At 68.5% G+C, this 227477-nt stretch carries 200 protein-coding genes (1 of these 200 running past the window's edge); 97 read left to right on the plus strand and 103 right to left on the minus strand.

The annotated features are described in order from the left end of the window. The first annotated feature begins 76 nt into the window (after nt 1-76). The 3 genes from dnaA (at nt 77) to gyrB (ending at nt 5505) form a co-directional block, all read left to right on the plus strand. Complete coding sequence (gene dnaA / locus DELCS14_RS00005) at nt 77-1483, plus strand: chromosomal replication initiator protein DnaA (protein ID WP_012201941.1); 1407 nt, start codon at nt 77-79, stop codon at nt 1481-1483. A 121-nt stretch (nt 1484-1604) separates the two neighbouring features. After that, complete coding sequence (gene dnaN / locus DELCS14_RS00010) at nt 1605-2723, plus strand: DNA polymerase III subunit beta (protein ID WP_012201942.1); 1119 nt, start codon at nt 1605-1607, stop codon at nt 2721-2723. Between the two features lie 202 nt (nt 2724-2925). Continuing rightward, nucleotides 2926-5505 (plus strand): DNA topoisomerase (ATP-hydrolyzing) subunit B, encoded by a 2580-nt coding sequence (gene gyrB, locus DELCS14_RS00015; protein WP_012201943.1) that lies wholly within the window; start codon nt 2926-2928, stop codon nt 5503-5505. 325 nt (nt 5506-5830) lie between these two features. Here the strand turns inward: gyrB and DELCS14_RS00020 are convergent, their stop codons facing one another. Continuing rightward, nucleotides 5831-6760, minus strand: coding sequence for a LysR family transcriptional regulator (locus tag DELCS14_RS00020; RefSeq protein ID WP_013799924.1), 930 nt, complete (start codon nt 6758-6760; stop codon nt 5831-5833). A 238-nt stretch (nt 6761-6998) separates the two neighbouring features. Here DELCS14_RS00020 and DELCS14_RS00025 point away from each other — a divergent pair, with 238 nt between their 5' ends. From DELCS14_RS00025 to DELCS14_RS00045, 5 genes are read left to right on the plus strand one after another with little or no spacing between them, the layout of a single operon-like run. Further along, nucleotides 6999-7787 carry a 5-oxoprolinase subunit PxpA gene (locus DELCS14_RS00025; protein ID WP_013799925.1) on the plus strand — a complete coding sequence of 263 codons (789 nt, stop codon included), beginning with the start codon at nt 6999-7001 and terminating at the stop codon, nt 7785-7787. A 53-nt stretch (nt 7788-7840) separates the two neighbouring features. Beyond that, nucleotides 7841-8089 carry an acetyl-CoA carboxylase gene (locus tag DELCS14_RS00030; RefSeq protein ID WP_012201946.1) on the plus strand — a complete coding sequence of 83 codons (249 nt, stop codon included), beginning with the start codon at nt 7841-7843 and terminating at the stop codon, nt 8087-8089. A 10-nt stretch (nt 8090-8099) separates the two neighbouring features. Continuing rightward, nucleotides 8100-9497, plus strand: a complete 1398-nt coding sequence (locus DELCS14_RS00035) for an acetyl-CoA carboxylase biotin carboxylase subunit (protein ID WP_013799926.1) — start codon at nt 8100-8102, stop codon at nt 9495-9497. Then, on the plus strand, nt 9494-10405 hold the full coding sequence (locus DELCS14_RS00040; RefSeq protein ID WP_013799927.1) for an allophanate hydrolase subunit 1: 912 nt from the start codon (nt 9494-9496) through the stop codon (nt 10403-10405). The genes DELCS14_RS00035 and DELCS14_RS00040 overlap by 4 nt, the downstream gene beginning before the upstream one ends. Then, nucleotides 10395-11372, plus strand: a complete 978-nt coding sequence (locus tag DELCS14_RS00045; protein WP_013799928.1) for a biotin-dependent carboxyltransferase family protein — start codon at nt 10395-10397, stop codon at nt 11370-11372. Before DELCS14_RS00040 ends, DELCS14_RS00045 begins: the two co-directional genes overlap by 11 nt. 134 nt (nt 11373-11506) lie before the next feature. Here the strand turns inward: DELCS14_RS00045 and DELCS14_RS00050 are convergent, their stop codons facing one another. Then, nucleotides 11507-12616: a CaiB/BaiF CoA-transferase family protein gene (locus DELCS14_RS00050; RefSeq protein WP_043795629.1), complete on the minus strand. Its 1110-nt coding sequence runs from the start codon at nt 12614-12616 to the stop codon at nt 11507-11509. Between the two features lie 133 nt (nt 12617-12749). Next, on the minus strand, nt 12750-13670 hold the full coding sequence (locus DELCS14_RS00055) for a LysR family transcriptional regulator (protein WP_013799930.1): 921 nt from the start codon (nt 13668-13670) through the stop codon (nt 12750-12752). A gap of 126 nt (nt 13671-13796) precedes the next feature. On the opposite strand from DELCS14_RS00055, the gene DELCS14_RS00060 reads away from it, so the two are divergent. The 3 genes from DELCS14_RS00060 to DELCS14_RS00070 all read left to right on the plus strand — a co-directional run bounded on the left by DELCS14_RS00060 (nt 13797) and on the right by DELCS14_RS00070 (nt 15772). Further along, nucleotides 13797-14768 carry a tripartite tricarboxylate transporter substrate binding protein gene (locus DELCS14_RS00060; protein ID WP_013799931.1) on the plus strand — a complete coding sequence of 324 codons (972 nt, stop codon included), beginning with the start codon at nt 13797-13799 and terminating at the stop codon, nt 14766-14768. 11 nt (nt 14769-14779) lie between these two features. After that, the gene (locus DELCS14_RS00065; RefSeq protein WP_012201953.1) at nt 14780-15244 is read left to right on the plus strand and encodes a MaoC family dehydratase; all 465 of its coding nucleotides are present in this window, start codon (nt 14780-14782) and stop codon (nt 15242-15244) included. A gap of 129 nt (nt 15245-15373) precedes the next feature. Then, nucleotides 15374-15772 (plus strand): YkgJ family cysteine cluster protein, encoded by a 399-nt coding sequence (locus DELCS14_RS00070; protein WP_013799932.1) that lies wholly within the window; start codon nt 15374-15376, stop codon nt 15770-15772. A 7-nt stretch (nt 15773-15779) separates the two neighbouring features. Here the strand turns inward: DELCS14_RS00070 and DELCS14_RS00075 are convergent, their stop codons facing one another. From DELCS14_RS00075 to DELCS14_RS30325, 6 genes are all read right to left on the minus strand, one after another. Beyond that, entirely contained in the window at nt 15780-17180 is a 1401-nt protein-coding gene (locus DELCS14_RS00075; protein WP_013799933.1) for a HAMP domain-containing sensor histidine kinase, read from the minus strand. 4 nt (nt 17181-17184) lie between these two features. Beyond that, nucleotides 17185-17889, minus strand: coding sequence for a response regulator transcription factor (locus tag DELCS14_RS00080; protein WP_017407046.1), 705 nt, complete (start codon nt 17887-17889; stop codon nt 17185-17187). A gap of 231 nt (nt 17890-18120) precedes the next feature. Beyond that, nucleotides 18121-19257 (minus strand): TolC family protein, encoded by a 1137-nt coding sequence (locus tag DELCS14_RS00085; protein ID WP_228676833.1) that lies wholly within the window; start codon nt 19255-19257, stop codon nt 18121-18123. Between the two features lie 301 nt (nt 19258-19558). Further along, a complete protein-coding gene (locus tag DELCS14_RS00090; protein ID WP_013799936.1) occupies nt 19559-22663 on the minus strand; it encodes a CusA/CzcA family heavy metal efflux RND transporter in 3105 nt (1034 codons plus the stop codon). A gap of 21 nt (nt 22664-22684) precedes the next feature. Then, the gene (locus DELCS14_RS00095; RefSeq protein WP_013799937.1) at nt 22685-23833 is read right to left on the minus strand and encodes an efflux RND transporter periplasmic adaptor subunit; all 1149 of its coding nucleotides are present in this window, start codon (nt 23831-23833) and stop codon (nt 22685-22687) included. 416 nt (nt 23834-24249) lie between these two features. Further along, the gene (locus DELCS14_RS30325; protein ID WP_157158226.1) at nt 24250-24546 is read right to left on the minus strand and encodes a hypothetical protein; all 297 of its coding nucleotides are present in this window, start codon (nt 24544-24546) and stop codon (nt 24250-24252) included. Between the two features lie 90 nt (nt 24547-24636). Here DELCS14_RS30325 and dinG point away from each other — a divergent pair, with 90 nt between their 5' ends. Next, nucleotides 24637-26811 carry an ATP-dependent DNA helicase DinG gene (gene dinG, locus DELCS14_RS00100; protein ID WP_013799938.1) on the plus strand — a complete coding sequence of 725 codons (2175 nt, stop codon included), beginning with the start codon at nt 24637-24639 and terminating at the stop codon, nt 26809-26811. A gap of 1547 nt (nt 26812-28358) precedes the next feature. Here dinG and DELCS14_RS00105 read toward each other — a convergent pair. Next, nucleotides 28359-29030 (minus strand): acyloxyacyl hydrolase, encoded by a 672-nt coding sequence (locus DELCS14_RS00105; RefSeq protein ID WP_043795634.1) that lies wholly within the window; start codon nt 29028-29030, stop codon nt 28359-28361. 175 nt (nt 29031-29205) lie between these two features. Continuing rightward, a complete protein-coding gene (locus DELCS14_RS00110; RefSeq protein WP_013799941.1) occupies nt 29206-29751 on the minus strand; it encodes a Spy/CpxP family protein refolding chaperone in 546 nt (181 codons plus the stop codon). A gap of 310 nt (nt 29752-30061) precedes the next feature. Between DELCS14_RS00110 and DELCS14_RS00115 the strand changes: the two genes are divergently transcribed. Next, a complete protein-coding gene (locus DELCS14_RS00115) occupies nt 30062-31108 on the plus strand; it encodes a recombination-associated protein RdgC (RefSeq protein WP_013799942.1) in 1047 nt (348 codons plus the stop codon). Nucleotides 31109-31168: 60 nt separating this feature from the next. Here the strand turns inward: DELCS14_RS00115 and DELCS14_RS00120 are convergent, their stop codons facing one another. The 8 genes from DELCS14_RS00120 to DELCS14_RS00155 all read right to left on the minus strand — a co-directional run bounded on the left by DELCS14_RS00120 (nt 31169) and on the right by DELCS14_RS00155 (nt 39988). Further along, on the minus strand, nt 31169-32356 hold the full coding sequence (locus tag DELCS14_RS00120) for an acetyl-CoA C-acyltransferase family protein (protein ID WP_013799943.1): 1188 nt from the start codon (nt 32354-32356) through the stop codon (nt 31169-31171). A 99-nt stretch (nt 32357-32455) separates the two neighbouring features. Further along, nucleotides 32456-33244, minus strand: coding sequence for an enoyl-CoA hydratase-related protein (locus DELCS14_RS00125; RefSeq protein WP_013799944.1), 789 nt, complete (start codon nt 33242-33244; stop codon nt 32456-32458). Between the two features lie 9 nt (nt 33245-33253). Beyond that, nucleotides 33254-35089 (minus strand): AMP-binding protein, encoded by a 1836-nt coding sequence (locus DELCS14_RS00130; protein ID WP_013799945.1) that lies wholly within the window; start codon nt 35087-35089, stop codon nt 33254-33256. Between the two features lie 13 nt (nt 35090-35102). Then, nucleotides 35103-35921 (minus strand): ABC transporter ATP-binding protein, encoded by an 819-nt coding sequence (locus DELCS14_RS00135; RefSeq protein ID WP_013799946.1) that lies wholly within the window; start codon nt 35919-35921, stop codon nt 35103-35105. A gap of 25 nt (nt 35922-35946) precedes the next feature. Next, nucleotides 35947-37128, minus strand: a complete 1182-nt coding sequence (locus DELCS14_RS00140; protein WP_013799947.1) for an ABC transporter substrate-binding protein — start codon at nt 37126-37128, stop codon at nt 35947-35949. Between the two features lie 37 nt (nt 37129-37165). Further along, nucleotides 37166-38203 carry a branched-chain amino acid ABC transporter permease gene (locus DELCS14_RS00145; protein WP_013799948.1) on the minus strand — a complete coding sequence of 346 codons (1038 nt, stop codon included), beginning with the start codon at nt 38201-38203 and terminating at the stop codon, nt 37166-37168. A 22-nt stretch (nt 38204-38225) separates the two neighbouring features. Then, entirely contained in the window at nt 38226-39107 is an 882-nt protein-coding gene (locus tag DELCS14_RS00150) for a branched-chain amino acid ABC transporter permease (protein WP_013799949.1), read from the minus strand. Then, nucleotides 39104-39988, minus strand: a complete 885-nt coding sequence (locus DELCS14_RS00155) for an ABC transporter ATP-binding protein (RefSeq protein ID WP_013799950.1) — start codon at nt 39986-39988, stop codon at nt 39104-39106. Before DELCS14_RS00155 ends, DELCS14_RS00150 begins: the two co-directional genes overlap by 4 nt. Nucleotides 39989-40118: 130 nt before the next feature. Between DELCS14_RS00155 and DELCS14_RS00160 the strand changes: the two genes are divergently transcribed. Continuing rightward, nucleotides 40119-40889 (plus strand): TetR/AcrR family transcriptional regulator, encoded by a 771-nt coding sequence (locus tag DELCS14_RS00160; protein ID WP_013799951.1) that lies wholly within the window; start codon nt 40119-40121, stop codon nt 40887-40889. A gap of 26 nt (nt 40890-40915) precedes the next feature. On the opposite strand, the gene cueR is transcribed toward DELCS14_RS00160, so the two are convergent. Both cueR and DELCS14_RS00170 read right to left on the minus strand, forming a co-directional pair. Beyond that, entirely contained in the window at nt 40916-41350 is a 435-nt protein-coding gene (cueR, locus tag DELCS14_RS00165) for a Cu(I)-responsive transcriptional regulator (protein WP_012201974.1), read from the minus strand. Nucleotides 41351-41394: 44 nt separating this feature from the next. Then, nucleotides 41395-41589 (minus strand): heavy-metal-associated domain-containing protein, encoded by a 195-nt coding sequence (locus DELCS14_RS00170; RefSeq protein WP_012201975.1) that lies wholly within the window; start codon nt 41587-41589, stop codon nt 41395-41397. A 300-nt stretch (nt 41590-41889) separates the two neighbouring features. Here DELCS14_RS00170 and DELCS14_RS00175 point away from each other — a divergent pair, with 300 nt between their 5' ends. Next, nucleotides 41890-43593: a methyl-accepting chemotaxis protein gene (locus tag DELCS14_RS00175; protein ID WP_013799952.1), complete on the plus strand. Its 1704-nt coding sequence runs from the start codon at nt 41890-41892 to the stop codon at nt 43591-43593. 105 nt (nt 43594-43698) lie between these two features. Here the strand turns inward: DELCS14_RS00175 and DELCS14_RS00180 are convergent, their stop codons facing one another. The 6 genes from DELCS14_RS00180 to DELCS14_RS00205 all read right to left on the minus strand — a co-directional run bounded on the left by DELCS14_RS00180 (nt 43699) and on the right by DELCS14_RS00205 (nt 48252). Continuing rightward, on the minus strand, nt 43699-44817 hold the full coding sequence (locus tag DELCS14_RS00180) for an alkene reductase (RefSeq protein ID WP_013799953.1): 1119 nt from the start codon (nt 44815-44817) through the stop codon (nt 43699-43701). Between the two features lie 81 nt (nt 44818-44898). Beyond that, the gene (locus DELCS14_RS00185) at nt 44899-45480 is read right to left on the minus strand and encodes an NADPH-dependent FMN reductase (RefSeq protein WP_013799954.1); all 582 of its coding nucleotides are present in this window, start codon (nt 45478-45480) and stop codon (nt 44899-44901) included. 4 nt (nt 45481-45484) lie between these two features. Continuing rightward, complete coding sequence (locus DELCS14_RS00190; RefSeq protein WP_013799955.1) at nt 45485-46459, minus strand: tripartite tricarboxylate transporter substrate binding protein; 975 nt, start codon at nt 46457-46459, stop codon at nt 45485-45487. A gap of 73 nt (nt 46460-46532) precedes the next feature. Then, a complete protein-coding gene (locus DELCS14_RS00195) occupies nt 46533-47084 on the minus strand; it encodes a VOC family protein (protein ID WP_012201980.1) in 552 nt (183 codons plus the stop codon). Nucleotides 47085-47096: 12 nt separating this feature from the next. Further along, nucleotides 47097-47483 carry an NIPSNAP family protein gene (locus DELCS14_RS00200; protein ID WP_013799956.1) on the minus strand — a complete coding sequence of 129 codons (387 nt, stop codon included), beginning with the start codon at nt 47481-47483 and terminating at the stop codon, nt 47097-47099. Between the two features lie 13 nt (nt 47484-47496). Next, nucleotides 47497-48252 carry an SDR family oxidoreductase gene (locus DELCS14_RS00205; RefSeq protein ID WP_043795637.1) on the minus strand — a complete coding sequence of 252 codons (756 nt, stop codon included), beginning with the start codon at nt 48250-48252 and terminating at the stop codon, nt 47497-47499. A gap of 114 nt (nt 48253-48366) precedes the next feature. On the opposite strand from DELCS14_RS00205, the gene DELCS14_RS00210 reads away from it, so the two are divergent. Then, on the plus strand, nt 48367-49140 hold the full coding sequence (locus DELCS14_RS00210; RefSeq protein WP_012201983.1) for an IclR family transcriptional regulator: 774 nt from the start codon (nt 48367-48369) through the stop codon (nt 49138-49140). A 60-nt stretch (nt 49141-49200) separates the two neighbouring features. On the opposite strand, the gene gstA is transcribed toward DELCS14_RS00210, so the two are convergent. Together gstA and DELCS14_RS00220 are read right to left on the minus strand one after the other, a co-directional pair. Continuing rightward, on the minus strand, nt 49201-49809 hold the full coding sequence (gene gstA / locus DELCS14_RS00215; RefSeq protein WP_013799958.1) for a glutathione transferase GstA: 609 nt from the start codon (nt 49807-49809) through the stop codon (nt 49201-49203). Between the two features lie 95 nt (nt 49810-49904). Further along, on the minus strand, nt 49905-50492 hold the full coding sequence (locus DELCS14_RS00220; protein WP_013799959.1) for an NAD(P)H-dependent oxidoreductase: 588 nt from the start codon (nt 50490-50492) through the stop codon (nt 49905-49907). A gap of 302 nt (nt 50493-50794) precedes the next feature. Between DELCS14_RS00220 and mnmG the strand changes: the two genes are divergently transcribed. From mnmG to DELCS14_RS00260, 8 genes are all read left to right on the plus strand, one after another. Then, nucleotides 50795-52774 carry a tRNA uridine-5-carboxymethylaminomethyl(34) synthesis enzyme MnmG gene (mnmG, locus tag DELCS14_RS00225; protein WP_013799960.1) on the plus strand — a complete coding sequence of 660 codons (1980 nt, stop codon included), beginning with the start codon at nt 50795-50797 and terminating at the stop codon, nt 52772-52774. Beyond that, on the plus strand, nt 52771-53430 hold the full coding sequence (gene rsmG, locus DELCS14_RS00230) for a 16S rRNA (guanine(527)-N(7))-methyltransferase RsmG (protein ID WP_013799961.1): 660 nt from the start codon (nt 52771-52773) through the stop codon (nt 53428-53430). The genes mnmG and rsmG overlap by 4 nt, the downstream gene beginning before the upstream one ends. Before the next feature lie 106 nt (nt 53431-53536). Beyond that, nucleotides 53537-54151 (plus strand): LysE family transporter, encoded by a 615-nt coding sequence (locus DELCS14_RS00235; RefSeq protein WP_013799962.1) that lies wholly within the window; start codon nt 53537-53539, stop codon nt 54149-54151. Between the two features lie 13 nt (nt 54152-54164). After that, on the plus strand, nt 54165-54935 hold the full coding sequence (locus DELCS14_RS00240) for an AAA family ATPase (RefSeq protein WP_013799963.1): 771 nt from the start codon (nt 54165-54167) through the stop codon (nt 54933-54935). Between the two features lie 171 nt (nt 54936-55106). After that, nucleotides 55107-55667 carry an alpha/beta fold hydrolase gene (locus tag DELCS14_RS00245; RefSeq protein WP_172642940.1) on the plus strand — a complete coding sequence of 187 codons (561 nt, stop codon included), beginning with the start codon at nt 55107-55109 and terminating at the stop codon, nt 55665-55667. 13 nt (nt 55668-55680) lie between these two features. After that, nucleotides 55681-56616 carry a ParB/RepB/Spo0J family partition protein gene (locus DELCS14_RS00250; protein WP_013799965.1) on the plus strand — a complete coding sequence of 312 codons (936 nt, stop codon included), beginning with the start codon at nt 55681-55683 and terminating at the stop codon, nt 56614-56616. Nucleotides 56617-56812: 196 nt separating this feature from the next. Beyond that, on the plus strand, nt 56813-57847 hold the full coding sequence (locus DELCS14_RS00255; RefSeq protein WP_013799966.1) for a peptidoglycan-binding domain-containing protein: 1035 nt from the start codon (nt 56813-56815) through the stop codon (nt 57845-57847). Nucleotides 57848-58020: 173 nt separating this feature from the next. Next, nucleotides 58021-58842: a hypothetical protein gene (locus tag DELCS14_RS00260; RefSeq protein ID WP_013799967.1), complete on the plus strand. Its 822-nt coding sequence runs from the start codon at nt 58021-58023 to the stop codon at nt 58840-58842. 16 nt (nt 58843-58858) lie between these two features. On the opposite strand, the gene DELCS14_RS00265 is transcribed toward DELCS14_RS00260, so the two are convergent. The 5 genes from DELCS14_RS00265 to DELCS14_RS00285 form a co-directional block, all read right to left on the minus strand. Then, complete coding sequence (locus DELCS14_RS00265; RefSeq protein ID WP_013799968.1) at nt 58859-59206, minus strand: cytochrome c; 348 nt, start codon at nt 59204-59206, stop codon at nt 58859-58861. 68 nt (nt 59207-59274) lie between these two features. Beyond that, entirely contained in the window at nt 59275-60528 is a 1254-nt protein-coding gene (locus DELCS14_RS00270; protein WP_013799969.1) for a sulfite oxidase, read from the minus strand. A 34-nt stretch (nt 60529-60562) separates the two neighbouring features. Further along, entirely contained in the window at nt 60563-61150 is a 588-nt protein-coding gene (locus DELCS14_RS00275; protein WP_013799970.1) for a hypothetical protein, read from the minus strand. Then, nucleotides 61147-61722 carry a sigma-70 family RNA polymerase sigma factor gene (locus DELCS14_RS00280; RefSeq protein ID WP_013799971.1) on the minus strand — a complete coding sequence of 192 codons (576 nt, stop codon included), beginning with the start codon at nt 61720-61722 and terminating at the stop codon, nt 61147-61149. Before DELCS14_RS00280 ends, DELCS14_RS00275 begins: the two co-directional genes overlap by 4 nt. A gap of 98 nt (nt 61723-61820) precedes the next feature. Further along, entirely contained in the window at nt 61821-62831 is a 1011-nt protein-coding gene (locus tag DELCS14_RS00285) for a helix-turn-helix transcriptional regulator (RefSeq protein ID WP_013799972.1), read from the minus strand. 65 nt (nt 62832-62896) lie between these two features. Here DELCS14_RS00285 and DELCS14_RS00290 point away from each other — a divergent pair, with 65 nt between their 5' ends. Together DELCS14_RS00290 and DELCS14_RS00295 are read left to right on the plus strand one after the other, a co-directional pair. Beyond that, complete coding sequence (locus tag DELCS14_RS00290) at nt 62897-64171, plus strand: MFS transporter (protein ID WP_043795639.1); 1275 nt, start codon at nt 62897-62899, stop codon at nt 64169-64171. 157 nt (nt 64172-64328) lie between these two features. After that, the gene (locus DELCS14_RS00295; RefSeq protein ID WP_013799974.1) at nt 64329-65618 is read left to right on the plus strand and encodes a M20/M25/M40 family metallo-hydrolase; all 1290 of its coding nucleotides are present in this window, start codon (nt 64329-64331) and stop codon (nt 65616-65618) included. 189 nt (nt 65619-65807) lie between these two features. Here DELCS14_RS00295 and DELCS14_RS00300 read toward each other — a convergent pair whose 3' ends face one another. After that, a complete protein-coding gene (locus tag DELCS14_RS00300; protein WP_013799975.1) occupies nt 65808-66809 on the minus strand; it encodes a tripartite tricarboxylate transporter substrate binding protein in 1002 nt (333 codons plus the stop codon). A gap of 71 nt (nt 66810-66880) precedes the next feature. Next, the gene (locus DELCS14_RS00305; protein ID WP_013799976.1) at nt 66881-68089 is read right to left on the minus strand and encodes a CaiB/BaiF CoA-transferase family protein; all 1209 of its coding nucleotides are present in this window, start codon (nt 68087-68089) and stop codon (nt 66881-66883) included. A gap of 129 nt (nt 68090-68218) precedes the next feature. Between DELCS14_RS00305 and DELCS14_RS00310 the strand changes: the two genes are divergently transcribed. Further along, nucleotides 68219-69124 (plus strand): LysR family transcriptional regulator, encoded by a 906-nt coding sequence (locus tag DELCS14_RS00310; protein WP_013799977.1) that lies wholly within the window; start codon nt 68219-68221, stop codon nt 69122-69124. Here DELCS14_RS00310 and DELCS14_RS00315 read toward each other — a convergent pair. Continuing rightward, nucleotides 69114-70538 carry an FAD-linked oxidase C-terminal domain-containing protein gene (locus tag DELCS14_RS00315; protein ID WP_013799978.1) on the minus strand — a complete coding sequence of 475 codons (1425 nt, stop codon included), beginning with the start codon at nt 70536-70538 and terminating at the stop codon, nt 69114-69116. The genes DELCS14_RS00310 and DELCS14_RS00315 overlap by 11 nt on opposite strands. 82 nt (nt 70539-70620) lie before the next feature. Next, nucleotides 70621-70968, minus strand: coding sequence for an EF-hand domain-containing protein (locus tag DELCS14_RS00320; RefSeq protein WP_013799979.1), 348 nt, complete (start codon nt 70966-70968; stop codon nt 70621-70623). Nucleotides 70969-71149: 181 nt separating this feature from the next. On the opposite strand from DELCS14_RS00320, the gene DELCS14_RS00325 reads away from it, so the two are divergent. Continuing rightward, a complete protein-coding gene (locus DELCS14_RS00325; protein ID WP_013799980.1) occupies nt 71150-71722 on the plus strand; it encodes a cob(I)yrinic acid a,c-diamide adenosyltransferase in 573 nt (190 codons plus the stop codon). A gap of 64 nt (nt 71723-71786) precedes the next feature. Next, a complete protein-coding gene (locus tag DELCS14_RS00330) occupies nt 71787-72692 on the plus strand; it encodes a LysR substrate-binding domain-containing protein (RefSeq protein ID WP_013799981.1) in 906 nt (301 codons plus the stop codon). 12 nt (nt 72693-72704) lie between these two features. Here the strand turns inward: DELCS14_RS00330 and DELCS14_RS00335 are convergent, their stop codons facing one another. Continuing rightward, a complete protein-coding gene (locus tag DELCS14_RS00335; RefSeq protein ID WP_013799982.1) occupies nt 72705-73934 on the minus strand; it encodes a D-amino acid dehydrogenase in 1230 nt (409 codons plus the stop codon). Nucleotides 73935-74156: 222 nt separating this feature from the next. Here DELCS14_RS00335 and DELCS14_RS00340 point away from each other — a divergent pair, with 222 nt between their 5' ends. Beyond that, entirely contained in the window at nt 74157-75038 is an 882-nt protein-coding gene (locus DELCS14_RS00340) for an amino acid ABC transporter substrate-binding protein (RefSeq protein ID WP_012202010.1), read from the plus strand. A gap of 14 nt (nt 75039-75052) precedes the next feature. Beyond that, nucleotides 75053-75826: an amino acid racemase gene (locus tag DELCS14_RS00345; protein ID WP_013799983.1), complete on the plus strand. Its 774-nt coding sequence runs from the start codon at nt 75053-75055 to the stop codon at nt 75824-75826. Here DELCS14_RS00345 and boxA read toward each other — a convergent pair. The 4 genes from boxA to DELCS14_RS00365 form a co-directional block, all read right to left on the minus strand. Then, on the minus strand, nt 75820-77151 hold the full coding sequence (boxA, locus tag DELCS14_RS00350) for a benzoyl-CoA 2,3-epoxidase subunit BoxA (RefSeq protein WP_013799984.1): 1332 nt from the start codon (nt 77149-77151) through the stop codon (nt 75820-75822). The genes DELCS14_RS00345 and boxA overlap by 7 nt on opposite strands. 26 nt (nt 77152-77177) lie before the next feature. Next, nucleotides 77178-78605 (minus strand): benzoyl-CoA 2,3-epoxidase subunit BoxB, encoded by a 1428-nt coding sequence (gene boxB / locus DELCS14_RS00355; RefSeq protein WP_012202013.1) that lies wholly within the window; start codon nt 78603-78605, stop codon nt 77178-77180. 38 nt (nt 78606-78643) lie between these two features. After that, nucleotides 78644-80305 carry a 2,3-epoxybenzoyl-CoA dihydrolase gene (gene boxC, locus DELCS14_RS00360; RefSeq protein WP_013799985.1) on the minus strand — a complete coding sequence of 554 codons (1662 nt, stop codon included), beginning with the start codon at nt 80303-80305 and terminating at the stop codon, nt 78644-78646. A 194-nt stretch (nt 80306-80499) separates the two neighbouring features. Further along, entirely contained in the window at nt 80500-81414 is a 915-nt protein-coding gene (locus DELCS14_RS00365; protein WP_013799986.1) for a helix-turn-helix transcriptional regulator, read from the minus strand. Between the two features lie 174 nt (nt 81415-81588). Between DELCS14_RS00365 and DELCS14_RS00370 the strand changes: the two genes are divergently transcribed. From DELCS14_RS00370 to DELCS14_RS00395, 6 genes are read left to right on the plus strand one after another with little or no spacing between them, the layout of a single operon-like run. Then, nucleotides 81589-83145: a benzoate-CoA ligase family protein gene (locus DELCS14_RS00370; protein WP_013799987.1), complete on the plus strand. Its 1557-nt coding sequence runs from the start codon at nt 81589-81591 to the stop codon at nt 83143-83145. Between the two features lie 58 nt (nt 83146-83203). Further along, nucleotides 83204-84367 (plus strand): ABC transporter substrate-binding protein, encoded by a 1164-nt coding sequence (locus DELCS14_RS00375; protein WP_013799988.1) that lies wholly within the window; start codon nt 83204-83206, stop codon nt 84365-84367. A 42-nt stretch (nt 84368-84409) separates the two neighbouring features. Beyond that, nucleotides 84410-85282 (plus strand): branched-chain amino acid ABC transporter permease, encoded by an 873-nt coding sequence (locus tag DELCS14_RS00380; RefSeq protein ID WP_013799989.1) that lies wholly within the window; start codon nt 84410-84412, stop codon nt 85280-85282. 3 nt (nt 85283-85285) lie between these two features. Beyond that, complete coding sequence (locus DELCS14_RS00385; RefSeq protein ID WP_013799990.1) at nt 85286-86371, plus strand: branched-chain amino acid ABC transporter permease; 1086 nt, start codon at nt 85286-85288, stop codon at nt 86369-86371. Beyond that, on the plus strand, nt 86364-87122 hold the full coding sequence (locus DELCS14_RS00390) for an ABC transporter ATP-binding protein (protein WP_013799991.1): 759 nt from the start codon (nt 86364-86366) through the stop codon (nt 87120-87122). The genes DELCS14_RS00385 and DELCS14_RS00390 overlap by 8 nt, the downstream gene beginning before the upstream one ends. A 4-nt stretch (nt 87123-87126) precedes the next feature. Continuing rightward, entirely contained in the window at nt 87127-87828 is a 702-nt protein-coding gene (locus DELCS14_RS00395) for an ABC transporter ATP-binding protein (RefSeq protein WP_043795642.1), read from the plus strand. Here the strand turns inward: DELCS14_RS00395 and DELCS14_RS00400 are convergent, their stop codons facing one another. The 3 genes from DELCS14_RS00400 to DELCS14_RS00410 form a co-directional block, all read right to left on the minus strand. After that, nucleotides 87829-88302 (minus strand): hotdog fold thioesterase, encoded by a 474-nt coding sequence (locus DELCS14_RS00400; RefSeq protein WP_012202024.1) that lies wholly within the window; start codon nt 88300-88302, stop codon nt 87829-87831. Nucleotides 88303-88440: 138 nt separating this feature from the next. Then, complete coding sequence (locus DELCS14_RS00405; RefSeq protein ID WP_013799993.1) at nt 88441-89955, minus strand: acetyl-CoA hydrolase/transferase family protein; 1515 nt, start codon at nt 89953-89955, stop codon at nt 88441-88443. Nucleotides 89956-90162: 207 nt separating this feature from the next. Next, nucleotides 90163-91470: a solute carrier family 23 protein gene (locus DELCS14_RS00410; RefSeq protein ID WP_012202026.1), complete on the minus strand. Its 1308-nt coding sequence runs from the start codon at nt 91468-91470 to the stop codon at nt 90163-90165. Nucleotides 91471-91665: 195 nt separating this feature from the next. On the opposite strand from DELCS14_RS00410, the gene DELCS14_RS00415 reads away from it, so the two are divergent. The 7 genes from DELCS14_RS00415 (at nt 91666) to minE (ending at nt 99048) form a co-directional block, all read left to right on the plus strand. Further along, nucleotides 91666-93729, plus strand: coding sequence for an acetoacetate--CoA ligase (locus DELCS14_RS00415; RefSeq protein ID WP_013799994.1), 2064 nt, complete (start codon nt 91666-91668; stop codon nt 93727-93729). Between the two features lie 88 nt (nt 93730-93817). Next, on the plus strand, nt 93818-94975 hold the full coding sequence (locus tag DELCS14_RS00420; protein WP_013799995.1) for an acyl-CoA dehydrogenase family protein: 1158 nt from the start codon (nt 93818-93820) through the stop codon (nt 94973-94975). Between the two features lie 196 nt (nt 94976-95171). Further along, nucleotides 95172-96188, plus strand: coding sequence for an acyl-CoA dehydrogenase (locus DELCS14_RS00425; protein WP_013799996.1), 1017 nt, complete (start codon nt 95172-95174; stop codon nt 96186-96188). A gap of 24 nt (nt 96189-96212) precedes the next feature. Beyond that, nucleotides 96213-97001, plus strand: a complete 789-nt coding sequence (locus DELCS14_RS00430) for a crotonase/enoyl-CoA hydratase family protein (RefSeq protein ID WP_013799997.1) — start codon at nt 96213-96215, stop codon at nt 96999-97001. A gap of 168 nt (nt 97002-97169) precedes the next feature. After that, nucleotides 97170-97916, plus strand: coding sequence for a septum site-determining protein MinC (minC, locus tag DELCS14_RS00435; protein ID WP_013799998.1), 747 nt, complete (start codon nt 97170-97172; stop codon nt 97914-97916). Between the two features lie 49 nt (nt 97917-97965). Further along, on the plus strand, nt 97966-98778 hold the full coding sequence (minD, locus tag DELCS14_RS00440) for a septum site-determining protein MinD (protein WP_012202032.1): 813 nt from the start codon (nt 97966-97968) through the stop codon (nt 98776-98778). A 6-nt stretch (nt 98779-98784) separates the two neighbouring features. Continuing rightward, nucleotides 98785-99048, plus strand: a complete 264-nt coding sequence (gene minE / locus DELCS14_RS00445) for a cell division topological specificity factor MinE (protein ID WP_012202033.1) — start codon at nt 98785-98787, stop codon at nt 99046-99048. 19 nt (nt 99049-99067) lie between these two features. Here minE and DELCS14_RS00450 read toward each other — a convergent pair whose 3' ends face one another. Genes DELCS14_RS00450 through DELCS14_RS00460 form a run of 3 tightly spaced genes read right to left on the minus strand, consistent with a single transcriptional unit; the run spans nt 99068 to nt 101785 of the window. Then, a complete protein-coding gene (locus tag DELCS14_RS00450) occupies nt 99068-100405 on the minus strand; it encodes a sensor histidine kinase (protein ID WP_013799999.1) in 1338 nt (445 codons plus the stop codon). After that, on the minus strand, nt 100395-101075 hold the full coding sequence (locus tag DELCS14_RS00455) for a response regulator transcription factor (protein WP_013800000.1): 681 nt from the start codon (nt 101073-101075) through the stop codon (nt 100395-100397). The genes DELCS14_RS00450 and DELCS14_RS00455 overlap by 11 nt, the downstream gene beginning before the upstream one ends. Then, complete coding sequence (locus tag DELCS14_RS00460) at nt 101075-101785, minus strand: PepSY domain-containing protein (protein ID WP_224986229.1); 711 nt, start codon at nt 101783-101785, stop codon at nt 101075-101077. Before DELCS14_RS00460 ends, DELCS14_RS00455 begins: the two co-directional genes overlap by 1 nt. Nucleotides 101786-101933: 148 nt before the next feature. Between DELCS14_RS00460 and DELCS14_RS00465 the strand changes: the two genes are divergently transcribed. After that, nucleotides 101934-103133 (plus strand): DUF5666 domain-containing protein, encoded by a 1200-nt coding sequence (locus tag DELCS14_RS00465; protein ID WP_013800002.1) that lies wholly within the window; start codon nt 101934-101936, stop codon nt 103131-103133. Here DELCS14_RS00465 and DELCS14_RS00470 read toward each other — a convergent pair. The 18 genes from DELCS14_RS00470 to DELCS14_RS00555 form a co-directional block, all read right to left on the minus strand. Then, nucleotides 103130-104545: an amino acid permease gene (locus tag DELCS14_RS00470; protein ID WP_013800003.1), complete on the minus strand. Its 1416-nt coding sequence runs from the start codon at nt 104543-104545 to the stop codon at nt 103130-103132. The two genes, DELCS14_RS00465 and DELCS14_RS00470, sit on opposite strands and share 4 nt — an antisense overlap. Nucleotides 104546-104755: 210 nt before the next feature. Next, nucleotides 104756-105259, minus strand: a complete 504-nt coding sequence (locus tag DELCS14_RS00475; protein WP_012202035.1) for a flavin reductase family protein — start codon at nt 105257-105259, stop codon at nt 104756-104758. A 190-nt stretch (nt 105260-105449) separates the two neighbouring features. Further along, nucleotides 105450-106085, minus strand: coding sequence for a 3'-5' exonuclease (locus tag DELCS14_RS00480; protein ID WP_013800004.1), 636 nt, complete (start codon nt 106083-106085; stop codon nt 105450-105452). 44 nt (nt 106086-106129) lie between these two features. Further along, nucleotides 106130-106618, minus strand: a complete 489-nt coding sequence (gene hpaR / locus DELCS14_RS00485; protein WP_013800005.1) for a homoprotocatechuate degradation operon regulator HpaR — start codon at nt 106616-106618, stop codon at nt 106130-106132. 86 nt (nt 106619-106704) lie between these two features. After that, nucleotides 106705-107526, minus strand: coding sequence for an aldolase/citrate lyase family protein (locus DELCS14_RS00490; RefSeq protein ID WP_012202038.1), 822 nt, complete (start codon nt 107524-107526; stop codon nt 106705-106707). 18 nt (nt 107527-107544) lie between these two features. Beyond that, nucleotides 107545-108999: an NAD-dependent succinate-semialdehyde dehydrogenase gene (locus DELCS14_RS00495; protein ID WP_013800006.1), complete on the minus strand. Its 1455-nt coding sequence runs from the start codon at nt 108997-108999 to the stop codon at nt 107545-107547. A gap of 45 nt (nt 109000-109044) precedes the next feature. Beyond that, entirely contained in the window at nt 109045-109878 is an 834-nt protein-coding gene (gene hpaH / locus DELCS14_RS00500) for a 2-oxo-hept-4-ene-1,7-dioate hydratase (protein ID WP_013800007.1), read from the minus strand. Nucleotide 109879: 1 nt separating this feature from the next. Next, complete coding sequence (locus tag DELCS14_RS00505) at nt 109880-110314, minus strand: 5-carboxymethyl-2-hydroxymuconate Delta-isomerase (RefSeq protein ID WP_013800008.1); 435 nt, start codon at nt 110312-110314, stop codon at nt 109880-109882. Beyond that, nucleotides 110315-111133 (minus strand): extradiol ring-cleavage dioxygenase, encoded by an 819-nt coding sequence (locus tag DELCS14_RS00510; RefSeq protein ID WP_012202042.1) that lies wholly within the window; start codon nt 111131-111133, stop codon nt 110315-110317. A 1-nt stretch (nt 111134) separates the two neighbouring features. Next, nucleotides 111135-111461, minus strand: coding sequence for an aromatic ring-opening dioxygenase subunit LigA (locus tag DELCS14_RS00515; RefSeq protein WP_012202043.1), 327 nt, complete (start codon nt 111459-111461; stop codon nt 111135-111137). Between the two features lie 20 nt (nt 111462-111481). Next, entirely contained in the window at nt 111482-112474 is a 993-nt protein-coding gene (locus tag DELCS14_RS00520; RefSeq protein WP_013800009.1) for a tripartite tricarboxylate transporter substrate binding protein, read from the minus strand. A gap of 45 nt (nt 112475-112519) precedes the next feature. Then, nucleotides 112520-113977 carry a 5-carboxymethyl-2-hydroxymuconate semialdehyde dehydrogenase gene (hpaE, locus tag DELCS14_RS00525; protein ID WP_013800010.1) on the minus strand — a complete coding sequence of 486 codons (1458 nt, stop codon included), beginning with the start codon at nt 113975-113977 and terminating at the stop codon, nt 112520-112522. 27 nt (nt 113978-114004) lie between these two features. Then, nucleotides 114005-114766, minus strand: a complete 762-nt coding sequence (locus tag DELCS14_RS00530) for a fumarylacetoacetate hydrolase family protein (RefSeq protein WP_013800011.1) — start codon at nt 114764-114766, stop codon at nt 114005-114007. After that, the gene (locus tag DELCS14_RS00535; RefSeq protein WP_013800012.1) at nt 114763-115443 is read right to left on the minus strand and encodes a fumarylacetoacetate hydrolase family protein; all 681 of its coding nucleotides are present in this window, start codon (nt 115441-115443) and stop codon (nt 114763-114765) included. The genes DELCS14_RS00530 and DELCS14_RS00535 overlap by 4 nt, the downstream gene beginning before the upstream one ends. A gap of 162 nt (nt 115444-115605) precedes the next feature. Next, on the minus strand, nt 115606-119250 hold the full coding sequence (locus DELCS14_RS00540; RefSeq protein WP_228676834.1) for an IPTL-CTERM sorting domain-containing protein: 3645 nt from the start codon (nt 119248-119250) through the stop codon (nt 115606-115608). A gap of 211 nt (nt 119251-119461) precedes the next feature. Further along, nucleotides 119462-119884, minus strand: coding sequence for a universal stress protein (locus DELCS14_RS00545; protein ID WP_012202049.1), 423 nt, complete (start codon nt 119882-119884; stop codon nt 119462-119464). Nucleotides 119885-119947: 63 nt separating this feature from the next. After that, nucleotides 119948-120847 (minus strand): metallophosphoesterase, encoded by a 900-nt coding sequence (locus DELCS14_RS00550; RefSeq protein ID WP_013800014.1) that lies wholly within the window; start codon nt 120845-120847, stop codon nt 119948-119950. A gap of 48 nt (nt 120848-120895) precedes the next feature. Beyond that, a complete protein-coding gene (locus tag DELCS14_RS00555) occupies nt 120896-121855 on the minus strand; it encodes a LysR family transcriptional regulator (RefSeq protein ID WP_013800015.1) in 960 nt (319 codons plus the stop codon). A 141-nt stretch (nt 121856-121996) separates the two neighbouring features. Between DELCS14_RS00555 and DELCS14_RS00560 the strand changes: the two genes are divergently transcribed. Next, a complete protein-coding gene (locus DELCS14_RS00560; protein ID WP_012202052.1) occupies nt 121997-122416 on the plus strand; it encodes a hypothetical protein in 420 nt (139 codons plus the stop codon). A 293-nt stretch (nt 122417-122709) separates the two neighbouring features. On the opposite strand, the gene DELCS14_RS00565 is transcribed toward DELCS14_RS00560, so the two are convergent. The 3 genes from DELCS14_RS00565 to DELCS14_RS00570 form a co-directional block, all read right to left on the minus strand. Next, the gene (locus tag DELCS14_RS00565; protein ID WP_013800016.1) at nt 122710-124575 is read right to left on the minus strand and encodes a phosphoenolpyruvate carboxykinase (GTP); all 1866 of its coding nucleotides are present in this window, start codon (nt 124573-124575) and stop codon (nt 122710-122712) included. Between the two features lie 325 nt (nt 124576-124900). Beyond that, a complete protein-coding gene (locus DELCS14_RS30945; protein ID WP_013800017.1) occupies nt 124901-125050 on the minus strand; it encodes a hypothetical protein in 150 nt (49 codons plus the stop codon). Between the two features lie 106 nt (nt 125051-125156). Next, on the minus strand, nt 125157-126356 hold the full coding sequence (locus DELCS14_RS00570) for a threonine ammonia-lyase (protein ID WP_013800018.1): 1200 nt from the start codon (nt 126354-126356) through the stop codon (nt 125157-125159). 135 nt (nt 126357-126491) lie between these two features. Between DELCS14_RS00570 and DELCS14_RS00575 the strand changes: the two genes are divergently transcribed. Beyond that, nucleotides 126492-127520 (plus strand): AraC family transcriptional regulator, encoded by a 1029-nt coding sequence (locus DELCS14_RS00575; protein WP_013800019.1) that lies wholly within the window; start codon nt 126492-126494, stop codon nt 127518-127520. Nucleotides 127521-127634: 114 nt separating this feature from the next. Continuing rightward, nucleotides 127635-128747 (plus strand): siderophore-interacting protein, encoded by a 1113-nt coding sequence (locus tag DELCS14_RS00580; RefSeq protein WP_013800020.1) that lies wholly within the window; start codon nt 127635-127637, stop codon nt 128745-128747. 45 nt (nt 128748-128792) lie between these two features. On the opposite strand, the gene DELCS14_RS00585 is transcribed toward DELCS14_RS00580, so the two are convergent. Then, nucleotides 128793-130313: an AMP-binding protein gene (locus DELCS14_RS00585; RefSeq protein WP_013800021.1), complete on the minus strand. Its 1521-nt coding sequence runs from the start codon at nt 130311-130313 to the stop codon at nt 128793-128795. A gap of 45 nt (nt 130314-130358) precedes the next feature. Next, complete coding sequence (locus DELCS14_RS00590; RefSeq protein WP_013800022.1) at nt 130359-132053, minus strand: acyl-CoA dehydrogenase family protein; 1695 nt, start codon at nt 132051-132053, stop codon at nt 130359-130361. Nucleotides 132054-132149: 96 nt separating this feature from the next. Here DELCS14_RS00590 and DELCS14_RS00595 point away from each other — a divergent pair, with 96 nt between their 5' ends. Beyond that, on the plus strand, nt 132150-132752 hold the full coding sequence (locus tag DELCS14_RS00595) for a TetR/AcrR family transcriptional regulator (protein ID WP_228676835.1): 603 nt from the start codon (nt 132150-132152) through the stop codon (nt 132750-132752). Between the two features lie 26 nt (nt 132753-132778). Here the strand turns inward: DELCS14_RS00595 and DELCS14_RS00600 are convergent, their stop codons facing one another. The 3 genes from DELCS14_RS00600 to DELCS14_RS00610 form a co-directional block, all read right to left on the minus strand. Further along, nucleotides 132779-133957 (minus strand): ATP-binding protein, encoded by a 1179-nt coding sequence (locus DELCS14_RS00600; RefSeq protein WP_013800024.1) that lies wholly within the window; start codon nt 133955-133957, stop codon nt 132779-132781. After that, nucleotides 133942-134667 (minus strand): response regulator, encoded by a 726-nt coding sequence (locus DELCS14_RS00605; RefSeq protein ID WP_013800025.1) that lies wholly within the window; start codon nt 134665-134667, stop codon nt 133942-133944. The genes DELCS14_RS00600 and DELCS14_RS00605 overlap by 16 nt, the downstream gene beginning before the upstream one ends. Before the next feature lie 133 nt (nt 134668-134800). Continuing rightward, entirely contained in the window at nt 134801-135805 is a 1005-nt protein-coding gene (locus DELCS14_RS00610) for a fimbrial protein (RefSeq protein WP_013800026.1), read from the minus strand. 345 nt (nt 135806-136150) lie between these two features. Here DELCS14_RS00610 and DELCS14_RS00615 point away from each other — a divergent pair, with 345 nt between their 5' ends. The 9 genes from DELCS14_RS00615 to DELCS14_RS00655 all read left to right on the plus strand — a co-directional run bounded on the left by DELCS14_RS00615 (nt 136151) and on the right by DELCS14_RS00655 (nt 144381). Next, the gene (locus tag DELCS14_RS00615; RefSeq protein ID WP_043795644.1) at nt 136151-137623 is read left to right on the plus strand and encodes an efflux transporter outer membrane subunit; all 1473 of its coding nucleotides are present in this window, start codon (nt 136151-136153) and stop codon (nt 137621-137623) included. Then, nucleotides 137620-138774, plus strand: coding sequence for an ABC transporter permease (locus DELCS14_RS00620; protein WP_012202065.1), 1155 nt, complete (start codon nt 137620-137622; stop codon nt 138772-138774). Before DELCS14_RS00615 ends, DELCS14_RS00620 begins: the two co-directional genes overlap by 4 nt. A 15-nt stretch (nt 138775-138789) precedes the next feature. Continuing rightward, nucleotides 138790-139548: an ABC transporter ATP-binding protein gene (locus DELCS14_RS00625; protein ID WP_013800028.1), complete on the plus strand. Its 759-nt coding sequence runs from the start codon at nt 138790-138792 to the stop codon at nt 139546-139548. After that, nucleotides 139545-140489 (plus strand): HlyD family efflux transporter periplasmic adaptor subunit, encoded by a 945-nt coding sequence (locus DELCS14_RS00630; RefSeq protein ID WP_013800029.1) that lies wholly within the window; start codon nt 139545-139547, stop codon nt 140487-140489. The genes DELCS14_RS00625 and DELCS14_RS00630 overlap by 4 nt, the downstream gene beginning before the upstream one ends. Continuing rightward, the gene (locus DELCS14_RS00635; protein WP_013800030.1) at nt 140482-141186 is read left to right on the plus strand and encodes an MtnX-like HAD-IB family phosphatase; all 705 of its coding nucleotides are present in this window, start codon (nt 140482-140484) and stop codon (nt 141184-141186) included. Before DELCS14_RS00630 ends, DELCS14_RS00635 begins: the two co-directional genes overlap by 8 nt. Before the next feature lie 174 nt (nt 141187-141360). After that, nucleotides 141361-142308, plus strand: coding sequence for an alpha/beta fold hydrolase (locus DELCS14_RS00640; RefSeq protein ID WP_013800031.1), 948 nt, complete (start codon nt 141361-141363; stop codon nt 142306-142308). Then, nucleotides 142298-142666 carry an EamA family transporter gene (locus tag DELCS14_RS00645; protein ID WP_012202070.1) on the plus strand — a complete coding sequence of 123 codons (369 nt, stop codon included), beginning with the start codon at nt 142298-142300 and terminating at the stop codon, nt 142664-142666. Before DELCS14_RS00640 ends, DELCS14_RS00645 begins: the two co-directional genes overlap by 11 nt. A 1-nt stretch (nt 142667) precedes the next feature. Then, nucleotides 142668-143162, plus strand: coding sequence for a DMT family transporter (locus DELCS14_RS00650; RefSeq protein WP_013800032.1), 495 nt, complete (start codon nt 142668-142670; stop codon nt 143160-143162). Next, complete coding sequence (locus tag DELCS14_RS00655) at nt 143155-144381, plus strand: DegT/DnrJ/EryC1/StrS family aminotransferase (protein WP_013800033.1); 1227 nt, start codon at nt 143155-143157, stop codon at nt 144379-144381. Before DELCS14_RS00650 ends, DELCS14_RS00655 begins: the two co-directional genes overlap by 8 nt. Here DELCS14_RS00655 and DELCS14_RS00660 read toward each other — a convergent pair. From DELCS14_RS00660 to DELCS14_RS00675, 4 genes are all read right to left on the minus strand, one after another. Then, nucleotides 144344-145648, minus strand: coding sequence for a cyclopropane-fatty-acyl-phospholipid synthase family protein (locus DELCS14_RS00660; RefSeq protein WP_013800034.1), 1305 nt, complete (start codon nt 145646-145648; stop codon nt 144344-144346). The genes DELCS14_RS00655 and DELCS14_RS00660 overlap by 38 nt on opposite strands. 86 nt (nt 145649-145734) lie before the next feature. Next, nucleotides 145735-146646, minus strand: a complete 912-nt coding sequence (locus tag DELCS14_RS00665; RefSeq protein ID WP_013800035.1) for a hypothetical protein — start codon at nt 146644-146646, stop codon at nt 145735-145737. Next, a complete protein-coding gene (locus tag DELCS14_RS00670) occupies nt 146628-147701 on the minus strand; it encodes a GNAT family N-acetyltransferase (RefSeq protein WP_013800036.1) in 1074 nt (357 codons plus the stop codon). Before DELCS14_RS00670 ends, DELCS14_RS00665 begins: the two co-directional genes overlap by 19 nt. Before the next feature lie 7 nt (nt 147702-147708). After that, complete coding sequence (locus DELCS14_RS00675; protein WP_013800037.1) at nt 147709-149082, minus strand: aminotransferase class III-fold pyridoxal phosphate-dependent enzyme; 1374 nt, start codon at nt 149080-149082, stop codon at nt 147709-147711. Nucleotides 149083-149360: 278 nt separating this feature from the next. Between DELCS14_RS00675 and DELCS14_RS00680 the strand changes: the two genes are divergently transcribed. The 3 genes from DELCS14_RS00680 (at nt 149361) to DELCS14_RS00690 (ending at nt 153258) form a co-directional block, all read left to right on the plus strand. Further along, nucleotides 149361-151781, plus strand: coding sequence for a TonB-dependent hemoglobin/transferrin/lactoferrin family receptor (locus DELCS14_RS00680; protein WP_013800038.1), 2421 nt, complete (start codon nt 149361-149363; stop codon nt 151779-151781). A 172-nt stretch (nt 151782-151953) separates the two neighbouring features. Further along, nucleotides 151954-152442, plus strand: a complete 489-nt coding sequence (locus DELCS14_RS00685) for a hypothetical protein (protein WP_012202078.1) — start codon at nt 151954-151956, stop codon at nt 152440-152442. Between the two features lie 6 nt (nt 152443-152448). After that, the gene (locus tag DELCS14_RS00690) at nt 152449-153258 is read left to right on the plus strand and encodes a DUF4198 domain-containing protein (RefSeq protein ID WP_013800039.1); all 810 of its coding nucleotides are present in this window, start codon (nt 152449-152451) and stop codon (nt 153256-153258) included. 100 nt (nt 153259-153358) lie between these two features. Here DELCS14_RS00690 and DELCS14_RS00695 read toward each other — a convergent pair whose 3' ends face one another. The 3 genes from DELCS14_RS00695 to DELCS14_RS00705 all read right to left on the minus strand — a co-directional run bounded on the left by DELCS14_RS00695 (nt 153359) and on the right by DELCS14_RS00705 (nt 157914). Beyond that, a complete protein-coding gene (locus DELCS14_RS00695; protein WP_043780224.1) occupies nt 153359-155290 on the minus strand; it encodes a RecQ family ATP-dependent DNA helicase in 1932 nt (643 codons plus the stop codon). A gap of 220 nt (nt 155291-155510) precedes the next feature. Next, the gene (locus DELCS14_RS00700) at nt 155511-156662 is read right to left on the minus strand and encodes an acyl-CoA dehydrogenase family protein (protein ID WP_013800040.1); all 1152 of its coding nucleotides are present in this window, start codon (nt 156660-156662) and stop codon (nt 155511-155513) included. Nucleotides 156663-156672: 10 nt separating this feature from the next. After that, nucleotides 156673-157914, minus strand: coding sequence for a CoA transferase (locus tag DELCS14_RS00705; RefSeq protein WP_013800041.1), 1242 nt, complete (start codon nt 157912-157914; stop codon nt 156673-156675). 94 nt (nt 157915-158008) lie between these two features. Between DELCS14_RS00705 and DELCS14_RS00710 the strand changes: the two genes are divergently transcribed. From DELCS14_RS00710 to hutG, 13 genes are all read left to right on the plus strand, one after another. Next, nucleotides 158009-158899, plus strand: coding sequence for a LysR substrate-binding domain-containing protein (locus DELCS14_RS00710; RefSeq protein ID WP_013800042.1), 891 nt, complete (start codon nt 158009-158011; stop codon nt 158897-158899). A 274-nt stretch (nt 158900-159173) separates the two neighbouring features. Further along, nucleotides 159174-160148, plus strand: a complete 975-nt coding sequence (locus DELCS14_RS00715; protein WP_013800043.1) for an ABC transporter substrate-binding protein — start codon at nt 159174-159176, stop codon at nt 160146-160148. 63 nt (nt 160149-160211) lie between these two features. Further along, entirely contained in the window at nt 160212-161051 is an 840-nt protein-coding gene (locus DELCS14_RS00720) for an ABC transporter permease (protein ID WP_046240485.1), read from the plus strand. Next, on the plus strand, nt 161051-161830 hold the full coding sequence (locus DELCS14_RS00725; protein ID WP_012202086.1) for an ABC transporter ATP-binding protein: 780 nt from the start codon (nt 161051-161053) through the stop codon (nt 161828-161830). The genes DELCS14_RS00720 and DELCS14_RS00725 overlap by 1 nt, the downstream gene beginning before the upstream one ends. 81 nt (nt 161831-161911) lie before the next feature. Then, complete coding sequence (gene hutC / locus DELCS14_RS00730; RefSeq protein ID WP_034397623.1) at nt 161912-162628, plus strand: histidine utilization repressor; 717 nt, start codon at nt 161912-161914, stop codon at nt 162626-162628. A 113-nt stretch (nt 162629-162741) separates the two neighbouring features. Continuing rightward, nucleotides 162742-164313, plus strand: a complete 1572-nt coding sequence (hutH, locus tag DELCS14_RS00735; protein ID WP_013800045.1) for a histidine ammonia-lyase — start codon at nt 162742-162744, stop codon at nt 164311-164313. A gap of 39 nt (nt 164314-164352) precedes the next feature. Continuing rightward, nucleotides 164353-166086, plus strand: a complete 1734-nt coding sequence (gene hutU, locus DELCS14_RS00740) for a urocanate hydratase (protein ID WP_012202089.1) — start codon at nt 164353-164355, stop codon at nt 166084-166086. A 23-nt stretch (nt 166087-166109) separates the two neighbouring features. Further along, the gene (locus DELCS14_RS00745; RefSeq protein WP_013800046.1) at nt 166110-166670 is read left to right on the plus strand and encodes a HutD family protein; all 561 of its coding nucleotides are present in this window, start codon (nt 166110-166112) and stop codon (nt 166668-166670) included. Nucleotides 166671-166699: 29 nt separating this feature from the next. Then, a complete protein-coding gene (gene hutI, locus DELCS14_RS00750) occupies nt 166700-167995 on the plus strand; it encodes an imidazolonepropionase (protein ID WP_013800047.1) in 1296 nt (431 codons plus the stop codon). Between the two features lie 10 nt (nt 167996-168005). After that, nucleotides 168006-169394: an FAD-binding oxidoreductase gene (locus DELCS14_RS00755; protein ID WP_013800048.1), complete on the plus strand. Its 1389-nt coding sequence runs from the start codon at nt 168006-168008 to the stop codon at nt 169392-169394. Next, nucleotides 169391-170536: a histidinol-phosphate transaminase gene (locus tag DELCS14_RS00760; RefSeq protein ID WP_013800049.1), complete on the plus strand. Its 1146-nt coding sequence runs from the start codon at nt 169391-169393 to the stop codon at nt 170534-170536. Before DELCS14_RS00755 ends, DELCS14_RS00760 begins: the two co-directional genes overlap by 4 nt. Further along, nucleotides 170533-171933 carry a formimidoylglutamate deiminase gene (locus tag DELCS14_RS00765; protein ID WP_013800050.1) on the plus strand — a complete coding sequence of 467 codons (1401 nt, stop codon included), beginning with the start codon at nt 170533-170535 and terminating at the stop codon, nt 171931-171933. Before DELCS14_RS00760 ends, DELCS14_RS00765 begins: the two co-directional genes overlap by 4 nt. Nucleotides 171934-171947: 14 nt before the next feature. Further along, the gene (gene hutG, locus DELCS14_RS00770; RefSeq protein ID WP_013800051.1) at nt 171948-172811 is read left to right on the plus strand and encodes an N-formylglutamate deformylase; all 864 of its coding nucleotides are present in this window, start codon (nt 171948-171950) and stop codon (nt 172809-172811) included. Here the strand turns inward: hutG and soxR are convergent, their stop codons facing one another. Next, nucleotides 172812-173315, minus strand: coding sequence for a redox-sensitive transcriptional activator SoxR (gene soxR, locus DELCS14_RS00775; protein ID WP_012202096.1), 504 nt, complete (start codon nt 173313-173315; stop codon nt 172812-172814). 223 nt (nt 173316-173538) lie between these two features. On the opposite strand from soxR, the gene DELCS14_RS00780 reads away from it, so the two are divergent. Both DELCS14_RS00780 and DELCS14_RS00785 read left to right on the plus strand, forming a co-directional pair. Further along, nucleotides 173539-173922 carry a hypothetical protein gene (locus tag DELCS14_RS00780; RefSeq protein ID WP_013800052.1) on the plus strand — a complete coding sequence of 128 codons (384 nt, stop codon included), beginning with the start codon at nt 173539-173541 and terminating at the stop codon, nt 173920-173922. A gap of 31 nt (nt 173923-173953) precedes the next feature. Beyond that, on the plus strand, nt 173954-174787 hold the full coding sequence (locus DELCS14_RS00785) for a helix-turn-helix transcriptional regulator (protein ID WP_013800053.1): 834 nt from the start codon (nt 173954-173956) through the stop codon (nt 174785-174787). Between the two features lie 20 nt (nt 174788-174807). Here the strand turns inward: DELCS14_RS00785 and DELCS14_RS00790 are convergent, their stop codons facing one another. The 3 genes from DELCS14_RS00790 to DELCS14_RS00800 form a co-directional block, all read right to left on the minus strand. Continuing rightward, complete coding sequence (locus tag DELCS14_RS00790) at nt 174808-176784, minus strand: reverse transcriptase family protein (protein ID WP_013800054.1); 1977 nt, start codon at nt 176782-176784, stop codon at nt 174808-174810. Between the two features lie 307 nt (nt 176785-177091). Then, nucleotides 177092-178819, minus strand: coding sequence for an SWIM zinc finger family protein (locus tag DELCS14_RS00795; RefSeq protein ID WP_013800055.1), 1728 nt, complete (start codon nt 178817-178819; stop codon nt 177092-177094). A gap of 31 nt (nt 178820-178850) precedes the next feature. After that, nucleotides 178851-181994 (minus strand): hypothetical protein, encoded by a 3144-nt coding sequence (locus DELCS14_RS00800; protein WP_013800056.1) that lies wholly within the window; start codon nt 181992-181994, stop codon nt 178851-178853. 449 nt (nt 181995-182443) lie between these two features. Here DELCS14_RS00800 and DELCS14_RS00805 point away from each other — a divergent pair, with 449 nt between their 5' ends. From DELCS14_RS00805 to DELCS14_RS00845, 9 genes are all read left to right on the plus strand, one after another. Beyond that, nucleotides 182444-183658 (plus strand): efflux RND transporter periplasmic adaptor subunit, encoded by a 1215-nt coding sequence (locus DELCS14_RS00805; RefSeq protein ID WP_013800057.1) that lies wholly within the window; start codon nt 182444-182446, stop codon nt 183656-183658. Between the two features lie 13 nt (nt 183659-183671). Then, nucleotides 183672-186866 (plus strand): multidrug efflux RND transporter permease subunit, encoded by a 3195-nt coding sequence (locus DELCS14_RS00810; protein ID WP_013800058.1) that lies wholly within the window; start codon nt 183672-183674, stop codon nt 186864-186866. Beyond that, nucleotides 186859-188292: an efflux transporter outer membrane subunit gene (locus tag DELCS14_RS00815; protein ID WP_013800059.1), complete on the plus strand. Its 1434-nt coding sequence runs from the start codon at nt 186859-186861 to the stop codon at nt 188290-188292. Before DELCS14_RS00810 ends, DELCS14_RS00815 begins: the two co-directional genes overlap by 8 nt. A gap of 151 nt (nt 188293-188443) precedes the next feature. Beyond that, entirely contained in the window at nt 188444-189598 is a 1155-nt protein-coding gene (locus tag DELCS14_RS00820; protein WP_013800060.1) for an FAD-dependent oxidoreductase, read from the plus strand. Nucleotides 189599-189659: 61 nt separating this feature from the next. After that, entirely contained in the window at nt 189660-190745 is a 1086-nt protein-coding gene (locus DELCS14_RS00825; RefSeq protein WP_013800061.1) for a membrane protein, read from the plus strand. A 53-nt stretch (nt 190746-190798) separates the two neighbouring features. After that, nucleotides 190799-191482 carry an XRE family transcriptional regulator gene (locus tag DELCS14_RS00830; RefSeq protein ID WP_012202107.1) on the plus strand — a complete coding sequence of 228 codons (684 nt, stop codon included), beginning with the start codon at nt 190799-190801 and terminating at the stop codon, nt 191480-191482. Nucleotides 191483-191715: 233 nt separating this feature from the next. After that, nucleotides 191716-192780 carry a homocysteine S-methyltransferase family protein gene (locus DELCS14_RS00835; protein ID WP_013800062.1) on the plus strand — a complete coding sequence of 355 codons (1065 nt, stop codon included), beginning with the start codon at nt 191716-191718 and terminating at the stop codon, nt 192778-192780. Nucleotides 192781-192802: 22 nt separating this feature from the next. Next, the gene (locus DELCS14_RS00840) at nt 192803-194215 is read left to right on the plus strand and encodes a hypothetical protein (RefSeq protein ID WP_043795648.1); all 1413 of its coding nucleotides are present in this window, start codon (nt 192803-192805) and stop codon (nt 194213-194215) included. A gap of 319 nt (nt 194216-194534) precedes the next feature. Next, a complete protein-coding gene (locus DELCS14_RS00845) occupies nt 194535-195533 on the plus strand; it encodes a porin (protein WP_012202110.1) in 999 nt (332 codons plus the stop codon). On the opposite strand, the gene DELCS14_RS00850 is transcribed toward DELCS14_RS00845, so the two are convergent. Beyond that, nucleotides 195534-197186: a methyl-accepting chemotaxis protein gene (locus DELCS14_RS00850; protein ID WP_013800064.1), complete on the minus strand. Its 1653-nt coding sequence runs from the start codon at nt 197184-197186 to the stop codon at nt 195534-195536. It lies immediately after the preceding gene. 594 nt (nt 197187-197780) lie between these two features. After that, nucleotides 197781-199082, minus strand: coding sequence for a CaiB/BaiF CoA-transferase family protein (locus DELCS14_RS00855; protein ID WP_013800065.1), 1302 nt, complete (start codon nt 199080-199082; stop codon nt 197781-197783). Nucleotides 199083-199244: 162 nt separating this feature from the next. Here DELCS14_RS00855 and DELCS14_RS00860 point away from each other — a divergent pair, with 162 nt between their 5' ends. Next, nucleotides 199245-200159: a LysR family transcriptional regulator gene (locus DELCS14_RS00860; protein ID WP_012202113.1), complete on the plus strand. Its 915-nt coding sequence runs from the start codon at nt 199245-199247 to the stop codon at nt 200157-200159. A gap of 152 nt (nt 200160-200311) precedes the next feature. Here the strand turns inward: DELCS14_RS00860 and DELCS14_RS00865 are convergent, their stop codons facing one another. The 4 genes from DELCS14_RS00865 to DELCS14_RS00880 are packed head-to-tail and all read right to left on the minus strand — an operon-like array spanning nt 200312 to nt 203517. Further along, nucleotides 200312-200713, minus strand: coding sequence for a PaaI family thioesterase (locus tag DELCS14_RS00865; RefSeq protein ID WP_043795651.1), 402 nt, complete (start codon nt 200711-200713; stop codon nt 200312-200314). Between the two features lie 5 nt (nt 200714-200718). After that, entirely contained in the window at nt 200719-201876 is a 1158-nt protein-coding gene (locus tag DELCS14_RS00870) for an acyl-CoA dehydrogenase family protein (RefSeq protein WP_013800068.1), read from the minus strand. A gap of 28 nt (nt 201877-201904) precedes the next feature. After that, a complete protein-coding gene (locus DELCS14_RS00875) occupies nt 201905-203116 on the minus strand; it encodes a thiolase (RefSeq protein WP_013800069.1) in 1212 nt (403 codons plus the stop codon). Next, on the minus strand, nt 203113-203517 hold the full coding sequence (locus DELCS14_RS00880; RefSeq protein WP_013800070.1) for an OB-fold domain-containing protein: 405 nt from the start codon (nt 203515-203517) through the stop codon (nt 203113-203115). The genes DELCS14_RS00875 and DELCS14_RS00880 overlap by 4 nt, the downstream gene beginning before the upstream one ends. A 364-nt stretch (nt 203518-203881) precedes the next feature. On the opposite strand from DELCS14_RS00880, the gene fmdA reads away from it, so the two are divergent. From fmdA to DELCS14_RS00905, 5 genes are all read left to right on the plus strand, one after another. Further along, nucleotides 203882-205114, plus strand: coding sequence for a formamidase (gene fmdA, locus DELCS14_RS00885; RefSeq protein ID WP_013800071.1), 1233 nt, complete (start codon nt 203882-203884; stop codon nt 205112-205114). A gap of 17 nt (nt 205115-205131) precedes the next feature. Then, nucleotides 205132-205485, plus strand: coding sequence for a zinc ribbon domain-containing protein (locus DELCS14_RS00890; RefSeq protein ID WP_013800072.1), 354 nt, complete (start codon nt 205132-205134; stop codon nt 205483-205485). A 146-nt stretch (nt 205486-205631) separates the two neighbouring features. Further along, nucleotides 205632-206657, plus strand: a complete 1026-nt coding sequence (locus DELCS14_RS00895) for a tripartite tricarboxylate transporter substrate binding protein (protein ID WP_013800073.1) — start codon at nt 205632-205634, stop codon at nt 206655-206657. Nucleotides 206658-206818: 161 nt separating this feature from the next. Beyond that, complete coding sequence (locus DELCS14_RS00900) at nt 206819-208045, plus strand: ABC transporter substrate-binding protein (RefSeq protein WP_228676837.1); 1227 nt, start codon at nt 206819-206821, stop codon at nt 208043-208045. Next, the gene (locus DELCS14_RS00905; protein WP_013800075.1) at nt 208042-209172 is read left to right on the plus strand and encodes a zinc-dependent alcohol dehydrogenase family protein; all 1131 of its coding nucleotides are present in this window, start codon (nt 208042-208044) and stop codon (nt 209170-209172) included. Before DELCS14_RS00900 ends, DELCS14_RS00905 begins: the two co-directional genes overlap by 4 nt. Nucleotides 209173-209240: 68 nt before the next feature. On the opposite strand, the gene DELCS14_RS00910 is transcribed toward DELCS14_RS00905, so the two are convergent. The 6 genes from DELCS14_RS00910 to DELCS14_RS00935 form a co-directional block, all read right to left on the minus strand. Then, the gene (locus tag DELCS14_RS00910; RefSeq protein ID WP_013800076.1) at nt 209241-210632 is read right to left on the minus strand and encodes an amidase; all 1392 of its coding nucleotides are present in this window, start codon (nt 210630-210632) and stop codon (nt 209241-209243) included. Further along, nucleotides 210616-210876: a hypothetical protein gene (locus DELCS14_RS00915; RefSeq protein WP_013800077.1), complete on the minus strand. Its 261-nt coding sequence runs from the start codon at nt 210874-210876 to the stop codon at nt 210616-210618. The genes DELCS14_RS00910 and DELCS14_RS00915 overlap by 17 nt, the downstream gene beginning before the upstream one ends. After that, on the minus strand, nt 210854-211825 hold the full coding sequence (locus tag DELCS14_RS00920; RefSeq protein WP_013800078.1) for a tripartite tricarboxylate transporter substrate binding protein: 972 nt from the start codon (nt 211823-211825) through the stop codon (nt 210854-210856). Before DELCS14_RS00920 ends, DELCS14_RS00915 begins: the two co-directional genes overlap by 23 nt. A gap of 356 nt (nt 211826-212181) precedes the next feature. Continuing rightward, on the minus strand, nt 212182-213693 hold the full coding sequence (locus DELCS14_RS00925) for a class I adenylate-forming enzyme family protein (RefSeq protein ID WP_013800079.1): 1512 nt from the start codon (nt 213691-213693) through the stop codon (nt 212182-212184). 14 nt (nt 213694-213707) lie between these two features. Next, nucleotides 213708-214715, minus strand: a complete 1008-nt coding sequence (locus DELCS14_RS00930) for a tripartite tricarboxylate transporter substrate binding protein (protein ID WP_013800080.1) — start codon at nt 214713-214715, stop codon at nt 213708-213710. A 155-nt stretch (nt 214716-214870) separates the two neighbouring features. Beyond that, nucleotides 214871-215833 carry a LysR family transcriptional regulator gene (locus tag DELCS14_RS00935; protein WP_049801469.1) on the minus strand — a complete coding sequence of 321 codons (963 nt, stop codon included), beginning with the start codon at nt 215831-215833 and terminating at the stop codon, nt 214871-214873. A 132-nt stretch (nt 215834-215965) separates the two neighbouring features. Between DELCS14_RS00935 and DELCS14_RS00940 the strand changes: the two genes are divergently transcribed. The 3 genes from DELCS14_RS00940 to DELCS14_RS00950 are packed head-to-tail and all read left to right on the plus strand — an operon-like array spanning nt 215966 to nt 219245. Continuing rightward, complete coding sequence (locus DELCS14_RS00940) at nt 215966-217189, plus strand: CoA transferase (RefSeq protein WP_013800082.1); 1224 nt, start codon at nt 215966-215968, stop codon at nt 217187-217189. Between the two features lie 32 nt (nt 217190-217221). Beyond that, a complete protein-coding gene (locus DELCS14_RS00945; RefSeq protein ID WP_043795655.1) occupies nt 217222-218241 on the plus strand; it encodes an NADPH:quinone oxidoreductase family protein in 1020 nt (339 codons plus the stop codon). Beyond that, nucleotides 218238-219245 carry a tripartite tricarboxylate transporter substrate binding protein gene (locus DELCS14_RS00950; RefSeq protein WP_012202130.1) on the plus strand — a complete coding sequence of 336 codons (1008 nt, stop codon included), beginning with the start codon at nt 218238-218240 and terminating at the stop codon, nt 219243-219245. Before DELCS14_RS00945 ends, DELCS14_RS00950 begins: the two co-directional genes overlap by 4 nt. 10 nt (nt 219246-219255) lie before the next feature. On the opposite strand, the gene DELCS14_RS00955 is transcribed toward DELCS14_RS00950, so the two are convergent. The 5 genes from DELCS14_RS00955 to DELCS14_RS00975 all read right to left on the minus strand — a co-directional run bounded on the left by DELCS14_RS00955 (nt 219256) and on the right by DELCS14_RS00975 (nt 224802). Beyond that, a complete protein-coding gene (locus DELCS14_RS00955) occupies nt 219256-220464 on the minus strand; it encodes an acetyl-CoA C-acetyltransferase (RefSeq protein WP_013800084.1) in 1209 nt (402 codons plus the stop codon). A 35-nt stretch (nt 220465-220499) separates the two neighbouring features. After that, complete coding sequence (locus tag DELCS14_RS00960) at nt 220500-221801, minus strand: acetyl-CoA hydrolase/transferase C-terminal domain-containing protein (protein ID WP_013800085.1); 1302 nt, start codon at nt 221799-221801, stop codon at nt 220500-220502. Beyond that, nucleotides 221798-222607 (minus strand): enoyl-CoA hydratase/isomerase family protein, encoded by an 810-nt coding sequence (locus DELCS14_RS00965; protein WP_013800086.1) that lies wholly within the window; start codon nt 222605-222607, stop codon nt 221798-221800. The genes DELCS14_RS00960 and DELCS14_RS00965 overlap by 4 nt, the downstream gene beginning before the upstream one ends. A 212-nt stretch (nt 222608-222819) precedes the next feature. Then, entirely contained in the window at nt 222820-223713 is an 894-nt protein-coding gene (locus DELCS14_RS00970) for a MaoC family dehydratase (RefSeq protein WP_013800087.1), read from the minus strand. 171 nt (nt 223714-223884) lie between these two features. After that, entirely contained in the window at nt 223885-224802 is a 918-nt protein-coding gene (locus DELCS14_RS00975; protein WP_013800088.1) for an SDR family NAD(P)-dependent oxidoreductase, read from the minus strand. 207 nt (nt 224803-225009) lie between these two features. On the opposite strand from DELCS14_RS00975, the gene DELCS14_RS00980 reads away from it, so the two are divergent. The 3 genes from DELCS14_RS00980 to DELCS14_RS00990 form a co-directional block, all read left to right on the plus strand. After that, nucleotides 225010-225918, plus strand: a complete 909-nt coding sequence (locus DELCS14_RS00980; protein ID WP_013800089.1) for a MaoC family dehydratase N-terminal domain-containing protein — start codon at nt 225010-225012, stop codon at nt 225916-225918. Between the two features lie 190 nt (nt 225919-226108). Further along, nucleotides 226109-227275 carry an acyl-CoA dehydrogenase family protein gene (locus DELCS14_RS00985; RefSeq protein ID WP_012202137.1) on the plus strand — a complete coding sequence of 389 codons (1167 nt, stop codon included), beginning with the start codon at nt 226109-226111 and terminating at the stop codon, nt 227273-227275. A gap of 11 nt (nt 227276-227286) precedes the next feature. Then, a protein-coding gene (locus DELCS14_RS00990; protein WP_013800090.1) for a CaiB/BaiF CoA-transferase family protein crosses the window boundary here: on the plus strand, nt 227287-227477 show its beginning. Its footprint extends 1012 nt past the window's final position; 191 of the gene's 1203 nt are visible here — the first part of the coding sequence; it begins with the start codon at nt 227287-227289; the stop codon falls past the right edge of the window.

Raw genomic sequence — 227477 nt, forward strand, 5'->3', positions numbered from 1 at the left:
TTTTGTGGATAACTTCCGCAAAAGCTACAATGGCAGCCTCGCAACAGTTCCTCCTATCCACAACTAGACTTCGACAATGACAGAGGAACCTACGAACGATGCAGGCCAGGGCCTGTGGCAAGTCTGCGTTGAGCAACTGGGGCAGGAAATGCCCGAACAGCAGTTCAACACCTGGATCAAGCCCCTGACCGCGCACGTCGCCGAAGACTTCTCCAAAGTCACCGTCTACGTGGCCAACCGCTTCAAGCTCGACTGGATCCGCGCCCAATATGCAGGCCGCATCTCGGCCATGCTGGAGTCGCTCTATGGCCAGCCGGTGACGCTTGAGTTGGCACTTGCTCAGCGGGAAAGCGTTGTGCGGACTTACGTCCGCCCCTCCTCCAGCGAGCGCTCGGCCCCGCCGGAAACCATTGTCACCTCGGTGCCCACGGTCACCAGCGAAGACGCGGCAGCGCCCGTCTTTCGCACGCGCCTGAACGCCGCGCTGACCTTCGAGACCCTGGTGGAAGGTACGGCCAACCGCATGGCACGCTCGGCCGCCATGCATGTGGCGGGCTCGCCCGGACACCTGTACAACCCGCTGTTCATCTACGGCGGCGTGGGCCTTGGCAAGACCCACCTGGTGCATGCAGTGGGCAACAAGCTGCTGGCCGACAAGCCCGACGCCAAAGTTCTCTACATCCATGCCGAGCAGTTCGTCTCGGATGTGGTCAAGGCCTACCAGCGCCGCACCTTTGACGAATTCAAGGAGCGTTACCACTCGCTGGATCTGCTGCTGATCGACGACGTGCAGTTCTTCGCCAACAAGGATCGCACGCAGGAGGAGTTCTTCAACGCCTTCGAGGCGCTGCTGGCCAAGAAGAGCCACATCGTGATGACCTCGGACACCTATCCCAAGGGTCTGGCGAACATCCACGAGCGGCTGGTATCGCGCTTCGACTCCGGGCTGACGGTGGCCATCGAGCCGCCCGAGCTGGAGATGCGCGTGGCCATCCTGATCAACAAGGCCCGCGCCGAGAACGCCGAGATGCCCGAGGAAGTCGCCTTCTTCGTGGCCAAGAACGTGCGCTCCAACGTGCGCGAGCTCGAAGGCGCGCTGCGCAAGATCCTGGCCTATTCGCGCTTCAACCAGAAGGAAGTCTCCATCCAGCTGGCCCGCGAGGCCCTGCGTGATCTGCTGTCCATCCAGAACCGCCAGATCAGTGTGGAGAACATCCAGAAGACGGTGGCCGATTACTACAAGATCAAGGTGGCCGACATGTACAGCAAGAAGCGCCCGGCCAGCATCGCCCGGCCGCGCCAGATTGCCATGTACCTGGCCAAGGAATTGACCCAGAAGAGCCTGCCCGAGATCGGCGAGCTGTTCGGCGGGCGCGACCACACCACCGTGCTGCACGCGGTGCGCAAGATCGCCGGCGAACGCCAGCAACTGACCGAGCTGAACCAGCAGCTGCACGTGCTGGAGCAAACTCTCAAAGGTTGATGAAAACTCCCCCGTTCTGGTCGTATGTACGCGGCAAAATGGGGGATTCGAGCGGCAAGAGGGGGCTCATTTGTGAGCCGCCGCTCCTACCGAGACCCGCATCCTTAAATCAGAGGTTGACATGATCGTCCTGAAAGCCACACAAGACAAAGTTCTCGCGGTCCTGCAATCGGTGTCCGGCATCGTCGAACGCCGCCACACGTTGCCCATCCTGGCCAACGTGCTGATCAAGAAGACCGGCAACGCATTGCAGCTGACCACCAGCGACCTGGAAATCCAGATCCGCACCACCGCCGAGCTCGGCGGCGACACCGGCGACTTCACCACCACCGTGGGCGCGCGCAAGCTGATCGACATCCTCAAGACCATGCCCGGCGACCAGACCGTGAGCCTGGAGACCCAGCAGGCCAAGATGGTGCTCAAGGGCGGCAAGAGCCGCTTCACGCTGCAGACCCTGCCGGCCGAGGACTTCCCGCTGGTTCAGGAAGCTGCGGCCTTCGGCCCTTCCTTCAGCGTGCCGCAGAAGGTGCTCAAGGACCTGCTGGGCCAAGTCTCCTTCGCCATGGCCGTGCAGGACATCCGCTACTACCTCAACGGCATCCTGTTCGTGGCCGAGGGCAAGCAGCTGTCCCTGGTGGCCACCGACGGCCACCGCCTGGCGTTCGCAAGCAGCCAGCTGGACGTGGAAGTGCCCAAGCAGGAAGTGATCCTGCCGCGCAAGACCGTGCTGGAGCTGCAGCGCCTGCTGTCGGATGCCGGCGGCGAAAACCAGCCCCACATCGAGATGCAGTTCGCCAACAACCAGGCCAAGTTCACCTTTGGCGGCATGGAGTTCGTGACCAAGCTGGTCGAGGGCAAGTTCCCCGACTACAACCGTGTCATCCCGCGCAACCACACCAACAGCGTGACCCTGGGCCGCGCCCCGCTGCTGGCCAGCCTGCAGCGCACGGCCATCATGACCAGCGACAAGTTCAAGGGCGTGCGCCTGACGGTGGAGCCCGGCACCTTGCGCGTGGCGTCCAACAACGCCGAGCAGGAAGAGGCCATGGACGAGCTGGACATCGACTACGGTGGCGACACCATCGAGATCGGCTTCAACGTCACCTATCTGATCGACGCCCTGTCCAACATGAGCCAGGACATGATCAGGATCGACCTGCAGGACGGCAACAGCTCGGCCCTGCTGACCATCCCCGAGAACGACAGCTTCAAGTACGTCGTGATGCCCATGCGCATCTGACCGCGCGCCACACGACACCGATGCCTGACACATTGCGCAGCCCCTGCACCCGCCGCCCGGTGGCACAAGCCGGTGCACGGAGCGCAACCACCCTACCCGACTCGTAGCCCGCAGCGCGCGTCCCTACGCACCGCGCCAGCGGCCGAATCGAACATTTTCAAGCGAAGCGACAGCTTCCGACGGAACTACCCCAGGGCCTTCCATGACCGACGAGAACAAGCCAGAAAACCAGACCATTGCCCCCGAAGGCTCAGACTCCAGCGGCTATGGCGAAGGTGCGATCCAGATCCTCGAAGGCCTGGAGGCCGTGCGCAAGCGCCCCGGCATGTACATCGGCGATACCTCCGATGGCACGGGCCTGCACCACCTGGTCTTCGAAGTGGTGGACAACTCCATCGACGAAGCCCTGGCCGGCTACTGCGACGACATCCTGGTCACCATCCATGCCGATGGCTCCCTGTCCGTCATCGACAACGGCCGCGGCATCCCCACGCGCGTGAAGATGGACGACAAGCACGAGCCCAAGCGCTCGGCGGCCGAGATCGCCCTCACCGAACTGCACGCCGGCGGCAAGTTCAACCAGAACAGCTACAAGGTCTCGGGCGGCCTGCACGGCGTGGGCGTGTCCTGCGTGAACGCGCTGTCCATCTGGCTCAAGCTCAACGTGCGCCGCGATGGCGAGGTCTACGAAATCGACTTCTCGCGCGGCCACGTGCAGAACCGCCCGATCGAGATCGTGGACGGCGTCGAGGTCTCGCCCATGCGCGTGGTCGGCAAGAGCGACAAGCGCGGCACCAAGGTCCACTTCCTGCCCGACACGGAAATCTTCACGCAGAACCATGAGTTCCGCTACGAGATCCTGGCCAAGCGCCTGCGCGAACTCTCGTTCCTGAACAACGGCGTGCGCATCCGCCTCAAGGACGAGCGCGACGGCCGCGAAGACGACTTCTCCGGCGCCGGCGGCGTCATGGGCTTCGTGCAGTTCATCAACGCCAACAAGAAGGTGCTGCATCCCACGGCCTTCCACGCCAACGGCACGCGCCCGGCGGAAAGCTACGGCGGCATCCCCGGCACCGAGATCGGCGTCGAAGTCGCCATGCAGTGGAACGACAGCTATGCCGAGCAGGTGCTGTGCTTCACCAACAACATCCCGCAGCGCGACGGCGGCACCCACCTGACGGGCCTGCGCGCCGCCATGACGCGCGTGATCGGCAAGTACATCGAGCAGAACGAACTGGCCAAGAAGGCCAAGGTCGAGGTCAGCGGCGACGACATGCGCGAAGGCCTGTGCTGCGTGCTGTCCGTGAAGGTGCCCGAACCCAAGTTCAGCAGCCAGACCAAGGACAAGCTGGTCTCCAGCGAAGTACGCGCGCCCGTGGAGGACATCGTCGCCAAGGCGCTGACCGACTACCTGGAGGAAAAGCCCAACGACGCCAAGATCCTGTGCAGCAAGATCGTCGATGCCGCGCGTGCCCGCGAGGCCGCGCGCAAGGCCCGCGAGATGACGCGCCGCAAGGGCGTGCTCGACGGCATGGGCCTGCCCGGCAAGCTGGCCGACTGCCAGGAAAAGGACCCGGCGCTGTGCGAGATCTACATCGTCGAGGGTGACTCCGCCGGCGGCTCCGCCAAGCAAGGTCGCGACCGCAAGTTCCAGGCCATCCTGCCGCTGCGCGGCAAGATCCTGAACGTGGAAAAGGCCCGCTACGAAAAACTGCTGACCAGCAACGAAATCGTCACCCTGATCACGGCCCTGGGCACCGGCATCGGCAAGGCCACGGCCGAATCGGGCAAGAGCGGCAGCGACGACTTCGACCCCAACAAGCTGCGCTACCACCGCATCATCATCATGACCGACGCGGACGTGGACGGCGCCCACATCCGCACCCTGCTGCTGACCTTCTTCTACCGCCAGATGCCGGACCTGGTCGAGCGCGGCCACATCTACATCGCCCAGCCGCCGCTGTACAAGGTCAAGAACGGCAAGGAAGAGCTGTACATCAAGGACGGCCCCGCGCTCAACCAGTACCTGCTGCGCATCGCGCTGATGAACGCCAGCGTCAGCACCGGCGGTGCCAACCCGCGCACGCTGGACGGCGAGGAACTGGCCAAGCTGGCCAACATGCACCTGGCTGCCGAGACCGTCATCGACCGCCTGTCCAACTTCATGGATGCCGAGGCCCTGCGCGCCATCGCCGACGGCGTGCAGATCACGCTGGACAGCATCGAGGCGGCCCAGGCCTGCGCCCCCATCCTGGAGGCCAAGCTGCGCGAGTTGACCACCACGGGCGTGCCCGCCGAGGTCACGGCCGAAATCGACCCGGTCTCCGAAAAGCCCGTGCTGCGCATCAGCCGCCACCACCACGGCAACATCAAGAGCTCCATCCTCACCCAGGAGTTCGTGCGCAGCCACGACTACGCCGCGCTGGCCGACGAAGCCCAGAACTTCAACGGCCTGCTGGGCGAAGGCGCCAAGGTCACGCGTGGCGAGGGCGAAAAGGCCAAAAGCGACAAGGCCGGCGACTTCCGCCAGGCCATGCAATGGCTGCTGCACGAGGCCGAACGCACCACGGCCCGCCAGCGCTACAAGGGCCTGGGCGAAATGAACCCCGAGCAGCTGTGGGAAACCACCATGGACCCCACCGTCCGCAGCCTGCTGCAGGTGCAGATCGGCGACGCCATCGAGGCCGACCGCGTGTTCACCATGCTCATGGGCGATGAAGTGGAGCCACGCCGGGAATTCATCGAGACGAATGCGCTGCGGGCGGGCAATATCGACGTGTGATCGCGCAGGTTCTCATCCATCTCGTAGAACCTTCGACGTCGCCATCGAGCTGTTGACCCTGCAGTGCGGCATTGGATTGCACAGCATGGCGCCAACAGCAACGCAAAGCCCGGGATCAGCATGCCACTGATACCCGGGCACCAGCGCATTGCCAGATCAAGCGTGAAAAACAAAGGCTGAAAGAGAATGTCGATCAATCCGAGAATCGCCGGCATTCTTCACCCGGGCCATGAAGTGATGCCTCAATTGATGCATTCGCATGCGCGAGAAATTCGTTGGAAGCCGTTTTGCTGAATGCAGAAACGGGCATGTCCAAACAACGACATCAACCGCCGGGCCTTCTTCTGCCTTGATGCACGACCGGCTCGAGAAACAACTGCCGAAAGTAATCGCGAAACGCCGTCATCGCTGGGGAAAATTCGATGCCTTGCTTCCACCCAAGCCCGATGTTCATCGTCGGCACGGCGTCGCGCAGACTGATGGTTTCAATGCGCTTTCCCTCCAGCGACCAAGGTCGATAAACCATATCCGAGAGAACGGTCACGCCAAGGCCATTCGCCACGGTGCTGCGCACTGCTTCTACAGAGCTCGTGCGCAGCCTGATCTGAGGCTGGTACGGCGTCTTGCTCCAATATTTCATTGCAGTGCCCGCAGCCTCGTCCACGGTGAGCAGGATGTAGGGCTCGGCCGCCACATCGGCCAGCGTGACTTCCGCCTTTTCGAGCAGCGCATGCTTGGCCGGCACCCACAGTCGGCGTTGCGAGCCAAAGAATGTCTCGAGCGACAGCTCGCGCAGCACCACATTGGACGTGAGCAGTACGCCCATGTCGTATTGCTGCGTGATCAGCCCCTCCTCAATTGCTTCACGCACTACCTCGTGCACCTTGACCTTGATCTGCGGATGCAATTGCTCGAAACGCTGAAGGTGGTGGGGCAAGAAGTAGCCGAGCACCGTGTAGGTGGCGGCAATGGTAAGCGTCCCCTCGACATTCACTCCCTCATGCGGCATGCGGATCGCCTCGTCGGCAGCCGAGAGCACGGCATAGGCATGGCTCAGAAACCGCCGTCCGGCTCGGGTCAGCTCCACGCCATGAGGATGTCGCTCAAACAGCTGCTGCCCCAGCATTTCCTCCAGCTCCCGGACTGCCATGGTCACCGCCGATTGCGAGATGTTGAGTTGCAGTGCCGCGTGTGAGATGCGCCCCACTTCGGCCACCGCCGTGAAGTATTTGAGCTGGCGAAGGGTCAGAGACATGGTGCGGTCTTCCTGGGGTATTTACTTATCTCTCAAAAATTACATGCCAGCGCGCGCAAATCCGATACCGAGGATTCACCGATCTGCAGGGTAGCGTTCATTGCAGGCTGTCGGAGTATCTGTTTTTTAGATATCGCATCGCCTGTAAATAATGCTTTTCAGCCGATTTTCAGCTGACTAATCTTCACCTTGTCCCGCATTGCTGCCATCGGGCCGTGCCAACAACACAAGGTGAAACGTGAAGAAGACGCTGATTGATCTGAACTCCGACATGGGCGAAAGCTTCGGTCCATGGGCCATCGGCGATGGCGTGGACCAGGAATTGATGCCGTTGATCAGTTCGGCCAATATCGCCACAGGCTTTCATGCGGGTGATCCGAACATCATGCGCAAGACGGTGTTGTTGGCCCGGGAAAACGGCGTGGGCATCGGCGCGCACCCGGGCTTTCGCGACCTCGTGGGCTTCGGGCGCCGCCATATCAATGCACCGGCCGACGAGCTGGTGAACGACATGGTCTATCAGCTCGGCGCGCTGCGCGAATTCGCGCGGCTGGCCGGCATGACGCTGCAGCACATCAAGCCGCACGGCGCGCTCTACATGCATGCGGCGCGCGACGAGGCGCTGTCGCGCGCACTCGTCACGGCCCTGCAGCAGATCGAACCGACGCTGCGCCTGTTCTGCATGGAATCGTCCGTCACCTTCCAGGTGGCGTGCGAATTGGGCCAGCCCGTGGCGCGCGAGTTCTATGCCGACCGCGACTACGACCTGAGCGGCTCCATCGTCTTCACCCGCCGCGTCGGCGCGCTCGACCCCGAGGCCGTGGCCGCCAAGGTGCTGCGCGCCTGCACCGAAGGCGTGGTGCGCACGGTCGAAGGCCAGGACGTGGCGATCGGCTTCGACTCGGTGTGCATCCACAGCGACACGCCCGGCGCGCTGGCGCTCGTGAAGGCCACGCGCCGCGCACTGGCCGAGCACGGCATCGAAGTTGCAGGTTTTGCCGGTGCGGCTGCGCCGGCGCAGCCTTGAGTTTTCCGTTCTTCCCGCTTTCGTTCCTGTTCCCGCTTTCCAGGAGTGCATCGATGCCCGCTACCCATGAAGTCCTGAGCCCGCTGCCGGGCACCTTCTACCGCCGTTCGGCGCCTGACGCGCCGCCATTCAAGGCCGAAGGCGACACTGTGGCCGTGGGCGATGTGATCGGCCTGGTCGAGGTGATGAAGCAGTTCAGCGAAGTCACGGCCGACGTGGCCGGACGGCTGCGGGGCTTTGCCGTGGAGAACGGCGAACCCGTCGATCCTGGCCAAGCGCTGGCCGTCATCGAAACGGCGTGAGGCCCGGACCATGACCGCCGCATTCGACAAACTGCTCATCGCCAACCGCGGCGAGATTGCGGTGCGCATCATCCGCGCCGCGAAGGAACTGGGCCTCAAGACCGTCGCCGTCTACAGCGACGCTGACGCACAAAGCCTCGCGGTGCGCATGGCCGACGAAGCCGTGCGCATTGGCCCGGCGCATGCCACCAGGAGCTATCTGAGCGTAGACGCCATTCTTGAAGCGGCAGCCGACAGCGGCGCCGGCGCCGTGCATCCGGGCTACGGTTTCCTGTCGGAGAACGCCGCGTTCGCCGAGCGCATCGAGGCCGCGGGCCTGGTGTTCGTCGGCCCGACGCCGCACGCGATCCGCACCATGGGCGACAAGGCCGCTGCGCGCGCCGCAGCCATGAAGGCCGGTGTGCCCACCGTGCCCGGCAGCGTGGGCGTGGTGACAGACGCCGACACCGCCGTCGCGCTGGCAAAGGGCATCGGCTACCCCATCATGATCAAGGCCTCGGCCGGCGGGGGCGGGCGCGGCATTCGCGTGGCGCATGACGAAGCCGAGCTGCGCCAGCAGTTCGCCACCGCCACGGCGGAAGCGCAGGCCGCTTTCGGCAACGGCGAGGTGTACCTCGAACGCTTCATCCGCCAGGCGCGCCACATCGAGGTGCAGATCCTGGGCGACGGCCAGCGCGTGGTTCACTGCTTCGAGCGCGAATGCTCGCTGCAGCGACGCCGCCAGAAAGTGTGGGAAGAAGCGCCCTCGGCCGCCATCAGCGAGGCCACGCGCGCGGCGCTGTGCGAATCGGCGCTGCGGCTGGCCCATGCCGTGGCCTACCGCGGCGCGGGCACGCTCGAATACCTGTACGACGACGACACGCGCGAGTTCTTCTTCATCGAGATGAACACGCGCATCCAGGTCGAGCACCCCATCACCGAGATGATCACCGGCATCGACCTCGTGAAGGAGATGCTGCGCATCGCGCTGGGCCAGCCGCTGCGCCTGCAGCAGGAAGACATCCGGCTGACCGGCGCGGCCATCGAGGTGCGCATCAACGCCGAGAACGCCGCGAAGAACTTCATGCCAAGCCCGGGCCTCGTGTCGCAGCTCGTGGTGCCGGGCGGCCCCGGCGTGCGCTTCGACACCATGCTGTTCCCCGGCTGCACCGTGCCGGCGTACTACGACTCGCTGCTGGGCAAGCTGATCGTGCACGACACCGATCGCGCCGGTGCGTTGGCCCGCATGCGGCGCGCGCTCGGCGAGCTGCAGGTCGAAGGCATCCACACCACGATCCCGCTGCACCGCGCACTGTGCGAGGACGCGGGCGTGGCGCAGGCCGCATTCCACACGGGCTTTCTCGAAACCTGGATGTCGGTGAATCCGCTGGCCGACGCACCCGCCCCACTTGCGAAGGTGACCGCATGACCGCTGCCAGCACCCTCCCCACCCAGGCCCGCTACAGCTTCGGCGGCGACGAGCACCTGTTCGTCGAGATCAGCGAAGAGATGTCGCTGCCCGCGTTCTTCAAGGGCATGGCCATCTGCAATGAGCTGCGCCGCCGCGCACAGGCGGGCGAGATCACGGGCGTGACCGAGATCTGTCCCGCCAACGCCGCCTACCTCGTGCGCTTCGATCCCGATACGATCGCGCCCGATGCACTGCTGGCCATGCTCAAAGACATCGAAGCGGGCCTGGGCGATGCCGACCTGCAGATGCAGACGCGCATCGTCGAGATTCCCGTGCTCTACAACGACCCGTGGACGCACGAGACGCTGATGCGCTTCCGCGAGCGGCACCAGGACCCGTCGGGCACCGACATCGAGTACGCGGCGCGCATCAACGGCCACGTCTCGGTCGAGGCCTTCATCGAGGCGCACTCGTCGGCGCCCTGGTTCGTGTCGATGGTCGGCTTCGTTGCCGGCCTGCCCTTTCTGTTCCAGATGGTCGAGCGCCAGCGCCAGATCCAGGTGCCCAAGTATCTGAGCCCGCGCACCGACACGCCCAGGCTCACGCTGGGCCACGGCGGTTGCTTCAGCTGCATCTACTCGGTGCGTGGTGCGGGCGGCTACCAGATGTTCGGTGTCACGCCCGCGCCCATCTTCGACCCGGCGCAACGGCTGTCCTACCTGAAGGAGCTGATGGTGTTCTTCCAGCCCGGCGACATCGTCAAGTACAAGCCCATTGACCGCGCCGAGTACGACCGCCAGATCGCGCAGGTCGAGGCCGGCACCTACGCGCTGCGCATCGCACCAGTGTCGTTCTCGCTCAACGATTTCCTGGCCGACCCGGGCGGCTACAACCAACAGCTCCTGAAAGTGCTCCATGGCGATTGAAGTGCTCAAGCCCGGCCTCGCGACCAGCGTGCAGGACGCCGGCCGCCCCGGCTACTACCACCTGGGCATTCCGCTGTCGGGTGCGCTCGACCAGCAAAGCCTGGTGCTCGCAAACCTGCTGGTCGGCAACGACGAAGGTGCGGCCGTCATCGAAAGCACGCTGCTCGGGCCCGAGCTGCAGTTCGACGCGCCCGCGCTGGTGGCCGTGACCGGCGCCGACGCGAAGATCAGGCTCAACGGCAATGAGGTGCCACGCAATACCGCATTCGCGGTGCAGGCCGGCGACAGGCTCGGCTTCGACTTCATGAAGCTCGGCGCGCGCATGTGCATCGCCGTGGCCGGCGGCATCGACGTGCCGGTGGTGCTGGGCAGCCGCTCGACCTATGGCCTGGGCGCATTCGGCGGCTTCAACGGACGCAAGCTGCTGGCCGGCGACAGACTGCCCGTGGGAGTACCGTCCGCCACCGCCCGCGCGGGTCGCACGGTGGAGGCCGCGTTGCTGCCGGTGCTCGACAAGGAAGTGGTCCTGCGTGTGCTGCCGGGTATCTACTTTCACCGACTGCAGGAGGTGTCGGTGCAAAGCTTTTTTGCCGACACCTGGACTGTCGGTTCCGAGGCCGACCGCATCGGCTACCGTTACAAGAACGGCACGCCGCTGAAGTTCCACGAGCGCACGCCGCCATTCGGCGCGGGCGACGACCCGTCGAACATCGTCGATGCGGGCTACCCATACGGTTCCATCCAGGTGCCGGGCGGACGCGAACCAATCATCCTGCACCGCGATGCGGTCTCGGGCGGCGGCTACGCGATGGTCGGCACCGTCATCAGCGCCGACATGGATCTCATCGCCCAGATGCAGCCAAACCACAAGGCACGCTTTGTCGAAGTCGATATGGCGCAGGCGCTCGAAGCGCGCGCCGAGCGGCGGCGAAGCATCGAGCGCTTGCGCGCAGCGCTCGCGGCCTGAGCGCTCCCCTCTTCGTCCCTCTCAAGAGAGCCGATAACAACCAAGAAAGCGGTCGAGTTCGCCACGCTCGAATGGGTTGCGTCGTTCAACCACCATCACCTGCCTGGACCCATCGGGCATCACTCTTGCCGGCCTCAAGCCTGACCGCCAAACTCCTCCCACAGCGCCTGCGTATGCTCGCCCAGCGCGGGCACGGCGCCCATGGCGGCTTCGGCATCCGACAGCGTGGCCGGGGGCAGCAGGGCCTGTATGCTGCCGGCGGGCGTGGCCACCTCGCGCCAGCGTTGGCGCGCCTGCAATTGCGGATGGTTCCAGACCTCGTGCATGCCGTTGAGCGGCGCGTTGGCGATGCCGCCTGCATCCAGGCGCTGCATGGCCTGTTCGCGGCTCAGGTGGGACAGCACGGAGGCGATCACCGCATCGAGTTCCTTGCGGTGCGCCACGCGCTGCAGGTTGGTGGCAAAGCGCGTGTCCTGCGCCAGCGCCGGCTGCTGCAGCACATGGGTGCAGAAGCTGTGCCATTCGCGGTCGTTCTGCAGGCCGAAGATCAGGCTCTGGCCATCACCGGCCGTGTACTGGCCATAGGGCGCGATGGAAGGATGGGTCAGCCCGCTGCGCGCGGGTGCCGCGCCGCCGTAGTGGGCGAAGTTCAGCGGGTAGGACATCCATTCGGCCAGCGCCTCCAGCATGGACACCTCCACGCGCAGGCCCCGGCCCGTGCGGGCGCGCTGCAGCAGGGCGGACAAAATGCCCGAGTAGGCATACATGCCGGCCGCGATGTCGGCGATGGAAATGCCTACGCGCGCGGGCTGGTCGGGCGTGCCCGTGACCGAGATCAGGCCGGCTGCCGCCTGGATCAGCAGGTCGTAGGCCTTTTTGTCGCTGAGCGGGCCGCCCTCGCCATAGCCCGATATATCGCAGACGATGAGACGCGGATATTTCTCATGCAGGCTGTCGAAATCCATGCCCATTCTCTGCATGGCACCCGGGGCCAGGTTCTGGATCAGGATATCGGCCTTTTCCAGTATTTTCCCGACGATATGCTGCCCTTCGGCGGTCTTGATATCTGCGGCCAGGCTTTGCTTTCCCCGATTGGCCCAGACAAAAAAGGATGATTCACCATGGACCTTGTCGTCATAGCCCCGTGCAAAATCCCCATCGGGCAATCGCTCCAGCTTGATGACCCTGGCACCCAGGTCCGCCAGCTGCCGGCTGGCAAAAGGCCCTGCCACGGCGTGTTCCATGGCCAATACCGTCAAACCATCCAATGGGCGTGTCTGCATTTTCTTGAACGAGGCGAATATTCGATTCGCCGCATTCTAGAAGTGCGACCATCACCCAGCCAGTCGGCATTTTCTAAGCGGAATTTCAAATCTTCTAAGGCAGGGATTCCTGCACGGCGCCTTCCTCGGGCAAAGGCTGGGCCGCCACATAGGCCACGAAATCGCGGGCATAGGCGGGCAGGGTTTCGGGTTCGCGCGTGACCACCTTCTGCTCGCGCTGCGCCCAGGCCTCGTCCAGGCCCACGGCAGCCAGCCTGCGCGCCTGCAGCGCCGGCCGGGCAATGGAGCGTGGCACCAGCGCAATGCCCACGCCTTCCTGCACGCACTGCAGCACGGCCTCGAATGTTGGTGCGTGCACACGTACCCTGGGATTCATGCCCAGCCTGGAAGCCATGCCTTGGAGGTAGAGGAAGTTGCTGGTCTTGCGGCCGATCGAGACCAGGTCGTAGGTCAGCGCGGTTTCCAGCGGCACCCTGCTGCTGGCGGCCAAGGGGTGGCCAGCGGGCACCACAAACACCAGTTCATCGTGGCCATAGGTGATGGCATGCAGGCCATGCAGATCGATCTGGCCGGCCACCAGGCCCACGTCGGCATTGCCGTCGAGCACGGCACGCACCGTGTCTTCGCTCAGGCGCTCCTCCAGGTCCACATTGACGTTCGGATAATGGGCCAGATAGCGGCTGAGCACAGGCGCAATTCCCGTCAGCGTGCTGCTGTTGGCAAAGACGCGGATATGGCCTGATATTCCGTTGATGTGTCTTTGCATTTCTCCGTGCAAGCGGTCCACGCTGCCGAAAATGGCATCGGCGTATTTCTTGACCGTCATTCCCGCCGGGGTCAGCACCATGCCTTTGGACGTTCTTTCAAACAGCGATGCACCCATGGCCTGCTCCAGATTCTTGAGCCGGTAGCTGGCCGATGGCGCCGTCAAATGCATTTCAGCCGCGCCTGCGCTGAGGCTTTTGGCCTGGGCAATGGCAAGGAAAACCCTGAGATCCGTCAATTCATATCGCATCCGTTGCATGCCCGCCGGGAGCATTTCCTTGGTGTTAGACGGTTTCTAACCGCCCTATCAATGATTCGACTAGCCGCATTGGCAGCGCATTTCTATAGTCGGCGCCAGGAGACAACGGAGAAAATTATGGACTTCAAGACGGCAAGACGCCAAACCCTTCTCACCGCCCTGCTTCTGGCCGCCGGCGCGGTCGCAGCGCAGGACTATCCGGCGCGCCCCATCAAGCTGGTGATTCCCTACGCGGCAGGCGGCCCCACCGACACCTTTGGCCGCGCCATGGCCGATGTCTGGAGCCAGAAGCTGGGCACGCCCGTGGTGATCGAGAACCGCACGGGTGCCGGCACCCTGGTGGGCACGGAGGCGGTTGCCAAGGCAGCCCCTGACGGCTACACCCTGCTGCTGACCACGGTGGCGCATGCCGTCAATCCCTACATCCACGACAAGCTGGGCTACCGCACGGAGGAAGACTTCGCGCCCGTGGGATTGCTCGCCAGGGCGCCGCTGGTGCTGGTGGTGGACAAGCGGCTGCCCGTGCAGAGCCTGCCGGATTTCCTGGCCTATCTGCGGGCGCGGCCCGGCCAGGTCAACTATGCCTCGGCGGGCGTGGGCAGCGCTCCGCATCTGGGTGCGGAGCTGCTGAACCTGATGGCGGGAACCCGGGCCCAGCATGTGCCCTACCGGGGCAGTGCGCCGGCCATACAGGACCTCATCGGCGGGCACCTGGCCTTCATGCTGGACAGCGCGCCCACGGGCCTGGCCCAGGTCAAGGCGGGCACGGTGCGCCTGCTGGCCACCACCATGGCCCAGCGCCTGCCGCAGACGCCCGACACGCCTGCCATTGCCGAGCAGGTGCCCGGCTACGAGGCCTATACCTGGAACGCCGTGTTCGCCCCCGCAGGCACGCCGCCAGCGCTGATTGCCCGCCTGCAGTCCAGCCTGCAGGCCACGGTGGACGATGCCGGGCTGCAGAAAAAGGCCTACGACATGGGCCTGGTGCTGGAAAAGCAGCCGCGCCCCCAGGCGCTGGCCGCCTTCCTCAAGCAGGAGCTGGACAAATGGGGCAAGGTCGCCCGGGCCGCCCACATGAGCGCGAACTGAGGAGAGTCGCCATGCCACGCCACCCATCCCTGTGCGCCCAGCGCTACTTTGAAGACTTCGCGCTGGGCGAGGTCTTCGCCCTGCCCTCGCGCACCATGACCGATGCCCTGTTCGCCGCCTTCCAGCTGGCCAGCGGCGACAACCATCCCGTGCACTACGACGTGGAGTACTGCCGCGCGCGCGGCATGCCCCACATGCTGGCCCACGGCTACCAGGTGGCCATACAGACGGCGGCAGGCGCCGGCCTGTTCCCGCACATGGTCGAGGAATCGCTCAAGGGCTTTCTGGAGCAGGGCAGCCGCTTCCTGGCCCCCGTCTATGTGGGCGACACGCTGTACTGCACGCTGACGGTGTCCGAGCTCAAGCCCGGCAACACCACGGGCGTGCTGACCCTGGCCACCGAGGTGCTGAACCAGCGCGATGAGCGGGTGTCGGACGGGTTTCAGAAATACCTGCTGAGGAAGCGGCCGGCCTGAAGGCCAGGGGATGGATGCAGGGGCAGCGTCTCCCAAAGACCCGCCCCGTCGCTTGGCTACGCCGGCGCGGCAACCGCCGCCGGGCTTTCTGGCGAAAAATAGCGTCCCTGCACACGCCCATCCCCCACCATGAGATCCCCCATCAGCATCGTCGACGTCGACCGCCTCGACTCCTGGAGCAAATACAAGCCCGGCATGTGCGACAGCTGTGCGGCCAACTGCTGCACCATGCCGCTGGAGGTGCAGCTGCCCGATCTGGTGCGGCTGGAGCTGGTGGATCCGTTCGAGGTGGACAACGTGGAGCCCAAGCTCATCGCCAAGCGGTTGATGAAGATGCGGCTGATCGACCACTACAACCCCAAGCACAACATCTTCACCATGGCGCGGCGCGCCAGCGGGGACTGCAATTTCCTGGATGCCAAGTCACGGCGCTGCACGGTATACGACAAGCGGCCCGAAACCTGTCGCCTGCACCCCAAGAAGGGGCCCAAGCCCGGCTTTTGCGCCTACGGTCACAAGGACCGCTGAAACGGCTTCAGGCCGTGGGCAACCCGGGCAGCCAGATCCTTGCCTGCAGCCCCGGATGCATGTTTTCGAAGCCCAGCTTGCCGCCGTGCAGCTGCACGATGGCCAGCACGCTGGCCAGGCCCAGGCCATAGCCTTCGCGGTCCGATTCGGCGCGGTAAAAGCGGGTGCTCATCTTCTCGCGCGTCTGCGCGTCCACGCCGGGGCCTCGGTCCTGCACGATGATTTCCACGCCCCAGGCGCCGCCGTCCATGCCGTGCTCGTGGGCCACGCCCGCGCGCAGCAGCATGTCGGCGCCGTGGTCGCTGTCGGGCAGTGATCCGTACTTGATGGCGTTGTCCACGAGGTTGGCCACGGCGCTGGCCAGCAGGTCGCCGTCGCCCAGCGCCATGGGCGTGCCCTCGACCTCCAGGCGCAGCACGCCGCCCGCGTCCTCGACCAGCGGTTCGTAGAACTCCACCACGTCGACCAGCAGGGCACGCAGGTCCACGGGCGCGAAGTTCTTGCGGCTGGCGCCGCTTTCCACTTCGGCGATCTGCAGCAGCTTGTCGAAGACCACGCCCAGCTCGGCCACTTCCTGGGCCACCAGCGCCAGCGTCTCGTTCTTTTCCTCGGGCGTGGCCTGCTGGGCATTGCGCAGGCGCAGCAGGATGCGCGTCAGCGGCGTGCGCAGGTTGTGGGCGATGGTGTTGGAGACATGGCGTATGCCGTCCATCAACAGTTCCAACCGGTCCAGCATGGTGTTGATGTCGCGGTTGAGCAGCGTGAACTCATCGTCGCGGCGCGTGACCGGGATGCGCTGGCGCAGGTCGCCCGTGGCCACGCGCGCCATGGTGCTGCGGATGTCGGCGGCACGCTCTTCCACCACGCGCCGGAAGGCCCCGGCGCCCAGCACGGCCATGCCCAGGGCCACCAGGCCGGCCAGCAGGCTGGCGCGGCCGAACAGCTCCTCCACATCGCTTTGCACCTGCATGTCGCTGCCCACGGCCAGCAGCTTGCCGTCGGACAGTTGGGCCACCGCCACGCGGCCCGCGATGATGCGGCCGTTGCGCCGCACCTTGAGATCGCGCACGCCCATCTCCGTCAGGCGGCGTGCGGGCACCACGTCGGCGTTGCCGATGATGGGATTGCCGTCGCCATCCATGAGGATGAGGATTTCGGTATCGGTGTTGACGCCGTCCAGCAGGGTCTGCTGGATCTCGGCCTCCAGCGCGGGCTCGCCGTACTTGTCGCGGTGCTCGACCAGGCGGCGCATGTGGTTCTCGGCCTGCCGGTCCATGCGCATGCGCAGCACGCCCACGGTCTGCACGTAGAACACCGACAGCACGATGGACATGGTCAGCACCAGCAGCACGCCGTAGGTCAGCGCCAGCCGGAAGGCCGTGGAGCTCCAGGGCTTGGCCAGCGACATGGGATCAGGCCACCTGCGGCAGGTCCTGCGGCCGGTCCGACAGGCTGTAGCCCACGCCGCGCACGGTGTGGATCAGCGCGGGCTCGAAGCCCTTGTCCACCTTGCCGCGCAGGCGGCTGATGTGCACGTCGATGACATTGGTCTGCGGGTCGAACCGGTAGTCCCACACCGACTCCAGCAGCATGGTTCGCGTGACGATCTGGTGCGCGTGCTGCATCAGAAAGGCCAGCAGGCGAAACTCGCGCGGCTGCAGCGCCAGCGGCTGGCCTGCGCGCTCGGCGCTGCGCGTGAGCAGGTTCAGCCGCAGGTCGGCCAGGCGCATCTCGCGCGCCGGGGCCGGGATCTGGGCGCGGCGCACCAGGGCCTCCAGGCGCGCCGAGAGTTCGGAGAAGGCAAAGGGCTTGGTCAGGTAGTCATCGCAGCCGGCCTTGAGGCCGCGCACGCGCTCGTCCGTGGCCGACAGGGCGCTGAGCACCAGCACCGGCGTCTGCTTGCCCATGGAGCGCAGCGTCTGCAGGATCTGCAGGCCGTCGAAGCCGTTGGGCAGCATGCGGTCGAGGATGATCACATCCCAGCTCTCGCCCACGGCCATGGCGATGCCCTGCACACCATCGCTGCACACCGCCACCTGCGCGCCCTGCTGGCGCAGGCCTTCGGCGATGTAGCGCGCGTTCAGCGCGTCGTCTTCGATGATGAGATAGCGGTACATGCGGGCGGCAGGGCCTGACTCGAAACTGAGGCAGACACTATACGGCGCGCCAGACTCCGCCGAGATCGGTGGGGGTGCCGGCATGTTTACCACCTCTTTTCAGCCTTGGGCTGCGCTGCGCGGCATCGCACCGCATGAAACTGGCGTGATCCGGACCAGGCACACCGCGGGGTGCCACCCAGGGTCCGACCGCCCCTCCCGCACAGCAGGAGGGGAAGGGCGTCAAGCGCCTCAGGGCGCTGCCCACATCGGCAGATCGCCGCTGGCCACGCGCACCTGCCACTCGGCCAGCATCATTTCCTTGACCAGGTCCAGGTGCTCCAGGCGGTGCTCGTTGATGGAGCCCAGCGAATCGATCAGCTCCAGGATGGAGCCCTGGCCCAGCTTGTAGGCATCCTGGGCCATCTGGTTGAGCGGCGCGATCTGGGCCAGGCCCTGCTTTTCGTAGGCGCGCACGGCATCGCGGCGCAGCTTCAGTTGCTTGATGGCGCGCTGCAGCTCGGTACGCGCCTCGATCAGCGCGGCGTCGTAGCGCAGCTGGGCCTGTTCGGCCTCCACCTGGGCACGCGCGATGGGGCCTTCGCGGCGATCGAACAGCGGCAGCTCCACCGACACGCCGATCTGGTTGTAGTTGCCGTCAAGCCGGTTGCGCACGCGCGCCACGCTCACGCTGGGCGTGGGCAGGGCTTCGCGGCGTTCCAGCTCGACCTTGTGGCGCAACTGGTCCAGCTCGGCCTGGGCGGCCACCAGGGCCGGCAGGCGCTGGCGCGCAGCTTCCCAAAGCTCCTGCTCGTGCAGCAGCTGGCCCACGGGCACGGCCTGCAGGCTGCCCGTGGCGCGCGGCGCCCATTGGGGCAGGGCGGCCAGGGCGGCGGCATGCGAGGCGGCGTCCTGCCAGTCCGACTGGGCCTGGCTGACCTGCATGACCATCTGGGCCTGCTGCAGGCTCAGGCGGGCGCCGTCATAGCGGCTGCGCGCGCCGGCCTCGATCTGGCCGCGCACGATATTGCCTGCGCCGTTCAGCGACTCCTGCGCCTCTTCCCACACCTTCAGGCGCTGCTGCGTCATCAGCAGGTCGATGAAGGCCGTGGCTGCATCGTTGAGCGTGGTGGCCACGGCCACCTCGACATTGGCACGCGCCGCCGTCTCGCCCTTGCGCGCGTTCTCCATGCGCAAACGCCGCTGGCCGAAAATGGGCAGCGGCTGCTCGATGCCCCACTGCTTCTCGCCCGGCTTGCTGCTGTACGACGCCGTGGGATTGGGAAACGCCGCCGCCGTGCGGCTGTCCGCCTGCGCAATCCCGATCTGCAGCCGCTGCGCCGCCAGCTGGGGCTGGTTGCGCACCACCATCTGCAGATACTCCTGCATCCCCACCGGCTGCTGCGGCGCAGCCGCCGGAGCCACCTCGGAGGCAGGCGCCGCAGTGATGGCCGGCGCAGCCGCCCCGCCAGGTACAGCGGGTGCAGCGGGTGCAGCCTGCTGCGCAAGCGCAGAACCCGCCCCCCAGCACAGCGCCACAGCCACAAACAGGGCCCGATAAGGTGAACGACCCGCAAAACCGGCACGGCCCAAATCAGAGACGCCAAGCAAGAGCCGCCTCGCGGCGATGGCGTCGTCCCCCTCCCGCGAAGCGAGAGAGGGGGAAGCGGCGCAGCCGCTCAGGGGGTGCTTACTCTTTTTCATCGAGTTCTTCCTGCGTCAACATGTTCTTGGGGCCCAGCAGCGCATAGAGCACGGGCAGCAGCACCAGGGCCACCAGGGGCAGCACCACCATGCCGCCCACGATCACGGAGGCGAAGGGCTTTTGCGTCTCGCTGCCCACGCCCGTGGACAGTGCCATGGGCAGCAGGCCCAGCAGCGCCAGCAGCGCCACGAGCACGATGGAGCGCATGCGCTCGGCAGCGCCCTCGACCAGGGCTTGCATCATGGGCATGCCCTGCCGTCGCAATTCCTCCACGGCCGAGATCACCAGCAGGCCGGCCAGCGCCACCTGTCCCAGCAGCGCGATGAAGCCGATGGCCGCGCTGATGGACAGCTCGATGCCCGCAAAGTGCAGGGCCGCGATGCCGCCCACCATGGTGAAGGGCGCGCACAGCAAGATGATGCCGGCGCTGCGCGCCTGGCCCAGCGCGCCGAACAGCAGGGCGTAGACGATGATCAGCGACAGCGGCACCACGATCTTCAGGCGTGCGGCCGCGCGCTGCTGGTTCTCCCACTCGCCGCCCCAGACGGCCTGGTAGCCCTCGGGGATCTTCACGTTCTTCTTGAACGTGGCCAGCGTGTCCTTGACCACGGAGCCGATGTCGCGGCCTTCCACGTTGAACTTGAGCGCCATGTAGCGCGCATTGCCTTCGCGGAAGATGGAGGAGTTGCCGATCTTGATGGCGACCTGGCCCACCGAATGCAGCGGCACCGAGCCGCCGTTGGGAAGCGGGATGGCGATGTTGCGGATGCGCTCCTCATCCATGCGGTCCACATAGGGCAGGCGCACGCGCACGGGCACGGGGTACTCGCCCTCCCACAGCGTGGTGGAGATGTTGCCGGCCAGCGCCGCCTCCAGCGTCTTTTGCGCGGTCTCCATGGCAATGCCCTGGCGCGCCAGCGACTGGCGGTCGAACTCCACGTGGACCTGGGGTGCAGGCGCATCGCGGTACAGGCCCAGATCGACCACGCCGTCGATGTCCTTCACCAGGTCCACGGTCTGCTGCAGGATGGCGCGCAGTTGCGGAATGTCGGGGCCGAAGACCTTGAGCACCACCTGGCCGCGCGCGCCGGACGTCGATTCCTCCACGCTGTCGCGGATGGGCTGGGCGAAGTTGAACGACACGCCCGGAATCTCGCTCAGCGTGGCGCGCATCTGCTCGATGAGCTGGGGCTTGGTCAGGCCCTTGCGCCATTCGCCGTGGCCCTTCAGGCGCACCAGAACCTTGGCCAGGTTCAGCGTCTCGTTGTCGGTGCCGGACTCGGGCCGGCCCTGCTCGGTGGTGACGGTGATCACCTCGGGGAAGGTCTTCAGGCGCAGGCGCACGTCGCGCAGCACTTCCTGGCCCTTTTCCAGCGAGATAGATGCCGGCATCTGCACCAGCACGTAGGCATCGCCTTCATCGAGCTCGGGCAGGAATTCCGTGCCCAGCCAGGCCGCCGACAGGCCGGCCGCCACCAGGATGGCGAGCGAGCCGACGATGACGATGACGCGGCGGCGCCCGGCACCCAGCAGGGTGCCGATCCAGTGCTGGTAGCCGTGGTGCGCGCGGTCGAAGATCTTGGGCTCTTCCACCATCACGTGCTGGGGCTTGAGGAACAGCGCGCACAGCGCCGGCACCAGGCCCATGGCGAAGACCAGGGCGCCCAGCAGCGCGAAGCTGTAGGTCATGGCCAGCGGACGGAAGATGCGGCCCTCGATGCTTTCCAGCGAGAACACGGGGATCAGCGCCGCGATCACGATGGCCATGGCGAACAGCGTGGGCTTGGCCACGGCCACGGCCGAGTCGATGATGATGTGGCGCATGTCCGCCTGCGTCTGCGGCTTGCGCAGGCGGGCGTTGCGGATGATGTTCTCGGCCAGCACCACGGCGCCGTCCACCATGATGCCGAAGTCGATGGCGCCCATGGAGATCAGGTTGGCCGGCATGCCCAGCAGATGCAGGCCGATGAAGGCCACCAGCAGCGACAGCGGGATCACCGTGGCCACGATCAGCGAGCCGCGCAGACTGCGCAGGAACAGCCACAGCACGCCCACGATCAGCGTGGCGCCGAACAGCAGGTTGTGCTGCACCGTGCCCAGCGTGTGGCCGACCAGGTCGGAGCGGTCGTAGTTGGTCTCCATGTGCATGCCCTCGGGCAGGCCGCCGTCATTGAGCGCGGCCACCTTGGCATGGATCTGGTCCAGCACCACCGAGGGGTTCTCGCCGCGCTTGAGCAGCACGATGCCCTGGACCACGTCGTCGGCATCGTCCATGCCCACCGAGCCCTGGCGCGGCGTGTGCGACTGCACCACGCGCGCCACGTCGCCAATGGTCACGGGCGCGCTGCCGCGCATGGCCACGACCACGCCCTGGATCTCCTGCGGCGTGCGCAGCAGGCCGATGCCGCGGATGATCAGCGACTGCTCGCCCCGGCGCATCAGGCCGCCGCCCACGTTGCGGTTGGACTTGGACAGGGCATCGCTCACGTCTTCCAGCGACAGTCCCAGCGCATACAGCTTCTCGGGATCCACCTCGACGTGGTACTCCTTGACGAAGCCGCCGATGCTGACCACGTCGGCCACGCCCTGCACCTGCTTGAGGGTGCGGACCACGCGCCATTCCTGCTCGGTGCGCAGCTGTGCCAGCGTGTGGCGGTCGCTCTTCAGGCGGTAGTAGAAGATCTTGCCCAGCGGCGTGTAGTCGGGCGCCATCTCGGGCGTGACGCCGTCGGGCAGATTGGCCTGGGGCAGGCGCTGCGACACCTCGGCGCGCGCATGGAAACTGTCGGCATCGTCATTGAAGACGAGGTTGATCATGGCCAGGCCGAAGTAGCTCTCCGAGCGCAGCGACACCAGGCCCGGCGTGCCGTTGAGCTCGCGCTCCAGCGGCTGGGTGATCTGGCGCTCCACCTCCTCGGGGGCCAGGCCCGGCGCCTGGGCAATCACGCCGACCTGCACATTGGTCACATCGGGATAGGCCTCGATGGCCGTGTGCAGGTATGAGTACACGCCATAGATGGCGATGATCAGGGTGGCACACAGGGCGACGAGCCGCCGGTGCACCACAAACGCTATCAGGGAACGCAGCATTGATGAGTCTCCTGGCCGCGATCAGAGCAGCTGGCTGGCTGCGCCGTCGAGCAGCAGGCCACCGCGCACGACGATCTTTTCACCCGACTTCAGGCCCGACACCACGGGCACCATGCCGCGCGAGGGCCGGCCCAGCACCACGGTGCGGGCCTCGAACTGCTGCTCGCCGGTCTGCACGAAGACGATGCTGCGGCTTTCATCCTTGATGAGCACGGCCGTCACGGGGATCAGCATCTCGTGCTCGTTGGAGACCTGCAGGCCCACGCGCGCCTGCATGCCGGAACGCAGCACGGGGTTCTGCGCATCGAGCTGCACGATGACGGAGGCACGGCGCGACTCCTTGTCCAGCGTGGCGCCCAGGTGGCGCACCGTGCCGGTCAGGGGCTTGGGCAGCTGCGGCACATCGACCTGCACAGCACTGCCCAGGCGGATGCCGGGCAGATCGCTTTCAAAGACATCGGCCACCACGTTCATGGCGGCGGGATCGCCGATCAGGAACAGCTCGCCGCTGGGCTCGACCGAGGCGCCGACCACGGCCTTGCGCTCGGCCACCACGCCGGCGCGCGGCGCACGCAGCACCAGCCGGTCGCCGCCGCCTTGCCCCAGCAGCGCCGACGTGCCCTGGGCACGCGCCAGCTCCTGGGCCGACTCGCGCAGCTTGGCCTGGGCCGCACGCAGATCCACTTCCACGCCCACGCCCTTGTCCACCATGGTCTGCTGGCGCCGCACTTCCACGGTTGCCACGTCATGCGCGCTGCGGGCAGCTTCCACCTCGTAGCGCACGCGCAGCGCCTCGGGGCTGACCAGGGTGGCCAGCTCGTCGCCGGCCTTGACGATGTCACCCACGTGGGCACGAACCGACACCACGCGCGCGGCCAGCGGCACCGAGACGGTGGCCACGCGGTCCTCGGCAAAGGCCACACGCGCGGGCGCCCAGGCCATTTGCGTGCCCTGCGGATCGGCCACCACGGCGATATCCAGCATCTTCAGCGACTCGGGCTTCACCCGCACCACGCCGGCCGGCGCGGGCGCCTGCACGGCAGGTTCGTTCTGTGCCGATGCCTTGGATGCATCGCAGCCCGCCACAAGGCAGGCCACGGCGATGACAGCGCATGCCGATGCCGCCGGAAACCGGGCTGCCTTGGGCAGGCCCGCAAATGTCTTGATCATTCTTGCCCCTTCAATCCATGCCTGGAGCGCAGGGACTGCAGCGAGCCGACCCTTGTCTCCTGAGATGAAACAGATGCTAGAAAACGCATCTTCCTGCGTGCGTGAAGCCTTCATTACCGTTTGGTAAGACATTCGCGTATCTGGGCCGGCGCCCGGGGCCGCTCCCCGGCAGGGATCGCCTGCGCTTTTTCGAGAACCAGCGCGATCCGCTGCGCCGCCGCGGACCTGCCGCCTGGCGGTGCACCAAGGCCCCAGCCGCAGCAGCCGCAGCGGCCGCAGACCTGTGGATATCCCGGGGAAAAACTTACTCTGCAAAGCCAAAGATCTGCACAGGCCCTGTTTTCCACAGTGGTGACAACTTTCACCGTCTTCTGGAAATCGCGGGAAACCTGAACCCATGAAAAACCCGTTGCAAATCAACGGTGAATGGCGACAATCACCCAATCAATCCACAAGCATGCCAACAGCATGCACACAGGATTGATCACAGGCCGAATGCCCTGGCCGCTGTGGGCAAGACTGTGGATGCGGCCACGCGCATGGCCATCAACGGCCATGGGAACAATCCAGGAACAGCCGGTGGACAGATGTCCATCCCGGTGACCGATACCCACCTGTGCACACATGCGATTGGCGGGTTCAGTGATCCATATGACGGGCAGCTTGTAGGCTGTACGGCATACGAAAAACGCGCTTTGTGCGCTGTATTTCATAAGATTTCGCATCTTATTTAATACATATCACTGTACGAATCTTTATAAACAGATGGACCAAGATGATCCATTTGGTCAAAACACGCCGAAATGCATGAAAAAAAATGGGCTGATCAGGCCCTGAAATCCTTTGATGACGTGGTCGGGGCCATCCCAGGGTTCCGAAATCGTGAGGGGCAGCGAAAAATGGCGGCCCAAATCGCGCAGACCTTCAGCCAGGCCCAGCTGGGAAAAATCGATGAGGGCGCACCGGAGCCCATCCGGTCCATTGCCGTGGTGCAGGCCGGAACGGGGGTGGGCAAATCGCTGGCGTACAGCATTCCCGCCATTTCGATGGCGCTGGCGCGCGGCACCCGGGTGCTGATTTCCACGGCCACCGTCGCCCTGCAGGAACAGCTGGTGAACAAGGATCTGCCCGCGCTGGCCCAGCAGCTGGAGCAGCCCTTCAAATTCGCGCTGGCCAAGGGGCGAGGCCGCTTTGTCTGCAAGCTCAAGCTGGAGCGGCTGGCCAGCACCGGCGAGGCCCAGGACGAGGATCTGGACGATCTGTTCGCCGAAGAAAAGGCGCAGGCCCAAAGCCGCGTGGCACGCCCGGCCCAGGAGCTGGAGGCGCGCATGCAGTTCTACAAAAGCATGGCCAACGCGCTGGCGTCCCAGGCCTGGGACGGCGACCGCGACTCTCTGGAGACCCCGCCCGAGGCCGAGGCCTGGAGCCCCGTGGCGGCCGAATCCTCGTCCTGCACCGGCAAGCACTGTCCGGCCTTCAGCAACTGCGTCTATTACGAGCGCCGCAAGGACCTGGTGGCCGCCCAGGTCATCGTGGCCAACCACGATCTGCTGCTGTCCTCCCTGGGTGCGCGGCTGCTGCCCGAGCTGGACAACTGCCTGCTGGTGCTGGACGAAGCCCACCATCTGCCCGCCACGGCGCTGGGCCAATTCGCCGGCGAGATGGACCTGAGCCGCCTGGGCTGGATAGACAAGCTGACCAGCCGCGCCCTGCGCGTGAACACTATGGTCGAGGTCGAAGAACTGGCAGACCTTCCAGCCCATGCCAGCCAGCTGCGCCAGCAGCTGCAGGAACTGGCGCGCCTGGTGATGGAGCTGTACGGCGATACGCTCAAGTCACAAAAGGACAGCTGGGGGCCGGCGCGGGTGCGCGCACCGCGAGGCATGCTGCCCGAGCCCCTGCTGGAGCCTCTGGGCAAGGCCGCTCACCATGCCAACAGCTTTTTGGATGCGCTGCGCGCCATCTCCAAGGCACTGCGCGCCGCCATCAAGGACAATCCAGAGGAAGCACGCAGGCTGTCTACAGCTTATGCACAGGTTGGCGCACTGGCTCCCCGCCTGGAATCCGTCTATGACACGGCCCAGCTGCTGATGCAGCAGCCAGCGCAGGATGACGACAGTAGCCGCGTCCCCAATGCCAAATGGTTTACGTTGGAGACAGATGGCGAGTACATCGTGGTCAAGGCCCATGCCAGCCCCATCCTGCCCGGTGCCACGCTGCGCCACCATCTGTGGTCCCAGGTGCGTGGTGCCGTGCTCACGTCGGCCACCCTGACCAGCTGTGGACAATTCGACTTCTTTTTGCGCGAGGCAGGCCTGCACGACGATGCGGCCGTGACCACGCTGGAAGTGCCCAGCCCCTTCGACTACGCGCGCCAGGGCACCCTGGTGGCGCGCGAAACCGTGGCCGACCCCAAGGAGGCCGCCCGCTTCACCCAGGAGATGGTGGACGCGCTGCTGGGCGACCTGTCCCACGTGCAGGCCGGCGCCCTGGTGCTGTTCACATCGCGCGAGCAGATGCGCCTGGCGGTGGATGCGCTGTCCACGGCCATGCGCTCGCAGGTGCTGGTGCAGACGGCCATGCCCCGCGCCCTGCTGCTGGCCCGCCACCGCGATGCCGTGGAGATGGGCGAGCCCTCCATCATCTTCGGCATGCAGTCCTTCGGCGAGGGCCTGGACCTGCCCGGCGCGCTGTGCGAGTCCCTGTTCATCACCAAGCTGCCCTTTGCCCCGCCCGATGACCCCGTGGGCGAGGCCCGGGCCGAATGGCTGCGCAGCAGCGGCCGCAACCCCTTCAATGAGCTGGTGGTGCCGGCCACGGCGATCCGCCTGGCCCAGTGGGTGGGCCGCGCCATACGCACCGAGGAAGACCAGGCCCATGTGTATTGCTATGACCGGCGCCTGGTGAACACCAGCTATGGCCAGCAGCTGCTCAAGGGCCTGCCGCCCTTTGCCTTGCAGCGCCGCCCGGCACGCTGAGCCGGACCCTGTGGAAAACATGCGAAAAACAGGCCGCGCCCTGTCGCCACTGCATTCCTTTGCATACGCAAGTCATTGATCACGGCTGATTTTTTCAATCAGCGAGCTTGCCGATTGCCCACAGGCCACTTGCACACAGCCTGTGGGCAACCGTATTTCCCGGCTCCCGCATCTCCCTGCATGCCTGTGCAGCACGGTCCCCGGATCCCGCTGGATCTCGCAGACCGTGCCTGCTCCCCGGCCCGGCCATACCCGCCATACCCCGCCAACGGGCCAGCAGAACGCCCAGGACGCGCTGGCGCGGGCAACCCAGGGCCTGACAGCTGCCAAGCCTCCACGGTCCTCTGCAGGCCGCTGAAGCGCTCGGGCTGATTCACGTCCTCTTGCCCTGGTGCGCCAGCAGCCATCACTTTTCGTGATTGCCCTTGCCTGGACTGGATCTGCTGCTCCTGATCTGGATGCGCAGTCCTCTTGCAGGCTGGCAACAAGGGGTTGAATTTTTTTGAATGGACGAACACTGCCTCTGGCGCATCCGCTTGCGTCCGCCTGGCAGGCCGCATTTTCCTGAAGTCTTCCACGTCCAGTGCACAGCCCGTTGTGGAAAAGCGCCCGTTCCACAGCGTTCCTGCGTGGCCGCGAGGAAGTCTTGTCTTCGTGCGTCTTCGTGCATACGGCCATGGCGCGCGAACCGATCCGGAATTTTTTGAACACAGGCGCGCCAATTTCGCTGGAGCAGTCCCTCGTCTGGACATGCCCAGGCTCCAGACAACCTGGCACGTCTGTTTTTTTTGAAAAACCGTTCGGCCTTCGCTTCCCGCGTGACTTCGCCTTCGGTTGTTCTTTGATCTTCTTATAAAGAATAGTCGTAGTAGTAGAGGCATGACATCTCTGTGGATAACTCACTATTCCTCAAAAAAAACAATGTCTTGCCCGATTGAAAAACATGTGATCAAAGCCCTGTTCCCGGTGTCTCTTGAACGGGGATAGTTTGCCCGTTTCGATTTTTTCTGTGGATAACTGTTGAGTTGGTCTTCATCTATCCACAGTTTTGTGCGAGGTGCATTTTTTCCTTTATTGAACTTCAAGTTATTGATCTATAAGGATTTTTTGGTTTATCAAGATGAAAAGAATGCTTGCCAGACATGGATGAGCACATGGTCTGGCAGTGCTGTGACCTGTTGACAGGCTTTTTTTTTCTGATGGATCGGCTGCCTTTTTTATCCAGAACGGTCTTGCCGCTGTGAAAAACCGCCCTTGGCTGTTATTCCTATCTCTCTTATTTTTTAATTAGTAGTAGTAGTAAGTGAAGTGCTTAATTGTTGATAACTGAATTTGTCTTATAAAAATCAACAACTTAAGACACTTCAAACCCTGTGGCGGATGCTGCTTCGCTGCTGCACCCGTTTTGGGCACAACTTTCCATGGCGCATCCTCCTTGTGGATAAGCATGGATTTACAAGATTTTTATGCCCAGGTTTTTCCACAGGGCGGCTGAGGACAAAAAAAGACCACCTCGAAGGTGGTCTTGCCGGGATCCGCAACCGTGATCAGAAATGGTGGGCGTAGCGCAGCTGCAGGAAGTTTTCGCCGGGGTTGGGTTTCTTGATGCCTGCGTTGGAATGGTGCTCCAGCCGCAGCACCAGCTCATGCTGGCCCTGGCTGCCAAACAGGTAGCCCACGCCGATATGGGTAGCGAAGTTGTAGCGCGTGGGGAATTCCTTCTCGTCCGTGACGTAGCGACGGTTCAGCGCCCAGCTCAGGCCCACGCCGGTTTCTGCAAACCAGGGCGACTGCCCGTTGCTGGGACGCCAGCGCACGGTGGGATTTACGCCGATGACCCAGGTGCCGCGATCACGACCCTCCAGCGGCGCCGACCAGCGGGCGCCCCAGACATCCCAGTAGCCGCTGAGCTGGCCGCCCCACAGCGCATGGCGCCAGTTGCGCCAGGGCACGGTGACGCCCACGGTCCAGCTGTCGGCACTGTGCTCGGCCGCGCCGTATTGCAGGTACATGGAGGGGGAGGATTCCGGCGTGGACTGCGCCTGCGCCGCCAGGGGCAGGACGGCCGCTGCACCGGCCAGCAGCACGGCGGCAAAACTTCCGGGTCGTCTTGGTCGTCCTGGTCGCTCTGGTCGCCCTGAACGTTCTGGTGGATGTTTGCGCGCCGTTGCGTGGTTCTGGCAGCTGGATGGCGTCGTTTGAGTGTTTTTGGGGGCCATGATCTTCTCCGGGGCAGCACACAATGCTGTGCCTGTTCCACTCTAGGCAGTCCGGGGAAGATCGGGGAGTCAGCAAAAAAGCCCTTGCACTGTCGGCCGCCTGACAAGGCGTCCGTGCAAGGGCTGGCGCAAGCAATCCGGCTGCCCGCTGGTGGCGGGCAGGCCGGGTGGCTGCTTACTGGGCGGGTGCCGGGGCAGGGCGGGCCTGGCCGCTCTTGTGGTCATGGCGCGGGCCGTGGTCCATGCCGTGGTGGCCGGGGTGGCCCTTGTGCAGCGTGGCGGCATCGAAGGTCTTTTGCTGGCTGGCATCCAGCTGGGCGTAGAAGGCCTTGGTGGCTTCGCCGCGGCGATCGGCATCGGCCGCGCGCTGGGCGTGCATTTCACGCATCTTGTCGATGCGCTGGGGCGTGGTCAGCTTGGCGAAGTCCTCGCGCTCCATGCGCTGGGGACGCTCGCCGGGCTTGAAGGTGGCCGCATAGGTGTTCCATGCGGTCTCCTGGGCCGGCGTGAGCTTGAGGTCGGCCTTGAGCTTGGCGATGCGCTGCTGCATGTGCTCTCGGCGTTCGCCAGGCTTGTGCATGGGACGTTCGGGCTTGGGCGTGGTGGCTGCAGCCGGTGCTGCCGGCGCGGCGGTCTGGGCGTACGAGGGCAGGGCGAACGATGCCAGCAAGGCGGTGGCAGCGGCGGCGCTGGCGAGGGTGCGGCGGAAGGTGGTGGTCATTCCAAAATCCTTTCTGGAGAGGGTGACTGAAGGCCGCCGTCAAGGCACTTGGCGAGCCCTGTGCAGCGGATGATTGAAGTGTGGTCGTCCGATGTATCGGGGCAGTGAGGTTTTGCGCACGGCTTGTAAAGAATTGACAAGCTTGTGCAGCGCCGTCCGGTGCCAGGCATGCACAATGACCGGGCGGGGCGCCAAGGCATGGCGCCCCTGCTGTTTTTTCTGTTTTCTCCCTCTGGATGGAGGCGGCGCAGCCCGGTGTTGCACACCCCTGCTGCGGCGCAGCCGCAGTCCGTCCGAGCAAAGGTTCGCTATGTTCAAAAACATGATCGTCTATCGCATTGCCGAGAGCTGGCAGGGCGATTTGCAGCAGCTTGAAGAAGCCCTGGGCAAGAGCCCGTTTGCCGAGTGCGGCGCCACGCAGGAGCGCAGCGCCGGCTGGGTGCCGCCGCGCGGCGAGCCCCATGGCCCGCTGGCCGAGTCCGTGGCCAATCAGTGGGTGATGCGCTTCATGACCGAGGCCAAGATGCTGCCGGCCAGCGTGCTCAACCGCCGCGTCAACGAAAAGGCTGCCCACATCGAGGCCACCGAAGGCCGCAAGCCCGGCAAGAAGGAAAAGAAGGAACTCAAGGACGAGGCCAAGCTGGACCTGCTGCCCATGGCCTTCACCAAGCAGGGCGCCATGTGGGTCTGGCTGGACCCGCAGGCCCGCACCCTGGTGCTGGACACCGGCAGCCAGGCGCGCGCCGACGAGGTGGTCAGCTCGCTGGTGGAGGGCCTCACAGGCTTTGCGCTGGCCCTGGTCGATACGCAGACCAGCGCCCAGGCCGCCATGGCGCACTGGCTGACCACGCAGGAAAGCCCGGCCGGCTTCTCGATTGACCGTGAATGCGAGCTCAAGGCCGCCGACGAATCCAAGGCCGTGGTGCGCTATGCGCGCCATCCGCTGGACATCGACGAGGTGCGCCAGCACATCGAGCACGGCAAGCTGCCCACGCGCCTGGCGCTGACCTGGGATGACCGCGTGAGCTTTGTGCTGACGGAGGGTCTGCAGATCCGCAAGATCGCGCTGCTCGATGCCGTGATGGAAGGCCAGTCGCAGGACGACGGCGGCTTCGATGCCGATGTGGCGATTGCCACGGGCGAGCTGTCCAGGCTTATCCCCGATCTGATCGAGGCACTGGGCGGGGAAGGGCGCACGGGCCTGGGCCAGGATCTGCCGGCATCGCTGCAGACACCCGCTGCCCAGACTCCTACAGCGACACAAGCGGCACCGCGTGCAGCGGCCTCGGGCCGTGGTGCGCTGACGGGGCCGGTCCTGGCGCCCGTGGATACGGCGCCTGAAGAAGCGCCTTTCTAAGCCGGCAGGCGGCTGCGGTGGCGATGTTTCATGTGAAACATCGCCACGCCCAGGCGGCGCTCAGACTCTTTCAAAGATGGCCGAGATCCCTTGGCCGCCACCAATGCACATGGTCACCAGCGCATAGCGGCCGCCCGTGCGCTGCAGCTCGGCGATGGCCTTGGTGGTGATGATGGCGCCCGTGGCGCCCACGGGGTGGCCCAGCGAGATGCCCGAGCCGTTGGGGTTGACCTTGGCCGGGTCCATGCCCAGCTGCTGGATCACGGCGCAGGCCTGGGCCGCGAAGGCCTCGTTGGCCTCGATCACGTCCATGTCTGCAATCTTCAGGCCCGTGCGCTGCAGCACCTTCTGCGTGGCCGGCACGGGGCCTATGCCCATGTAGGCGGGGTCCACGCCGGCATGGGCGTAGCCCACCAGGCGCGCCAGCGGCTTCAGTCCCAGGGCCGCCACGCGATCGCCTGCGGCCAGGGCCACGGCGGCGGCGCCGTCGTTGATGCCCGAGGCATTGCCGGCCGTCACGCTGCCGCCTTCCTTGCGGAACGCGGGCTTCATGGTGGACAGCAATTCGATGGTGGTGCTGGCGCGCACATGCTCGTCGGTGTCGAAGACCACGACGCCCTTGCGCGTGGCGATTTCCACGGGAACGATCTGCTCCTTGAAGTGGCCTGCCGCAATGGCAGCGGCCGCGCGCTGGTGGCTGGCTGCCGCCAGTTCGTCCTGCATTTCGCGGCTGATGTGGTAGCGCTCGGCCACGTTTTCGGCCGTGATGCCCATGTGCATCTTCTGCCAGGGGTCGTGCAGGATGCCCAGCATGTAGTCGATGCTCTTGGCGTCGCCCATGCGCGCGCCCCAGCGGGCGGCCTGGTCGAAGTAGGGGCCGCGGCTCATGGACTCGCTGCCGCCGCCGATGGCCACGTCGCAGTCGCCCAGCGCAATGGCCTGGGCGGCAGAGACGATGGCCTGCAGGCCGGAGCCGCACAGCCGGTTGACGTTGAAGGCCGGCGTCTCGATGGGGCAGCCCGCATCGATGGCGGCCACGCGCGAGAGGTAGGCGTCCTTGGTATCGGTGGGGATCACATTGCCCATGACCACGTGGCCGACGGCGTCGGGCGCCAGGCCCGCGCGCTCGATGGCCGCCTTGACTGCCGTGGTGGCCAGCTGGGTGTTGGGTACGTCCTTGAGGCTGCCGCCGAAGGTGCCGATGGCGGTGCGCGCAGTGCCGACGACGAAGACGTCGCGTGGGGTCATGGTGAAGCTCCTCGAAGCGATGAACACGGGGGATGGAGTGCATTGTGCCGGGCAGGCGGCAGGCAGCGCAGCCGCCTCGGCGTCAGTTCCGGGCGCAGGTCAACGTCCCTCGAATTGCGGCGTCTGCTTGGCGTGGAACGCCGCAATGCCGCGCGGCAGGTCGGCCGTGCGCGCACAGGCATCGAAGGCGCAGGCCTCGGCGGCCAGCTGGTCGCGTAGGCTGCGGTCCAGGCCCGCGCGCATGAGGCGGCGCATATGGCCCAGCGCCACCGTGGGGCCGGCGGCCAGGCGCTGGGCCAGCTGCTGCACGGCGGCGTCGAGTTCGGCGGGCGGCAGGACGCGGTTGATGAGGCTCAGGCGCTGCGCTTGGGCGCAGTCCAGGGTCTCGCCCAGCATGGCGATCTCCAGCGCGTTGCGCAGGCCCACGATGCGCGGCAGCGCCCAGGAGGCTCCCACGTCGCAGCTGGCGCCCAGGTTGATGTAGGCCAGGTTGAAGCGCGTGCCCTCGGCCGCGTAGACGAAGTCGGCCTGCAGCATCAGCGACAGGCCGGCGCCTGCCGCCGCGCCATGCACCTTGGCGATGACGGGTGCATCGAGCTGGCCCAGCAGCGCCACGGCCTCGTTGAGCGGCGCCAGCAGCTCGGCCGCGCCGCGCACGGGGTCGGCGGCCAGCGTGTCCAGGTCGCCGCCCGCCATGAAGGCGCGGCCCGCGCCGTTCAGCACCACGCAGCGCAGCGCGCGGTCCTGGGCCAGGGTGCGCACGGCATCGCGCAGTGCCAACGCCATGGGCACGTCGATGGCGTTGAGGGCGGCGGGGCGGTGGAAGGTCAGCGTGGCGATGGCGCCTTCGCGGTGCAGCAGCAGCGGGGTGTCTTGCGTGTCGGTCATGGGAGCGGATCAGTGGTACAGGGCGTCGATTTCGGCGGCGTAGGTCTTGTAGATGGACGAGCGGCGCACCTTCATCGTGGCCGTGACTTCGCCATCGTCGTGGTCCAGTTCCTTGGTCAGCAGATGGAAGCGCCGCACATGCGAGACCTGGGCCAGGCGCGCATTGCCCTGCGCGATCTCGGCATCGATCAGCGCGCGCACCTCGGCCATCTCGGCCAGGGAGCGGAAATGCGTGAAGGGAATGCGCCGCGCCTGGGCCCATTGGCCCACGGTCTCGTAGTCGATCTGCACCAGCGCGCCCACGAACTTGCGGCCCTCGGCCACGACGATGCACTCCTTGATGAAGGGGCTGGCCTTCATGGTGTTCTCGATCTCCGAGGGCGTGAGGTTCTTGCCGCCGGCGGTGATCATGATGTCCTTGAGGCGGTCCACGATGCGCAGCTGGCCACCCTGCACGCGCACCACGTCGCCCGTGTGCAGCCAGCCGTCCTGCAGGCTTTGCGCCGTGGCCTCGGGGTTCTTGTAGTAGCCCGCGAAGACCATGTCGCCCTTGATCTGCAGTTCGCCGCTGTCGTCACCCTCGTGGCCCGCGCTGCTGCCGAGGCTGGCAATGCGCCATTGCACGCCTTCGGTGGCCACGCCCACGCTGCCCACGGACACGTCGTCCAGCCGGTGGCCCGTGACCATGCCCGTGGATTCGGTCAGGCCGTAGACCTCGATCAGCGGCACGCCCAGCGTGCGGAAAAAGCGCACCACGTCGGGTGGTATGGGCGCGGCGCCGGTGAGTGCCACGCGCGCCTCGCGCAGGCCGATGAAGTTCTGCAGCGCGCGCAGCACGCTCCAGTAGCTGGCGGCCCAGGTGAGGTGCTCGGCCAGGCTCCATTGCCTGCGGGGCTTTTCGGCCAGCGGCGCGCAGGCCGCCATGGCGCGCCGGTAGAGCGCGCGGCGCAGCGGCCCGGTCTCCTGCATCTTGATGCTGATGGCCGCGTGCAGCTTCTCCCAGATGCGCGGCACGCCCAGGAACATGTTGGGCGCGACTTCGCGCAGGTCTTCCTGCACCGTGCGGATGGACTCGCCGAAGTGCACCTGCGAGCCCAGGTAGACCGGCACGAAGCTGGTCAGCATCTGCTCGGCCACGTGGCACAGCGGCAGGTAGGACAGGTGGCGCGTGCCGCCGTCCAGCCCCAGCCGCTCGGCAATGCCGGGCACCACGCCGCGGATGTTGCGGTAGGTGATCATGGCGCCCTTGGGCTTGCCGGTGGAGCCCGAGGTGTAGATCATCAGCCCCACGTCATCCAGCGTCTGGCGTGCCAGCGCCTCTTCGATGGGGGCGCGGCTGGCGGCCTGGGCGCCCAGGCGCTCGACCTCGTCGAAGGTGGCGATCAGGGCGCGGACCTCGGGCGCGAAGCTGCGCAGGCCCTTGGTCTCCATGACGATGATCTTCTTCAGGCGCGGCAGCTGGGGCAGAGCGGCCAGCAGCTTGTCGGTCTGCTCCTGGTCCTCGCAGACCATGATGTCCACATCGGCATGGCCCGCCACATAGGCGACCTCGGGCGTGGGACTGGTGGGGTACACGCCCACGGTGATGGCGCCGATCAGGCCCGCGCCCATCTGGGCCAGCACCCACTCGATGCGGTTCTCGGAGATCACGCCCATGTGGCCGCCTGGCGGCAGGCCCAGCTGTGCCAGGCCCAGCCCGAAGTGGCTGGCACGCTCGTGGTAGCGCGCCCAGCTGGTGGGCTTCCAGATGCCGAAGTCCTTTTGCCGTATGGCCACGCGCTGGGCATCGCTGCGCGCGCGTTCGGCCAGCATCTGGGGCAGGGTGAGTTCGGGAAGGGCTTGCATGTGCGCTCCCAGGCTAGGACAACCAGCGCTTGCGGCGCTTGTAGTGCTTCAGATCTCGGAAGCTCTTCGCCTCGCCGCTGCCACCCATGCCCAGGTAGAACTCGCGCACGTCGGCATCCTGGGCCAGGCGTTCGGCCGGGCCGTCGATGACGATCTTGCCGTTCTCCATGATGTAGCCGCTGTGCGCCACGGCCAGGGCCACGGTGGCGTTCTGCTCGACCAGCAGCATGGAGGTGCCGCGCTCGGCATTGATGCGCGCGATGATGGTGAAGATGTCCTCCACCAGCTTCGGAGCCAGACCCAGCGAGGGCTCGTCCAGCAGCATGAGCTGGGGCTCGGCGATCAGCGCGCGGCCAATGGCCAGCATCTGCTGCTCGCCGCCCGACAGATAGCCGGCCAGGCCTTTGCGTCGCTCATGCAGGCGCGGGAAGTAGCTGTAGACCAGGTCGAAGTCGGGCTTGACTTGATTGCGGCCCGTGAGCGCGTAGGTGGCGGCCACGAGGTTTTCCTCCACCGTGAGGTCCTCGAACACGCGCCGGCCCTCCATCACATGCGACAGCCCCAGGCGCACCAGCTGCTGGGGCGCGTACTGCGCGGTGGACTGGCCGTTGTAGCGCACGCTTCCGCTGGCCAGCAGGCCGTCCTCCAGCGCCAGCAGCCCCGAGACGGCCTTGAGCGTGGTGCTCTTGCCCGCGCCGTTGCTGCCCAGCAGGGCCACGATCTGGCCGCGCGGCACGGCCAGCGACAGGCCCCGCAGGGCCTGCACGACCTTGTTGTAGATGACCTCGATGTTGTTGATTTCGAGGACCTTGTCCGTGGGCTGCTCGGTCATGTGCGGGCGTCTGTTCGGACGACGGTCAAAGTGCGATCCAGTCGGACGCTGGGAGCATCTTCTGCGCCTTCATGTCCGCCTTGTAGACGCGGCCCACGGGAATCGAATTGCCCTTGATGGTGATGGGCACGCCGATCAGTCCGCCCGTGTCGAAGTCCTTGATGGAATTGAGCGCGGCCTTGAGGTTGGGGCCGGTGAGCGGCTTGCCCGCGTCCAGGCAGCGCCTGGCCGATTCCACGAACAGCATGGCCGCCAGGAAGCCCTGGATATAGGCCGTGCTCTGGTACTCGGGGCGCAGCGCGCGGATCTTGTCCAGCATGGGCGCCTTGGCCGAGGTGTCGTAGTAGTAGCGGTAGGGCATGACGCCCATGAAGCCGTCGCCGGCCTCGCCCATCTTCATGACGGTGGAGCTGTCCATGGTCCAGAAGGTGCCCATCCATTGGCTGGTCATGCCCATCTGCTTGCCCTGCTGGATGAACTCGGGAATGGGCGCGAGGATGTAGCCGTGGAAGATGGTGTAGTCGGGCGCGGCGCGGCGCAGCTTGATGACTTCGGTGGACACGTCCACGCTGCCGGGCGGTGTCATCAGCTTGGCCACCACGTTCAGGCCCAGCTTCTTGGCGGCCGCCTCGCTGGCCTCGATGGGGTCGCGGCCGAATTCGGAGTCGGAGTAGACGAAGGCCACCTTGGCGCCCGGTTTTTCCTTGGCGATGTGCTTGAGCAGGATGCCGAACATCTCCGTGTAGTCGGGCCCCACGAGGAACTGGTTCGGGTACTTGGCCGGGTTGTTGAGCTCGGTGGCGAAGGAGGCGCCCGCCATGAGGATGGAGCCGTTGCGGTCCAGCTCCGGGTTGATGGTCTTGGAAAAGCCCGTGGAGTCTCCGTAGTAGAGGTTGACCTTGTTCTGGCTGGTGATCTTCTTGAACGCGGCCACCGAGACATCGACCTTGTAGCCTGTGTCCTCGGGCACGTAGCGGATCTTGCGGCCCTTGATGCCGCCTGCCTCGTTGACCATCTTCACGTAGTCGCCCATGCCGGCATTGATGCCCACGCCCGCGAAGGCGAACACGCCCGTCATGGGGATGGAGCCGCCGATCACGATGTCTTCGCCGCCAGCCTGGGCGCGGGCGGCCAGCGGTGCGGCCAGGCTGGCGCCGGCCGCCAGCAGCAGGCTGCGGCGGCGCGAGGAGGTCGGGTGTTGCTGCATTGCTTGTCTCCTTTTGCTTGTCGTGCGCGGCGCCGCCTCAATTGCGGAAGGGCCACAGGTGGAAGAAGCGGCGCAGGCGCCGCCCCATTTCTGCGAGCCCCTGCGGCTCGAAGACCAGAAAGACGATGATCAGCAGCCCGAACACCATGGTGCGCACGGGCGACAGGAAGACGGCCAGCTCGGAGCCGCCGGGCAGCAGGTCCACGATGAGCTTGAGCAGCTCCGGGACCATGGTCATGAAGACCGCGCCCAGGATGCCGCCCAGGATGGAGCCCATGCCGCCGACGATGATGGCCGCCAGAAAGAAGATGGACATCAAGAGCGGAAAGCTCTCGGGCGTGACCACGCGAAAGAAGTACGCCCACAGCCCGCCCGCCACGCCCGCGTAGAACGAGGACAGCCCGAACGACAGCAGCTTGTAGCGCAGCAGCGGTATGCCCAGGACCTCGGCCGAGATGTCGCGGTCGCGGATGGCGATGAAGGCGCGGCCTATGCGCGTGCGAAACAGGTTGGCCGCGCCCAGCAGCATCAGCAGCGTGACGGGCACGATCACCCAGTACAGCCGGAACGAGGTGTCCAGCGCCACGCCGAACACCGTGGCCGGCTGCAGCGTCAGGCCCGCCGTGCCGCCCGTGAGCCTGAGGTTGGCGAACAGGAAATGGGCGATGAACGAGGCCGCGATGGTGGCAATCGCCAGGTACAGGCCCTTGACGCGCAGCGAGGGCAGGCCCACCACGATGCCGCCCAGCATGGCCACCAAGCCGCCAGCCAACAGGTTGAACAGCACGGGCGTGCCCCAGCGCGCCTGCACGATGGCCACCGTGTAGGCGCCCAGTCCCATGAAGGCGGCCTGGCCCAGGCTTACCAGGCCCGTGTAGCCGGTGAGGATGTTCAGCCCCGTGGCGCCGGCCACGTTGATGCTGACCAGGCAGGCCAGGTACAGCCAGTAGTCGCTGGCCATGAAGGGGAACAGCAGCAGCAGCGCGCCGGCCATGGCCAGCCAGATGCGTTGCGTGCGGGAGTCGAACAGCGCCGCATCGGCGATGTAGCTTTCCTTGAGGGTGCCTATGCGCATGCTGCCGTCTTTCTGAAGCTGTCTAGAGCCGCTCGATCTCGTGCGTGCCGAACAGGCCGTAGGGCCTGAGCATCAGCACCACGACCAGCACGATGAAGGTGGCCAGCAGCTTGTACTCGCCGCCCAGGTAGGCGCCGGCCAGCGCCTCCACCAGGCCGATGAACAGGCCACCGACCAGGGCGCCCAGCACGCTGTCCAGCCCGCCCACGATGACGACCACCAGCACCGACAGGCCGAACACGCCCATGCTCGACGAGATGCCGCCGATGGAGCCGACGATGATTCCCGAGACCGCCGCGATCATGGCCGACACCACCCAGGCCAGCGAGAACACGCGCGGCACGTTGATGCCCACCGAATAGGCCGCTGCCTGGTCGCTGGCCGTGGCGCGCAGGGCCACGCCGCCACGCCAGTAGCGGAACACCAGCAGCACGGCCGCGATGAAGACCACGGCCACGGCTGCGCCCCAGGCCACCTTGGGCGCGAGAAAGGCCTCGCCGATCATCACGGGCTGCGTGGGCATGAACTCGGGCAGGCGGCGCTGGTCGGCCGTCCAGATCAGCTCCACCAGGCCCACCAGCACCGAGGCCAGGCCCACGGTGACCATGAACACCGAGATCGGCGGCTCGCCCAGCAGCGGCCGGATCATGGTGCGCTCGATCAGCGCGCCCAGCAGCCCCGTGCCCAGCACGGCGGCGGGAATGGCCAGCCACAGCGGCAGCGCGAACATGGCCGCGAAGGTGAAGAACAGGTAGGCGCCCACCATCAGCAGCTCGCCGATGGCGATGTTGACCACGCGCGTGGCCTTGTAGACCACCACGAAGGCCAGCGCGGCCAGCGCATACAGGCCGCCTGCGGCCAGGCCCGTGAGGGCGATCTCGAACAGGTAGGCCCAGTCCATCATGCGGCCCTCTGCGCCATGGCGGGCAGGTGCCCGACGGGCGCTGGCCGTTCGGCCGCGCCGCGCAGCCGCTGGCGCAGCTCGCCCACGTCGCCCGCGCCCAGGTAGGCGCGGTTTACCTCGGGATCGGCCTGCACCACGGCGGGCGTGCCCTGGGCGATGACCTGGCCGAAGTTGAGCACCACCACATGGTCGGACAGGTCCATGACCATGCCCATGTCGTGCTCCACCATGAGCACGGTCACGCCCCATTCGGCGCGCACGTCGAGGATGAAGCGCGCCATGTCCTCGGTCTCCTCGCGGTTCATGCCGGCCACGGGCTCGTCCAGCATCAGGATGCGCGGCTGCATGGCCAGGGCGCGCGCCATCTCCACGCGCTTTTGCAGTCCGTAGGACAGGGCGGCCACGGGCGCATGGCGGATGTGGTCTATCTCCAGGAAATCGATGATGCGCTCCTCGATGTCGCGGCGCAGCTCGGCCTCCTCGCGGCGCGCGCGGCCCAGGTAGAGGAGGGCGTCGAGCACGTTGGTGCGCAGGTGGGCGTGGCGGCCCAGCTTGATGTTGTCCAGCACCGTCATGCCCCGGAACAGCGCAATGTTCTGGAAGCTGCGCCCCAGGCCCAGCCGCGCGCGGCGCGGCGCCGGCATGCGCGTGATGTCCTCGCCCTGGAAGCGGATGGAGCCGCCCGTGGGCCGGTAAAAGCCCGAGATGGTGTTGAACAGCGACGTCTTGCCCGCGCCGTTGGGGCCGATCACCGCCGTGATCGAGCCGGGCTGCACATCGAAGCCCACGCCCGACAGCGCCTTCACGCCGCCAAAGGCGAGCGTGACGCCATCGACCTGCAGCAAGGGGGCGGGCGGGCCGCCGTCGGGGTGTGTCTCCATGGCGCTCTCGTGCGTTGGTTCGTCGAGCCGGGCAGGAGCCTACTGATGCGTAGGCTGTTTACTTTGGAGTAGATTCTGGTTGTCGCCCTCCGCATGCAGCATCGGTGATTTCCCCGGTGCACCCGCCGCCATGAAGCCATCGAGCCCTGAAACCAAGACCCGACCCAGCCCCAGCCCCGGAACCCGCGCCGGCAGAGGCCGTGCGGCGCCCGCCGTGGACTCGCCCTGGAGCGGCACGCCCGACCGCGAGCAGCAGCGCGAGGCCAAGCGCCAGGCCGTGCTGCAGGCCGCCGCGCAGCTGTTCAACGAGCGCGGCTTCTCCGCCACCTCGCTGGACGACATCGCCGCACGGCTGGGCGTGAGCAAGCCCACGCTGTACTACTACGTCAAGAACAAGGACGAGATCCTGCTGCAGTGCGTGAACCAGGGCCTGGCCATGACGCTGGAAGGCATCGAGGCCTCGCGCCGCGCGGGCGGCCAGGCCGTGGACCAGCTGCGCGCCTGCATGCAGGTCTATGCGCGCATCGTCACCATGGACTTCGGCATGTGCCTGATCCGCGTGGGCGACGAACAGGTCCCCCCCGACAGCCGCCGCGAACTGCGCCGCCAGAAGGCCGCCATAGACCAGGCCTTCCGCCGCCTGGTGGCCGCTGGCGTGCAGGAGGGCTCGCTGGCCCCCTGCGACCCCAAGATGACGGCCTTCGTGATTGCCGGCGCACTCAGCTGGATAGGCCGCTGGTACCAGCCTGGCGGCCAGTACTCGGCCGAGGAAGTGGCGCAGCAGTGCATTGATACCTTGATGGGGGGCGTGTTGCGGCGGGCGGATGTTCTCGATACGCCCAAGTTATCCAAGCCACCCAAGGTGGGCAAGCCTGCAAAGCGTGCGAAGGCGGGCGGCTGAAGCGCCGTTCCCTGCCTTGAGACACGCTACGGCGCCGCACTCTCCTGCGCCGCCAGATCATCCAATATCGGGCAGTCCGGCCGGTCGTCGCCGTGGCAGCAGTGCACCAGGGTCTTGAGCGTGCGCTGCATGGCCTGCATGGCGGCGATGCGCTCGGTCAGTTCGTCGATGTGCCGCTGGGCGATGGCCTTGACCTGGCTGCTGGCGCGGCTCTTGTCCTGCCACAGGCCGAGCAGGGTGGCGATCTCGTCCATGGAAAAGCCGAGGTCGCGCCCCCGGCGGATGAAGCGCAGGGCGTGCACGTCGGCCTCGGCGTACTGGCGGTAGCCGCCGTCCGTGCGGTGCATGGGCGGCAGCAGGCCCTGGGCTTCGTAGTGGCGCACCATGCGCGCCGAGACACCGGCGCGGCGCGCGGCCTCGCCGATGGAGACGGGCCAGTGCTGTGCGGGGTGGGCGGACATGGTGCGTGCCTTTCGGATGCCTTCGGGTGTCTTTGAGGTGTCTCTCAGGCGACCTTGTAGCCTTCTTCGGCAATGGCGGCGCCCAGTGCCTCGCGGCTGGCGCTGCTGTCGACTTCCACGCGCTGGGCGGCGCGATCGATTTTTACCTGGGCCTGGTCATCCACGCCCTGCACGGCCTGGGTGACGGCGCGTTCGCAGTGGCCGCAGGTCATGCCCTGCACGGTGAAAACATGTTGCATTTCTCGCTCCTGGTTGGGGCGCGCCGAAGTGGCGCAAGCCATGGACGGCATGTTGAACCCTGACACCATGGCAAGGTCAAGCGTCTGGCTGGACAAGGGTTGATTTGGCCCAATTCGATGTGAGTCGGCCGGCTCAATGATCCGCTGCAATGGCCGATAGATCGAAAAGAGCCGTGAATAGGCAAAAACCGTCATAGGCCATTGGCGATCATCTGACAAACTGCAACAATTTGTATTTACGTTGGCGCTATGCATTTGGAGACCGTGCGGGCGCCTTGACTGACAGAGAGGAAAACGGTCATGAACTTGTTGGGAATGATGCGGGCTTTCACGATCCGCACGCGGATGCTGGGTGCCATCGCCATGGTGCTGGTACTGCTGGGTCTGCTGGGCGGAGCCGGGATGCTGGGCATGTTCCGCATCCATGGCATGAGTCAGCAGTTCATGCATACCTCGTACGCCAAGATGGGCTACATGGTGGAGTTGCGCGCCGAGCTGGGTGCCGTGCGCGCCCATGAAAAGGACATGATCATCCAGTACGAGCGTGCCGAAGAGGTGCGCAAGGCCCACACCCAGTGGCTGGCCGCCATTGACCGCGTGAAATCCGTGGCCGAGCGCTTTCTGAAGGACGAGGACCCGGCCGACGATGCCATCGTCAGCGGCATCTCCGAGCGCGTGGACCGCTACCGCCAGCAGTTCGAGCACATTGCGCGGCAGCTGGAGGCCGGTGGCTATGACACGGCGACCACGGCCAACCGCATGAGCGGCAAGGCCATGGCCGAGGTGGCCGAGGTCGAAAAGCTCATCGCCCAGCTCGACCAGCTGCTGCGCCAGCAGGTCGATGCCATGGCCGCGGAGGAGCAGGGCGTGGCCGAGCAGACGCAGTGGATCTTCGTGGCGGCCGTGGTACTCACGGTGCTGGTGGTGGTGCCGCTGACGCTGATGAACATGCTGTCCATCTGCCGCCCCCTGGTGCAGGCGCGCCAGACGGCGCTGACCATCGCCCAGGGCGACCTGTCGCAGAGCGTGAAGGTGGAGGGCAAGGACGAGGTGGCCGATCTGCAGCGCGCGCTGGACCAGATGCAGCAGAGCCTGGGCTCCATGGTGACCCAGGTGCGCGACGCCAGCGGCAACATCGCCACGGCCAGCCAGGAGATCGCCACGGGCAACCAGGACCTGTCCTCGCGCACCGAGCAGACGGCCAGCAATGTGCAGGAGACCGTGGCCTCGCTGTCCCAGCTCACGGCCACGGTGCAGCAGACGGCATCGTCCTCGCAACTGGCCAACCAGCTGGCGGCCTCTGCCTCGACCACGGCCACGCGCGGTGGCGACGTGGTGGCCCAGGCGGTGGTCAGCATGCAGGAGATCACGACCTCCAGCCGCAAGATCGGCGACATCATCGGCCTGATCGACTCCATTGCCTTCCAGACCAACATCCTGGCGCTGAACGCCGCCGTGGAAGCGGCACGCGCCGGCGAGCAGGGCCGCGGCTTTGCCGTGGTGGCGGCCGAGGTGCGATCCCTGGCCCAGCGCTCGGCCCAGGCGGCCAGCGAGATCAAGGCGCTGATCCAGACCAGCGTGCAGGCCGTGGACGTGGGCGTGCGCCAGGTCGAGGACGCTGGCAAGACCATGAAGGAAATCGTGGACAGCGTGCAGCGCGTGGGCGACATCATTGGCGAGATCACGGCGGCTTCCAGCGAGCAGTCGGGCGGCATCGGCCAGGTCAACCAGGCCGTGGGCGATATCGACCGCATGACGCAGCAGAACGCAGCCCTGGTCGAGGAATCGGCCGCAGCCGCCGAGTCGCTGCGCGAGCAGGCCGCGCGCCTGGCGCAGGTGGTGGGCCAGTTCCGCATTGCCGGTGCGGCCGTGGCGTCCATGGGCTCGCATGCTTCCTATGGCCGTCCCGGCCAGGGCCAGCCCAGCCTGGCGCCGGCTGCAGGCCGCGCCTCGCTGGCCTCTGGCCGGGACACGCGCGAGACCCAGTTGCTGGAACACGCCTGAGAAGGCAGGGGCCAGCGGCCCTGTTTCACGTGACCCCGTGAATCGCGCGAACGAAAAAAGCCCGCAGGCCATGCCTGCGGGCTTTTTGCTTTGCAGCGCCGCAAATCAGGCCTGGCGCGCGAACGGGTAGTCGGTATAGCCCTCGGCGCCGCCGCCGTAGAACAGTCTGGAGTTCCAGGGATTCAGCGGCAGGTCGTCGCGCAGGCGGTGGACCAGGTCGGGGTTGGAGATGAAGGCCTTGCCGAAGGCCACGATATCGGCGTGGCCGCTTTCCACGGCGCGCACCGCCATGTCGCGGTCATAGCCGTTGTTGACCATCCAGGCGCCCTGGCCGCCGGCCTCGCGGTAGGCGGATTTGAGGGCCGCGTAGTCGAAGGGCCGGTCGGGCAATTCACGCGGGCCGCCGGTGGAGCCTTCGATGATGTGGATGTAGGCCAGGCCCAGCGGCGCCAGCTGGCGCACCACGTATTCGAACAGCGGCTGGGGGTCGGCATCGGCGATGTCGTTGGCCGGCGTCACGGGCGACAGGCGGATGCCCACGCGGCCGCCGCCCACGGCATCGGCGGCGGCGCGCGTGCATTCGAGCAGCAGGCGGGCGCGGTTCTCGATGCTGCCGCCGTAGTCGTCATCGCGCTGGTTGGCGCCGGTCTTGAGGAACTGGTCCAGCAGATAGCCGTTGGCGCCGTGCAGCTCCACGCCGTCGAAGCCGGCCGTCTCCACGGCATTGCGCGCGGCCACGGCGAAGCTGTGGACGATGGCGGGAAGCTCCTGCTGGGCGAGCGCGCGCGGCGCGGAGGTGGGCACGAACTGGCCCTTGCCCGAGTCCTCGTCGATCACATAGGTCTTGGATCTGGCCGCCACCGGGGACGGCCCCACGGGCGCCTGGCCTTCGGGCTGCAGCGAGGTGTGCGAGACCCGGCCCACATGCCACAGCTGGGTGACGATGCGCCCGCCCGCCCTGTGCACTGCGTCGGTCACGCGCTTCCAGCCGTCGAGCTGCTCGCTGCCGTACAGGCCCGGCACATGGGCATAGCCCTGGCCCTGGTGGCTGATGGCCGTGCCTTCGCTGATCAGCAGGCCGGCGCTGGCGCGCTGGGCGTAGTAGGTGACCATGATGTCGTTGGGCAGGGCCTGGGGTGCGCGGTTGCGCGTCAGGGGCGCCATGGCGATGCGGTTGGGCAGGCGCAGCTCGCCGGCCTGTATGGGTTCGAACAGAGAGGTCATGCAACGGGGCTTTCTGTGCGTGAAGCAAAAGCGCCACCCGTGCGGGCGGCGCGGCGTACGGCACAGATTACGCCCATGGAATCAATCGTGCAGGCCAGGGATTTGCGCGCTGTCGTGCAGGCGACGGTGCTGTGCCACGAGTCGGCCCAGCGCCTGCATCTGCGCCGTCACGAAGCTGCGCGTGGCGGCATCGGTGCACAGGCCCTGGCTGTCGAATTTCTGCGCCGCCTGGCCCACGAACACCTCGGGCCGGGCCAGCACGTCGGCTTCCATGCACTGCAATACCTTGCGCAGTTCGTACTGCACGCGCGCCCCGCCCAGCGGGCCGGGCGAGGCCGAGACAAGGGCCACGGGCTTGTGCCGAAAGGGTTGGTCGTCGCCACGCGAGATCCAGTCCAGCGCATTCTTGAACATGCCTGGAATGGAGAAGTTGTACTCGGGCGTGGCCAGCACCACGGCGTCGGCACGGCGGATGCGCTCGCGCAACTGGTGCACGGATTCGGGCATGCCCGTGGCCAGCAGGTCGGCATCCAGCGGCGGCAGCGCGCGCCAGTCGCAGACCTGCATCGTGGCCGGGGGCGCCAGGCATTCGCCCGCCAGCTCCAGCAGCATGCGGTTCAGTGAATGGCGGCGCAGGCTGCCGCACAGGCCGATGATGTCCATGGCGTCAGGCCTGCAGCGGAATGCCGACCTGCTGGATGACGCTGCGCCAGCGCGCGATCTCGGCGCCCACCATGGCACGCATCTCCTCGGGGCTGCAGGGCGTGGCCGCGCTGCCGGCGCTGGCCAGGGCCTGGAGCAGGTCGGGCTCCTTCAGGGCCTTGTGGGTTTCGGCGGCCAGCCTTTGCACCACGTCGGCGGGCGTGCCTGCGGGCGCGGCCAGGCCCAGCCAGGAGCGCACCTCGAAGCCGGGCAGCACGGCCGAGGCCGGCGGCACCTCGGGCAGGGTGGGCCAGGCCTGGGCGCTGGTGACGGCCAGGGCGCGCAGCCGGCCCGACTTGATGTGCGGCATGGCCACGGTCAGCGTGTCGCTGAGCACGTCCACATCGCCCGCTATCACGGCCTGCACAGGTGCGCCGCCGCCCCGGTAGGGCACGTGCAGCAGCTGTACCTTGGCCGTGGAGCCCAGCAGCTCGCCGGCCATGTGCTGGGTGGAGCCCACGCCCACCGAGGTGAAGGTGATGCGTCCCGGCTCCTTGCGCGCCATGGCCAGCAGATCGGCCAGGGTCCTGGCGGGATGCTCGGCGCGCACGGCCACCACGAAGGGAAAGGACGAGACGGTGGAGACAAAGGCGAAGTCCTTGACCGCGTCGTAGGGCAGCGATTTGCGCAGCGCGGCCGACACGGTGTGCGCGCCCGTGAGCATGACCAGGCTGTAGCCGTCCGGCACCGCCTTGGCCACGAAGTTGCTGGCAATGGAGCCGCCCGCGCCGCTCTTGATCTCCACCACCACGGGCTGCCTGAGCGATTCCTGCAGCTTCTGGGCCACGAGCCGGGCCACCACGTCGGCGTTGCCGCCCGCGCCAAAGCCGTGGATCAATTGAATGGGCCGGTTGGGGAAACCGCCCTGGGCCCGGGCCGTGGGCAGGGCGAGTGAGGCGGCGCCTGCAAGCAGGGCCGTGCGTCGGGTGATGGCAGTCATGTCATGTCTCCTTTTTTTGTATTGCGCGCGGCGGACGTGTCCAGTGGCCTGGCAGGCCTGGCTGGTGTTGCGGCTAGCGGTCCGCGCGTGCGTAGCCGGTCTGGGCGCCGTAGAGCTTTTCGCGCTGCGACCAGTCGTGGGTCTCGTTCCACAGGGCCAGCACCTGCATGGCCTCCTGCTCGAAGACCTGGTGGCGCGCCGCGTCGGCCGTGCGTGCGGTCAGCTCCAGGCGGTGGCCCGAAGGGTCGAAGAAGTAGATGGAGGTGATGAAGTCGTCGTGGTTGGTGGGGCCCACCACGTCAATGCCCCGGTCCAGCAGGTCCTGCCGGGCGCGCAGCACGGTGTCCACGTCGGCGACCTCGAAGGCGAAGTGCTGTATCCAGCCCGGCGACTCCATGTCCTTCATCTGGCCCGGGTCCCTGGGGCACTCGAAGAAGGCGATGGAGCTGCCGTCCTCCATCTCGAAAAAGATGTGGATGTGCGGGCTGTACTGGCCCGTGGAAGGAACATGGTCCTCGCCCATGGCGTGGGTGAAGCGCAGGCCCAGCACCTCGGTATAGAAGCGCACGGTCTCGGCCGCGTCCTTGCAGCGGTAGGCGGCGTGGTGAAGCTTTTTGCACAGCATGGATGTCTCCTGTCAGTCGGTGGAAAGGGGGCCGGAAGTGGACGCGGGGCCTGTGGCGCCGTGGAGCGGCTCCTGGCAGCCGCTCCACTGGGGCTGGAAGAAGGGGGCCGGGATCAGGAACTTCGATTCCTGGCTTTGCAGCAGCGGCAGCATGCGCGCCACATAGGCCTGCCAGCGTGGCTCGCCCAGCAGGCGGGCGCGGCGCTCGGCGCGCTCGTTCAGGTCCGTATAGGCCCACAGGTGGACGATCTGGTTGAGTGGCCCCGAGTCGCTGGTGTAGTAGCCGACCATGCGGCCCAGAATGCGCTGCTGCAGCTCCAGGCCCTCGGCCTGGTAGAGCGCCAGGTAGTCCCGCCATTTGCCGGGGTGGGCGGTGTAGGTGCGTTGTTCGACGAGCATGACGTGCCTTCTTTCAACCGAGGCTGTGGCCGCCGTCGATCACGATGCGCGTGCCCGTGGCCGTGCGCAGATGCGTGGCGCAGGCGAGGATGGCCTGCGCCACATCGCCGGGCTCGACCACGCGGCCCAGCGGCGTGTGCGCGGCCTTTTTCTCCAGCTCCTGGCGGCTGCGGCCCCCCACGAAGCCCGTGTCCACGGCGGCGGGCGAGACGCAGAGAAAGCGCACCGGGCCGAAGGCGCGCGCCATGGACACCGTCAGCGTGTCCAGCGCGGCCTTGGCGGCGCAATAGGCCATGTTGCTGCCCAGGCCCGTGAAGGCGGAGACCGAGGACACGTTGACCACGGCGGCGTCCTGCGAGGCGGGCAGCAGCGGCAGCAGGGCCCGCGTCACGGCATAGGTGCCGCCCACGTTGGCGCACAGGATGCGATTGAACAGCGCGGGCTCCAGCGCATCGATCTGCGCGTGCGCGATGCGCTCGGTGAAGCCCGCACAGTTGACCAGCAGGTCCACCCGGCCCAGGTGCTGCTGCAGCCACTGGGCGGCGGTGGCGTGGCTGGCCTCGTCTTGCAGCGACAGCTGCAGCGTGTGGTGGCTGCCCGGCAGTTCCTCGCGCAGCGCCTGGGCGCGGTCGCGGCCCTGGTGGTAGCCGATCACGACGGTGGCGCCCTCGCGGGCCAGGGCCCGCGCCGTGGCGGCGCCTATGCCGCTGCTGGCGCCGGTGACGACGGCGATTCTGTCTTGCAATGGCGGATGGGAGAGTTGCATCATTCGGAAATCCGTGGCGCCCGGCCTTGCCGTGCCCTGGCCGGGCCGTGGTTGATCGGCCATTCCGATTGTTTTCAAATCGCCCGGCGGCGCCACTCAGTTGTCCGATAAACGAACATGACCTCATCGTCCGATGCCGGCTCCCTCAAGCGGGGCGTGGCCTTTCTCAAGCTGCTGGCGACCGGGGGCGTGCGCGGTTGCCCGCTCAGCGAACTGGCCGAAAAATCCGGCGTGCCCCACCCTTCGGCCCACCGCATCCTCAAGCAGCTGATTGCCGAGCGCCTGGTGGTGCACGACGCCCAGACCCACCGCTACCGGCTGGGGCCGCTGGCCTTCGAGCTGGGCCTGGCCGGGTCGATGCTGCACGACATACGCGACCTGTGCGAGCCGGCCATGGCGGCGCTGTCACGTGAAACCGAGGACACGGCCTACCTGGTGGTGCGCAGCGGATTCGAGGCCGTGTGCCTGCACCGGCTCGAAGGCGACTTCCCCATACGCACGCTGGTGCTGCAGGTCGGCAGCCGGCGCCCGCTGGGCGTGGGCGCCGGGGGGCTGGCCGTGCTGGCCGCCATTGCGCCCGAGGAGCGCGAGGCCATCATCGAGCGAGTGGCGCCCGCCCTGCCGGCCTTTGGCAAGCTCACCGATGCGGGACTGCGCCTGGCCTGCGAGGAAACGGCCCGCGCAGGCGTGGCCGTGATACAGAACCGCGTGAGCCTGGGCGTGACGGCCGTGGGCGCGCATTTTTGCGACAGCATGGGCCAGGCCATGGGGGCGGTCAGCGTGGCCGCGCTGACCCAGCGCATGACGGCGGCGCGCGTGCGGCGCATCGCCCAGCAGGTGCGCGCTGCGGCGGCCCAGATAGAGCAGCGCATCCGCACGCGCAAAAGATAAGGGGCCGGCTGGTTCACACCAGCCGGCCCCTTGTGCCGCCGAGCCCGGGCTCGGCGCTGCTTACTTGAGCAGGCCTTCGGCCTTCATCGCGGCCTGCACGGCAGGGCGGGCCAGCACGCGCTCGCGGTAGGCCAGGAGGTTGGTCAGCTCGGAGATGTCCACGCCCACGAACTGGGCCCAGCCCGTCACGGTGAACAGGTAGGCGTCGGCCACGGTGAACTGCTCGCCCATCAGGTAGTCGCGGCCATTGAGCTCGCCGTCCACCCACTTGAGGCGGTCCAGCACACGCTGGCGCACCACGGGCTTGTAGTCGTCGGGCGTGGCGGGGTTGAACAGGGGGCCGAAGCCCTTGTGCAGCTCGGTGCCGATGAAGTTCAGCCACTCCTGAAGGTGGTAGCGGGCCATGGTGCCGTTGGCAGGCGCCAGCTTCTTCTCGGGGACCAGATCGGCCAGGTACTGGACGATGGCCGGGCCTTCATGCAGCGTGTCGCCGTCGTCGAGCACGAGGAAGGGAACATAGCCCAGCGGGTTGATGCCGTAGTAGTCCGTGCCGTCCTGCAGCTTGTGCGTCTTGGTGCTGGCCAGGACCGGCTCGTAGGCCAGCCCTGCCTCGTGCAGGACGATGTGGGGAGACAGAGAGCAGGCGCCAGGGCTGTAGTAGAGCTTCATGGTGGATGGCTTCCGATCAGGGTAAGAAAGACAAGCGCCCATGCTAACCCCATGTGCAGGGGCTGCGCATGATGGGACCGCGCTGGCGGCAGGGTTCAGGCCGACAGGCGCTGTGCAGCCCAGAGCACCTGTTCCAGCACGGCCTTCATGCCCTGCTGGTCCTGGGGTCGCTGCAGGCGGCCGGCGTCGTCGAATGCCTGGCCTGCCTGTCCTACGGCGTGGCTCACGGGGGCCAGCCAGCACTGCAGGTTCAGCAGCAGCGGCGCCAGGTGCGACTGGGCCCGCAGGCCGCCCAGGCCGCCGGGCGAGGCGCTGGCCATGCCCACGACCTTGCCGCGAAAGGGCAGGGTGCCATCGGACCAAACCGGATCACCGGCCACGGGGCTGGAAGCCCAGTCGATGGCGTTCTTGAGCAGGGCAGGGTAGCTGCCGTTGTACTCGGGCGAGCAGATCAGCCAGGCCGGGTGGCTGTGCAGCGCGGCCTTGAAGCGCAGCACGTCAGGCGGCGTGCCGCTGGCCTCCAGGTCGGCGTTGTACATGGGGATGTCGAAATCCGACAGCTCCAGCAGCGTGGGCTGGGCGCCCAGTTCGCGCGCCATGCCGGCGGCGGCGGCGGCCAGGCGCCGGTTGTGCGATTGTTGGCGGGTACTGCCCGCGAAGATGAGGATCTGCATGGCCGCCATTGCATCACAGGCCCTGCACATGTTTCTTGCAAGCGGGCCGCCCTGCGGGTGGCGGCGCGCAGCATCCTGCGGTGAACACGCTGTGTCCGCCGCACTGTTTCACGTGGAACACCGGCACAGTGCCGGCCCGGTGGCAGGGCGGCCGACCCCTTGCAAGGCATTGGTGCGGCAAAGGTGGGAAAATCGCGGGTTCCCCGCTGGGTTCCCCTCGCTACATGAACGAGGGCCACCCGCCATGAGCGCCGGAGCGTGAGTGCTCCGTGTCGGGGGCTTGGGCCGGGCAGGCCCCCGGAGTGATAAGCATGTTGTACCCACAGGAATTTGATGTGATCGTGGTCGGTGGCGGCCACGCCGGCACCGAGGCCGCGCTGGCCGCTGCGCGCATGGGCTGCAGGACGCTGCTGCTGAGCCACAACATCGAGACCCTGGGCCAGATGAGCTGCAATCCCAGCATCGGCGGGATCGGCAAGGGCCATCTGGTCAAGGAAGTGGATGCGCTGGGCGGTGCGATGGCGCTGGCCACCGATATCGGCGGCATACAGTTCCGCATCCTCAACAGCTCCAAGGGCCCGGCCGTGCGTGCCACGCGCGCCCAGGCCGACCGCATTCTCTACAAGGCCGCCATCCGCGACATGTTGGAGAACCAGCCCAACCTGTGGCTGTTCCAGCAGGCGGTGGATGACCTCATGGTCGAGGGCGACCGCGTGGTGGGCGCCGTCACCCAGGTGGGCGTGCGCTTTCGCAGCCGCACCGTGGTGCTCACGGCGGGCACCTTCCTGGACGGCAAGATCCACGTGGGCCTGAACAACTACGCGGCAGGCCGCGCGGGCGATCCGCCAGCCGTCAGCCTGTCGTCGCGGCTCAAGGAGCTGCAGCTGCCCCAGGGGCGCCTGAAGACCGGCACGCCGCCGCGCCTGGATGGCCGCAGCATCGATTTCTCGCAGTGCGAGGAGCAGCCCGGCGACGGCATGCCCGGTGGTGTCAACGAAGGCGTGCTGCCCGTGTTCAGCTTCATCGGCAATGCGGCCATGCACCCGCGCCAGATGCCTTGCTGGATCACCCACACCAACGAGCGCACGCACGACATCATCCGCAGCGGCTTTGACCGCAGCCCCATGTTCACGGGCAAGATCGAGGGCGTGGGCCCGCGCTATTGCCCCAGCGTCGAGGACAAGATCAACCGCTTTGCCGACAAGGAAAGCCACCAGATCTTCCTGGAGCCCGAAGGCCTGACCACCAACGAGTTCTATCCCAACGGCATCTCCACCAGCCTGCCCTTCGACATCCAGTACGAACTGGTGCGCAGCATGAAGGGGCTGGAGAACGCGCACATCCTGCGTCCTGGCTACGCCATCGAGTACGACTACTTCGATCCGCGCTCGCTCAAGAGCAGCTTCGAGACGCGCCAGATCCAGGGCCTGTTCTTCGCCGGCCAGATCAACGGCACGACCGGCTACGAGGAAGCGGCGGCCCAGGGCCTGTTCGCCGGCCTCAACGCCGCGCTGCAGTGCCGCGGCCAGGAAGCCTGGCTGCCGCGCCGCGACGAGGCCTATCTGGGCGTGCTGGTCGATGACCTGATCACCAAGGGCGTGACCGAGCCCTACCGCATGTTCACCAGCCGCGCCGAGTTCCGGCTGCAGCTGCGCGAGGACAACGCCGACATGCGCCTGACCGAAGCTGGTCGCGCCATGGGCCTGGTGGACGATGCGCGCTGGGATGCCTTCAGCCGCAAGCGCGATGCTGTTTCACGTGAAACAGAGCGCCTGAAGACCACCTGGGTCAATCCGCGCATCGTCACGCCCGAGGAATCGGAGCGTGTGCTGGGCAAGTCCATCGAGCGCGAGTACAACCTGTTCGACCTGCTGCGCCGGCCCGACGTGGGCTACGGCAAGCTGATGAGCCTGAACGAGGGCCGCTATGCCTCGGCCGATGTGCAGCCCGAGGTGCTGGGCGATCTCAGCGGCTCCGTGGTCGAGCAGGTGGAAATCGCGGCCAAGTACGCGGGCTACATCGACCGCCAGAAGGACGAGGTGCAGCGCGCCGCCCACTTCGAGAACCTGCGCCTGCCGGCCGAGCTGGACTATATGCAGGTGCCGGCCCTGTCCTTCGAGGTGCGCCAGTCGCTGCAAAAGCACAGGCCCGAGACGCTGGGCCAGGCGTCGCGCATGTCGGGCGTGACGCCGGCGGCGATCTCGCTGCTGATGGTGCACCTGAAGAAGGGGGGCTTTCGGGGCTTTGCACCGGATGTGACTGACGCGAAGGGCGAGGAGGCATCCGCATGAGCCAGGAACTGCGCGCTCCGCTCGAAGCCGGCCTGCAGGCGCTGGGGCTGGACCTCACCCCCGCCCAGATCGATACGCTGATGGAGTTCCAGGCCCTGCTGGGCAAGTGGAACAAGGTCTACAACCTCACGGCCGTGCGTGATCCGCAGGAGATGCTGACCCATCACCTGCTCGACAGCCTGGCTGCCGTACCGGCGCTGCAGCGCCATCTGGCACAGATGCCTGCGCGCGAAGGCCGCACCGCCATGCTGGACGTGGGCTCGGGCGGCGGCCTGCCCGGCGTGGTCTTTGCCATCTGCTGCCCGCAGATCGACGTGCACTGCGTGGACACGGTGGGCAAGAAGGCCGCCTTCATCCAGCAGGCGGCGGCCACGCTGCGCCTGCCCAACCTGCGCGGCATCCACAGCCGCGTGGAGCAGCTGACCACGCGCTATCCGCTGATCAGCTGCCGTGCCTTTGCCTCGCTGGTGGACTTCACCAGCTGGTCGCGTCAGGCGCTGGAGGAGGGCGGCACCTGGCTGGCCATGAAGGGCAAGCACCCCGACGATGAAATCGCCGCGCTGCCCGCCGACGTGCAGGTGTTTCACGTGGAACCATTGAAGGTGCCGGGCCTGGATGCCGAGCGCTGCATCCTCTGGCTGCGCGTTTGCGCCTGATTTTTTTACCGAATGGCACACTGCCGCGTTGCGGCGGGGCCATGTTCCACATGCGCTGGCCATGGCCCTCGCATAAACTCCCAGCTTTCATCGCTCAGGGGTCAGCATGTTCGGCATCTCCGATTTCAGCGCATTCGTTGTTGCCATTCTTCTGTTTTTGCTGATTCCGGGGCCGGGCAACCTGGCGCTGATCACCTCCACCGGCAAGGGCGGCATACGTGCCGGAATGGCGGCCTGCGCCGGCGTGCTGGCGGCCGACCAGGTGCTGATCTGGATGGCCGTGGCGGGCGTTGCCGCGCTGCTGGCCTCCTATCCCGCGGCCTTCCATGCCGTGCAGTGGCTGGGCGCCGCCTACCTGGGCTGGCTGGGTTTCAGGATGCTCACCGCCAAGCCCGGCGACAAGCCCGTGCTGCACATCGAGCCGCGCCACTACTTTCGCCAGGCCGGCCTGATCACCCTGATGAACCCCAAGTCCATCGTGTTCTACATGGCCTTCTTCCCGCTGTTCGTGGATCCTGCAAGCCACCAGGGCCTGCTCACGTTCGCGGTGATGGCGGCCACGGTGGCCGCTCTGACCTTTCTCTATTGCCTGATCGTGGTGCTGCTGACCGCGCATCTGGCCGAGCGCATGCGCGCCAATCCTGCGGTTTCCCGGGTTCTCGAAAAGACTGCGGGCGTGTTCCTGATCGGTTTTGGCCTCAAGCTGGCCATCGCCAAATAAGCGTGTAAATACCATGGCCAAAATCTTCTGTGTCGCCAATCAAAAGGGCGGGGTCGGCAAGACCACCACCGCCGTCAACCTTGCAGCGGGCTTGGCCAAGGTCGGCCAGCGCGTGCTGATGATCGACCTGGACCCGCAGGGCAATGCCACCATGGGCTCGGGCGTGGACAAGCGTGCGCTGGAGCTGTCGGTCTACGACGTGCTGCTGGAGAACGCCAGCGTCAAGGAAGCCGCCGTGCGTTCCGAGGCCGTGGGCTACGACGTGCTGGGCGCCAACCGCGAACTCAGCGGCGCCGAGATCGAGCTGGTCACCCTGGAGCGCCGCAACGATCGCCTGAAGGGCGCCCTCAAGGCGGTCGATGCCGACTACGACTTCGTGCTGGTGGACTGCCCGCCCAGCCTGTCCATGCTCACCTTGAACGGCCTGTGCGCGGCCCATGGCGTGGTCGTGCCCATGCAGTGCGAGTACTTCGCGCTCGAAGGCCTGACCGACCTGGTCAACACCATCAAGCAGGTGCACGCCAACATGAACCCCGACCTGCAGATCATCGGCCTGCTGCGCGTGATGTTCGATCCGCGCACCACGCTGCAGCAGCAGGTCAGCGACCAGCTCAAGGAGCACTTCGGCGACAAGGTGTTTGACACCGTCATCCCGCGCAACGTGCGCCTGGCCGAGGCGCCCAGCTATGGCGTGCCCGGCGTGGTCTTCGATCCGGGCGCCAAGGGCAGCAAGGCCTTCATCGATTTCGCGCAAGAGATGGTGCGCCGCATCAAGAAGATGTGAGAGCCATGCAAGGTTCGACACAACACCCCCTGAGTCGCTTCGCGCCTTCCCCCTCTCCTGCGGGAGGGGGACGACAGCCTCGCTGCGGGGCGGCCCTTGCTTGCTGTCACTGGCCTTGGGCCACGCCGGTTTCATGGGCTGTAGGCGCAACTCAGCGCATTGGTTATTTAAATGGCTGAGCAGAACATGGAAATCGACGTGACTGCCGAGGACGTCTGGCTGCTGCCCGGCTGGCAGAACTCGGATGCCGACCACTGGCAAAGCCGCTGGGAGCAGCGCCACGGCTACCGCCGCCTGGAGCAAAACGACTGGGACCGTCCGCTGCGCGGCGACTGGAGCGCCAGGCTGCAGGAGACGGTGCTCGACGCGCCGCGCCCCGTGGTGCTGGTGGCGCACAGCCTGGGCTGCATCCTTGTGGCGTGGTGGGCTGCGCATTCGCCGCTGGCCGCCCGCAAGGTGCGTGGCGCGCTGCTGGTCGCCCCCGGCGATACCGAGCAGCCCCAGCTGCGCGAGCAATTGCCCGGCTGGTCTCCCGTGATGATGCAGCGCCTGCCGTTTGCCTCCATCGTGGTCGGCAGCGACAACGACATTTACTGCAGCGCCCGGCGCGTGCAAGCCATGGCCGATGCCTGGGGCGCACGCTTCGTCGACGCAGGGCCTTCGGGCCATCTCAACACGGCCAGCGGGCTGGGCGACTGGGACAGCGGACACGCGCTGCTGGCATCGCTTTGACAAGGACAACACCATGGTGACCAAGAAACCCAAGGGACTGGGACGCGGGCTGGAAGCCCTGCTCGGACCCAAGGTCCACGACAAGGAAGAGGGCGGCGGCCCCGTGGCCGAGACCGGCCTGCCCAGCATCCTGCAGCTCGACGTCATGGTGCCCGGCCAGTACCAGCCGCGCACCCATATGGACGAGGGCGCGCTCTACGAGCTGGCCGAAAGCATCAAGGCCCAGGGCATCATGCAGCCCATCCTGGTGCGCCGCCTGGCCAAGGGCGACCACGCCGGCAAGTACGAAATCATCGCGGGCGAGCGGCGCTTCCGTGCGGCCCGCATCGCCGGCCTGGCCGAGGTGCCGGTGCTGGTGCGCGAGGTGCCCGACGAGGCCGCCGCCGCCATGGCGCTGATCGAGAACATCCAGCGCGAGGACCTGAACCCGCTGGAAGAGGCCCAGGGCCTGTCGCGCCTGGTCAAGGAATTCGGCCTCACGCACGAGCAGGCGGCCCAGGCCGTGGGACGCTCGCGCAGCGCGGCCACCAACATCCTGCGCCTGCTCAACCTGGCCGACCCGGTGCAGACCATGCTCATGGCCGGCGACATCGACATGGGTCATGCGCGTGCCCTGCTGTCGCTGGACCGCGCGGCCCAGATCACGGCCGGCAACCAGATCGCGGCCAAGAAGCTGTCGGTGCGCGAGGCCGAGGCCCTGGTCAAGAAGATCGGCGCCGACTTCAGCCTGGTGCGCCAGAAGTCCAAGAAGGACGGCAAGTCGCGCGACATCAAGCGCGTGGAAGAAGAGCTGTCCGACCTGCTCATGGCCGATGTCGAAGTGCGCATCAAGAAGTCCGTGCGCCGTGGCGGCAAGCTGCAGGAAATGGGCGAAGTGGCGATCCAGTTCGGCTCGCTCGATGCGCTCAACGGGCTGATCGAACGTTTGCGCGGCGATGCACCCGAGTGATGACAACAGCTTGTAACCGTCTGTGATCTGTCGTTCTCCAGCAAAGCAGCGCTTTTTCGCAAGGGTGAATCCCGGTATATTTGCGCGCTGTTATGCGGGGTAATTGTGTGTAATCGCTGACTGGCGACGCTGCCAGTGCGTGGACGCCCATTGCCCTGGCGCTGATTCACCTAGACCAGACCAAGAGGATTACAACGTGAAGAAGTATCTTGCCCTGACTGCCATCGCTGCCGTGGCGCTGACCGGCTGCGTGACCACCGACATGCGCATGGGCTCGCCCGAAGCCAAGACCGTGGCCACGGGCGCCGCAGGCGGTGCCAGCGCCGAGAACGCCAACACCGAGCTGGAGCGCTGCGACTCCTCGCTGGGCACCATCTCCCTGGTCGAGAACCAGACCGCGGGCTGGTACACCATCCTCACCCAGCAGTACCGCCTGCCGCCCACCTCGCAGCTGCTGCGCCTGATGATCCAGCAGTCCAACTGCTTCATCGTCGTGGAACGCGGCGCGGCCGGCATGGGCGCCATGGCGCGTGAACGCGCGCTGATGGACTCGGGCGAAATGCGCGGCGGCAGCAACCTGGGCAAGGGCCAGATGGTGGCCTCCGACTACGGCCTGTCCCCCGAAGTGATCTTCAACCAGAGCGATGCCGGCGGCATGGGCGGCGCCATCGGCGGCCGCGCAGGCGGCATCTTCGGCGCGCTGGCTGCGGCCACCAAGACGCGCGAGGCCTCGGTCATGCTGGCCCTGGTGGACAACCGTTCGGGCGTGCAGGTGTCGGCTTCCGAAGGCTCGTCCTCCAAGACCGACTGGGGCGGCATGGGCGCGCTGTTCGGCGGCTCCGCCGGCGCCTCGCTGGGCGGCTACACACGCACGGCCGAAGGCAAGGTGATCGCCGCCGCCTTCATGGACGCCTACAACCAGATGGTGCGCTCGCTGCGCAACTACAAGGCGCAGACCGTCAAGGGCCAGGGCCTGGGCGGCGGTGGACGCCTGGGCGTGGACGGCGGTGCCGCACCGTCGCAGACATCGGCTCCGGGCGCCAATGCCGCCGGCATGTCGCTGCGCGCCGCACAGCAAAAGCTCAATGCCCTGGGCTACACCGCAGGCACGCCTGACGGCTCCATGGGCAAGAACACCCAGAACGCCCTGCGCGAGTTCCAGCGCGACCAGAGCCTGCCGCAGACCGGCCGCCTCGACCGTGCCACCTCGCAAGCACTGCAACAGCAATGAGATGCAGCACCCCCTGAGTCGCTTCGCGCCTTCCCCCTCTCCTGCGGGAGGGGGACGACAGCCTCGCTGCGGGGCGGCCCTTGCTCGCTGTCCCTGGTTTGGGGCGTTTCGGGCGCATAGGTCGCGCTCGTTTCATGGGCTGTGGGAGGCGCGTCGCGCAATGAGGCTCTGACATGCGGCGCCTTCCCTGGCCGGCCCCGGCCCTTCTTGCCTGGGCGGGCGCCTGGCTTGTTTACGCCGCGCTGCAATCGACCCTAGGGCCGCTGGCCGCCTGGCTGGCGGCCTGTTTTTTGGGCGTGCTCGCCAGCCTGCTGGCCACGCCCTGGTGGCGGCGCCTGGCCGTGGCGGCGGGCTTTCCGCTGTCCTGCCTGATGCTGTGGGGGCCGGGCGGCCTGGCCGCCATCAGCCCATGGCTGTGGCTGGCGGCGCTGGGTCTGCTGACCCTGGTCTACCCGCTCAACGCCTGGCGCGATGCGCCGCTGTTTCCCACGCCGACCGATGCGCTGCAAGGCCTGGCCGATGCTGCGCCGCTGCCCGACGACGCCGCCGTGCTCGATGCCGGTTGCGGCCTGGGTGACGGCCTGCGCGCGCTGCGCGGCCAGTACCCGCAGGCGCGGCTCAACGGCATGGAGTGGAGCTGGCCGCTGCGCTGGCTGTGCGCGCTGCGCTGCCCCTGGGCCCGCGTGCGCCGCGCCGATATCTGGCTGGCCGACTGGAGCGGCTACCAGATGGTCTACCTGTTCCAGCGCCCCGAAAGCATGGGCCGTGCGGCCGTCAAGGCCGCCACGGAGCTGCCCGAGGGCGCCTGGCTGGTCAGCCTGGACTTTGCGCTGCCCGGCGTGGAGCCCTCCTGGCAGCGCCAGGGTCCGGGCCGGCATAGCCTCTGGGTCTACCGCATGCCGCTGGGCGGTGCCGGCGAGGCCGTGGTGCATGTTCCCGAGCCCGAGGAGACGCCCTACGAAAAGGCGCGGCGGGAGCTGCAGGAACGCCGGTGACGGCTGTGCGTGGCGCCTACTTCTTCGCGCTGGCCTTGCTCACGTAGAGCGACAGCGCGGCGATCTCAGCCTCGCTGAGCGTGGCCTTGAACGAGGGCATGGCGCCTATGCCGTCTCGCAGTGCGCGCGCCACGCGCGCGGCGTCGGGCTTGAGCTCGTCGAGCACGGGGCCGATGGCGCCCTCGGCGCCCGCGTCCTTGAGCGTGTGGCACAGCGCGCAGGCGGGCGTGGCCGTGGCGAACAGCTTCTTGCCCAGGGTCATCTGGGCCGCTTCATCGGCAAAGGCGGGGGCGCACAGCAGGGCGCTGCCGAGCAAAGTGCTGCCCAGCAGGGCGGTGTGGATCAGGTGTTTCATCGTGAACATGGCAATGGGGGTGCGGGAAGTGACGGGAGTGAAGAGAAGAGGTGGCGGGATGAGCGCGCGGGCCGTGCTCAGGCCACGGTGACGGTCACGGCGTGGTCGGCCCAGCTGGTGTTGTTGTAGCCACTCTGGTTTTCACCGCGCGTCTCGGGCTGGACCCGGCCGCGCGCGTCGGTGGCGCGGCTGGCCAGCACATGCGTGCCCTTGGGCAGGCGCGCCTGCAGCACGAACTGGCGCCAGGCGTACTTGCCCAGGTCGGGGCCGACCAGGCGCGCGGCCTGCCAGCTCTTGCCGCCGTCCGTGGACACTTCCACGCCCTTGACGGCATCCATGCCGCCAAAGGCCACGCCGTGGATCTGCACCAGGCCGGCGGCCTGCCCGCCGTCCTCGGGCAGGGGCGAGTTGATCCAGGACTTGACGCTCATCTCCTGCACCGAGGGCTGGCTCGGGTCGCCCTTGCTGCCGGGCGGCGAGATGCGGTAGCCGTGGGACATGATGTGGGCCTCGCTCTCGCGCGGCGTGAAGGCCAGCTGCTTGATGTACTTGATGTTGTTCACGCCGGTGTAGCCGGGCACGATCAGGCGCAGCGGCCCGCCATGGGCCAGCGGGATGGGCTCGCCGTTCATCTCCCAGGCCAGCAGCGCGTCTTCCATGGCCGACAGCGGCACCGAGCGCTCGACGATGACGCTCTTGGGGTCCAGGCCCGCGGGCAGCACCTCGCCGCCCGTGCCCGTCATGTAGAGACCGCCGTCTGACACACCGCCCAGGGCCTTGACCACCTCGCGCACGGGCACGCCGCTCCAGACCACGCAGCCGGCCGCACCCACGGTCCAGGCCGTGCCGCTGGGCTTGCTGGGAAAGAAGGCCCGGCCATTGCCCGAGCACTGCAGCACCATGGCCACGGTCTCCAGGCCCAGGGACTTGAGCTCGCGCACGCTGAGGCTGCGGGGCTGGCGCACGCCCTCCACCTGCAGCTGCCAGGCATCGCGGTCGGCCACGATGGATTCGGGCGGCGTGGGCAGGTTGTTGCGCACATAGAGCTGGTCGCTGGGCGTGATCACGCTGGTGCCGAAGGCGCCGCGCCGCGTCTCTATGGTGGTGGAGCTGTGGACGATGAGGGCATCGGCCTTCTTCCAGCCCGCGTAGCCGGGCAGGGGCTTGGCCACCGGGGCTGCCGCAGCTGCGGGTGCCTGGGCCTGGGCTTGGGCTTGGGCCAATGCGCCCTGGTGCAGGCCGGCCAGGCCTGCGGCGGCCAGTGCGCTGGCGCTGCCGGCCAGCAGGCTGCGGCGCGCGGGGGAGGTGGGCGATGTCGGCAAGTGGTTCATGGGTGTCTCCTCGTGGTGGTTGTCATGGGGCATCTCATGGGGCAGGGCTGCCCAGGGCCTTGCTGGCCACGGCCAGGGCCTGTTTCTTCTGGGCCACCAGCACCAGCGGCCGGCCTTCGCGCGAGCGAACGACCTGCCAGTGCATGTTGGCCCACCAGCCCTGGCCATCGGCCAGGCGCTGGGGCTGGTCGAAGGCCAGCACGGTGACGATGCCGCCCTTCTCGAAGAAGGTGGTCAGGTGGTAGGCGCGCGTGCCGTCGATATCGCAGGGCCGCATCAGCTGGGTGTAGCCGGGCAGCTTCTCGCCGGCCGGCAGGTCCATGCGGCGCGCGACCTCGGCCTCGGGCATGAAGCTGCCGCGCAGCGTGCGCTCGTAGTACTCGTGCTCGATGGCGGCGCGCACCAGCTCGGGCGGGCGCATGGCGAACACGGCGGTGGCGGCCGAGCTGCCCACCAGCAGCGCGGCGATCAGCCGGCGCACGCCGCTGCGCGCATGCCAGGGCGTGTGGCGCAGCAGATGGGCGGGCGGCTCGCCGTGCGGCCCGGGGTCGAAGGCCAGGGCCAGTTCGGCGCGTGCGCGCAGGTCGAAGGCCGATTCGTCGGTCGTGTCCGGGGCAGTCATTTCAAGCCTTGGTATCGGGTGGCGCGCAGCGGGGTGGGGCGCAGCGGAATCACGCTGGCAGTCTCTGGAGCAGGCGCCGGGGCCGCCTGCTCCAGCGCCGCCTTCAGCGCATCGCGGGCGCGTGACAGGCGCGACAGCACCGTGCCCGGCGCAATGTCCAGGGCCTCGGCCATCTGGGCCGTGGGCATGTCGTCGAAGTAATAGAGCACCAGCACTTCGCGGTGGATGGGCGCGATGCGCGCCAGCGCCTTGACCACGTCGAGCCGGTCGTCCAGCGCCGAAGGCGAGGGAGTGGGTGCGGGATGCTGGTCCAGCGCCTCGTCATCGCTGACCAGATGGGCCGATGGCGCAAGGTGCCGGAAGGCATGGCGGCGCATGATCTGGAACAGCCAGGCCCGCGCCATTGCGGCCTCGCGCAGCTGGTGGCGAAAGCGCCAGGCGCTGGTGAAGCAGTCCTGAACCACGTCCTCGGCCAGCGCGCGCGAGCCGGTCAGCGCCCAGGCGCTGCGCAGCAGGAATCGGTAGTGCTCGCGCACCCACTGGTTGTAGCGCGACTCGGCGGTGGAGATCATGCGGCATAAGAGCACGCAGGGTGCCGCCCTATTCCATGCGCTGGCCTTAGGCAAACCCTATATCGGGTCAGCTATCGCGAAGAGACGATGGCTCCCTGTCATTCCCTGGTCGGCCGCGATACAGCGCCTGTTCCGACCCTGTGGGCAGCGGAGCCGGCCTGCTGCCCGAAGAACCGTGCCGGAGGCATGCCCACCGTGCGGTGCACCATGGCGCTGAAGGCGCTGGGGCTGTAGCCCAGCTCGGCGGCGATCTGCTGTATGGGCAGGCCGCGCGCGGCCAGGCTCAGGCCATGGGCCAGCACGACTTGCTGGCGCCAGGCGGTGAAGCTGCAGCCCAGCTGCTGCTGGAACAGCCGGGCCACGGTGCGCGGGCTGGCGCCGGTGTCTGCCGCCCAGTCGGCCAGGCTCTCGTGCTGGGTGGGGTCGGCCACCACGGCCTCGCAGAGCATGCGCAGCCGCTTGTCCTGGGGCATGTTCACGCCAAGGTGGACTTCGCTGGCCCGGCGAAGCTCTTCCAGCAGCAGGGCGCTCAGATGGTGCTCTCGCTGCAGGGTGGCGGCGTCCGGTGCGGGCTGGTCATCGCTTTGCTTGGGCAGGGCCGTGATCAGCTCGCGCATCAGCGGCGAGACCTCCAGCACGCGGCAGCGTGCCCAGTCCTGCGGGTTGCAGGCCACGCCGCAGGACGGGAGGTCCGGCAGTACGGGGCCCTGGGCCGGATCGTCCTGCAGCACGTAGATGGAGACGAGATCGGCTTCCTCGACCATGGCCACGGCGTGGACCAGGCCGGGCGGAATCCACACCGCCTTGGACGGCGGTGCGATCAGCGTGCCCTGGGGGGCCGACAGGTGCAGCACGCCGTCCAGCGAGATGGCGATCTGTGCCCAGCTGTGGCTGTGCGGTATGACGCGCGTGCGTGCCGACAGGCGGTGCTGCTTGGCGCGCACGGGGCGCTGGGGCGTGGGCACGAACAGGTGCGGATGCAAGGCCTCCACCGGCTCCATCGGCCGGGCCCTGCGCACCGACCGCAGCGCGGCTGCGGGGCAGGCGCTGGGCAGGGTGTCGGCAAGGGTGTGGACAGGGGTGCCGGGCGTGGAGACAGGCTTTGGCATGTTTGCGACAGAAGTTGGCAGACTATCGCATACAAGACGAAACGCTGCTGCCTAAGATGCGGCCCATGACTGCCTCTTCCTCTTCCATGCCGGACGCCGTGGCTCCGGACCCGCTGCGCAGCGATGTGCGCACCATCGGCCTGATCGGCCTGGCGCATGGTTCCTCGCATTTCTTCCACCTGCTGCTGCCGCCGCTGTTCCCGTGGCTGATCGCCGAGTTCGGCTACAGCTATGCCGAACTCAGCGTGATGGTGTCGCTGTTCTTCGTGGTCTCCGGCGTGGGACAGGCCATGGCCGGCTTTGCCGTGGACCGCTTCGGCGCGCGCCCCATTCTGTTTGCGGCGCTGGGCAGCTTCACCGTGGCGGGCGTGGTCGCCAGCCTGGCACAGGGCTATGGAATGCTGCTGCTGGCAGCCTTCTTCGCGGGCCTGGGCAATGCGCCCTTCCACCCGGTGGACTTCACCATCCTCAACAAGCGCGTGTCGGCCAAGCGCATCGGCCATGCGTTCTCGGTGCACGGCCTGTCGGGCAATATCGGCTGGGCGCTGGCGCCGCTGTTCATGGCGGGCATCACCACGGCCACGGGCTCGTGGCGCCTGGCCTGCCTGTGCGGCGCGGCCCTGGCCGCCGTCATCCTCACCATCATGGTGCTCAACCGCGAGGCGCTGGACGACCGTGCGGCCGATGCCCAGGCCCCCGCGGCGCGCGCCGCTGCGGCCGCCGTGCCGCAGGAGCATCCCATGGCCTTCCTGAAGCTGCCCTCGGTCTGGCTGTGCTTCTCGTTCTTCTTCTGGAGCACCTGCGCGCTCAGCGCCATCCAGAGCTTTGCCAGCCCCGCCATGCAGTCCATGTACGGACTGCCGCTGAGCGTGACGGCGCTCATCGTCACGGGCTACATGCTGTGCGGCGCGGCAGGCATGCTGGCCGGCGGCTTCCTCGTGGGCCGCGTGCAGCGGCTGGAGAAGGTGATTTCCATCTGCATGCTGGGCTCGGGTGTTGCGCTGTTCCTGGTCGGCACGGGCTGGCTGCCGGCCATGGCGGCCGTGGCCGTGGCCTCCATCGCGGGCCTGGGCACGGGCCTGGCCGGCCCCTCGCGCGACATGCTGATCAAGCGCGCCGCCCCGCCCGGCGCCACGGGTCGCGTCTACGGCACGGTGTATTCGGGCCTGGACCTGGGCTTTTGCCTGGCCGCGCCGGTGTTCGGCTACATGCTGGACCACGGCATGAGCCACGGCGTGTTCTACGGATCGGCCATTGCCCTGGTGCTGAGCGTGGTGTCGGCCGTGGTCGTGGGCGATGGCGTGAGCAAGAAGGGCGGCATGGCGCTGAGCGCGGGCTGACCCCGGGTCTCGCTCCCCACAAGGCCCCGCAGGCCAAGGCTTGCGGGGCCTTTGCTTTGGGCGGGGAGATGGACAAAACAGGCACGGCAATTGCGTGCGCCCTGCGCGGCGCCTGCTATCGTGCAGGCACAACTTTTTCAACACAGGAGACCTGTCCATGCGTTCCGCCTTCGCACCGCTTTCCCTCATGTTCCGCAGCGCCCCGCTGGCGCTGGCCCTTGCCATGGCCGGCCTGTCCGGCAGTGCCCTGGCTGCGCCCAAGGCCGATATCCAGGCGCTGGCGCAAAAGCACCAGCAGCCCTTGCTGGACACGCTGCGCGACCTGGTGCACATCGAGTCGGGCAGCAAGGACATGGAGGGCGTGGAGCAGATCGCCAACTACGTGGCCGGCAAGCTGCGCGAGCAGGGCGGCAAGGTCGAGGTCCTGCAGCCCACCGACGTCTACCGGCTGGGTGACACGCCCGAGAAGATCGGCCCCATGGTGCATGCCGAGTTCAAGGGCAAGGGCACCAGCCGCATCATGCTGATCGCCCACATGGACACGGTCTACCTGCGCGGCATGCTCAAGGACCAGCCGTTTCGCATCGACGGCGAGCGCGCCTACGGCCTGGGCATTGCCGACGACAAGCAGGGCGTGGCCCTGATCCTGCACACCGTGGCCATGCTGCGCCAGCTGGGCTTCGACAACTACGGCACGCTGACCGTGCTGATGAACAGCGACGAGGAAATCAGCTCGCCCGGCGCGCGCAGCACCATCACGCGCATGGGCGCCGAGCAGGATGCGGTCTTCTCGTTCGAAGGCGGCGGCACCGACGGCGGCGTGCGCCTGGCCACCAGCGGCATCGGCGCGGCCTACCTCAAGGTCGAGGGCAAGGCCTCGCACGCGGGCGCCAAGCCCGAGGACGGCGTGAACGCGCTGTACGAGCTGTCGCACCAGCTGCTGCAGATGAAGGACCTGTCCAAGCCCGAGACCGGCCTCAAGCTCAACTGGACCGTGGCCAAGGCCGGCACCAACCGCAACGTCATTCCCGCCGAGGCCACGGCCCAGGCCGACGCCCGCGCGCTGCGCGTGGCCGACTTCACGGCGCTGGAGCAGGCCATGCAGGCCAAGGTGGGCCACAAGCTGCTGGACGCCAGCAAGGTGCAGCTCAAGTTCGAAGTGCGCCGCCCGCCGCTGGAGGCCAACGAGGCCTCGCGCAGCCTGGCCAAACAGGCGCAGACCATCTACAGCGATGAGCTGGGCCTGAAGATGAGCGTGATGGAAAAGGCCACGGGCGGCGGCACCGACGCGGCGTTTGCGGCGCTCAAGGCCAAGGGTGCGGTCATCGAGGGCTTTGGCCTGAGCGGCTACGGCGCGCACTCCAATGATGCGGAGTATGTGCAGCTGAACACCATCGTGCCGCGCCTGTACCTGGCCACGCGCATGATCATGGATCTGTCGAAGTAGCCCCCACGCTCCCCATGCTTCGCATGGTCCGCTGCCCCTGGCCGGGCGCCCCCCGAGGGGGCCGCGTTTCGCCTTGGGGCGGCCCGGCAGCGAAACCTGGCGCACGCTGCGGATGGCGGGGTCAAAAAGCAAAAAAGGGCATGCCTTGCGGCATGCCCTGAAGGCGCATCGTGGGGCGCTCTGTGTTCTTTACTGCGAAGAGATGTTCTTGTCCTTGGCGATCTTGCTCCAGCGCGTGAAGTCGGCATTCAGGCGCGCCTTCATGGCCGCGCCGTCCTGGTAGGTGGCGATGGCGCCTGCGGCCAGCATCTTCTTTTGCAGCTCGGGCTCGGCCAGGATGAGCTTGAGCTCCTGGTTCAGGCGCTGGACCACGGCGGGCGGCGTGTTCAGCGGGGCGATCAGGCCGCCCCAGGTGTCGGCGTCGAAGCCGGGGAAGCCCTGCTCGGCCACCGACTTCACATTGGGCAGCAGCTGCTTGGCCTTTTGCGAGCTGACGGCAATGGCGCGCAGCTTGCCTGCCTGGATGTGGGGCAGGGCGGCGACCACGTCGGCGAACATCACGGCGATCTGGCCGCCGATCAGGTCGGTCACGGCCGGCGCGCTGCCGCGGTAGGGCACGTGCTGCATGTCGAAGCCGCCCAGGTCCTTGAGCTGCTCCATGGACAGGTGGCCGAAGCTGCCCGTGCCCGAGCTGGTGTAGTTCAGCGCGGGCTTGGCCTTCTTGGCGTGCTCGATCAGCTGCTGCAGGTTGGTCACGTCCGGCAGCTCGCGCGGGTTGATGACGATGGCCATGGGCAGGTCATAGACCGTGGCCACGGGCAGGAAGTCCTTGCGCACGTCGTACAGGTTGTTGTTGAACAGCATGGGCGCCAGCAGCGCGGGCATGCCGAACATGGACAGCGAGTAGCCGTCGGGCTGCGACTTGATGAAGGCCGCCGTGCCCACCGAGCCCGAGGCGCCGGGGCGGTTGTCGATGACGATGGTCTGGCCCAGGCGCTCGGTCAGGCGCTGCGCGACGATGCGCGCGGCCGTGTCGGTGGGGCCGCCGGGCGGGAAGGCCACGGTCAGCTTGATCAGCTTGTCGGGCCACTGGCTCTGGGCCCGGGCGGCGGGGGCCAGCGTGGCGATGGCGGTGGCGCAGGCGGCGGAAAGGATCTGGCGGCGCGAGGCCTGGAAGGGGGTGGAAGTCATATGTCTCCTCAAGCGGGAAGGGGTGGAAATGAGAGCCGTGGAGCGGTCTGGGTGGGAACGTCTGCGCGCTCTCAGATGATGTTTTTGGCGCGCAGTGCGGCGCGGGCCTGTTCGTCCAGGCCCAGGCGCTGCTGCAGCACCTCGTCGGTGTGTTCGCCCTGGTGCGGCGGCGGGCGGCGCACGGGCAGGCGCTGGCCGTCCAGCGCATAGGGCGGGGCCAGCACGGACTGGCTGCCGGCCTCGCTGTCCTCGAAGCGGTGCAGCAGGCCGGCGTCGGCCGTGCGCTGCGAGTTCAGGGCCTCGAACAGGCCCAGCACCTCGCCGCAGGGAATCTGCGCGGCCGTCAGGCATTCGAGCAGTTGGGCGCGCGTGAAGCGCAGCAGCTCGGCCTGCACCAGCGGCATCAGCAGATCGCGGTTTGCCGAGCGTGCGGTATTGGTGGCAAAGCGTTCGTCGGCGGCCCACTCAGGCTTGGCGATGACGTCGGTGCAAAAGCGCTGGAACTGGCCGTTGTTGCCCACGGTGATGACCAGCGGGCCGTCGGCCGCCTCGAACACGCCGTAGGGCACGATGGACGGATGGGCGTTGCCGAACTTGGGCGGGTCGCCTGCCTTGAGCAAGGCCTCCATGCCGTAGTAGCTGGTGATCATCAGGCCGCAGTCGTACAGGGCCATCTGCACATGGCGGCCGCGCCCGCTGCGCTCGCGCTCGTAGAGCGCCGCCAGGATGGCCTGGGCCGAGTACATGCCCGTGAACATGTCCACGGCGGCCACGCCGAACTTCAGCGGACCCTGGCCCTGCTCGCCGTTCATGGCCATGATGCCGGACTCGCCCTGCACCACCAGGTCGTAGCCGGGCCGCGTGGCCTCGGGGCCGCTGCGCGAGTAGCCCGAGATGGAGCAGTACACCAGGCGCGGGTTCAGCTGCGACAGCTGCTCGTAGCCCAGCCCCAGCTTCTCGGCGCCGCCGACCTTGAAGTTCTGTATGACCACGTCGCTGTCGGCCGCCAGCTCGCGTGCGATGCGCAGGCCCTCTTCGGCCTGCAGGTCCAGCGTGACCGAGCGCTTGTTGCGGTTGGCGCTGTTGAAGTAGGAGGTGTTGCGCTGGCCCACGCGCACGCCCCAGTCGCGCGTGTCGTCGCCGCGGCCCGGGTGCTCGACCTTGACGACATCGGCGCCCAGGTCGGCCAGCGCCATGGCGCACATGGGGCCGGCCAGCACGCGCGAAAGATCCAGGACGCGCACGCCGTCCAGCGGCAGGGAAGAGGGGAGAGCACTCATGCGAAACCTTGTCGAACCACGAAAACCGCAACGGGCCGGTGATGCCCGGGCAGGCCCGCATTCTTCATTCGTTTATGGACTTTGACAATCGTGCTAAAAAATGGACATTGTGTGTACTGAGGTTTGACAATGGATCTGGGCGGACTGTCCCTGCTGGTGGACATCATCGAAGCCGGCAACCTGAGCCGCGCCGCCGTGCGCCTGGGCATGAGCCGCGCCAACGTCAGCCACCGGCTCAACCAGTTCGAGCGCCAGATCGGCCAGCAGCTGCTGCGCCGCACCACGCGACAGGTCGAGCCCACCGAGCTGGGCCTGCGCCTGTACGCGCATGGACGCGCGATACGCCAGGAAGCCATGGCGGCGGACGAGTCGGTGGACAGCCTGGGCCAGAGCCTGCAGGGCACCGTGCGGCTGAGTGTGCCCAGCGGCTACGGCCAGCTGCAGATGTCGGGCTGGCTGACGGAGTTCATGCGCATGCACCCGGGCATCACGCTGGAGGTGATCTTCGACAACGACATCGAGGACCTGATGCAGGGCGCGGTGGACTTCGCCGTGCGCGTGATGACCGAGCCCCCCGAAAGCCTGGTGGCCTGCAAGCTCGGCGATGTGCTCTACGAGGCCTGCGCCACGCCGCAGTTCCTGGCTGCGCATGGCCATCCCGACTCGCTGCTGGCGCTCAAGCGCGTGCCGCTGATCACCTCGGCGCTCACGGGCCAGAAGCTGCGCACGGCGGGCATGAACGGCGCCCGGCCCACCGAGCTGCGCATAAGCCCGCGCCTGATGTCGCCCAACTTCCATTTCCTGCGCGATGCCGTGCTGCAGGGCCTGGGCGTGGCCGTGGTGCCGCGCTACATGGTGGCGGCCGAACTGGCCAGCGGCGCGCTTGAGCGCCTGCCGCTGCCGCCCGGCAGCCTGGACTTTCTGGCCACGCGCCAGTACCTGCTGTACATGCCGTCCCACTACCAGACGCGGGCCATCACCACGCTGATCGACTTCCTGCGCGAGAAAGCCGCGGCGGAGGGACTCAGAGGCTGAAGATCTTGCCGGGGTTCAGGATGTTCTTCGGGTCCAGCGCCTGCTTGATGGAGCGCATCATCTGCACCGCGCCGTCGCCGGCTTCCTCGCGCAGGAAATCCATCTTGTGGATGCCCACGCCATGCTCGCCCGTGCAGGTGCCGCCCAGCGCAATGGAGCGCGACACCAGCTGGTGGTTGAGCTGCTCGGCGCGCGAGCGCTCGTCCTCGTTGTCCGGGTCGATCAGGTAGCCGAAGTGGAAGTTGCCGTCGCCCACGTGGCCGACGAGGAAGTAGGGAATGCCGCTGTCATCGGCCTCGCGCACCGAGTCCAGCAGCGCATCGGCCAGGCGGCTGATGGGCACGCAGGCATCGGTGGTGATGCAGCGGCAGCCGGGGCGGCTGGAGACGGCCGCGAAATAGGCGTTGTGGCGGGCCGTGAACAATCGCGTGCGGTCCTCGGGGCGCTCGGCCCATTCGAAGGCATTGCCGCCGAACTCGCCCGCAATGTCCTGCACCATCTCGGCCTGCTCCTTCACGCCCGTGGGCGAGCCGTGGAACTCCATCAGCAGCATGGGCTCCTCGCGCAGCGTGAGCTTGCTGTAGGCATTGACCATACGCACCGAGTTCACATCCACCAGCTCCACGCGGGCAATAGGCACGCCCATCTGGATGGTCTGGATCACCGTGCGCACGGCGGCCTCGATGCTGGGGAAGGAGCAGATGGCCGCGCTCACGGCCTCGGGCAGCGGGTACAGGCGCACCGTGATCTCGGTGACCACGCCCAGCGTGCCTTCGCTGCCCACGATCAGGCGCGTGAGGTCGTAGCCCGCGCTGCTTTTCTTGGCGCGCGTGCCGGTGCGCATCAGCTCGCCGCTGGCCGTGACCAGTTCCAGCGCCAGCACGTTCTCGCGCATGGTGCCGTAGCGCACGGCATTGGTGCCGCTGGCGCGCGTGGCGGTCATGCCGCCGATGGAGGCATCGGCGCCGGGATCGATGGGGAAGAAGAAGCCCGTGTCCTTGATGGCATCGTTGAGCTGCTTGCGCGTGATGCCGGGCTGCACGGTGACCGTCAGGTCCTCGGTATTGACCGAGAGAATGCGGTTCATGCGGCTCAAGTCCAGGCTGATGCCGCCCTCGACGGCCAGCAGATGGCCTTCGAGCGAGGAGCCTGCGCCGTAGGGGATGACCGGCACGGCATGCTGGTCGGCCAGCTTCAGCGCGTCCTGCACGTCCTGCGTGCTTTCGGCAAAGACCACGGCCGCAGGCGGGGGCGCCTGAATGGCGCCCTCGTCGCGGCCGTGCTGTTCGCGCACCGCCAAAGCCGTGGAGCACTGGGCGCCGAAACGCTGGGCCAGGGCTTGGAGGAAGGCTTCGGGGATGGGGCGCTGAGCGAAGTCAGGCTGCAGGCGGACGGGGGCGACAGGGGCGTTCATCGGTGTTCTCCAGGGGGAACTGGAAAGAATACCACCGGCCCTGTCGCCCAACCGTGTAGGTCAGCCGCCAGGCATCCGGGTGTCAGCGCGGCTGGACCGCCTTGCTGAATTCATCGCGCGACAGCGATCCGTTCTTGTCGGCATCGATCTGGGCGAAATTGCTGCTCACGGCGGGCAGGGCCTCGGCCTCCTTCTTGCTCAGCTTGCCGTCCCGGTTGGTGTCGGCGCGGTCGAATGCGGCTTGCACGTCGTTGGCGGGGGCGCTTGGGCTGGTTGCTGCAGGCCCAGGTGCAGCCCTGACGCCTGTCGCGGGACCATTGCCCGGACCCAATTCCTGCGCCATGGCAGCAACGCTGCCCAGCGAAATGGCCGCGAACAACATCACGCTGCGGATTTCAAAACCAGAGACTTTGCGCAGTTGAGAGGTCATGTGTCGAACTCCTTGTCGAACGTGGAACATGACTGCATTCCACCTGTTGCAGCGCAGCAGGGCCAGCACTTTTGCCGGCTGTTGCCTGCTACAACATTTGCGTGCCGCCTGTAACGCACAATTGGGTGTTGGGCCGTTACGGGTCCGGCTTTCCACCCCCGCACCGCCAAGGAGAACGCCCATGGGCAACCGTTTGACACAGATCGCCACGCGCACCGGAGACGACGGCAGCACGGGCCTGGGCGACAACACGCGCGTCTCCAAGAACAGCGGCCGCCCGCACGCCATGGGCGATGTGGACGAGCTCAATTCCCACATCGGCCTGCTGCTGTGCGAGGCCCTGCCCGACGACGTGCGCGAACTGCTGGTCGATGTGCAGCACCAGCTGTTCAACCTCGGTGGCGAGCTGTCCATTCCCGGCTATGAACTGCTCAAGGACGACGCCCTGCTGCAGCTCGATGAAGCGCTGGCCCACTACAACGCGCAGCTGCCCCGGCTGCAGGAATTCATCCTGCCGGCCGGCAGCCGCGCCGCGGCCCAGGCCCATGTCTGCCGCACGGTGGCACGCCGCGCCGAGCGCATGGTGGTGGCGCTGGAGCAGGGCGAGGCCATGCGGCCCGCGCCGCGCCAGTACCTGAACCGCCTGTCGGACCTGCTGTTCGTGCTGGCGCGCGTGCTCAACCGCATGGATGGCGGCGACGACGTCTACTGGAAGAGTGAGCGGATGGCCCGCGCGCAGTCCGCCGAAGAGTGAACCTGCACTGAACCTGCGCTAATTCCGCGCCAATCCCGCGCCAATTCCGCGTTTAGGACGGCCCATGCGCCTGCGCCACATCGAGGTCTTCAATGCCGTCATGCAGACCGGCAGCGTCAGCGCTGCCGCACGGCTGATCAACATCACCCAGCCGGCCGTCAGCCGCACCCTGCAGCACGCGGAGCTGCAGCTGGGCTTTGCGCTGTTCCAGCGCGCACGCGGGCGGCTCACGCCGACCAATGAGGCGCTGGCGCTGTTCCCCCACATCGAGAAGCTGTTCGAGCAGCTCGACGAGGTCCAGCGCCTGGCCGACAACCTGCGCCATGGCCAGGCGGCGGACCGGCTCACCGTGCTCACCGTCTTCGCGCTCAGCCGCGAGGTGCTGCCGTGCGCCGTGGCCGGATTTCGGCGCCGCCACCCCCAGGTGCAGGTCCATGTGCAGGCGCTGCACACGCCCCAGGTGGTCTCGGCCCTGCTGCTGCAGGAGGCCGACGTGGGCTTCGTCATCAGCTCCGTGGGCCAGCCCGCGCTGGAGCATGAACTGCTGGCCGAGGTGGACATGTTCTGCGTGCTGCCCAAGGGCCTGCTGCCGCCCTCGCGCGTGCGCGAAGAGGGGATGGAGCTCAAGGACCTGGCCGAGCTGCCCGTGGTCGCTCTCGATGCACGCGACCCGCTGGGCATGCGCCTGGGCCAGGCCTGCCGCGAGCACGGCGTGGGCCTGTCGCCCGTGGTCACCGTGCAGACCTACCACGCAGCCCTGTCCATGGCCGAGTACGGCCTGGGCGCCGCCATCATGGACGGCTGCACCGCCCTGGCCGCCGACCGCCGCAAGGTCCATGTCGTGCCCCTGCTGCCGCGCATCACGGTGGGCGTCAATGCACTCAGCCTGCCCCAGCGGCCGGGGTCGGTGCTGGCGCGGGCAATGACCGAGGAAATGCGCAAGGCCTTGCGCGAGTTGCTGGCTGGTTGAGACCTGCGGGTTTCAGGCCTGCTCCATCTGCCCCACCAGCCTCTGCGCCGACCCGAACGCCAGCGTCAGCCCCAGCGCGCCATGCCCCGTCTGCAGCCACAGGTTGCGCGGACCGCCGCGCTGGCGGCCGGTGAGGGGCAGGCCGGTGGGTGTGGCGGGGCGCATGCCGGTCCAGGGGTGGAGGTTGCCGTCCAGCGGCAGGTCGGCGAAGACCTCCTGCGTGGAGCGGCGCAGGCTGGCGATGCGGCGCGGGTCGGTGCGCGTGTCCCGGCCCACGATCTCCACCATGCCGGCCACGCGCAGGCGTTCGCCGATGCGTGCGAAGACGACTTTGCGTGCGGTGTCGGTGACGCTGACCCGGGGCGCGGCGTGCGGCAGCTGCGCGGCGGCATCGGCGGTGATGCTGTAGCCCTTGAGCGGATAGACGGGAATGCGCAGGCCCAGCTGGCGCGCGTGGACCGCGCTTTCCCAGCCGCTGGCCAGCACGTAGTGGTCGGCGCGCAGCGGCAGCAGGCCTGCGGCGGTGCGCAGGCCGGTGATGGCGTCGCCTTCGCGCTCGAAGCCCTGCAGCTCCACGCCGTAGCGCAGTTCGGCGCCGCGTGCGGTGAGCCGGGCGGCCAGTTGTTCGCACAGCAGGCGGCAGTCGGCGGCGGCCTCGCTGGGTGTGTGTACGGCGCCTGCAATGCGCTGCGCGTAGCGGGCGAGCGCGGGCTCGATGCGCGCCACTTCGGCAGCGTTGACGATGCGCTGCGGCGCGCCACCCAGGCCGGCCTGCAGTGCCACCTGCTGCGCGGCGGCATCCAGCGCCTGATGGGTGGGGTAGAGCACCAGCTTGCCCGGCGTGTGCAGGTCGCAGGCCAGTGCTTCGTCGGCCTGGAGCGACTCGAAGGCCTGGCGGCTTTCGGCGGCCAGGGCCAGCAGGGCGCGCGTGCCTTCGGCCGAGGCATGGGCATTGCAGGCGCCCAGAAAGCGCAGTCCCCAGGCCCATTGCGCGGGGTCGGCGCGCAGGCGGAAGGCCAGCGGCGAATCCTTTTCCAGCAGCAGGCGGGGCAGCATCTTCCAGATACCGGGATCGGCCAGCGGCTGCACGTAGGAATAGCTCAGCTGCGCGCCATTGCCGCCGCTGGCGCCCTGGGCGGGGCCCGGTGCGCGGTCCAGCACAGTAATGCGGTGGCCGGCCTGCTGCAGCGCCCAGGCCGTTGCCAGGCCGACGATGCCGGCGCCCACGATGCAGACATGCATTGATCGTTTCTCCATGCAGCCGCACTGTAGGCCGCGCGCGGCAGGCTGCGCCATGGCATTTGGCACACGGGCCATGCACGCAGGTTATGGCCGGGGGCTACTGCTGCGGGCAGGCGGCCAGCCCATAACCGGCGGGCATGGGCCGGCCCGATATTGTCATTCCGCAAAGGCCGCCGCCCTTCCTACACTGGCCGCACATCCACCAAAGACGAGGAGACAAGCATGCAACTTCACACCACCGCGCTGTGCGCGGCCCTGGCCCTGGGAGGCCTGGCTGCGGCCCATGCCGACACGCTGGCCAAGGTGCGCGACAGCGGCCGCATCACGCTGGCCTACCGCGAGTCCTCCGTGCCCTTCAGCTACCTGGACAACGGCAAGCCCATCGGCATGACGGTGGAGATGTCCCAGGCCGTGGCCGAGGCCGTGAAGAAAGCGGTGAACCGGCCCGATCTCAAGGTGCAGTGGCAGGCCGTGACCTCGCAGAACCGCATGCCGCTGCTGGCCAACGGCACCATCGACCTGGAATGCGGTTCGACCACCAACAACACCGTGCGCGGCAAGGAGGTGGCCTTTGCCATCAACCATTTCTACACGGGCACGCGGCTGCTGGTGAAGAAGAGCTCGGGCATCAAAAACTACGCCGACCTCAAGGACAAGACCGTGGCCATCACCACGGGAACCACCAACCTGCAGGTGCTGCGCAAGGCCAATGCCGACAAGGCCTGGGGCATGAACATCGTCATGGCCAAGGACCATGCGGACGGCTTCCTGCTGGTGGAGAACGACCGCGCCGCGGCCTTCGGCATGGACGACATCCTGCTCTTCGGCCTGATCCCCACGGCCAAGAATCCCGGCGACTTCGAGGTGGTGGCCGACTCGCTGCAGGTCGAGCCCTATGCCTGCATGCTGCGCAAGGACGACCCCCAGTTCAAGCAGCTGGTCGATGGCGTGATCGGCGACATGATGAAGTCGGGCGCGTTCGCCAGGCTGTATGACAAGTGGTTCATGCAGCCCATTGCCCCGAGGAACGTGGCCCTGGGCTTGCCGATGAGCGAGCAATTGCAGAAAAACCTGCAGGACCTCAGCGACAAACCCGCTTTTTGATTTCGGATCGCAGCATGCAGCAGCAGCTTCAGCCTCCGCGCGCGGTGGGCATTCTCGGGGGCATGGGTCCGGCCGCAGGCGCGGATTTCGTGCGCCTGTTCGTCCAGGCCTGCACGGCGCACCTGCAGCAGCAGGGCCTGCCCGTGCATGACCAGGCCTATCCCGAGCACTGGCTGGTGCAGCTGCCCATGCCCGACCGCAGCGCGGCGCTGCGCGCGGACCCGCAGTCGCCCACGGGGCCGGCCCAGCACCTGCTGCAGGGCGTGGGCCGCATGGCGGCGCTGGGCGTGCGCAGCGTGGCCCTGGCCTGCAACACGGCCCATGCCTGGCATGGGCAGCTGCAGGCGCTGTTTCCGCAGCTGCATGTGCTGCACATCGCGCGCCAGGCCGCCCTGCACCTGCAGGCCGGCGGCGCGCAGCAGGCCATCGTGCTGGCCACGCAGGGCACCTATGACAGCGGCCTGTACGACGCGGCGCTGGCCGAGTGCGGCATCACCGCGCTGCAGCCCGATGCGCAGGGCCGCGCGCGGCTCATGCAGGGCATCTACGACGGCGTCAAGCAGGGCGACATGGACCTGGCCGCGCGCTGCTTCGGCGAGGTGCTGGCGCCGCTGCTGCAGCGCCATGGCGATGTGCCCGTGATCATGGGCTGCACCGAGATCCCGCTGGCCCTGCCGCAGTCGCCGCTGGCGCGCGGTGCCGAGCTGGTGGACCCGGCCTGGATACTGGCCCAGGCCCTGGCCGGCGATGCCTATGGACAGGTCCGGGACACCCACCGGCTTCAGTAAGTCTCGAGGTGCAGCCGGCCTTCGCGCTTGAGGCGCGCACCGACCTGTTCCCAGTCCAGCCCGGCTTGCTGCGCCACGTCGCGCAGTGCCAGCACCACGCCTTCCTCCATGCTCTTGAGCCCGCAGACGTAGAAGTGCGCGTTGTCGTCGCGCAGCAGGGCCGCCAAGTCGGCCGCACGTTCGCGCAGCAGGTCCTGCACGTAGCGCCGGGGCTGGCCGGCCACGCGCGAGAAGGCCAGGTTGTTGTCGATGAAGTCGCGCGGCAGGCTTTGCAGCGGGCCGAAGTAGGGCAGCTCCTGCGGCGTGCGTGCGCCGAAGAACAGCATGAGCTTGCCGCCCTCGAACCTGCCGCTCTTGCGCAGCCGCCTGCGCCATTCGGTCATGGCGCGCATGGGGGCGCTGCCCGTGCCCGTGCAGATCATCACGATGTGCGAGCGGGGATGGTTGGGCATCAGGAACGACTGGCCGAACGGGCCTATGACCTGGACCCTGTCGCCGATGCGTGCGTCGCACAGGTAGTTGCTGGCCACGCCGCGCACGGGGCGGCCCTGGTGGTCCTGGGTGACGCGTTTCACGGTCAGCGCCAGGTTGTTGTAGCCGGGCCGCTCGCCATTGCGCGCACTGGCCACCGAGTACTGGCGCGCCACATGCGGGCGGCCCTGGGCATCGGTGCCGGGTGCGATGACGGCGATGGACTGGCCTTCGAGCACGGGGAACGGCTGGCTGCCGAAGTCCAGCACGATGTGGTGGGTCTCGCTGTCGAATCCCGCCTCCGTGCAGTTGAGGTTTCCGACCACGGTCGCCGTGACGGGACTTCTGGGACCATGCAGGTTGGTGTACGGATGGGCGGCTGACCAGGGCGGCACGGTGGCGCCGTAGCTGGCGCTACGCAACATCTGGGTATCGGCCTGGTCGTCGGGCCGGGCCGCATCCGCACCGCGCGTGGCGGCCGCCGCGATCACGGCCTGGGCCTGGCTCAGGTCCTCGGCGGCAGGCGCGCCCCCTGTGTCCTGTGCCTGGGCCAGTGCCTGGGCCAGCGCCTCAGGCGGCAGCTCCTCGGGCAGCTCGTCCCAGAGCAGTTGCTCGGCCACGGGATAGGCGCTTTTCAGGGGCACCTTGCGCCAGTTGTCGATGGCGCCCGTGGGGCAGGGCGAGACGCAGTCCATGCAGCCGTTGCACTGCTCGGCCAGGACCACGTAGTTGCGGTCATCGTGCGTGATGGCGCCCACGGGGCAGGTCGCCTCGCAGGTGTTGCAGCGTATGCAGATCTCCGGGTCGATCAGGTGCTGGGTGAGGATGCCGTGTTCTACCAAGGCGACTGTCATGGGCGACTCCCTGCTGGCGCGGCGCTTCAGTTGAAGCGCACGTATTCGAAATCCACGGGCTGGCGGTTGATGCCCATGACCGGCGGCGCGATCCAGCCCGCGAACTGGCCCGGCTCCACGCAGCGGCCCATGAGCGAGGCGACGAACGCGCGGTCGGCGTCCGTGGGCAGCCATTCGCCCTCGCGCATGCGCCATTCCTGCTCGCTGACCACGCGGCCGTCGGGGCTCATGCGCACGCCGGCCAGCGCGCCGATCTGGCGGTTGAAGGCCTTGTGCGGCACGGTGAGGCGGAAATCGATGCCGGCCTTTTCCATGACCTTGTTCCAGCGGCCCACGCCCGCGTTGGAGTCCTTGATGTAGTCGTCGCGCAGCACCTCGTTGAGCGCGTTGAGCATGGGTACTTCCTTTTCCTGCAGCCTGCCGTCCACCACTTCCAGCACCTTGTAGTGCTGGTCGTGCAGGCGGTGGTCGTCCGCGCGCTTGCCTTCCTCGTAGCGGCCCTTGAGGCCGCTGCTGTAGAAGGTGGCGGCATTGCTGGACTGGTCGGCGCCGAACAGGTCGATGGTCACGCTGTAGTGGAAGTTCAGGTAGCGCTGCAGCGTGGGCAGGTCGATCACGCCGGCCGCGCGCAGGCGGCCCACGTCGTCGGTGCGCAGCTCGTTCATGACCTGGCAGGTGCGCTGCAGCACGCGCGAGACACCGGACTCGCCCACGAACATGTGGTGGGCCTCCTCGGTCAGCATGAACTTGGTGGTGCGCGCCAGCGGGTCGAAGGCGCTTTCGGCCAGCGCGGCCAGCTGGAACTTGCCGTCGCGGTCGGTGAAGTAGGTGAACATGAAGAAGGACAGCCAGTCGGGCGTCTTCTCGTTGAAGGCGCCCAGGATGCGCGGGTTGTTCTCGTCGCCGGACTGGCGCTCCAGCAGGGCCTCGGCCTCCTCGCGGCCGTCGCGGCCGAAATGCTTGTGCAGCAGGTAGACCATGGCCCACAGGTGGCGGCCTTCCTCCACGTTGACCTGGAACAGGTTGCGCAGGTCGTACATGGACGGCGCGGTCAGGCCCAGGTGGCGCTGCTGCTCCACCGAGGCGGGCTCGGTATCGCCCTGGGTGACGATGATGCGGCGCAGGTTGGCGCGGTGCTCGCCGGGCACGTCCTGCCAGGCCTTCTCGCCCGCGTGGTCGCCGAAGTGCACCTTGCGGTCGGCCTCGGCCGGGTTCAGGAAGATGCCCCAGCGGTAGTCGCGCATCTTCACGTGGCCGAACTGGGCCCAGCCCTGCGGGTCCACGCTGATGGCGGTGCGCAGGTAGACGTCGTAGTCGGTGGAGCCTTCGGGGCCCACGTCGCCCCACCAGTTCAGGAAGTTGGGCTGCCAGCTCTCCAGCGCGCGCTGCAGGGTGCGGTCTTCGCCGAGGTTGACGTTGTTGGGGATCTTCTCGCTGTAGTTGATGGCGCTCATGGTGGGGTCTCCGTGGATGTTTCGGGGCGTGCCTGCGGTCAGACGCGGTTGAAGTCGAAGCCGGCCTTCTGGCCCGTGCCGTAGAGCTTGAGAGCGCCCTTGTCGCCCACGGCATTGGGGCGGTTGAAGATCCAGTTCTGCCAGGCCGACAGGCGCCCGAAGATGCGCGTGACCATGTTCTCGCGGCTGGCAAAGCGCAGGTTGGCCTCCAGGCCCGTGAGCGCATCGGGCGACATGGCGGCGCGCTCTTCCATGGCGATGCGGATCTCGTCGTCCCAGTCGATGTCGTCGGGCGCGGCCGTGACCAGGCCCAGGGCCAGGGCCTGATCGCCGTCCAGCGCGCGGCCCGTGGCGGCGCGCGCGGCCTCCAGCGGCGTGGCCTCCTCGTAGAAGCGGCGCTGCAGGCGCGACTGGTCGTTGACCAGGGGCAGCAGGCCGAAATTGAATTCGTCCAGCTGGATGCGCGGGGCGCGCTCGGTGTCATCGGGCAGCACCAGCATGTAGGCGCGATCGGCCGCGAATGCCAGCTCGGCCAGCATGCCCACGAAGCAGGAGCCGGGCTCGATCAGCGCGAACAGCGTGCGCGAGGACACATCGAGCCGCGCAAAGCTGCGGCGCAGCAGGCCCAGCGTCTCGCGCGCCAGCCAGTGGTCCTGGTGGGCCAGCAGGGCTGCGTCTGCGGCCAGCACGGCGGCGGCATCGCCTTCGGTCTTGAGCAGCCAGGTGCCCACGTCCAGCTCATTGGTGCGCAGGTGCAGGATGGCGTCGTCCAGCTCGCGGCCCATGGCCAGCGGCCACCAGGCGTCCCCGGCCTGCTCGATGGCTTCGAGGGTGGCCGGCTGCGAACCCTGCGGAGCCTTCACGGTCAGCGTGGCGCTGCGGCGCGCGCGGTCGATCTGCACGCTGACATGGCGGTAGTGCAGCGCATCGTCCGTGGCTTCGCGTTCCAGGCGCGTGAGCGTGATGCCCTGCGCGCTGGCGGGGCGCGCGCTGCCCTCGGCCAGGCGCTGCGCGCGATCGGCCACCACGGCCTCGAACTGCGCGGGCTTGGCCACGGCATCCACCAGGCGCCAGTCCACGGCGCGCTGGCCGCGCACGCCTTCGACGCTGGTGCAGAAGATGTCGGCCAGGTCATGGCGCACATGGCGCTTGTCGGTCACGCGCGTGAGGCCGCCCGTGCCGGGCAGCACGCCCAGCAGCGGCACCTCGGGCAGGGAGACGGAGGAGGAGCGGTCGTCGATCAGCACGATGTCGTCGCAGGCCAGGGCCAGCTCGTAGCCGCCGCCCGCACAGGCCCCGTTGACGGCGGCCAGGAACTTCAGGCCCGAATGGCGCGAGCTGTCCTCGATGCCGTTGCGCGTCTCGTTCGTGAACTTGCAGAAGTTCACCTTCCAGGCATGGCTGGACACGCCCAGCATGAAGATGTTGGCGCCCGAGCAGAAGATGCGGTCGCGCCCGCTGGTGACGATGACGGTGCGCACCTGCGGATGCTCGAAGCGGATGCGGTTGAGCGCGTCGTGCAGCTCGATGTCCACGCCCAGGTCGTAGCTGTTGAGCTTGAGCTTGTAGCCGGGCCGTATGCCGCCGTCCTCGGCGATGTTCAGCTGCATGCGGGCGATGGCGCCCTCGACGGTGAACGACCAGTGGCGGTACTGGGCGGGCTCGGTGCGGTAATCGACAGTGGGGCTGGACGGGTGCATGGACGGCCTCTTGGATGAAAAATAGTGCAGTCGCAGATACGGTGCAGGCACAATTATGCAGATTCATCCATAAAATGCACGCAGCAACACGCACGATAGTGCGTGTTTTGGCCATATCCAGGGTAAACACCAGCCAGCACAGGCGAAAAAAATCCAGGCCTGGGGCCTGGATGCCGTGGGTTGCTGCCGCCGTCTCAGCGTGCGGGCAGAAACAGTGCCTTCAACTGATCGAAGCTCTGCTCCAGCGTCTGGCCGCTGGTATCCACCACATGGTCTGCCTTGGCGTAGAAGCCGGCGCGGCCTTCGAGGATGCTGCGCAGATCGTCCATGGCCTCGGGATTGGCGGCCATGGGGCGGGTGTCGCCCTGGGCCACGACGCGGGCCATGTGCTCCTCGGGCTGGGCCTTGAGCCAGACCGTGGTGCAGTGCGACAGCAGCTCGTTGAAGGTGGCCGGGTCGGAGACGATGCCGCCCGGCGTGGCGATGACCACGTCGCTGTAGATCTGCACGGCCTCCTCCAGCGCGCGGCGCTCGTAGCGGCGGTAGGCGTTGGCACCGTACAGGTCGTGGATGGCGCGCACGCTGCAGCCCGCAATGCGCTCGATTTCCTGGTTGAGTTCGAGGAAGGGCACGCCCAGCTGCTCGGCCAGCATGCGGCCCAGCGTGGACTTGCCCGCGCCGCGCAGTCCGATCAGGGCGATGCGCGTGTGGCGCTGGCGGTCGCTGGGCGCCGTGCCCAGCAGCTCGCCTGCGGCCAGGCGCACGCGGCGCAGATCCTCTTCATCGCGGCCTTCCAGCAGCTCGCGGATCAGCAGCCATTCGGCGCTGGTGGTGGTCACGTCGCCCAGCAGCTCGGCCATGGAGCATTGCAGGGCCTGTGCAATATGGTGCAGGACCAGCACCGACACATTGCCCGTGCCGTATTCGAGGTTGGCCAGGTGGCGCTCCGAGACATCGGCCGCCGCCGCCAGGGCGCGCCGCGTCATGCCCCGGCGCGAGCGCAGGCTGCGCACACGCTCGCCCAGCGCCTGCAGCACCTGGTTCCTGGGGGCTTCTGAGAGGGAATCCGCCGCCCCGGCGGACTGGGCTGCCGTCTCGAACTGGTCCATAGAGTTTCCTTGAAGAGGGCGTGAATGATAAACAGTCGGGGTTAACACCAGCCATGCAATATAGTGCTTGACGCTCGGTGTTGTTCTAACTATCTTTCTGATGCACGCACAATATTGCATGTTGTGCGGAAGATCACAAGTCGGGCCAGATGCCCGATGTCGAAGGAGACACCGATGATCGACTTCACCCAGCCCTTCAATTTCGCCGCGCACCTGTTCGCGCTCAATGAGGGGCGGCCCGGCAAGATCGCCTACATCGACGACCACGGCACGCTGAGCTACGGCCAGCTGCAGCAGCAGGCGCAGCGCATGGCCAGCGGCCTGCTGGCGGCGGGCATCCACCGCGAGGAGCGCGTGCTGCTGCTCATGCACGACCGCCATGAATGGGCCGTGGCCTTTCTGGGCGCGCTGTATGCGGGCGTGGTGCCGGTGGCGGTGAACACCTTGCTCACGGCCGACGACTACGCCTACATGCTGGGCCACAGCCGCGCCCAGGCCGTGCTGACCTGCGATGCGCTGCTGCCCCTGCTGCGCCAGGCGCTGGACCGGGCGCCCAACGAGGTGCGCCATGTCTGGGTGGCCGGCGACGAAGCGGCGGCGCGCGCCGCAGGCTTTGCGCCGCTGCAGCCCTGGCTGGCGGCGCAGCCGCCGCTGCCCGCACCGGCGCCCACGCTGGGCGATGACCCGGGCTTCTGGCTGTATTCCTCGGGCTCCACGGGCAAGCCCAAGGGCGCGGTCCACACGCATGCCAATCCGTACTGGACGGCCGAACTCTATGGCGGCCCGGTGCTGGGTCTGGGCGAGGGCGACATCTGCTTTTCCGCCGCCAAGCTCTACTTCGCCTACGGCCTGGGCAATGCCCTGAGCTTTCCACTGAGCGTGGGCGCCACCGTGCTGCTGATGGCCGAGCGGCCCACGCCCGAGGCCACCTTTGCGCGCTGGGTGCAGCACCGGCCCACGGTGTTCTTCGGCGCGCCCACGGGCTTTGCGGGCATGCTGGCCTCGCCGCTGCTGCCCGCGCGCGAGCAGGTCAGCCTGCGCATGTGCTCCTCGGCCGGCGAGGCGCTGCCGGCCGAGATCGCCCAGCGCTTCAAGGCGCATTTCGGCGCCGACATCGTGGACGGCATCGGCTCCACCGAGATGCTGCACATCTTCCTGTCCAACCGGCCCGACGACATCCGCTACGGCACCACGGGCAAGCCCGTGGACGGCTACCGCGTGGAGCTGCGCGGCGAGGACGGCCGCCCCGTGGCCGATGGCGAGGTGGGCGACCTGTTCATCCAGGGCCCCAGCGCCGCCCTCATGTACTGGGGTAACCGCGACAAGACGCGCGAGACCTTCCAGGGTGGCTGGCTCAAGAGCGGCGACAAGTACGTGCGCGACGCCGATGGCTACTACACCTATGCCGGGCGCAGCGACGACATGCTCAAGGTCAGCGGCATCTATGTCTCGCCCTTCGAGGTCGAGGCCACGCTGATGCAGCACCCGGCCGTGCTGGAGGCCGCCGTGATCGGCAAGACCGACGCCGACGGCCTGCTCAAGACCAAGTCCTTCGTCGTGCTCAAGGACGGCTGCAGCGCCACCGAGGCCGAGCTCAAGGCCTTCGTGAAGCAGCGCCTGGCCGCCTACAAGTACCCGCGCTTCATCGAGTTCGTGGACGAACTTCCCAAGACCGCCACCGGAAAGATCCAGCGTTTCCGCCTGCGTGAACGCGAAGCCAGCGTCGGCTGAACGGCCCCTTCCGATTCCCCTGACAAAAGCAAGACCCATCCACCACAAGGAGACACGCATGAACACCGATCGCAAACACTGGGCCGTCCTCGCCCTGACGGCCTCCCTGTCCTGCGGCGCATATGCGCAGGACAGGATCAAGGTCGGCTTCATGCTGCCCTACAGCGGCACCTATGCGGCGCTGGGCTCGGCCATAGAGAACGGCTTTCGCATGTTCGTGAATGAGCAGGGCGGCAGGCTGGGCGGGCGCGAGATCGAGTTCTTCAAGGTCGATGACGAGTCCGATCCGGCCAAGGCCACGGACAACGTCAACCGCCTGATCAAGCGCGACAAGGTCGATGTACTGGTGGGCACCGTGCATTCGGGCGTGGCCATGGCCATGGCGCGCGCGGCCAAGGAAAGCGGCACCGTGCTCATCGTGCCCAATGCGGGCGCCGATGCGGTCACGGGCGCCATGTGCGCGCCCAACATCTTCCGTTCGTCCTTCTCCAACTGGCAGTCCTCCTATCCCATGGGCGTGGTGGCCGCCAGGCAGGAAGGCAGGAAAACCGCCATGACCATCACCTGGAAATACGCGGCCGGCGAGGAGATGACCAATGCCTTCAAGGAAGGCTTCGAGAAAGAGGGCGGCAAGGTCAGCAAGCAGCTCACCGTGCCCTTTCCCAACGTGGAGTTCCAGGCCCTGCTGACGGAGATCGCGGCGGCCAGGCCCGATGCGGTGTTTGCCTTCTTCGCGGGCGCGGGCGCCGTCAAGTTCGTCAAGGACTACCACGCGGCCGGCCTGCACAAGACCATCCCGCTGTACGGCTCGGGCTTTCTGACCGACGGCACGCTGGAGGCCCAGGGCGAGGCCGCCCAGGGCGTGCTGACCACGCTGCACTACGCCGACGAGCTGGGCACGGAGCGCGACCGGCGCTTTCGCTCCGCCTATGCCCAGGCCTACAAGCTGATGCCCGATGTGTATGCCGTGCAGGGCTACGACGCCGCCCAGATGCTGGGCGTGGGCCTGAAGGCGGCGGGCGGCGACATCGCGAAGAAGGCCGAGTTCCGCCAGGCCATCGAGAAGGCCACCATCCCCAGCCCGCGCGGCGACTTCACCATCAGCAAGTCGCACAACCCCGTGCAGGACATGTACCTGCGCAAGGTCGTGGGCAAGGAGAACCAGCGCATGGGCGTGGCCATCAAGGCCCTGGGCGATACCGGCCGCGGCTGCCGCATGTGAGGCGCGGGGCGCACTCATATACGGACGCATACGGACATCGCCATGGACCTTGCCACCTTTCTCGTGCAGTGCCTGAACGCCGTCCAGTACGGGCTGCTGCTGTTCCTGCTGGCCTCGGGCCTGACGCTGATCTTCGGGATCATGGGCGTGATCAACCTGGCCCATGGCAGCTTCTACATGATCGGCGCCTACATGGCCTTTGCGCTGTCCCCGCTGCTGGGCCAGCACTTCATCACCATGCTGCTGGCGGGCGTGGCGCTGACCGTGGTGCTGGGCTATGCGCTGGAGTGGGCCTTCTTCAGCTACCTCTACGAGCGCGAGCACCTGCAGCAGGTGCTGATGACCTTCGGGCTGATCCTGGTGTTCGAGGAGCTGCGCTCGCTGCTGGCGGGCAACGACGTGCATGGCGTGCCGCTGCCCGGCTGGCTGTCGGGCAGCTTCTCGCTGGGCGGGCTCATGAGCTATCCGTGGTACCGGCTGTTCGCCTCGGGCGTGTGCCTGCTGGTGGCGCTGGCGCTGTACTGGGTGGTCAACCGCACGCGCCTGGGAATGATGGTGCGCGCGGGCGCCAGCAACCGCGACATGGTGCGCGGCCTGGGCATCGACGTGAAGCGCCTGTACCGCATCGTCTTCGCCATCGGCGTGGCGCTGGCGGCACTGGCAGGCATGATCGCCGCGCCCATGAGTTCGGTCTATCCGGGCATGGGCGGCAACGTGCTCATCATCTGCTTCGTGGTGGTGGTGATCGGCGGCATCGGCTCGATCACGGGCGCGCTGCTGGCCTCGCTGCTGGTGGGCTTTGTCGATACCTTCGGCAAGCTGTTCTTCCAGGAGCTCAGCGGCATGAGCGTCTACCTGCTGATGGCGGTGGTGCTGGTGTGGCGGCCCCAGGGCCTGATGGGGCAAAGGAGCTGAACAATGGCCGTATCCAATCCTTCTCCGGCCCTGCTGGCGGCCGCCGTGCAGCCCCTGCAGCCTGTGCAGCCCGCAGAGATGCCGCAGCGCGCCTGCCGATGGCAGGCCTGCGCCGTGCCGCTGGCCTGCGTGGCGCTGCTGGCGCTGGCCGGCCCCTGGTGGTCGGACTATCTGTCGGGCCTGGTGGTCAAGACCATGATCCTGGCCATCTTCGCGCTCAGCCTGCAGCTGCTGGTGGGTGGCACGGGCCTGGTGAGCCTGGGGCATGCGGCCTTCATGGGCCTGGGCGCCTATGCCGCCGTGCTGTCCGCAGGCAACGAAGGCGGCAGCCTGCCGGCCATGCTGGGCTGGGCGCTGCTGGCCTCGGGCGGCTATGCGCTGCTGGTGGGCCTGCTGAGCCTGCGCACGCGCGGCATCTACTTCATCATGGTGACGCTGGCCTTCGCACAGATGGCCTACTTCGTGGTCCACGACACGGGCATCGGCGGCGGCAGCGATGGCATCTACCTGATGGCCCGGCCCGCGCTGGGCGCCATCGACATGGAAATCCCGCGCGTGCAGTACTACGTGGTGCTGGCCGCCCTGGTGCTGGTCTATGCCTTCCTGGCCGGGCTGCGGCAGTCGCGCTTCGGCGCGGCGCTGGCGGGCATACGCGTCAACGAACAGCGCATGCGTGCGGCCGGCTTCACCACCTACGGGTACAAGCTCGCGGCCTTCGTGCTGGCCGGCATGCTGGCCGGCGTGGCCGGCTTTTTGCTGGCGGTGCGCGATGCCGTGGTCAACCCCGAGCTGCTGTCCTGGCACCACTCGGGCGAGGTGCTGCTGATGGTCATCCTCGGCGGCCTGGGCTCGCTGCGCGGTGCCGTGCTGGGCACGGTGGCCTTCATCGCGCTCAAGGAGGTGCTGTCCACGCATGCCATCGTCGGCCCCATGGCCGATCACTGGCAGCTGAGCCTGGGCCTGGCCATCATCGTGCTCGTGGCCCTGCTGCCGAAAGGACTGATGGGGCTGATCGGGCTGGCGGGCCTTGCACGGCAACGCGCTGGAGTGCACAACGAGGCCCACCACAAGGAGGTCGGACATGGCTGATGCGGCACTGCTTTCGGTGCGCGGCCTCACGCGCCGCTTCGGCGGGCTCACGGCCGTGGGCGGCGTGGACCTGGACCTGCACGAGGGCGAGGTCCATGCCGTGATCGGCACCAACGGCGCGGGCAAGTCCACCCTGGTCAACATGCTCTCGGGCGAGCTGGCGGCCAGCGCGGGGCGCATCGCGCTCGCCGGCCAGGACGTCACGCGCATGCCCCAGCCCCGGCGTGCGCGTGCCGGCGTGGGCCGCAGCTACCAGCGCACCACCATCTTTCCCGAGTTCTCGGCGCTGGAGAACTGCCGGCTCGCGGCCCAGGCGCAGATGGCGCTCAGGCCCTGGCAACTGGGCCTGTCCGCACAGCGCTGCGTGGCCAGCCTGCGCCAGGCCCATGCGGCCCTGGAGCGTGCGGGCCTGGCCGGGCAGGCGCTGGCCGTGGCCGGCACGCTGAGCCATGGCGCCAAGCGCCAGCTTGAAGTGGCCATGTGCCTGGCCACCGGCCCGCGCGTGCTGCTGCTGGACGAACCGCTGGCCGGCATGGGCGCCGAGGAGACCGAGCGCATGCTGGCCCTGCTGCAGGAGCTCAAGCGCGGCCATGCGGTACTGCTGGTCGAGCACGACATGGACGCCGTGTTCCGCATCGCCGACCGCATCACCGTGATGGTCAACGGCAGCGTGGTGGCCACGGGCACGCCCGCGCAGATCCGTGTCGATCCCGTGGTCCGTACTGCCTATCTCGGAGAAGACCATGACTGAGCCCATGTTCGCCATCGACGAGCTGCATACCTACTACGGCGACAGCCACATCCTGCAGGGCGTGAGCCTGGCGCTGGGCGCGGGCCAGGCCGTGGGCCTGCTGGGGCGCAACGGCATGGGCAAGACCACGCTGATCCGCACGCTCATGGGCTATGTGCCCGCGCGCCGTGGCCGCCTGCGCGCCGATGGCCGCGACTGCACGGGCGCACCGCCCGAGCGCATGGCGCGGCTGGGCATTGGCTATGTGCCAGAGGGGCGCGGCATCTTCCCCAACCTCAGCGTGCGCGAGAACCTGGTCATGAGCGCCCGCCCCGGCCTGCAGGGCGAGCGCCACTGGACGCTGGAGCGCGTGCTCGACACCTTCCCCCGGCTCGCGGAGCGCCTGGCCAACGGCGGCGACCAGCTCTCTGGCGGCGAGCAGCAGATGCTGTCCATAGGCCGCGCGCTGATGACGCACCCGCGCCTGCTCATCCTCGACGAAGCCACCGAAGGCCTGGCCCCCCTGGTCGTCGCCGAAATCTGGCGCGTGATCGCCGCCATCCGCAGCACCGGCATCTCCACCCTGATCGTGGACCGCGACTACAAAAAGGTCCTGGCCCACACCGACCGCGCCGTGGTCATGGCCAAGGGCCGACTGGCGCTGCAGGCCGACTCGCGGGAGCTGCTGGCGCAGCCGGAGCGCCTGTCGAAGTTGCTGGGGGTTTGATCAGGGCTGTGCCGCCACCGGCGGCTGCGCCGCGAGCTTGACGTTCTGCGCATGCGTGGGCGGCAGCAGCGCCATGGTCAGGCTGCAGGTGCAGGTCAGGCGGCCGGTTTCGTCGTGCAGTTCGATGGCCCAGACATGGGTGGTCTGGCCCAGGTGGACGGGGCGGGCCGTGCCCGTGACCCAGCCCTGGCGCGCGGCGCGCACATGGTTGGCCGAGACGTTCAGGCCCACGCTGCGCCAGCCCTCGGGGATGGAGCAGGCCGCGGCCACCGAGCCCAGGGTCTCGGCCAGCACTACGTTCACGCCGCCGTGCAGGATGCCGTAGGGCTGGCAGGTGCGCTGGTCCACGTGCACGCGGCCGCGCAGGAAGTCGTCACCGATCTCGGTGAACTCGATGCCCAGGTGCGAGACGGCCGTGTCGGCGCTCAGCGAGGTGATGTCTTCAAGGGTGAAGCTGCGCTTCCAGATCGGCATGGGAGAAGTCCTGTGGGTGCAACGAAAAAGACGGCCCCGTGGGCCGTCCTTGCATGCTACGCCAGTCCGGGCAGCCATGCCGATGGCCGCCTGTAGCCCAGGAGACTGCGCGCTGGCGCGCTAACGCGCTTGCGCGGTTCAGGCGCGCATGTCGCCCGTTTCGACAAAGCGCTGGTGCCAGCTCAGCGCTTCGCCCAGGATGTGCGGCGTGTGCAGCGCGCCCTGGCGCTGGGCGCGGTCGAAGTAGTCCTGCAGCTGGGGGCGGAAGTCGGGATGGGCGCAGCGGTCGATGATGACCTGGGCGCGCTTGCGCGGCGACAGGCCGCGCAGGTCGGCCAGGCCCTGCTCGGTGACGATGATCTGCGTGTCGTGCTCGGTATGGTCCACGTGCGAGCACATGGGCACGATGCAGCTGATCTTGCCGCCCTTGGCCACCGAGGGTGTGACGAAGAAGGACAGATAGCCGTTGCGCGCGAAATCGCCCGAGCCGCCGATGCCGTTCATCATCCCCGTGCCCATGACGTGGGTGGAGTTGATGTTGCCGTAGATGTCGGCCTCGATCATGGAGTTCATGGCGATCACGCCCAGCCGGCGCACCAGCTCGGGGTGGTTGCTGATCTCCTGGGGGCGCAGGATGATGCGCTCGCGGTAGAAGTCGATGTTCTCCTCGAAGTCCCTGTAGGCGCTGCCGGACAGCGAGATCGAGGTGGCCGAGGCGCGGCTCATCTTGCCTGCGCGCAGCAGGTCCAGCATGCCGTCCTGCAGCACCTCGGTGAAGCCCAGCAGGTTCTCGAACGGCCCCGTCAGCAGGCCGGCCAGCACGGCGTTGGCCACGTTGCCCACGCCCGACTGGATGGGCAGCATCTCCTTGGGCAGGCGGCCCATCTTCATCTCGTGCGCGAGGAAGTCGATGATGGACGCGGCGATCAGGTTGGAGTTGGCGTCGGGCTGGGCGAAGACGTTGTCGCGGTCGCCCTTGTGGGTCTCGACCACGGCGACCACCTTGGCCGGGTCCACGCGCAGGTAGGGCTCGCCGATGCGGTCATCGGCATGGGTCAGGGCAATGGGCACGCGGCGCGGCGGGATGGCCGTGCCGTAGTAGATGTCGTGCATGCCTTCCATCTTGGCCGGCGGCTTGGTGTTGACCTCCAGGATCACCTTGTCGGCGATCTCCAGCCAGGTCTTGTTGTTGCCCACGGCGGTGGAGGGGATGAGGCGCCCGTCCTCGGTCACGCCCAGCACCTCGACCACGGCCACGCTCATGGGGCCCAGGAAGCCGAACCACGCATGCTGGGCCACGTGGGACAGGTGCATGTCGATGAAGTCGATCTCGCCGGCATTGATCCTGGCGCGGCAGGTGGGGTCGGTGTTGAAGGGCAGGCGCTGGCCCAGTGCGCCGGCCTCGGCCAGGGCGCCGTCCATCTCGGCGGCCGTGGAGGCGCCGGTCCAGACATTGATCTTGTAGGGCCGGCCGGCCGCGTGTTCGTTCTTGGCGTGCTGGGCGATGGCTTGGGGCAGGGCCTTGGGGTAGCCCGCGCCCGTGAATCCGCTCATGCCGACGTTGACGCCGTGGGGGATCAGGGCGGCGGCCTGCTCGGCCGTCATGGTGCGCGAAAGGAATTCTGGGAAACGTACGCGGTCTGCGAGGGACATCTATGGCTCCGGCTGACGGCTCGCGCCAGCCGGCAGGGTGCCGCAGCGCTGGCTTGCAAGCCTAAAAAAAACCGCCCCATGCAAGAACGCAAGGGCGGTATATCTCCGGAAACCGATGGTAGCAGCGCTGGCAGCGGCCCTCGGGTTTCCCCGTAAAGGCCCTGCCGCGCAGTCAAAGGCTCAAAGAATGTTTGCGTGTGCTCACATTCAGTGAATCAGTGGCTGATCGTCGCGTGCGTGATCCAGCAGCGCGTACAGGATGATGGCACCGAAAGTCGCGGTCCCGATGCCGCCCAGCGCGAAGTCGCCGAACTTGAGCGTGAAGTCGCCCGTGCCCAGGATCAGGGTGATGGCCGCCACGATCAGGTTCTTGTTCTGCGAGAAGTCCACGCGGTTGTCCACCCAGATCTTGGCGCCGGCCACGGCGATCAGGCCGAACACCACGATGGACACGCCGCCCATCACGGGCAGCGGGATCGCCTGGATCAGCGCGCCGAACTTGGGCGAGAAGCCCAGCAGCACGGCCAGGACGGCGGCCACGAAGAACACGGCCGTCGAGTAGATGCGCGTGGCGGCCATCACGCCGATGTTCTCGGCATAGGTGGTCACGCCGGTGCCGCCGGCCGCGCCGCTGACCATGGTGGCCACGCCGTCGCCGATGAAGGCCCGGCCCATGTACTGGTCCAGGTTCTTGCCGGTCATGGCGGTCACGGCCTTGATGTGGCCCAGGTTCTCGGCCACCAGGATGATGACCACAGGCACGATGAGCACCATGGCCGGGCCGCTGAACACGGGCGCGTGGAACTGGGGCAGGCCGAACCAGGCGGCGTTGATCACGCCCGACAGGTCCACGGGCTTGCCCATGCCCAGCACATTGGTGAACAGGCCGTACAGCAGGCTGGCGGCGATCAGGCCCACCAGGATCAGCAGGCGCTGCACCATGCCGCGCGTGAACACGGCCACCAGGCCCACGCAGACGAAGGTCAGGGCCTGCATCCACGATTCGAAGTTGTTGGCCGCCATGTTCTTGACGGGGATGGCCGCCAGGTTCAGCCCGATCACGGCCACCACGGCGCCCGTGACCACGGGCGGCATGAAGCGCTCGATCCAGCGCGTGCCCACCATCTGCACCACCAGGCCGATCAGCGCATAGACCGCGCCGCAGGCAATGATGCCGCCCAGCGCCACGCCGATGTTGCCGTTGGCACCCTTGCCGCCATAGGCCGTGGCTGCGATCACCACGCCGATGAAGGCAAAGGACGAACCCAGGTAGCTGGGCACCTTGCCGCCCGTGATCAGGAAGAAGATCAGCGTGCCGATGCCGCTCATGAGCACGGCCACGTTGGGGTCGAACCCCATGAGGATGGGCGCCAGCACGGTGGAGCCGAACATGGCGATCACGTGCTGTATGCCCATCAGCCCGGTCTGGGGCCAGGGCAGGCGCTCATCGGGGCCGATCACGCCTCCCCGTTGCAGCTGGTTGGCGGATTTTTCCGTCCATTGGAAAAGGCCCATGTGGCATCGCTCCTTGTAAAAAATTGGCGCGATATTAGAGGCATTTGTTTTCTGGCAGGTGGGGTGGAGCGGAAATTTTTTCCCAGTGTTTGTGCGCAGATACGCGATCCGGCCCGCAGACTTTGTCGCCCAGGTGCCAGGCTAGTGGCTTTCCCGTCTGGGCTCGCGGGCAGCGCGCGCGTACCGTGGCCGGTCATGAGCCATACCCCTGCCTTCATCCCCCAGATCCGCCTGTACCAGGACTGGCTGCGCGAGCGCCACGGCCTGCAGTTCGACAGCTACGACGCCCTGTGGCGCTGGTCAGTGACCGACCTGGACGCCTTCTGGCAAAGCATCTGGGACTACAACGCGCTGCAGTCGCCCACGCCGCACACGGCCGTGCTGGAGCGCAACACCATGCCCGGCGCCCAGTGGTTTCCGGGTGCCCAGATCAACTACACGCGCCAGGCGCTGCGCCATGTGGATGCCGCCCATGCGGCCGGCATGCCCGCCGTGGTCAGCCGCAACGAGACGGGCCGCCACCGCGAGCTGTCCTGGCCCGACCTGCGCCGCCAGGTCGCCGCCCTGGCCCTGCACCTGAAGGCCCAGGGCGTGGGCCGCGGCGACCGCGTGGCTGCCTACCTGCCCAACATCCCCGAGGCCATGGTCGCCCTGCTGGCCACGGCCAGCCTGGGCGCCGTCTGGAGTATCTGCGCGCCCGACATGGGCACCAACGCGGTGCTGGACCGCTTTCGCCAGATCGCGCCCAAGGCGCTGATCGCCGTCGATGGCGTGCACTACGCCGGGCGCGATATCGACCGCATGGCCGTGCTGGCGGAGCTGCGCGCAGGCCTGCCCAGCGTGGAGCATGTGGTCCTTGTGCCCAACCTGGATCTGCAGGCGAGGCTGGCCGATGCCGCCGACTACGTGCAGGTCACGGCCCGCGACGACGCGGCCACGGCGGCCTTCGAACCCGAATGGCTGCCCTTCGACCACCCGCTGTGGATCGTCTACTCCAGCGGCACCACCGGCCTGCCCAAGCCCATCGTCCACGGCCATGGCGGCATGGTGCTGGTGGCCCTGCAGCTCAAGGCCCTGCACAACGACGTGGGCTGCAGCTACCACCCCAACAGCTGGGGTGAGCGCTACCACTGGTACAGCTCCACGGGCTGGGTGATGTGGAATGCCCAGGTCTCGGGCCTGCTGGGCGGCACCACCTGCGTGATCTTCGACGGCAGCCCCGGCGGCAGCAAGGACAGGCCCGACTGGGGCGTGCTGTGGCGCTTCGCGGCCGAGACCGGCGTGACCAGCTTCGGCTCGGGCGCGGCCTTCTACGCCAACTGCATGAAGGCCGGCGTGGACCTGGCCCAGTGCGGCGACCTGTCGCGCATCCGCAGCCTGGGCACCACGGGCTCGCCGCTGTCGCCGGAGGTGCAAAGCTGGGGCACGGCGCAGTTCGCAGGCATGGGGCGGCCTGACATCTGGTGGAACAACATCTCGGGCGGCACCGACTTCGCGGGCGCCTTCATCGGCGGCCACCGCGAACTGCCCCAGCAGCCGGGCATCATGCAGTGCCGCCAGCTGGGCGCGGCCGTGGAGGCCTGGAACGAGCAGGGCCAGCCCGTCATCGACGAGGTGGGCGAGCTGGTCTGCACCCAGCCCATCCCCTCCATGCCTCTGTACCTGTGGGGCGATGCGGACGGCAAGCGCTACCTGTCCAGCTACTTCGACATGTACCCGGCCGGCAATGGCCGCGCGCCCGGCGGCGGCGACGGCCCCGCCGCCATGGGCCCGGTCTGGCGCCACGGCGACTGGATACGCATCCTCCCGGAGGGCGGCTGCATCATCTACGGCCGCAGCGACGCCACCATCAACCGCCACGGCCTGCGCATGGGCACCAGCGAGATCTACAGCGCCGTCGAGGCCCTGCCCGAAGTGCTGGACTCCATGGTTGTGGACCTCGAATACCTGGGCCGCGAAAGCTACATGCCGCTGTTCGTGGTGCTGCGCCCGGGCGTGGATCTGGACGACGCCCTGCGCGCGCGCCTGCAGGGCGCCATCCGCCAGGCCCTGTCGCCGCGCTTCGTGCCCGACGACATCGTGCAGGTGGCCGAAATCCCGCGCACGCTCAGCGGCAAGAAGCAGGAGCTGCCCATCAAGAAGCTGATGCTGGGCCAGCCGCTGGACAAGGTGGTCAACAAGGAGGCCATGGCCAACCCGGGCTGCCTGGACTGGTACGTGGGCTTTGCGGCGCAGCATGCCAAGGCACAGGCCGCCTGATATTCAAACGGTATCAGTGGCGCGGTTTTTAATATTGGACTGCGACAGACCGGCTGCCTAGAGTGGGGTCCAACCATGGAGCCCTGCAATGAGCGTGCTTGATTCCCTTGCCCTGACCCGCATCCCCGCCGAGGACGAAGCCCTGCGCGCCGAGGTGCGCGCCTTCCTCGCCCAGGCCATAAGCGGCCTGCCGCCCCATGTGCGTGCGCGCTCCTGGGGCGGCTACAGCGCCGAACTGAGCCGGCAGCTGGGCGAAAAGGGCTGGATAGGCGTCACCCTGCCGCGCGAGTACGGCGGCGGCGGGCGCAGCGCCTTCACGCGCTACGTGCTGGTGGAGGAATACCTGGCTTGCGGCGCGCCCGTGGGCTCGCACTGGATTGCCGACCGCCAGAGCGGTCCGCTGATCCTCAAGTACGGCACCGAGGCGCAAAAGCGGTTCTACCTGCCGCGCATCTGCCGGGGCGAGGCCTTCTTTTGCATCGGCATGAGCGAGCCCGGCGCGGGCTCGGACCTGGCCAGCGTGAAGACGCGCGCCGCGCCGAACGGCAAGGGCTTCGTGCTCAACGGCCAGAAGATCTGGACCACCAACGCCCACCACTGCCACTACATGATCGCCCTGGTGCGCACCTCGGGCGAGGCGGGTGACCGGCACAAGGGGCTGTCCCAGGTCATCGTGGACCTGTCGCTGCCGGGCGTGACCGTGCGGCCCATCACCGACCTCTCGGGCGACAGCCATTTCTGCGAAGTCTTCTTCGACAACGTGCAGCTGCCGCCCGACGCCCTGATCGGCCAGGAAGGCCAGGGCTGGGAGCAGGTCACGGCCGAGCTGGCCTTCGAGCGCAGCGGGCCCGAGCGGCTGTTCTCCAGCATCGTGCTGTTCGACGAATGGCTGGCCTGGCTGCGTGCAACGGGCGAGCGCAGCGAAGGCGCGCTGCGCCTGGCCGGCCGCGTGTTCACCGAGCTGGCCCCGCTGCGCGCCATGTCGGTGGCCGTGCAGGACAAGCTGGTGCGCGGCGAAAGCCCCATCGTCGAGGCGGCCCTGGTCAAGGAGCTGGGCACGACGCTGGAACAGTCCATTCCCGCCGCCATCGCCGACGACCTGTTCGCACGCGAGGCGTCCGAGGTTCCGCTCGAGCTGTTGCGCACCCTCAACTACGTGACGGAGGTTGCGCCTTCGTATTCGCTGCGCGGCGGCACGCGCGACATCCTGCGCGGAATGATCGCGCGTGGTTTGGGGCTTCGTTGACACGAAGCGCCCCCTGAGCCGCTGCGCGTCTTCCCGTTGCACGGCGCCCCCTCTCGCTTCGCGGGGGGACGACACCCTCGGTGCGGGGCGGCGCGGCCGGCGTAGGCCCTTCCTCGGTGTCCCTGGTGTTAAAGGTGCGCCAGTTTCAAACGGAACGCCCAAGGCCTGGCGTCATGTGTCATGAATGGAGAGAGACATGGAAGACGATTTGTTTGCCGATGCCGCACGCCAGCTGCTGCAGGGCGAGTGCACGCCTGCGCGGGTGCGCGCCATCGAGGCCGGGGGGTCGCCCCGGGCGCTGTGGCAATCGCTGGAGCAGGCCGGCTTTGCCGATGCCCTGGTGCCTGAGGATGCGGGCGGCGCGGGGCTGGCGCTGGCGCAGCTGTTCGATGTGTGGTCGCAGGCCGGCGCCCATGCGCTGCCCGTGCCGCTGGGCGAGACCATGCTGGCGCGCGCGCTGCTGGCGGGGGAGGGCGCCGAGCACCCTTCAGGTGCCATCGCGTTGGCACAAGGCCTGCTCCAGCCGGATGGCAGCCTGCACTGCGCACCCGTGCGCCTGGGCGCGGTGGCGGACAGCGTGCTGGTGCAGCATGCGCAGGGCTGGAGCCTGCTGCCCGTGGCGCAGGCGCAGTCCGAGCCGGCGGCCTTCTGCCTGGACGTGAACCTGCGCTGGAGCGCCGATCAGGTCCGCGCAGCATCTGCTCCCGCTATCGCCCTGCCGGATGGGCTGGACCTGCGCACGCTGCAGGCCGGCCTGGTGGCGGCGCAGCTCGCGGGCGCGCTCATGGAGGTGTTCCAGCGCACGCTGCAGTATGCGAATGACCGCCAGCAGTTCGGCCGCCCCATCGGCAAGTTCCAGGCCATTCAGCACCAGCTGGCGGTGATGAGCGAGCATGTCTTCGCCGCGCGCATGGCGGCCCGGCTGGGCTGCGCGGGGCAGGGCATCTTCCCCGAGCGGCTGCGCGTGGCCGTGGCCAAGGCGCGCTGCAGCCAGGCCGCGCTGGCCGTGGCCGAGGCGGCCCACGCCATCCACGGCGCCATGGGCTTCACCGAGGAATACGACCTGCAACTGCTCACCCGCCGCCTGCATGCCTGGCGCCAGACGGCCGGCTCCGAGTCGTACTGGCACGGTGTGGCAGGCGCCGCGCTGGTCCATGGCCACGCGGGCAGCACGCTGGACCTGATCCGTTCGACCACCGACATCACCTCATAAACCCTTGCTCAAGGAGTCTTCTCCATGTCCTTTCTGAACATCGCCCGCGACGGCGCCATCTGGACCCTCACCATGAACCAGCCCGAGACGCGCAATGCGCTCACGGGCAACACGGCCGTGGAGGAATTCGTGCAGGTCTGCGACGAGATCCGGCGCGATGCCTCGGTCAAGGCCGTCATCCTCACGGGCGCCGGCCCCATCTTCAGCTCGGGCGGCAACGTCAAGGACATGCAGCGCTTCTTCGACGACGCGCTCACGCCCGATGCCATCCGCGAGGAGTACCGCCAGGGCATACAGCGCATTCCGCGTGCCCTCAACCAGCTGGACGTGCCCGTGATCTGCGCCATCAACGGCCCGGCCATCGGCGCGGGGCTGGACCTGACCTGCATGTGCGACATCCGCATCGCCAGCGAGACGGCCACCTTTGCCGAGAGCTTCGTGCGCGTGGGCATCGTCCCCGGGGACGGCGGCGCCTGGCTGCTGCCGCGCGCCGTGGGCCGCGCCAAGGCGGCCGAGATGGCGTTCACGGGCGAGGCCATCGATGCGCAGCAGGCCCTGGCCTGCGGCCTGGTCAGCCGCGTCGTGTCGGCGGACCAGCTGCTGCCCACGGCGCGTGCGCTGGCCGACAAGATCGCCGCCAACCCCGGCGCCGTGATGCGCATGACCAAGCGCCTCTTGCGCGAGGGTGAACACAGCACGCTGGAGTCGCTGCTGGAGCTGTCGGCCGGCTACCAGGCCCTGGCCCACAAGACCGCCGACCACCGCGAGGCCGTGATGGCCTTCGTGGAGAAGCGTAAGCCCCGGTTTCAGTGACCGGGCCCGCCCGGCCCCCGCCACGGGGGCATGGGCCGTGTGTGACACAACACAAATGGACACTCCCCGGTGCCGGCCTCCCGGCGGGAGTGGGCGCCCATGTACTGCGCACACAGTACACTTTGCGCGTCGAGAGGCAACTCTCCCATCCACCGCACTCCCAGTCCCATGGCCGTTGAAACGACGAGTACTGCCCGCCCCAGCTTCGACCTCAAGAGCGCGCAGCTGCCCGTGGTGGCCGTGGCCCTGCGGGATACCGACGTACGTGCGCTCGTGGCCGACCTGGCCCAGCGCCTGGCCGACGACCCGGATTTCTTCGACAACGACCCCGTGTTGATCGACCTGGCCCATGTGCGCGAGGCCGAGGAGGCCATCGACTTCGCCGTGCTCGTGGAGGCGCTGCGCTTTCACCGCACCGTGCCCGTGGCCGTGCGCGGCGGCAGCCCGGCGCAGATGGAGGCGGCGCGTGCCGCAGGCCTGGCGCCCGCGCCCGAGGCCGCACCCGTGCGGCCCACGGTGCCCGAGATCGAAATCCAGGAAGTCGTGCGCGAGATCGAGGTGGTGCGCGAGGTGCCTGCTCCCCAGGCCGACGCCCTCATCGTGGACAAGCCGCTGCGCTCGGGCCAGCGCGTCTATGCGCGCGGCACCGACATCGTGGTGCTGGCCATGGTCAGCTATGGCGCCGAAGTCATCGCCGACGGCAACGTCCATGTCTACGCGCCGCTGCGCGGCAGGGCCATCGCCGGGGCACGCGGCAACACCGAGGCGCGCATCTTCAGCACCTGCATGGAAGCACAGCTGCTGTCGATTGCCGGCATCTATCGCACAATCGAGACCGATCTCCCGGCGGACGTGGCTGCCAGGCCCGCCAAGGTGCGTCTCGACGGCGAGAAAATCCTCATCGAGCCGGTATGACACCGGACCCCTCTTCTTTGCTCTCCAGTCTTTAAGGAACCGTGCAAACATGGCCAAAATAGTCGTCGTGACCTCCGGCAAGGGTGGCGTGGGCAAGACCACCACCAGCGCCAGCTTCGCATCGGGCCTCGCATTGCGCGGGCACAAGACCGCCGTCATCGATTTCGACGTGGGCCTGCGCAACCTGGACCTGATCATGGGCTGCGAGCGCCGCGTGGTCTACGACCTGATCAACGTCATCCAGGGAGAGGCCAACCTCAACCAGGCCCTGATCAAGGACAAGCAGTGCGACAACCTCTTCGTGCTGGCCGCCTCCCAGACGCGTGACAAGGATGCGCTCACGCAGGACGGCGTCAAGAAGATCCTGGACGACCTGGCGGGCATGGACTTCGAGTACATCATCTGCGACTCGCCGGCTGGCATCGAAAGCGGCGCCCTGATCGCCATGCACTTCGCCGACGAGGCCCTGGTCGTGACCAACCCGGAAGTCTCCTCGGTGCGCGACTCCGACCGCATCCTGGGCATGCTCAGCTCCAAGACCGCGCGCGCCATCGCGGGCGAGAGCGTCAAGGAACACCTGCTGATCACGCGCTACAACCCCAACCGCGTGCAGGACGGCCAGATGCTGTCGCTGGAGGACATCCAGGACATCCTGCGCATCGAGCTGATCGGCGTCGTGCCCGAGTCCGAAACCGTGCTGCAGGCCTCCAACCAGGGCATTCCCGCCGTGCACATGCAGGGCTCGGACGTGGCCGAGGCCTACCAGGACGTGGTGGCACGCTTCCTGGGCGAGGAAAAGCCCATGCGCTTCACCGAAGCGCAAAAGCCCGGCTTCTTCAAACGCATGTTCGGGGGGAGGTAAGCGGCCATGTCCATGCTCTCTTTCCTGCTCGGAGAAAAGAAGAAGACGGCCTCGGTGGCCAAGGAGCGCCTGCAGATCATCCTCGCGCGTGAGCGCGTGGGCGGCAATGGCGGCGGTCCCGACTACCTGCCTGCGCTGCAAAAGGAGCTGATGGCGGTGATCTCCAAGTACGTGGACATCGACGTCAACGACATCAAGGTGCACCTGGAGCGCCAGGAAAACCTCGAAGTGCTCGAAGTCAAGATCGAACTGCCCGACGCCTCGCGCTGAGCGCCGCCCGGCGCCGTGCTCAGCCCAGGCGCAGCGTGCAGCGCAACCCGCCCAGCGGGCTCGGTCCCATCTCCAGCGATCCACCATAGGTCTCGGCGATGTCGCGCACGATGGCCAGGCCCAGGCCGTGGCCCTGGGCCTGTTCGTCGAAGCGGACACCGCGTTCCATGGCCTGCGCGAGATGCTCCGGCGCCAGGCCTGGGCCGTCGTCATCGATCTGCAGCAGCGTCGTCGTGCCGCCCTGGCACACGGCCAGCGTGACGCGGCTGCGCGCCCACTTGCCGGCGTTGTCCAGCAGGTTTCCCGCCATCTCCTCCAGGTCCGAGGCCGCGCCGCGCCAGCGCAGCCCATGGCCGGGCAGCGGCGTGGAGGTCTGGATGGACCAGGACAGGCGCCGCTGGGCGTGGATCTGGCGCATGGCATCCAGCAGCCGGGCCAGCACCTCATCCAGCGCCACACTGCCGGCGCTGCCGGCGCCGCTGGCGAAGCGCGCCAGATGGCGGTCGATGGTGTGGGACATGGCCTGTACCTGGTCACGCAGCCACGGGCCATCGACCTGATGGCCGCGTGCCTGGATGCCGAGCACGGCCAGCGGCTTCTTGAGCGCATGGCTCAGGTCGGCCGCCTGGTGGCGCGCGCGCTCCACGACCTGGGCATTGCGCTGCAGCACCTGGTCCACGGCCTCGGCAATCGGGTCCAGGTCGGGGCCGAAGTGCCGCCCCAGCTGCGTGCGTGTGCCGTCTTCCATGTCCTGCAGCGCCTGCTGCAGGCTGCGCAGCGGCTGCAATCCCAGGCGCACCAGCGCCACCGTGCACAGCAGCAGCGCGGCGACCAGGCCCAGCTCGGTGACCAGCAGGATGCGGTCGATGCGGCGCCATTCCTGGCGCGTACCGTCCAGCGGGCCGAAGACATGCAGCTGCACGCGCCTGCCCGCGACATCGAAGCTGCGGCGCAGGCCCAGCAGTTCGCGCCCCTGCGGCCCGCGCAGCGACAGCAGCGTCTCGCTGCCCTTGTGCCGGGGCCAGGGACGGGCGTCGTCCAGCTCCAGGCTGTCGTCCCAGACCGAGCGCGACTGCTGCAGCCGCCCGTCCTGCTCCAGTGTCCAGTACCAGCCCGAGAAAATGCGGCCGAACTCGCCGCGATTGAGCCGCGTGCCCTGTCCGGTCAGGGGCCCCGGGGACTGCAACTCGGCCTGCAGCCGCTCGGCACGGTCCTGCAGGCCGGCCTTGAAGCCGCGCAGCACCGCATCGTGCAACTGCTCGCGCAGCAGCCAGCTGGCGGCCGTGCCGCAGGCCAGCGTGGCCACCAGGCTCAGTGCCAGCAGGCGCTCCGACAGGCCCCAGTGCCTAGGACGCATGGTCGCCGCTGGCCTGCTGCAGGCGAAAGCCCCGTCCGCGCTCGGTATGGATCAGGCCATGCGGGGACAGTTTGCGGCGGATGCGGCCGACCAGCACGTCCACGGTGTTGGAGTCCGGGTCCAGGTCGCGTGCGTAGACATGCTCGCTGATGTCGGCGCGGCTGACGAGCTGTCCATGCCGGTTGGTCAGAAAGCTCAGGATGCGTTGCTCCTGCGCGGTCAGCGCAAGCGGCCGTCCTTCGAGCGTGAAGCGGTCTGCCATGGTGTCGTAGGCCAGCGGGCCTATCTGCACCAGGGGCCGGCTGCCGCCTGCTGCGCGCCGGTGCAGCACGCGCAGCCGCGTGACGACCTCCTCGTGCAGAAAGGGCTTGGTCAGGTAGTCGTCTGCGCCGGCCTGGAAGGCCGTGAGCTTGTCGCTCCAGCGGTTGCGGGCCGTGAGCACCAGCACGGGAAAGGAGCGGCCCTGCTCGCGCCAATGGCGCAGCACCGAGACGCCGTCCTGTCCTGGCAGCCCCAGGTCCAGCAAGGCGGCGTCATAGTGTTCGACGCTGCCCAGTTCCTGGGCGAGGCGGCCGTCCGCGCAGCACTCGGCCAGCATGCCGGCCTCCTGCAGGATGGCCTGCAGGCCTGCAGCAAGATCGGCGTCGTCTTCGACGATGAGCACCCGCATCAGCGCAGTCCGTCCTCTTCGATGGGCTGGCCGCTGTACGCATCCACATGCACTTCGATGCTGCGGCCGGCGCTCAGCTGCAACTCGACCTCGTAGTAGGCGCGCTGCCGGACGTCGATCTTGAGCTCGGCCTCTGTGGCGCGGGCCTGGTACTTGCGCTCCAGTTCCTCAAGAATGCGCGGCAGCGGTTGCAGCGTGGCGGCCTGCTCCCGGCTCAGGACAGGCTCCACCAGGATGCGGCCCGTCTGGGCGTCGGCGCGCAGCAGCTGCTCACGGCCTTCGCGCGTGAGCAGCTGGATCTCGTAGTAGGGCCTGGGGCTGCGCGTTTCCTCCAGCTCGATCTGCAGCACGGTGCCGGGATGCAAGCGGGTGACGGCTGCCGCCACGGCGGACATGGGTATCAGCACGGCGGTGGTCGCGCCCGGCCGGGGGATGTCCTGTCCCGTGACTGCATCGATATAGATCTCCGTGCGCTGGCCATTGGCAAGCTTGATTTCGTACCAGCGCCGGCCGTCGGCGCCGCGCTCGAGTTCGATGTCGATGACGCGCCCTTTGTGGCGCTGCTGCACGTCCTGGAGGATTTCCGCCAAGGGCCGCAGGCGCTTCGACTGCACCTCGCGGCGCACGCTTTCATGCTCCGCTGGCGTGGTGGCAGAGGCGGGCGCCAGCGGCAAGGCCAGCAAGGCAGCAAGTGCGAGGCGGAGTTTCACGGCCACGCATCTTATGTGCACGTTCTTAAACAGTGCATGAACGCGCCATTCATGCGCGGTTTAGGCGCCTTTGCCGACACTGCAGGCGGTTGCACCGATGGCCCCGCCGCGGTGCCTTTTCATCTGTTTCTTTCTGGCATCGAACACCATGCATTTTCTTCGCTTTTCCCGCTCCGCCCCGCCATTGCACCGGGCCCTGGGCGCTGGCGCGCTCTCGCTGTCCGTGCTGCTGGCTGCCTGCGGCGGTGGCGGCGGCGGGGCTGACAAGCCCGCCCCCACGCCGGTCACTCCCAGCGCCAGCTATGCGTCGGGCACCATTGACGGCTTCGGCTCCATCCTGGTCAATGGGGTGCGGTATGACGAGCGCCAGGCCCGGATCACCGATGGCGATGGCGTCCTGCTGGCCAGCGATGCGCTCAAGCTGGGCATGGCGGTCCATGTCACGGCCGACCCCGTGACCACCGGCAGCGACGGTGTGGCGCGCGCCATGGCCCGCCAGATTCTTGTGCGCAGCGATCTGGAAGGCCCGTTGGGCGCGGTCGTGGGCGACCGGCTGACCGTACTGGGCCAGACCGTGATCGTCGATGCGGCCACGGTGTTCGAGGACGGCCGCGCGGCGGCGCTGCAGGTCGGCCGTGTGCTGGAAGTCCACGGCCTGCGCGATGCGCAGGGCCGCATTCTTGCCAGCCGCATCGAGATCGAGGATGACGCCGACGAGCCCTGGCGCCTGCGCGCGCCTGTCGATGCCGTTGACGCGTCGCGCCGCACCCTGCGCATCGGCGAGGCCGTCGTCAACTGGAGTGGCGTGCAGGTTGCCCCCGCGCTGGCTGCCGGCGACGTGGTCAGCCTGCGCCTGGCGCGCCAGCCAGATGCCGCCGGCCTGTGGGTGGCCACCGCACTGTCGGTGCAGCGTCCCACGCTGCCCGAACAGGCAGGCGTGGAGGCCGACGTCACCGGCCATATCACCCGCATGGACTCGCCGACCCGCTTCGTCGTGGACGGCCTGAGCGTGGACGCGGGCAGCGCCACACGCCTGCCCGCAGGCCTTGCCGTGGGCGACCTGGTCGAGGTCGAGGGCATGTTCCAGGACGGGGTGCTTCGCGCCTCCGAGGTCGAGCGCAAGCTGCGGCTGGACAGTGACGATGGCTTCGAGATCGAGGGCCGCATCACCGCTGTCGACAGCCTGGCCGGCATCTTCGAGCTGCGCGGCGTGCGCGTGGACTATCGCAATGCGCGCTTCGAGGATGGCAGCGCTGCCCAAATTGCCGTGGGGCGCGTGGTCGAGGTCAAGGGCCGGCTCTCGGTCGATGGCGCGATGGTGGTGGCCACCGAGGTCGAGTTCGACTAAGGGTTCGCGTTCGCCGCAGGCCGCAGGGCCTCGCTTTGCGCACGCGCGGCGGCGGGGCGCACCCACAGCAGGTAGGCAGCGCCCAGCAGCACGATCCACAGGCCGCCCACGACCAGGGCTGCACGGGTGTGGGGGAAGTAGCCGAGCACGCCCAGCACCAGCAGCATGAAGGCGATGGCGGCCAGCGGCGCGGCGGGCCACAGCGGGACCGGGAACTTCAGCGCGGCCACCTGCTGCGGGCTCATGCGGCGGCGCGCCGCGAACTGCGACAGCAGGATCATCAGCCAGACCCAGACCGTGGCGAAGGTGGCGATGGAGGCGATCAGCAGGAACACGTCCTCGGGGATCAGGTAGTTCAGCACCACGCCGGCCAGCAGCGCCACGGCCATCACCACCACGGTCATCCAGGGCACGCCATGGCGCGAGACACGGCCGAAGCCGGCGGGGGCCTGGCCCTGGTGCGCCATGCCGTAGAGCATGCGGCCGGCACCGAAGATGTCGCTGTTGATGGCCGACACGGCCGCCGAGATCACCACGATGTTGAGAATGGTGGCGGCCGAGGAAATGCCCAGGCCGCTGAAGATCTGCACGAAGGGGCTGCCCTGGCTGCCGATCTGCGGCCAGGGGAAGATGCTCATCAGCACGAACAGCGTGAGCACGTAGAACAGCAGGATGCGCAGCGGCACGGCGTTGATGGCGCGCGGGATCACACGCGCCGGGTCCTTGGCCTCGCCGGCCGAGATGCCGATGATCTCGATGCCGCCGAAGGCGAACACCACCACCGCCAGCGAGGCGATCAGGCCCGAGACGCCGTTGGGCATGAAGCCGCCGTGCACCCACAGGTTCTGCACGCCGGTGGGCGCCTGGTCGGCCGCCATGCCGAAGCCGAACACCATGATGCCCAGGCCGCCGCCGATCATGGCGATGATGGCCGCCACCTTGAGCAGGGACAGCCAGAACTCCATCTCGCCGAACACCTTGACCGAGCACAGGTTGAGCGCGCCGATGAAGAAGACGATGGACAGCACCCAGATCCAGCGCGGCACCTCGGGAAACCAGAACCCCATGTAGATGCCGAAGGCCGTCACGTCGGCCAGGCAGACGATGACCATCTCGAAGGTATAGGTCCAGCCCGTGACGAAGCCGGCGAACGGCCCCAGGTAGTCGCTGGCGTACTGGCCGAAGGAGCCGGGCACGGGGTTGTGCACGGCCATCTCGCCCAGCGCGCGCATCACCATGTAGACCGCCGCGCCCGCCAGCAGGTAGGCGATCAGCACCGAGGGCCCCGCCTGCTGTATGGCCTTGGCCGAGCCGTAGAACAGCCCCGTGCCTATGGCCGAGCCCAGTGCCATGAAGCGGATATGGCGGGCCGACAGCCCTCGGTGCAGGCTGCCTGCAGATGGTGAACTCATGTGCTGTCTCCCCCCGTCATTGGTGAAATGGCTGCCGCATCCACAGGCTTCATCAGCCTGCGGATGGGTCTGCGATCAGATGTATAAGCCTGTATATACAATATGCGCAGACAGCAATTTCCCGGACCGGGGATTACCCGGAGGCGGGAAGGAACGGGAATGGGGGAGTCGCCGAAAGAGGCGACGGGAGTGCTGCCGCAGGCCCCGGTATCAGCCCAGGCCGCCCGTGTGCATGCGGCCTGCGTGGTACAGCAGCGGCGTGTGGCCGGCCTGGTGGCTGCACTGCTCGACCTCGCCGATGAAGATCACATGGTCGCCTTCTTCATGGCGATGGCGGTTGCGGCACTCGAAGACGGTGGTGGCTTCGGACAGCAGGGGCACGCCTTGTGCCGAGCTGCGCCAGGCGGTGTTGGCGAAGCGGTCCACGCCCTTGCGCGCGAACAGCTCGGCCAGGGGCTTTTGCGAGGCCGACAGCACGTGGATGGCGTAGTGCGAGCAATGCTGGAACACGGGCAGCGAGGCCGCCGACAGCGCCATGCTCCACAGCACCAGCGGCGGCGTGAGCGAGACGGAGTTGAACGAGCTCACGGTGACGCCCACCGGATGGCCCTGCGGGCTGCGTGCTGTGACGATGGTCACGCCCGTGGCGAACTGGCCCAGCGCGTCGCGGAACTCGCGCGACGAGAACGGGGACTGTGGAGGCAGGGCGGCCATGGCGGCGGGAGGCAGTGCGGAATTCACGGGTGCAAGAACCAGGCGGCAGCAAGGCCGCAGCAGGGCTGCAGCGTTTGGGACGGGCGCCCGGAGCCGGGCAGCAACCTTGCATTATGGGTGCGGATGCCGGCAGAAGCGGCCGATGGGGCCTCTGCCAGGGAGGTCTTTGCCCTGTGTGCGCGGCGCCGGCTCACAGCGCCATGCTCATCTGGGCGGGCGCGGCGTTCTCGTTCAGCCAGGCCTTCATGCGGGCCCGCGTGCAGCGCTGCAGCTGCATCAGCAGAGCATGCTCGGGCCAGGCCAGCGCGTGGCGCAGGCACAGGTCCTGCTGCATGCGCGCCAGCAGGGCGGCGGCCATCTCGGCATCGGCCAGCGCCCGGTGGGCACGCTCGGCCACGGGCAGGCCCAGGTGGGCGGTGAGCCGGCTCAGGCTGTGGCTGGGCGCCTCCGGGTAGATGCGGCGCGACAGCAGCACGGTGCAGGCAAAGGGCTGGGGCGCGGCCTCGCCGGCCAGGGCCAGCTCGGACTGCCAGAACTTGCTGTCGAAGGCCGCGTTGTGCGCCACCATGGGGGCGCTGCCCACGAAGCGCGCGGCATCGCGCATCACGTCCTCGGCGGGCGGCGCGGCTGCGACCATGGCATTGGTGATGCCGGTCAGCCGCGTGATGAAGGGCGGTATCCAGGCGCCCGTGCGCATCAGGCTCTGGAAGCGGTCCACCACCTGGCCGCCCTCGATCAGCACGATGGCGACCTCGGTGGCACGCGCGCCCTGGGCGGGCGCCATGCCCGTGGTTTCAAAGTCGATGACGGCAATCGGCTGCGGCATGGGGCGATTGTGCCCGGCAGTGCCCGACCGGCGTGCCGGGGCGGCTATTCCTCGGCCTGGCTGCCGTCGGCCGCGCCCAGGCGCTGCACGACCTGGTCGAGCAGGGCGTAGAGCTGCTCGATCTCTTCATGGCCCACCAGGCGCTCGATCTCGGCATAGGTCTCGGAGGAATGCGGCGCGATCTCGGCCACGATGGCGTGGCCGGCCGCCGTGAGCTCGAACTCGGCGCCGCGCATGTCGCTGGCGTGGCGCGAGCGCTCCACCAGCTGCCGGCCTTCCAGCGTCTTGAGCAGGCGCGAGAGGCTGGGCATGCTGATGTAGGTGGCCTGCGACAGCTCCATGGGCCGCAGCCTGTGCGTGACCGCCGCCATGGCGCGCAGCACGCGCCACTGCTGTTCGGTCAGGCCATGGGCGCGCAGCATGGGCCGAAAGCGCACCATGACCGATTCGCGGGCGCGCAGCAGCGCCATGGGCAGGGAGCGCGAGAAGGCGCGCAGCGGCTCGGGGGCAAAAGAGGGCGTGGTCTGGGGCATGTTCGGCAGCATCTGTCGGCTGGATTCTATGCAGCCGCCGCTCCCTCCCCGGAGCGGCGTTGCGGGCGCCTTGTCAGGCCGGGGCCTCAATAGGTCTGGCTTTTCGGCGCTGGGGCCGCTGCCTGCTTGAAGCGCGCAGCCAGCGCGCTGGTGGCCTGCACCAGCACGCTGGTGTCCAGGCCCACGGCCGTGAAGGTGCAGCCCAGCTCCAGGTACTTGCGTGCCAGGGCCTCGTTGGGCGTGAGGATGCCGGGCGCCTTGCCGGCGCGGCGTATGCGGGCGATGGCGTCGGCAATCGCCTCCTGCACCTCGGGGTGGCCGGGGTTGCCGATGTGGCCCATGGACGCCGACAGGTCGGCCGGGCCGATGAAGACGCCGTCCACGCCCTCGGTGGCGGCAATGGCGTCCAGGTGGGCCAGCGCCTGGCGCGTTTCCACCTGCACCAGCACGCAGACCTGGGCGTTGGCTTCATGGGCGTAGTTGGCACGCCGGCCCCAGGCCGAGGCGCGTGCGCCGCCCATGCCGCGGATGCCGCCCTGGCCGTCGGCCTGCGGATAGCGCGCGGCGCGCACGATGCGTGCGGCCTGCTCGGCCGTGTCCACCATGGGCACGAGCAGGGTCTGCACGCCGATGTCCAGGTACTGCTTGATCAGCATCTCGCCGACCTCGCCGTGTCCCATGGGCACGCGGGCAATGGCATGGCTGTCGGGATAGGCCGCGATGGCCTGCAGCTGCGCCAGCAGGGTGCGCGTGTCGTTGGGCGAATGCTCGCCATCGATCAGGAGCCAGTCGAAGCCGGCGCCCGCGCAGATTTCCGCCGAATAGGCGTCGGCCAGGCCCAGCCACAGGCCGATCTGGGGTTGGTCGGCCGCAATGGCGGCCTTGAAGCGGTTCACAGGTGTCTGCATGGTGTGATTGTCCGGGCCTCAGTGGCCCATGCACAGGTACTTGGTGCTCAGGTATTCCTCTATGCCGGCGGCGCCGCCCTCGCGGCCCATGCCCGACTGCTTGACGCCGCCAAACGGCGCCACGGCCGTGCTGATGATGCCGCTGTTGATGCCCACCATGCCGTACTCCAGCGCCTCGCCCACGCGCCACACGCGGCCCACGTCGCGGGCGTAGAAGTAGGCGGCCAGGCCGTACTCGGTGTCGTTGGCCATGCGGATGGCCTCTTCCTCGGTCTTGAAGCGGAACACGGGCGCCACGGGGCCGAAGACCTCTTCCCTGGCGATGCGCATGCGGTCCGTGGCGTTGGCCAGGATGGTGGGCTCGTAGAAGGTGCCGCCCAGCGCGTGGCGCTTGCCGCCCAGCACGACCTCGGCGCCGTTCTTCACGGCGTCGGCCACCAGCTCCTCGACCTTGTCCACGGCGGCCTGGTCGATCAGCGGGCCCTGGCCCACGCCGGCCTCAAGCCCGTTGCCCACCTTGAGGGCCTGCACGGCGACCTTGAGCCTGGCCATGAAGGCGTCGTACACGCCGTCCTGCACCAGCAGGCGGTTGGCGCACACGCAGGTCTGGCCGGTGTTGCGGTACTTGGAGGCCATGGCGCCTTCGACGGCGGCATCCAGGTCCGCGTCGTCGAAGACGATGAAGGGCGCGTTGCCGCCCAGCTCCAGCGACATCTTCTTGAGCGTGGGCGCGCATTGCTCGGCCAGCACGCGGCCCACTTCGGTGGAGCCCGTGAAGGTCAGCTTGCGCACGGCCATGCTGGCCGTGAGCACGCCGCCGATGGCGCGCGAGGAGCCCGTGATCACGCTGAACACGCCCTCGGGAATGCCGGCGCGCTGGGCCAGCTCGGCCATGGCCAGGGCCGACAGCGGTGTCTGCTGCGCGGGCTTGACGATGATGGTGCAGCCCGCGGCCAGGGCGGGCGCGACCTTGCGCGTGATCATGGCGGCTGGGAAGTTCCAGGGCGTGATCGCGGCGCAGACGCCCACGGGCTCCTTGGTCACGATGATGCGCTTGTCGGCCCAGGGCGCGGGCACGGTGGAGCCGTAGATGCGGCGGGCTTCCTCGGCAAACCACTGCACGTAGGAGGCCGCATAGGCGATCTCGCCGCGCGACTCGGCCAGGGGCTTGCCCTGCTCGCTGGTCATGATCAGGGCCAGGTCCTCCTGGTTCTCCATCATCAGCTCGAACCAGCGATGCAGCAGGCGTGCGCGGGCCTCGGCGGTCTGCTGCTTCCAGAGGGTGAAGGCGCGTTCGGCGGCGGCGATGGCGCGCTGCGTCTCGGCCTCTCCCATGCGGGGCACATGGCCCACGGACTCGCCCGTGGCGGGGTTGTGGACGTCGATGCGGCTGCCATCGTCGGCGGCCAGCCATTGGCCGTCGATCAGGCAGAGGTTCTTGAGCAGGCTGGGGTCGCGCAGGGCAAGCGGCATGGGAAATCTCCAATAAGTGCGGGGCAGGCGTCGGGACGACGGCGCCTAGACAAAACGGAATTGCAGGCGGCCCAGCGGGCCGTAGTCGGCGTCGAACAGGTCGCCAAGCTTGGCCGCCACGGGGCGCGTGAACGAGCCGGCCAGCACGGTCTGGCCGGCCTCCAGGGCCTCGCCCCAGGGCGAGAGCTTGTTGGCCAGCCAGGCCACGCCGATGGCGGGATGGCCCTGCACGCCGGCAGCCAGGCCGGTCTCCTCGACCACCCCGTTCTGGCGCAGTATGGCGCCGCACCAGGGCAGGTCAAGCACCCCGGGAACAGCCTGCCCGGCGCCGACCACGATGCCCGCATTGGCCGCGTTGTCACTGATGGTGTCGTAGACCTTGCGCATGGCCTTGGTGTGGCGGTCGAACTGCTCGATGCGCGCGTCGATGATCTCGATGGCCGGCGTCACGTGGTCGGTGGCGTCCAGCACGTCCTGCAGCGTGATCTCCTTGCCGCCGGGCAGGCCGGGGCCGCGCAGCGGCGCCTTGAGCACGAAGGCCAGCTCCACCTCCACGCGCGGCGCGATGAAGTTCGCGGCCGGGATGTCCAGCACCTGGCCCGGCGTGCAGCGGTAGAGCATGCTGTCGAGCAGGGTGCCGTAGTCGGGCTCGTCGATCTGGCTCGATATCTGCATGGCGCGCGAGGTCAGGCCGATCTTGTGGCCGATCACCTTGCGGCCCGCCGCGATCTGCAGGCGCACCCATTCGCGCGAGACGCGGTAGCCATCCTCCACGGTCATGCCGGGAAAGCGCTTGGAGAAATGCTCGACCTGAACGCGCGTCTTCTCGCTGTGGTCGAGCTCCTGGGCCAGTTGGGTCAACAGTTCTTGGGAAAACATTTCAAGGCCTGGAAAAGAGAGGGTGGAGGGTGCTGTGCTTGCCGTCGTAGACCTGGCCCGGGCTTTCATCGACCTGCACGGTCATGCCCAGGTGGCGCTGCGCGAACAGCGACTGCAGATGGCGGCGCGCGCAGGCCAGCAGGGCGTCTCCGGCCTGCTGCTGCACGGCGGCCGAGCGGCCCCGGCCCATGCGCAGGTTGATGTAGATGAAGCCGTAGTCGCCATCGCCGCCCGCTGCGCGGCCCGCAGCCCCGCCATCGGCCACGGCGCTGTGCGGCGCGGGGTAGGCCAGCACGCGCGTGCCGCCCGTGGGAAAGACCTGGGCGCCGTCTTCGGCACGCACGGTGAGCATGGTGTCGGCCAGGGCGCGGCACAGCTGCGTCATGTCGGTGTGCGCGTCCAGGCTGGCCGTGTAGAGGATGACCACGTGCGGCATTCAGGCCACCTCCATGGTGGCGGCCGTGCAGCTCACGGCGAAGATGGGAATGGGCTGGCAGTACAGCACCTGGCCCGCGCCGCGCGCGGCGGCGGCCACGGCGATGAAGCTGCGGATCTCGAAGCCGCCCTGGCCGCCGTCGCGGTAGGTCTCGGCGTCGGTGTACGACAGCAGCGCGTCCCGGTCGTTGCGGCACCAGCGGTCCATGAACTGCTGGTCCCATTCCCAGTTGACCTTGCCCGAGTCGGGCGTGGCCGGCCAGTGCGAGATGCCGCCCGTGCCCACGATGGCGATGCGCTCGGGCGCCTTGTCGCAGGCGCGGCGCAGGGCCTCGCCAAAGGCCCAGGCGCGGTGCAGCGGCGTCAGCGGCGGGCCCTGGCAGTTGATGTTGACGGGGATGATGTCCTTGTCATAGGCCGGCGTCAGAAAGTGCAGCGGGACCATGATGCCGTGGTCGAACTTCCACTCCTCGGCAAAGGCCACGTCCACGGTCTGCATGACCTCGGTGATCAGGCGCCGCGACAGCTCGGCATTGCCGGGGATGCGGTGGCGCTCTATGCCCAGCCAGGCCGGGTCCTCGATGGGCCCTTCGTAGTGGTCTGCCATGCCGATGGCATAGGCCGGCATGTTGTTCATGAAGAAGTTGGCGAAGTGCTCGGCCGCGATGACGATCACGGCATCGGGGCGCGCCGCCTCCAGCCGTGCGCCCATGTCGCGGAAGGCGGCATGGAAGGCATCCCTGGTGGCCGGATCGGCCAGGTGTGCGCGGCCCGTGATGCCGGGCGCGTGGCTGCAAACGCCTGCAAATACCAGACTCATCTCAAACTCCTGCGATCTTTTCGTTGGTGGCTGTCGTCATCGCGTAGACGCCCGCGCGCACCGGTCCGTGCTTTTGCACGCCGTCGCGCATGGCCTGCAGGTAGTCGGCCCAGGGCATGCCCAGCAGCGGCGCGAAGTGCATCAGCAGCTGGCCGTTGCAGCCCAGCACGTAGAGCTTGCCGATGTCGCCGTGGAACATGGCTTCGTACTCCTCGGGCTCCAGCGCGTACTCGGCCAGCAGCGCGGCGCGGTCCTCGGCAAAGCGCCGCTGCACCTCGGGCTCGCGGTTGAGCTGGAACAGGAATTTCTGCATGGTGTACAGGCTCATGGCGGCTCCCGGTGTCGGCCTCAGCCCAGCGTGATGTTGGCGCGGCGGATGATGGCTTCGTACTTGGCGATTTCGCTGGTGACAAAGGCCGCGAACTGCTGCGCCGTGCCGGCCTGCGAGACGATGCCGCCGCGCGCGAAGGCATCCACCACGGCGGGCTCGGCCAGGGCCTTGACCACGGCGGCATTGATGCGCTGCACCAGCGCATCGGGCGTGGCGCCGGGTGCCAGCAGACCCTGCCAGGAGTTGGATTCCAGCGCCACGCCCTGCTCGGCCAGCGTGGGCACCTGGGGAGCGAACTGCGAGCGCTGGCGCGTGGCCATGCCCAGTGCCACCAGCTTGCCGCTTTGCACATGGCCACGGAACTCGGGCCAGTTGCCGAACATCACGTCCACCTGGCCGCCCAGCAGGTCGGCCAGCGCCGGGCCCTGGCCCTTGTAGGGGATGTGGACCATCTCGATGCCCATCTCCTGGCACAGCAGCGCGCCCGACAGATGGGCCGAGGTGCCGTTGCCGAACGAGGCATAGCTGAGCTCGCCGGGCCTGGCCTTGGCGCGGCTGCGCAGGTCCGCCAGCGTCTTCAGGCCGCTGCCCGGGTGGGTGGCCAGCACATGCTCGGACAGGCCCATCAGCGCCACGGGCTTGAGGTCGCGCGTGGTGTCGTAGGGCAGGTTCTTCACCAGCGTCTTGTTGGCCGTGAAGCTGTTGGCCACGCACACCAGGGTGTAGCCGTCGGCCGGCTGCTTGGACACATAGTCCACGCCGATCACCGTGCCCGCGCCGGGCTTGTTCTCCACGATCACAGGCTGGCCCAGGGACTTGCCCAGCTCGGTGCCCACCAGGCGCGCCACCAGGTCGGTGGTGCCGCCCGGCGTGAAGGGCACGATGATGCGCAGCGGCTTTGCGGGCCAGGTGCCGGCCGGGCTACCTGGCTGGGCCTGGGAAAGGCCCGGGAGCATCAGCGCTGCGGCCGTGGTGGCTGCGGTGGATTGCAGGAAATGGCGGCGTTGCATGTCTTGTCTCCTCGGTTCTCTTTGTCGTTGTCGCTGGTCGCCCGTTCAGACGCCCCAGTGCGGAATATGGTGCGAGCCCAGCGAGACGGCCACGTTCTTGGGCTCGCAGAAGACCTCGTAGCTCCAGCTGCCGCCCTCGCGGCCCGTGCCCGAGGCCTTGGTGCCGCCGAAGGGCTGGCGCAGGTCGCGCACGTTCTGGCTGTTGACGAAGCACATGCCGGCCTCGATGGCGGCGGCCACGCGGTGGGCGCGGCCCACGCTCTCGGTCCAGACGTAGCTGGACAGGCCGTACTGGATGTCGTTGGCCAGGCGCACGGCCTCGGCCTCGTCGCTGAAGGGGATGATGCAGGCCACGGGGCCGAAGATCTCGTCCTGGGCGATCTGCATGCGGTTGTCCACGTCGGCAAACACCGTGGGCAGCACATAGTTGCCCTTGCGCACGCGCTCGGGCAGCACGGGCGCGTCCAGGCCGCCGCACAGCATGCTGGCGCCTTCCTTCTGGCCCAGTTCGATGTAGTGGCGCACCTTGGCCAGGTGGCTGGCGCTGATCATGGGGCCGACGATGGTGGATTCGTCCAGCGGGTCGCCCACGGTGATCTTCCTGGCGCGCTCCACGAAGTGGTCCACGAACTTCGCATAGATGCCCTTTTGCACCAGGATGCGGCTGCCGGCCGTGCAGCGCTCGCCGTTGTTGGAGAAGATCATGAACACGGCCGCGTCCAGCGCGCGCTCGAAGTCGGCGTCGTCAAAGATCACGAAGGGGCTCTTGCCGCCCAGCTCCATGCTGAACTTCTTGAGGCCGGCTGCCTGCACGATGCGGTTGCCGGTCTGGGTCGAGCCCGTGAACGAGACGGCGCGCACATCGCGGTGGCGCACCAGGGGCTCGCCCGCATCCTTGCCGTAGCCGTGTACCAGGTTGAGCACGCCGGGCGGAATGCCGGCCTCCAGCGCCAGCTCGCCCAGGCGCGCGGCCGTCATGGGCGACAGCTCGCTCATCTTGAGCACGGCCGTGTTGCCGAAGGCCAGGCAGGGCGCCACCTTCCAGGTGGCCGTCATGAAGGGCACGTTCCAGGGCGAGATCAGCGCGCACACGCCCACGGGGTGGAACAGGGTGTAGTTCAGGTGCGTGGGCGTGGGATAGGTGTGGCCGTCCACGCGCGTGCACATCTCGGCAAAGTAGTAGAAGTTGTCGGCCGCGCGCGGCACCAGCTGCTTGCCCGTCTGGGCGATGACCTGGCCGCAGTCGTTGGTCTCGGTCTGCGCGATCTCGGGCACATGGCGGGCGATCAGGTCGCCCAGCTTGCGCACGAGCTTGGCGCGTTCGGTGGCGGGCGTGTTGGCCCATTTCGGGAAGGCGTTCTTCGCGGCGGCGACGGCGGCCTGCACCTCGGCCTCGCCGCCTTCGGCGACCTCGGCCAGCACCTCCTGGGTAGCGGGGTTGACGGTCTCGAAATAGTCCTTGCCGGCGACGGCCTTGCCGTCGATCAGGTGGTCAATGCGCATGGGGATTCCTTGGCGTGTGCGGTGGGTTCAGGAGGCGGCCGGCGCGTCGCCGACGATGGTGTTGACCAGGCGGCCCAGGCCTTCGATCTCGGTGACGATCTCGTCGCCCACGCGGGAGTCGGCCACGCCGTCGGGCGTGCCCGTGAGGATGAGGTCGCCGGGGTTCAGCGTCATGAAGCCCGACAGATGGGCGATCAGCGAGGGGATGTCATGCACCATGTCGCGCGTGCTGCCGTCCTGCTTGAGTTCGCCGTTGACCCAGCTGCGCAGGCGCAGGTTCATGGGGTCGGGCACATCGGCCGCATCGACGAACCACGGGCCCACGGGCGTGGCGCCGTCGCGGTTCTTCACACGCAGGTTGGGCCGGTAGAAGTTCTCCAGGTAGTCGCGTATGGCGTAGTCGTTGGCCGTGCAGTAGCCAGCGACCACGCCGTAGGCGTCTTCGCGGCGCACGTTGCGGCAGGTCTTGCCTATGACCACGCCCAGCTCGCACTCGAAGTGCATGTAGGCCACGTCGGCGGGCCGGTACGTGCGGCCGTGGTGGCCGTTCAGCGTGTTCGGGCCCTTGAGGAAGACCAGCGGCTCCTCGGGCGCCTTGTTGAAGGCGATTTCCTTGGCATGGTCCGCATAGTTCAGGCCCAGCGCGAAGACCATGCCGAACTGCAGCGGCGGCAGCCACTGCACGGCGGTCTCCGCCACCAGGCGGCCATCGGGCAACTGCACCTGTCCGTGCGGGCCTTCGGTGACCTGCAGGGTCTGTCCTTCGAGGATGACGCGTCCGTGCTTCATGCTGCTGCTCCCTGTTCTGCCACCACCGAATGCGTGAGCCGGCCCAGGCCGGGCACCTCGATGACCACGCGGTCCCCGGGCCGCGCCAGCGGCGCGCCCTCGCCCGGGCCCAGCAGCAGCACGTCGCCGGGCGACAGCGTCATGAATTCGGTCACGTCGGCCAGCAGCCTTGCGGGCGGGCGCACCAGGTCGGCAAAGCCGCGCTGCCAGACCTGTTCACCATTGATGGACACCGTGAGCGTGGCCGCCTGTGCGTCAAAGCCTGTGCCGCGAACGAGGGCGCCCAGCGGGCAGAAACCGTCGCGGCAGCGCTGGCGGATGGCGGGGCGGTAGTAGTTCTCGTGCGGCAGCGTGAGGTCGCTGGCGATCAGCCAGCCGGCCACATGGTCCAGGGCCGTTGCTTCGCTGACGCGCGTGGCGCTGCGGCCGATCACCAGGCCGATGCTGGCATCGACGCGGACCTCGCCGGGATCGGCCGGCACGGCCACCGCCGCGCCATCGCGCGCCCAGGTGTTGCGCGGCTTGAGATAGAGCACGGGGGCGCGCGGAGCGGCCTTGTAGGGCGCGCTGTCGAACTGCGGCGACAGGCGCTGCACGGTGGCCTGCTGGTTGAGCAGCGTGCCGTAGACCGTGCCCAGTGCAAGGCCGTCATCCAGGAGAAAGGGCTGAATCTGCATGGTGTGAATTTAGTTAACGTGGTAATTATTGTTTTTGCAACAAGCCCCGTCAACACGGGGGATTCAGGGTTTTCCCAGGCCGCAGCAAAAAGCCCCTGCGCGGCGAACCGTGCAGGGGCTTGAAGGGGCACCGGGCGCTGCCGGTGCTGGCGGGGGCTGGCGTCAGCCGCGGCGGCGGCGCAGTGCGGCCATGCCGCCCAGGGCCAGCGCCAGCAGCGCCTGGGCCAGCGTGGACAGGCCGGGCACGGGGGTGGCCGTGGCGCCGGGCGGCAGGGCCGCAGGCGCGGCCACCGCCACGGGGTCCACGATGACGCCGTTGACGGTCAGGTCGCTGTCTCCCGTCTGCCCGTCGGTGATGTCGAAGCTCACCGAGCGGCGGTCGGGTGCGAAGCGGTAGGCCGACGCGGCCAGCTCATACCAGTGCGCCGTGGGCGTGGCGGCCGTGGGGCCGTACTTCCAGAGCGTGGCCTGGGCGGGCGCGGCTTCGGGCAGGTCCATGCGGATGGTGGCCATGGAGCCCGGCGTGCCGCCCATGAGCACGAAGCTCAGGCTGCCGTAGGGCATGCGCAGGTTGCCCGGCAGCGGGCTTTGCGAGGGCGCAGGCTGAAAGCCTGCCGAGTTCGAGGCGAACTGCCACTGGTCTGCCCCCACGTTGCCGGTGCCGTTGCTCACGCCCGCCGTATTGCTGCCCGTGCCGATCTGCGTGCCGATGGGCACGGGCTTGCTCAGGGCCAGCACAGCCGGCGCGCTGGCCGTGCCCGAAGCCGGCAGGTTGACCGCATGCACGCGATAGCTCACGGCAGCGTCCAGGCCGGTGAAGGACAGCGTGGCAGCGGTATTGGCCGCGGTGCTGACCGTGTTGCTGGCAGGGGCCGGCAGGCCGGCGGCATCCAGGCCGGCCATGACCTGTTCCCAACTGGGGACGGGAGCATTGGCAGGCAGGGCCACGGCGCGCAGGCTGCCGGCCACGCCGGGCGTGGCCTGGACCACGGCCGATGTCTGGTCCACGGCCTGGGCGGACAGGGCCACGGTGGACAGCGCCGGCACCGCCAGGCTGTCCAGGCGCGCCTTTTTCCAGGCGGCATAGGGCAGGTCCTTGGCCACGGTGCCATCGCCGTAGAAATCGGCATCGCCGCAGTCGCTGATGATGTCCACGCTGCCGCCTGCGTCCAGGCTGGCCGGCATGGCGCCTATGCCTTCGGCCGAGCAGGCGGTATTGGGCACGGTAATGGCGGCCAGGTCGGCAGCGCGCGGGCGCAGGTTCAGTGCCAGGCCAGCGCTGTTCACGCGGCCATCCCAGGAGTAGAGCTGGAAGTTGCGCGGCGCGGTGCCCGTGGCGCTGGCCGAGGGACCGGCAATGATCAAGTACTCGCCGGCCGCGTTCTTGCGGATTTCGCGGATGCCGCGGCCGCCCAGGTCCAGGCGAATCGGCTGGCCCATGGTCGCGCTGCCCTTGCTGCCGCCATCGGCCGCAGGCAGGGCCGCGAAGTTGGTCACGGGCACGATCAGCGCATGCGTGCGGCCCGTGGCGTCGTCGGCCGTGACGGCGGGCGCGCCCGGCGCCGGCACCAGCGGCGCGCGAAAGCCCAGCCATGCGGCGCCGTTGTCGGGGCTGGTGGACATGCCTTCGATGGAAAAGCCGCTTATCGTCTCGGCCTCGGGCGCCTTGGTGGCGCCGCCGTCCGAGCTGGCCACCAGGCCCAGGTAGTTGGCGGCAAGGCCGTCATGCGCGGCCGCGTCCCAGCTGCGCAGGTCCTCGCGCAGCCAGCGGTAGTAGCCACTGGCGGTCAGCGCCGTGGAGGCGCCGGATCCGGTCACATCCATCGCCGCCAGGCGCCAGCGGTCGGTGCGCGACTTGCCGCTCTTGTTGTTGGAGTGCGAGCCCGCCACGTACACGCGGCTGCCCAGGGCAAAGCTGGCCTCGATGTCCATTTCCTCGTCGCTCTTGCAGCTGTCCAGGCCCGTGAGGCCGGGGGCGGTGCAGGCAGCGGCATCGGCCAGGCCCAGGGCGGTCCTGTCCAGCATCAGCGGCTTGATGGGCAGCCCGCCGGCCGGGCCATAGGCCGAGAAGGAGTTGCTGGCCGGCAGCGCATTGCCCGAGGCATCCTGGGCGGGCGCCTCGTCGTCGCCCACCAGCATGGTGGCGGCATCGATGACGATGGCCGTCGATGCGTCCGAGCGCCCGGCCAGCCAGCGCGGGCTGGTGTTGGCTGCAGTGTTGGCCGAGGCCGCGTACTTGATGGTGCGGCTGACGGAGGCGCCGCCCGCGTTGGTCAGCGTGACGGTGATGTCGGCATAGCCCACGCCGGTGGGCGTGATCCTGAGCACGGCGTTGCCACCGCTTTGCGTCGCCACCAGGCCGTTGGCGGCGACCACGGCGAGATTGCTGGACGTGGCGCTGACCGTGGCGGCCGGATCGCTGACGGTGAAGGACAGGCCCGTGCCCGCGAGGACATCGCTGGCATCGCCGACCACGCCCGAATAGGCGGTCAGCGCGGGCAGGGAAGTCGTCGGGGGCGGGCTGGTGGTGACGGGCGCGGAAACGCCGGCCGCCCCGCCGCCCAGGCTGTTCACCGCGCGCACGCGCACCTGGTGGCTGCCGGCCGCCAGGCCGTCCACGGTCTGGCTGGTGCCGAACACCGCCAGGCTGTGCGACACGGTGGCGAAGCCGTCGCTGGACAGTTCGACCAGGTAGTAGGACGCGCCGCTCACGCTGGCCCACTGCGCCTGCACGCTGTTGCCCGAGGCGCTGGCATTCACGCTCGCAGGGGCTGCGGGCACGGCAGCCGGCGGGGACACTTCGGGTGCCCAGGCCAGGCCGTACAGCACGCCGTCGATGCCCGACGCCAGCGGCTGCGGCGTGCCAGCCAGCGTGCCGGTGCGGCCCGAGGCATCGAACAGGCGATACAACTGCCCGTCGGAGCCGGTGGCCAGCAGCATGACCGCGCCCTGGCCCAGATGCACGGCTGCCAGGCCATGGGCGCCTGCCAGCGGCGCCGAGCCCCGGGCCACCCAGGTGCCCGCTTCCAGCGTGTACTTGCGCACCGTGCCGGTGCCATCGTTGTTGGCGGCCACGTAGAGCGTGTCTGCGCCCGGCGTGCCATCGAGATCGAGGAAGGCCAGGCCGCGCAGGTTGTTGCCCGCCAGGCCCGGCAGCGCGCTGACTGCGGGCGTGCCTGTCGTGGGCAGCCCGGTTCCGATCCTGTTGAGCGTGTCGCCGCCGGCAAAGGCCGCGTAGAGCTGGCCATCGGCCATGGTGATGCCCTGGGTGTTCTTGTTGCTCAGCTGGGTGGCGCTGGTGGCATCTTTCTGGACGAACCAGATGCCGCGGTTGGCGTTGGGGCTGCCGCTGCCGCTGGCCCAGGCGCGGCTGCAGTCGTCGCTGACCACGCTGCGAAAGGCATCGCCGACCAGGGCCGTACCGCCCAGCCGCGTGCCATTGCCCACCACACCGTCGGCATCGACAAAGGCCACGCCGCGTGCCGCCGCCGTCTTGGGGTCGGCGCCGCCCGGTGCCACCGCATAGCCGGGGACCGTCAGGCACAGGCCATTGGCCGAGCGGTTGAGCAGGCCTTCCGAGCCCGTGCTGCTGGCCGTCAGCGGCGTTGCTCCGCCTGACAGCGGCAGCGATTGCACCAGCGTGCCGTCCACGCGGTACTCGTCCAGGTACACCGGCAGGGCGCCCGTGCCGGTGCCCACGCGGTAGGCCACCAGGTTGCCCGGGGTGAACGGCGCGGACCATGCAGCGCCACACAGGGCCAGGCAGGCCGTTGCAATCGCCTTGTGCCGCCAATCCAAAGTATCCATGCGCATGCTCACCATCCCCTGTGTGACAAATCGCGCGACTGTAAAAGGCGGCTGTGACAGCCCGGTGACGGCAGGCCATGCACGACGGCGGCAAGCTGCCATGCAAAAAAAAGACGGCTCCCGCGGGGGAGCCGTCTTTGGTTCATTGCGCCGTGAAGCCTGCGCTTTGCTTTTTCTGGTTATGGGCGCCGCATGTCCACGGTGCAGCGGATCAGCGGATCAGCAGCACAGGCACCTGACTGCCGGCCAGCACCTGGGTGCTGACCGAGCCCATGACCAGGCGGCCCAGCGCGCCATGGCCATGCGTGCCCATGACCAGCAGGTCGAACTTGCCTTCCTCGGCGGCCTTGATGATGGAGTCGGCGACCGGGCCCACCTTGCTCAGGCGCGTGGCCTGCACGCCGTGTTCGGCCAGGTAGCTGCACACGGGGTCGAGCACCTTGGTCGATTCCTCGGCGTAGTACTCGTCCACCACCTCCTTGCCCAGGGCGGCGCGCGCGCGGGCCGGCAGCTGGGGCTGGACGGTGATGGCGCTGTAGCTGTGGGCGGAGCCCAGGATCTCGGGGTGCGAGGTCAGGTAGGCCAGCATCTTCTGGGTGTAGGGGCTGCCATCGACTGCGAGCAGGATGTTCATGAAAGTCCTCCTTTGGTATGGCCCAAGACTAAGCCCAAGCCGGGATGGAGTGCTTGATCCAGGTCAAGCGCGGACCGGCGCATCTGCCACCTCTGCCGCCCCTGCGGTCATGTGCACCGGCAACTCGATGGTAGAGCGCGGGAAAAAGCCCTCCTGCTCGCCCTTGCGTGCATAGCCCAGCGGGTTGGCCACCACGCGGCAGCGCCAGGCGCTGCCATCGTCGCGCAGGCCCTCGGCTACATAGTCGCTGGGCGAATGCAGGTGGCCGTGCAGCCACAGATCGGCAAAGGGCAGCAGATCGTCGAGCACATTGCAAAAGCCGGCCGTGCCGGGCACCAGGCCATAGCGCGGATCGGCGCTGCGCAGGCTGGGCGCGAAGTGCGTGACGGCCACCGTGGGGCCATCGAAAGGCCGGGCCAGCGCCTGGCGCAGCCATTGCTGGCAGACCAGCGACTGCTCGCGCATGGGCTCGGCCAGAAAGGGCTCGCCGCCGCGCGTGCCGCCGGTCTTTTGCAGGTAGAAATTGGCGGCGCGAAAGGCCTTCTCGCGCAGCTTGAGCAGCCGGGCCAGATCGGTGACGCCTTCATGCATGGACATGGCGTCGTAGTCGCTCCACAGCGTGGTGCCCACGAAGCGCACGCCACCCAGCACGGCGGTCTCGCGCTCCAGCCAGACCATGCCCATGCGCTCGCAGGCGGCGCGCAGGCGGGCATGGGCGGCGTCGAAGTCCTGCATGTCGTACTCATGGTTGCCCGGCACGAAGATCACGGGGCAGGGCCAGCCCGCGTACTGGGGCAGGGGAGAGAAACGCTCCAGCCCGAAGTGCTCGCCTTGCAGCAGGCTGCCGCTTTGGTAGGAGCCTATGTCGCCGGCCAGCACCAGCACGTCAGCATCGGGTGCGGGCTCGGCGATGAAATGCGGATGGGCCTCGAGGTGCAGGTCGGACAGCAGCTGGATCTTCATGCGGCCAAGTGTAGAACCTGAGCTGGCGCGCGCGCCCGCAACACGCTCTCAGGTGTGCGGGAAGGTGGCCTCGGCCGAGCGCGTGAGCGTGCGCAGCAGCCATTCATAGGCCTGCGGGTGCTGGCCGCGCCGGCGCCACAGCGCGTCCACATGCACGGGCTGCACGTCGAAGGGCAGCTCGCGCAGCACCAGCTTGTCGGCCATGCCGGTCACGGGCACGAAGTGGCGCGGCAATATGGTCAGCAGGTTGGAGTTCATGACCACGCGCCCGGCCGTGAAGAACTGGTTGACGGTGAGCACCACCTGGCGCGTGCGGCCCAGCGAGGCCAGGGCCTCGTCGATGAAACCGAAGGAGCGGCCCGAGAAGCTCACCAGCATGTGGCGCGCCGCGCAGTAGTTGTCCAGCGTCAGCGGCACATCGGCCAGCGGATGGCCCTGGCGCATCACGCACAGGTACTCGCCTTCATACAGGCGCCGGCTGTCGAAGGCCACCAGGGCGCCCGACTGCGCGCGCGCCGTCAGGTCGGCCAGCGCGGCGGGGAAGTAGCCCACGGCCATGTCGGCCTCGCCGGCCTCCAGCAGGCCGCGCGGGTCGCGCGTGGTCAGCGGCAGCACGCGGATGCCCACGCCGGGCGCCTCGCGCTCCAGCAGGCTGAACATGGGAGGAATCAGCGTGGCTGCCGTGGCGTCGGCCATGGCCAGCACAAAGGTGGCGGTGGCGGTGGAAGGATGGAATTCGCCCGGCGTCAGCGTGTCCTGCAGCTGCTGCAGCGCCTCCCGGATCACGGGCCACAGCGCCAGCGCGCGCGGCGTGGGCTCCACGCCCTGGCCCTGGCGCACCAGGAGCTCGTCGCCCAGGGCCTCGCGCAGGCGTCGCAGGGCGTTGCTCACGGCCGGCTGGGTGATGGCCAGCTTGTGGGCCGCCCGCGTCAGGCTGCGCTCTGCCATCACCTCGTCGAAGACGCGCAGCAGGTTCAGATCCAGTGTGCGGAAGTTCAGGGCAGACATGGCGGCGGGCGCTGAGTCATCACTGGCGTGAATGCTACAGATTCAAGATATAAATTTGAAGAGCTCTAGGGTAAACCCTATAGTTACACCTAGTCGCCCGCCACGCCGTCAAAAGCGGCTATTTAACTGGGTTTATCTGCCATGAGCAACTTCATTTACAACTCCTACTGTGTCGAGCACCCTGGTGTGGTGCATGTCTATCAAGCCGCCGATGACCGCAAGAGCGCTGCCAAGCGTTTCTCCGGCAAGCGTGGCGCCAGCGCCCTGCTGCTCGCTGCCCTGGTGGCCGCGCTGATGGTGGTGGTCAACGAGGTCGCCCACAACTGGACCGACGGCCACATGCTGGGCGCCTGGGTGGTGCTGTGGGTTGCCGCCTTCATGGGCCTGGCCCTGTTCTCCGCTCCCGCCCGCCGCGCTGCCATGACGGCCCGCGCCGGCTACCGCGCCTGGACCGAGAGCCGCCAGCAGGCTGCCGCTGACGAGCGCATCTGGAATGCCGCCCTGCAGGACGCCCGCCTGATGGCCGACCTGGCCCGCGCCATGGATCGTCAAGGCAACTGATCTCTGCCTGGGGCGCCTTGCGGCGCTCCTCCAAAAAAGCCGCTGCCCACAAGGCGCGGCTTTTTTGTTGTCTGGGGGCGTCGTTGAAACGCCACAAAAAAAGCCTCGCACTGCGAGGCTTTTTCTATGGGTCGAGAGCTACTCAAGGATTCATTGTTCTGTGCATCTTCCACAGTCCACGAAACTGGCGCTGCCCAAAGCAAGGGGCACCGAGGAAGGGCCGCCCCGCACCGAGGGTGCCGTCCCCCCCGCGAAGCGAGAGGGGGAAGCGGCGTAGCCGCTCAGGGGGAGCTTTATGTCCCCAGGCGCTTTTCGAGTTCGGCCTTGGTCACCAGCAGCTCCTGGGGCAGCTTGTGGGCCAGCTTGTCGAAGTGCTCGGTGTGCAGCTGCATTTCCTCGGCCCAGGCAGCCTTGTCGATGCTGGTCACGCTGGCGAACTGGTCGGCGGAGAAGTCCAGGCCGGTCCAGTTGATCTCGGCGTACTGGGGCGCAATGCCGAAGGCGGTCTGCTCGCCCTGGGCCTGGCCTTCGAGGCGGTCGATCATCCACTTCAGGACGCGCATGTTCTCGCCGTAGCCGGGCCAGACGAACTTGCCGTCGGCATTCTTGCGGAACCAGTTGGTGGTGAAGATCTTGGGCAGGGCGGCGCCCTGGCCTTCGATCTTGGCGCCCAGCGTGAGCCAGTGCTGGAAGTAGTCGCTCATGTTGTAGCCGGCAAACGGCAGCATGGCGAAGGGGTCGCGGCGCACCACGCCCTGGGCGCCGAAGGCGGCGGCCGTGGTTTCCGAACCCATGGTGGCGGCCATGTAGACGCCTTCGGTCCAGTTGCGGGCCTCGGTCACCAGCGGCACGGTGGTGGAGCGGCGGCCGCCGAAGATGATGGCGTCGATCTTCACGCCCTTGGGATCGTCCCAGGCTTCGTCCAGCGCGGGGTTGTTGGTCGCGGCCACGGTGAAGCGGGCGTTGGGGTGGGCGGCCTTGGCGCCGGTTTCGCGGGCAATCTGGGGCGTCCAGTCCTTGCCTTGCCAGTCGATCAGGTGATCGGGCTGCTTGCCGGTGTCCTTGTCCATGCCTTCCCACCACACGTCGTTGTCATCGGTCAGCGCGACGTTCGTGAAGATCACGTTCTTGTCGAGGCTGGCCATGCAGTTGGGGTTGGTGTGGTAGTTCGTGCCCGGGGCCACGCCGAAGTAGCCGGCTTCGGGGTTGATGGCGCGCAGCGAGCCGTCGGCCTGGGGCTTGATCCAGGCGATGTCGTCGCCGATGGTGGTGACCTTCCAGCCTTCGAAGACCTTGGGCGGCACCAGCATCGAGAAATTGGTCTTGCCGCAGGCGCTGGGGAAGGCCGCAGCCACGTGGTACTTCTTGCCCTGGGGGTTGGTCACGCCCAGGATGAGCATGTGCTCGGCCAGCCAGCCCTGGTCGCGGCCCATGGTGGAGGCGATGCGCAGCGCAAAGCACTTCTTGCCCAGCAGGGCGTTGCCGCCGTAGCCCGAGCCATAGCTCCAGATTTCGCGCGTCTCGGGGTAGTGGACGATGTACTTGGTCTTGTTGCAGGGCCAGCTGGTCTGGTCCTTCTCGCCTTCGGCCAGGGGCGCGCCCACGGTGTGCACGCAGGGAACGAACTCGCCTTCGACGCCGATCACGTCATACACGGCACGGCCCATGCGGGTCATGATCTTCATGTTGACGGCCACATAGGCGCTGTCGGACAGTTCCACGCCCACGTGGGCGATGGGCGAGCCCAGCGGGCCCATGGAGAAGGGCACCACATACATGGTGCGGCCGGCCATGCAGCCGTCGAACAGCGGCTGCAGTGTGGCGCGCATCTCGTTCGGGGCCATCCAGTTGTTGGTCGGGCCCGCATCTTCCTTGTTGGCCGAGCAGATGTAGGTGCGGTCCTCGACGCGCGCCACGTCGGACGGGTCGGACCAGGCCAGGTAGCTGCCGGGGCGCTTGACGGGATCGAGCTTCTTGAAGGTGCCGGCATCGACGAGCTGCTGGCACAGCTGCTCGTACTCTTCCTGGGAGCCGTCGCACCAATGGATCTTGGCGGGCTTACACAGTGCGGCCATCTCGGCCACCCAGGCGATCAGTCGGCTGTTCTTGACGTAGGCAGGGGCCTGGATGTTCAGGCCTTGCATGACGGGTGCGTTCATCGCGGAGCTTCCTTCAATTGAAAAAACCAGTTTTTCAAAGGGGACGCGCCTGTTGCCGCACCAACTTTGAGAAACGGGCTCTTGTTCAGTCGGCGCGCGAAGGAAGCTCTTCTCGGGGCGGCGAGGCGGCGCTGGCGGAAGCTGGCGGCGCACCGGCTGGGGATTCGATTCTAGGGAGCGGTCACGAATTTGTCAGCAAACGAATGGCAAAAACTATGCATTCTGTGCATTGAAATATGCAAGATGCTTCGTCTGTTTGCCTATGCAATAGGCAAACAAAAAGCCCCGCAAAGCGGGGCTCGGTGCAGGGGGCGAAGGGGCCGTATCAGGCCATGTTGACGGCGATGAAGGCCAGCAGAAACATCATCACGGCACCTGCCAGGGGCAGGATGACGGGCATGTAGGGGACGATGGCCTCGGTGGCGTCTTCGGGGGGCGACTGCTCGCCGTGGTTCGCTGCGGGATCATGCGACATGCAAAAGCTCCTGGCTGCCAATGGGGATGCCCCATTCTAGGCAGGCCTGCCCGCCAGCGCCTTCGGGGAAAGCCATGACACAGGGGGCCAGGGGCCTGCTAGGGCTCTAGACGGCGTTGACCTGCATGCCTTCGGCCTGCAGGGCAGCGATGACCTCTTCGATGTGGGCCTTGTTGCGGGTCTGCAGCACCAGCTCGATCTCCACGCTCTGCGCGGCCAGCATGGTGAAGGCGCGCTGGTGGTGGACTTCCTCGATATTGGCGCCCGCCGCTGCCACCGTGGCCGTGATGCGCGCCAGCACGCCGGGCACGTCGCGTGCGCTGACCTTGATGCGCGCCAGCCGCCCGGAGCGCACCATGCCGCGCCCGATGATGGCCGCCAGCAGCAGCGGGTCGATGTTGCCGCCCGACAGGATCAGCCCCACCTTCTTGCCCGCGAAGTGCTGCGGATGGCGCAGCAGCGCGGCCAGGCCCGCGGCGCCCGCACCCTCGACCAGGGTCTTCTCGATCTCCAGCAGCATGAGCACGGCCTGCTCGATGTCGCCTTCATCGACCAGCAGCATGTCGTCCACCAGGCGCGATACGACTTCCTGCGTGATCGCGCCGGGCTGGGTGACGGCAATGCCCTCGGCGATGGTCGAGGTGCCCATGGGCAGCCCGGCCTGGCGCACGGCATTGAACATGGACGGAAAGCGCTGGGTCTGCACGCCGATGATCTCGATGCCCGGGTTCAGTCCCTTGGCGGCCGTGGCCACGCCCGCGATCAGGCCGCCGCCGCCGATGGCCACGATGAGCTGGTCCAGGTCGGGCTGCTCGGCCAGCATCTCCAGCGCCAGCGTGCCCTGGCCCGCCGCGATCTGCTCGTCGTCATAGGGGTGGACGAAGCACAGGCCCTGCTGCTCGGCCAGCGTGTAGGCATGCTGGCGCGCCTCGGCCAGGGAGTCGCCGTGCAGCACGATCTCGGCGCCGAAGCCGCGCGTGCGCTCCACCTTCACGCCCGGCGTGAAGCGCGGCATGACGATGACGGCACGCACGCCCAGGCGCTGCGCGTGGTAGGCCACGCCCTGGGCATGGTTGCCGGCGCTCATGGCGACCACGCCGCGTGCGCGCTCCTCGGACGAGAGCTGGGCCAGCTTGTTGAGGGCGCCGCGTTCCTTGAACGAGGCCGTGAACTGCAGGTTCTCGAACTTGAGATAGACCTGCGCTCCCGTGATCTGGGACAGCGTGCGCGATTCCACGCAGGGCGTTTCGAGCACGGCGCCGCGCAGGCGGTCGGCGGCGTTCTGGATGTCTTGGAGGCTGAGCATCACGCATTGTGGCGCACAGCGGCCCGGGCGCGCGGCAGGGCACGCCATGGATTCCCCGCAGAAAGCGCCGCACCGGCGCGATCCATAAAATGAGAATCATTCTTGTCTTTGGGGCGCACACCGCTCCGGCTGGCCATGGCTCTTTCCTCTGTCCAAACACCTGCACGCCCTCCGCGCTGGCTGGGGCGGGGCACGCTGCGTGCCTGCGACTTCAGCGGTCCCGACTACCGCATCCTCGACGCCGAGGTCACGGCCGAGGACGCGCTGCTGGCCGGGCACCTGCAGTCCTGGCAGGTCCAGCCCGGCCTGTGGCTGCATGGCGTGGAGGCGCGCGACCTGCGCACCATGAGCACGCGTTCGCCGGCCGTGCCGGGGCTGCACCTGGTCGTGTTGCTGGAGGGCTGCGTGGACGTAGCCTTCGGCAGCCAGGGCCTGCAGATGCAGGTGGCGCCCGCCAGCCCGGCCGGTGCCCATGTGCAGGCCTGCGGCGCCGTCATCCATTCGCGGCCCGGCGACATGTTCATGCGGCACTGGCGGCGCGGAAAGTTCGAGCGCAAGCTCAGCATCACCGTGCAGCCGCAATGGTTTGCCGCCCAGGCCCTGCCCATGGTCGCGCCACCGCTGCTGCGGCACTGGATGGCGCAGCAGTTGCTGGCCATACAGCCCTGGCAGCCATCGCCGCGCGCCGTGGCGGTGGCCGAGCAGATCATCCAGCTGGCGCGCGAAGGCTCTGCGCCCCTGCTGCTGGCCAGCCGCACGCTGGAGCTGGTGCACGAGGCAGTGCAGGCGCTCGACGCGCCCGAGCCCGATCCGGCGCAGACCGTGCCGGGCGTGCTGGGCGTGCGCGAACACCGGCGCATGGCGCGCCTCAAGGCCTTGCTGGACAGCGGCGGCGACGGCTGCCGCCCGCTGGCCGAGATCGCGCGCGAGGTCGGCCTGAGCGCCAGCGCCCTGCAGCGCCAGTTCCGCCTGGCCTACGGATCGAGCATCGACGGGTACCGGCGCGAGCAGCGGCTGGAACGCGCCTGGGCCGCGCTGGAGCAGACGGGCTGCAGCGTCTCCGAGGTCGCGCATGCGGCCGGCTATTCCAGCGCCGCCAATTTCTCCACGGCCTTCAAGCGCCGCTTCGGCATCTCTCCCAAGCTGGTGCGCGCCAGGCTCTGAGGGCCTGATGGGCTTATGGGCTTATGGGCGCGCTGCGCAAACGTCGGCGGGGCTGGCGCAAACCCCGCGGGCGCCGGGCGATGCTGCAATCACCGAACGAAAGGACATTCGTCAATGACACAGCTGCAGGCACGCACTTCGGTGCGCATGGACAGGGCCGAGGAGGCCATCGCCGCCATCGTCGGGCACATGCAGGAGCACGACATCACCGTGCGCCGCGAAGGCACGCGCTGGGTGGCCGACTACGAAAGCGGCCGGGGCCAGCTGTGGCTGGAGGGCAGGCAAGTCCATGCGGAGGTGGCGGCACCCGGCGTGGAGCTGCTGCAGGACATGAAGCTCATGCTGGCCCACCTGCTGCTGGAGGCCACGGGCGCCGCCGACGGCTCCCTGGCCTGGGAGGGTGACGGCGCCGCGCTGCAGCGCCCGCCGGCCTTCCGCGAGCTGCGGGTGCTGGCCGTGCGCGATCTCACGCCGCACATGCGCCGCGTGCGCTTTGCCTGTGACGACATGGCGCGCTATGCGCAGGACACCAACATCCACGTCAAGCTGCTGTTCCCCCAGCCCGGCGTGGCCGAGCCTCAATGGCCCACGCTGTCGGCCAGCGGCCTGCTGCGCCTGCCCGAGGGTGACGGGCGCCTGGATATGCGCACGTACACCATGCGTGCGATGGGAATGGCCCAAGACGGCGCCAACGGATGGATCGACGTGGACTTCGTGCTGCACGAGGATGCAGGCCCCGGGTCCGCCTGGGCCGCGCGCGCCCAGCCGGGCCAGCGCATCGGCATGACCGGCCCCGGCGGGCGCACGGCCACCCCGGCCGACTGGATGCTGCTGGCCGGCGACGACACCGGCCTGCCGGCCATGCTGCGCATTGCGGCCGCCCTGCCGGCGCACACGCGCGGCCATGTGTTTGCCGAAGTCCAGGGTCCGCAGGACGAGCAGCCCGTGCAGGCGCCCGAAGGCCTGCAATGGCACTGGCTGCACCGGGGCGCTGCCGAGGCCGGCACCACCACGCTGCTGATCGACGCGCTGCGCGCCGTGCGCTGGCCGGATGCGTTGGCCGGTCATTCCGCCAGCCGCTTCGTCTGGGCCGCTGGCGAATTCGACACCGCCCAGGCCGTGCGCCAGTGGGCGCGCGAGGAGCGCGGTCTGGAAAAGCACGAGCAGCTGGTCGTGGCCTATTGGCGTCGCGGCATGAGCGAGTCGGATTTCAAGGCCGCGAAGTAGGCCGCTAAGTAGGCCGCGAAGCAGGCCACGCAGGGGGCCGGCGCCTCAGGTGGCGTTGGGCTCCTGACGCAGCAGGAATTTCTGCAGCTTGCCTGTGGGCGTGCGCGGCAGGCTGGCCGCAAAGACGAATTCACGCGGGATCTTGTAGCGCGCCAGCCTGTCGGCCAGGAACTGCTGCAGTGCCTCGGCCTCCGGCGCGGCCTCGCCGCGCGTCACCACGTGGGCGACGACGGTCTCGCCCCATTCGGCGTGGGGCCTGCCCACGACGGCGACATCGGCGACCTGGGGATGGGCCGACAGCGCGTCCTCCACCTCCTTGGAATACACGTTCTCGCCACCCGTGATGACCATGTCCTTGGTCCGGTCCACGATGAAGAGATAGCCCGCGTCGTCCAGGCGCGCAAGATCGCCCGTGCGGTACCAGCCGCCCGGTGCGAAGGCGGCAGCCGTGGCCTGGGCGTCGTGCAGATAGCCGTCCATCACGCTGCCGGTGCGCAGCCAGATCTCGCCGGTGTCGCCGGGGCCGGCATCCTCGCCGTCGTCGCGCACCACGCGCATGTCCACGCCGGGCAGGGCCACGCGGCCGATGGAGCCGGCCCGCTCCACCTGCTCCTCGGGGTAGAGCGTGGTGCCCGTGGGGCCGGTCTCGGTCATGCCGTAGACCTGGTAGAAGCGGTCGCTGCGGTAGGCCGTGGCCAGCTTGCGCGCCATGTCGGCGCCTATGGGGCCGCCGCCGTAGACCCAGGCGCGCACGCTGCTCAGGTCGTAGCGGGCAAAGTCGGGCAGCATCTGCAGCGGCGCAAAGTAGGAGACCGGCGCGCCGAAGTACAGCGTCACGCCCTCGTCCTGCACGGCCTGCAGGAAATGCTGCGGGTGGTATTCGCGCAGCAGCACCACGGTGCCGCCCATGTACAGCGTGCCGCCAAACCAGTTGTTGAGCGGCGAGGAGTGCCAGATGGGCATGGCCATCAGCGTGCGTTCCTCGCGCGTGATGGACAGGCCCAGTGCGGCCGTGATCGCCGCCAGCGTGACGGCGCGGTGGCTCAGCAGGCAGCCCTTGGGCCGGCCCGTGGTGCCCGAGGTGTAGAGCACCTGGGCGATGTCGCCATCGGAGGGCCGCGTTCCTTCCATGGGCCTGGCGGCTGCCACCAGCGTGTCCCAGTCCTGGACACCCGGGACGGCCTCTTGCGCCTCGGTCACAAGGCGGGCGCAGGGGTGTGGCGCGGCGGCGACCACGGGCGCGAGTGCGGCGTCAAACACCAGGGCCTTGCACTGCGCGTGGTCGAGGATGTACTGCAGCTCGGGCGCCTGCAGCTTGTGGTTGACGGGCACCAGCGCGGCGCCCAGGCGCCAGGCGCCGAACAGGGCTTCGACAAAGCCCGGCGTGTTCAGGCACATCAGGGCCACGGTATCGCCCCGGCCCACGCCCTGGGCCTGGAGCACGGCCGCCGCGCGTTGCGAGCGCCGCTGCATGTCGGCATAGCTGATGGAGGCGCCGCGGTCGCGCAGAAAGGCCTTGGCGGGCGTCTTGCGCACGGCGCTGTCGAAGGCGTCGAGCAGGTTCATGTCTTGTCTCCTTGTGCTTTGTTGTGTGGTGGGCCGGCGGCCGCTTCAGGCGGGCAGCGCGCGCTGCAGGATGGCGGCGATGTCCAGGCCTGCCGGGTCGAAGGCGCCCGCCACCATGGCGCCCTGCTGCGCCCCCAGGCGCGTGGCGATGAAGCCGTCGGCCATGGCGGGCGGCGCATGGCGGCGCAGCAGGCAGGCCTGGGCCAGCAGCACCAGGTCCTGCACCAGGCGGCGTGCCTGGGCCTCGAGCTGGTCAGGCGGGCCGGACAGGCGCCGGGCCAGCGATTGCGCCTGCTGCAGCAGCGCGGGCTCGCCCGCTGCCGTGTCGATCAGGTCCTGCAGCAGCAGCTGCGCGCCGTCGGGCTCGCGCGAGATGGCACGCAGCACGTCCAGGCACATGACGTTGCCCGAGCCTTCCCAGATCGAGTTCACGGGCGCCTCGCGGAACAGGCGCGCCATCACGCCCGTGTCCACATAGCCGTTGCCGCCCAGCACCTCCATGGCCTCGCCCGTCAGCTCCACGCCGCGCTTGCAGACCCAGAACTTGGCCGCTGGCGTCATGATGCGTTTCCAGGCCTGCTCCAGCGGATCGCCCTCGTCGCCTCCACGCTCATAGGCCTGGGCCAGGCGCATGGCGATCTGCAGCGCGGCCTCGCTTTCCAGCGCCAGATCGGCCAGCACGGTGCGCATCAGCGGCTGCTCGGCCAGCTGCTTGCCGAAGACGCTGCGCCGGCGCGCATAGGCCAGGGCCTGCACCGTGGCCGAGCGCAGGATGGCGGCGCTGCCCAGCACGCAGTTCAGGCGGGTGTAGGTGGCCATCTCGATGATGGTGGGAATGCCCCGGCCTTCCTCGCCCATCAGGATGCCCCAGGCGTCCTCGAACTCCACCTCGCTGCTGGAGTTGCTGCGGTTGCCCACCTTGTCCTTCAGGCGCTGCACGCGCACGGCATTCCTGCTGCCGTCCGGGCGCCAGCGCGGTACGTAGAAGCAGGCCTGCCCACCGCCTTCCCCCATGCGCGCCACCACCAGGTGGGCATCGCACATGGGTGCCGAGAAGAACCACTTGTGGCCGCGCAGCAGGTACTCGCCGCCACGCCCGCCGGCGTGCACCGGCATGGCCACCGTCGTGTTGGCGCGCACGTCGGAGCCGCCCTGCTTCTCGGTCATGCCCATGCCCAGCCACATCGATGCCTTGTCGGCCACGGGCAGGTCGCGCGGATCGTATTCGTGGCTGAACAGCTTGCCCTGCAGCTGCTGCCACAGCGCCGGTTCCTTTTGCAGCAGCGGGATGGCGGCCGTGGTCATGGTGGCCGGGCACAGCGTGCCCTGTTCGACCTGGCCGTGCAGGTAAAAACCTGCGGCCCAGGCGCTCCAGCGGCCCGCGCTGCTGTCCTCGAAGGGCAGGGAGATCAGCCCCTGCTGCCGGTATAGTCCCAGCAGCGTGTGCCAGCTCGGGTGGAACTCCACGGCGTCGATGATGCGGCCGCGCGCGTCGAAGCGGTGCAGCTCGGGCGTGTGGCGGTTGGCCTGCTCGGCCAGTTCCCAGGTGGCGCGCTCGCCCAGCTGCTGCGCATAGCGCGACAGCGAAGGAATGTGGCGCGCGGCGCCGTTGCGCTGAAGGGCCTCGGCCAGGGCAGGATCGGCCTCCAGCAGGTTGAAGTCGGTGAGTTCGTCGACCTGGTTCAGGACGTCGTGCGTGTTCCAGGTGTGCCCTGTCTGCAATGTCTGGCCGGTGCTCATGCGCGTCTCCGTGATCGTTGGTCTCAACGCAAAAGTCTAGGAAAAATGCCCAGCAAAGGTGTTCGGGTTTCACGGCAGCAGCCGCAGCCGCCCAAAGTGCGGCGCCGCCCCCTGCAATCGCGCGCGCAGGCCACGTCGCAGGCGCTGCAGGACGCCTTTGTTCGGCTTGTGATCGAGCAGGGCTACGAGCGCACCACGGTGCGCGAGGTGGCCGCCGTGGCCGGCGTGGGCCTGGGCACCTTCTATGAATACTTCGGCAACATGGACACGCTGGCGGCCATGTGCATCCACCGCCAGGTGCAGGCCCTGCACGCCCAGGGGCTGCAGACGCTGCAGGACAGTGCCGGCATGCCGCTGGCCACGCGCGTGGACCGCCTGCTGGACACCCTGGTCGACGGCATTGCGCGCGAGGCGCCGATGTGGGCCGCGCTGTTCATGCTGGAGCGCAAGGTGTCCGCGCCCGAGCCCTTCCGCCGCCACTACCAGGCCTATGTACAGCTGTGGGGCACGGCATTGCAGGACTGCGATCCGCCGCTGCCCGCGCCGGCCCAGCCCCTGGCACGGCTGCTGCACACGCTGACCTATGGCTGGGTGTCGCAGTCGCTGCTGGCGCTGGGGCCGCAGCAGACGCTGCAGCAGCTGCGCGCGCCGCTGGGCTGGGCCATCCATGCGCTGCTGCGCGAGGCGCAGGCTGCGTAGTCCCTCGGGGCCCAGGGGCCCGAGACTCAGACGCGCGGAAAGCGCAGCGTGAAGCGGGCGCCGCCCTGCTCGGAGTCGTCGGCCTCCACGCTGCCGCCCTGGGAGACGGTCAGTGCCTTGACGATGGACAGGCCCAGGCCCGAGCCCTCGCGGCGGCGCTTGCCGGGCACCTGGGCAAAGCGCTGGAAGGGGTGGGAGCGCAGCTCGCTGGGCAGGCCGGGACCGGCATCGCTGATGCGCAGCACGGCCCAGGCACGGCCTTCGATATCGGATTCCACCGTCAGCGCCACGCCCAGCCATGCGCCGCTGGCCGCATGGCGGATGGCATTGCTGACGAGGTTGGAGAGGATCTGGCGCATGCGGTCGGCGTCGGCACGGATGTCGGCCATGCCGATGTCACTGAGCGCGGGCAGGTGCATCTCCAGCTGCATGCCATGCTGCAGGAGCTGGGGGTGCAGGTGGTCCAGCGTCTCGGCCACGAGTTCGGCCAGGTCCAGGCGCTGCTTTTGCAGCGACAGCTGGCCGGCATCGGCCATGGACAGCGTGTGCAGGTCGCCGACCAGCCGGCCCAGGTGCTCGACCTGGAACAGCAGCGTGTTCAGCTCGGTGTCGTCTGCGGCGATGACGCCGTCGCAGATGGCATGCAGGCGCGCCTGCAGCACGGTCAGCGGCGTGCGCAGCTCGTGCGAGATCGAGGCCGCCGTGGCGCGGCGCTCGGCCTCCAGCGTCTCCAGCGAATCGATCATGCGGTTGAAGGCCACCACCATCTCGGCCATCTCGCCATGGGCCTTGCCGGGCAGGGCGCGCGCGCTGAAGTCGCCCAGCTCCACGCGCTTGGCCACCTCGACCATGGACGCCAGGGGCCGCGTCACCAGGCGCGAGACCCAGAAGCCCACGGCCAGACCGAAGGGCAGGCACACCAGCAGGCCGATGACCAGGGACCATTTCTCGCCGAACAGCAGATCGCCCGTCCAGTACTGGCCGTAGATCTGCATGGCGCGCGGGCTGTCTTCCAGCGACTGCGCGTTGAGTTCGTCCAGCTCGATCTGCACGGCCGGCGGCAGGCTACTGTAGAAGTCGCGGTACTGGATCTCGGAGAACACCAGCACGCCGATGGCCAGCAGGGCAATGGTGCTGAGCACGGTGGCCGTGATCCACAGGCCGAAGCGCACCCAGATGCGGTTGGGCCTCAGTCCCAGGGCCATAGCCGGTAGCCAATGCCGCGCACGGTCTCGATCAGGCCTTCCTGGCCGGCCAGCTGCAGCTTGCGGCGCAGCTTGGACAGATGGGAGTCGATGACGCGCTCCAGCGCATCGCTCTCGGGCAGGCAGTGCTCGATCAGGTGGGAGCGCGAGAAGCAGCGCCGGGGCTGGGCCGCCAGGCAGGCCAGCAGGCGGAATTCGGTCAGTGTCAGGGGCAGCGGCAGGGCGCGGCCCTCGTTGTCGTAGACCACGGCGCTGTGCGCCTCGGAGTCGATCTCGATGGGGCCCACGCGGATGGGCGCGGGCGCCGGGTTCTTGCGTGCCTGGGTGCGGCGCAGCACGGCGCGCACGCGGGCCACGACCTCGGGCGGGTTGAAGGGCTTGACCACGTAGTCGTCGGCGCCCAGGCGCAGGGCCAGCAGCTTGTCCACATCGTCGGCCAGGGCCGTGACCATGATCACGGGCGTCTGGCTGTCATCGCGGATGGCGCGCAACACGTCGATGCCGTCCATGCCGGGAAGGTGGATGTCCAGCAGCACCAGGTCGGGCCGCAGCAGGCGGAACAGCTGCAGCGCCTCCTGGCCGTCCGAGGCCATGCGCGAACGCAGCCCGTCCCGCTCGAGATAGGCCGTCAGGATGCTGGCGATGGCGGGCTCGTCTTCGACGACGAGCACGAGGGGGGTGGTTGCCGTTGGCTGTGCTGTGGAGTTCATGGGAAAGCTGGCAGGGCCAGGCGCACATTATGGTGCGATGCCCTGCGTGCCGCCGCCCCTCCATATTGGCTCCACGAAGTCTGCAATCGCGCGCAAGGCTGGCGCTGTTCATTTCCTGCGGACCCATCAGCGGCTATTGGTAGCTCATCGTGAAGGTCGCCCTGCCATAGGCCATGCCAGGTGTCACGCTGCCGGCTGTCTGCACCAGGCGCGCGCTCAGCGGAATCTTCAGGCTGTTCTGCCCCTGTGCGACCTGGCCCGCATTCCATTGGTTGGCATTGCCCAGGCTGCCGGAGTCGGGGCCGAAGTTCACGGGCACGTTGTTTCTCAGTACCTGTATGCCGACACCCCGGGCCTTGGAATTTTGGGCCAGCGTCAGCGTGCTCGATCGGTTGGTGGCCTGGGTGGCATCCGTCAGCGTGATGAAGGCGGTCAGGCGTGTATTGGCTTCGCCTCCCGCGCAGGTCAACTCGATGCTGAAGTCCTTGGCTGCCGTGACGGACCCGATTCCCTTGAAATCGGCGAACGGGGCGGGGGCCATGGTCACGTCGATCTTGCCCGTGGACACCCGGCAGGTCGGCGGCCTGGGGCGGCTGCTGACGTTGACGGTGATGCCACTTGAAAAGAATATCGTGGCCAGCAAGTCACGGGCATTGCTGGTCCCTGAGTAGATTCGTGCGAAGCTGCCATTCAGGGAACCGCCAGATGTGAGTTCTCCGGTTTTCACGAGCTCGAGGGTCATGTTGGTGCTTGGCAGTGAATGGAATATGCCCTGTTTCAGCATGGACCCTGAATAAGGCGCGGCTCTTTCCCACGTGATTCTCATGCCCAGGTTGGGAATGGCGGTGGAATATATTCCACCGCTTTCCGTTCCAATGCCTTCTATGTAATAAAAATCATTGTCGCAAGAAATGTGGTAGCTGCCGGCTCCGGTATTTTGTAAATTCATTGTCCTGGAATAGACAACGCTGCCAATCGGATAATTTTCATTGACGATGGTGGGGGTGTTGGCTGAACCCGGAAACTGGGCATTCCAGCCCTGGGAGGAACAACGGGCCCAGGATGAAATAGGGGCCATACAAAAAATCAAGAGGAGAGGCGTGGCCAATGCATGGCGCAAGATGGCTGTGAAAGACATGCTGTGAACTCCAGCCTGGAAGATATGGATCAATGCCTTGGGACAGGTGGCATAGGGCGCGATATCCGGCCAATGTACTGACCTGCATGCGGCCTTGGAATTGGAGCGTTCTGAAAATAAACTCGGAATCATCCGAGTCCGCGGTGATCGGGCGGTCCGCAACTGGCTCTTGCCCGGGTTGGGGCAGAGAGGCTCCCGCAAGGCGCTGCGCTCTCCATGTTTCCTCCATAAAGCCTGCAACCTCGCGCAAGCTTGGCCGCGTCCAATGGCTATCCGGGGGACATGGTTCCCTGGCCTCGTTTTCCCGGCCCTCCCCTCGATCATCCCCTCCCGCCTGTCCATCCCGTGAACCACGCCGCCGCGACGCATCGCCTCTCCAGCCTGTGCCTGGGCGCCGCCCTGGCGCTGGCCGGTTGCTCCTCGCCGCCTCCGGCGCAGCTTGACGGCTCGGTGCCCACGCAGTGGACGCAGCCCCTGCCAGCCGCCGCGCCGGGTGCACCTGGCTCGGCCGCAGCGCCCGACCTGCAGGGCTGGTGGAAGGCCTGGGGCGACGAATCCCTCAACACCCTGGTCGAGGAGGCGCTGGCCGCCAACCTCGACCTGTCCCAGGCACAGTCGCGCCTGCGCCAGCAACGGCTGCTGGCCGGCACGGCCGGCTCGGCCTTCCGGCCCGTGTTCACGGCCGGTGCGCGCACGCTGCAGGACATTGCGGCCATCGACTCGTATTTCCACGCCAGCATCGACGTGAGCTGGGACCTGGGCCTGTTCGGCGCCCGCGAGGCCGGCGAGCGCAATGCCGCCGCCTCCGTGCTTGACGCACGGGGCCGCCTGCAGGCGGCCCGCGTGGCCCTGGTGGCCGATGTGGTCCACCGCTATCTGGACATCCGCATGGCCCAGCGCCAGCGCGCCCTGATCGACGAACAGGCACTGCTGGATGCGCGTGCCCTGCAACTGGCCCAGGTGCGCCAGCAGCAGCGCCTGGGCACGGCCGAGGCCGTGCACCAGCTGCAACTGCAGGCCGGCCAGAGCGCGGCATTGCGTGCCAGCCTGCGCGAAACCCAGGCCCGCAGCGCCCACATGCTGGCCGCCTTGCTGGGCCGCACGCGGCCCGATGCGCAGTGGCTGCAGGCCGATGCCAAGGCCCCGCTGCCCGGCCCCCAGGCGCTGGGCGTGGCCGTTCTGCCGGCCGACCTGCTGCGCACGCGCCCCGACATCCAGGTGGCGCAGGCCGCCGTGGAACGCGCGGCGGCCGAGCAGGGCATTGCGCATGCGGCGCTGTATCCGCGCTTCGTGATCGGCGGCTCGCTGCTGTACTCGTTCAACATCACCCAGAACCTGCGTACCACGCAGGACAACGCACCCACCTTCGGGCCGCAGATCGACATTCCCCTGTTCGACTGGGGCCGCCGCCGCTCGCAGGCCGACGCCAGCGAGCTGGCGCTGCAGGCCGCCATCCAGGCCTACCGCCAGAGCGTGCTCGACGGCGTGGCCGAGGTCGAGTCCGCACTGGCCGCGCTGGACGCCCAGCGCGAGCGCATTGCCTCGCTGCAGTCCACCCAGCAGGTGCTGGCCGAGCGCGAGCGCGTGCAGGACCAGCGCCTGAAGCTGGGCCTGGACAGCGAATTCGGCGGCCTGGCGCCCCGTCGCGCCGCGCTGCAGGCGCGCAGCGAGCAGACCACGGCCCTGGCCGCCCATGCGCTGGCCTACGTGGCGCTGTACAAGGCCCTGGGCGGCGCGCCGCTGCCGGCCGAGGACCAGGACGCTGCCGACAGCGGCATGGCTCCACTGGCTCCGCTCGCACAAGGAGCGCCCTCATGATCGCCCTGGCACGCAAGACGCTGGTGCACGAGTGGCGCCGCTTCATTCCCTCCGTCTTCGCCGTGGGCTTCTCCGGCGTGCTGCTGGCCATGCAGGCCGCGCTGGTGCTGGGCATCTTCGGATCGGCCGCGCTGTATGTGACGGCTTCCTCGGCCGACCTGTGGATCGGCTACCCGGGCACGCAGAGCGTGAACTTCGGCCGCACCATCGGCCGCGACGTGGACATGCGCCTGCGCATGGACCCCGATGTCGCGGCGGTCGAGCCCTATGTCTGGGTGGACGGCGACTGGCGCTCGGACTCGGCCGCCGGCGGCGCGGCGAGCGAGCACGGTGGCGGCGTGTCGGTCTACCTGTCGGGCATTGCCACCGATGACGCCTCCATGCTGTTTTCCCACGTGCTCCAGCCCTGGCAGCGCCAGCGCCTGCGCGAGACCGGCGCCGTGATCGTGGACCGGGCCGACCTGCAGACCCTGGGCACCAGCGAAGGCGGCGTGGCCTGGGTCAACAACCACCGCGTGCAGGTGGTGGCGGCCGTGGACGGCCTGCGTGGCCTGGGCGGCGTGAACGTATTGGCCTCGCTGGCCACGGCCCGCGAGATTGCGGGCGACCCCGGCCAGGGCAGCACCTATTTCGTGGCGCGCGTGCGCCCGGGCGCCTCGGCCAAGGCCGTGAAGCAGCGCCTGAACCAGCCCACACCCAGCTTCGGCCCCTACGAGGCCTGGACGGCCAGGGAATTCGCGCGGCGCTCGCAGCGCTACTGGATGTTCGACACGGGCGCCGGCGCGGGCGTGCTGTTCATGGCCGTCATCGTCTGCCTGGTGGGCTCGGTGGTCACCAGCCAGTCGCTCAAGGCCGTGGTGGCCGCTTCCTCGCGCGAGTACGCCGTGCTCAACGCGCTGGGCGTGAGCCGCGCGGCACTGGGCCGCGTGGTGGTCGAGCAGGCCTGCTGGATCGGCGGCCTGGGCTTTGTGATGGCCGCGCTGGCCAGTGCCGTATTGCTGGCCCTGGCCATGGCCTACCGCGTGCCCGTGGCGCTGAACGCATCGGCCGTGCTGGCCTGCGCCGTTCTGGTGGCCGTGCTGTCCCTGCTGTCGGGCCTGGGCGCCATGCGCAGCCTGCTGCGTGCCGACCCGGCCACGCTGCTGCGCTGAAGACGGCCAGACCCCATGAACGTGATGAATGCCCACTCCCCCGCGCCCACGGCGGCGCCCCGCACGGCACCCAGCCTGGAGGCCGTGCGCCTGTGCAAGTCCTTTCTGTCGGGCATGGTCAGCGTGCAGGTGCTGCAAGGCCTGTCCGTGTCGCTGTACCCGAGCGAGCTGAGCCTGATCTCCGGGCCCTCGGGCTGCGGCAAGAGCACGCTGCTGTCGCTGATGTCGGGCCTGCAGGCGCCCGACAGCGGCCACGCCATGGCGCTGGGCGAGGACCTGGGCAAGCTGGGCACGCGGGCGCTGGAGAAATTCCGCCTGCGCCACACGGGCTTCGTCTTCCAGGGCTTCAACCTGTTCCCGGCGCTGACGGCCATCGAGCAGGTGCAGCTGCCCCTGGGCTACATGGGCCTGCGCAGCGACGAGGCCCTGCGCCGCGCCCAGCAGGCGCTGGACGAGGTCGGCCTGTCCCACCGCGCCCACATGCGCCCGGCCGAACTGTCGGGCGGCGAAAAGCAGCGCGTGGCCATCGCGCGCGCCATGGCCAAGGCGCCGCAGCTGCTGTTTGCCGACGAACCCACGAGTGCGCTGGATGCCGAAAGCGGCCAGCGCGTCATCGACATCCTGCACCGCGCGGCGCGCAACCATGGCACGACCGTGCTGTGCGTGAGCCATGACCCGCGCCTGGTGCGCCATGCCGACCGCGTGCTCGGCATGGAGGACGGCGCCATCCGCAGCGACTGGCGCCAGACCTCCCCGTTGAAGGAAAAAGAATGAAGTACCCCCTGAGCGGCCTTGCCGCGTCCACTGCCGGTCTGGCTGCGGCGCTGGCCGCCGCCGCGCTGCTGGCGGGCTGCGGTCCTTCGCACGATGCGCCTGCCAATGCCGGCCAGGCCAGCGCCAAGGCGCAGCAAAACGGCCCGGCGGCCGTGGCCGTGGCGCGCGGCAAGATCGAGGTGGAAGGCGGCCTGCTGGACCTGTCGCCCGCCGTGGCCGGCGTGGTGCAGCAGCTGTCCGTCAAGGAAGGCCAGTCCGTGCAGCGCGGCCAGTTGCTGCTGAGGCTGGCCGACGATACGGGCCAGGCCGACCTGGCCGTGGCCGAGTCCGAGGCCCAGCTGGCCAAGGCCCGCCAGAAGGCACGCGCCGCGCGCCTGCCCCAGCTCAAGCAGACCCTGTCGCGCTGGCAGGCCGCAGCGCGCGAGGGCGCCGCCGATGCGCAGAACGTGGACGAGGCCGCGCAGGCGCTGCGCGATGCCCAGGCCGAGATCGACGTGGCCGCGGCCGAGGCCCAGGTGGCACAGCGCAAGCTCGAACAATTGCGCGCCCAGCACAAGCGCCAGGAACTGCGCGCGCCCGAGGCCGGCACCGTGGTGCGCCTGGCCACTCATGCGGGCAGCCAGGCCGTGCCCGGCACGCCGGCCGTGGTGCTGCTGCCGCAGCGCCCGCTGCAGGTGCGCGCCGAAGTCAACGAAAGCTTCGCCGCCGCCGTGCGCGAAGGCATGCGGGCCACGGTGACGCTGGACGCCGATGGCGCCGCACAGCAGCAGCTGCCTTCGGCACGCGTGCTGCGCATCAGCCCCGTCTATGGCACGGCGCGGCTGCAGGACGACCAGCAGCGCGGGCCGGTGCGTGTCATCGAGTGCGTGCTGGTCTTCGAGCAAGCTCCCGCCGCCGCCGTGCGCGTGGGTCAAAACGTAAGGGTGCAGTTTCATGAATAAGCGCATTCCCCTGTATCTGGACACCGCCGCCCCCGGCTGGATGGTGCAAAGCGACTTCGACGGCACGATCAGCCTGCTGGACGTGACCGACACCCTGCTCAACCGCTTCGGCAAGCCCGGCTGGCAGGAACTGGAAGACGCCTGGGAGCGCGGCGAGATCGGCTCGCGCGAATGCATGAAGGGCCAGGTCGCGCTGCTGGACATGGACGAGGCCGAGCTGCGCGCCCACCTGGACACCATCGAGATCGACCCCGGCTTTGCCGGCTTCGTTGCTGCCGCCCAGGCCCACGGCATGGTGGTGCAGGTGGTCAGCGACGGCATCGACTACGCCATACGCCATGTGCTGGAGCGCCATGGCCTGGGCCATCTGCAGGTCATCGCCAACCGCCTGGTGCAGACCGGCGAGCGCAGCTGGCGCCTGGACTCTCCCTGGGCCAGCGCGCAGTGCGCGCGCGCCAGCGGCAATTGCAAGTGCGAGCGCCTGGCCGAGCAGCAGGCCCTGCACGGCCGCGTGCTCTACGTGGGCGACAGCACCTCGGACTTCTGCGTCTCGGGCCGGGCCGACTTCGTGCTGGCCAAGTACAAGCTCATCGCCCACTGCGAAAGCCGGGGCATCGCCCATGCGCCCTTCGAGCATTTCGAGCAGGCCACGGCCCTGCTCGACAAGGTCGTCCTGGGCCTGGAGGCGCTGGCATGACATACCACCCCCTGAGTCGCTTCGCGCCTTCCCGTTGCACGGCGCCCCCCAAGGGGGACGATACCTTCGGTGCGGGGCGGCGCGGCCGGCCAAGGCCCTTCCTCGGTGTCTCTGGCTTCAGGGCACGCCAGTTTCACGGTCAGAGGGCGACGCGCAGCGTCATGGAAAATTGACATGAATTTGAGTGATGGGCTCTCCTTGGTTCAGCACAGCGAGCAGGCTGCTGCCACGGGGCTGGACAGCATCTGCGTGACCGAGCATGAATTCGTCATGCCCGGCACGGGCGCTGCCGCGCGCACCGGCGTGCTGCTGGTGCACGGGCTCACGGGCACGCCGGCCGAGATGCGCCTGCTGGCCAAGGGGCTGAACAAGCAGGGCTTCACCGTCTATGCGGTCCAGCTGGCCGGCCATTGCGGCAGCATGGAAGATCTCGTGGACACGCGCTGGACCGACTGGCTGGCCAGCGTGGAGGCCGGGCTGCAGCGACTGTCGCAGCACATGGACCATGTGGTGGTCGGCGGCCTGTCCATGGGCGCCGTGCTCTCCCTGGCCGTGGCCCAGCGCCACCCCGACAAGGTGGACGGCGTCTGCGCCCTGTCCACCACCTTCCGCTACGACGGCTGGAGCATTCCCTTCTACACGCGCCTGGCCTTCCTGCTGCCGCTGTTCCGCGCGCTGGGCATTGGCCGCCACAGCGTGTTCATGGAGCAGCCGCCCTACGGCATCAAGGACGAGGCCCTGCGCGCGCGCGTGGTCGAGCAAATGCATTCGGGCGACAGCGCGGCGGCCGGCCTGCCGGGCAATCCCTGGTGGTCCATCATCGAGCTGCGCCGCCTCTCGGCCCATGTGCTGGCGCGCCTGCCCCAGCTGCGCTCGCCCTGCCTGGTCATCCATGCGCGCAACGACGACATCTCGTCGGTGGCCAACGCCCATGACATCGTGCATGGCGCCAGCCAGGCCCATGTCGAGCTGGTGCTGCTGGACAACAGCTACCACATGGTCACCATCGACCGCGACCGCCGCACCGTGATCGCGCGCACCACCGAATTCGTGGCGCGCATCGCCAGCGGTGCCGCCCCCCGCGAGGTGCGGGCTGCGGAGGCCGCGCGGCATGGGCAGTGATCTCTCGCCGCTGGTCATCACGCTGTGGGTGCTGAACGTGCTGGTGGACAGCGGGGGCCAGCTGGCCTTCAAGGCCGCCGCCAGCCAGCCCGGTGACCTCGACGGCCTGGCGCGCTGGCGCTTCATGGCCTCCAGGCCCTGGCTGTGGCTGGGCGTGGGCTGCTACGTGGCCGAGTTCGTGCTGTGGCTGGCCTTTCTCTCGCTGGTGCCGCTGTCCGAAGGCGTGCTGCTGGGCTCCATCAACATCGTGGCCATCATGATCGCGGGCCGGCTGCTGTTTGCCGAGAAGCTGGCACCCATGCGGGTCGCCGGAATTGTCCTCGTGTCCATAGGCGTCGCCATCGTGGGCCTGCATTGAAATGAAGCGTTTCTATTTCATCGGCTTTCTGGTGCTCATGGCCTTCGACACGCTGGCCCAGCTGAGCTTCAAGCAGGCCGGCAATGCGGCGCTGCCGCTGGAGTTCTCCACGGCCTGGCTGGCGCGCGTGTTCGGCCAGCCCTGGATCTATGGCGCCTTCGTGGGCTACATCGGCGCCTTTTTCTCGTGGATGACCTTGCTCAAGCGCGCGCCCATCGGCCCGGCCTTTGCGGCATCGCACCTGGAGATTCTTTCCGTGCTGGCGCTGTCGTACTGGCTGTTCGACGAGCGCATAGGCATGCCCCAGATCATCGGCTGCCTGTTCATCGTGGCCGGCATCGCCTGCCTGGCCGTCAGCGAGACGCAGGAGGCCGAGGGGCCCGGCGCAGACGACGACACGCCGGGCCATGCGGGCGGCAACCCGGGCGCGGGTTCGGCCAGCGCGGGCGCCGCGCATCTGGCGGCCTCGGCCGAGCAAGGCACACGCCGTGACTGAACGCGTGCTGCCGCCCACGGCGGGCCTGCCGCTGCGCGCGGCCGACCTGCTGCCCTGGGGCGATGCGGACCTGGCGACGGCGCTGGCGCAGTGGCTGGGCGTGCCCGCCGTGCAGCTTGAATGCTCGGGCACCTCGGCGCTGATGGTGGCGCTGCAGACCCTGCGCCGCCTGGCGCCGGGCCGCAGCGAAGTCATCGCACCCGCCTATACCTGCCCGCTGGTGGCCCTGGCCGTGGCGCACTGCGGCCTGCAACTGCGCCTGTGCGATCTGCATCCCGACACGCTGGACATGGACCCCGCGCGCCTGCGCGCCCTGTGCAGCGAACGCACCCTGGCCGTGCTGCCCACGCATCTGTGCGGCCGCGTGGCCGACGTGGCCACTGCCGTGGACTGCGCGCGTGCCGTGGGCGCCTGGGTGGTGGAGGACGCGGCCCAGGCCCTGGGCGCGCGCCTGCGCGGCGAGCCCGTGGGCTGGCAGGGCGATGTGGGCTTCTACAGCCTGGCCGTGGGCAAGGGCCTGACCACCTTCGAGGGCGGCGTGCTGCTGGCACGCGACCCCGCGCTGCGCGAGGCACTGCGCGAGACGCATGCGGCCAGCGTGCGCCAGGACCGGGGCTGGGAGTTGCGCCGCAGCCTGGAGCTGCTGGGCTATGCGGCGCTGTACCGCCCCGCCGGGCTGGACCTGGCCTATGGCCGTCCCCTGCGCGAGGCGCTGTCGCGCAGCGACTGGGTGCAGGCCGCCGGCGATGATTTCGACGACGCCATTGCCCGCCATGAACTGGGCGCCTGGCGCCGCCGCGTGGGCCGGCGCGCGCTGGCGCGGCTGGCGGATTTCCAGCAGCAACTGCAGCGCCAGGCCCGTGAGCGCGGCGCCTGGCTGTCGGCCATCGATGGGGTCGAGGTGGTGGGTGACACCGTGCCGGGTGCGCAAGGCGTCTGGCCCGTGCTGCTGCTGCGCCTGCGCGATGCAGCCACGCGCGATGCGCTGCTGCGCGCGCAATGGGGGCGGGGCTGGGGTTTGTCGCTGCCCTTCGTCCATGTGCTGCCCGACTATGGCCGCTACGACCATGTGCTGGGCCTGGCGCGCCAGGACGTGGTGGACCAGGGGCGCGACTGGGCACGGCGCCTGGTGGCCGTGGGCAACAGCCTGTGGTTCGACGACGCGCGCTTCGAGGCCTTGCTCAGCCTGCTGGAGAGGCCGCACGCCGCGCCTGGCTGACGGCTGCGGCCTGCGTGGCGCCGGCCGGTGGCTCGCGCCCGCGCAGGGCCTGGCTGCGTTCGGCGACATAGTCGCGCGTGAGCGGAACCGCTTCCTGGCGGCGTGCCAGCTGCACCTGGAAAATGGCGATGTCCTGGTAGCGGAAGGCGGCTTCCGACATGGAAAGATAGAACTCCCACATGCGGCAAAAGCGCTCGTCGTAGAGCGCGGCGGCCTCGTCGCGGCGCGCCATGAAGCGCTCGCGCCACAGCCGCAGCGTGCGCGCATAGTGCAGGCGCAGCACTTCGATATCGGTGACCACCAGGCCGCTGCGTTCGATGGCCGGCGTGAACTCCGACAGGGACGGGATGTGGCCGCCCGGGAAGATGTAGCGTTCTATCCAGGGATTGTTGAAGTCGGGCACATCGCTGTTGCCGATGAAGTGCAGCAGCATCACGCCATCGTCGGACAGCAGCTCCCGGCACTGGCGGAAGAAGGCGTCGTGAAAACGCGTGCCCACATGCTCGAACATGCCCACCGAGACGATGCGGTCGAAGGTGCCGCGCGTGTCGCGGTAGTCTTCCAGGCGGTAGCTGAGGCGGTCCGCGCACGGGGACTGGCCGGCACGCTGGCGGGCGCCCGCCAGCTGCTCGCCGGACAGCGTCACGCCCGTCACATGGCCCGCGCCAGCCACCTCGGCCAGGTAGCGCGACAGTCCGCCCCAGCCGCAGCCTATGTCCAGCACGCGGTGGCCGGGCTCCACGAGCAGCTTGGCGGCGATGTGGCGCATCTTGGCCCGCTGGGCCTGCTCCAGGCTTTCGTCGCCATGCTCGAAGTAGGCGCAGGAGTACTGGCGCTCGCCATCCAGAAAGAGCCGATACAGCCGGTCGTCGAGGTCATAGTGGTGCGCCACGTTGGCGCGCGCCTTGCCGCGGCTGTTGTGCTGCAGCAGCGGGCGCAGCCGCATGCGCCAGGCATCGAGCAGCCGAACGCTGGCCGGCACGGGCAGGTTGCGCGCGTTGCGCAGCACGAGCTCCAGCACGTCGTAGATGCCGCCCCGCTCCACCACCAGGCGCTGCTGCATGAACATTTCGCCAAGGTTCAGGTCCGGGTCGCGCATCAGGGCCCACAGTGCGCGCCTGTCCGTGAAGCGGATGCGTGCCTGCGGCTGGCCACCGTCGCCGAAGGCCAGCATGCGCCCCCAGGGCAGGCAGATTTCGAGCAGTCCCTTGCGCACCAGGGGTGTGAAACTGCGCTGCAGCAGTCTTTCGGTCAGCCGGTCGATCATGGGGTTGCCTCCTGTCTTGCGGTCGGCCGCGGTGCGCGGACGTGGGGTATGCGGGGTGTGCGGGGTGTGCGGGGTGTGAACGGATCCTAGGGGCTGGTGCAGGTCTGGATGTATTCGACCAGCCGTTCGTTGAAGGCATGCTGGCCCAGTTGCCAGGTGGCCAGCGTCTGCGCGTCGATCTGCGTGTCCTGGCCGTCTCCGGCGCTCATCCAGCGCTTCCACCAGGTCGTGTAGCGCCAGGAGGACACATCGCCCGTGATGTCGCTGCCCACGATCTGGCCGGCCAGCGCGCCGATGATGTCCAGGGCCTCGCCTTCCTGCATGCGGCCCTGGTCCCAGTTGGTGCGCACCACCTCGGGCGCGAACACGTCCTTGTCGATGCTCAGGTAGGTGGGCTGGGCCTGCTCGCGCAGCATGCGCGCCAGCGTGCGCGACAGGTCGGCCACGCTGGCAAAGCCGCGAAAGGCGGCATCCACGCCCAGGCGGCGCGCCCAGCCCGTGTCCACGCCTGCGCTCCAGTAGCTCAGGCGGCCGGCGCGCAGCGGCGTGAGGTAGTTCTCCCAGGCGTGCGCGCGGCCGATGTCGCCGGAGGTGATGCCGGCCACATGCACATGCGAGACGGCCGGATGCAGGGCCACGCGCCGCACCCAGGAGCCGCAGTGCACGCCCCAGGGAAAGCGCATGTTGTCGGGGTGGTTGTCCAGTACGACCACGCGCAGCGGCCGGCCCGCGGACAGGGCCTGGGCGGTGATGCAGCGCTCGATCAGCGGCCAGCTCAGGTGGTGGAAGTCGCCACTGCCCATGAGGGCCGTGCCATGCGCGGCGGGCAGTTGCGCATCGAGCGCCGCGCGGAACTGCGCAAAGCGGCGCAGGCCGCAGCCAAAGCGCACCTGCTCCTGCCAGTCCTGCAGCGGCAGGCGCAGCTCGCCGGGCAAGGTCCCCACCGAGCCATCCACATCCAGCACGACCGGCTGGGCATTCAGTTCTGTTCGCTCCATTGGCGATCGCTTTCGAAGTGGCCGGCAAAGCGCCGGCCCAGTGCGCGCAGCAGCGGATTGCGGATGAAGACCGCATGCTGCGTGAAGGTGAAGCTGGCGCCCAGCTGGGCCTTGACCTCGGGGTCGGTCCAGCCGGCCACGTAGTGGCTCAGGCCGCGTTCGATGGCGTATTCAAGGTTGACCATCCAGCTCACGAAGTAGAGGTTGGCCTCGCGCGCGGCCGGGTAGGACAGGCCGATGTACTTGTCGATCAGCTTGCCGCCGTGCTCGAAGCACAGGTTCCAGCCCAGCAGCGCGCCGGGCGCGCCGTCGTCCTGCAGCGCGCGGTACTCGAACACGGTGCCGCCGTTGCCCGCATCGCGCAGCACGGCCGCGAAGAAATCGCGCGTGAGCCTGTCGAAGTGGATCTCGCTTTGCGCATACACCGCATCGAACAGCGCGTAGTAGGCATCGACGCAGGCGTCATCGGCAAAGGCCGCGCCCGTGGGAATGCGCTGCACGTGCAGCTGCGCGCGGCTTTTGAGCTTGCGGCGCAGGTTCTGGCGGCGGCTTCTGGACAGGCGCGCAAGGTATTCGTCCAGGCTGGAGAAGTCGATGGGCACATGGGCCAGGGCCTGGCCCTCGACCAGGATGAAGCCCGCATCGGCCAGCGCCTGCGCCAGCGCCCGTGCGTGGGCGTTGTCGGCGTCCGGCAGCAGCGGTGAATCCTGGGGCAGATCCTTGACGATGGTCAGCATGCGTCGGCCTGCGCGCGCACGCAGCGCGGCAGCCTGCCGGGCGGCAGGGATGCCCATGGGCAGCACGGCGTACTCGCTGACCGTGGTGCCCACGAAGTCGGTGGACAGGCGCAGCCGGCGCGACAGCCAGCCGCCACCGGGCAACGACAAAAGACGCGCCTTGAGCGCGTCGTCCGCCGTGGTCAGAAGATCGAAGGGCGCCGTGAAGGCCGGCGCCGGCCAGTCCTGCAGCAGTGCGAAGCCCTCGGGAGGATGGGCCGCGAACTGCGCGAGCAGGCCTGGGGGTTCGAGCTGGTTGTGCAGGCGCTCTGCGGGCATCGCGCCTTCAGGCCGCCTTGGCTTTCGTGAGCAACTGGTCCAGCAGGACCATGGCTTCGTCGATCTCGGGGCGCGAGATCATCAGCGAGGGCGCGAAGGTGATCACGTTCTTGTAGTAGCCGCCCACGTCCAGCACCAGGCCGCGTTTCTGGCCCTGGTATTCCAGGCCGCCTTCGAGGCCGATGTCCACCATCTTGTCCAGCAGCGCCTTGTTGGGCGTGAAGCCGTCTTCGGTGCAGATCTCGGTGCGCAGCGCCAGGCCCAGGCCGTCCACATCGCCGATTTCCTTGTGGCGCTTTTGCAGCTCCTTGAGGCCCTCGAGGAAGTAGGCGCCCGATTCGCGCACCTGGCGGCCGAAGTCCATCTCGTGGGTCATCTTCATGACTTCCAGGCCCAGGGCCGTGCCCAGCGGGTTGGAGGCGAAGGTGGAGTGCGTCGATCCCGGCGGGAAGATGGTGGGGTTGATCAGCTCCTCGCGCGCCCACAGGCCCGACAGGGCGTTGAGGCCGTTGGTCAGCGCCTTGGCAAAGACCAGCACGTCGGGCTTGACGCCGAAGTTCTCCACCGACCACAGCGTGCCGGTGCGCCAGAAGCCCATCTGGATTTCATCGACCACCATCAGCACGCCGTGGTCGTCCAGCACCTTCTTGAGGCCCTTGAAGAAGTTGGGCGGCGGCACGACGTAGCCGCCCGTGCCCTGGATGGGCTCCACGTAGAAGGCCGCGTACTCGCACTGGTTGGTCTTGGGGTCCCAGATGGCGTGGTACTCGTTCTCGAACTTGCGCGCGAATTCCCGGACGATGGAGTCCGCGTATTCCTCGGACGTCATGCCCTTGGGGCGGCGGAACGGGTAGGGGAAGGGGATGAACTGCGCGCGGTCGCCGAAGTGGCCGTAGCGGCGGCGGTAGCGGTAGCTGGAGGTGATGCTGGAGGCGCCCAGCGTGCGGCCGTGGTAGCCGCCCTCGAAGGCGAACATCAGGCTCTTGCCGCCGCTGGCATTGCGCACGACCTTGAGCGAGTCCTCGATGGCCTGGGCGCCGCCCACGTTGAAGTGCACGCGGCCGGCATGGCCCCACTTGCGCTCCGCATCCTGGGCGATGAACTTGGCCAGCTCGATCTTGGTGGGGTGCAGGTACTGGCTGGCGACCTGGGGCAGGGTCTGCAGCTGCTCGATCATCTTCTGCTCGAGGCGCTTGTTCTTGTAGCCGAAGTTCACGGCCGAATACCACATCTGCAGATCAAGGTAGGGCGTGCCGGCCTCGTCGTACATGTAGCTGCCTTCGCAGCCCGAGAAGATCTTGGGCGGGTTGACGTAGTGGACGGTATCCCCGAACGAGCAGTACTTGGCTTCGTCGGCCAGAAGTTGGGCGTTATTGATCACAGCAAAGGGCTCCAGATATTCAGCCGCCGCAGTGTGAGCGGGCAATCTTGCTGCGCTGTCGAGTCTTTGTGTGGGGTTTGTGGAGGAGGCCCGCGCGGAGCCTGGATCGGCCCCTGTGACGTAAATGAGACAAAACAAATGATAATCATTATCAATTGATGGGAGAATCGCGGAAAGCCAGCAGGAACAATCACACACGGGGGGAGCAATGGTCTCGCAAGAGCACTCCGCGGACAGGTCGGCAGCTAGCCAGCAACCCTCTTTCCCCGATTCCCGCCATGGCTGTGTCTTCGCGTTCGTCTTTCCTCTCCCTCTCCCGCAATCCCTCGCGCACGCCGGCATTGCGGCCCAGCCTGCTGGCCGTGGCCGTGCAGGCCGCCGTGATCGGTCTGGCCGTGCCCGGCGCCTGGGCACAGACGCGGACGCAGACACAGACGCATGTGCAGACTGCGGACGATGAGGCCCGGCTGATGGCACAGGCTCCCACCAAGGCGCTGGCCCAGGTCGATGTGGTCGATGCAGCCGAGCCCGTGCAGCGCACGCCCGGCGCCTCCACCACCGTCAGCGGCCCGGCGCTGGAGCAGGCCGGCAGCATGGCCGACGTGGTGCGCTACCAGCCGCTGGTCTCCGCGCCGGGCACGGCCTCGGGCACCAGCCGCAACCGCAGCAGCTTCGACCGCTCGGGCACCACGGGCTACAACATCCGCGGCATCGAGGGCAACCGCATCGGCATGGATGTGGACGGCGTCGAGATGCCCGACGCCACCACGCGCCCCTATGTGAGCCGTGTCGGCGCCAACACCTTCGGCGTGGGCCGCGACTTCATCGACCCCGAGATGTTCTCGGCCGTGGACATCCTCTCCGGGACCACCACGGCGCGGCGCGCGGCCGGTGGCATCGGCGGCTCGGTGGGCTTTCGCACCAAGTCCGCCGAGGACTACCTGGTGGGCGGCAAGACCTCCTACCTGGGCGGCAAGATCGGCCACGACACGGCCGACCGCTCCTGGAACGAGAGCTTCACGGCCGCTGGCCGCTCGGGCGACCTCGACGGCCTGATCGCCTATTCGCGCCGCGACGGCCACGAGACGCGCAACCACAGCGCCATCGTCAACAGCTATCCCGACGACTGGAACTCCAACGCGCTGCTGCTCAAGGGCGGCCTGCGCATCAACCCGGCCCACCGCCTGGTGCTATCGGCCGACCTGTACCGCCGCAAGAACGACACCTCCTTCCACGGCTGGGACACCACCAACACCAGCATCACCGAAAGCTCGCGCCAGAACAGCGACACCAGTCGCAACACGCTGCAGCTGCAGCACCTGTGGACACCGACCGGCGCCTGGGTGGACCAGTTGGACACGCGGCTGTACTTCCAGAACACGGACACCAACGACGTTACCGACACCACCACGCTGGCCACGGGCGCCAAGGTGCACAACGTCTCTGGCAACGAGACGCGCACCTGGGGTTTCTCGAGCACGGGCGACAAGCGCATCGACCGCCACCGCCTGAGCTTTGGCGTCAATGCCTCGACCCAGGACACGGAGCGCGCCTGGGCCGTGTCCGGCAACATGAAGCCCCAGCCCGACACCACCACCCGCCGCTACGGCGCCTTCCTGCAGGACGAGATCAGTTTCCAGGCCGGTGGCCGCCGCCTGGCGCTGATTCCCGCGCTGCGCGTGGACCGCGTGGAGATCAAGACACGCGACCTGGACAACTTCGTCTCGGGCGTGCTCACGCCCGCCGATGTCCAGAAGCTCTACGGCGGCACGCGTGGCAACACCATCCTCAGCCCCAGCCTGGCCCTGGTCTATGACCTCACGCCCACGTTCAGCGCCTATGCCCAGTTCAAGCGCAGCGGGCGCGCGCCCTCGGCCGGCGAGATCTTCGGCTCGTGGAACATGGCCAGCAACTACAACACCGGCAACCAGTACGCGCTGGTCGGCAACCCCAACCTGAAGGAGGAAAGCAGCAATGCCTTCGACTTCGGCCTCAAGGGTTCGCCCACGCCGGGCGTGACCTTCAACAGCTCGGTCTTCTATACCAGGTACTCCGACTTCATCGCCTACACGCGCTACCTGCGCGCGGGCCGTCCCGACCTGTTCGTCAACGTGCCCGCCCACATCGGCACCATCTACCAGGCCGAGAACCGCGACAGCGCAAAGATCTACGGCTTCGAGGCCAGCGCGCGCCTGGACCACGGCCAGTGGATGCCCGCCGCCAGGGGCCTGTACTCCACCTGGGCGCTGGGCATCAGCCGCGGCACCTCCAAGTCCTACTACGCAGGCGACAAGGATGTGCCGCTGGACAGCGTGCTGCCGCGCAAGGCCATCGTCGGCGTGGGCTATGACGCACCGGCCCGGCAATGGGGCCTGAACCTGACCGGCACCTTCGTCGCGGGCAAGCAGGCCGTGGCCACCAACCGCGACAGCTACCAGAACGCGGGTACCGGCCTGACCGACTCGACCACCGAGCTGTTCCGCGTGCCCGGCTATGCCATCTTCGACCTGGCCGGCTACTGGCAGGTCGCAAAGAACGTGCGCCTGAACGCCGGCATCTACAACCTGGGCGACAAGCGCTACTGGGACTATTCCAGCACCCGCAGCCTGCAGCCCGGCGTGGCGCGCGACCGCCGCGACATCGAGCTGCTGAGCAACCCGGGCCGCACCTTCGCCGTGTCCATGAACGTTGCGTTCTGAGCACCCTGCGCACCATGCCATTGCATCCACGCCACTTTCACTTGCCGCGTGGCGCGGATCCGAGGAGTTTCTCCAGGGGCCGGCCGGCCTTCCCTACAGCGGCGGTGTCGGCCGGAAAGCCTCCACCACCATCGCAGCCGCCGCTGTATCTGCCTACTTCAGGAGTCGTTTCATGATCGAGTTCTCTCTGTCCCACCGCATGCTGGCCGCTGCCGGCCTGGCGGCCCTGCTCACCGCCTGCGCATCGCCCACGGCACCGTCCGCCAGCGGCCCGGCCCAGCCTGCGGGCGGGCATGGCCAGTCTGCGTTCATGGGCAGCTACGACGCCAACCGTGATGGCGTGGTCACGCGCCAGGAGTACGACACCGTGCGCAAGCAGCGCTTCCTGGCCGGCGACACCAATGGCGACGGCTGGCTCAGCGAGAAGGAGTACGTGGACGAGTTCGAGGCCCGCCTCAAGCAGCAGTACGCGGGCCGCCAGCCCGACGAGCGCTATGCCCAGTCCATGAAGCAGGCCCATGTGCGCTTCGGCATCGTGGACAGGAACCGCGACGGCAAATACACCGTGGAAGAAGACATGGCCATCGCCGAACGCAGCTTCAAGGAAGCCGACGTCAATGCCGATGGCGTCGTGGACAAGAACGACGTCAAGAAGCCCTGAGCGGACATGGCCAAAACCCCATCCAAGCGATTGGCCTGGTGGCTGCCGCTGCTGTCGGCCGCGTGCATCTCCGCCCAGGCCCACACGCCCTACCTGCTGCCCACCAGCTTCGAGGCTTCGCCCCGGGCCGTCATCAGCGTGGACGCCAGCTTTGCCGACAAGTTCTTCATCCCCGAAGTGGCTTTTGGCGAAACGCGCTTCACCGTGACGGCGCCCGACGGCTCGGTCACGCCCATGGCCGATGTGCGCCAGTTCAAGACCCGCACCGTGGCCGAGCACCAGCTGCCCGACGAGAAAGGCTCCTACCGCGTGAGCACCGGCCCGCGCCTGGGCGCCGTCTTCCGTTCGTGGGAGCGCAATGGCAAGGTCGAGACGGCGCGTGATCCCGCCACGCCCACGCCGGCCGATGCCAGACTGCTGAGCCATTACCAGTCGCTGTCGGTCTCCGAGACCTACATCACGGTGGGCAAGCCCAGCCGGGCCGCACTCGCGCCCTCAGGCAAGGGCCTGGAGATCGTGCCCGTCACGCATCCCGCCGACCTGTTCGCGGGCGAGAAGTTCGACTTCACCGTGCAATACGACGGCAAGCCGCTGGCCGCGCAGAAGGTGGAAATCTTCCGCTCGGCCATGGACCTGGCCAGCCAGCACAGCGTGGATGCACTGACCACCGATGGCGAGGGCCGCATCTCCTACGCCCTGCCCAAGTCCGGCATCTACCTGGCCCTGGTGCGCTACCGCGCCGATGCTCCGGCCGGCGCCGCCGCGCCGCAGTACGGCAACAACTACACGCTGACCTTCAGGGTGCTGGCGCAGTAAAGGGTTCCGGCTTCACGAAAAAGGCCTGACGCCATGGAGGTGCAGGCCTTTTCTCATGGTGAAGCCCAGCCCCAGGCGATGTGCATGAGGGCTATGCGCCTCAACCCGTGGCCACCACCCGCAGCACTTCGGCGCCATAGGCGTCGAGCTTCTTGGCGCCCATGCCGCTGATGCCCTGCAGGTCGTCCAGCGATGCCGGGTTGCGTTCGGCAATGGCGGCCAGCGTGGCGTCGTGGAAGATCACGTAGGCCGGCAGGTTGTGCTCGCGCGCGACCTCGGCGCGCCAGGCCTTGAGATTGATGAAGCGCACCTGGGCGTCGGGCCCCAGGCTGGCAGCGGCCGCGTTGGGCTGGGTGGCGCGCTTGGAGGTGCGCGTGCGTGGCGCGGCCACGGCCTCGCGCAGCTGCACGGGGACATTGCCGCGCAGCACGTCGCGCGAGCCATCGGCCAGGCACAGGGTGTCGAAGCTGTGGCCGCTGTTCTCGCTGGTGATCTTGTGCAGGCCCAGGGCGCCCGTGGCCAGCAGCTGGCGCATCACGCCGCGCAGCTGGGGCTCGCTGTAGTCCTTGCCCAGGCCGAAGGTGGAGATCTTGTCGTGGCCGTACTGGCGCACCTTCTCGGTGTCCTTGCCGCGCAGCACGTCCATGATGTGGCCCGCGCCAAAGGTCAGCTGGCTGGCCTCGTGCACGCGGTAGATGGTGGACAGCAGCTTGCGCGCGGCGTCCGTGCCATCCCACAGGGCCGGGGGCTCCATGCAGTTGTCGCAGTTGCCGCAGGCGGTCTTTGCCACGCGCTGCAGAGGCCGGCCTTCAAGGTCCGTCTCTGCGTCTTCTCCCGGTGCGCCCAGGCCGTACTGCTCGCCGAAGTAGGCCAGCAGCCGCACGCGGCGGCAGTCCGTGGCCTCGGCCAGGCCCAGCAGGGCATCGAGCTTGCCGCGCATGACCTGCTTGAAGGTGTCCTCGGCCGGGCTTTCATCGATCATGCGGCGCTGGTTGACCACGTCGGACAGGCCGTAGGCCATCCAGGCATCGGCGGGCAGCCCGTCGCGGCCTGCGCGGCCGGTTTCCTGGTAATAGCCCTCGATGTTCTTGGGCATGTCCACGTGGGCCACGAAGCGCACATCGGGCTTGTTGATGCCCATGCCGAAGGCGATGGTGGCGACGATGACGATGCCGTCCTCGCGCAGGAAGCGGTCCTGGTGCAGCTGGCGCGTCTCGAAGGGCAGGCCCGCGTGGTAGGGCAGGGCGGGCACGCCGGCCTGGCTCAGCGTCTGGGCCAGCTCCTCCACGCGCTTGCGCGACTGGCAATAGACCACGCCGGCCTCGCCCTCGTGCTCGCGCTCTATGAAGCGCAGCAGCTGGTTGCTGACGTCCTTCTTCTCGGCGATGCGGTAGCGGATGTTGGGGCGGTCGAAGCTGCTGACGAAGTGCCGCGCGCTCTCGAGCTGCAGCCGCTCGACGATGTCGGCGCGCGTCAGCGCGTCGGCCGTGGCCGTGAGCGCAATGCGCGGCACGCCCGCATAGCGTTCGTGCAGCACGCTCAGCGCGCGGTACTCGGGCCGGAAGTCATGGCCCCACTGGCTCACGCAGTGCGCCTCGTCGATGGCGAACAGCGACAGCTTGCCCTGGGCATGCAGGTCGTCGAGCAGGCCCAGGAAGCGCGGCGTGTTCAGGCGCTCGGGCGCGGCATACAGCAGGGTGATGTCGCCGCTTTGCAGACGCCATTCGACTTCCTGCGTCTCGTCATAGGACAGCGTGGAGTTCAGGTAGGCCGCGCTCACGCCGGCCTCGTGCAGCGCGCCGACCTGGTCGTGCATGAGCGCGATCAGCGGCGACACCACCACCGCCACGCCGTGGCCCTGCTGCTGGCGCACGATGGCCGGCACCTGGTAGCACAGGCTCTTGCCGCCGCCCGTGGGCATGAGCACCAGCGCATCGCCGCCGGCGACCACGTGCGAGACGATGGCTTCCTGCGGACCGCGGAATTGTTCGTAGCCGAACACGGCTTGCAGGACGGAATGCGCGGCGGACAACGGGGACTTCTTTCGGCAGAGGCGGCTGGCGCGGGAGGGAGCGGGATGCGGGCGCTTCCCGCAAAAAATGCGCTGCGGCCCGGAGGCCGCAACAGCCGCCATTTTGCGCCCCCTCGCAAGGTCCAGGGAAGACCTGGGGTTTGAGCCGCTCTGCATCAACGGCCTTTTGCGGGCGCGAGGGTGCCATTTTCAGATTTCTCCTAGCCACCCGCTGCTGCATTCAGCTGCCGCCCAGCACCCCACGCGCAATGATGCTGCGCTGCACTTCGGACGAGCCTTCGTAAATGCGCAGGATGCGCGCATCGCGCACCAGGCGCTCCAGCGGCATCTCGCGCGTGTAGCCGTAGCCGCCGTGGATCTGCAGGGCTTCGTCGGTGACGAAGCCCACCATTTCCGAGGCATGCAGCTTGGCCATGGCCGAGTGCTGGGTGAAGGGCTGGCCGGCCTGGCGCAAGGCCAGGGCCTGCATGGTCAGTGCCCACGATGCCTCCAGGCGCAGCTTCATGTCTGCCAGCTTCCACTGGATGCCCTGTTTCGTGGCCAGCGGCTCGCCGCCGACCAGGCGCTGATTGGCCCATTGCGCGGCGGCGGCCAGGGCGGCCTCGGCCACGCCCAGGGCGGTGGCCGCCACGTCCAGGCGGCTGTTGTCCAGCACCTTCATCGCCGTCTTGAAGCCCGTGCCCTCGGCGCCCAGCCGGTGGCTGGCAGGCACGCGCACTTCGTCCAGCGATACCTCGAAGGCATGGCCGCCGCGGATGCCCATGAGTTTTTCTGGGGCCGAGACCTGGATGCCGGGCAGATCGCGCGGCACGATGAAGGCGCTGACGCCGCGCGCGCCGGCCTCCATGTCGGTCTTGGCGAAGACCACCATGAAGCGCGCTTCGGCGGCGTTGGAGATGAAGTGCTTGACGCCCGTGATCAGATAGTCGTCCCCATCGCGCACGGCGCGCGTGCGCATGTCGGCCGGGTGGGAGCCGCCGCGCGGCTCGGTCAGCGCAAAGGCGGCCAGCCATTCGCCGCTGGCGCAGCGCGGCAGCCACTGCTGGCGCTGCGCGTCGTCGCCGCCGATGAGCACGGCGTCCGTGCCCAGGTAGTGGGCGCCGATCATGGACGAGGTGGCCGCGCAGGCGCGCGAGATGGCTACCAGGGACAGCAGCATGGCTGTGGGCGTGACGCCGGGGCCGCCCAGGGCCTCGGGCAGGTTCATTCCCATCACGCCCAGGGCCGCCAGCCCGGGCACATGGCAGGTGGCGGACAGTGCCTCTTCGTCCATGCGCTGCGCCAAGGGCGCCAGCGCGTCGTCGGCAAATCGGGCCACGGCATCGGCAATGGCGTGGTCGTCGGCGGTGGTGCCCAGTCGTTGGAAGTTCATGGAAGTTCGCTCAATGTGATGGGGAAGAGGGGGCGGCGCCTGCGGTGCCCAGGGCACCGGATGCGCGCAGCGCGGCAATGGCTTCGGCGCCCCGGCCCAGCCACTGCGAGAGCAGGGCCTCGGTGTGCTCGCCCAGGGCCGGTGCGCGCTCGGCGCGGTTGGGTGCGGCGCCGCTGAAATGCACGGGCTGGGTGGGCAGGCGCAAGCCCGGCAGGCGCTCGTCCTGCACCGCGCCGAGCAGGCCGCGTGCCTGGCTCTGGGGTGATTCCAGCGCCTGGGCAATGTTCCAGATGGGGGCGGCGGGCACGCCCGCCGCATCCAGCGCGGCCACCACCTGCGCCACTTCATGCCGGCCGGCCCAGGCCTCGATGGCCGCGCGCAGCGCGGGTTCGTGGGCCGAGCGTGATTCATCGCTGGCAAAGCGCGGGTCGCCGGCCAGGCTGCCCAGTTCCATGGCCTGCAGGGCGGCGGCGAACAGCTTGTTGTTGAGCACGGCCAGCGCGAAGTGGCCGTCGCCTGCGCGGTACACGCCGAACGGTGCGGACAGCGGATGGCGGTTGCCCACGCGGCGCGCGGGCCGGCCCGTGAACAGGTAGCGCGCCACCGAGGTGGCCAGAAAGCTCAGCGTGGTGTCGAACATGGCCACGTCCACCTGCTGGCCCTGTCCCGTGGCACGCGCCTGCAGCAGCGCGGCCAGCGTGGCCCAGGAGGCGAACAGGCCGGCCACCACGTCGCTGACGGCCTCGCCCACCACGGTGGGCGCGCCATCGGGCTCGCCCGTGGCCTCCATGAGGCCGCTCATGGCCTGCACGATGATGTCGTAGGCCGGCCGGTGGGCCAGCGGCCCGGTCTGCCCGAAGCCCGAGACGCTGACATAGACCAGGCGCGGATTGAGCGCCCGCAACTGGCTTGCGCCTATGCCCAGGCGCTCGGCCACGCCGGGCCGGAAGTTCTCCACCACCACGTCTGCCTGGGCCGCCATCTCGTGGACCAGGGCCACGGCCTCGGGGTGCTTGAGGTCCAGCACCAGGCTTTGCTTGTTGCGGTTCATCACCGTGAACAGCGCGCTTTCTCCGTTGTTCATGGGGCCGATGGCGCGGTAGTCGTCGCCCTGCGGCGGCTCGATCTTGACGACCTCGGCGCCCAGGTCGGCCAGCAGGGCCGTGGACAGCGGCCCAGCCAGCACGCGCGTGAAGTCGAGAATGCGCACGCCGTCCAGCGGGCGGGCGGTAAGGGGGGTGGACTCGGTCATGGGGGCAGCCTTGGACGGGTGGTCTATGGCTGCATGCTGGCGCGTGATTGAATCAATGGAAAATATTCATTCTTGATTCACTGCATTCAAAAAGATGATCCAAATCAGCCTGCGCCAGCTGGAGTATTTCGTGGCCGCCGCACGCCATGGCAGCACGGCGCGCGCGGCCGAGGCCATCGGCGTGTCCCAGCCGTCCATCTCCAAGGCGATTGCCGACCTGGAGGCGCTGTGGGGAGAGGCGCTGTTCGTGCGCCGCCATGCCAGGGGGCTGGATCTCACGGCGGCCGGCGCGGTGCGCAGCCGCGAGGCCCAGGCGCTGCTGGACGGCGCACGCAGCCTGCAGGGGCCGCGCACGGCGGCGATGGCGGGCGTGCTGCACCTGGGTTTTCTGAGCACGCTGGGCGCGCGCTGGGTGCCTGCCCTGCTGGCGCAGATGCAGCGCCTGCACCCCGGCATTGCGCTGGAGCTGGTGGAGGGCGATATCGCCTCGCTCACGCAGCAGGTGGAGCGCGGCGAGCTCGATGCGGCCCTGCAGTACGACACGGGCCTGGCGCGTCCCCGCATGGAGCTGCTGCCCGTGGCGGCGCTGCCGCCCTATGTGCTGCTGCCGCAGCGCCATGCGCTGGCGGCCAGGACCAGCGTGGGGCTGGCCGAGGTGGCCCGCTACCCGCTGGTGCTGATCAACCTGCCGCACAGCCGCGAGTATTTCCTGTCGCTGTTCCGCGAGGCCGGCGTGACGCCGCTGGTGGCCCATGAGTTCGCCTCCATCGAAATGCTGCGCTCCATGGTGGCCAACGGCCACGGCCTGAGCGTGCTGACCACGCGGCCGGTGGTGGACCGCGCCCACGATGGCCAGCGCCTGGCCTGCCGCCGCATCCGGGGCCGCGTGGCCCCCCAGGGCGTGGTGCTGGCCGTGCCGGCGGGCAATGCCTCGCCGCTGATTGCACCGTTCTTGAAGGTGGCGCGTGCCGTGATTGCACCGTAGCGGCGCGCAGCCCCGTGGCATGCACCACGGTGGTGAGGTGCTACCCGGGATTTTCCCCAGGTTGTATGGACAAGCTTGGTTGGCACGGCATTTGCTGTTGCTCTCCGTGTTGATCGCAGGTAGATGCAGGATGCTCGCTCCATCACCGGTTTGCCGGGTAATCCTGTATATACATGTCCGGTCGGCAAAAACACACTTCGGGCTCCCGCACTGGTCTGCCTGCGGACCCCGAAACTGCCATCGCCAACTTGCTTTCCCGACCGAGGAGTGCCACATGAGTTCGATCCCCACGTTCCGCCGCCTGCCCCTGGGGCCGCTGGCCGCCGCCCTCTGCCTTGCCGCCGCACTGCAGCCCGCTGCCGCGCAGGAGACCAAGATCACCCTGGGCATGTCGGGCTGGACCGGCTTCGCGCCGCTGACCCTGGCCGACAAGGCCGGCATCTTCAAGAAGAACGGCCTGGCGGTGGACCTGAAGATGATTCCGCAGAAGGACCGCCACCTGGCCTTGGCCTCGGGCGCCATCCAGTGCGCGGCCACCACCATCGAGACGCATGTGGCCTGGAACACGAACGGCGTGCCCATCGTGCAGATCTTCCAGATGGACAAGTCCTATGGCGCCGACGGCATCGCCGTGCGCAATGACGTCAAGGGCTTTGCCGACCTCAAGGGCAAGACGGTGGCCGTGAGCGCGCCGGGCACGGCGCCGTACTTCGGCCTGGCCTGGATGCTGCACAAGAACGGCATGACCATGAAGGATGTGAAGACCGTCTCGCTGGAGCCCCAGCCCGCGGCCCAGGCCTTCGTGGCCGGCCAGAACGATGCGGCCATGAGCTACGAGCCCTACCTGTCCACCATCCGTGCCAATCCGGCGGCGGGCAAGATCCTGGCCACCACCATCGACTACCCCATGGTCATGGACACCGTGGGCTGCGATCCCAAGTGGCTCAAGGCCAACGCGGCCGCCGCCAAGGCCCTGGCCCAGTCGTATTTCGATGCGGTGGCCATGATCGAGGCCGACAAGACCAAGTCCTTCGAGATCATGGGCACGGCCGTCAAGCAAAGCGGCGAGCAGTTCGGCAAGTCGGCCTCCTACCTGAAGTGGTCCGACAAGGAAGCCAACCAGAAATTCTTCGCCAACGAGCTGGTGCCCTTCATGAAGGAATCGGCCGTGATCCTCAAGGAGGCCGGCATCATCCGCTCCATCCCCGAGAACTATGGCGTGATGTACGACGCCAGCTTCATCCAGTAAGCCCGTCAGGGGATGACCATGCAAGCCGCATCCACTTCCGCAGTCCAGCCGGCTAACAAGCCCATGACCCACGCCACACCGCACGCTCCCGCGCCCGCCGCGGCGCCAGCCCCCGTCCGCCGCCGCCGCATGGCGCCGCTGGAGCCCGTCAGCCCCACGGCCAAGTGGGTGCTGGGTGTGGCCTTCTTCGTGCTGTTCTTTCTCGTCTGGGCGGCAGTGACGCTGGGCGGCTTCGTCTCCCCGACCTTCCTGGCCAGCCCCATGACCATGGCGCGCGAGGGCGTGCTGCTGTTCACCGAGTACGGCTTCCTGCACGACATCGGCATGACGGTATGGCGCGTGATGGGCGGCTTCATCCTGGCCTCGGTCGTGGCCGTGCCCCTGGGCATTGCCATGGGCGCCTGGAAGCCGGTCGAGGCCTTCTTCGAGCCCTTTGTCTCGTTCTGCCGCTACCTGCCGGCCTCGGCCTTCATCCCGCTGCTGATCCTGTGGGCCGGCGTGGGCGAGACGCAGAAGCTGCTGGTCATCTTCATTGGCTCGGTGTTCCAGATCACGCTGATGGTGGCCGTCACCGTGGGCGGCGCGCGCAAGGACCTGGTGGAGGCCGCCTACACGCTGGGCGCCTCCAACACCGGCGTGGTGCGCCGCGTGCTGATTCCAGGCGCCGCGCCCGGCATTGCCGAGACGCTGCGCCTGGTGCTGGGCTGGGCCTGGACCTATGTGATCGTGGCCGAGCTGATCGGCTCGTCCTCGGGCATCGGCCACATGATCACCGACAGCCAGGCGCTGCTGAACACGGGCCAGATCATCTTCGGCATCATCGTGATCGGCCTCATCGGCCTGGTGTCCGATTTCATCTTCAAGACCGTCAACCGTCGCATGTTCGAGTGGAGCACCCTGTGATGAATCTGCTGTCCATTCAAGGTGTTTCGCGCACCTTCACCAGCCACAAGGGCACGAGCACGCAGGCCTTGCTGCCTGTGGATTTCGAGGTCCGCGAGAACGACTTCGTCACCATCCTCGGCCCCTCGGGCTGCGGCAAGTCCACCATGCTGCGCATTGCGGCGGGGCTGGATTTCCCGACCACGGGCCAGGTGCTGCTGGACGGCCGCGCCGTGGACGGGCCGGGCGCTGACCGGGGCATGGTGTTCCAGAGCTACACGCTGTTCCCCTGGCTGACGGTGGCGCAGAACATCCGCTTCGGCCTGCGCGAGAAGGGCGTGAGCGAGGCGCTGCAAAAGGAGCGCAGCGACTACTTCATCGCCAAGGTGGGGCTGCGCGGCTTCGAGAACCACTTTCCCAAGCAGCTGTCGGGCGGCATGCAGCAGCGCACGGCCATTGCGCGCGCGCTGGCCAACGATCCCAAGATCCTGCTCATGGACGAGCCCTTCGGCGCACTCGACAACCAGACCCGCGTGCTCATGCAGGAGCTGCTGCTGGGCATCTGGGAGGCCGAGCGCAAGACCGTGATGTTCGTCACCCACGACATCGACGAGGCCATCTTCATGGCCAACCGCGTGGCCGTGTTCAGCGCTCGCCCGGGCCGCATCAAGGCCGACATCCCGGTGAACCTGCCGCATCCGCGCCACTACACGGTCAAGACCTCGCCCGAGTTCATGGAGCTGAAAGCCCGGCTGACCGAAGAGATTCGCGCAGAGTCGCTGGCCGCTGCTGCACACTGACGCTTTTCCATGACCACTGCCCACACCATGTCTTCGCGTTCCACGGCTTCCCGACTTTCCGCAACGACGGCGGAGGTGCCCATGGCCCTGTACCAGCAGGTCAAGGACCATGTGCTGCGCAAGATCGCCGATGGCTCGCTGTCGGCCGGCGAGCGCGTGCCGTCCGAGCAGGAGCTGGTGCAGGAGTTCGGCGTGGCCCGCATGACGGCCAACCGGGCGCTGCGCGAGCTGGCCGAGCAGGGCGTGATCGTGCGCGTGGCCGGCGTGGGCTCCTTCGTGGCCGAGGAAAAGCCGCAGTCCACGCTGCTGCGCATCGCCAACATCGCCGAGGAAATCCGCCAGCGCGGCCATGACCACCGCTTCGAGCTGATCAGCGTGCGCCGCGAGTCGGCCTCGCCCGAGGCGGCGGCCTCGCTGCAGCTGTCTGCGGGCAGCTCGGTGTTCCACCTGCAGGGCGTGCATTTCGAGAACGACGTGCCCGTGCAGCTGGAAGACCGCCATGTGAACCCGCGCATGGCGCCGGACTTCATGGAGCAGGACTTCTCGCTGATCCAGCCTTCGGTGTATCTGGTGCGCAACGTGCCCTTCGACCAGATCGAGCATGTGGTGGACGCCATGCTGCCCACGCCCGAGCAGGCGCGCTGGCTGCAGATGGACGCCGACCAGCCCTGCCTGACGCTGACGCGCCGCACCTGGTACCTGGGAACGCCCGTGACCTGGGTGCACTGCGTGCATCCGGGCATGCGCTACCGGCTGGGCAGCCGCTTTCGCACCGACGGCGGATCGCACGACGGCTGAGGCCTGAAAGGCGGGGTTCCCGCTCTTGCGCTGTTCCGCTTCGATTGATATTGTATAGACAGGCATAGACATCCATCCCGGCACACCCTCCCAGACACCGACAGGGCATCACCATGAACACCATCACGACTCCCGGCCTCACCTCCCGTCCCGGCACCGCGCTGACGCTGCAGCCCGGCCAGGTCAGCCTGGCCCAGCTGCGGGCCATCCAGCAGGGCGGCGTGCGCCTGTCCATGGCGGCGTCCGCCTACGAGCGCATGCGCGCCGCCCAGGCCCATGTGCAGCACATCGTGGATGAGGACCAGGTCGTCTATGGCATCAACACCGGCTTCGGCAAGCTGGCCTCCACCAAGATCGCCCATGACCGCCTGGCAGAGCTGCAGCGCAACCTGGTGCTGTCGCACAGCGTGGGCACGGGCGATCCGCTGCCCGACGCCGTGGTGCGCCTGGTGCTGGCCACCAAGGCCGTGAGCCTGGCGCGAGGCCACTCGGGCGTGCGCCCCGAGCTGGTCGATGCGCTGCTGGCCCTGGCCAACGCCGACGTGCTGCCCGTGATCCCCGCCAAGGGCTCGGTGGGCGCCTCGGGCGACCTGGCACCGCTGTCGCACCTGGCCTGCGTGCTGATCGGCGAAGGCCAGGCCAAGATCGATGGACAGGTGGTGTCCGGCACCGAGGCCATGCGCCATGTGGGCCTGGAGCCCTTCGTGCTCGGCCCCAAGGAAGGGCTGGCCCTGCTCAACGGCACCCAGGTATCCACGGCGCTGGCCCTGGTGGGCCTGTTCCAGGGCGAGAGCGTGTTCGCCGCCGGCCTGGTGGCGGGCTGCCTGACGCTGGAGGCCATCAAGGGCTCGGTCAAGCCGTTTGACGCCCGCATCCATGAGGCGCGCGGCCAGCTTGGCCAGATCGCCGTGGCCGCCGCCGTGCGCGAACTGCTGGACGGCAGCGCCATCGACACCTCCCACCCCCACTGCGGCCGCGTGCAGGACCCATACTCCATCCGCTGCGTGCCCCAGGTCATGGGCGCCTGCCTGGACAACCTCAGCCATGCGGCCCGCGTGCTGGTGATCGAGGCCAACGCCGCCTCGGACAACCCGCTGGTCTTCGACAACGGCGACGTGATCTCGGGCGGCAACTTCCACGCCGAGCCCGTGGCCTTCGCGGCCGACATCATCGCCCTGGCCCTGGCCGAGATCGGCGCCATCTCCGAGCGCCGCATGGCCCTGCTGCTGGACACCGGCCTGTCGGGCCTGCCGGCCTTCCTGATTGCCGACAGCGGCGTGAACTCGGGCTTCATGATCGCCCAGGTCACGGCCGCCGCCCTGGCTGCCGAGAACCAGTGCCTGGCCCATCCCAGCAGCGTCACCAGCCTGCCCACCTCGGCCAACCAGGAAGACCATGTCTCCATGGCCACCTACGGCGCGCGGCGCCTGGGCGAGATGGCGCGCAACACCGCCGTCATCGTGGGCGTGGAAGCCATGGCCGCCGCCCAGGGCATGGACTTCGACCGCAGCCTGAACAGCTCCGAACTGATCGAGGCGCAGTACGCGCTGATCCGCAGCCAGGTTCCGCACCTGGACCGTGACCGCTACCTGGCACCCGACATCGAAACCATGCGCCAGTGGGCGCTTGCCACGGACTGGCCCCAGGCCATCGTCCGCCACCTGCCCAGCCACCAGGCTGCCTGAACCCCGCAACCGCTCACCCCCCGCATCCAGGAGATCGCCATGAACGCCAACGACGCCATCCTCAACGCCAACGCTGCCACGGCTGCCACCAATCCCCGCTATGACGCCAGCCGCGTCATCCGCGCCCCGCGCGGCAGCGAACTGCACTGCAAGAACTGGCTGGCCGAGGCCGCCTACCGCATGCTGCAGAACAACCTGGACCCCGACGTGGCCGAGAACCCCAAGGCCCTGGTGGTCTACGGCGGCATCGGCCGCGCGGCGCGCAACTGGGAGTGCTATGACCAGATCCTGGAGTCGCTCAAGAAGCTGGAGGCCGACGAGTCGCTGCTGATCCAGTCGGGCAAGCCCGTGGGCGTGTTCAAGACGCACGAGAACGCACCGCGCGTGCTGCTGGCCAACTCCAACCTCGTGCCCCAGTGGGCCAACTGGGAGCACTTCAACGAGCTGGACCAGAAGGGCCTGTTCATGTACGGCCAGATGACGGCCGGTAGCTGGATCTACATCGGTGCCCAGGGCATCGTGCAGGGCACGTTCGAGACCTTCGTCGAGGCCGGCCGCCAGCACTACAACAACGACCTCACGGGCAAGTGGATCCTCACGGCGGGCCTGGGCGGCATGGGCGGTGCCCAGCCCCTGGCCGGCGTGCTGGCTGGCGCCTGCGTGCTGGCCATCGAATGCCAGCAAAGCAGCATCGACTTCCGCCTGCGCACGCGCTACCTGGACAAGCAGGCGCGCGACATCGACCACGCGCTGGAACTCATCGCCCAGCACACGGCTGCGGGCGAGGCCATCTCCATCGGCCTGCTGGGCAATGCCGCCGAAATCCTGCCCGAGCTGGTGCGCCGCGCCCAGGCCGGCGGCGCCCGCCCCGACATCGTGACCGACCAGACCTCGGCCCATGACCTGATCAACGGCTACCTGCCCGTGGGCTGGACCGTGGACGAGTGGCGTGCCGCCGCCGCCGACCCGTCGCGACATGCCCAGCTCAAGGCCGCCGCCGCCCAGGGCTGCGCCCAGCACGTGCAGGCCATGCTGGACTTCCAGGCCATGGGCATTCCCACGGTGGACTACGGCAACAACATCCGCCAGGTGGCCCTGGACCAGGGCGTGAAGAACGCCTTCGACTTCCCCGGCTTCGTGCCCGCCTACATCCGCCCGCTGTTCTGCGAAGGCAAGGGCCCGTTCCGCTGGGTGGCCCTGTCCGGCGACCCCGAGGACATCTACAAGACCGACGCCAAGATCAAGGAACTGTTCCCCGACAACAAGCACACCCACCGCTGGCTGGACATGGCGCGCGAGCGCATCAGCTTCCAGGGCCTGCCCGCGCGCATCTGCTGGCTGGGACTGGGCGAGCGCCACAAGGCGGCCCTGGCCTTCAACGAGATGGTGAAGAACGGCGAACTCAAGGCCCCCATCGTGATCGGCCGCGACCACCTGGACTGCGGCTCCGTGGCCAGCCCCAACCGCGAGACCGAATCCATGAAGGACGGCACGGACGCCGTCAGCGACTGGCCGCTGCTCAACGCCCTGCTCAACACCGCAGGCGGCGCCACCTGGGTCAGCCTGCACCACGGCGGCGGCGTGGGCATGGGCTACTCCCAGCATGCGGGCGTGGTCATCGTGGCCGATGGCACGGACGAGGCCGCCGCCCGCCTGGGCCGCGTGCTCTGGAACGATCCGGCCACCGGCGTCATGCGCCATGCGGATGCGGGCTACGACATTGCCGTGGCTGCGGCCAAGCGCCATCAGCTGAACCTGCCCATGGTCAAGTGAGCCGCTTGCAGGACACCACGGCCATGCAGCGTTTCGACCTGAACCAGATCGCCGCCAGCCCCTGGAAGAACGGGGGCGGCAGCACGCGCGAGATCGCCTGCTGGCCGCCCGGGGCGGGCATGGAGGCCTTTGGCTGGCGCATCAGCGTGGCCACCATTGACCAGCCCGGCCCGTTCTCGGCCTTTGCGGGCGTGGACCGGCAGATCATGCTGCTCGATGGCGACGGCGTGCACCTGCGCGGCGAAGGCATCGACCATGTGCTGGACGCGCGCTGGCAGCCGTTTGCCTTCTCCGGCGATGTGGCGCTGGGCTGCTCGCTGCTGGGCGGCACTTCCACCGACTTCAACGTGATGGCGCGGCGCGGCCGGTGGCGGGCGCAGGTCCAGGTGCTGGACAGCGCGGCCGACGCCGGCCGCGCCGACGCCGGCCTGTGCATGGTGCTGCAGGGCGACTGGCAGGCGGATGGCGCTGCGCTCATCCCCGGCCAGGGCCTGTGGTGGAGCGCGCAGCAGCCCGACCCGCAGCAGCTGGTGCCGCAGACCGACGACGTGCGGCTGGTGCAGGTGCTGCTGCAAGCCTGCTGACGACCCACGACATCCAAGGAATCCCCCCCATGACCGAGCCCCACGCACCCGCTTCTGCACCTGCTTCCGCACTCGCTCCATCCTCTTCGGCCGACGGCTGCTGGCAGAACCTGCGCCTGGCGCCTGACATGTTCGAGGCCGGCCAGGCTGTGGGTGATGGCGAGGATGCCTGCATCGTGGTGCAGCAGGGCCGCGTGGCCTGGGTGGGGCCGCAGCAGGCCCTGCCGCCCGCATATGCGTCCCTGCCGCGCCATGACGGCCAGGGCATGCTGGCCACGCCGGGCCTGGTCGATTGCCACACCCACCTGGTCTATGGCGGCGAGCGCGCCAACGAATTCGCCATGCGCCTGGACGGCGCCAGCTACGAGGAAGTGGCACGCGCCGGCGGCGGCATCGTCTCCAGCGTGCGTGCCACGCGCGAGGCCAGCGAGGACGAGCTGTTCGCCCAGGCCCTGCCGCGCCTGCAGCAGCTGCTGGACGAGGGCGTCTGCGCCATCGAGATCAAGTCGGGCTACGGCCTGGCGCTGGAGCACGAGCGCAAGCAGCTGCGCGTGGCCCGGCGCCTGGGCCAGGCCCTGGGCGTGACCGTGCGCACCACCTTCCTGGGCGCGCATGCGCTGCCGCCCGAGTACGCAGGGCGCAGCCAGGACTACATCGACCTCGTCGCCGGCACCATGCTGCCCGCGCTGGCGGCCGAGGGCCTGGTCGATGCGGTCGATGTGTTCTGCGAGCGCATCGCCTTCTCGCTGGCCGAGACCGAGCAGGTCTTCCAGGCCGCACGCCGCCTGGGCCTGCCCGTCAAGCTGCATGCCGAGCAGCTGTCGAACATGGAGGGGGCGGCCCTCGCGGCCCGCTATGGCGCGCTGTCGTGCGACCACATCGAGCACCTGTCCGAATCCGGCATTGCCGCCATGCGCGGCGCGGGTTCCGTGGCCGTGCTGCTGCCCGGCGCCTACTACACGCTGCGCGACACCCACATGCCGCCCATCGCGGGCCTGCGCGCCGCGGGCGTTCCCATGGCCGTCTCTACCGATCACAATCCGGGCACCTCCCCCTGCCTGAGCCTTTTGCTCATGGCCAACATGGCCTGCACCCTGTTCCGGCTCACCGTGCCCGAGGCCCTGGCGGGCATCACCCGCCATGCCGCGCGCGCCCTGGGCCTGCAGGACGAGCATGGCCTGATCGCGGCCGGCCGTCCTGCCCACTTCGTGCTCTGGCCCGTGCGCCATGCGGCCGAGCTGGCCTACTGGTTCGGCAGCAAGCCTGATTGCACCATCGTGCGCCAGGGCCGCATCGTGCGGACCCGCAGGCAGGGGAGCCACTGAAAGCCTGCTCATGTCCCATGCACTGTTTCTCGATGAATTGATTTCCACCCTGGGCGCCGAAGTGGCGCAGCGCGGCGACGATGTGCCCGCGCGCTACCACACCGACTGGAGCGGCACGCCGCCCCAGCGCCCGCTGGCCCTGGTGCGCCCGCGCAGCACCGACGAGGTCAGCGCGCTCATGCGCCTGTGCACGGCCCACCGCGTGCCTGTCGTGCCCCAGGGCGGGCTCACGGGCCTGGCCGGTGCGGCCGTGCCCGTGGCGGGTGCTGTGGCCGTCTCCATGGAGCGCATGAATGCCATCGAGGACGTGAACGCGCGCACCGCGCTGATGACCGTGCAGGCCGGCGCCACGCTGCAGGCCGTGCAGGAGGCGGCCGTGGCCGCAGGCATGGTCTTCGGCGTGGACCTGGGCGCGCGCGGCAGCTGCCAGATCGGCGGCAACGTGGCCACCAATGCGGGCGGCAACGGCGTGCTGCAGCACGGCATGATGCGCGAGCAGGTGCTGGGCCTGGAGGTGGTGCTGGCCGACGGCACGGTGCTGCCCATGCTGCGCCCCATGCTCAAGAACAACACGGGCTACGACCTCAAGCAGTTCTTCATCGGCTCGGAGGGCACGCTGGGCATCGTCACGCGCGTGCTGCTGCGCCTGCGCCCCGCGCCCCAGGCCCGCGCCACGGCCCTGGTGGCCGTGCCGGACTTCGATGCGGCGCTGTCCGTGCTCTCGCGCATGCAGTCGCGCTTTGGCAACGGTGTGGCGGCCTTCGAGCTGATGTGGGACAGCTTCATCCAGGCCTCCATCCGCTGGCAGAAGCTGCAGCCGCCCTTTGGCCAGGCGCATGCGCTGCTGGCCCTGATCGATGTGGACGGCAAGGACGAGGCCACGCTGCGCGCCGACGTGGAAGAGGCCCTGGGCGAGGCCATGGAGGCCGGCGAGGTGGCCGATGCCGTCATCGCCCAGTCCGTGGCCCAGGCGCGCCAGCTGTGGAAGCTGCGCGAGGCGCCGGCCGAGCTCAACACGAACATGCATCCGCCCGTCAACTTCGACGTCAGCCTGCCCCAGGCCGACATCGGCCGCTTCGCCGATGCCTGCCGCGCCGCGTTCGACGCGCGCTGGCCCGGCCACCACTCGCTGTTCTTCGGCCATGTGGGCGACGGCAACCTGCATGTCTCGGTGGACGGTGCCACCGCCAACGGCGACTGCGAAGGCGTCGAGGCCGCGCTGTACCACCTGGTCGGCGAGTTCGGCGGCAGCGTCTCGGCCGAGCACGGCATCGGCCTGCACAAGAAGCCCTATCTCGGCGCCAGCCGCACGCCGGCCGAACTGGCCGTGATGCGCGCCATCAAGCAGGCGCTGGACCCCCTGCATCTGTTCAACCCCGGCAAGGTATTCGACCTATGAACGCTCCCGCCCTCCACGCGATCCACACCCTGGCACGCCCCGAAGTGCCGCCGCTGCCGCCCTACAACGCAGGCCTGTCCTCCGAGGCCGTGCGGGCGCGCTACGGCGTCACCGAGATCGCGCGGCTGGCGAGCAACGAGAACCCCTTTGGCGCCAGCCCTGCCGTGGCCCGCGCCCTGGCCGACCTGGCCCTGCATGTGGGCACCTATCCCGATGCGCAATGCACGGCGCTGCGCGCGGCCATCGCGGCGCGCACCGGCGTGCCGGCCGAGGCCATTGCCGTGGGCAACGGCTCCGAGGACATCCTGCAGATGCTCTGCCAGGCGTTTCTCTCGCCCGGCGACCGCGTGCTCACCCAGCGCCCGGCCTTCGGCCTGCACGAGATCTACCCGCGCATGATGGGCGCCCGCGTCGAGCTGCTGGAGCTGACGCCCGCGCTGGGCTTCGATGTCGATGCCTGGTGCCAGGCGCTGGCGCGCGGCCCCAAGATCGCCATGCTGGCCAATCCCTCCAATCCCGTGGGCTGCATGTTCAGCGCCGGCGATTTCGTGCGCCTGCTGGACGCCACGCCGCCGCAGACCCTGCTGGTGGTGGACGAGGCCTACTACGAGTACGCCCTGCACGCCGACGGCTACCCCGACGTGCTGGCCCTGCTGCGCGGCCGCGCCATGCCCTGGATCGTGCTGCGCACCTTCTCCAAGGCCTGGGGACTGGCGGGCCTGCGCGTGGGCTACGGCCTGGCCAGCGACGCGGCCCTGGTGCAACTGCTGGACCGCGTGCGCACGCCCTTCAACGTCAACCAGGCCGCCCAGGCGGCGGCGCTGGCGGCCTGGGGCGACGAGGACTTCATGCAGCGCGGCGTGGCCGAGACCGTGCGCCTGCGCGATGTGCTGGCGCAGCGGCTGGCCGCCCTGCCTGCACTGCCCGCACTTCGGATGGCGCCTTCGGCCGCCAACTTCCTGTTCATCGACATCGGCCGTCCCAACGGCCCCGTGAACGAGGCGCTGCTGGCCCGGGGCATCATCACCAAGCCCTGGAAGGAGCCGGGCTTCGAGCACTTCATCCGCGTCTCCGTGGGCACGGAGGCCGACAACGCTCGCTTCGTGCGCGCGCTGGCCGAGATCCTGGAGGCCGTGCAATGAGCGGCATCGACCCGACACACGACAGCCGCACGCTGTTCGCCGAGCATGCGCTGCTGCCCACGGGCTGGGCGCGCAATGTGCTGCTGCGCTGGGATGGCGCAGGGCGCCTGCAGGCCGTACAGGCCGACGCCCCGCCCGGCAGCGCGCCGCGCGCCCCCGGCCCCGTGCTGCCCGGCATGCCCAACCTGCATTCGCATGCCTTCCAGCGCGCCTTTGCGGGCCTGACCGAATACCGCGCCGAGGCCCAGGACAGCTTCTGGAGCTGGCGCGACCTCATGTACCGCTTTGCCGCGCGCATCACGCCCGAGTCGCTGGAGGCCATCGCCACCTGGCTGTACGTGGAGATGCTGGAGGCCGGCTACACCTCGGTCTGCGAATTCCATTACGTGCACCACGACCGGGATGGCCGGCCCTATGCCGACGACGCCACGCTGTCCCTGGCCCTGCTGCGCGCCGCGCGCAAGGCCGGCATGGGCATCACCCTGCTGCCCGTGCTCTACCAGACCAGCGGCTTCGGCGGCAAGCCGCCGCGCGCCGACCAGGCGCGCTTCATCCGCAGCACCGACAACATGCTGGCCCTGCTGCAGCGCCTGCTGCCCGAGGCCCATGCCCAGGGCGCGGCCCTGGGCATGGCGCCGCACTCGCTGCGCGCCGTGCCGCCCGACAGTCTGCGCGTGGCCGTGGAGGGCCTGACGGCGCTGGACGCGCGCGCGCCCATCCACATCCACATTGCCGAGCAGACCCAGGAGGTGGACGACTGCCTGGCCTGGAGCGGCCAGCGCCCCGTGCAATGGCTGCTGGAGCATGCCCCCGTGGACGCGCGCTGGTGCCTGGTCCACGCCACCCACATGACGCCCGGTGAATACGCGGGCGCCGCGCGCAGCGGCGCCGTGGCCGGCATCTGCCCCACCACCGAGGCCAACCTGGGCGATGGCATCTTCGACATGCCGCAATGGCTGGGCCACGGCGGCGCCTGGGGCGTGGGCTCGGACAGCCATGCCTGCGTCAACGCTGCCGAGGAACTGCTGATGCTCGAATACAGCCAGCGCCTGTCGCTGCGCCAGCGCAACGTGCTGGCCGGCCCCGACCCGCAGGTGGGCACCGCGCTGTGGACCGCCGCCGTGCAGGGCGGCGCCCAGGCCGCAGGCCGCTCCGTGGCCGGGCTGGCTGTGGGCCAGCAGGCCGACTTCCTGGCGCTGGACGCAGGCCATGTGGCACTGGCCGGCCTGCCGGTGCAGGCCATGGTCTCGGCCCATGTCTTTGGCAGCCACCGCAGCAGCGCCCTGCACAGCCTGTGGGTGGGCGGCGAGCGCCGCGTGCAGGCTGGACGGCATGCGCTGCACGAGGCGGCGGCCCGCGGCTTTGTCGCGGCACGCGCGGCCACCCTGCAATCCTGAGGCACCCGCATGCCATGGGCCCGCAAAAACCGCCAGAAACGTTCCAGAATCACACCATGACCGATACCGCTCCCCCTCCCTTCGTCTTCCACCAGGGCACGGCGCCGCTGCTGATCTCCATGCCGCATGCGGGCACCCATGTGCCTCCCGACATCGCCGCGCGCCTGACCGAGGAAGCCCGCCACGTGCCCGACACCGACTGGCACCTGCCGCGCCTGTACGAGTTCGCCAAGGCCATGGGCGCCTCCATCCTCGTGGCCACGCATTCGCGCTATGTGGTGGACCTGAACCGTCCGCCCGATGGCGCCAGCCTCTACCCGGGCCAGAGCGTCACCGGCCTGTGCCCCGTGGACACCTTCGACGACACGCCGCTGTACGCCGACCCGGCCGATGTGCCCGCAGACGCCGAGATCGCCGCGCGCCGCGAGGCCATCTGGGGCCCGTACCACGCACAGCTGCGCGCCGAGCTGGACCGCCTCAAGGCCGTGCACGGCACCGTGGCGCTGTGGGATGCGCACTCCATCCGCTCGGTGCTGCCGCGTTTCTTCGAAGGCAAGCTGCCCGACCTGAACCTGGGCACCGGCAAGGGCACGAGCTGCGCGCTGGAGCTGGCCGAGCATCTGCTGGCCATTGCGCAGACCGCGCCGGGCCACACCGCCATACTCAACGGCCGCTTCACGGGCGGCTACATCACGCGCCACTACGGCCAGCCCGAGGCCGGCATCCACGCCGTGCAGCTGGAGATGACGCAGTGCAGCTACATGCAGGAAGCCCTGCCCTTCGACTACCTGCCCGAGCGCGCCGAACAGATCCAGCCCACGCTGCAGCGCATGCTGCAGGCGGTGCTGGACTTCGTCACGACACGGCGCGTGTCCTGATCAGCCTTCGTCGTGGCAGTGGCCCGGGCAGGGTCCGCCCATGGCCACGGGAGGCGGGTCGCCCAGCCAGCGGCGCGGCCCGGGGCCGTTCTGTGCGCACAGGTCGCCGGGGTTGTGCAGCACGCAGTGGCGCAGTGACAGGCAACCGCAGCCAATGCACTGGTCCAGGCTCTCGCTGAGCCGCTGCAGCTCGCCTATGCGGTCGTCCAGCCGCTGCTTCCAGACCCGCGACATCTTCTGCCAGTCCCCGCCCGTGGGGACATGGCGGCTGGGCAGCTTGGCCAGCTGCTCGGCGATCTCCTCCAGCGTGAAGCCTATGCGCTGGGCGAACACCACGAAGGCGATGCGCCGCAGCGACGAGCGGTGGTAGCGCCGGTGGCCGCTGGCGCTGCGCACGGACTCGATCAGGTTCAGCGACTCGTAAAAGCGCAGCGCCGAGGCCTTGACCCCGCTGCGCTGCGCCACGTCGCCGATGCTGAGCAGCGGATCATCCTCGGTTTTCATGGTGGCTTTCCTTTGTGGCTTGACTTCAAGTTCACTTGAACTCGAAGAATGCGGCCATTCTGAGCGAAAGCGCAGGAACAGGGCAACCGGGTCTGTACCGCCCATGCGAGCGTCCTGGCCGGACTGCGAAATTCTTTGGCTGATTGCTGCAATGACGCAGCTGCCGTTCATTCATACAGTAATGGGTCTCATTTGTATTGAATGGCATCGGCCGGAGGTTTCCATGTACATCGACAGCAGCAGCTTTCCCCTGGTCCGCATGGGCTACGAGCGCGACAAGGCCGTGCCCGTGGACCGCTTGCTGGAGGACTTCTCGGCCCTGCTGGCCCGTGGCCAGGCCTTTGTCTTCTTCAGCGACGGCGACATGTCCCAGGAGGAGCGCTCACCTGAGGAGCGCAAGCAGGTCGTGCTGTGGATGAAGGCCCGCCGCCCCGAGCTCAAAAGCCTGGTGCGCGCCCTGGTCCACGCCGAGCCCGATGCGCAAAAGCGCGCCGAGGCCGAGGCCTTCGCACAGATGTTCGGCAAGGCCTGGGGCTATCCCATGCTGCTGGTGGCCTCCCCCGAGGAGGCGCAGCAGCGTGCACGGGAGCTGCTCGGGTCCGATTGATGACCGATTGACATGAACTGAGAGAAACACCATGAATGCCGTGGATTCCGCCCTGCTCAAAGTCCTGCCCGAGAGATGGGACCCCGATCATGTGGACCGTCCCGTGATCGTCCTGCCCATGCGGTCGGGCCCCGGCGACTGGGGGATGAACTTCCATGCCCACCGCAAGAGCCAGCTCATGGTCACCCATGCGGGGCTGATCACGCTGGAGACCGATGCGGGCGTCTGCGTGGTGCCGCCGCGCAGCGCCGCCTGGATTCCGGGCGGCACGCTGCACCGCGTCAGCTGCAGCGGTGCGGCCAGCGGCTACGTGGTCTTTGTCGAGGCAGGGGCCGTGCGCCCCGTGCCCGGACCCTGCCATGCGCTGGCCGTCTCGCCCTTTCTCAGTGCGCTGCTGGACCGCGTGCAGGGCCTGCCGCAGGACTACGAGCCCGACAGCGGCGATGGCCGGCTCATGCAGGTGCTGCTCGACGAGATCCAGGCGGCGCAGCCCGAAGGACTGCACCTGCCCCTGCCGCACGACCGGCGCCTGCGCCGCATGACCAACGCCCTGTGCGAGCAGCCGCAGCTGCAGGCACGGCTGGCCGACTGGGCCCAGCGCATCGGCATGAGCGAGCGCAGCATGACGCGGCTGTTCCTGGCCGAGACCGGGCTTACGGTCAACCAGTGGCGCCGCCAGCTGCATGTGCTGACCGCACTGCAAAAGCTGTCCGAGGGGCTGCGCATACAGACCGTGGCAGATGCCCTGGGCTACGAGAGCGCACCCGCCTTCGTGACCATGTTCCGCAAGGCGGTGGGCACCTCGCCGCGCCGCTTCCTGGCGCTGCGCAGCGCACCCTTGGCGGGCGGCGGCGCAGGCCTCTGAGGCCTGCGGCCCCGTGAACATCACGACAGCCGCAGCCCCAGGCCCAGCAGCACGGCCACCACCATCGCAGCGGCAAAGACATCCCAGCGCCGTATGCGCCGGTAGCGCAGGAGCAGGACCAGCACGATGCCGATCAGCGTGATCAGGCGTGCCTGGAACACCGTGCCCAGCAAGAAGCAGATCACGATCTGCGTCCAGTAGGTCAGCAGGCCGGGCATCGGCGATGGGCCGGGTGCCTGGGCGTCGGGGCTCGGCGCCTGTGCGGGCTGCTGCTGCGGCGTGTCCACGGCCGGCCGTGCGGCCGCAGCTGCCTGGGCGCGTGCGGCCTCGCGCTCCTGCAGCCGCTGTTCGCGCCGCTGCTGATCGGTCTTCTCGATCACGGGGGCCGCCGGCTCGGCCGGCTGCCACCACGTCTTGCCGCTGACCAGCGCAGGCGCCTGCCCGCTGGAGGCCAGACGCCGGAACTGTGCGCTTGCGGGCGGCTGTGCACGCGCTGCCGCGCGGTCCTGCCGGCTGGCCTGCAGAAGGGCATCGTTGGCGCGGTCGATGGGGCTGCGCGTGAGCTGGCGGGCCTGGCCCAGCAGCGGACCGCCCTGCACGGGGTCGACCTGGTAGACGAACTGCGCCAGTCCCAGCAATTGCGAGGGCTGGGCTGCCTGCCCCTGCCAGTGCGCCGGCTTGCCGGCGCTGGCCTGCGTGGCGCGGTGCAGGGCGGCGCGCAGGCGCCTGCGCGTCTCGCGCGATACGCCGGGCTTGTCCGCGTTCACCACCAGTCCCGTGACCTCCTGGCGGCGGCCCTTGCGCATCACGCGCTCCTTGTCGGGGTGGGGCGTGAAGCCTTCGTCGCGCAGTATCCAGCGCACGCGGCCCAGCAGCCGGCCCACGTTGTCGCGCGCGGCCTCGCCCGAGGCCGAGAAGGTCAGGTCGTCCGCATAGCGCGTGTACACAAAGCCCAGCTGCCTGGCCAGGCCCAGCAGGCGCCGGTCCAGGCGGCGGCACAGCAGGTTGGTGAGCATGGGGCTGGTGGGCGCGCCCTGGGGCAGCACGCGCTCGCGCGCCTTGCCGCCGACGAAGAGCTTCTCGCCATCCACCTGCCAGGCCTGGGCGCGGTTTTCGCTGCACAGCAGGGCCAGGAGGGTGGCCATGGCCTCGCCATAGCCCAGATGACGGAACACGCCCTTGATGCGGCCGAAGGCAATGCTGGGAAAGAAGTCCTTCACATCCAGGTTGATGACCACGTCGTGGCCCGCATGCGGCGCGGCATTGCTCACGATGGAGCGGCCGGCCAGGAAGCCGTGCGCGGCATCGTGCGCGGGCACCTTGGCGAGGATGTTGTCCAGCACCCAGTACTGCGCGCGCTTGAGGCGCGGCATGGGCGCGGAGATCAGCCGCTCGCCGCCGGTCTTCTTGGGCAGGGTGAACGAGTGGTAATGGTGGGTGCGGGCCACCTCGCGGTGAAAGCCCAGGAAACGCAGCTCGGCCACGGTGATGCCCATGGCATCGGCCAGCTGCGCCGCATCGGCAAGTTCCGGCAGGCCATGCCGGGCCAGCCTTTGCAGGTCGGCCTGCCGGCGTTCTTCGGCAGCAGGCGGTGCCTCACCGGCCTGCGGCCCCTGCAGGGCAGCAGAGACGCCGGGGCCCAGATAGCCCACGTGCGTGGCCCGCTTCGCATGCCAGGCCAGCGCCTTGTCGTGGCGCTCCTGGGCCTGGCGGCGTTTGGTTTCCTCGCGCTGGGCCAGCGCCTTTTGCATGCGCTCCTTGCGCATCTGGCGCAGTGCGCGCTCGGGGTTCTGGCGCACGGCGATCTGCTGGCGCAGCTCGGCCAGCTCGCGCTGCAGCTCGCCTTCGCGCTGGATGTGGGCTGCGGCCAGCTGCGGCTGTCCCTCGCCCTTGGGCCAGAAGCCCAGGCGCTGCATCTCGTCGAGGATGACTTCCTGTTTGCTGGAGGCCTTGATGCGCTCGTAGATCTCGGCGCGTGTGGGTTGCGGCTGGCTCATGCGGCCACCCCGGCAAGGCGGGCCCGGCCGCTGTGCGGCGGGCAAAGAAATGGAGCGACGCGCTTCTCGTCGAAGAGCCCGCAGGGCTCACGGGACGGGAGCTGTTCGCTCGACGCCACCCCGCGACGGTATGCGTGTTTCGCTTGTGGCAAGCCACTCAGGAAAACGCATACCGTCGCTGGGGTGGCACAGTGAAAACGGCGCCCGTGATGCATGAAACGGCAGTTCACAAGGGTGGCGAAACACCACCCGGATTGCAAGAGCCTGCGCGTCGCTCCGCGTGGCAGTGTAGAGCAATTGAAGCGGGTCACGCGATTTCTCCTTGTCCTGCGGCCTTCATCTGCGGGCCGGTCGGCTGGCGGGCGGCATCGAGCTGGGGCTGCGCCACCAGGCGCAGCGCAATCATGTGCTCGCAGGGCCCCTGGCGCAGCCGGTACTGCTGGTAGTGGTTGCAGCTGCAGCGCGCATCGGTCAGGCGCTCGTCGGCATCGAGTTCGAGCTGGGTGTCGAATAGGCGCTTGCCGTCGGCGCGCGGGATCTGGCCGGTGATGCGGCTGAACCCATCCTTGCGGTCGATGCGCGGCGGGGCAATGGCCTTGCCGCGCACCAGGGCCAGCGCCTTGTCCTCCTCGGGGTTGGCGGGCTGCAATTGCTGCGCCGTCAGCGGCTCGCGCAGCAGCTCGCGCCATGCGTAGCGCCCGGCGTCCAGGTCGTAGACCGCGCGCCCGGCCTGCATCCAGCGTGTCATGGCCGTGTGCACCTGGGCCGTGGACAGGCCCGTGGCCTGGGCCAGTTCCTGCGCGCCGGCCTGCCAGCACGACTGCAGTTGCCGGCCCACGGCCTCGACCTGGGCGGGCGTGACCTCGGCCTGCGGCGCCATCAGGTGAAAGCGTGCGCTGGCGGCCCAGTCGTTGGCGCTCCAGCCCGACAGGCCCAGCGTGACCGTGACCAGGCCCAGCTCGATCACCCAGAAGCTGGGCATGCCGCTGCCCAGCAGGTGCACGCGCACGCGCGTGGCCTGGGAGATCAGCCGCTCCAGCGTGAGCAGGCGGCGGCGCCCCCACAGGCGGATGGTGCCGCCGCCCGTGCCCATGGCATCGCTGACGACGTGCGAGCGCCGGGTGGCCAGGCGCTCCTCCCAGGGCTCGAACACCACGGTGGGCGGCTGTCCCGGCACCAGCTCGAAGCGCAGCGCGCGCGGGCCATGGCGCTCGCGCCGGGCACGCAGCCGCGCGCAGATGTTGAACAGGTCCATGGGGTGCAGCTCCAGCACGGTGGCAGGCAGGGCGATGGCGCTGGAGACCTGCACGAAGCCGCGCAGCCAGCTGTCGGGCAGGTCGATCTTTTCCTCGCGCAGCGCGGGGTCGCCGCCCACCTGGACGGCAAAGCCCGCCGGGTCCAGCGTCAGCCGCGTGTCCCGGTAGTTGCGGATCTTCTGGAATTCTTCGTAGAGGCTGGCCGAGTAATCGATGTTGGTGGTGCCGCAGATGCGCTCGCCCGCATGCTCGAAGGCCTCGTGCCGGATGCTGACCGCGCAGTAGCTCGATTCGTCCTGGCTGAAGGCCTCGAACAGCAGCCGGTCCGGGTGCACGGTGATCACGGGGTCCAGCACATACCAGGCATCGCGGTTGGCCACGAACAGCCAGTCGAAGTACTTGCGCTGGGCCTTGTAGAAGGGGGAGAGCACCTGGTTGCGGGTCTCGCGCAGGTTCTTGAGTTCGGCGCTGATTTCCTTGGCGCGCGCCTGGGCGCCGCCGGTGTCGGCCATGAAGGTGGCCAGCATTTGCGCTTCGTGCTCCTGCAGCCATTCGCGGTAGGCCGTCTTGTCGCGGCCGCGCGTGCGCAGGTCGCTGACCACCACGCTGTGCAGCGCGGACAGCCCTTCGCGCACCTGCAGGAAGGCCGGGCCGTCGCGCCGGAGCAGGCCGTCGAAGCGCGTGGGTGGGCGCAGCAGGTCGGGCGCGAAGGAGAAGGCCTGCTCGGCCGCCGTGTCGTTGACCTGCGTGCTGCCGTAGTACTGATAGCGAAATTCCATGTCCGATCGACTCCGTGCCTTGTTGCGGCGCTCAGGTTGAAGACGGGGCCTGGCCGCGCCGCTCCGCCGCCAGGGGCTGCATGAAGCTTTGCGCCAGCTGGGGATGGCGCTGCACGATGTCGCGCAGCCCGGCCACATAGTCGGGCTGGTCGGCATGGCTGGCGCTGACCACCTGCCGCGCAAAGATGGCCGCCACCACGGCGGCGGTCTCGGGCGCCTGCACCTGGCTGCGCAGGAAATGCAGCACGCGCGTCTTGCTGGCACGCGCGCGGTGCACCTGGCTGAGCACGGCCAGGAAGTAGGGCTGCAGCTCCTGCAGGCGCGCCGCGCGCTGCGGCGCGGGCTCGTCGGGCAGGGCGAGCAGCCATTGCGTGACGAACAGCTGCACGCTGGTGGCGGGGTGCTGGGCCAGGCGCGTGAGGAAGAGGCTGGCCTCGGGCGCGCTCATGTGCTGCGCGAGCCGCTGGCGGCCCAATGCCTGCACCCAGGGCTGGGCGTGATCGACCCAGCCGAGCAGCAGCTGCGGCGACAGGGCGCCGTCCGGCAGCCGCTGGCCGAACATCTCGCGTGCGTACTGCTGCGTGTCGGCAAACAGGGCGTCGGCCAGCGGCATCAGCTGTTCGGCCTGCTCGGGCAGGGTCCGGTCCATGGGGGTGAGCTGCGCATCGATGCTCTGGCGGCTCAAGGCGCGCACGTCGGCATCGGCATGCCGGGCCAGCGTGGACCATTGGCGCAGCGTGTAGGCCTGCAGGTCCAGCGACTTCAGGCCCCAGGCGCCGTAGCGCTGTGCGCCCTTGGCCTGCGCCTGCAGGGCGCGCCAGATGCCCGAGGCATCGCGGGCCGGGGCCACGGCGGCCAGCGGGCCGGTGAGCAGCCGCAGCGCCGCGTCGTGAACGCCTTCGGCCTTTTCCGCGCGGAACAGCATCTCGTGCAGGCGTTCGGCGATCTGGGCGTTGCAGCGTGTGTTGTACAGGGGGGTGCCGGCCAGGCGTTCGACCAGGGGCGCTGCCGCTGCGCGCAAGGCGGCATGCGGTGATACGGCGAATTCGGCCAGCATGGCGGCCTGCTCGCACAGCAGGTCATCGGCGAGGCTGCCCATGAGCCGGATGCCGCAGGCCATGCGCGCAGGTTCCTCGGATTCCAGCAGCCCGCGCAACGCCGCCGGGGGCAGGGTCTGCAGGCCCTGCGGATGCGCCAGCAGCCAGGCGGTGGCCATCTCCACCAGCGCCGTCACCGAGTGCGCCAGCAGGTGGTGCAGCGGCGGGGCCGGGACGCTGGCGGCCTGCGCAGCCAGCGGACCGTTGCCATCGAACAGTGCCTGCACGGCATCGCGGATATCGGCCAGCGCGGGGCTTTCGGCGTCCAGCGTGGGCAGCGCCGCCAGCAAGGCCAGGGCCACGGCTGCACCATCGGCATAAAACAGCAGGGCCAGGCCCTGGGTGCGCGAGCTGGCGGCCGGTGACAGCAGCAGGGCTGCCACCAGTTCGGCATCGCGCGCGGCGCCTGCGCGGTCACGCGACAGCCAGGCGCCCAGGTAGCTGGCGGCAGGCCCGTCGCCGCATTGCGCAAGCGCCAGCAGCCAGGGCCGGCGTGCCGCATCGTCGGTCAGCGAGACCATGCGCTGCTGCGCGATCTGAAGGCCCAGCGCAGCCGCCGGTGCATAGGTTTTGTGCAGCAGCGGCGCGGTGGCCGCTGCATCGAGGCCGTCCAGAAAGGCCTTCTGGTCCTGCAGGGCGCGCGTGAGCGACCACAGCAGCAGCGTGGACTGCGAATGGCCCACCAGTTGCAGCAGTTGCCCGGGGTGGGCATCCCACATGGCCGAAAGCCCTTCCACGCGCTGCGCAGGCAGCTGCTGCAGGTCCAGCGGCTCGTCGGTGTACCAGGTGTGGGCGCGTGCCGAGGCATGCAGTTGCGGCCAGCGCGGCAGCAGCAGCCGGGCGGCGAGCAGCCAGCGCGATTCGGGCAGGCGGCCGGAGCGCGAGGTAGGCAGGCCCGCGCAGCAGCGGTCCATGGCCTGGAGCAGGGCTGCGGCATGGGCGGCGCTTTCGCTGTGGTCGGCCGAGGCCATGCGCCGCAGCTGGCGCCAGCCGCGCAGGCGCAGGTACAGCGAGGTGTCGCGGCTGAAGACGGCACCCTCGTCGCGCGGGCCATCGAAGCGCGCATGCAGCACGGCCAGCAAGGCGTGGTCGCGCCGCCACTCGGCACGCTTGTGGATGCGCCGCAGGGCCGGCCACCAGGCGCGTGTGAAGGGGATGCGCTCCATCCAGGCCAGCAGCTGCTGGTGGACGGCGCCGTCGTGCGCGCCCAGCGCATCGGCCGCCAGCAGCGCCTGTGGCCCAAGTGCCTGGAAGAAGGCCTGTTCGGCCTGCGGTCCGTCCTCTTTCGGGCCGTTTTCCTGCGGGGGAATCCCGGCCCACTGCGCCTGGTACTCCTGCAGCGCCGCCTGGCGCTCCTGCGGCGCGAGCAGCGCCAGCCAGGCCTGGTGCGCCAGATCGCGCGTGGCCTCGCTGGTGCCGCGTTGCGAGAGCGCCTGCAGGGCCACTGCCGCGCCGCCATCGCCCAGGCGCCCGATGAGGTAGGCCAGGCAGTAGTCGAGCAGATCGTCCCCCGTGCCCAGCAGCGCCACCAGGCGTGGAACCTGGGCATGCAGCAGGCGCTGGGCGGCGCCGCCGCGCGCGGGGTCCGCATACTCGGCCAGCCGCCACACCAGCCGGGCCTGCTGGCCCGAGGGCATCAGCCGCCAGGCGCTGCCGTCCAGGCGTTTGCACAGGGCGGAAATGGCGCCGGCCTGCAGGGCCGACTCCGGCAGGCCTGGCGGCACCGTGGCCTGTTCCCGGGCCGGGCCGGGGGAGGGCGCCGGGCCTGCTTCAGCATCCAGCTCCGCAAAGCCCTCATGGGACTGCAGCACATCGCCCGCGCCCAGGCGCTGGCGCAGGTAGGCCAGCGCGCGCTGGCGTGCAGGCTCCAGCGCCTGGGGCAAGGGGGTGAGCGTGCTGTCATCGACCTGCGCGACGACTCCGGCCTTCAATTGCGTGACCTGCAAGGTCACGACATGGCGCGCTGCGGTGGCCGTGGTGTCGCCGCCCGGCATCTCCAGGGCCAGCACCCTCACGGTGCTGATGCGTTCGTTGCGTCCCTGTGGCCGGGACAGTGTGGCGTGAGCAAGCAGATTCATGCGGCAGGCATCCAGTGCTTTTCCATGGAGGGTGTCGGCGTTCGTCGGCAGTAGTCGGCGGCTTTTGGCGGTACCTGGCGGTTCCTGGTGAAACCTGGCCGCCACCCTGGGTCAGATGGCCTTGCAGTGTAGTGGTGGCGTCTTGCAGGTGCGGCAACGCGCGTGTGTCCGTCTGTGCGCGCCTGTCCAGGTCTTTTCAGGTCGTTCCTGGTCAATTGCCGCTGCGCTTGTCCGATCCGGCCAGCAATGTCCCCGGCAAACCGTCCTCAATTTTCGTGGTGTCTTTGCGCGCGGATCTTGACTTCAAGTTCACTTGAACTTGAAGAATGCAACCCATTGTGAGCAACCGCCTGGAAGGCCTCCAGAGCCTGCGGTCCCGCCCCTTTTTCCGGCCCCGCCGCAGCCCCGGCAGCAGGGCCTTGCCCATCCCCCTCAAGGAGAGTCGATCCATGCCCGTTCTTCCACCGCCGCCGTTGCGGCGTGCCCTGTTCGGAGGCGCCCTGGCGGCGCTGGCCCTGCTTGCCGGCTGCCGCCCGCAGGCCGTGGGCGATGCCCACGCCAGCGACGGCCCGCCGCCTGCGCCCGAGGTGCTGGTGAGCGAGGTCGTGCCGGCCAGCGTGCGTGTCTGGGACGAGTTCAACGGCCGCATCGATGCCGTGGAGTCGGTCCAGCTGCGCCCGCGCGTGTCGGGCTATATCGAGCGCATTGCCTTCAGCGAGGGGCAGGAGGTCAGGAAGGGCCAGCTGCTGTTCGTGATCGACCAGCGGCCCTACCGCGCCGCCCTGGCCAGTGCCGAGGCCGAGCTGGAGCGCACGCGTGCAGGCGCCGCGCTGGCCCGCACCCAGGACCAGCGTGCCCGCCAGCTGGTGGCCGAGCATGCCGTCTCGCGCGAGGAAGCCGATACGCGCGCCGGCGCCCTGGCCCAGAGCGCCGCCCAGGTGCGTGCCGCCGAGGCCGCGCTGGCGGCCGCGCGGCTCAACCTGGACTTCACCGAGGTGCGCGCGCCGGTCTCCGGCCGCGCGGGCCGCGCCCTGCTCACCGTGGGCAACCTGGCCCAGGCCGATCAGAGCGTGCTGACCACCGTGGTTTCGCAGGACCCCGTGTATGTCTACTTCGATGCGGATGAGCACAGCTTCCTGCGGCAGCAGCAGGCCGCCAAGGACACCAAGGGGCGGCCCGGCGTGCAGCGGCCCGTGCGCGTGGGGCTGGCTGGCGACGAAGGCTTTCCGCATGCGGGCAGCCTGGACTTCACCGACAACCAGCTCAACGCGGGCACGGGCACGGTGCGCATGCGCGCCCGCCTGCCCAATCCCGACCGCCTGCTGACGCCGGGCCTGTTCGCGCGTGTGCAACTGCAAGACGCGCAGGGCCTGGGCGGCGAGCGGCAGACGCTGCTGATCGACGACAAGGCCGTGCTCACCGACCAGGACCGCAAGTACGTCTATGTGGTGGGCGAGGGCAACAAGGCCGAGCGCCGTGACCTGGAGCTGGGCCGCATGGTCGATGGCCGGCGCGTGGTGGACAAGGGGCTGGCGGCGGGCGACAGCCTGGTGGTCGGCGGCCTGCAGCGCATCTACTACCCCGGCATGCCCATCAGCCCCAAGCCTGCTCCCGGCGACGGGCAGGCGGCGGTGGCCAAGGCGCCGGCCGTGGCCGCGCAGTGAACCGGGAAGCACCATGGACTTCTCCAAATTCTTCATAGACCGGCCGATCTTCGCGGTCGTGCTCTCCATCATCCTGTTCGCCGTGGGGCTGGTCGCGATTCCGCAGCTGCCCGTGGGCGAGTATCCCGAGGTCGTGCCGCCCAGCGTGGTGGTGCGCGCCACCTATCCGGGCGCCAATCCCAAGGAGGTCGCCGAGTCGGTGGCCGTGCCGCTGGAGGAGGCCATCAACGGCGTCGAAGGCCTGATGTACATGAAGTCGGTCGCGGCGTCCGACGGCAGCCTGCAGGTGGTCTCCACCTTCCGCCCCGACGTCGACCCCGACACGGCCGCCGTGCGCGTGCAAAACCGCGTCAGCCAGGCCCAGAGCCGTCTGCCCGAGGAGGTGCGCCAGTTCGGCGTGACCACGCAAAAGCAGTCGTCCACGCCGCTGATGTACGTGGGCCTGGTGTCCCAGGACGGCCAGCATGACGCGCTGTACCTGCGCAACTACGTCACGCTCAAGATCAAGGACGTGCTGGCGCGCATTCCGGGCATTGGCGACGTGGGCATCTACGGCGCGGGCGACTACGCCATGCGCGTGTGGCTGGACCCGGACAAGGTGGCCGCGCGCCAGCTCACGGCGCCCGAGGTGATTGCCGCCATCCGCGAGCAGAACATCCAGGTCTCGGCCGGGCAATTGGGCGCGCAGCCCAGTCCGCAGAGCGCGGACAAGCTGCTGTCCATCAACGTGCGCGGGCGGCTGAAGACGCCCGAGGAATTCGGCAGCATCGTGCTCAAGGGCGGCGCGGACGGCCAGGTCGTGCGCCTGGCCGACGTGGCGCGCATCGAGCTGGGCGCCAGCGACTACACGCTGCGCTCGTGGAGCGACAAGAAGAACATGGCGGCCGTGGGCATCTTCCTGTCGCCGGGCGCCAATGCGCTGGGCGTGGCCGAGCAGGTCTACGCGGCCATGGACAAGCTGTCCCAGGACCTGCCCGAGGGCGTGGCCTTCGAGACGGTCTGGGACCCCACGGTCTTCGTGCGCGACTCCATCAAGGCGGTGCAGAGCACGCTGATCGAGGCCGTCATCCTTGTGGTGCTGGTGGTCATCGTCTTCCTGCAGACCTGGCGCGCCTCCATCATCCCGCTGCTGGCCGTGCCCGTGTCCATCGTCGGCACCTTCGCGGGGCTGTACCTGCTGGGCTACTCCATCAACACGCTGACCCTGTTCGGCCTGGTGCTGGCCATCGGCATCGTGGTGGACGACGCCATCGTCGTGGTGGAGAACGTGGAGCGCTACATCGAGGAAGGGCACACGCCCCTGGAGGCGGCCCACCTGGCGATGAAGGAGGTCTCGGGCCCCATCATCGCCATCGCCCTGGTGCTGTGCGCGGTCTTCGTGCCCATGGCCTTTCTCAGCGGCGTGACGGGTCAGTTCTACAAGCAGTTCGCCGTGACGATTGCCATCTCCACGGTGATCTCGGCCATCAACTCGCTGACGCTGTCGCCCGCGCTGGCGGCCAAGCTGCTGCAGCCGCGCGGCGCGCCGCGCGATCCGCTGGCGCGCGGGCTGGACCGCGGCCTGGGCTGGCTCTTCCGGCCCTTCAACCGCTTCTTCGACCGCAGCGCCCACGGCTATCAGAACTCGGTGGGGCATTCGCTGCGCCGCCGGGGCCTGGTGTTCGCGGTCTATGCGGCGCTGCTGGCGGGCACGGCCGTGCTGTTCCAGGCCGTGCCGGGCGGCTTCATCCCGCTGCAGGACAAGCTGTACCTGTTCGGCGGCGCCAAGCTGCCCGAGGGGGCTTCGCTGAACCGCACGGATGCGGTCACGCGCCAGATGGTCGATGCCGCCAAAAGCGTGGAAGGCGTGGACATGGTCGCCGCCTTCGCGGGCTTCAACGCGCTGCAGTCCACCACCACGCCCAACCTGACCAGCGCCTACATCATGCTCAAGCCCTTCGGCGAGCGCACGCGCAGCGCCGAGGCCATCAATGCCGAGCTGGGCGCCAAGTTCTCGCAGATCGAGGGCGGCTTCGCCTATGCGCTGATGCCCCCGCCCATCCAGGGCCTGGGCAACGGCTCGGGCTACTCGCTGTTCCTGCAGGACCGCGCGGGCCTGGGCTACGCGGCGCTGCAGCAGGCGCTGCAGGCCTTCCAGGCCGAGATCGCCAAAACGCCGGGCATGACCTACCCGGTCAGCAGCTACCAGTCCAACATCCCGCAGCTGGAAGTCAAGGTGGACCGCACCAAGGCCAAGGCCCAGGGCGTGGCGCTGACCGACCTGTTCCAGACGCTGCAGGCCTACCTGGGATCGGTCTACGTCAACGACTTCAACGCCTTCGGCCGCGTCTGGCGCGTGATGCTGCAGGCCGACGCTGACCACCGCCAGACCGTGGAGGACATCGCGCGGCTGCGCACGCGCAATGCGCGCGGCGAGATGGTGCCCATAGGCTCCATGGTCACCGTGGTGCCCAGCTTCGGCCCCGACCCGGTGCTGCGCTACAACGGCTTTCCGGCGGCCGATCTGATCGGCGACTCCGACCCGCGCGTGCTGTCCTCGGGCGAGGTGCTGGCCAAGCTCCAGGAGATCGCGCAGCGCACGCTGCCGCGCGGCATCGAGCTGGCCTGGACCGACCTGAGCTACCAGCAGGTGGAGCAGAGCAACGCCGCAGCCGTGGTCTTCGCCATTGCCGTGATGCTGGTCTTCCTGGTGCTGGCCGCGCTCTACGAAAGCTGGACGCTGCCGCTGGCCGTGATCCTCATCGTGCCCGTGTGCATCTGCGCGGCGCTGTTCGGCGTCTGGCTGGCCGGCGGCGACAACAACGTCTTCGTGCAGGTAGGGCTGGTGGTGCTGATGGGGCTGGCCTGCAAGAACGCCATCCTGATCGTGGAATTCGCACGCGAGCTGGAGCTGCGCGGCGTGGGCATCGTCGATGCCGCGCTGCAGGCCTGCCGCCTGCGGCTGCGGCCCATCGTCATGACCTCGATCGCCTTCATCGCGGGTGCCGTGCCCCTGCTCATCGGTGGCGGCGCGGGCAGCGAGGTGCGCGCGGCCACGGGCGTGACGGTGTTCTCGGGAATGCTGGGCGTGACCCTGTTCGGCCTGTTCCTCACGCCGGTGTTCTACGTCACGCTGCGCCGGCTTTCGGGCCGCGCGCTGACGGGGCATGCGCCTGCGCATTCCACCGGGCCTGCCCAGCCCGCCTCCCTGGAGTCCCCACATGCCTGAGATCCGCAAGTCCCTGAGCCGCCACGCGCTGGCGCTGGCATCCGCCGCCCTGGTGGGCGGCTGCGCGGTCGGCCCCGACTTCAAGGCGCCTGCGGCGCCGCGGGCCGCAGCGCAGTTCGCGCGGGCCGAGCCTGCACCGGCCACCCCCCAGGCCGAGCCCGATGCCGCCTTCTGGCGCCAGTTCCAGGACCCGCAGCTGACGCAGCTGGTGGAGCGCGCGCTGGGCGACAACCAGGACCTGCAGGTGGCGCTGGCGCGGCTGGACGGTGCCCAGGCGCTGCTGCGCGAAAGCCGCTTCGACCAGCTGCCCACGGTCACGATGTCGGGCCGGGCCACGCAGCAAAAGCTCAGCGAGAGCGAGGCCTTCTACGGGCCGCGCAGCCAGCGCAGCTACACCGCCGGATTGGCCGCCAGCTGGGAGATCGACGTGTTCGGCCGCGTGCGGCGCAGCATCGAGGCGCGGCATGCCGACCTGCGCGCCGATGCGGCCGACCTGGCGGCCCTGCAGGTGGCCATTGCGGCCCAGGTGGCGGGCAGCTACGCCGACCTGCGCGGCTGGCAGCAGCGCCTGGCCTTGGCGCAGGCCAATGCGGCCAACCAGCAGGACACGCTGCGCCTGGTGCAGCTGCGCCTGGCGCACGGCAGCGGCACCGAGTTCGACCTGGCGCGTGCCCAGGCCCAGCTGGAGGCCACGCGCTCGCGCATTCCCGCGCTGCAGGCGCAGATCGCCATGGCGCAGCACCGGCTGGCCGTGCTCACGGGCCAGGTGCCCGAGGCGCTGATTGCCGCGCTGGATGTGCCTGCCGCCCTGCCGCAGCTGCCGCCGGCCATCGACCCGGGCACGCCGGCCGGCCTGCTGCGCCGGCGTCCGGACGTGGCCGTGGCCGAGGCACGGCTGCATGCGGCCACGGCACGCATCGGCGTGGCCACGGCCGACCTGTTCCCGCGCCTGTCGCTGGGCGGGCTGCTGGGCAGCACGGCGTTGCACGGCGGCGCGCTGTTCGAGGGCGCCAGCGCCCGCAGCAGCGTGTTCCTGGGCGTGGACTGGTCCTTTCTCGACGTGGGCCGCGTGCGGGCGCGCATCGCGGCCAGCGAGGCCGGCGCCCAGGCTGCGCTGGCCCAGTACCAGCAGACCGTGCTGCTGGCGCTGGAGGACACGGAGAACGCCCTGGTGCGCCTGCAGCGCACGCGCAGCGAAGACGCCCACCTGGCCCAGGCCGCCGAGCAGCGCCAGCGTGCCGAGCAACTGGCGCTGCGCCGCTACCACCTGGGCAGCGTGGGCCTGTACGAAGTGCTGGATGCGCAGCGCGACCTGTATGCGGCCCAGGACGCGGCCGCCGACAGCCGTGCGCGCGGCCTGCGCGCCGCCGTGGCGCTGTACCAGGCCCTGGCCGGTGGCTGGGACGGAAAGCTGCCGCCGGCCTGAGCGTGCGGCGCGCATTGCCACAAGGGACGGCCAGGCGCCGTCCCTTTTTTCTTGTGCGGCGCCCCCGGTGAAAACCACGAGGACCAGGGGCTTGCCTCATTTTTTTCTTATCGGATAATTTTCTCATTGGAAAAAAATGGAGCGATGGATGATGGAAAGCCAGGTTCTGGATTTCGCGGTGATCGGTGGCGGCATGGCCGGTGCCTCGGTGGCCTGGCGGCTGGCCGGGGGTGGCGCCTCGGTGGTGGTGCTGGAACGCGAGCCGCAGCCCGGATACCACGCCACGGGCCGCTCGGCCGCCATGTTCATGGAGAGCTACGGCACCGCGCAGATACGCGCGCTGACACGCGCCAGCCGTGGCTTCTACAGCGCGCCGCCCGAAGGTTTTTGCGAGCACGCGCTGCTGCAGCCGCGCAGCGTGCTCTACATAGGAACGGCCGGCCAGGAACCCCAGCTGGACGAGGCCCTGGCCATGTACCGCCGCGACGGCCTGCGCGCCGAGCGCATCGACGCGCGCCAGGCCTGCGCCCTGGTGCCCTGCCTGCAGGAGAGCCTGCTCGTGGGCGCCGTGCATGACCTGGACGCCATGGACATCGACGTGGCCGAACTGCACCAGGGCTTTCTGCGCGGCATGGCGCGTGCCGGTGCACGGCTGCGCTGCGGCGCCGAACTGTCGGGCGCCGAGCGTGAGGTGGATGGTGATGGCCAGGGCCTGTGGACCCTGGTGCTGCAGGACGGGTCGCAGGTCCGTGCCCGCGCCGTGGTCAATGCCGCAGGCGCCTGGGCCGATGCCGTGGCCCGGCTGTGCGGCGCGCGGCCGCTGGGCATCGAGCCCCGGCGCCGCTCGGCCTTCACCTTTGCCGCACCTGAGGGCGAGGACATCCACGGCTGGCCTGCCGTGATCGGCGTGGACGAGAGCTTCTACTTCAAGCCCGATGCAGGCCAGCTGCTGGGCTCGCCCGCCAATGCCGATCCCGTGCCGCCGCACGACGTGGTGGCCGAGGAGCTGGACGTGGCCATGGGCATAGACCGCATCGAGACACTGACCCGCCTGCGCATACGCCGGCCGCGCCATGTCTGGGCCGGGCTGCGCAGCTTTGCGCCCGACGACGACTTCGTGATCGGCTGGGATGCGCAGCGCGAGGGATTTTTCTGGCTGGCCGGGCAGGGCGGCTACGGCATACAGACGGCAGCTGGCGCCTCGGCCGCCGCGGCCGCACTGCTGATGCGCGAGCCGCTGCCCGCCGAGCTGCTGGCCCAAGGCGTCGATGCCCTGCGGCTGAGTCCGGCGCGCTTCGCGGCCTGACCCGTCATCGCTTTTTCACCTTTTCAGCCCCCGCAACACACAACAATCCAAGGAGACAGGCATGGGTGCATTCAAGGAAGTGAGCAGGATTGCCGGCGCCTTCGTCGGCGTCATCGTCGGGGCGGGCTTCGCCTCGGGGCAGGAGATATTGCAGTTCTTCGCGGGCTTTGGCGCCATCGGCCTGGCAGGCTGCCTGGTGGCGGCCCTGGCCTTCGTCTTCCTGTCCATGGCGTTCTCCACCATGGGCCAGCGCCTGCAGGCCGGCTCGCACAAGGAAGTGGTGCAGGCCCTTCTGGGCCGGCATGTGGGCATGGTGTTCGATGTGCTGATCACCTTCTTCCTGTTTGCCATCACCGTGGTCATGCTGGCGGGCGCGGGTTCGCTGCTGCACCAGTGGCTGGGCCTGCCCGAGGTCTGGGGCAGCGTGCTGGCCACCGTCGCCACGGTGCTCATCGTCTGCCTGGACGTGGGCCGGGTGATCGCCTTCATCGGCGCCGTCACGCCGCTGCTGGTGTTCATGACCGTGGTGGTCGCCGGCTACGTGCTGCTGACGCCCCACGGCGACATGGCCGCGCTGGAAGCCGCCGCCTCCACCCAGCCCCGGGGCGCGGGCCACTGGCTGGTGGCCGCGCTGCTCTATGTCTCCTACAACGTGGTGGCGGGCATGCCCTTTCTGGTGATCATGGGCGGGCAGGCCAGCTCGCGCCGCGTGGCGCTGTGGGGCGGCGTGGCGGGCGGGCTGCTGCTGGGCCTGCTGATGCTGATGATCGCGGCCGCGATGTACTGGCGCATGGACACGCTGGGCGGCCTGTCCATGCCCATGCTGTCGCTGGCCACGCAGATCTCGCCCTGGCTGGGGCACCTGATGTCGCTGGTCATCTTCGGCATGATCCTCAACACGGCCGTGGGCATGCTCTATGCCTTCGTGGCCCGCATCCTGCCGGCCGGCACGCCGCGTTTTCGCTGGGGCACGGGCGTGGCGGGCGTGCTGGCCCTGGGCGGCAGCTTCGCGGGCTTCATCACGCTGGTGGGCATGGTCTACCCGGTCTATGGCTACATCGGCTTCGCCCTCATGGCCTGCGCGCTGGTGGGCTGGCTGCGCATGGGCCGCAGGCAGGCGCCCGGGGCCGGCCTGCGCGGCGCCTGACGGCCGGGCCTGACCCTAGAATCGGGCGGTCGCCAGCCCCGATCGCCCGCTTCATGCCCAGCCCCCGCACCAGATCCAGCCCCAGGTCCAGCCCCAGGTCCAGCACTCTCCCCACGCCAGACCAGGTCCTCGCCGCCGTGCTGCCGGGCGCCCGCACGGCCGCCGCCATGCCTGCGGGCAAGCACGAAGTGGGCGCCAAGCTGCGCAAGGCGCGCAAGGAGCGTGGCCTGACGCTGCAGCAGGTGGCCGAAAGCAGCGGGCTGGCCGTGTCCACCATCTCCAAGGCCGAGCGCGGCCAGATCGCGCTGAGTTACGAGAAGGTGCTCATGCTGGGCAACGCGCTGGACATCGACATGACACGGCTGTTCATGGTCGGGGACGCCCAGCAGGCGGCCGGCGACACGCCCACCGTGGTCAAGGACTGCTTCGAGGACGTGCAGCGCTACGAGACCGACCAGTACCTCTACAGCGTGCTGTGCGGCGCCTTCCCGGGCAAGAAGATGCAGCCCCTGGTGGCCGTGATCAATGCGCGCGAGGCCGGCGAATTCTCGGAGACCATCCGCCATGCGGGCCAGGAGTTCGTGATGGTGCTCTCGGGCCGGGTGCGCATCCTGTTCGAGAACGGCGAATCGGTGGAGCTGGGCCGCCACGAGGCCGCTTATTTCGACAGCGGCGTGGGCCATGTGTATGTGAGCCTGAGCCGCCAGCCGGCTCAAGTCGTCTCTGTCTGCACCTGAAATGGTTAGCACCCCCTGAGCGGCTGCGCCGCTTCCCCCTCTCTCGCTACGCGGGAGGGGGACGACACCCTCGGTGCGGGGCGGCGCGGCCGGCATAGGCCCTTCCTCGGTGTCTCTGGCGTGGAGGTGCGCTAGTTTCATAGGTCGCGCCTCTTGTTTGGGGCGCAGGCCGTTTTTCTGGGGGAATCCTCGTGCCCGGCACGGCCGCCCCGTAGTTCCTACAATCGCTGCCCATGAGCCTGCCCCAGTACACCCGCGCCAAAGAGCTTCCCACCATCCTTGCCAAGCGCCTCGTCATTCTTGACGGCGCCATGGGCACCATGATCCAGCGCTTCAAGCTGGGAGAGGCCCAGTACCGGGGCCAGGGCTACACGGGCCCCGGCAGCGTGGGCGACCGCTTCAAGGACTTCCCGCATGACGTCAAGGGCAACAACGAGCTGCTGTCGCTCACCCGCCCCGACGTGATCCGCGACATCCATGAGAAGTACCTGGCCGCCGGCGCTGACCTGATCGAGACCAACACCTTCGGCGCGACCACGATTGCGCAGGACGACTACCACATGGCCGATCTGGCGCGCGAGATGAATCTCAAGAGCGCCCAACTGGCCCGCGCGGCCTGCGACAAGTACAGCACGCCCGGCCATCCGCGCTACGTGGCCGGCGCCCTGGGCCCCACGCCCAAGACGGCCAGCATCAGCCCCGACGTGAACGATCCGGGCGCGCGCAACGTGAATTTCGAGCAGCTGCGCCAGGCCTACCTGGAGCAGACGCTGGCGCTGATCGAGGGCGGCTCCGACGTCATCCTGGTCGAGACCATCTTCGACACGCTCAACGCCAAGGCCGCGCTGTTCGCGGTGGACGAGGCCTTCGAGCAAAGCGGCGAATGCCTGCCCATCATGATCAGCGGCACGGTGACCGATGCCTCGGGCCGCATCCTGTCCGGGCAGACGGTGACGGCCTTCTGGCACAGCGTGCGCCATGCCAACCCGCTGTCCATCGGCCTGAACTGCGCGCTGGGCGCGGCGCTGATGCGCCCCTACGTCCAGGAACTGAACAAGGCCGCGCCCGAGACCTTCATCAGCTGCTACCCCAACGCCGGCCTGCCCAATCCCATGAGCGACACGGGCTTTGACGAGACGCCCGAAGTCACCAGCCGCCTGGTGCACGAATTCGCGTCCGAAGGCCTGGTCAACATCGTGGGCGGCTGCTGCGGCACCACGCCGGACCACATCGGCGCCATCGCCAAGGCCGTGGGCAGCACGCCCACGCGCCGCCTGTTCTACCCGGAATCGGCCTGATGGCCCGGGCGGAGCCTCTGACATGAGTTCGCCGCTGCCGCCCGTCCCGTCCCCAGCCGCAGGGCTGCCGCTGCCAGTGTCGGCGCCTGTGCCCGGCCCGGCCGCTGGCGCGCCGGTGGCGCCACAGGCTCCGTCCGCTGCGGTGGCGCCGGCTTCGCGCGCGTCACCCGCTTCCCCCGCGTCATCCGCCTCACCCTCCGTTCCCGTCATGCCGCCAGCGGCCACGGCCGTGCGCTGGTCGCCCGAGATGCTGCAAAGCCTGCGCTTGCAGGCCTTCGAGCAATTGGTGGCCCAGCTGGCGCGCCAGGTCCAGTCCAGCCCCGGCGCGCCCGCGCCGCAGTGGCCGGCCAGCGGCGTGTCCGAGGCGCTGGGCCGGCTGCTGGAGGCCTTGCTGGCCCAAGTAGGTACCCAGCAGGGCCAGGCCCTGCAACTGCTGGCAGCCCAGCCGGGTTCGGCGGCCTTGCTGCAGGCGCTGGCCGCCGGCACGACAGCGGGTGCAGCGGCAGGTACAGCGCCGGCCGGAGGGCAAGCGCAGCCATCCCAGAGTCCGCAGACGGGAACATCAGCCTCTGCCCAGGCCGGCGCTGCGCCGCAGGCGGCGTCTTCCTCGTCTGCACTGCAGGCCGCAGCCTCCCTGCAGCCCGCTGCTGCCGCAGTGACGCTGGCCGTGGCAACCGCCAAGGCCAAGGTGGTGGATGCGCTGCTGGCCGGATCGGGACTGGCGCCGCAGGCCGGTGCCAGCGCGCCTGGAGGTGTTGCAGGCGGCGCCACCCAGACCCTGCCCGCGCTGCAAAGCTGGTGGGTGCAGCAGGGCACGCTGCTGACGCCCCAGGGCGAGCGCGGCTTCACGCTGAGCCTGCAGGTGCCCCAGGCCTGGGCCCAGGCGCAGGGCGCGGCCATGGCGCTGGCGGCCGCATCGGCTTCCGCGCCGGGTGCGGCCCCTTTCACGGCGGCGGCACTGCCTGCGGGCGCTGCGCTGCCCTTGGCGGGCGCGCAGGCCACGGAGCCGGGCCTGCGCCTGCCGCTGGATGCCTCGCTGCAATCGCTGGCCTCGGGGCCGGTGGCCGTGGTGGTGCAGCCGCGTGGCGCCGATGCGCTGCGCACCAGCGCCCTGCTGCTGCTGGAGCTGCAGCCGCTGCGCCAGCCGGGCGGCGCCATGGCGTCGCCGGCCGGCCTGGCCTCGGTGGCTTCGCTGTCGCCCGCGTTCGCGCAGGAGGTGCAGCAGATGCTGCAGCAGCGCAACGATCCCTGGCTGCACATGGCGGCGGCCCAGGCCTCGGGCGCTTTGCCGCGCGAGCGCCGCGCCTTCGAGCACCAGTCGCATTTCTGCACCACCGAAGGCTGCCAGTACGAGGGCCGCGCGCCCTGCGCCCAGCCTTTTTGCAGCGAGATGAACCGTCTCTGGGACGTGTCGCGCACCGAGCGCAGCCGCTGACGACCTGGCCCCGGCCCGGGGCCGCCACGCTACGAAACTGACCGGGCCTGACGGTGGCGTGGTCATCGCCGGCCCCAGCTTTCATAATGCCGGCTGTCGTTCGCCATCTGCGCGGATGACGTCTTTGGCCGGGATGTGCAATGAATGTGCAGCGATCATGCTGCGATCTGCATCCTGGCTGCCTCCAAGTCGCTGCAAGCCACCAGCCCGCCGCGCACCTTCCAGCCACCTCTGTCGTGGCAACCCCCGTCGCCGTTTGCGCATGCCCCCGGGCCGCGCCGGTGTTGTGCCATCTTTCATTTCCAGGAACCCGTTCAGGATGCGTTGTACCTCCCGCTTGACCCTTGCTTCTCTCGCCGTTGCGGCTGCCCTGCCGGTGGCTGCCCAGTCATCTGCCACAGGCTCCAACGTCACCATCAGCGGTTATCTCGACGCTGGCGTGTTCCGGGATTTCGACAAGACCAGCAAGCTGGGCACGATTCAGCGCAGCAACCTGGCGATTGCCGGTTTCGAGGACCTGGGCGGTGGCCTGAAGGCCACCTTCCGGCTGAGCACGCGTTTCGACCTGGACACGGGCCTGACCGAGGACTATCCGAAGAAGCCCTTCTGGCATGACGAGTCCACCGTGGGCCTGCAGGGCAGCTGGGGCCATCTGCGCCTGGGCCGCGCGCTCAGCGCCATGTGGAGCCAGGAGTGGCAGTTCGATCCCTGGGGCAACTTCAACCGCATCGCCTCGCCGGCCTGGCACATGGCCCACTACCTGACGCCGACCGACCGCGCCAGCAACAACGGCTCGCCCGAGTACGGCCGCATGTCCAACGGCGTGTTCTACGACTCGCCCAAGTTCGGCGGCTTTTCGCTGCACCTGAGCGCCTCGCCCGAGCGCACCGAGGCGCCGGGCCGCCAGGGCCGTGCGCGCTCGGTGTCGGTCAACTACGACCAGGGCGCGGTGGCGGCCATGCTGGCGCACGAGCGCAACGGCAGCGGCGACACCGACCTGTACATGGGCGGCAAGTACCGCATCGGCACGGCAGCGGTGATGCTGGCCTATGACCGCAGCAAGTCGGGCACGCCCGGCACGGGGCCCGACAAGTCGCGCATGGTCTCGCTGGGCGCCACCTACGGCATCGGTGCGACCACGCTCAAGGCCAGCTATGCACGCCAGCGCCTGGACCGCGATACCAACAACATGCTGTCGCTGGGCGCCGAGTACGCGCTGTCCAAGCGCACCATGCTCTACACCAGCCTGGGACACCAGCGCTACGAGAACCAGAGCTCGCGCACGGCCTTCGGCGTGGGCATGGCCCATTCCTTCTGATCAATGCGCTTCCCAGCGGCCTGACTGGGCAGCGCTGGTGATCCTGGCCAGGCCTGGAGCCGGCATGGGCTGAGGGGTGGCGGGCAGGGCGGTGAGTTCCAGGCCTTGCTCCAGCTTGAAGACGCTCACGGCCTGCTGCAGGCCATAGGCCTGCTCCTGCAGGGACTGGGCGGCGGCGGCGGCTTCCTCGACCAGGGCGGCGTTTTGCTGGGTGACCTGGTCCATCTGCGAGATGGCCTGGTTGATCTGCTCCAGGCCCGCCGTCTGCTCGACGCTGGCGGCCGTGATCTCTCCCATGATGTCGGTCACGTTGCGCACGCTGCTGACGATGTTCTGCATGGTCTGCCCGGCCTGGGCGACCAGGGCAGAGCCGGTGCTGACCTTGCCGTTGGAGTCCTCGATGAGGAGCTTGATCTCCTTGGCCGCATCGGCGCAGCGCCGCGCCAAGGCGCGCACTTCGGCAGCCACCACGGCAAACCCACGGCCCTGCTCGCCCGCGCGGGCCGCTTCCACGGCCGCGTTGAGCGCGAGGATGTTGGTCTGAAAGGCGATGGCGTCGATCACGCCGATGATGTCGGCGATCTTGCGCGAGGAGGCATGGATGGCGCCCATGGTGTCCACCACCTGGGAGACCACCTCGCCGCCTTGCTGGGCGACGGCCGAGGCCGAGGCCGCCAGCTGGTTGGCCTGGCGCGCGTTGTCGGTGTTCTGACGCACCGTGACGGTGAGCTGCTCCATGGAGGCAGCGGTTTCTTCCAGCGAGCTGGCCTGGTGCTCGGTGCGCACCGAAAGATCGTTGTTGCCCGAGGCGATCTGGCTGGAGGCCGTGGCGATCGAGTCCGTGCCACTGCGCACCTGCCGGACGATGTGGATGAGGCTCTGGTCCATGCGGTGCAGTGCGTGCAGCAGCTGGCCTGTCTCGTCGGTGGTGGTGGCCTGGATGCGGCGCGTCAGGTCGCCTTCGGCCACGGCCTGGGCCACGCCCAGGGCCTCGTTCAGCGGACGCGCCACGATGCGCGCCAGCGTGAGCGCCAGGGCCAGCCCCAGCAAAATGCTGGCTCCCAGCAGGCCGACCACCCAGATGCGTGCGCTGCGGTAGAGGGCGTTGGCATGGTCGTTGGCCTGCTGTCCGCCTTCGTGGTCGATCTGCACCATGCGGTCGATCTGGTCATACAGGCGCCGGCTCAGCTCCAGCGATTCGCCCTGGGCCAGCACCAGGGCTTCGTCCTTGCGGCCATTGCGCGCCAGGGCCATGACCATGGCGTGCTCCTTGGCGTACTCGTTGCGCAGCCGGCCCAGTTCGTCGTAGGCGGCCTTCTCCGGCGCGGAACTGATGAAGCTGGCGTAGTTGTCGTAGCTGGTCTGGGTCTTCTTCCACAGCTCGCCCATGATCCTGTCGAAGGCACCGATGTCCTGCTCGCTGGTGGATATCAGGTACTGCAGCTCGTTGACGCGGTAGCGGGCCGTGGTGGCGCGGATGTCGAGCAACATGCGTGATGAAGGCATCCAGCGCGTGGCGATATCGATGGACGCCTGGTTGATCCGGCTGAGCTGCAGCACGGCATAGAGGCCCACGAAGGTGGTCAGCGCCAGGACGGCCACGAAGGCCAGCAGCAGCTTGGAGGAGATCTTGAGATTGCGAAAGGCTTGCATGGCGAAGTCCTGTAGGCGTGTCCCTTGAACGGCAAGGGGGAAAAAGGCGTGCAGCAGGGCGCACCTTGCCTGCCGTGCAGAGCAAGGTGGAACGGGTATCAGCGAAAGAGAAAACGAGGGCCGCAGTGCCCGCTCAGGGGGGGAACCAGCCCGAGGTCCGGCAGATGCGGCCCTTGATGCGGGGCCTCATGGCACAGGCCCTGTCCGTGCGCCTGCGCTGCGGCGGGCGCTTCGCGGGCATGCCGCAGCAGCGGGGAAGATGCAGAGGATTGCGAACCATCCGCCTGCACCGTTTGGCAAGCGGATACCCGCTGCAGCCAGGCGTTCGGCGGCGGCTGCCGCGCGCTGGGGGCGGGCATTGCGGGTAGTTGTCCTAGGGACTTCGGACAGGGAAAAAGTGGCTATCTGCATCTGTGGTGGGGATTATTTCCGCACCGTCTGAGGATGAGGATGCCCACCATCTGATTTTGGATAGGACGTGTCCTAAAAGCCGTTTGCAGGCCCGCAGCCAAGCCATCCGCGTCTGCGGATGGCCGGTTTCAAGGCATCGGAAACTTCAGCGCATCAAGGCGACCGGCGTCTGTCGCCAGTCGCTCAGACCACGCCCTTGCCGCGCAGGGCCTGCAGCTGCTGCGCATCCAGGCCCAGGCGCTCGCGCAGCACCTCGTCCGTGTGCTGGCCCAGGGCCGGCGGCGCATGGCGCAGCGTGGTGGGCGTGTCCGACAGGCGCAGCGGGCTGGCCGTGGTCACCACGCGGTTGATGGTCTCGCCCGCAGGCGGCGTGGCGCCCGGATAGCGCTCCTGCTCCACGCGCAGGCCGCGCGCGCGCACCTGCGCATCGTCGAAGGCCTGGCCGATGTGGTTGATGGGGCCGCAGGGCACGGCCTTGTCCTCCAGCAGCGCGATCCACTCGGCCGTGGGCCGGCCGCGCGTGAGTTCGGCCATCAGCGGGATCAGCGCATCGCGGTGGATGACGCGGCCGGCATTGGTGGCAAAGCGCTCGTCGCGCGCCCAGTCCACGCCGGCCGCCCCGCAAAAGCGCGCGAACTGGCCGTCGTTGCCTATGGCCAGCAGCATGCGGCCGTCGGCCGTGGGGAAGTCCTGGTAGGGCACGACGCTGGGGTGGGTGTTGCCCTGGCGGCCCGGCACATGGCCGGTGTTCAGGAAGCCCGCGCCCTGGTTGGCCAGCACGGCCATGGCCACGTCCAGCAAGGCCATGTCGATGTGCTGGCCCCGGCCTGTGTGGTGGCGCGCCTCCACGGCGCCCAGGATGGCCGTGGTCGCATACATGCCGGTGAACAGGTCGATCACGGCCACGCCCACGCGCAGCGGGCCGCCGCCGGGCTCGCTGTCGGCGCGGCCCGTGATGCTCATGAGGCCGCTCATGGCCTGCACCAGCAGGTCGTAGCCGGCGCGCGGCGCATAGGGCCCGGTCTGTCCGAAGCCCGTGACCGAGCAGTAGATCAGGCGCGGGTTCAGCGCGCTCAGCGAGGCGTAGTCCAGGCCGTAGCGCTTGAGGCCTCTGGTCTTGAAGTTCTCCACCACCACATCGCTTTGCATGGCCAGTTCGCGGATCAGCTGCTGGCCCTCGGCCGTGGCCATGTCCACGGTGACCGAGCGCTTGTTGCGGTTGCAGGCCGCGAAGTACACGGCGTTGTCCGAGGGATTGCCTTGCGCATCGGGGAAGAAGGGCGGGCCCCAGTGGCGCGTGTCGTCGCCCTCGCCGGGCTTTTCGATCTTGATCACGTCGGCCCCCATGTCGGCCAGGTTCTGGGTGCACCAGGGGCCGGCCAGCACGCGCGAGAGGTCGAGCACGCGCAGATGGCCCAGCGCTCCTGCGGTCTGGGTGGCCGTGTTGTTGATGGGGCTGGGGGAGGGGGTTTCTGTGTGGTTCATGGGCTGAGGCGGCTATCCCGGGCAGATGGGCCCATGCTACGGCGCGCGGGCCTGCTGCGGCTTCGCATTTGTGAAAGCGCGCGTTCGCGCACGGGCCGGCACTGCGGTTTGTACTGACGCGCGCGGCTCAGTGCCGGAGCCTGCGGCTTTCTACAATGCCGGATGGCCATGCATTTCGATCTTGTGGATCTGCGCCTTATGGTGCACATCGCCGACGCCAACAGCATGACGCGTGGCGCGGAACTTTCCTTCATCTCCCTGCCGGCGGCCAGCACCCGCATCAAGAACCTGGAGGAGAGCATCGGCACCAAGCTGCTGTACCGCACCAGCCAGGGCGTGACGCTGACGCCGCCGGGCCAGGCCTTCGTCACCCATGCGCGCATGGTGCTGGGCCAGATCGAGCATCTGCGCGGCGACATGCAGGAGTACGTGCGCGGCATCAAGGGCCATGTGCGGGTGTTTGCCAACACCACCTCGCTGGGCGAGTTCCTGCCGCCCGTGCTGCGCCATTACCTGCGCCGCAATCCCGACGTGAACATCGACCTGCGCGAGCGCCTGTCGCACGACATCGTGCGTGCCGTGACCGAGGGGCAGACCGACATCGGTATCGTCGCCGGCCTGGTGCGCACCGAGAACCTGGAGACCCTGCCCTACCGCCGCGACCGCCTGGTGCTGGTCGTGCCGCGCGGCCATGCGCTCGATGGCGAGATGCAGATGGCCTTTGCCGACACGCTGGACCTGGACCATGTGGGCCTGCACGAATCCAGCGCCATCCACGCCTTCCTGCGCCAGGCCAGCGACCAGCTGCACCGGCCCATCAAGCAGCGCATCCAGGTGGGCAACTTCGAGACGGCCTGCCGCATGATCGAGTCCGGCGTGGGCGTGGGCGTGCTGCCCGAATCGGCCGCCAGCCGCCATGCGCATTCCATGGACATCGCCATCGTGCCGCTGTCCGATGCCTGGTCGGTGCGCGAGATGCAGATCTGCGTGCGCAGCCTGGAGGCCCTGCCGTCCTTCGCCCAGGAGCTGGTGGAGCTGCTGGTGGCCGACGCACAGGGCCGGCTCACGCTGGAGTAGCTTGGACTCAACTATTCAGTGCTTGCGCACGGCCTACGCAACTGGCGTGTTCCAAGCGCGAGACGCCGAGCAAGGGCCGCCCCGCAGCGAGGGCGTCGTCCCCCTCCCGCGAAGCGAGAGAGGGGGAAGCGGCGTAGCCGCTCAGGGGGTGTTCATACCGTCGGTGCCAGCCAGTACTTGAAAGTGCCGGTGGCCGTGGCCACGAGCTTTCCGTCTTCATCGAGCAACTGCGCCGCGCAGCTGCACAGGCTGCGGCTGGCGTGCACCACCCAGCCTTCGGCCAGCAGCGCGCCCTTGCCCGGGCGGTGGAAGCGGCTGCTCATCTCCACCGTCACGGCGGTCTGCGATGGCGCACCGGGCAGCTCGCCCGCGGCGCGCGACATCACGGAGTCCAGCAGCGTCATGAGCACGCCGCCGTGCGCGGCGGGCAGCTGGTTGAGCAGTTCCTCGCGCATGTGGGGCAGGCGCACATGGACCTTGCCGGGCGGCGCGGGCACCTGCGAGGCGCCGATCAGCCGCATGAAGGCATTGCGGTCGGGGGCCGGTGCGCTCATGCGGCTCATGCGGCGCGCGCCTCGCGCACCATGTTGCGCGCGATGATGACCTGCTGGATCTGTGTCGTGCCTTCGTACAGGCGGAACAGCCGCACGTCGCGGTAGAAGCGCTCGATGCCGAACTCGGCCAGGTAGCCCGAGCCGCCCAGGATCTGCACGGCGCGGTCGGCCACGCGGCCCACCATCTCGGTGGCGAACATCTTGCAGCACGAGGCCTCGGTGGAGACGTTGCGGCCCTCGTCGCGGCGGCGCGCGGCGTCGATCACCATGCACTCGGCCGCATACAGCTCGGCCTGGCTGTCGGCCAGCATGGCCTGCACCAGCTGGAACTCGCAGATGGGCTGGCCGAACTGCTTGCGCTCCAGCGCATAGTTCAGCGCGTCGCGCAGGATGCGCTGCGCCACGCCCACGCTCACGGCCGCGATGTGGATGCGGCCCTTGTCCAGCACCTTCATGGCGGTCTTGAAGCCCTGGCCTTCCTTCAGGCCGATGAGGTTGGCCGCCGGCACGCGCACGTTGTCGAAGAACACGTCGCAGGTGTGCGCACCCTTCTGGCCCATCTTCACGTCGTTCTTGCCGAAGCTGATGCCTGGCGACTTCGCATCCACGATGAAGGCCGAGACGCCGCCCGCGCCCTTGTTGGCCGGGTCGGTGCGCGCCATCAGCGTGAACATGCCCGCATGCGGCGCGTTGGTGATGAAGCGCTTGTTGCCGTTGACCACGTAGTGGTCCCCATCCCTGATGGCGGTGGTGCGCAGCGAGGCCGCGTCCGATCCCGCCTCGGGCTCGGTCAGCGCGAACGAGGCCATGATCTCGCCCGTGGCCAGCTTGGGCAGCCAGGCCGCCTGCTGCTCGGGCGTGCCGTCGATGAGGATGCCCTGAGAGCCTATGCCCACGGTCGTGCCGATCACCGAGCGGAAGGCCGGCGCGGTCTGGCACAGCTCGAAGAGCACGCGCACCTCTTCCTCCATGGTCAGCTCCAGCCCGCCGAACTGCTCGGGGATGGTCATGCCGAACAGGCCCAGGTTGCGCATCTCCTGCACGATGGACTCGGGAATCTCGTCGGTCTCGGCCACTTCGTTCTCGGCGGGCACCAGGCGCTCGCGCACAAAGCGGCGCACGCTGTCCAGCAGGGCTTCGAGGGTTTCTTGGTCGCGGATCATTGCGGTGTTCTTTCTTCTCTCTACGGAATCAAAGCGCTTCGGCCGTACCCAGCACAGCCGTGGACTGGCTGGACAGGGTGCCGCCATTGCCATGGACCACGGCCGTGCGGTGGCGTCCCAGCTGGCGCTGGCCGGCCTCGCCGCGCAGCTGGCGCACGGCCTCGATCAGCGCAAAGATGCCGTACATGCCCGGGTGCACGCAGGACAGGCCGCCGCCGTTGGTGTTGACGGCCAGCCGCCCGCCGGGCGCGATACCGCCCTTGGACACGAAGGCGCCGCCCTCGCCCTTGGCGCAAAAGCCCAGGTCCTCCAGGAACAGCAGGGTGTTGATGGTGAAGGCGTCGTAGACCTGGGCCATGTCCATGTCGGCAGCGGTGAGCCCCGCCATGGCAAAGGCCTGGGCGCCCGACTGCGCGGCGGCCGTGGTGGTGAGGTCGGGCATGCAGGAGATCTGGCGGTTCCAGATGGCCGTGGCATTGCCCAGCACGTAGACGGGGGGGCGCGGCAGGTCGCGGGCGCGCTCGCCGCGCACCAGCACGATGGCGCCTGCGCCATCGGTCACCAGGCAGCAGTCGCGCACGCTCAAGGGGCTGGCGATGGGGCGGGCCGAGAGCACGTCCTCGATGGTCAGCGGGTCGCGCATGAAGGCTTCGGGGTTGAGCTGGGCCCAGGCACGCGCGGCCACGGCCACCTCGGCCAGTTGCTCGCGCGTGGTGCCGAACTCGTGCATGTGGCGCGCGGCCGCCAGCGCATAGGCGGTCACGGGCAGCACGGGCTCATAGGGGAACTCGTAGGGCTGCGGGTCGAGGAAACGCCGCGCCGCCTGGCCTTCCTTGCGGCCGAAGGTGGCCGAGCGCTGGGCGCTGCCGTAGCACACCAGCACGGCCTTGCACTGGCCGGCCTCCAGCGCGCGGATGGCGGGCAGCAGGTGGGCGATGAAGCTGCTGCCGCCGATCATCGTGCCGTCCACATAGGTCGGGTTGATGCCCAGGTGCTCGATCACCGGCATGGTCCACATGCTGGCGTTGACGCTGCAGGTGGCCAGGCCGTCGATGTCCTGCATGGTCAGGCCCGCATCGGCCACGGCCGCATGGGCGGCGCGCACCAGCAGGGTCATGTCGTCCATGCCGGGCGCCTCGCCGCAGCCATAGGTGGCGGCGCCGGCAATGGCCACGCGCCCGCGCAGCGGGCGGTTCACGGCGGCGGCGTCCAGGGTGGATTGGGGGATGCGGGTGTTCATGCTGCACCCCCTTGGGAAGCCTGTGGAGCCGGTTGCAGCGCGGGCTGGAACAGCACCAGGCCGCGTCCGTCCTTGCTCGCCACATGGGCGCTCACGCGCTGGCCTATGCGCACGTCGGCCGGCGCAATGCCTTCGACGCGGCCCATCATGCGCACGCCTTCGTCCAGGTCGATCAGGGCCACGTTGTAGTCACCACCGGCATCGCTCTTGCGCGCGACGGTGCTGGTGGAGTAGACCGTGCCCTGGCCGCTGGCGCGCACCCAGCGCAGCGGGCTGGCGCCGCAGTGCGGGCACAGCTCGCGCGGGGTGAAGACATGGCGCGTGCATTGCGGGCACTGCTGTATGCAGAAGCGGCCGGCATCGAGTTCGGCCTGGTAGTGGGTCTGTGCGCTCAGGTGCATGGGCGGTGTTTCCGTTCTCGGTGTTCTTGGCGCTGCACCCGGCACGCGGGCGCAGCGGCTGTCCGCCAGCATGCCCGCATCGCGGGGCCGCTTCAATTCGCCAATCTGGAAGGGTGGCTTCACCAGTGCCGGCGCCCGGCTGTCAACCCAGGGTTGCTGCCTAGGCGGGCCGGCGGGCACGGCTGCTATGGTGTTTATGCATTCCCGGCCTTTTCTTCATACCCGCCCTGCGCCGCCTGCCGGTGCACCGAGGGCGCGCCGCTGCTTTGGCACAGTGTGGCGCCACAGGAAGGCCGGCAATGGCGCGCCGCACCCCGGCCCGTTCTCCGCTGTCGATCCCCACCCACCCAGGAGGTTTTTGCACATGACGGATACGCTGATCAAGGTGGACCTGAACCGCCCGCCCACCGACAACGAAAGAGTCCACAACCGCTGGCACCCGGACATTCCCATGGCCTGCTGGGTCCAGCCCGGCGACGACTTCATCCTGGAAACCTACGACTGGACCGGCGGCTTCATCAAGAACAACGACAGCGCCGACGATGTGCGCGACATCGACCTGACCACGGTGCACTACCTGTCCGGACCCGTGGGTGTGAAGGGCGCCCAGCCCGGCGACCTGCTGGTGGTGGACCTGCTGGACATCGGCGCCAAGCCCGACAGCCTCTGGGGCTTCAACGGCTTCTTCTCCAAAAACAATGGCGGCGGCTTCCTGACCGACCATTTCCCCTCGGCCCAGAAATCGATCTGGGACTTCAAGGGCATGTTCACCAGCTCGCGCCATATCCCGGGCGTGAACTTCCCCGGCCTCATCCATCCCGGCCTCATCGGCTGCCTGCCTGACCGGCCCATGCTGGAGATGTGGAACGAGCGCGAGCGCGCCCTCATCGCCACCGACCCCGAACGCGTGCCCGGCCTGGCCAACCCGCCGTCGGCCGGCACGGCCCACATGGGCCAGATGCGCGGCGAGGCCCGCGACAAGGCCGCCGCCGAAGGCGCGCGCACCGTGCCGCCGCGCGAGCATGGCGGCAACTGCGACATCAAGGACCTCTCGCGCGGCGCCAAGGTGTTCTTCCCCGTCTATGTGGACGGCGCCGGCCTGAGCGTGGGCGACCTGCACTTCAGCCAGGGCGACGGCGAGATCACCTTCTGCGGCGCCATCGAGATGGCCGGCTGGGTGCACATGAAGGTCAGCCTCATCAAGGGCGGCATGGCCAAGTACGGCATCAAGAACCCCATCTTCAAGCCCAGCCCCATCACGCCGCGCTATGACGACTACCTGATCTTCGAGGGCATCTCGGTGGACGAGAGCGGCAGGCAGCACTACCTGGATGTCAACGTGGCCTACCGCCAGGCCTGCCTGAACGCCATCGAATACCTGAAGAAATTCGGCTACAGCGGCGCCCAGGCGTATTCCATCCTGGGCACGGCGCCCGTGCAGGGCCATATCAGCGGCGTGGTGGACGTGCCCAACTCCTGCGCCACGCTGTGGCTGCCCACGGGCATCTTCGACTTCGACATCAACCCCAACGCGGCGGGGCCGGTCGTCCAGTTCGACGGCAGCATCGACATGCCCCTGTCCCCCGACCTGCGCTGACGCCAAGGAGCCCGCCCATGCCCACCTACGACTATGACTGCGTGCAATGCGGCGGCTTCGAGGCCCTGCGGCCGCTGCGCCTGCGCGACGAGCCCGCGGCCTGCCCCGGCTGCGGCACGGCTGCTGCGCGCGTGCTGGCCGCCGCGCCCCGGCTGGCGCTGATGGCCGACGGCACGCGCCGCGCCATGGATACCAACGAGCGCGCGCGCCACGAGCCCGCCAGCTCGCGCGACTATGACCATGGCTATGCGCGCTTCAAGCACCCGGCAGGCTGCGGCTGCTGCGGATCGGGCCGGCGCAGCGCCACGGTGACGGCACCCAACGGCGCAAAGTCCGCGCCCTCGCGGCGGCCCTGGATGATCAGCCACTAGGCTGCAGCGGAGTGGACCGCTTCCCAGGGTTTCCACCGCTTGGGAGCCCTGGAAGCGCGCCTTCCACATTCGCGAAACACGGCGCAGGTCGGCTTGCCCAGAATGGGCCGCGCGGCAAGCCGCCGCCCGTTGCCCGGAGTTTCGCCATGCCCCCGTCTTCCTTCCCATCCTCTTGCCCGTCTTCCTTTTCGTCGCAGCGCCGCCGCCTGCTGTCCGCCGGCGGCGCGCTGGCTGCCAGCAGCCTGTTTCCCGCAGCCCGGGTGGCCCATGCGGCCGATGCCTGGCCCACGCGGCCCGTGCGCTTCATCGTGCCCTTTCCGCCCGGCGGTCCCGTGGACACCACGGCGCGCGCCTTCACCCAGAAGCTGGGCGAGATCTGGCAGCAGCCCAACCTGGTGGACAACCGCGCGGGCGCCGGCGGCATGGTGGGCGCGGCCCTTGCGGCCAAGGAGCCCGCCGACGGCTACACGCTGTTCGTGGGCTCCATCCACCATGCGGTGAACCCGGCGCTGCAGCCGAAGATGACCTACGACATAGAGCGTGACTTCGCGCCCGTGAGCTTTGCGGCCATGTTCCCGGTCTTCCTGGTGGCCCATCCCTCGGTGCCCGCCAGCAATGTGCGCGAGCTGATCGCGCTGGCCAAGTCCGGCAACGGCCTGAGCTTCGGCTCCTCGGGCAATGGCGGCGGCACGCACCTGGCCGGTGAGCTGTTCAACATGCATGCAGGCATCAAGCTGCAGCACATTCCCTACAAGGGCAGCGCGCCGGCCATGAACGACCTGCTGGGCGGCCAGGTGCAGCTGATGTTTGCCGATGCGCCCAGCGCGCTGCAGCACATCAAGTCCGGCCGCATCAAGGTGCTGGGCGTGGCCAGCCGCCAGCGTTCGGCCATGCTGCCCGAGGTGCCCACCATTGCCGAGTCGGGCCTGCCCGAGTACGAGGCCTATTCCTGGGCCGCGCTGTTTGCGCCGGCCCGCACGCCGCCCGCCGTGCTGGCGCGCATCAACGCCGACTTCAACACCGCGCTGCGCGATGCCGCCGTGCGCCAGCGCCTGCTGACGGCGGGCGCCGAGGCCGACCCCGGCACCCAGCAGCAGATGCGCGAGCGCCTGAGCAGCGAGCTGCGCAAATGGGCCCAGGTGGTCAAGGTGGCCGGCATCCAGGCGGACTGAGCGCGGCGGCGGGCCGCAGTCGGGACAAACCCGGCTTCGCAGCGCTGCAACCCCGCCTTTCGCAATCGCGCATAGGCGGGCCGCTATGGCCTGCTTAGGCTTGCCTTCGGTATCCAGAAAAACAACCCCGAGACAAGGAGACGGATATGCGGAAAGGCTTGATGCGAGGCGGCTTGACCAAGGCGCGCGCTGCCGGCTGCGCGCTGGGCGCTGGCCTGCTGTGGACGGCGGCGGCGCAGGCGCAGCAGATATCGGACGATGTGGTGCGCATCGGCGTGCTCAGCGACATGTCGGGCCTGTATGCGGACACGGCGGGGCGCGGCTCCGTCGAGGCCGCGAAGATGGCCGTGGCCGACTTCGGCGGCCAGGTGCTGGGCAGGAAGATCGAGGTGGTCTGGGCCGACCACCAGAACAAGGCCGACGTGGGCGCCACCCATGCGCGCACCTGGTTCGACCGCGACGGCGTGGACCTGATCGTGGACATCAACAACACGGCCGTCGCCATCGCCGTCAACAACCTGGCTCGTGAGCGCGGCAAGATGGTGATCAACACCGGCGGCGCCTCGGACATCCTCACCAACGAGCACTGCGCGCCCACGGCCATCCACTACACCTACGACAGCTATGCGCTGGCCAATGGCGCGGTGCGCGGCATCCTGGCCCAGGGCAAGAAGGACTGGTTCATCCTGGGCGTGGACTATGCCTTCGGCAAGGCCATGACGGCCAATGTGACCGACTTCCTGAAAGACGGCGGCGGCAAGCTGGTGGGCACCACCTTCCATCCGCTCAACGCCAGTGATTTCTCGTCCTTCCTGCTGCAGGCCCAGGCGTCCAAGGCCTCGGTGATCAACCTGGCCAATGCCACCAGCGACACGGTCAACGCCATCAAGGCCGCGCACGAGTTCGGCATCGCGCCCAGGCAGACCCTGGTGCCCAGCCTGCTGTTCATCAACGACGTGCATGCGCTGGGCCTGCGCTACGGCCAGGGCATGGTGCTGACCACGGGCTTTTACTGGGACCGCACCGAGGCCACGCGCGCCTGGTCGCGGCGCTTCTTCGAGAAGATGAAGAAGATGCCCTCCATGATCCATGCGGGCGCCTACTCGGCCGTCACCAACTACCTCAAGGCCGTGCAGGCCACCAAGGGAGACGACGGCAACGCGGTGGCGCGCCAGCTCAAGCAGATGCCCATCGAGGACTTCTTCGCCCAGAACGGCAAGGTGCGCGAGGACGGCCGCATGGTGCACGACATGTACCTGGTGCAGATCAAGAAGCCCGAGGAATCCAGATACCCCTGGGACTACTACAAGGTGCTTTCCACCATTCCCGGTGACGAGGCCTTCCGCCCGCTGTCCAAGAGCAGCTGCAAGCTGGTGAAGACATCATGAAGACACGCGCCGCCGTACTCACGAGAACGGGCGCAGCCGCGCCCTATGCCGACAGCCGCCCGCTGGAGATCTGGGAGGTGGACCTGGCGCCGCCCGGCCCCGGCGAGGTGCTGGTCAAGGTGGCCGCCGCAGGCGTGTGCCACTCCGACCTGTCCATCATCAACGGCGACCGTCCGCGCGACACGCCCATCGTGCTCGGCCATGAGGCCGCAGGCGTGATCCAGGCGCTGGGCGAGGGCGTGACCGACCTGGAGGTGGGCGACCACGTGGTCATGCTCTTCGTGCCCGGCTGCGGCAACTGCCAGCCCTGCGCCGAAGGCCGGCCGGTGCTCTGCGAGCCCGCAGGCCAGGCCGGCGTGGCGGGCACGCTGCTGTCGGGTGCCAGGCGCCTGTCGCGCAATGGCCAGCCCATCTCGCACTTCGTCGGCGTCTCGGCCTTTGCCGAGCATGCCGTGCTCTCGCGCCGCGGCGTGCACCGCATCGACAAGTCGGTGCCGCTGGAGCTGGCCGCGCTGTTCGGCTGCGCCGTGATGACCGGCGTGGGCGCCGTGGCCAATACCGCCAGGGTGAGCCCCGGCCAGAGCGTGGCCGTGGTGGGGCTGGGCGGCGTGGGCCTGTCCTCGGTGATGGGCGCGGCGGCGGCGGGCGCGTCCCGCGTGGTGGCCGTGGACCTCAATGCCGACAAGCTGGCCATGGCGCGCGATTTCGGCGCCACCGACACCGTCAATGCCGGCGACGAGGATGCCGTCAAGCAGGTGCGCGAGCTGACGGGCGGCGGCGTGGACCATGCCTTCGAGATGGTGGGCTCGGCCAAGGCACTGGAGATGGCCTACCGCATCACGCGGCGCGGCGGCCAGACCGTGACGGCGGGCCTGCCCTCCAGCGCCCAGGCCATCAGCCTGCCGGTCTGGCACCTGGTGGCAGAGGAGCGCACGCTCAAGGGCTGCTACATGGGCAGCTGCGTGCCGCGCCGCGACATCGACCGCTACCTGGCCCTGCATGCGGCCGGCAGGCTGCCCGTGGACCGCCTGGTCACCGGCCACCTGACGCTGGACCAGATCAACGAGGGCTTCGACCGCCTGGCGCGTGGCGAGGCCATACGCCAGATCATCCGCATGGAGGCCTGATAGGAGGTCAGGCCGATCAGCGAGGACCGGGGCTGCTGCTGCGGCTGTGTCCAAGCCAAGCACGGCGGTCAGGTGCCGTCGGGCAGCAGCTGGTTTTCCCAGCCGGTCAGCCGCTCGATGGCCCGGGCCACCTGCAGGATGCGGGCCTCGTCGAAGTAGCGTCCCACCACCTGCACGGCCAGCGGCAGGCCTTGCGGCGACAGGCCGACCGGCACGCTGATGGCCGGGTGCCCGGTCACGTTGAAGGCATGGGTCTGCACCGGCCAGTGGCGGAAATGCGGCATGGGATCGAAGCGCGGCGCCGTATCCAGGGTGATGGCGGTCAGCAGCACGTCGCAGCGGTCCAGGGCCGCGTCCACGCGGGCCGCCAGCATGCGGCGCACGCGCAGGGCGTTCAGGTAGTCCTCCGAGGACACGGTGGCGCCCAGCAGCAGCCGCGCCGCCGTGAGCTCGCCATAGTCCAGCGGGCGCGAGCGCAGGTCCTGCGCATGGATGGTGAACATCTCGGCACTGAGGATGACGCGGCCGGCCGCCAGGAACTGCTGACTGTGGGGCAGGCTCACGTGGATGGGACGGGCGCCGGCCTCGGCCAGCAGGGCGGCCGTGCGATCGAAGGCCGAAAGGAACGTGGGCGACGCCTGGGGCGAGGACTGGAAGTGGTCCTGCGGCACGCCGATGGTCAGGCCTTTCACGCCCTGCTCAAGCCCCGTGCAGTAGTCGTCCACGGGTTCGGTGGAGCTGGCCGGGTCCAGCGGGTCGTGCCCGGCCAGCACCTGCAGCGCGATGGCCGCATCCTCCACGCTGCGCGACAGCGGGCCGCAGTGGTCCAGCGTCCAGGCCAGCGGAAACACGCCGTGCTTGGAGACGCGGCCGTAGGTGGGTTTCAGCCCCACGGCGCCGCACCAGGCGGCCGGTATGAGGATGGAGCCGCCCGTGCAGGTGCCCAGGGCCAGCCGCGTGAAGCCTGCCGCAATGGCGGCGCCCGAGCCCGACGACGATCCGCCCGGAATATGGGCCAGGTCCCAGGGATTGCGGGCCGCGGGAAACGGCAGGTCGGGGCTGGGCGCGCCGATGGCGAACTCGTGCGTGGCCAGCTTGCCCAGGATGATGGCACCCGCATCGCGCAGGCGCCGCACCGGCGTGGAATCCTCCTCGGGCACATAGTCCAGGCTCAGCCAGGACTGGCAGGTGGTCGGCAGGCCGGCCACGTCGTAGACGTCCTTGATGGCCACGGGAATGCCGTGGAGCAGCGGCAGGTCGGCGCTTTCGGCGCGCGCCATGTCTGCGCTGCGCGCAGCCTCCATGGCACCGCTGGCATCGAGATTGGTGAAAGCATGGATGTCGATGTCCATGGCGCGGATGCGTCCCAGCGCCGCCCGGGTCAGCATCTCCGAGGTGGTCTTGCCGGCGCGCAGCGCGCTGGCCATCTGCCGTATGGAAAGTTCAGGACTGCCGCGCATGGTTGCTCTGACGGGAAATGGTGGTGTGGATGTGCGAGGGACCCGCCTCATGCGCCAGTTCGTTGACGAGGCCGCGGTGCTCCATCAGCAACTGGTGCTCCGCCAGGATGGGTCCCAGCCGCTCGAAGGGGATGTCGATGCCGTGCTTTTTCAGCGCATTGAGCAATTCGTGCAGCGCATTGACATCGGGCCCTGCCAGTTTCTGCGGCGAAGGGGGTATTTCAGATTTTCGCGATGCCGGCATCACTGACCACCTTTCTCCATTTTCTGGCGTCGTCGGATACGAATGCCTTGGTGCCGCCCACGGATTTCCAAAGGGGAATGCTGCCAAGCTCCATGAATTTGCGCTGCACCTTTTCATCGGCCAGGATATTTTTCATCTGTGCATTGATGGCGTTCACTATCGCGGCCGGCGTGCCCTTGGGTGCCATGAGCACATTCCATGCGGTCTCGTTGAAATTGCCGAGCCGGGCCGGGCTTTGCTCGCTGAGCGTCTGCCAGTCGGGCATGAGGGGCGAGCGCTCGCGCGTGGCCACGCCCACGCGATTGACCTTGCCCTGGTTCACATACTGCTTGGCCGTGATCAGCAGGTCGAAGGCGATATCGACCTGGCCGCTGACCAGGTCGGCCATCATGGGCGCGGCGCCCTGGTAGGGGATGTGCAGCATGCGTATGTCGGCGGCCAGACTCAGGGCCTCGGCCGCCATGTGGCCCGCGCTGCCATAGCCCGGCGTGGCATAGGTCAGCTTGCCGGGGCTGCGCCGCGCCAGCTCGATCAGCTCCTGCGCCGACGACAGCTGCAGGCCCGGGCGTGTGATGAGCACCAGGGGACTGTCGTTGATGGTGGAGATGGCTTCCAGGTCGTTGGCCACGTCATACCCGGCCTGCGTGTACAGCGCGCCCGAGATGGTCTGGGCCGTGGTGCAGATCAGCAGCGTATATCCATCGGGACTGGCCTTGGAGACCTGGCGCGCGCCGATGTTGCCCGAGGCGCCAGGGCGGTTTTCCACCACCACGTTGACGCGCAGGCGTTGTGCAAGCTCCTTGGCGATGATGCGCCCCACGACATCAGTGCCACCGCCTGCCGGGAAAGGTACAACCAGCGTGATCTGCCGGTCTGGCCAGGCCGCATGAACCAGGCTGGCAGCGACCAGGAAAATACCTCCGAGAAACAGGCTGAGGATTCTTTTCATGGGCTTGATTCATGTGGTTGCGGGGGGTGAGGATGCATGCCCTGTGCAGATCCGGGCCGACACGCCGGGATGCATCTCACGATGGATCCGGTAACTGCAGCCAAGGCCAAGGCAGGCGAAAAAATAATGAATTTGTTAAAACTATTGAAACATTGAGTGCCATAGTTTTACATCATGAAGGATGGGGTGCAAGGCCTGCGGATGCGCAATGTAGGGGTGTTGCGTCCATGCTGCAGAGGCCGGTTCCGGAAGGCGGTGGCGCGTGCGCACATCCGGACATGGGGCAGGGAAGGGGCAGGGCAAGACAAAGGTTGCACCGGCAGCGGTGGCCGGCGCAACTGCTGGGCGGCCCGGGCTCAGGAAACGCGCAGTGCCTGTTCCTGCAGCAGGCGCTTGAGCACCTTGCCGTTGGGGCTGGTGGGCAGCTCGGCCAGGGGCACGATGCGGGCGGGCAGCTTGTAGGGCGCCAGCCGTTCGCGCAGGTGGGAGCGTGCTGCGGCGCTGTCCAGCGTGGCGCCGGGCTGCAGCTCGACGAAGGCGATGACCTCCTCGTTGCCATCGCCCTCGGGCCGCCCGACCACGGCGCTGCGCTGCACGCCGGGCAGCTCGTTGAGCGCCAGTTCCACCTCGGCCGGATAGACGTTGAAGCCCGAGCGGATGATCATTTCCTTGAGCCGCCCCACCACGAAGAGCGCGCCGTCGGCATGCAGCTCGCCCAGGTCGCCGCTGGCGTACCAGCCGCCCTCGCGCATCACGGCGGCCGTGGCCTGGTCATCGCGGAAGTAGCCGTGCATCAGGCCGCGCCCGCGTATCCACAGCTCGCCGCGCTCGCCCACCGGCAGGCTGCGGCCCGTGGCCGGGTCCACGGCGCGCACTTCCGCGCCTTCCACCACGTAGCCCGCGCTGGTGTCGGGCCGCTGCTCGCCCTGTCGTGTGAGGTGGACCGACCCTGCGTATTCCGACAGGCCGTAGCCATGGTGCAGCGCCTGGCCGAAGGCGGCCTCCACGCGCTTTTTCAGCGTCAGGTCCAGCGGGCCTGCGCCGGTATAGACATAGCGCAGCGCAGGCGCTTGCGGGTGGGCAATGCCCTGCTCCTGCAGATAGGCCAGCAGGCGCGCGTACAGCGCGGGCGGCCCCTGCAGCTGCGAGATGCCGTGGCGGGCCAGCGCATCCAGAAGATCGGCGGGGTCGAACTGCGGGCGCATCACCATCTGCGCGCCCGCATGCAGCGAGGCCAGCAGCACCGTGCCCAGGCCGAAGATATGGGTCATGGGCACGAAGGCATAGCTGCGGTCCTGCGGACCCAGGCCGCGCGATGCGGCCGAGACGCGCGCGAACAGCGTCAGCGCGTCATGCCCCACCATCACACCCTTGGGCGTGCCCGTGGTGCCCGAGGTGAAGATCAGCGCCGCCACCTCGTCCTGCAGCGCACCGGATTCGGCCATCGCCTCTGCGCGCACGGGGCTGTGCTGCATGCCGGCCAGGGCCGAGTCGCCTGCGCCAAAGCGCCGCGCGTGGCCGCTGGCGCTGTCCGATGCGGCCGAGGTGAAATACACCACACGCGCATCGGCCTTGGCCGCAAAGGCATCGATCTCGCCGGGCGCCATGCGCGCGTTCACGCCGCAGGACCAGGCGCCCACGCGGCTGCAGGCCAGGATCAGCGCCGCATGCTCGGGGCAGTTCTCGGCCACCACCAGCACGCGGTCGCCGGGCCGCACCTGCAGCGCACGCAGCTCGGCCTCGGCCGTGTCTGCCAGCACGCCCAGGTCGGCAAAGCTCAGGCTGCTGCCGTCGGGCAGGTGGATGAAGGGACGCTGCGGCGCTTCGGCCAGCCAGCGGTCCAGCAGATGGTGTATTCGTTGATTCATGCTCCGCGTATCCCTCAGTCCACCACAATGCCTTGCGTGACGGTGGCCCACATCGCGCGTTCTTTTGCACCGCGCTCGGCCAGTTTCTGAGGGGCGCCGGTCCACTCTTCGTAGCCCAGTTCCTTGAGGCGCTTGCGCAGCTCCGGCTGGGCCAGGGCGGCGTTGATGGACTTGTTCAGGCGGGCCACGAGTTCAGGCGACATGCCCTTGGGGCCGTAGACGCCGTACCAGCCGCCCACGTCGAAGCCCTTGAGGCCTTCGATGCCGGACTCGGCAAAGGTGGGCACATCGGGCAGCGAGGCATTGCGCTGCGGCGAGGTCACGGCCACGGCGCGCACCTTGCCGCTCTGGATGTAGGTGCTGGCGGTGCTGATGATGTCCAGCATCATGCTCAGCTGGCCGCCGATCACGTCGGTCATGGCCGGTGCGTTGCCCTTGTAGGGGATGTGGTTCATCTCGATGCCGCTGCGCCGCGCGAACAGCAGCGCGCCCAGGTGGTTGGAGCCGCCCACGCCGGCCGAGCCGTAGTTGAGCTTTTGCGGATGGGCCTTGGCATAGGCCACGAGCTCGGCCGTGGTCTTGTAGGGCTCGTTGTTGTTGACCACCAGCACGTTGTAGTAGCTGAGCACGGGCGCCACGGGCGTGAGGTCACGGGCCGGGTCGAAGGACATCTTGCTCATCACGTTGGGGCTGATGGTGATGGTGGGGCTGGCCGCGAACCACAGCGTCAGCCCATCGGGCTTGGCGCGCACGACCTCGCTGCCGGCCATGGTGGCGTTGGCGCCGGGCTTGTTCTCCACCACCACCGAGGCGCCCAGCTCCTTGGTCAGCGCCACGCTGAGCAGGCGGGCGCCCTGGTCCACGGGGCCACCGGCCGAGTAGCCCACGATGAGGCGCACGGGCTGCGCGTCCTGCGCGGCGGCGGGGAGGGCGGTCAGGGTGGCCAGGGCGGTCACCAGGGACGCCAGAAGCGGGGCATGGGCCAGGGTGGCCAGGGCCTTGCGGCGGTGTTGGGCGGGCATGTGCATGTCTCCTGCAAAAAATGAATGAAGCGCTGCCGTGGCCTGCACGGCGGCGCGCCCGGTCTGCGCCGGACATGCAAGCAATGGTGCGCACGCTGGCGCTTCTTGGGAATCTGCTTTTGCCTAAGCCGGGGTTTGCCGGCTGTTAGGACGTCCTAGGAAGACAGGTCCGCGCCCGCCTCTTCGGCGCCCGCCTGCCAGCTGGGTGCGGCGGTGACGATGGCCTCGCGCAGGAACTGCTGGAAGGCGCGGGCCGCCATGGTGGGCTGGCGGTCGGGCATGCGCACCAGGTACATGGCATTGCCCAGGCCGGAGAACACCACCTGGTCCAGCACGGCCACCAGCGTGCCGCCGGCCAGCGCGGCCGAGGTCACGTAGTCCGGCAGCAGGGCCAGGCCCAGGCCGTCCAGCACGGCGTCGTACAGCAGGCGGTAGTCGCCCGATTGCAGCGAGGGCAGCACATCGAGGGCAGCGGCGACGCCATCGTCGCCGCTGCCGGCAAGCCAGGCCAGCCTGCCGCCCATGGCCAGCGGCAGGATGAGGCGGGCCTGCAGCAGGTCGGCAGGCGCGCGCAGGGGCCGGCCCAGCGACTGCTCCAGCGCCTGCAGGCAGGCAGGCGTGGCCACGAAGTTCCAGCGCACATCGCACAGCCGCGTGGCCACCAGATCGTCCAGCGGCGCGGAGGTGATCTGCACCGCCAGATCGACCTTGGAGGCCACGAGGTCGGCCATCTGGTCGTTGATCAGCAGGCGCAGGCGGATGTCGGGATGCTCGCGGCAAAAGCCCAGGATCAGGGGCTTGAGATAGAAATGCCCGAAGCCGGTGGGCACGCGCACGCCCACCTCGCCGCTCACGGTGGAGCGCAACTGGTGGATGGCATCGCGGGCGCGCTGCAGCTCCTCCATCATGGCCAGGCAGCGCCGGTACAGCAGCTGGCCGGCCTGGGTGAGCTCCACATTGCGCGTGGTGCGGCGCAGCAGCTGCGCACCCATCTCGGTCTCCAGCGCACGCAGCCGGCGCGAGACGTTGGAGCGCGTCATGCCGCCGCGCTCGGCCGCCCGCGTGAGGCTCTTGGCCTCGGCGATGTCGATGAAGACGCGGCACAGGTTCAGGTCCATCTCGGCATTCTTTGCGGGGCCGGGGCCGGCCATTGTTGATCGGGGGTCACCAGGCCTGGCCTGCTGGCGAGGATTGTGGCGCCTGCCCTGCCTCCCTAGCATGGAGGAAACCATGGCGAAAGGCCGCAGACCGTGAACCAAGAAGCTTTGCAAACCGCGCCGCCGGCGCCCCTGGCGCACTACCGTGTGCTCGATCTGAGCCAGGGCGTGGCCGGCCCCTACTGCACCCACCTGCTGTCGCGCCAGGGCGCCGAGGTGATCAAGGTCGATCCGCCCGAAGGCGACTGGGCGCGCCACGTGGGCATCTCGCGCAACGGGCACAGCAGCCTGTCTGCCACCTACAACGCGGGCAAGCGCAGCATTGCCATTGATGCGCGCCAGGCCCAGGGGCGCGCGCTGCTGCTGCGGCTGGCGCGCGAGGCCGACATCGTGGTGCAGAACTTCCGCCCCCAGGTCGTGCAGCGCATGGGCGTGGACTACGACAGCCTGCGCGCGGCCGGCCTGGACCCGGTGTACGTCTCCATCAGCGGCTACGGATCCACGGGGCCGTATGCGGACCGGCCCGCCACCGACTCCGTCATGCAGGCCGACACGGGCTTGATGACCAGCAACCGCGACGCGCAGGGCCAGCCCCAGCGCGTGGGCCTGCTGCTGGCCGACATCGCAGCCGGTGTCTACGCGGCACAGGCCTGCACGGCGGCCCTGCTGGGCAAGGCGCGCAGCGGGCGCGGGCGCCATGTGGAGCTGAACCTGTTCGAGGTCTGCTGCGCCCTGCAATCCACGGTGCTGGCCGAAGACACGCTGCGCGGCGGCCTGCCCGCCGAAGGCGTGAGCGCCCCCAACGGCGTGTTCGCCACGGCCGATGGCTTCATCACCGTGCTGGCCCTGAACAACGACCAGTTCGAACGGCTGTGCCGCGCGCTGGACCTGCCGCACTGGCTGCAGGACGCGCGCTTTGCCTCCAATGCGGGCCGCATGGCCCACCGCCATGTCCTGCATGCCGGGCTGCAGGCCTTGCTGGCGCAGCAGCCGCGCGCCCACTGGGAGCAGCGCCTGGCCGCACAGGGCGCCCTGCATGCGGGCGTGCGCACGCTGGCCGACGTGGTGGCGCACCCCCAGGCCGTGCACCGCGCATCGTTCGCCACGCTGGCGCAGCCCGGATTCGGGCCGCTGCTGTATGCGGCATCACCCTGGCCGGCAGACGCAGCAGCCTCCGGTGCATCCCTTGGCGCCGCGCCGCGCACGGGCGAGCACACGCGCCAGATCCTGGCCGAGGCCGGCTGCACGCCGCAGGAGATCGATCAACTGATAGACAGTGAGGTTGTGCGCCAGTGCGCGGCGGAGGAAATGGCATGAGCGCCCCGGCATCCGCATCCCCGCACTCCCGCATGCAGGCCCTGGTCTGCCATCAATTCGGCGCGCCGCACGAGGTGGTCAGCCTGCAGTCCATGGACCGGCCCGGCCAGCCCCTGGGCGCGCACCAGGCGCGGATCGCCGTGGCCTACGCCAACGTCAGCCACGCCACGGGCCTGCTGATCGAGGGCCGCTATCAGCGGCGCCCGCCGCTGCCCTTCGTGCCCGGCACCGAAGGCGTGGGGCGCGTGCTGGAATGCGGCAGCGCGGTGCAGCACCTGCAGCCCGGCGATGCCGTGGCCTTCATTGCCGACTGGGGTGCCTTTGCGCAGGAAACGGTGGTGCATGCATCCACCGTCTACCGCCTGCCTGCGGGCATGCCCTGGCTGCAGGCCCTGCCCATTCCCCTGTCCTACGGCACGGCCTACACGGCCCTGCACTGGCGCGCGCGCCTGCAGGAAGGCGATGTGGTGCTGGTGCTGGGCGCGGGGTCCGGCGTGGGCGCCGCGGCGGTGGAGGTGGCCCGGCAGACGCCCGGCGTGCAGGTCATCGCCTGCGCCAGTACCGAGGCCAAGCGCGCCGATGCGCTGCGCCGTGGTGCGCACCAGGCAGTCACCCCGCAGGACCTGGCCGCCCAGGTCAAGAAGGCCACGCAGGGCCGGGGCGCCTCCCTGGTTTTCGACCCCGTGGGGGGCGATCTCTTGCTGCAGGCACTGCGCGCGGCCGCGCAGAACGCGCAGCTGCTGAGCGTGGGCTTCGCCAGCGGCGCCATTCCCGCCGTGCCCATGAACCTGGCGCTGGTCAAGAACCTCACGCTGCACGGCTTCTTCTACGGCCGCTACATCGGCTGGACGCCGGCCGATGAGCGCCAGGCCTTCGCGGCGCAGCTGCAGCCCGTCATTGCCACGCTGCTCGACTGGGCGGCCCGGGGATGCATCCATCCCCAGGTCAGCCAGGTCTATGAAATGCATGAACTGCCGGCTGCGCTGGATGCGCTGCACGGCCGCAACGTGACCGGCAAGCTCGCACTCGCCATTCAAGGAGACAAGGTATGACAACGCAACGCACAGGCCCCGCGCTTTCCCGCCGCACCCTGCTGGGGGCCGCTGCGGCGCTGGCCGCATGGAGAACGGCAGGCGCGCAGCCATCCGCCGGGGCCCAGGGCTATCCCAAGGCGCCCATCCGCGTCGTCGTGCCCTATCCACCCGGCGGGCCTACCGACGTGGTCGGGCGCGTGGTCACCACGCGGCTGGGCGAGGCGCTGGGCCAGCCCCTGGTGGTGGACAACAAGGCCGGCGCCAGCGGCATGGTCGGCGCGGCCCTGGTGGCCAAGGCGCCGGCTGATGGCTACACGCTGCTGGTCAACGCCTCCATCCACGTCATCAACCCCTACGTCTATGCCAGCGCGCCCTACGACGCCTTCCGCGATTTCGAGCCGGTCACGCAGCTGGTTGATGTCCCGCTGGTGCTGGTCGTGGGCAGCCAGCTTCCGGTGCGCAATGTGCAGGAGCTGATCGCCTGGGCCAAGGCCCATCCCGGGCAGGTGAACTTCGGCTCGGCCGGCAATGCGTCGTCACAGCACCTGTCGGGCGAGCTGTTCCGCCTGAAGACCGGCGCGCAGATGCAGCATGTGCCCTACAAGGGCAGCTCGCCGGCCCTGACCGACCTGATGGGCGGGCAGATCCAGCTCATGTTCGACTCCATGCCCTCGGCCATGCCCTTCATCGCCTCGGGCCGGCTGCGTGCGCTGGCCGTTACCTCGGCCAGTCGCTCGTCCTCCCTGCCCGATGTGCCCACCATGGAAGAGGCCGGCATGCCGGGCTTTCGCACCAGCACCTGGTACGGACTGTGGGCGCCGAAGAACACGCCCCAGGACGTGGTGCAGAAACTGTGGACCGAGTCCCGCCGCGTGCTTGCCGAACCCCAGATCGCCGCGCAATACCGCCGCCTGGGCGCCGAGCCCGTGGGCTCCACGCCCGCCGAGTTCGCGCGCTACATCCAGGCAGAGGCCCGCAAGTGGGAAGAGATCGTGAAGGCGTCGGGGGCGCGGGCGGATTGAGGCGGGAAGCTCACACCCGCTCGAACACCGCCGCAATCCCCTGGCCGCCGCCTATGCACATGGTCTCCAGCCCATAGCGGCCCTTGCGGCGCTCCAGTTCGTGCAGCAGGGTGGCCAGGATGCGCACGCCGGTGGCGCCGATGGGGTGGCCCAGGGAGATGCCGGAGCCGTTGACGTTGAGCTTGTGGTCTATGGCGCCCTGGTCGTTCCACTCCCAGCCCTTGAGTACGGACAGCACCTGGCATGCAAAGGCTTCGTTGAGTTCGACCAGGTCCATCTGGTCCAGCGTGAGGTTCAGGCGCGCCAGCAGCTTCTTGACGGCGGGCACGGGGCCTATGCCCATGTGCGAGGGCTCGCAGCCTGCGGCGGCCCAGCCCACCAGGGTGGCCATGGGGGTGAGGCCCAGTTCGGCCAGCCGGTCCTCGGCCACGATCAGGCAGGCGGCGCTGGCGTCATTCTGCTGGCTGGCGTTGCCGGCCGTGACCGTTCCATTGGGCATGAGCACGCGCAGCTTGCCCATGCTGTCGGTGGTGGCGTCGGCGCGAAAGCCTTCGTCGCGCGTGAACAGCACGGGGTCGCCCTTGCGCTGGGGCACCTTGACGGGGACGATCTCGTCGGCGAAGCGGCCCGCCTCCCAGGCGGCGGCGGCGCGCTGGTGGCTGCGCACGGCATAGGCGTCGGCTGCCTCGCGGCTGATGCCGTAGTCACGCGCCAGGTTCTCGGCGGTCTCGATCATTCCCGAGATCTTGCCGAAGCGCTCCACGGGCTGGGAGCGCTCGCGGCCGCGGTCAAGGCGGTCGTAGAAGCGCACGTTGCCCGAGCGCGCACCCCAGCGCATGTCGGTGCTGTAGTACTCGATGTTGCTCATGCTTTCCACGCCGCCTGCGATCACCACGTCGGCGGCGCCGCTTTGCACCATCATGGCCGCCGTGGCCACGGCCTGCAGGCCGCCGCCGCAGCGCCGGTCCAGCTGCATGCCCGGCACCGTCACCGGCAGGCCGGCCTGCAGCGCGGCCCAGCGGCCCACGCAGGGCGTCTCGCTGCTGGCGTAGGACTGGGCGAAGACCACGTCGTCGATGCGTGCGGGGTCGATGCCGCTTTTCTCGACCACGGCGCGCACCGTGGTGGCGGCCAGCTCCTCGACCGATACCGGCCGCAGGCTGCCCCCGAAGGTGCCCACGGGCGTGCGAAGGGGGGTGACGATGGCGGCTCTGCGCATGGTGTTGTCTCCTTGGGAATCAGTGGATCAGTGGATCAGGAAAAGGCTGCGCCGCATTGGCGCAGCAGGGTATGTGCCTGTTGTTCCAGGTCGGCGCGGTGCTCCGGTGCCGCGATGTCGATCAGCCGTTTCACGCGGCGCGACAGCGTCTGGCCGCGCAGGTCGGCCACGCCGTGTTCGGTGACGATGAGGCCGGCATCGCTGCGCGGCGTGCTGACGGGGCCGGACAGCCGCGCAACGATGCGCGTGGCACCCCTGGCCGTGGCGGGCAGGGCGATGATGGGCAGGCCGCCGCGGCTGCGTGCCGCGCCGCGCAGAAAGTCCACGGCGCCGCCCACGGCGCCCACGTAGACGCCGCCCGCCACCTCGGAGTTGATCTGGCCCGTGAGGTCCACTTCCACCGCCGAATTGATGGCGGCCAGCCGGTGGCTGGCGGCCAGCACCTCGGGGTCGTGCGTGTAGCGCGTCTCGCGCAGCTGCAGGGCGGGGTTGCGGTGGGCCCAGCGCCTGAGCGATTCGCCGCCCATGAGGATGCCGCCGATGCCCACGCCGCGGTCCTGGCTCTTGCGCGCGTGGGTCAGCACGCCGGCTTCGGCCAGGGCTGCAATGCCGTCGCCCACGGCGCCGCTGTGCAGGCCCAGGTCGCGGTGGCCGTGCAGCGCGGCGAGCACGGCCTCGGGCAGGTTGCCCACGCCCACCTGCAGCGTGGCGCCGTCTTCGATGAGGGCGGCCACATGGCCGGCAATGGCCTGCTCGGCAGGGCCGGGCGCGCTGCGCGCCTGGTCCAGCGGAGGGTGTTCGGCATCGACCAGCAGGGCGAAGTCGCCGGCCTGCAGGTGCAGGCTGCCGTGCGTCCACGGAATGGCGGGGTTGACTTCGCCGATCAGCACGCGTGCCTTGCGTATGGCGGCCGGCAGGTATTCATGGACCAGGCCCAGGCTGTAGCGGCCTTGTGCATCGGGTGGCGAGACCTGGAGCAGCACCACGTCGGCAGGCAGCAGGCCCTCGTCGATCAGGCCGGGCAGGTGGGAGTAGTGGCTGGGCAGGATGTCCAGCACGCCCGCCTGGGCCAGCGCGCGGTGGGGGCCGCCGGCCGCGTAGCCGAAGAAGTCGATGGCGTCGGCATGCGCAGGTTGCAGCGTGTCCGATGCGCCCATGCCCACGAAGACGCGCAGCCGGCCCTGGCCACCGTGCCGGGCCAGTGCATGGCGCTGCGCGACCACGGCACGCGTGAGCGTCAGCGGCTCGGCCGTGGCCTGGCCCCACCACAGGGTGTCGCCGGGGCGGATCAGGGCCTGCAGCCTTTCTTGCAGGGCGTCCGGCGACAGCACGCTCATGGCGCGCGGTCCCAGTCGAAGCGCGTGGGCTGCTTGTCCTTGAAGCGCTGCACCGCCTCCTGGTGGTAGTCGGAGCCGCGGCACATCGTCTGGGCATAGGCTTCCAGCTCGGCCATGGCGCGTGCGTCCAGCTCGAAGGCCTGGTTCATGGCCGTCTTGGCCATGCCGATGGCGGCCGTGGATGCCTCGCCGAAGCGCCGCGCCAGTGCCACGGCGGCGGCCTGCAGGGCCTCGCCGTCTTCCACGATCTCGTAGACCATGCCCAGCGACCTGGCTTCCTCGGCCTGCACGGTGCGCGCGGTGAAGACCAGCTCCTTGGCCTTTTGCAGGCCCACGATGCGCGGCAGCATGTGCATGGCGCCCAGGTCGGGCACCAGGCCGATGCGGCCGAACACGGCGCAGAACTTCGCGCGCCGCGTGCACAGCACGAAGTCGGCGGCCAGCGCCAGGCTCAGGCCCGCGCCGAAGGCCGGGCCGTCCACGGCGGCGATCACGGGCTTTTCGAGGTTGACCAGCTCGGGAAACCACTGGTGCAGGCTGCGCATGCGCTGGCGCCAGGGCAGGCCGGCCTGGCTGGCATCCATCATCTGGCTGATGTCGCCGCCCGAGCAGAATGCGCCGCCCGCGCCCGTGAGGATGACGGTGTGCACCTGCGCGTCATCGCGCATCTGCGCCACGGCGGCGGCCAGGGCCGGGCGCATGGCCTGGTTGAGCGCGTTGCGGGCCTCGGGCCGGTTCAGCGTGATCGTGCCTATGCCGTCCTGGACGGAGGTCAATACGGGGGAGGTTTCAGGTGATGTAGTCATGGTGCCGAGGTTGGATTCTTTGAGATCAAAAGCTGGAATGTCTTGCTTGCTCCTATGCGCACCTTTGACGAGGCGTCCAAATCGGCATGTCCCAAGCCAGGGACACCGAGCAAGGGCCTGGGCCGGCCGCGCCGCCCAGCAGCGAGGGTGTCGTCCCCCTCCCGCGAAGCGAGAGAGGGGGAAGGCGCACAGCGACTCAGGGGGTGATCCATTCAAGCGAGTTCGGCGTAGCCGTGGCTCAGCACGACCTTGTCGCGTTCGAGCACGCGGGCGCGCAGTTGCAGCTGGCAGGGCTGGTCGGGCGTGCGCCAGATCTCGGTGACCAGGGTTTCGCCGGGATAGACGGGCGCGGTGAAGCGCACATCCAGCGCCTTCAGGCGCGCGGGATTGCGGTCGCCGCATTGGCGCAGCACGGCATGGGCCACCAGGCCGTAGCTGGCCAGGCCATGCAGGATGGGCCGCTCGAAGCCGGCCTTGCGCGCCACGGCCGGGTCGGCATGCAGCGGGTTGTAGTCGCCCATCAGGCGGTACAGCAGCGCGGCCTCGGGGCGTATGGCCTGGGTGTCGGTGAAGTCGGGCGCGCGGTCCTCCGGCGTGGGGCGCAGCGGCGCCAGGGGCGCGTCGCTGGGCTGGCCGCCGTCCAGCAGGCTGTAGCCGCCATCGCCGCGCAGAAAGCTGACCTGCTGCACGGTGGCCAGCAGCTCGCCCCCGGCGGTCTCCAGGCGCCGCTCGGTGACCATGATGGCGCCCTTGCCCTCACCCTTGTCCGTCAGATGCGTGATGCGGTTGTGGCCCACCACGTCGGCGCTGGCCGGCAGCGGGCGGTGCAGCCGCATGCGCTGCTCGCCATGCAGCAGCTTCACCCAGTCGATGCCCGTATCGGCCTCGCGCGCCCAGAAGCCCGGGTAGCCCAGCACCACGGCCTGCGAGGGCAGGGCGCGCAGCCCGCCGGGCGCCCCTTCGTAGAAAAAGGGCAGGGCCGCATCCGACAGCGGATCGCTGCCCAGGCCCAGGCTCAACGCATAGAGCATGGTGTCGCGTTCGCCATAGTGCTGGCGCACGGGCTCGAAGGGGCGCTGTTTCAGGTGGTCGTAGCGAATGGTCATGGAACGGGTCATCTCGGTAATTGATTGCGCTGGCGCAATACCAACAGCCTTCAAAACCGGCGCACCCCAACCCAGGGGCGCCGAGCAAGAGCCGCCTCGCGGCGAGGGCGCCGTCCCCCTCCCGCGAAGCGAGAGAGGGGGAAGCGGCGCAGCCGCTCAGGGGGTGCTTTTCTAGATAGGATCCCAACTGAACACGTCGGCGGACCGGTCCAGCGGCACGAACGACGCCTTGAGCGCAGGCATGCCGTGCTCGGCAATGAACTGGGGCGACCAGCCCTCGCTGCGGTGCACCGAGCGCAGCGGGCGCGGCTGGCTCATGACGAAGATCTCGTTGTTGCGCACGGCGAAGACCTGGGCGTTCACGTCGCGGGCCGCGTCGGACAGCAGGTAGACGGCCAGCGGGGCGATCTTGTTGGGCGTCATCTGCTGGATCTTGGCCACGCGCGCCTGCTGCTCGGGCGTGTCGGTGGGGATGGAGCCGATCATGCGGCTCCAGGCGAACGGCGCGATGCAGTTGGAGCGCACGTTGAACTTCTGCATGTCCAGCGCGATGGACTTGGACAGGGCCGTCAGCCCCAGCTTGGCCGCGCTGTAGTTGGCCTGGCCCAGGTTGCCGATCAGGCCCGAGGTCGAGGTCATGTGCACGAAGGCGCCGCTTTCCTGCTCCTTGAAATGGTTGGCGGCCGCGCGGCTCATGTAGTAGCTGCCGTACAGGTGGACCTTGATGACGGCGTCCCACTCGTCCAGGCTCATCTTGTGGAAGAACCGGTCGCGCAGGATGCCGGCGTTGTTGACCACGCCGTCGATGCGGCCGAAGCTGTCCACGGCGCACTGCACGATGCGGCCCGCGCTGGCGGCCTCGGCCACGCTGTCGGTGTTGGCCACGGCCTGGCCGCCTGCGGCCTTGATCTCATCGACCACCTTCTGGGCCGGGCCGGCGTCCGTGCCCTCGCCCGTGGTGGAGGTGCCGATGTCGTTGACCACCACCTTGGCGCCCTCGGCCGCCATGGCCAGCGCCATGTCGCGCCCGATACCGCCGCCGGCACCCGTCACCACCACTACCTTGTCCTGCATCATTTTCTGCGCCATGGCCTGTCGTCCCCGTTCAGTGTTCGTTGGAAAGAAGTCGGGACCAAGGATGCCGGCAAACGCCGGGCCGCGCCATTCGCCAATCACAAGGGCGGACTTCGCGGGAATGAAAGCAGGGGCGGACAGGCCGCGCCGGCCCAGCCTTCAGCGCGGCCAAAGGCTTGCTTAAGAAAACGCGGATTGCGGGCCGCCGCGCTTGCACCGACCATGGCGGCCATGACAGACAAGCAAGCTACCGACACCCTCGACGCCGCCGCGCTGGCGCACCTTCAGTCCTGGCAGGGCCGCAGCGAAACCCTGGCAGACAGCATCACGGCCGCGCCCGTGGCCGCGCTGTCGGCCACGCTGGACCGGGAAGACCCTGAGCCCGCCGACGGCACGGCGCTGCCGCCGCTGTGGCACTGGATGTACTTCCTGCCCCATGCACGCCAAAGCGAGCTCGGCCCCGACGGCCACCCGCGCCGTGGCGGCTTTCTGCCGCCCGTGCCGCTGCCGCGCCGCATGTGGGCCGGCGGGCGCCTGCGCTGGGAGGCAGGCAACGCGCTGCAGGTGGGCCAGAAGGTGCAGCGCCGCTCCACCATCGGCTCGGTCAGCCACAAGAGCGGCCGCTCGGGCGAGCTGCTGTTCGTGCTGGTCGAGCATGCCTACAGCAACGACCAGGGCCTGGCGCTGACCGAGGAGCACGACATCGTCTACCGCGCCGCTGCCCAGCCCGGCGATCCCGCGCCCACGCCGCAGAAGCCGCCGCTGGACGGCCAGCAAGCCTGGTCGCGCACCATCGTTCCCGACGACGTGCTGCTGTTCCGCTACTCGGCCCTGACCTTCAACGGCCACCGCATCCACTACGACCGCCGCTACGTCACGGGCGTGGAGGGCTATCCGGGCCTGATCGTGCACGGCCCGCTGATCGCCACGCTGCTGCTGGACCTGCTGCGCCGCGAGCTGCCCCAGGCGCGCGTGCTGTCCTTCGAGTTCAAGGCCGTGCGCCCCACCTTCGACCTGCATGCCTTCAGCGTGCACGGCAAGCCTTCTGCAGACGGCAAGACCGTCGAACTCTGGGCGCAAGACCACGAGGGCTGGCTGACCATGACCGGCACGGCAAGTGTCTCCCCCTGAGTCGCTTCGCGCCTTCCCCCTCTCTACCCGCTTCGCGGGGGAGGGGGACGACACCCTCGGTGCGGGGCGGCCCTTCCTCGGTGTCCCTTGCTTTGGGCGGCGCCGGCTTTGGCTCCCGCTGCGATAACTGAATTGGTATTCAACACATTCCGCGCTGTGAAGGCGCTGACCATAAAGCCTTGAGACCACCATGATCGAACACACGCTTTCCAACAATTTCCCCGAAATCCGCGACGCCATCCGTGCGCTGTGCGCCGAGTTCCCTGACGAGTATTTCCGCAAGATCGACGAGCAGCGCGCCTATCCCGAGACCTTCGTGGACGCGCTGACCAAGGCGGGCTGGCTGGCCGCGCTGATCCCGCAGGAGTACGGCGGCTCGGGCCTGGGCCTGACCGAGGCCAGCGTGATCATGGAAGAGATCAACCGCTGCGGCGGCAACTCGGGCGCCTGCCACGGCCAGATGTACAACATGGGCACGCTGCTGCGCCACGGCTCGCAGGCGCAAAAGGAGAAATACCTGCCGCGCATCGCCTCGGGCGAATGGCGCCTGCAGTCCATGGGCGTGACCGAGCCCACCACGGGCACGGACACCACCAAGATCAAGACCAGCGCCGTCAAGAAGGATGGCCGCTACGTGGTCAACGGCCAGAAGGTCTGGATCAGCCGCGTGCAGCACAGCGACTGGATGATCCTGCTGGCGCGTACCACGCCGCTGGCCGAGGTGAAGAAAAAGAGCGAGGGCATGTCCATCTTCATGGTGGACCTGGCCGAGGCCCAGAAGAGCGGCCTGACCGTGCGCCCCATCCCCAACATGGTCAACCACGAGACCAACGAACTGTTCTTCGAGAACCTGGAAATTCCCGAGGAGAACCTGATCGGCGAGGAAGGCAAGGGCTTCAAGTACATCCTCGACGGCCTCAATGCCGAGCGCACGCTGATTGCGGCCGAATGCATTGGCGACGGCTACTGGTTCCTGGACCGCGTGACCAACTACGTGCGCGACCGCAATGTGTTCGGCCGCCCCATCGGCCAGAACCAGGGCGTGCAGTTCCCCATTGCCGATGCCTTCATCGAGGTCGAGGCCGCCAACCTCATGCGCTGGAAGGCCTGCGAGATGTTCGACGCCAACCAGGCCATGGGCGCCCAGGCCAACATGGCCAAGTACCTGGCGGCCAAGGCCAGCTGGGAGGCGGCCAATGCCTGCATCCAGTTCCACGGCGGCTTCGGCTTTGCCTGCGAATACGACGTGGAGCGCAAGTTCCGCGAGACGCGCCTGTACCAGGTGGCGCCGATCTCCACGAACCTGATCTATTCCTACGTGGCCGAGCACATCCTCGGTCTCCCGCGTTCTTTCTGAAGGCACTGCGCATGACACAGCAACGCCTGAGGCCCCTGGACGGCACCACCGTCGTCTCGCTGGAACATGCGGTGGCCGCACCGTTTTGCACGCGCCAGCTGGCCGACCTGGGCGCGCGCGTGATCAAGGTCGAGCGGCCCGGCAGCGGCGACTTTGCGCGCGGCTATGACCAGCGCGTGCAGGGCCAGTCCTCGCACTTCAC

It is taken from the genome of Delftia sp. Cs1-4, from assembly GCF_000214395.1.
Taxonomy (GTDB): domain Bacteria; phylum Pseudomonadota; class Gammaproteobacteria; order Burkholderiales; family Burkholderiaceae_C; genus Comamonas; species Comamonas acidovorans.

Bases quoted from the DNA above. Each gene is read 5' to 3' on its own strand.
- dnaA (WP_012201941.1), top strand. From the start codon at position 77: ATGACAGAGGAACCTACGAACGATGCAGGCCAGGGCCTGTGGCAAGTC.
- dnaN (WP_012201942.1), top strand. From the start codon at position 1,605: ATGATCGTCCTGAAAGCCACACAAGACAAAGTTCTCGCGGTCCTGCAA.
- gyrB (WP_012201943.1), top strand. From the start codon at position 2,926: ATGACCGACGAGAACAAGCCAGAAAACCAGACCATTGCCCCCGAAGGC.
- DELCS14_RS00020 (WP_013799924.1), bottom strand. From the start codon at position 6,760: ATGTCTCTGACCCTTCGCCAGCTCAAATACTTCACGGCGGTGGCCGAA.
- DELCS14_RS00030 (WP_012201946.1), top strand. From the start codon at position 7,841: ATGCCCGCTACCCATGAAGTCCTGAGCCCGCTGCCGGGCACCTTCTAC.
- DELCS14_RS00035 (WP_013799926.1), top strand. From the start codon at position 8,100: ATGACCGCCGCATTCGACAAACTGCTCATCGCCAACCGCGGCGAGATT.
- DELCS14_RS00040 (WP_013799927.1), top strand. From the start codon at position 9,494: ATGACCGCTGCCAGCACCCTCCCCACCCAGGCCCGCTACAGCTTCGGC.
- DELCS14_RS00045 (WP_013799928.1), top strand. From the start codon at position 10,395: ATGGCGATTGAAGTGCTCAAGCCCGGCCTCGCGACCAGCGTGCAGGAC.
- DELCS14_RS00050 (WP_043795629.1), bottom strand. From the start codon at position 12,616: ATGGAACACGCCGTGGCAGGGCCTTTTGCCAGCCGGCAGCTGGCGGAC.
- DELCS14_RS00055 (WP_013799930.1), bottom strand. From the start codon at position 13,670: ATGCGATATGAATTGACGGATCTCAGGGTTTTCCTTGCCATTGCCCAG.
- DELCS14_RS00060 (WP_013799931.1), top strand. From the start codon at position 13,797: ATGGACTTCAAGACGGCAAGACGCCAAACCCTTCTCACCGCCCTGCTT.
- DELCS14_RS00065 (WP_012201953.1), top strand. From the start codon at position 14,780: ATGCCACGCCACCCATCCCTGTGCGCCCAGCGCTACTTTGAAGACTTC.
- DELCS14_RS00070 (WP_013799932.1), top strand. From the start codon at position 15,374: ATGAGATCCCCCATCAGCATCGTCGACGTCGACCGCCTCGACTCCTGG.
- DELCS14_RS00075 (WP_013799933.1), bottom strand. From the start codon at position 17,180: ATGTCGCTGGCCAAGCCCTGGAGCTCCACGGCCTTCCGGCTGGCGCTG.
- DELCS14_RS00080 (WP_017407046.1), bottom strand. From the start codon at position 17,889: ATGTACCGCTATCTCATCATCGAAGACGACGCGCTGAACGCGCGCTAC.
- DELCS14_RS00085 (WP_228676833.1), bottom strand. From the start codon at position 19,257: ATGCAGGAGTATCTGCAGATGGTGGTGCGCAACCAGCCCCAGCTGGCG.
- DELCS14_RS00090 (WP_013799936.1), bottom strand. From the start codon at position 22,663: ATGCTGCGTTCCCTGATAGCGTTTGTGGTGCACCGGCGGCTCGTCGCC.
- DELCS14_RS00095 (WP_013799937.1), bottom strand. From the start codon at position 23,833: ATGATCAAGACATTTGCGGGCCTGCCCAAGGCAGCCCGGTTTCCGGCG.
- DELCS14_RS30325 (WP_157158226.1), bottom strand. From the start codon at position 24,546: ATGAAATACAGCGCACAAAGCGCGTTTTTCGTATGCCGTACAGCCTAC.
- dinG (WP_013799938.1), top strand. From the start codon at position 24,637: ATGCATGAAAAAAAATGGGCTGATCAGGCCCTGAAATCCTTTGATGAC.
- DELCS14_RS00105 (WP_043795634.1), bottom strand. From the start codon at position 29,030: ATGGCCCCCAAAAACACTCAAACGACGCCATCCAGCTGCCAGAACCAC.
- DELCS14_RS00110 (WP_013799941.1), bottom strand. From the start codon at position 29,751: ATGACCACCACCTTCCGCCGCACCCTCGCCAGCGCCGCCGCTGCCACC.
- DELCS14_RS00115 (WP_013799942.1), top strand. From the start codon at position 30,062: ATGTTCAAAAACATGATCGTCTATCGCATTGCCGAGAGCTGGCAGGGC.
- DELCS14_RS00120 (WP_013799943.1), bottom strand. From the start codon at position 32,356: ATGACCCCACGCGACGTCTTCGTCGTCGGCACTGCGCGCACCGCCATC.
- DELCS14_RS00125 (WP_013799944.1), bottom strand. From the start codon at position 33,244: ATGACCGACACGCAAGACACCCCGCTGCTGCTGCACCGCGAAGGCGCC.
- DELCS14_RS00130 (WP_013799945.1), bottom strand. From the start codon at position 35,089: ATGCAAGCCCTTCCCGAACTCACCCTGCCCCAGATGCTGGCCGAACGC.
- DELCS14_RS00135 (WP_013799946.1), bottom strand. From the start codon at position 35,921: ATGACCGAGCAGCCCACGGACAAGGTCCTCGAAATCAACAACATCGAG.
- DELCS14_RS00140 (WP_013799947.1), bottom strand. From the start codon at position 37,128: ATGCAGCAACACCCGACCTCCTCGCGCCGCCGCAGCCTGCTGCTGGCG.
- DELCS14_RS00145 (WP_013799948.1), bottom strand. From the start codon at position 38,203: ATGCGCATAGGCACCCTCAAGGAAAGCTACATCGCCGATGCGGCGCTG.
- DELCS14_RS00150 (WP_013799949.1), bottom strand. From the start codon at position 39,107: ATGATGGACTGGGCCTACCTGTTCGAGATCGCCCTCACGGGCCTGGCC.
- DELCS14_RS00155 (WP_013799950.1), bottom strand. From the start codon at position 39,988: ATGGAGACACACCCCGACGGCGGCCCGCCCGCCCCCTTGCTGCAGGTC.
- DELCS14_RS00160 (WP_013799951.1), top strand. From the start codon at position 40,119: ATGAAGCCATCGAGCCCTGAAACCAAGACCCGACCCAGCCCCAGCCCC.
- cueR (WP_012201974.1), bottom strand. From the start codon at position 41,350: ATGTCCGCCCACCCCGCACAGCACTGGCCCGTCTCCATCGGCGAGGCC.
- DELCS14_RS00170 (WP_012201975.1), bottom strand. From the start codon at position 41,589: ATGCAACATGTTTTCACCGTGCAGGGCATGACCTGCGGCCACTGCGAA.
- DELCS14_RS00175 (WP_013799952.1), top strand. From the start codon at position 41,890: ATGAACTTGTTGGGAATGATGCGGGCTTTCACGATCCGCACGCGGATG.
- DELCS14_RS00180 (WP_013799953.1), bottom strand. From the start codon at position 44,817: ATGACCTCTCTGTTCGAACCCATACAGGCCGGCGAGCTGCGCCTGCCC.
- DELCS14_RS00185 (WP_013799954.1), bottom strand. From the start codon at position 45,480: ATGGACATCATCGGCCTGTGCGGCAGCCTGCGCCGCCATTCACTGAAC.
- DELCS14_RS00190 (WP_013799955.1), bottom strand. From the start codon at position 46,459: ATGACTGCCATCACCCGACGCACGGCCCTGCTTGCAGGCGCCGCCTCA.
- DELCS14_RS00195 (WP_012201980.1), bottom strand. From the start codon at position 47,084: ATGCTGTGCAAAAAGCTTCACCACGCCGCCTACCGCTGCAAGGACGCG.
- DELCS14_RS00200 (WP_013799956.1), bottom strand. From the start codon at position 47,483: ATGCTCGTCGAACAACGCACCTACACCGCCCACCCCGGCAAATGGCGG.
- DELCS14_RS00205 (WP_043795637.1), bottom strand. From the start codon at position 48,252: ATGATGCAACTCTCCCATCCGCCATTGCAAGACAGAATCGCCGTCGTC.
- DELCS14_RS00210 (WP_012201983.1), top strand. From the start codon at position 48,367: ATGACCTCATCGTCCGATGCCGGCTCCCTCAAGCGGGGCGTGGCCTTT.
- gstA (WP_013799958.1), bottom strand. From the start codon at position 49,809: ATGAAGCTCTACTACAGCCCTGGCGCCTGCTCTCTGTCTCCCCACATC.
- DELCS14_RS00220 (WP_013799959.1), bottom strand. From the start codon at position 50,492: ATGGCGGCCATGCAGATCCTCATCTTCGCGGGCAGTACCCGCCAACAA.
- mnmG (WP_013799960.1), top strand. From the start codon at position 50,795: ATGTTGTACCCACAGGAATTTGATGTGATCGTGGTCGGTGGCGGCCAC.
- rsmG (WP_013799961.1), top strand. From the start codon at position 52,771: ATGAGCCAGGAACTGCGCGCTCCGCTCGAAGCCGGCCTGCAGGCGCTG.
- DELCS14_RS00235 (WP_013799962.1), top strand. From the start codon at position 53,537: ATGTTCGGCATCTCCGATTTCAGCGCATTCGTTGTTGCCATTCTTCTG.
- DELCS14_RS00240 (WP_013799963.1), top strand. From the start codon at position 54,165: ATGGCCAAAATCTTCTGTGTCGCCAATCAAAAGGGCGGGGTCGGCAAG.
- DELCS14_RS00245 (WP_172642940.1), top strand. From the start codon at position 55,107: ATGGCTGAGCAGAACATGGAAATCGACGTGACTGCCGAGGACGTCTGG.
- DELCS14_RS00250 (WP_013799965.1), top strand. From the start codon at position 55,681: ATGGTGACCAAGAAACCCAAGGGACTGGGACGCGGGCTGGAAGCCCTG.
- DELCS14_RS00260 (WP_013799967.1), top strand. From the start codon at position 58,021: ATGCGGCGCCTTCCCTGGCCGGCCCCGGCCCTTCTTGCCTGGGCGGGC.
- DELCS14_RS00265 (WP_013799968.1), bottom strand. From the start codon at position 59,206: ATGTTCACGATGAAACACCTGATCCACACCGCCCTGCTGGGCAGCACT.
- DELCS14_RS00270 (WP_013799969.1), bottom strand. From the start codon at position 60,528: ATGAACCACTTGCCGACATCGCCCACCTCCCCCGCGCGCCGCAGCCTG.
- DELCS14_RS00275 (WP_013799970.1), bottom strand. From the start codon at position 61,150: ATGACTGCCCCGGACACGACCGACGAATCGGCCTTCGACCTGCGCGCA.
- DELCS14_RS00280 (WP_013799971.1), bottom strand. From the start codon at position 61,722: ATGATCTCCACCGCCGAGTCGCGCTACAACCAGTGGGTGCGCGAGCAC.
- DELCS14_RS00285 (WP_013799972.1), bottom strand. From the start codon at position 62,831: ATGCCAAAGCCTGTCTCCACGCCCGGCACCCCTGTCCACACCCTTGCC.
- DELCS14_RS00290 (WP_043795639.1), top strand. From the start codon at position 62,897: ATGACTGCCTCTTCCTCTTCCATGCCGGACGCCGTGGCTCCGGACCCG.
- DELCS14_RS00295 (WP_013799974.1), top strand. From the start codon at position 64,329: ATGCGTTCCGCCTTCGCACCGCTTTCCCTCATGTTCCGCAGCGCCCCG.
- DELCS14_RS00300 (WP_013799975.1), bottom strand. From the start codon at position 66,809: ATGACTTCCACCCCCTTCCAGGCCTCGCGCCGCCAGATCCTTTCCGCC.
- DELCS14_RS00305 (WP_013799976.1), bottom strand. From the start codon at position 68,089: ATGAGTGCTCTCCCCTCTTCCCTGCCGCTGGACGGCGTGCGCGTCCTG.
- DELCS14_RS00310 (WP_013799977.1), top strand. From the start codon at position 68,219: ATGGATCTGGGCGGACTGTCCCTGCTGGTGGACATCATCGAAGCCGGC.
- DELCS14_RS00315 (WP_013799978.1), bottom strand. From the start codon at position 70,538: ATGAACGCCCCTGTCGCCCCCGTCCGCCTGCAGCCTGACTTCGCTCAG.
- DELCS14_RS00320 (WP_013799979.1), bottom strand. From the start codon at position 70,968: ATGACCTCTCAACTGCGCAAAGTCTCTGGTTTTGAAATCCGCAGCGTG.
- DELCS14_RS00325 (WP_013799980.1), top strand. From the start codon at position 71,150: ATGGGCAACCGTTTGACACAGATCGCCACGCGCACCGGAGACGACGGC.
- DELCS14_RS00330 (WP_013799981.1), top strand. From the start codon at position 71,787: ATGCGCCTGCGCCACATCGAGGTCTTCAATGCCGTCATGCAGACCGGC.
- DELCS14_RS00335 (WP_013799982.1), bottom strand. From the start codon at position 73,934: ATGCATGTCTGCATCGTGGGCGCCGGCATCGTCGGCCTGGCAACGGCC.
- DELCS14_RS00340 (WP_012202010.1), top strand. From the start codon at position 74,157: ATGCAACTTCACACCACCGCGCTGTGCGCGGCCCTGGCCCTGGGAGGC.
- DELCS14_RS00345 (WP_013799983.1), top strand. From the start codon at position 75,053: ATGCAGCAGCAGCTTCAGCCTCCGCGCGCGGTGGGCATTCTCGGGGGC.
- boxA (WP_013799984.1), bottom strand. From the start codon at position 77,151: ATGACAGTCGCCTTGGTAGAACACGGCATCCTCACCCAGCACCTGATC.
- boxB (WP_012202013.1), bottom strand. From the start codon at position 78,605: ATGAGCGCCATCAACTACAGCGAGAAGATCCCCAACAACGTCAACCTC.
- boxC (WP_013799985.1), bottom strand. From the start codon at position 80,305: ATGCACCCGTCCAGCCCCACTGTCGATTACCGCACCGAGCCCGCCCAG.
- DELCS14_RS00365 (WP_013799986.1), bottom strand. From the start codon at position 81,414: ATGGACCAGTTCGAGACGGCAGCCCAGTCCGCCGGGGCGGCGGATTCC.
- DELCS14_RS00370 (WP_013799987.1), top strand. From the start codon at position 81,589: ATGATCGACTTCACCCAGCCCTTCAATTTCGCCGCGCACCTGTTCGCG.
- DELCS14_RS00375 (WP_013799988.1), top strand. From the start codon at position 83,204: ATGAACACCGATCGCAAACACTGGGCCGTCCTCGCCCTGACGGCCTCC.
- DELCS14_RS00380 (WP_013799989.1), top strand. From the start codon at position 84,410: ATGGACCTTGCCACCTTTCTCGTGCAGTGCCTGAACGCCGTCCAGTAC.
- DELCS14_RS00385 (WP_013799990.1), top strand. From the start codon at position 85,286: ATGGCCGTATCCAATCCTTCTCCGGCCCTGCTGGCGGCCGCCGTGCAG.
- DELCS14_RS00390 (WP_013799991.1), top strand. From the start codon at position 86,364: ATGGCTGATGCGGCACTGCTTTCGGTGCGCGGCCTCACGCGCCGCTTC.
- DELCS14_RS00395 (WP_043795642.1), top strand. From the start codon at position 87,127: ATGTTCGCCATCGACGAGCTGCATACCTACTACGGCGACAGCCACATC.
- DELCS14_RS00400 (WP_012202024.1), bottom strand. From the start codon at position 88,302: ATGCCGATCTGGAAGCGCAGCTTCACCCTTGAAGACATCACCTCGCTG.
- DELCS14_RS00405 (WP_013799993.1), bottom strand. From the start codon at position 89,955: ATGTCCCTCGCAGACCGCGTACGTTTCCCAGAATTCCTTTCGCGCACC.
- DELCS14_RS00410 (WP_012202026.1), bottom strand. From the start codon at position 91,470: ATGGGCCTTTTCCAATGGACGGAAAAATCCGCCAACCAGCTGCAACGG.
- DELCS14_RS00415 (WP_013799994.1), top strand. From the start codon at position 91,666: ATGAGCCATACCCCTGCCTTCATCCCCCAGATCCGCCTGTACCAGGAC.
- DELCS14_RS00420 (WP_013799995.1), top strand. From the start codon at position 93,818: ATGAGCGTGCTTGATTCCCTTGCCCTGACCCGCATCCCCGCCGAGGAC.
- DELCS14_RS00425 (WP_013799996.1), top strand. From the start codon at position 95,172: ATGGAAGACGATTTGTTTGCCGATGCCGCACGCCAGCTGCTGCAGGGC.
- DELCS14_RS00430 (WP_013799997.1), top strand. From the start codon at position 96,213: ATGTCCTTTCTGAACATCGCCCGCGACGGCGCCATCTGGACCCTCACC.
- minC (WP_013799998.1), top strand. From the start codon at position 97,170: ATGGCCGTTGAAACGACGAGTACTGCCCGCCCCAGCTTCGACCTCAAG.
- minD (WP_012202032.1), top strand. From the start codon at position 97,966: ATGGCCAAAATAGTCGTCGTGACCTCCGGCAAGGGTGGCGTGGGCAAG.
- minE (WP_012202033.1), top strand. From the start codon at position 98,785: ATGTCCATGCTCTCTTTCCTGCTCGGAGAAAAGAAGAAGACGGCCTCG.
- DELCS14_RS00450 (WP_013799999.1), bottom strand. From the start codon at position 100,405: ATGCGTCCTAGGCACTGGGGCCTGTCGGAGCGCCTGCTGGCACTGAGC.
- DELCS14_RS00455 (WP_013800000.1), bottom strand. From the start codon at position 101,075: ATGCGGGTGCTCATCGTCGAAGACGACGCCGATCTTGCTGCAGGCCTG.
- DELCS14_RS00465 (WP_013800002.1), top strand. From the start codon at position 101,934: ATGCATTTTCTTCGCTTTTCCCGCTCCGCCCCGCCATTGCACCGGGCC.
- DELCS14_RS00470 (WP_013800003.1), bottom strand. From the start codon at position 104,545: ATGAGTTCACCATCTGCAGGCAGCCTGCACCGAGGGCTGTCGGCCCGC.
- DELCS14_RS00475 (WP_012202035.1), bottom strand. From the start codon at position 105,259: ATGGCCGCCCTGCCTCCACAGTCCCCGTTCTCGTCGCGCGAGTTCCGC.
- DELCS14_RS00480 (WP_013800004.1), bottom strand. From the start codon at position 106,085: ATGCCGCAGCCGATTGCCGTCATCGACTTTGAAACCACGGGCATGGCG.
- hpaR (WP_013800005.1), bottom strand. From the start codon at position 106,618: ATGCCCCAGACCACGCCCTCTTTTGCCCCCGAGCCGCTGCGCGCCTTC.
- DELCS14_RS00490 (WP_012202038.1), bottom strand. From the start codon at position 107,526: ATGCAGACACCTGTGAACCGCTTCAAGGCCGCCATTGCGGCCGACCAA.
- DELCS14_RS00495 (WP_013800006.1), bottom strand. From the start codon at position 108,999: ATGCCGCTTGCCCTGCGCGACCCCAGCCTGCTCAAGAACCTCTGCCTG.
- hpaH (WP_013800007.1), bottom strand. From the start codon at position 109,878: ATGTTTTCCCAAGAACTGTTGACCCAACTGGCCCAGGAGCTCGACCAC.
- DELCS14_RS00505 (WP_013800008.1), bottom strand. From the start codon at position 110,314: ATGCCGCACGTGGTCATCCTCTACACGGCCAGCCTGGACGCGCACACC.
- DELCS14_RS00510 (WP_012202042.1), bottom strand. From the start codon at position 111,133: ATGAGTCTGGTATTTGCAGGCGTTTGCAGCCACGCGCCCGGCATCACG.
- DELCS14_RS00515 (WP_012202043.1), bottom strand. From the start codon at position 111,461: ATGAGCCTGTACACCATGCAGAAATTCCTGTTCCAGCTCAACCGCGAG.
- DELCS14_RS00520 (WP_013800009.1), bottom strand. From the start codon at position 112,474: ATGCAACGCCGCCATTTCCTGCAATCCACCGCAGCCACCACGGCCGCA.
- hpaE (WP_013800010.1), bottom strand. From the start codon at position 113,977: ATGCGCATTGACCACCTGATCGACGGCAAGGCCGTCGCCGGCAAGGAC.
- DELCS14_RS00530 (WP_013800011.1), bottom strand. From the start codon at position 114,766: ATGAAGCACGGACGCGTCATCCTCGAAGGACAGACCCTGCAGGTCACC.
- DELCS14_RS00535 (WP_013800012.1), bottom strand. From the start codon at position 115,443: ATGCAGATTCAGCCCTTTCTCCTGGATGACGGCCTTGCACTGGGCACG.
- DELCS14_RS00540 (WP_228676834.1), bottom strand. From the start codon at position 119,250: ATGGATACTTTGGATTGGCGGCACAAGGCGATTGCAACGGCCTGCCTG.
- DELCS14_RS00545 (WP_012202049.1), bottom strand. From the start codon at position 119,884: ATGAACATCCTGCTCGCAGTCGATGGCAGCCCCTACACCCAGAAGATG.
- DELCS14_RS00550 (WP_013800014.1), bottom strand. From the start codon at position 120,847: ATGAAGATCCAGCTGCTGTCCGACCTGCACCTCGAGGCCCATCCGCAT.
- DELCS14_RS00555 (WP_013800015.1), bottom strand. From the start codon at position 121,855: ATGTCTGCCCTGAACTTCCGCACACTGGATCTGAACCTGCTGCGCGTC.
- DELCS14_RS00560 (WP_012202052.1), top strand. From the start codon at position 121,997: ATGAGCAACTTCATTTACAACTCCTACTGTGTCGAGCACCCTGGTGTG.
- DELCS14_RS00565 (WP_013800016.1), bottom strand. From the start codon at position 124,575: ATGAACGCACCCGTCATGCAAGGCCTGAACATCCAGGCCCCTGCCTAC.
- DELCS14_RS30945 (WP_013800017.1), bottom strand. From the start codon at position 125,050: ATGTCGCATGATCCCGCAGCGAACCACGGCGAGCAGTCGCCCCCCGAA.
- DELCS14_RS00570 (WP_013800018.1), bottom strand. From the start codon at position 126,356: ATGCTCAGCCTCCAAGACATCCAGAACGCCGCCGACCGCCTGCGCGGC.
- DELCS14_RS00575 (WP_013800019.1), top strand. From the start codon at position 126,492: ATGGCTCTTTCCTCTGTCCAAACACCTGCACGCCCTCCGCGCTGGCTG.
- DELCS14_RS00580 (WP_013800020.1), top strand. From the start codon at position 127,635: ATGACACAGCTGCAGGCACGCACTTCGGTGCGCATGGACAGGGCCGAG.
- DELCS14_RS00585 (WP_013800021.1), bottom strand. From the start codon at position 130,313: ATGAACCTGCTCGACGCCTTCGACAGCGCCGTGCGCAAGACGCCCGCC.
- DELCS14_RS00590 (WP_013800022.1), bottom strand. From the start codon at position 132,053: ATGAGCACCGGCCAGACATTGCAGACAGGGCACACCTGGAACACGCAC.
- DELCS14_RS00600 (WP_013800024.1), bottom strand. From the start codon at position 133,957: ATGGCCCTGGGACTGAGGCCCAACCGCATCTGGGTGCGCTTCGGCCTG.
- DELCS14_RS00605 (WP_013800025.1), bottom strand. From the start codon at position 134,667: ATGAACTCCACAGCACAGCCAACGGCAACCACCCCCCTCGTGCTCGTC.
- DELCS14_RS00610 (WP_013800026.1), bottom strand. From the start codon at position 135,805: ATGTCTTTCACAGCCATCTTGCGCCATGCATTGGCCACGCCTCTCCTC.
- DELCS14_RS00620 (WP_012202065.1), top strand. From the start codon at position 137,620: ATGATCGCCCTGGCACGCAAGACGCTGGTGCACGAGTGGCGCCGCTTC.
- DELCS14_RS00625 (WP_013800028.1), top strand. From the start codon at position 138,790: ATGAACGTGATGAATGCCCACTCCCCCGCGCCCACGGCGGCGCCCCGC.
- DELCS14_RS00630 (WP_013800029.1), top strand. From the start codon at position 139,545: ATGAAGTACCCCCTGAGCGGCCTTGCCGCGTCCACTGCCGGTCTGGCT.
- DELCS14_RS00635 (WP_013800030.1), top strand. From the start codon at position 140,482: ATGAATAAGCGCATTCCCCTGTATCTGGACACCGCCGCCCCCGGCTGG.
- DELCS14_RS00640 (WP_013800031.1), top strand. From the start codon at position 141,361: ATGAATTTGAGTGATGGGCTCTCCTTGGTTCAGCACAGCGAGCAGGCT.
- DELCS14_RS00645 (WP_012202070.1), top strand. From the start codon at position 142,298: ATGGGCAGTGATCTCTCGCCGCTGGTCATCACGCTGTGGGTGCTGAAC.
- DELCS14_RS00650 (WP_013800032.1), top strand. From the start codon at position 142,668: ATGAAGCGTTTCTATTTCATCGGCTTTCTGGTGCTCATGGCCTTCGAC.
- DELCS14_RS00660 (WP_013800034.1), bottom strand. From the start codon at position 145,648: ATGATCGACCGGCTGACCGAAAGACTGCTGCAGCGCAGTTTCACACCC.
- DELCS14_RS00665 (WP_013800035.1), bottom strand. From the start codon at position 146,646: ATGGAGCGAACAGAACTGAATGCCCAGCCGGTCGTGCTGGATGTGGAT.
- DELCS14_RS00670 (WP_013800036.1), bottom strand. From the start codon at position 147,701: ATGCCCGCAGAGCGCCTGCACAACCAGCTCGAACCCCCAGGCCTGCTC.
- DELCS14_RS00680 (WP_013800038.1), top strand. From the start codon at position 149,361: ATGGCTGTGTCTTCGCGTTCGTCTTTCCTCTCCCTCTCCCGCAATCCC.
- DELCS14_RS00685 (WP_012202078.1), top strand. From the start codon at position 151,954: ATGATCGAGTTCTCTCTGTCCCACCGCATGCTGGCCGCTGCCGGCCTG.
- DELCS14_RS00690 (WP_013800039.1), top strand. From the start codon at position 152,449: ATGGCCAAAACCCCATCCAAGCGATTGGCCTGGTGGCTGCCGCTGCTG.
- DELCS14_RS00700 (WP_013800040.1), bottom strand. From the start codon at position 156,662: ATGAACTTCCAACGACTGGGCACCACCGCCGACGACCACGCCATTGCC.
- DELCS14_RS00705 (WP_013800041.1), bottom strand. From the start codon at position 157,914: ATGACCGAGTCCACCCCCCTTACCGCCCGCCCGCTGGACGGCGTGCGC.
- DELCS14_RS00710 (WP_013800042.1), top strand. From the start codon at position 158,009: ATGATCCAAATCAGCCTGCGCCAGCTGGAGTATTTCGTGGCCGCCGCA.
- DELCS14_RS00715 (WP_013800043.1), top strand. From the start codon at position 159,174: ATGAGTTCGATCCCCACGTTCCGCCGCCTGCCCCTGGGGCCGCTGGCC.
- DELCS14_RS00720 (WP_046240485.1), top strand. From the start codon at position 160,212: ATGACCCACGCCACACCGCACGCTCCCGCGCCCGCCGCGGCGCCAGCC.
- DELCS14_RS00725 (WP_012202086.1), top strand. From the start codon at position 161,051: ATGAATCTGCTGTCCATTCAAGGTGTTTCGCGCACCTTCACCAGCCAC.
- hutC (WP_034397623.1), top strand. From the start codon at position 161,912: ATGGCCCTGTACCAGCAGGTCAAGGACCATGTGCTGCGCAAGATCGCC.
- hutH (WP_013800045.1), top strand. From the start codon at position 162,742: ATGAACACCATCACGACTCCCGGCCTCACCTCCCGTCCCGGCACCGCG.
- hutU (WP_012202089.1), top strand. From the start codon at position 164,353: ATGAACGCCAACGACGCCATCCTCAACGCCAACGCTGCCACGGCTGCC.
- DELCS14_RS00745 (WP_013800046.1), top strand. From the start codon at position 166,110: ATGCAGCGTTTCGACCTGAACCAGATCGCCGCCAGCCCCTGGAAGAAC.
- hutI (WP_013800047.1), top strand. From the start codon at position 166,700: ATGACCGAGCCCCACGCACCCGCTTCTGCACCTGCTTCCGCACTCGCT.
- DELCS14_RS00755 (WP_013800048.1), top strand. From the start codon at position 168,006: ATGTCCCATGCACTGTTTCTCGATGAATTGATTTCCACCCTGGGCGCC.
- DELCS14_RS00760 (WP_013800049.1), top strand. From the start codon at position 169,391: ATGAACGCTCCCGCCCTCCACGCGATCCACACCCTGGCACGCCCCGAA.
- DELCS14_RS00765 (WP_013800050.1), top strand. From the start codon at position 170,533: ATGAGCGGCATCGACCCGACACACGACAGCCGCACGCTGTTCGCCGAG.
- hutG (WP_013800051.1), top strand. From the start codon at position 171,948: ATGGGCCCGCAAAAACCGCCAGAAACGTTCCAGAATCACACCATGACC.
- soxR (WP_012202096.1), bottom strand. From the start codon at position 173,315: ATGAAAACCGAGGATGATCCGCTGCTCAGCATCGGCGACGTGGCGCAG.
- DELCS14_RS00780 (WP_013800052.1), top strand. From the start codon at position 173,539: ATGTACATCGACAGCAGCAGCTTTCCCCTGGTCCGCATGGGCTACGAG.
- DELCS14_RS00785 (WP_013800053.1), top strand. From the start codon at position 173,954: ATGAATGCCGTGGATTCCGCCCTGCTCAAAGTCCTGCCCGAGAGATGG.
- DELCS14_RS00790 (WP_013800054.1), bottom strand. From the start codon at position 176,784: ATGAGCCAGCCGCAACCCACACGCGCCGAGATCTACGAGCGCATCAAG.
- DELCS14_RS00795 (WP_013800055.1), bottom strand. From the start codon at position 178,819: ATGGAATTTCGCTATCAGTACTACGGCAGCACGCAGGTCAACGACACG.
- DELCS14_RS00800 (WP_013800056.1), bottom strand. From the start codon at position 181,994: ATGAATCTGCTTGCTCACGCCACACTGTCCCGGCCACAGGGACGCAAC.
- DELCS14_RS00805 (WP_013800057.1), top strand. From the start codon at position 182,444: ATGCCCGTTCTTCCACCGCCGCCGTTGCGGCGTGCCCTGTTCGGAGGC.
- DELCS14_RS00810 (WP_013800058.1), top strand. From the start codon at position 183,672: ATGGACTTCTCCAAATTCTTCATAGACCGGCCGATCTTCGCGGTCGTG.
- DELCS14_RS00815 (WP_013800059.1), top strand. From the start codon at position 186,859: ATGCCTGAGATCCGCAAGTCCCTGAGCCGCCACGCGCTGGCGCTGGCA.
- DELCS14_RS00820 (WP_013800060.1), top strand. From the start codon at position 188,444: ATGGAAAGCCAGGTTCTGGATTTCGCGGTGATCGGTGGCGGCATGGCC.
- DELCS14_RS00825 (WP_013800061.1), top strand. From the start codon at position 189,660: ATGGGTGCATTCAAGGAAGTGAGCAGGATTGCCGGCGCCTTCGTCGGC.
- DELCS14_RS00830 (WP_012202107.1), top strand. From the start codon at position 190,799: ATGCCCAGCCCCCGCACCAGATCCAGCCCCAGGTCCAGCCCCAGGTCC.
- DELCS14_RS00835 (WP_013800062.1), top strand. From the start codon at position 191,716: ATGAGCCTGCCCCAGTACACCCGCGCCAAAGAGCTTCCCACCATCCTT.
- DELCS14_RS00840 (WP_043795648.1), top strand. From the start codon at position 192,803: ATGAGTTCGCCGCTGCCGCCCGTCCCGTCCCCAGCCGCAGGGCTGCCG.
- DELCS14_RS00845 (WP_012202110.1), top strand. From the start codon at position 194,535: ATGCGTTGTACCTCCCGCTTGACCCTTGCTTCTCTCGCCGTTGCGGCT.
- DELCS14_RS00850 (WP_013800064.1), bottom strand. From the start codon at position 197,186: ATGCAAGCCTTTCGCAATCTCAAGATCTCCTCCAAGCTGCTGCTGGCC.
- DELCS14_RS00855 (WP_013800065.1), bottom strand. From the start codon at position 199,082: ATGAACCACACAGAAACCCCCTCCCCCAGCCCCATCAACAACACGGCC.
- DELCS14_RS00860 (WP_012202113.1), top strand. From the start codon at position 199,245: ATGGCCATGCATTTCGATCTTGTGGATCTGCGCCTTATGGTGCACATC.
- DELCS14_RS00865 (WP_043795651.1), bottom strand. From the start codon at position 200,713: ATGAGCGCACCGGCCCCCGACCGCAATGCCTTCATGCGGCTGATCGGC.
- DELCS14_RS00870 (WP_013800068.1), bottom strand. From the start codon at position 201,876: ATGATCCGCGACCAAGAAACCCTCGAAGCCCTGCTGGACAGCGTGCGC.
- DELCS14_RS00875 (WP_013800069.1), bottom strand. From the start codon at position 203,116: ATGAACACCCGCATCCCCCAATCCACCCTGGACGCCGCCGCCGTGAAC.
- DELCS14_RS00880 (WP_013800070.1), bottom strand. From the start codon at position 203,517: ATGCACCTGAGCGCACAGACCCACTACCAGGCCGAACTCGATGCCGGC.
- fmdA (WP_013800071.1), top strand. From the start codon at position 203,882: ATGACGGATACGCTGATCAAGGTGGACCTGAACCGCCCGCCCACCGAC.
- DELCS14_RS00890 (WP_013800072.1), top strand. From the start codon at position 205,132: ATGCCCACCTACGACTATGACTGCGTGCAATGCGGCGGCTTCGAGGCC.
- DELCS14_RS00895 (WP_013800073.1), top strand. From the start codon at position 205,632: ATGCCCCCGTCTTCCTTCCCATCCTCTTGCCCGTCTTCCTTTTCGTCG.
- DELCS14_RS00900 (WP_228676837.1), top strand. From the start codon at position 206,819: ATGCGAGGCGGCTTGACCAAGGCGCGCGCTGCCGGCTGCGCGCTGGGC.
- DELCS14_RS00905 (WP_013800075.1), top strand. From the start codon at position 208,042: ATGAAGACACGCGCCGCCGTACTCACGAGAACGGGCGCAGCCGCGCCC.
- DELCS14_RS00910 (WP_013800076.1), bottom strand. From the start codon at position 210,632: ATGCGCGGCAGTCCTGAACTTTCCATACGGCAGATGGCCAGCGCGCTG.
- DELCS14_RS00915 (WP_013800077.1), bottom strand. From the start codon at position 210,876: ATGCCGGCATCGCGAAAATCTGAAATACCCCCTTCGCCGCAGAAACTG.
- DELCS14_RS00920 (WP_013800078.1), bottom strand. From the start codon at position 211,825: ATGAAAAGAATCCTCAGCCTGTTTCTCGGAGGTATTTTCCTGGTCGCT.
- DELCS14_RS00925 (WP_013800079.1), bottom strand. From the start codon at position 213,693: ATGAATCAACGAATACACCATCTGCTGGACCGCTGGCTGGCCGAAGCG.
- DELCS14_RS00930 (WP_013800080.1), bottom strand. From the start codon at position 214,715: ATGCCCGCCCAACACCGCCGCAAGGCCCTGGCCACCCTGGCCCATGCC.
- DELCS14_RS00935 (WP_049801469.1), bottom strand. From the start codon at position 215,833: ATGGACCTGAACCTGTGCCGCGTCTTCATCGACATCGCCGAGGCCAAG.
- DELCS14_RS00945 (WP_043795655.1), top strand. From the start codon at position 217,222: ATGCAGGCCCTGGTCTGCCATCAATTCGGCGCGCCGCACGAGGTGGTC.
- DELCS14_RS00950 (WP_012202130.1), top strand. From the start codon at position 218,238: ATGACAACGCAACGCACAGGCCCCGCGCTTTCCCGCCGCACCCTGCTG.
- DELCS14_RS00955 (WP_013800084.1), bottom strand. From the start codon at position 220,464: ATGCGCAGAGCCGCCATCGTCACCCCCCTTCGCACGCCCGTGGGCACC.
- DELCS14_RS00960 (WP_013800085.1), bottom strand. From the start codon at position 221,801: ATGAGCGTGCTGTCGCCGGACGCCCTGCAAGAAAGGCTGCAGGCCCTG.
- DELCS14_RS00965 (WP_013800086.1), bottom strand. From the start codon at position 222,607: ATGACTACATCACCTGAAACCTCCCCCGTATTGACCTCCGTCCAGGAC.
- DELCS14_RS00970 (WP_013800087.1), bottom strand. From the start codon at position 223,713: ATGACCATTCGCTACGACCACCTGAAACAGCGCCCCTTCGAGCCCGTG.
- DELCS14_RS00975 (WP_013800088.1), bottom strand. From the start codon at position 224,802: ATGGCGCAGAAAATGATGCAGGACAAGGTAGTGGTGGTGACGGGTGCC.
- DELCS14_RS00980 (WP_013800089.1), top strand. From the start codon at position 225,010: ATGGCGGCCATGACAGACAAGCAAGCTACCGACACCCTCGACGCCGCC.
- DELCS14_RS00985 (WP_012202137.1), top strand. From the start codon at position 226,109: ATGATCGAACACACGCTTTCCAACAATTTCCCCGAAATCCGCGACGCC.